The following is a 230686-nucleotide window of genomic DNA, read 5'->3' as shown; positions in this document are numbered from 1 at the left end:
GCGACGATCGGCGTCGGCGAGGGAACCTGGCCGACGATGCGCCGCACGCTGGAGCGGATCGGCCTGACGGAGGCCGACTTTCTCGCCGCCTGCGATGCCTCGTTCAAGCAGGGTTCGCGGTTCGTCGGCTGGCGGGATGGCGGCGAAGGCGACGTCTACCTGCATCCCTTCACCGCGCCGGTCGAGGGCGACCCGCGCGACGTCGTGTCGGCCTGGGCCGGGCGCGGCGGCGCCTTCGCCGACGTGACGGGGGCGCAGTCCGGCATCTGCGGCCGTGACCTGGCACCGCGACAGCGGGCGATGCCCGACTACGCGGGGACGCTGAACTATGCCTATCATCTTGACGCGGGCAAGCTCGCCGCGCTGCTGATGCGGCAGGCGACGGAGCGGCTCGGCGTCCGACATGTGCGCGACCACGTCGTCGGGATCGATGCGGCCGACGACGGAGACATCGCCGCGGTTCGAACCCGGGCATCGGGCAGCATAGCGGGCGATCTGTTCATCGACTGCACCGGGCACGCCGCGCTGCTGATCGGTGATCACTACGGCGTCGGCAGCGTCGATCGCGGCGGCGAGCTGTTCAACGATCGCGCCATCGCCGCCCAGATCCCGGTCGCTGAAGACAGCGCGATCGCCTCGCAGACGGACGCGACCGCGCATGTTGCGGGATGGATCTGGGACATCGGACTGCCGACCCGTCGCGGCGTCGGCTGCGTCTATTCGTCCGCGCATCTGAGCGACGACGCCGCCGCCGACACGCTCGCGGCTTATCTGCGCGTAACCGCGCCCGGCGCAGGCGACGTCGCCTTCCGGCAACTCCGCTTCCGATCGCACCACCGCGAGCGCTTCTGGGAACGCAATTGCCTGGCCGTCGGGCTGTCTGCGGGGTTCCTGGAGCCGCTCGAGGCATCGGCGATCGTCCTCATCGAACTGTCGGTAACTGCGCTGCTCGACGGGTTCCCGGCGACGCGCGGTGCGATGCCGATCCACGCCGCGCGCTTCAACGCGCTGTTCCGCTATCGCTGGGATCGGATCGTCGAGTTCCTGAAGCTGCATTACGTCCTCAGCGACCGCGACGAGCCCTATTGGCGCGATCATCGCAGCGCGTCGTCGATACCGCCGCGGCTCGGCGCGCTGCTGCGACTGTGGCGCGATCAACCTCCCTCCGCCACCGACTTCCCGATGATCGACGAGATCTTCCCTGCCGCCAGCTATCAATATGTCCTGTACGGCATGGGCTTCCCGCCGCCGCCGCGCGGCGCGATCGCGACGGGGACGCGCGCGCAGGTCGACAAGCTGCTAGGGCAGGTCGATCAGCGCCGACGCACCCTCGTCGCCGGCCTGCCGACCAACCGCGCCTATCTTGATGCTTTGCAGGCAACCCGGCGATCTGTTCTGGAACCGACACCCTGATGACCGACCAAGCTATCCTGACCGCCGACGCTCACCGCGACTTGCGCATCCGTACCGATCGGGCCGCCGCGCTCGGCGACGCGGTGATGGCGTGCATCACCGTGCCGAGCGAGTTCCGGCGCGTGCAGGCGCACTACCCGATCCTGTTTCAGCTGGATCAGGCGACCGGCGGCTTCGCGGCCATGGCGATCTTCGGGTTCGAGGCCGGCGAGAACCTGTTCCTCCACGACGGGCGCTGGGATGCGCGCTACCGGCCGCTGGCGATCGACAGCCAGCCCTTCCTGATCGGGCGCGCGGCCGATGGCTCGGACACGCGCCAGGTCCATATCGACATGACAAGCCCGCGGATCGATGCGGACGAGGGTATGCGGGTATTCGACGACATCGGCCGGCCGACGCCGTTCCTGGAACGGATCGCCGACCAGCTGCGCGCGCTCGACACCGATTACGTCGCGTCGGCGGATTTCTACGCAGCGCTCGCCCGATACGAGCTGCTCGAGCCGTTGACGCTCGACGTCACGCTCGACGACGGATCGAAGAACCGCCTCGTCGGCTATCATGTGATCGACGAGGATCGCCTCGTCGGGTTGGAGCCCGGTGCGGTCGCCGATCTCCACGCCGCGGGGCACCTGATGCCGATCTTCATGGCGCTCGCCTCGCTCGGCAACATCGGCGATCTGATCGCGCGAAAGAACCAGCGGCTCGCGCATGGCTGAGGCCGACCGCCCGGCAGCGTTGGCGCGGATCCGCGAGATCAAGGTCGCGGGTCCCGATGAGCTGGACGCGCAGCTGCGTTCCTCGACGGCCCCGTTTGTGGTCCGCGGCCTCGTCGCCGATTGGCCGCTGGTGCACGAAGGCCGACGATCGCCTCGCGCCGCGCGCGATTACCTCCAGCGTCACGCCCGCGACCTTCCTTTCGCGGTGTCGGTCGGCAGGCCCGACAGTGGTGGCCGGTTGTTCTACGACGACGGCCTGGCGATGAACTTCCAGATGCTGCGCGCCAAGCTGCCCGAGATCTTCGCACGCATCGACGCGAGCGAAGGCACGGCCGACGCGCATGCCATCTATCTCGCGTCGATCGATCTCCACCAGTTCTTCGTCGGCCTCCACGAGGCCAACCATGTCGATCTCGGCGGCCGCGCGCCGATCGCCAGCATCTGGATGGGCACCCAGACGCGGATCGCCGCGCACAACGACGTCCCCGATAATCTCGCCTGCGTCGCGGTCGGCCGGCGTCGTTTCACGCTGTTCCCGCGGGAGCAGTTCCGCAATCTCTATCTGGGGCCGTTGGACAACACGCCGGCAGGACGGCCGGTGAGCATGGTCGACTTCCACAACCCGGATTTCGCCGCCCACCCCCGCTTCCGCGAGGCGCTGGCCCGTGCGCAGGTCGCCGAGCTCGACGCAGGTGACGCGCTCTACATCCCGTCCTTATGGTGGCATCACGTCGAGGGGATCGCGGCGTTCAACGTGCTGGTCAATTACTGGTGGCGCGAGACGCCGCGGTGGCTGGGGCAGCCGCAGGATGCGCTCAACCACGCGATCCTCGCGCTGCGCGATCTTCCCGCCGACGAGAAGGCGCATTGGCGCGAGATGTTCGACCACTATGTCTTCGACAATGACACCGCGGCGACCGCACATATCCCCGAACAGGCGCGTGGCATCCTCGCGCCCCTGACCCTCGAAAGCGCGGGTCGTCTCCGCGCCTTCCTCTTGAGAGCGCTCAGCCGATGACCGAACCCGCCATCCGTCGCGTGATCATCGCCGGCGGCGGCACCGCCGGCTGGATGGCGGCCGCGGCGATCGCGCGCACGATGGGCAAGACGGTGCAGCTGACCCTGGTCGAATCGGACGCGATCGGCACCGTCGGCGTCGGTGAATCGACGATCCCGCCGCTCGTCACCTACAACCGCCTGCTCGGCATCAACGAAGCCGAATTCATGCGGGAAACACAGGCGACCTTCAAGCTCGGCATCCTGTTCGACGACTGGAAGGACCGCGGCGAGCGCTATTTCCATTCCTTCGGCGTCACCGGCAAGGATCACTGGTCCGCGGGCTTCCAGCATTTCTGGCTGCACGGCCTGACCCAGGGCCACCACCAACCCTATGACGATTACTGCCTCGAACTGCGTGCCGCGCTGCAGGGCAAGTTCGCCCACCTGCCCGACGAGCGGATGAACTACGCCTACCAGCTCGACTCGACGCTGTACGCCAGGTTCCTGCGGCGCATGGCCGAGGCGGACGGCACCAAACGCGTCGAGGGCAAGATCGCGCGGGTCGAGCTCGACGGCGAAAGCGGCGACATCGCCGCGCTGGTGCTGGAATCGGGCACGCGGCTCGAAGGCGACCTGTTCCTCGACTGCACCGGCTTCCGCGCGCTGCTGATCGAAGGGGCGCTGCACGCCGGGTTCGACGACTGGAGCCACTACCTGCCGTGCGACTCCGCGATCGCGGTCCAAACCGCGAGCGTGCGACCGGCGCTGCCCTATACCCGCGCAATGGCACACGACGCCGGCTGGCAGTGGCGGATCCCGCTCCAGCACCGCACCGGCAACGGCATCGTCTATTGCAGCCGCTATCTCGACCGCGACGCCGCACTCGACCGCCTGCTCGGCAACATCGAGGGCGGGACGCTGACCGAGCCCAACTTCATCCGCTTCGTCACCGGCGCGCGACGGCGGCAATGGCACCGCAACTGCGTGGCGATCGGGCTGGCGGGCGGCTTCATGGAGCCGCTGGAATCGACGAGCATCCATCTGATCCAGCGCGCCATCCTGCGGCTCATCCGGCTGTTCCCGTCGGCCGGCGTTTCCCAGCGCGACGTCGCCGAGTTCAACGACCAGCAGCACACCGACATGCTGCAGATCCGCGACTTCCTGATCCTGCACTACAAGGCGACCGATCGCCGCGACAGCGCCTTCTGGCGGCAATGCGCCGCGATGCCGATCCCGGAATCGCTGGAACAGAAGATCGAGCTGTTCCGCGAAACCGGCCGCGTGTTCCGCAAGAACGAAGAGCTGTTCGCGGAAAACAGCTGGGTGCAGGTGATGCTCGGCCAGGGGATCGTGCCCGAGAGCTATCATCCGATCGCGACCAAGCTGCGCGACGACGAACTCGGCAAGCTGCTCGCAACGCTGCGCGACGGTACCAACGCGACCGTCGACGGGCTGCCCGAACACGCCGCCTATGTCGCACGCTATTGCGGTGCGGTCCGCGCGCCGACCAGCGTCGCGGCCGCCTGAGACAGCGACGATGGCGAGGCGGCGGCAGGCGGTAACGATCAAGCACGTCGCGGCGGATGCGGGCGTGTCGCTGCAGACCGTCAGCCGCGTCGTCAACAAGGAAGCCGGGGTGCGGCCCGAGATGGCGCAGCGCGTCCAGGCATCGATCGACAAGCTCGGCTACGTGCCCTCGATCGCGGCGCAGCGGCTCGGCGGGTCGCGCTCCTATCTGATCCTCGCGCTCAACGACCGCGAACGCACCATCGCCGACTGGCGCGCGCGACAGGGCACCGACTGGGTCGACCAGATGCTGCTCGGCGGCATGCTGACCTGCGCCGAACATGGCTATCGGCTGATCGTCGAGCTGGTCGACACGCACAGCGACCATATCGAGCGCGAGCTGCTCGCCGCGATCGCCGCGCTCCAGCCCGACGGCGTGATCCTGACCCCGCCGCATTCGGGCAATCCGCTGATCATCAACCTGCTCGCCGCCCAAGGCATCAGCTTCGCACGGATCGGATCGATGACGCCGGGACCGGGCATCCGCCTGATCATGGACGACACCCGCGCCGCGCAGCTCGCCACCGACCATCTGATCGGCCTTGGTCATCGCCGCATCGGTTTCATCGCCGGTCCGGCGGAGTATGAACTGAGCGCGTGGCGCGTCGAGGGCTGGCACGCCGCGATGGCGGCGGCAGGGCTGCCGACGGACGACCTGCTCGTCGCCGGCGATTTCAGCCACGCCTCGGGTCGCGCCGCCGCGCATCAATTGATGGCGCTGCCGAACGCGCCCACCGCGATCATCGCCAGCAACGATCAGATGACGCTCGCGACCCTGGAACATCTGCGCGAACGCCGCGTCGCCGTGCCCGGCGAGCTGTCGCTGATCAGCTTCGACGACACCCCGATCATCCGCCTGGCGCACCCCTCCATCACCGCCATCGCCCAGCCCATCGCCGAGGTGACGGCCCGCGCCGTCAGCCTGATCATCGCCGATCTCGGGGAAAGATCGGCTGGGCAGGAACCGATTGTTGTTCCTGCGAAATTGATGGTCCGCAATTCGACGTTCCCGCTAGGCGACGTGGCTGGTCAAGGTGTACCCGTCTCGGGGTTTGATTTAGCTTGATCGTATCGACGAATGGTTGGTTGGCTCATCTTAAGGGTAGCGAATGGATGATGACCAAACTGCCGCGTCCGGCGCGCAATTAACTAAGTCTGTGTATTTGCGCGCAAGAAGGAACGTCAGCATAGATCAGCGTACTGCCTCCTGAAGCACTCATAACCGGAAGGTCACAGCTTCAAATCCTGTCCCCGCAACCATCTTGATTTGCAACGCCCCCACGGAAACATCCGCGGGGGCTTTTTGCTGTTCGTCCCCAGCGCATAGCTTCAGCATGGCTTCAAGCTCGCCGCGCAGGTGGATGACGAGCTCGCCATCCTCCGGCGTCAGCTTCACCGCGTCGATGAGCCCGCGGATGCGCTCGAAGGCTTGAGATCGCAGGGCATCGTCTTCGAAGGCGTCGGCGCGCTTCGCCACCTTCTCGCGGTAGATCCGGCTGAGGTCAGGCGTAAGGATGTGCTCGAGCGGCGCGGCGGTCGGCGCCGCCATCACCGCCTCGCTTTCCAGCTGATCGCGCCGCTTGCCAAGCTGGTTCATCTCGCCGACGAACAGTAACGGGTCGAGGCCCTTGATGATGGCCGCCTTCATGGTGTCGAGCTGACGCAGCACTTCTTCGAGTTCGGCATCGCGAGCGGGCTGGACAGCCTCGTTGACGCTCGTCAGCCGCGCGGTCTCGGCTGCATACTCCTCGAGGAACACCGCCAGCACGTCGTCGCGCAGCATCTCGGTCGTGAGCCCGGCGAGCACGCGGGCGTCAAGTTCGTCTTGGCGGATGGTCAGCCGGTTGCCGCAGTAGCTGGTGCCTTTCTGGGCCGAGCCCTGGCAGCCGAACCGGGTCTTGCCCGACTTTGCATAGCTGGCGCCGCACTCGCCGCAGGTCATCTTGCCGGTCAGCAGGTATTTGGGGCGCTGCTGAGCGAAGAAGGGCAGGGCGGCCCCGTCCAACTTGTCGGCACGTGGTCCGCGCGCGAGGCTTGCCTGCCTGGCCTTTACTGCGTCCCAGAGCTCATCGGAGACGATCCGCAGCTCAGGCGACTCGACGAGGCCGGCACGTTGATCTGCGGCAACGAGGAAACCGTGCCGCTTTCCGGTGTCGGGGTTCTTGCGATACGTCTGGGTCAGGTAGGGACGTCGCCCGGTGTAGAGGATGTTGTTGAGAATGCCGGTGCCGCGCTCGGCGTTGCCGGTGATGGTGTTGGGCGACCATGCCGATGGCTTCTTCGATAGCTTCTTGTCGCGCTTGCCGCTGCGGGGAGGCGGCACGCCCTCCTCGTTCAAGCGCCGCACGATCTTGCCGGGTGCGACGCCTGCGACGAAGTCCTCGCAGATGCGAACGATGGTAGCGGCCTGTGTCGGCACGATCTGCTGGAGCCCCTTGATGCGCTCGCCGTTGCCGTCGTGCTCGATACGCTTCTCATAGCCATATGCGACCCCGCCGGGGTTCCTGCCCAGTGCGTGGCGCTTGACCAAAGCGTCCCGAGTCTTGTCGCTGGTGGCGCTCAGCTGTTCCGCGTTGACGGTGCCCATCACGCCGATGTGCATCCGCGTGAACAGAAGCGTGCGCTTGGGGCAATCCGCTGACGATGAGTTGCACGCGTCATCCGTCAAGATAGTCTGCCATGCTCACTAACTCACACCCCTTGGAAAAAGCGGTGATTTCCGCTGGGTCTTCGGAAACCAGCATATTCATTGGCATCCAGTCGACAGCCAGCAGCAGTTGCCGATCCTCACCTGTGAAGAGAACTCCTGCCGCGACGTCGCAAGAGGCGCTTGCGTCGTGAGGCACCGCTTGCGGAGGAGCAGCAGATTGCGAGTTGGGATTACTGCCGAACGTAGGGCCGACGTTTGCGCCTTCAACGATAAATTCGGCTCGTCGCGCCACCTCTGTTCGCCAAGAACGCAGCGGCCACGGCTCGAACTCAGTCGGCTCAACCGGTGCGGCAGGCCGAGTGGTCAACAGTGTACGAAGTCCGTCTGGAAAGCCTTTAAAAGAGGTGGGTGGCTTCCAGTGTTTCCATCGTTCGTTCAGCTCGCTGATGCTGAGCAAGCTAAGCGTGAAAATCTCGAAAAGTGGTCGTACATCGCGCTGATCAACGCCAACCAGCAAGGTTGTTCCGTCTGAAGCCTTCAGCCAGACGTTCAATATCCTGCTTCCCAGCCGCTCCACTCGCCAGCCGCTTATCCCGCTGGTGAGATGCAGTAGGGTGGACTTGCTCGCCTGTAGGTCGAACGGGGGGAACTCGGCCGGCATGCTCTTGATCCTCTGTCCTCGTGCCGGTCGGCCTCCGCGTGCTCTCCCGGAAGCGGCACCAGCTGATGCAGCGACGAGAAGGCTCACGAGATCACGTCGACTAAGGCGCATGCTCCATCGTTCGCTCAGATCGTGAGTGTCTGCAATTGGGTGTGAGGCGGACGTTCGTCCAAACACAGGAAAGCCGCCAACCTTCGTCGAGATCAGCGGCTCCCTCAGCATTACCGTTAGGAGAGAACGTTCAGGCAAAGCTGACGCTTGTCTGGACGGCCGAACGACGGCGCATGGCGTTGCCGACTGCGCCGAAGCCCATGATCATTAGTGCCCAACTGGCAGGTTCTGGCACGGCGGCGGCGATCGTAAAGCCACCGGTATAATCACCTAGGAGCAAGCCGCTCTGACGAACGGTCGCGTCGCGCGTGCCGTACTCCACCATCCGGTACGATGGGTCACCACGGCCGATCAGGCTGTCTAGTGTCACAGGCGCGTTTCCCGCAACGTCGCGAAAGATGCCGTAGATAGCGAGCTGCTGGCTACTTCCCGCAGCCCCGGCGAACGGTGTAGCGCCCCCCGCGACGGTAGGCGTGCCAAGCAGGAAGAAGGCGAATCCGATCGACGGCTCGGAGGCATTGCCGCCGAAGAAGCTGAAGCCCTTATAGATCTCGACCACGGGCGTCAGCGCTGGATTACTCGACAGCGGAAAGTTGTAGCTGCCAAGGTTGCCGCTGAACGCCGACACCGGCACTTCGTAGTCGGCAAAATCCTCACCTGAGTCGAACAGAACGGCATCGTCTGGATCGAAGGAGAAGCTGAAAGCCAGCGGACTGCCGTTCGGGACTAGTCCAGTGGAAGGGAGCCTGCCTGCATTCGAGTTGACGGTGCCACTGCCGCTGAGGGTCACTGGTCCAGCGACGGCTGACGCCGTCCAAGCCGCAGCGCCGAGTAGGGCCAAGAACGACGAGTTGAACCGCATGCACTGCTCCCTGTTTTCCATAGCTTAGCGGTTCCCACCGAGCTCGCAACGTCAACGCGATGTGTCAGCCGAAGGTGGTCGCCTGATCGCCTCGACCGCGTGTCGGGCGCTGCGCGCTGCTATTGGGGCCGATCCCAACGTCCGCTCCGCATCAGCCTGTCTGCCTCGGCATGCCGCATTGTTCCTGATGTCCCCTATTGAGCGGGAGCGGACATAGCGTTTTCGAGCGCTCACATCCGCGTGTCGCAAATATGCTGAGTTGCGGACGTTGCGTATGCCGCCGCTTTTGCGACAGCGGCATGTTCAGACTTGGTGGGGAGCCTACGATCGGCTCCGCTACGGCATCAAGGAAGGGCCCCGCGGGTCAGGCCTAGGTGTCGTAATCACGTAGATGCGCGTGAAGTCAGCTTGCCGGAGTGATTCCTGCGCCTTCGCCACGCACTGTCCAGAGACCGGTGGAAGGCGAAAGAGCAGCACGAGGTCACGCGAGCCTGTCCAACTTCGAACACGGGCTGGAGCATCATCCGATCGGACTGCGGCGCCATTCCAGTCGAGACCACAGGTCCCGCTATATGTACCGGCGGTCATGTAGGGCACAGCTGGAGGCCGCTGCCCGCAGCTAGTGGCAGCGAGCATGATTACGCTCGCCCAAGCTGCGCGTCTCACGAACGCCATGACCGAAGATCCGTGCCGCAGAGATACCACGCACATTGGCGTAAGCGGTTTTGGGCCGGTCACAAACTGCTGAGCTTCGTCGACCACGTATGCGGTCAGCGTCGTACAAGGCGCGCGAGAACCGACAGAGCAAGCGCGGGATCAGGAACACCACGGATGTCAAGATCTTCTATCTTGCCGCGTTTCAATCGTACAATCCCAATCCAGCCACGCTGGTCATTGCCTTCAACAACGAACGCGTCGACGATCTCGGCGCTACTCACCTCGCGATACACCTCGCGGCTGAACGGGGTGAGCCACGCTAGGCGTCGATCGGTGACGATCATGGTGCCGAACAGATCACGATAGCAACGCTGGAGAACGGCTGGGCCGTACAGCAAAACCAGTAAAATGCTGCCGCCGAAGCTGATCAGCGCACCAGCAGTCCAGAACAGCTTCAAGGTCAGAGCTTCAACGCTGCTCCAGAGGCTCCACATCCATAGGAGGAAGAAGACTGGTCCGAGCGCGGCCAAACTCATCAGCACCAAACGGCCGGATGTGAAGCCACGCCATCGCTGCTGCCCCTGCCACACGACCGGCTCTCCAAGGGCCAATCCTTTTGCCTCGGCCGGCTGCTGCTCACTGCTACCGGCAGCTCTCAACAAGCTTATGATTGCCAAGGCGAGGCGCCACAGGATCACGCAAGTCAGTGGAAGCAGGATCGCGAGAGCGCCCGACTGAACCTTCCATGTTGCAACACTCGTCCACGGTCCGCCCCGTCGTCCCACAAGCGTTGTCTCGCCAGGCAAAGTCGCAACGGCCACGATCATCGCGCTCAGAAGGAACGCTGCTGGCAGACTGCCCATCGCAACCGCTATGGTCCGGGTGATGCGGAGCGCTGTCGGACGCGGGCTGGTCATGCCCCGTGATTGCACCCAATCGGCACAGCATCAATCAAGAGCCGGGTCTGGCGGAGGTACTCGCGATCGGCGTGACTGCGGAAGCACTGATTTCGCATGACAACAAAATGGCATGGGAAATGTACTGAGTCTCGGACGTCTCAAAACGTCCCTCGTTTTGCGACAGCTGAACGTCCGAACGTGGTGGTTAGCGAACGTTAAACGCGCTCTAGCGGCAGATGTGGCGAATGCGGCAATTCTACGTTGATCGTGTCGCCCGGACGGACCACGCCGCCTGCACGAACGACGGTCATGATACCGGCCTTTCGGATCACTTCATTGTTTGGCCCGCGGTCCAGCACGGCGGTCAGTAGACCCGGCTGATGATTTTCGATCTGAGCACAGGGGTTTCTCAAGCCGGTGACTTCTAATTTCACGTCGCCACCGAGTCGAAGCACCGAATGCCGTGGTAGGGCGAGCAAATTGACCCCGATGGTGGTCACATTTTCTCCAAGATCAGCAGGCCCTACTTCAAACCCCTTCGCTTCCAGTTCTTCGAATAGCTCGGCATGGATGAGATGAACCTGCCTTAGATTTGGCTGGGTTGGGTCAACGGCGGTCCGCGAACGATGTCGGACCGTAACACCTTCGTGGGCGTCGCCTTTGACGCCAAGACCGGCAACCACCTCAATTTCCTGCACAAGCCGCTTCGAGAACCGATGAAAACCATCGCTAGCAACTGCGAACACATGCCCATCTGCCATAAAGCCTCCCACCGATCCTCTAGGCGGGTGAGCGAACGGCAGCAATTGGGCGAGAGCGGACATACCGCTGTCGCAAAAACGCTGAGTTTCGGACGTCACGTATGTTGCCAAAGTTGTGCGAGCGGCACGGCGCAAGCCTTGGCTAGCTGCCAGCATCACCAAGGCCAGGTTGGTCTACACCACGGACCTTGACCAGCTCCTGCCTGAGGTTCTCCTTCATGCTCGCCTCCATTGAGGTGAACATCGTCTCCTAAGACTGCTTCACCGTGCTTGCAGGCAAACCAAGAGCGTTCATCCGCGCCCGAGTAGCGGATAGTGCGCGGGATCGCTGACTTTTGCACTTGGTCACCGCGCTCAAGATTGTGTCCTCGACACTGGCTGACTTCGGTTCGATCGCCCGTGCGCGCTCACTGACACACTGACTATAATCTGCGACCGGTTGCATTGAATCATGGTAATCCTGCGCTGCGGCCAACGACGGCAGTGCAACAAGGGCAGGCAACAACCACGGTCTTGTCAGCATATCGCGCTCCTCACCAACTCCTCGCAACCTGCTGAAGCAGAGCGATACGCGCAAGCTACTGACGCTCTGTCGCGGAAATACTGAGTTTCGGACGTCGCGTATGTCGTCACTTTCCCGACTACGGCATGTCCGAACCTGGTGGTTAGCAGACGTTCAGCGAGATCGTCCTTGTCCGTCAAGAATTACGGTCGATTGACCGTGCACCATAATTTTTTGAAGCGAAAAGTGCCAGAAGCGGTGTTGCCGACTTCCCCCAATGTCACTCGTTCATAGAAGTCCACTACCGGGTGATCGTCGGGCTCGGTGTCGCTGGTCGGCCCCGACACAAGCCAGAGATCAAACACGCGTTCCTTACGCTTTCGGCCGGTCGGCGAGAACTCTAACGCGACATAATTACAGTCCATCAACCCGCCTTCGAGGTCACGATTGAGCGAGGCGGCAAGCATGGCGCAAGGCCCTCCTTCCTCAACCTCGCCAATTACCCGGAGTTCTCCGGATCGCAGAAATTGCCTGGGTCGAGGATCGTTCAAACGACCAAAGGTCACGCCAGCTTCGCGACGACCAGCGCATGCCGTTACGAGCAAGATCAACCCAGCCGCTGCAACTGTCATCGTTCTCATCCCCCCATGTATCACCATGGAGGCATTGGCCGCCATTGGGCGAGAGCGAACCGGCCGCTTTCGAATGCGCGTGAGCGTGTCGCAGAAGTTCTGACTTTCTGACGTCGCGTATGTCGTCACTTTTGCGACATCGGCATGTCCGAACTTGGGCGCGAGCGGACATGTTCCTGTCGCAGAAATGCTGAATGCCGACGTCACGAATGTCGGTGCTTTTGCGACAGTGGCGCCGTCGATCCGCGATCTGTCCCGATCTCGTCGGCGCGATTTGACGTCACTGCGGCTAGAAGGTCGCTGACGTCGACTTCACGCACCAGTGCCATCGCGCTCTTCGAGGGTGAGTGCCACAGCACTCCTCAACCAGAGAAGATCCGCCTCTTCCGGCACGCCCGGTCCGCCGCAGGCCTGTTTCTCATTGACGCCGACAGTTGTTCGCGCGGTACGGCTTCGAACGCGGGCTTATAGACCCAGACGTCGCCGCCTCCCTCTAGCGTTACTCCATAGCTTATCTGTGTCGCACAGGCCGGGATCGGCCCAATGACATAGCTGATCGGCAGCCATGTTTGATTGCCGTGGATCGGTCGTTCGTGAGAGTCGCCTCCCGCTATCACGCTCTTACCCAGCTTCTCTCTTTTGCCTTCGGAGTATTGTGACTCGCCGGAGGCCAGCCAGAACGTCACGGAGGCCGCTTTCCAGGTCGCTACGAACGCCGTGAAGCGGACCACCTTGCCTCGATACGGTCTCGCATCGATCGCCTGACGGAGTTGCGCATAGCCGGAGGCGTTTCCGTCGTTGGACCCGATGCAGAGCAGGTCTCCGCCGGCCGGCGATCGGAAGCGGTAGGAGCCGATTGGCGAGCCTACCCTCTGCCAGAACGACTTGCCCGTGATTGGGTAATCTTCGAGAAACAGGCCGAGCTCACCGGTCTTCCAGTCAGGCCGGATGACCTGAGGACCGCTTCGTCCACCAGTCGGTATTGTATCGGCGACATCTCCAGGAAGCAGGCGACAGCGAGGAAGACGGCTCAGGACGACGATATCCTGCGCCTGGTCTTCTGGTTGCGCCGCGGGCTCTGCTTGCGGTGCAATATCGGCTTCGGGCGCAGCCATCGCAGGCTGGGGGGCGGCCAACGGTGTCAGAGCAACGAGCGCTACTGAAGGAATGCCGAGCGCGGCTACGATGTTAGACACGAGCCCGACCTCCATTATTGACTCTGCCCTGGCGTGTCACATTGGGGATATCGCTGATACGAGTTTCGAACGTCGCGTAAATCGCCGCCATTGCGACACCGGATAGCCAAACCTGGTAAGCAGTAGGCATTCGGCGTCCGCTAAAGTGAGCTGGTCTTTGTGATGGGATCATAGCACTCCAGCCATTCACCTCGCCAGATCGCCAATACGTATGAACCCTTTTTGGCTTTGCGAAATTGCGGCAGATCTCGGTCGCAGTCCTGGAAGCCGTCCGCCGAAATATTGAGGCTCATAGGTTGATCGGCCAACCTCATGCGCTCATTCAGCTCCGCGGTTGTTGGTAGCCGACCATGCTCGCGGCGGAAGTCCTCGATCGACGGTACAGCTTTTTCGAAGCGAGATAGAATCTCCTCACTCTTTCGGAGCGAGTACGCGTCAGGCTTATAGGCGAGCGCAAGAGGTAGAGACAGAAAAGCTGCCCAACGTTTTGCAATGGCGGCGCTTGCCATCCCTCATCCCTCGTCAGTGCATCGAACGCTATCGCTAACGAGGCGGCGAACAGTTCGCGCCATTTCTTTATCGAGCCGACCATCCAGACGAGAGTATCAGCCAATCATTAAGGTCCGCAACTGGGCGAATGCGGACGTTCCTGCGCGGTCGGTTCTGAAGGTCCGATTGTGGTTGAAAGCGGACCCTCCGGTCTCGGGTCGGAGCGGTGGAACACGGACCTCAATCTGTCCTGAAAAGATCGAGGCCCCAACCGACGCCGCAGGCAGCAAGTAGCTGCATCTGGTCTGGCTCAAGCCAGACGCCGCATTGTTCGCCAGACGGCACATACAGGCCGCCATAGATCGTCACCTGTTTTGGCCGGATCGACTTCCGAAGCTCGGCGAAGCGATCCTCCCGCCCTTTCAGGTTGCCCAAGATGCGGGCGAGCGCATCGTTATGCTGCCCACCGCCTGCGAGGCGATGACCTTCTGCGTCGTGCCACCAGCCGTTGAACGTTCGCGGTCTGCCGCTTGGCGACGGCTCACCTATCCTACCGATTGAGGTAGGCTCAAAGCCGATAGTTTTCGTGACCAAGGTTGGGTCTACATCGAAGCCGGTAATGCAGAGTGCGAGCATCGCCGACGTATGTCTGCTTTCGAGCGTTCCGCAAAGCTCGCTGAATGTCAGATAATGGGCGTTAGCGGTTTCCGTATCGGAGCGGGCGGGAAGGTCCGGGACTGGTGGTTAGCGGTCCTTCCGCGCTCGGAAGGCGATCACCGCGAACAGCGGCCACGCTAGCGCACGAATCCCCCAAGTCACGATGAATGGGAAGACGATGGCTGGCGCGTTCATGTGAGGGCCAAAGCGAAGCATGACCAATGAGCACATGATGAACACGGCCGCGGTGCTCGCAAATCAGACCGATATTCCCTTGAACGTCATGGGTTGATTTTGAGGCTGCAACGCGACAGCGTCAATGGCCGCTTTTTGGGCATCAGCTGTCGCCCGCTGACGAGCGCCGAGCTTGCTGGTTACGCCTGCGAAGCCATCTATAACCAAGCGCGTAAGCTGCTGCCGCGCCCACGATGATCCCGATAATGATGCGAGTGCGCTGAGAATTTGTTGCGCAACCATATTCAGGATCACCTTGTATACAGGCGAGTTGCGCGAGCACGATGAATGCAACAAGCATCCAATGCGCCAATGTCACAATGATTGCGGAGGCCAGTCGAACACGACCCATACCCCAAGCTATGCTCGTGGCGACCACGGCACAATGTCCGATATTTGCCGGAGCGGACGTTTGTCACCGGCGCACAGCGAAGATTCGAAGGCGCTGGTGACTGGTTCGACAGCTTGAGCGATTGGCGAAAGGCTGGCGTTGTTAAATCGGGCTTACCTTGGCAGCTTTTGATATGAACTACATCCTCCGGTCTTCACTCAGCGCAATCGTTCTCTTGATCGGTTCATCGGCTTGTGATCACACTGACGTGGCGCAACGGCGCCATGCAGATGGTGGTTCCCGGCCGCCTTCTTTTGAGGCCGCAGCGCAGCAGGTTCGGCGTAATAGTCCCGGCATAAAAGACGATTGCTTGAGAAGAGTCGTCGACGGCAAACCCATACCCGGCGGTGTCGACAAGTGCTTCAAGATGCTCCCGGCGCAACGACGGCGCGGACTATGGCGGGATGATTTTGAGGGTTCCCGCTTTTGCCCTGCACCTGCGGCCGTGTGCGCCAATGACACACCCGGAGATAAAATCTGGCTCTCCTTCCAGTCCGATGTGCGGTCAGACGGAGGAAGGAAGCCAACGATGCAATTGTATTCAATCGAGTTTATCGGTCGACGAACGCGCGAGCGTGGTTCTTACGGCCATATGGGCACGTCTCAGCAAGATGTGCTTGTAGATACGCTGGTAGCGCTGAAGCCTCCAAGCGAGCGTAGCAAGCCGTAGTTGTCGCTCCGTTTTGGAGGCCAAATCGGAAACGATCGCTATTGATAAAGGCGGGCATCCCGCGCCGTGTCGCAAATGTGCTAACTTGCGCGACAGTCCCATGGTCGCCAATCCGATGGCGAGAGAGAGCGTCGCGAAACTCTGTCGCTTTACCCCGCGGTTAAAATGCGCATTCGCGACGTGCCAAGCCGAGCCGCCATCGGCTTTGCGATGGTATGAGGGGCGTTCAAGTCCTGAATCAACACCGGCAACTCAGTAACAAATTAAGGTGGCTGCACGTCCCCGCAACCAACCATAAAATGTCGCCTGTTACCCAAGACACGGCGGCTTCTTGGCGTCTGGTGATGCGGCGTAGTCCGCTGTGAACGGATCGAAAGCCGCAGCCTTCCGACGCTGTCCAACTGGCACGTTGCTCGATACGGCAGCCCCGTCCGACCGCGGGGAGGGCACGACGTTTGTCGAACCCGCCATACATCGAGAGGCGACCCGAACCGATGGCGACACAGCCCGCCTTACCTGACGGCCTATCGAACTGGCTAGAAGCGCCGCGCGTGCGGGCGTTGAACGATCGAGAGCCGGCTGCCGATAGCCGGTATGTGCTCTGCTGGTTGCAGCAGGCGTTGCGCGCCTATGACAATCCGGTGATCGACGCCGCGATCCGGCTCGCGAACACGATGCAACTGCCGGTGCTCGTCTACCACGGCGTGCGCAAGGATTATCCTTACGCGTCGGATCGGCTGCACCACTTCATCCTGGGCGCGAGCGTCGATCTTGCCGACGGCTGCCGCCGTCGCGGGCTGGCCGTGGTTCAGCATGTCGACCGCGCGGAGCGGCGCGAGAAGGGGCTGGCCTACCGGCTGTGCATCGATGCGGCGGCGCTCGTGCTCGAGGACCAGCCGACCTTCGTCGCGCGGTGGCAGGCGGAGCGGGTCGCGGTCCGGATCGATATACCCGTCTTCGCAGTCAACGCGGCTTGTCTGGTGCCACCTGCCGTCATCGGCGCCGACGTAACCGGGCGGACTGCGTTCTTGCGTCGGCATGAGCCGGCGCGCGCTACCTGGTTGGCCTGGGACGATGAGGTTGCCGAGGTCGCGCCCTACGAAGGCGACCTGCCGTTCACGCCCGACCGGCTCGGGGCCGATGACCTCGGCCGATTGATCGCGGAGCTGGACATCGATCACTCGGTCCCGGCAAGCGCAGCCCACCCGGCGGGTCGTGCGGCGGCGGAAGGGCGGCTGGCGCGGCTCCTTGCGGCGGTGTTGCCGGGCTATGCATCGGCCCGCAACGACGCGACACGGAGCGACGGCGCGAGCGGGCTTTCGCCGTATCTGCACTTCGGCGTGCTCGGTCCTCGCGAGATCATGGCAGCAGTGGACGCGGCGCCCGCGGGTGCTCAGCACAAGCGGAAGTTCGCGGACGAGCTGCTCGGCTGGCGGGAATGGTTCCATTATCAGGCCAGGCAGTTGGCGGTGCCGGAGGGCTATCATCGCGTCGCCGGTTGGGCGCGCCAGACGCTGGCCGATCACGCCGGCGATCCGCGGCCAGAGCACGAGACGCTCGAAGCGATGCTGAGGGGAGAGACGCGGGACGAGACGTGGAACGCCTGCCAGCGGCAGTTCCTCGCCGACGGCTGGATGCACAACAATCTGCGGATGTACTGGGCCAAGCGGATCATTGCGATGACGTCGAGCCCCGAGGCAGCATGGGCGACCGCCTGCTATCTGAACGACCGGCTCAGTCTGGATGGTCGGGATCCCAGCACCTACGGCAATCTCGCCGCGATGTTCGCCGGCGCGCCGGCGGATCGCGAGCGTCCCGTCTACGGCAAGGTCGCGACTCGCGGAGACGGGTCCACCCGCCACCGCGAGGGTGGCGCCGCCTGGCTCGAGCAAGCAGCGGCGCGGCTCGTCCCAGCGGTGACGATCCCGGCGACGGCGCCGGTCGATCCGTATCTGACCGGTGGCCCGCCGATCTGACACGCAGAATCTAGGGGGCGGCAGCGATCGCGCGACCGTCGAAAGGCTTGCTACGAAAGCGGAAGCATCGCTACCTGTCGCGATGGTGGATGCGTCGCGATCTGCATCTCCGGACGGTCGGGGCCGCTCTGCGCTGGTGCTGTTCGCGTCCGGGGACTTCGCGTGCAACCTGTACTGGCAGAGCATCACGCTGTTCCTGCTCTACTTCTATACCGAGGTCCTGCTGCTGCCACCGGCCTTGGCGGGTGTTCTCATTATGGCAGGGACGGTCTGGGGCGCGTTGGCGGATCTGGTGGCCGGCGCGGTTGCGCAGCGGGCGAGCGCGTATCGACGCTTCGTGTCGATCGGGGCGGCGCCGCTCGGTTTCGCCTTCGTCGCATTGTTCGTGGTGCCGGGGGTCGGCGTCGGAGCGACCGCGGCGGTGGCGCTCGCCGCGCAGATCGCGTTCAGGACGCTCTATGCGCTGGTCAACGTGCCCTATGCCGCGTGGAGTGTGCGGATCAGCGAGGACAGCCGCGATCGAGCGACGATCGCGGGCCTGCGGATGTTGTTCGGCGCCGCCGCGGCCAGCCTGGTCGCGCTGACGATGCCGCGAACCGGCCAGGTGTTCGCGGCAATCGGCTATGCGACGGTGGCGGTGCCGCTGCTGTGGATCGTTGCGGTTCGTAGTCGCGAGGTGACCCCACCGCCGCCCACGGCGCCGGTGCCGATCCGCGCCTGTCTGGCGGTGCTCGGTCGCAATCGCGCCTTCGTGACGCTCAACCTCGGTATCGCGATCGCGGGCATCGCCGCGGCGATCGTCAACCAATCGGTGCTTTATTATTTCGACCATGTCGTCGCCGCTCCGACGGCGGGACGCGGGGCGCTGGCGATGATGGGCATTGCGGGCGCGGCGTGCATCCCGGTCTGGATGCTGGTGTCCCGATGGACGGGGGCACGTGGGAGCTGGTTCGTCGCGAGTGCGGGCGGCCTGCTAACGCTTGCGGCCTATCTGATGGCCGGCGGCACGGCGGGGACGACGCAGATGCTGCTGGTCGGGCTGCAGGTCATGTTCTCGGGCCTGAACTTCGCCTTCTGGGCGATGTTGCCCGACACCGTCGAATATGGCGAGGCGCAGTCGGGGGTGCGGGTCGAGGGGCTGGCATTCGGAGTGTCGGCGTTCGTGCAGAAGATCGCGCTGGCGGGCGCGGCTGCGACGATCGGGCTGGTCTATGCGCGGATCGGCTATGTGCCCGGCCGGGTGCAGGCGGAAACGACGGATGCCGGGATCCGCGCGCTGATGCTCGGCGCGCCGGCGGTCGGGCTGGCGAGCGCCGCTATGGTGATGCTCGCCAATCCGCTGAGGCGCGGCGTCCATGCGCGCCTGGTCGAGGCGCTCAGGCAGCGGCGAGCGTGAAGCTGCCGGTGACGCCGTCGTCCTGCGCGGAGGATGCGATCCACAGCTCGAACCGGCCCGGCTCGATGGTGCGCGACAGATCGAGGCCGACGAATTCGAGATCGCTACGCTTCAGCGTGAAGGCGATTTCCGCGCTGGCGCCGGGTGCGAGGGGGACCCGCTTGAAGCCCTTCAACTGGCGCACCGGGCGGGTGATGCTCGCGGTGACGTCTCGGATGTACAGCTGGGCGACTTCGACGGCGGCGGTGCGCCCGGTATTGGTGATCGTCGCCTTCGCGGTCAGTGCACCATCCCAGGCCATCGACGGCGCGAGGGAAAGGCCCGAATAGCCGATCTTGCCATAGGTCAGCCCATGTCCGAACGCGAAGCGCGCGGCGTTCGGTACCTCGCGATAACGGGCCTTGTACTCGACGGGCTTGCCGGCAGGGCTCGGCCGGCCCGTCGATTTATGGTCGTAATGATAGGGCTCCTGACCCGAGGCATAAGGGAAGCTGACCGACAGCCGCGCCGACGGTCCCTCTATCCCGAACAGGATGTCGGCGATCGCGGGCCCCGCCTGCGATCCGAGGAACCACGTCGCGAGGATCGCTGGCGCGTCGAGCACCGCGCCTTCGAGCGCCAGCGCGCGACCATGACGCAGCACGACGACCATCGGCTTGCCGGTGGCGGCGACCGCCTCCGCAAGCGCCTGTTGCGGGGCGGGCACCACGATCGCGGTGCGCGACTGCGCCTCGCCCGACATGCGCTGACTTTCGCCGATCGCGAGAACGACGATATCGGCGGCGTTGGCGGCGGCAACCGCGGCGTCGATTCCGCCCGCGATCGGCGCCTCGACCGCCGATCCCGCGACGGTCGTCACCAGCGACGGATCGGCGATGGCGGCACGGACGCCGGTCGCGAGGTCGACCGCCTCGGCATCGGTGCCGTAGACGTTCCACGGGCCGATCAGGTCCTGCTGCCCCGATGCGAACGGGCCGATCAACGCGATGCGCTTACTCGACCGCGGGAGCGGCAGCAGATCGCCGTCGTTCTTCAGCAGCACGATCGAGCGGCGCCCCGCCTCGCGTGCCAGCTTCAGGTTGGCGGGGGTGCGGACGCGGGTCTTCTCGCGGCGTGGATCGATCCGGCGGAAGGGATCGTCGAACAGGCCGAGCGCCTGCTTGACTGCCAGCACCCGGCGGACCGCCTGATCGAGGCGGGCCATCGGCACCTCGCCCTTGGCGACGAGATCGGGCAGATGCTTGATGTAGAAGCTCGACTGCATGCTCATATCGACGCCGGCCATGAACGCGAGCCGGGTCGCGTCGCGGGCGTCGGCGGCGAAGCCGTGCGCGATCAGCTCTTCGTCGCCGGTGTAGTCGGACACGACGAGGCCGCCGAACTTCCATTCCTTGCGGAGCACGGTATCGAGCAGCCAGGGATTGGCGGTCGCGGGGACGCCCGAGATTTCGTTGAACGATGCCATCGCCGACAGCGCGCCAGCGTCGAACGCGGCCTCAAACGGGGGGAAATAGACCTCGCGCAACGTGCGTTCGGAGACGTCGACGGTGTTGTAGTCGAGACCAGCCTCTGCCGCGCCATACGCGGCGAAATGCTTGGCGCAGGCCATCACCGCATCGTCGGCGGCGAGGCCGCGGCTGCCCTGGAAGCCGCGGACCCGTGCCGCGGCCATCAGGCAGCCGAGAAAGACGTCCTCCCCCGATCCCTCGACGACGCGACCCCAGCGCTGATCGCGGCCGATGTCGACCATTGGCGCGAAGGTCCAGTCGATCCCCGCCGCCGCCGCCTCGACCGCCGCCGCGCGAGCGGTGCGCATCGCGAGATCGGCATCGAAGCTGCCAGCTTCGGCGATCGGCATCGGGAACACGGTGCGGAATCCGTGGATCACATCCGCGGCGAAGATCAGCGGGATCTTCAACCGTGCCTCGCGCATCGCGACGGTCTGCATTTGCCGCGCCATCGCCGCGCCGTTGCCGTTGAAGACGCCGGTGAGCCGCCCTGCGCGCACCTCCGCGAGTTGGCTGTCGAAGGTGGCGGCGCTGCCCGCCGGGTTAAGCGTGACCGCGGCGCCGCCTGCCCAGGCGGCGGCGTTCAGGGTCAGCTGACCGGCCTTCTCCTCGACGGTCATCTGGGCGAACAGGGCCTCGACCTTGGCGGACAGGCCTGGTGTGGCGGCGGCAGCGAGCAGGGCGCGGGCGGGGCTGGAAAGCCAGGCCATGGTCGCTGCTGCGCCGAGCATCGCGGCACGCCGCGAGATCTGCCGGTCGTCCATCTTCTTCTCCCCAAACCCGCGCACGTTGCGCCCGCCATAGCGGAGGCGGTGCGGTCTTGAACCGCGTATGTGAATGATGTAACCGGTTACATCAAGCAGATGATCGAACCGGCACCGGAACCGGGCGACACCGAGAGGGGGAGAATACGCGGCGATGCCGAATGCCACAATTCGTGACGTGGCGCGTGAAGCGGCGGTTTCCGTCGCGTCGGTGTCCCGTGTCATGAACCGGCACGACAATGTCCGCCCGGCGCTGCGCGACCGGGTGGAAGCCGCGGCCGCGGCGCTCGGCTACGTACCGCATGCCGGCGCCCGCAATCTCAGCTTGGCGCGCGCGAACGCGATCGGGATCGTCCTGCCCGACATCCATGGCGAGTTCTTTTCCGAATTCCTGCGCGGAATGGACCGGGAGGCCTCCGACCGCGGGCTGCAGCTGCTGCTGTCGAACATGCACGCCGACGCCGAGCGCGCGGTGGGTGCGCTGCAATCGATGCGCGGGCGGGTCGACGGCCTGGTGGTAATGGCGCCGCACGTCGATCCCGATCTGCTGTTCGCGCAACTCCCGCCTGGCCTGCCGGTGGTGCTGGTCAATTGCGCGCCGCATCACGAGCGCCGGCCGGAAATCCGGATCGACAATGCCGCGGGCGCCGCGGCGATGGTCGACCACCTCGTCGAGCGCGGGCGGCGGACGATCGTCCACCTGTCGGGTCCCGACGGCAACATCGACGCGACGGAACGGGCGGACGGATATCGGTCGGCGATGATCCGGCACGGGCTGGAACCGCGGATCGTGGGCGGCGACTTCCTGGAGGAGTCGGGCGGGGTGGCGGTCGCTACGCTGCTCGGCGAGCGGGTGCTGCCCGATGCGCTGTTCGCGGCCAACGACATGATGGCGATCGGCGCGATGATGGCGCTGCGCCGTGCCGGCATCGAGGTGCCGCGGCAAATGGCGGTCGCGGGGTTCGACGACATCCCGCTGGCACGGCTGATTTCGCCCGCGCTGACGACGATGCGGACTGGCATCGCAGGAGTCGGCGCGCGCGCGATCGCCCGTCTGGTTCGCGCGATCGCGGGGGACCACGACGATGCGATCGAGCGATCTGTGCCCGACCTGATCGTCCGCGACACCACAGCATTTAACGAACCAACAACAAGCCCGGCAAGCGGGTCAACAAGGGGAACATCATCATGAGGACTTATCAGACGCTTCGCGTACTGCTGGCGAGTACCGCGCTGGCGGCGGGCGCGACCATCGCGATCGTGCCGGCGGCGGCGCAGACCACCACCGCGCAGGTCCGCGGGCAGGTCAGCGATGCGGCAGGCGCGGCGGTCGGCGGCGCCAGCGTCGTTGCGGTCGCGAGCGGCACCAACCAGACGTTCCGGACGACGACCGACGCGTCGGGCGCCTATGTCCTCGCGGGTCTGCGGCCCGGCGGCTACACGGTGACGATCACCGGCACGAGCGGCGACGTGTTCACGCAGGCGGTAAGCGTTTCCGTGGGCCAGTCCGCCACGCTGGACGCGGCATTGGGCGCCGCGGGTGCCGATGTCGGCGGCGCCGATGTGGCGAGTTCGGGCGACGACATCGTCGTCACCGGCAACCGGCTGGCCGAGACGCGCACCAGCGAAATCGCGACCAACGTCAACACCGAGCAGCTCCGCACGCTGCCGCAGACCGATCGCAACTTCCTGAGTTTCGCGGCGCTGGCGCCAGGCGTGCGCTACAACGACAGCGAAACCGACAAGGGCATCCAGTCGGGCGCGTCGACCGCGAGCCAAGTCAACGTGTTCATCGACGGCGTCAGCCTGAAAAACAAGCTGCGCGAGGGCGGCATCGCCGGCCAGCAGAACAGCCGCGGCAATCCGTTCGGCCAGCTTGCGGTGCAGGAGTTCCGCGTGCTGACGCAGAACTACAAGGCGGAGTACGAGCAGGCCGGATCGGCTATCATCACCGCGGTCACCAAATCGGGCACCAACGATTTCCACGGCGAGGCGTTCGGCCAATATACCGACCGCAGCCTTACCGAGAAGAGCTACCTCGACAAGGTCAACAACCGCACCAAACCCGCATTCGAACGCAAGCAATATGGCGTCTCGCTGGGTGGCCCGATCATCAAGGACAAGCTGTTCTTCTTCGCGACCTATGAAGGCAACGACCAGAACCGCGCGCTGATCGTCGATTCGAGCGGGTCGCCCGCGAATATCGCGGCGTTCGAGGCGGCGTCAGGTCGGCGCCTGAGCGAATTCGAAGGCAATTTCATCAGCCCGTTCCGCGGTGACTTCTACTTCGGCAAGCTGACCTTCACCCCGGATGATCGGCAGACCTTTGACGTGTCTTACAGCCGTCGCGAGGAGAGCGACATCCAGGGCTTCGGCGGCAACACGTCCTATGAATTCGCCGAGAATAAGCTCAACACCGTCGATACCTATCTGTTCAAATGGGCATATCGCGGTGACAGCTTCATCAACGAGGTCAACCTCAACTATCTCAATTACGACTTCAACCCGACGTCGTTGAACCCTGATCTTCCGGCGTTCAACTACGACACCGTGATCCTGATCGGTGGCCGCGATTCCACCCGTCGCGAGGTCCAGCAGGGCTATACGCTGCGCGACGACTTCACCTATTCGGGGTTGGACAAGCATACGTTCAAGTTCGGCGCCCGCGTCGAGGTAACGGACATCGAGTTCTCCAACCTGTCCTATGTCCAGCCGAGCTACGTGTTTCGGATCGACACCGTTGAAAACCCGAACACCAATCTTGCTAACGACACCGATTTCACCTTCCCCGCGGAAGCGCGGCTGGGGCTCGGAAACGGCACGATCCGCGGATCGAACACGCAATACGGCTTCTACATCCAGGACGACTGGGACATCACCGACAAGCTGCAGCTCAACCTCGGCCTGCGCTGGGATTACGAGACGAATGGCAACAACAACAACTTCGTGACCAGTGCCAATGCCGCCGCTGCGCTACGGGCCTTGCCGAAGACCAGCTATTTCGATCCCGAAAACTACATCAGCAACGGCAGCAACCGTAATCCGTTCGCGCATGCCTTCGCACCGCGCTTCGGCTTTTCGTACGACGTCAACGACGACGGCCGGACGGTCGTGTTCGGCGGGTTCGGACGCTATTACGACCGTAACAACTTTAACAACACGATCGACGAGCAGTCGCGGACGATCAACCCGATCGGCGTGTTCCGCTTCTCGCGCGACGGGCAGCCGCGCAACGGGCTGCAGACGACCGTCTGGGATCCGCGCTACCTGACCCGGCAGGGCCTGTTGGATCTGCGCGCCACCTCGACCAGTGGCCAGCCGGAACTCTTCGCGGTGAAGAACAACACCCGGCCGCCGGTCAACGACCAGATCAGCCTCGGTGCCCGGCAGCAGGTCGGCCCGGTGCAGGTCTCGGTGACCGGATCGTATCAGCGCGGTCGCAACGGCTATACCAACCTCTTCGCGACACGGCAGAATGGTGGCTTTGGCTCTTGTTGCGACACCAGTCCGCTGGCACCTTTCGGCTATGCCAACGCGCTGATCGGCTATGATGGCCTCGACACGCGGTACAAGGCGCTCTTCGTCACGATCGACAAGCCGTATACCGAACGCGCCGGCTGGGGCGTCAACGTCGCCTACACCCTGTCCAAGGGCGAGCAGAATGGTGGCGACCTGTTCAGCCTCGATGCGCCGACGCCGGATCTATACGGGTGGCGTCCTCGCAACGGCGACGAGCGCCACCGGGTCGTGATCTCGGGCATCGCCGATCTGCCGCTCGGGTTCCGCTTCTCGACGCTCAGCACGTTCGGTAGCGGCCAGGCGTTCCGCGTCACCGACGGCACCAACGGCGCCACTTCGGGCCAGAACGAGTTCAGCGCGCGCTATCCGAACAAGAACTGCATCGGCGGGGTCTTCGCATTCTGCGAAGTCAACGTGACCCTGGGCAACAAGGTGAAGGTGGCGGGCACCGAGATCGAGCTGGCGGTGGACGTGCTCAACGCGTTCAACAACAGCAACTTCTCGGGCTTCGACGACTTCTTCAACAACCAGATCAATCCGCAGACTGGGCAGATCGTAGATCCGCTCGATCCCGCGCGGATCGGCCGCGACCTGTTGACGTTGCCGCGTCGGGTGCAGTTCCGCGCCAATTTCCGCTTCTGAGTCCCCCTCGGGCGAGCAGGTCTTCGGGCCTGCTCGCCCATTTTCTGTTTCGAGGACATGACCATGCTCGACCGTCGCGGATTCCTGGCAACGGGGGGCTTGGCAACGGCGGGCCTGGGGCTGGCGGGTACGGCCGTGAATGCCTTGGCGCGCCGGTCGCCCGATCTGATCCGCGACGTGCAGCAGCGCACCTTTGCCTTCTTCCGCGACACCACCGACCGGCGCACCGGGCTGGCGCCCGATCGATGGCCGACGCCGTCGTTCGCCTCGATCGCGGCGATGGGCTTCGCGCTGACCAGCTGGCCGATCGGGATGGCGAACGGCTGGATGACGCGAAACGAGGCGGTGACGCGTACGCTCGCCTGCCTCGACTATCTCGCCGCCGCACCGCAGGGCCCCGCCGAAAGCGGCATGAGCGGGCACAACGGCTTCTTCTACCATTTTCTCGACATGCAGACCGGCACGCGGTTCGCGCGAACCGAATTGTCGACGATCGATACCGCGCTGCTGCTGGCGGGCGTGCTGTTCGCGCAGAGCTGGTACGATCGCGACGAGCCGCGCGAACGCCGCATCCGGGCGGTCGCCGAGCAGCTCTATCGCGCGGTCGACTGGACTTGGATCATGCCGCGCGGGACTTTCGTCAGCATGGGCTGGCATCCCGAGACCGGGTTCATCCGCAGCGATTGGGACATCTATAACGAGGCGCTGCTGCTCTACGTCCTGGCGCTGGCATCGCCGACCCACCCGGTGCCGCCGTCGACATGGCCCGCGCTGACCCGCCGCTTCGACGCGAGCTGGACCGATCGCTACGGCCCTGCTCACCTGCATTTCCCGCCGATGTTCGGGCATCAGTACAGCCATCTCTGGATCGATTTCCGCGGCATTCGCGAGCCGTACATCGCCGGCAAGGGCATCGATTATTTCGAGAACAGTGTTCGTGCGACGCATGCCCAGCGTCGCTACGCGATCGCCAACGCGGGCGGCTTTGCGGGCTATGGCGCGGATTGCTGGGGGCTGACCGCGTGCGACGGGCCGGGCGACTTCGAGCGCCGCATCGACGGGCGTGAGCGCGCGTTCTTCAGCTATTCCGCGCGTGGTCCCGGCGATCGCGACGACGGCACGATCGCGCCCACCGCGGCGCTGGGCTCGATCGCCTTCGCGCCCGAGATCGTGGTGCCGACGATCCGCGCGATGCATGCCCGCTACGGCCGGGGCATCTATGGGCGCTACGGGTTTATCGATTCGTTCAATCCGACGCTGACCGATGCCGCGGCGCCGCTGAAGCACGGCAGGATCGTGCCGGGGATCGGCTGGGTCGACGGCGATTACCTGGGGATCGATCAGGGCCCGATCGTCGGCGGCATCGAAAATTGGCGCACCGGGCTGGTGTGGAAGACGATGCGGCGCAATCCGCACATCCGCCGCGGGCTGGAGCGTGCGGGCTTCACCGGCGGATGGCTCGCATGATCGCGCTGCTGATTGCCGCGCAGGCGGGGGCGACGCTCGACAGCTTCGACGCGGCCGGCGCGTGGAAGGCGCAAGGATCGGACGGGGTAACCGCGATCGCTAGCGCACGGGGCGGCGCGCTGCGGCTCGCCTATGATTTCGGCAAGGTATCCGGCTACGCGTTCGTCGCCCGTGCATTGGCAATCGACTGGGCGGCGGATTACGAAGTGACGCTGCGGGTTCGCGGGACCGGGGGCGTCAACGATCTGCAGCTGAAGTTCACCGATGCCGGCGGCGCCAATGTCTGGTGGTATCAACGCCGCAACTTCCGTCCGTCGAGCGACTGGCAGACGCTGCGTATCCGCACGCGCGACATCGAGTTCGCCTGGGGTCCGACCGCCGACAAGAACCTCCGGCACAGCGACCGCGTCGAACTGGTCGTCGTCCACGGGCGCGACGGCGCCGCCGGGTATATCGAGATCGACGATTTGCGCTACGCCGCGCTCCCGCCGCAAGCACCGCTGCCGCCGCCCCGCGCCAGCGACCCGCGCGCGATCGACCGCGATCCGCGTACCGCGTGGGTGGGCAAGGGCGGCGAGGATTGGCGGCTCGACTTCGGCGGACGCAAGGCGATCGGCGGCGTCACGCTGCGTTGGGAAGGCCCGGCGCCCCGCTATGTCGTCGAGACATCGGACGACGGCAGATTATGGACCGAGGTACGCGCGGTCGATGTCGGCGATGGCGGCAATGATCCGATCGCACTCTCAGATCTGGAGACCCGCTGGCTGCGGATCTCGCTGCCGCCGGGTGCGAAGCCGGCCCGGCTGGCGGAGGTGGTGGTCGAGTTGCCCGAATGGGGCGCGACTTCCAATGCGTTCGTCACCGCGCTGGCGAAGTCCGCACCGCGCGGCAGCTTTCCGCGCGGCTTCACCGAGCAATCCTATTGGACGCTGGTCGGTCCCGATGGCGGGCCGACGTCGGGGCTGATCGGCGAGGACGGCGCGATCGAGGTGGCGAAAGGCGGCTTCTCGATCGAGCCGTTCGTCGAGGTGGCGGGCAAGCGCTACGGCTGGGCGGACGTGACCCCGGTCCAGTCGCTCGAGGATCGCAGCCTGCCGATGCCACATGTGTCGTGGCGCGCCGATGGGTGGTCGCTCGACACCAGCCTGTTCGCGGACAGTGACGCGCCGCGGCTGATGGCGCGTTGGCGCGTAACCAACACCGCTGCCACCCGCCGCACGCTGCGGCTGGTGCTCGGGGTGCGGCCGTTCCAAGTCAACCCGCCCGCCCAGTTCCTCAGCCAGGTCGGCGGCATCAGCCCGATCTCGCGCATCGCCTGGACCGGAAGCGCGCTGGCGGTCACCACCCCGCCGGCGATCGAGGGCGATGCCGCGGTCATCCGCCTGCTCCAGCCGCTGGCGAAGCCGGACGCGATCGGCATGCGGCCATTCGACCGCGGCGCGCTCGCCGAGCCGGCGCTGCTAGAGCCCGCGACCTCGATGGACGACCCGACCGGGCTCGGCTCCGCGGCGCTGGCCTGGGCCTTCGACCTCGCGCCGGGCGAGCACCGCGATGTTGAGATCGCGATTCCGTTCGAAGCCGGTGTGAAGCCACCCGATGCTGCGGGCTTCGCACGCGCACACGATGCGACCGCGGCGTTCTGGCGCGCCCGGCTCGGCGGGGTGACGATGACGGTGCCTCCCGCCAAGCAGGCGGTCGCCGACACGCTTCGGACCGCGCTCGCACACGTGCTGATGAGCCGTGACGGACCGGCGCTGAAGCCCGGCACGCGTTCCTATGATCGCAGCTGGATCCGCGACGGGGCGATGATGTCGGACACCTTGCTGCGGCTCGGCGTGACGGCGCCGGCACGGGACTTCGCCGACTGGTATGGCGGCTTCCTCTTCGACAATGGCAAGGTGCCGTGCTGCGTCGATGCGCGGGGCGCCGATCCGGTGCCGGAGAATGATTCGCACGGCGAGTACATCCATCTGGTGACCCAACTGTACCGTTACACCGGCGATCGCGCCGCGCTCGCGCGCGATTGGCCGCGGCTCGAGGCGGCGAGGCGCTACATGGAGGGTCTGCGACAATCGGAGCGGACTCCGCAGAACATCGCGCCCGCCATGCGGATGCGCTATGGCCTGATGCCGCCGTCGATCAGCCACGAAGGCTATTCGGCGCAGGCCCAGTACAGCCTGTGGGACGATTTCTGGGCGCTGACCGGCTACAAGGATGCTGCCTTAGCGGCTCGCATCCTGGGGTCGCCGGAGGCCGCGGCGATCGCGCGCCAACGCGACGAATTCGCGACCGACGTTCACGCCGCGATCACCGCGTCGGTGAAGCATTTCGGGATCGATTTCATCCCCGGCGCAACCAGCCTCGGTGACTTTGATGCGACCTCGACGACTATGGCACTCGACCCCGCAGGCGAGCAGGCAAGGCTCGATTCGAGGCTGCTGGCGAACACGTTCGAGCGGCAGTGGCAGCGGGTGACGGCGCGCGCACAGCCGGGCACGGACTGGGCGGACTATACGCCGTACGAGCTGCGCAACGTGTCGGCCTTTGTCAGGCTGGGCTGGCGAACCCGCGCCAACGCGCTGCTCGACGCCTATATGGCCGACCGTCGCCCGGCGGCGTGGAACGGCTGGGCCGAGGTGGTCGGTCGCAAGCCGCGCGAGATTCGCTTTATCGGCGACATGCCGCACGCCTGGGTCGCCTCCGACTTCATCCGCGCCGCGCTCGACCTGTTCGCCTATGAGCGGGACGGCGCGATCGTGCTCGGCGGCGGCATCGACGAAGGTTGGCTGACCGGCGCCGGCGTATCGATCGTGGGGCTGCGAACCAGCGCCGGCACGGTCGACTTCACGCTGCGTCGCGACGCCGGCGGTATCGTCGCGACGATCGGCGGCACGGCGCGCCCGCCCGACGGGTTCGTCCTGCCCTGGCCGCTCGAGGGGAAACCGGGGGTTGCCACCGTCGACGGCAAGGCGGCCAAGGTCGAGCCTGACGGTCTACATCTCAGCGCCGCGGGTCGGCCGATGACGGTCCGGTGGAGTTCGGCAGGCAACAGCGAACAGTCACGAGCAAATTGATGGACGTCGCGCGTCAGAGGAGCGTCGACTGCGAACAGTAATGCGGGTACGCGCGATGCGTAACGCTGCTGCCGACGTAACTCGTCGCGAGAGGTATCAGATGCGAACCACCCTTCACGTCGCGCTTCCGCTCATCGTCGTGATGCTCGCGACGCCGGTATTCGTCTCTGCGCAGGATATGCTGCCGGCTCACGAGGCCGAAGAGGACCTGGCTGAATATGCCGACTGTGTCGCCAAGCGCAAAGCGTTCCGCAAGCCGGTGGCCGAGTTCCTGCGCGTCGTTCCCGACAGTGCGCCCTTCTACCGGGCGAGCATGAAGGCAGCGGATCTCACGTGCCTGAACGATGCGGCGGTTCGGCGCCGCGCGTCGAAGCTGGAGATGCGGCTGCAACCGGCGACGTTCAGAGGTGCGCTGTACCCCGCGCTTTACCGTCGCGACTATGGCAAGGCCGGTCCGCCTGCCGGGATGGCGACGGTCGCTGCTTATGAGCTGGCCAAGGAGTTCGACGGCGAGGTGTCGACGCTGCCGGCGGACTATGCCCCCGGTCGCGCCATCGGCGACTGCATCGCTCGCAACGCGCCGCACGACGTCCATTCGATGCTCGTCTCACATCCCTGGTCTACAGGCGAAGATGCCGCGATCGGGCGATTGAAGCCCGTTCTCGCCAATTGTCTGCCAAGCCAGCAAACCGTCCGCTTCAGCCGAGAGGCACTCCGGGCGTATGTGGGTGAGGCCACTTACAAGCTCGCCATCGCTTCGAGCGCACCCGCTTCGTAACCGCCGCCGTTCGGCAAAGATGGCGTCGCGATCCGACCCGACCTAGGATAGGGCACAGGCGACACGATCGCCTGTGTCGAGAGGACCCGATGACCGTCGTCGCCGCCTATCTGTATCGCCGCGGCAAGCGGGTCCGCGAGGTCGGCATCGACGAGAAGATCGACTGCCCCGCCGACAAGTCCGAATTTGTCTGGATCGGGATCTGCGATCCAACCGAAGAGGAGATGCGGACACTCCAGGAAAAATATGACCTCCACCCGCTGGCGGTGGAGGATGCGGTGAAGGCCGATCAGCTGCCGAAGCTGGACGTATATGGCGACCAGCTGTTCGTCGTCGCGCGGACCGCGCATCTGGACGACAACAACATCGCCTACGGCGAGACCTCGATCTTCGTCGGTCACAGCCACATCATCAGCGTTCGGCACGGATCGGCGCGGTCGCACAAGGCGCTGCGTGAGCATCTCGAGGCGGCGCCGACGCTGCTGATGCACGGAGTCGATTACGTGCTGCACGCGATCCTCGACTTTATCGTCGACGGCTATCTGCCGGTGATCGAAACGATCGAGGACGAGGTGCTCGAGATGGAGCAGGCCACGCTCGACAAGTTCCTGGGGCGCGACGAGGTGACGCGGATCTTCCGCCTGCGTCGCGAACTGATCCGGTTCGGGCGGGTGCTGGTGCCGATGGGCGAGGTGGCGGGGAAGCTCGTGCGGCTGGATCTGCCGTGCATCGATCCCGAGACACGGCCCTATTTCAGCGACGTGCTCGATCATGTCCGGCGGGTGCAGACGATGACCGATGGCCTGCGCGACGTGCTCGCGTCGGTGTTCGAATTCAGCAATCTGCTGGAGCAGCAGCGGACCGGCGCGATCACCCGCCAACTCGCCGCCTGGGCCGCGATCCTGGCGGTGCCGACCGCGATCGCGGGCATCTACGGCATGAATTTCGAACATATGCCCGAGCTGAAGACCGAATATGGCTATTTCGTCGTGCTCGCGGTGATCGCTGTGGTGTGCACGGCATTGTACGTCCGCTTCAAGAAGGCGGGCTGGTTGTAGAGCCTCAGGTTGGGAGTGGCGTGTGAAGGACGAGATCTACCCGGTGCCCGCGGACTGGGCGGCGAACGCCAAGATCGACGCGGCGCGCTACGCCGCCGACTATGCGCGGTCGCTGGCGGATCCAGAGGGCTATTGGCTCGAACAGGCGACGCGTCTCGACTGGATCAACGCGCCGACGCGGGCGGACGAGAGCGACTTCGGCGAAGCCGGGTTCGCGGTGCGCTGGTTCGGCGACGGCGTGCTCAACGTGTCGGCCAATTGCCTCGACCGGCATCTAGCGACGCGTGGCGACCAGGTCGCGATCGTCTGGGAACCCGATGATCCCGCCGCGGCACCGCGCCACATCACCTATGCCGAGCTCCATGCCGAGGTGTGCCGCTTCGCCAACGTCCTGAAGGACCGCGGGGTGCGCAAGGGCGACCGGGTGACCTTGTACCTGCCGATGATCCCCGAGGCCGCGGTGGCGATGCTCGCCTGCACGCGGATCGGCGCGATCCATTCGATCGTGTTCGGCGGCTTCTCCCCCGATGCGCTGGCGGGGCGGATCACCGACTGCGACAGCCGCATCGTCATCACCGCGGACGAGGGCTGCCGCGCGGGCCGGAAGGTGGTGCTGAAGGCCAATGTCGATGCCGCCGCGGCGCTGGCGCCGAGCCTCGACACCGTGATCGTGGTGAAGGTGACCGGCGGACCGGTGACGATGCAGGCGGGGCGCGACCATTGGTATGGCGAGCTGATCGCGGCGGCCGATGCCGATTGCGCGCCGGAGCCGATGGCGGCGGAGGACCCGCTTTTCATCCTCTACACCTCCGGATCGACGGGCAAGCCGAAGGGCGTGCTCCATACCACCGGCGGGTATCTGCTGTGGGTGAGCATGACCCACGACCTGGTGTTCGACTATCGCGACGGCGACGTGTTCTGGTGTGCGGCGGATGTCGGCTGGGTTACCGGGCACGGCTATATCGTCTACGGACCGCTCGCGAACGGGGCGACCACGCTGATGTACGAGGGTGTGCCGAACTGGCCGACGCCGTCGCGGATCTGGGAGGTGGTCGACCGGCACCGCGTGAACCAGCTCTACACCGCGCCGACCGCTTTGCGCGCGCTGATGCGCGAGGGCGACGAGTATGTCGTGCGCACCAGCCGCGCGTCGCTGAAGCTGCTCGGAACGGTCGGCGAACCGATCAATCCGGAGGCGTGGCGCTGGTATCACGACGTGGTCGGCGAGGGGCGCTGCCCGATCGTCGATACCTGGTGGCAGACCGAGACCGGCGGGCACATGATCACCCCGCTACCGGGCGCCACCGCGCTGAAACCCGGCAGCGCTACGAGGCCGTTCTTCGGGGTCGAGCCTAAGCTGGTCGATGCGGAGGGCAAGGTGCTCGACGGCGCGGCGGAGGGCAATCTGGTGATCACGCGGAGCTGGCCGGGGCAGATGCGCACCGTTTGGGGCGATCATGCGCGTTTCTTCCAGACCTATTTCAGCACCTATCCGGGCGCCTATTTCACCGGCGACGGCTGCCGCCGGGACGAGGACGGCTATTACTGGATTACCGGCCGGGTAGACGACGTGATCAACGTCAGCGGCCACCGGATGGGGACCGCAGAAGTGGAATCGGCGCTGGTCCTGCACCGCGACGTCGCCGAAGCCGCTGTGGTCGGTTTCCCGCACGAGGTGAAGGGGCAGGGCATCTACGCCTATGTGACGCTGAACGTCGGCGAGACCCCGAGCGACGCGTTGCGCGAGGAACTGGTGCGGTGGGTGCGTACCGAGATCGGGCCGATCGCGACGCCCGATGCGATCCAGTTCACGCCAGGGCTGCCGAAGACGCGCTCGGGCAAGATCATGCGGCGGATCCTGCGCAAGATCGCGGAAGGCGACGTGGGGAGTCTAGGGGATACGAGCACGCTGGCGGATCCGGCGGTCGTGGACGATCTGGTGACCAATCGGGTGGGATGAGGGTGGAGCGGCTGGCGTTCCGCTTACCTCCGGCCATGCCTGAGCTTCCCTCGAAAACAACAAAACCCCGGCGGCTGGTGGCCGCCGGGGTTCGCTGTGGTCCGCCACCGTCACCCTTGGGGGGCGGTGCCGGGGCGGGAACGCCTGATTACTTCAGCAGCTGAAGCACGCTCTGCTGGGTCTGGTTCGCCTGGGCGAGCATCGCGGTGGACGCCTGGCTCAGGATCGATGCCTTGGCGAGCGCGGTCGATTCCGCCGAGAAGTCGGCGTCTTCGATGCGGCTCTTGGCGTCCGACAGGTTGGTCGCGTTCGAGGTCAGGTTGGTGACCGCCGACTGCAGCCGGTTCTGCGAGGCGCCGAGCTTTGCGCGTGCCGTGGTGACGTTGGTCAGCGCGGTGTCGAACGCGGTCTCGCTGAAGGTATAGGTCGCGGTGCTGACGTCGATCGCCGAGCCGCTCGACGTCGCGACGCCCGAGACGTCGACGCCGCCGAAGCTGATGTCGACCGCGTCGGCGGCGACCGCACCGGCCTGGACCTTCACGGTCGCGGCGGTGGTCGGGAACAGCGCGACGTTGTTGAACTTGGTGTTGGTCAGCGTGCTGTCGACCTGCTTGCCGAGCGCGTCCATCTCTTCCTTGATGTTCTTGCGATCGTCGACCGAATAGGTGCCGTTGCCCGCCTGCACCGCCAGTTCGCGCATCCGCTGCACCATGTTGGTGACCTCGTCGAGCGCGCCGTCGGCAGTCTGGATCATCGAGATGCCGTCGTTGGCGTTGCGCACGCCCTGGTTCATGCCGCGGACCTGCGCGGTCATCGACGAGGCGATCGCGAGGCCGGCCGCATCGTCCTTGGCCGAATTGATGCGCTTGCCCGTCGAGAGCCGCTCCATCGCGGTCGACAACATGGTATTGGCCTTCATCGACGCATTCGCCGAGCGAAGCGCCGAGATGTTGGAAGCGATAACAGTCATGGTCCAAATCTCCGTCTGATCGGTGCTCCCCGCCGCCCCCAGAGCGGAAGGACCAAGCATCCAAATGCTAGAACGGCAGGACAGGACCGGGCTTTAGCGGGAAATCGTACCGTCCCCGCAGCGAATGACGCGCGGTGACGGTGCGGGACGGGATCGCCGGATCAGCGCGGCTTGACGAACTTCAGCGTCATCCGATCGCTTTCGCCGATCGCTGCGTATTTGGCGCGATCGACGTCCTTCAGCGCGTAGCTCGGCGGCAGCGTCCAGACGCCATCGGGATAGTCCGCGGTGTCCTTCGGGTTGGCATTGATCTCCGACCGGCCGGCGAGCTTGAAACCGGCGCCGGTCGCGAACGCGATCACCGAGCTGGTCTTCATATATCCGCTCTTCTCCTCCGCGGCGGCGTCGCGCTTCTCGGGCAGGCGGTGCTCGACGACGCCGAGCGTGCCGCCGGGCTTGAGCATGCGGAACAGCGAAGCGAAAGTTTCGCGCGCGCGGTCCTGCCCGCCGAACCGCCAATTGTGGACGTTGCGGAAGGTGAGGACGACGTCGGCGCTGTTGTCGGGAACGCCCGGCGCGCCCGCGGCGGCGGGGAAGGCGACGAGGCGGACCTTGCCGTAGGTCGCGGCATCCTTGGCCTGCATCGCGCGGACGCCGTTCAGCCCCTTCTCCCAGGGCCCCGCGGCATAGAGCGTGCCGCCACGCGCGGTCAGCGGCGCGAGGATCTCCGTATACCAGCCACCCGACGGCCAGATCTCGACAACGGTATCGGTCGGCTTGACCCCGAAGAAGGCGAGCGTCTGGGCGGGGTGGCGATAGCGATCGCGCGCGGTGTTGGCGGCGGTGCGGGTCGGCGCGGCAACCGCGGCGGCGATCGCGGCGGGGACCTGCGGGCTGCTCGCAGCGATCAGCGAGGGGGAGGCGAGCAGGAGAAGCATGGCGAAGCGGTTCATCGGTCGGCCCTTTCGAGAAGCAGCGAGGGTGACCGCAGGCGGCGCCGGACGCAAGCGGTCAATCTGCCAGCGCGGGCACCCGGGTCGGCCAGTGATCGACCTCGATCTCGGGCAACGCCCGAAGCGAGCGATCGTCGAGCGCGGTGTGGATACCGTCGGGGCCGAGCGTCATTGCGTCGGGTGGGAGCGCGTGGAGCCGTTCGCCCACCCCGCCGAGCCCGCCGACGCTGATCACCGCATAGGCGAGCGAGACGCCGTCGCAGGTGACCATCGCATCGACCACGGTCGCGACCTTGTCGCCGCGCGCGTCGAGCACGTCGGTGCCGGTCAGGCCGCTGACCGGTACGATCTGCGATCCCGGTTCGACGCGGCTGCGCAACGTGGCCTTGCGGCTGCCGTCGGCATAGCGTGCCTGCCTGCCGAGCCAGCGCCAGATCCCGACCATATTGACCAGCGTCAGGAAGGCATTGCTGAGCAGCAGGTTCTGCTGGCCCGAGGCGAGGCCGATCACGCACCAGCCGAGCGAGCCGATCGTGAACACGACGAAGCCCCAGCCAGTCACCCGGGGGCTGATGTTCGCCGCGGTCATCATCGCCGCGATCATCGTCGCGGCGGGGGCGGCGATCTCCGCCACGGAGTTGAGGGTCGAGGCCATGCGCCTTCCAACGCCGCAGGTCGGCACCGGTGCCGCCCGTTCGCCCGCCTTGATCTGGATCACGACGATCGCTGGAACGGCCGCCGATCAGGTCCGTTCGAAAAGGCCAAGTCATAAAGGTCGCTTACGCTCGATGTCCTCGAAACCTGCCGCCGCCGTCGAGGCGCTCACCGCCGCTCAGACGACCACCACGATGTCGACCGGCGAGGTCGCGGCGGCGCTGGCCGAGCGGCTAATCGACACCGACCTGATCTATGCTGCCAGCGACGAGGTCGCGGCGATCGCGATTGCGCAAGCATTGTCGGCGTTCGTACCCGAAGCGGCGGTGATCTGCTGCCCGGCGAGCGACGCGTTGCCGGGCGACGACGCGCCAGCATCACCCGCCAATGTCGGGCAGCGGGTGTCGGCGCTGCGCCGCCTGCGCCGCGCCATCATCGCGGGGGAGCAGCGGATCGCGTTGATCGCAACGGGCGAGGCGCTCGGCCGCGCCTATCCGGAGCCGGGATCGTTCGACGCCGCGCCGCCGCGGATCGACGTCGATGCCCCGCTCGATCTCGCTGCGCTGTTCGCGACGCTGGAAGGCATCGGCTATTTCGCCGACGAGCGGGTCGACGAACCGGGCGAGGCGGCGCTGCGCGGCAACGTGCTCGACGTGTTCCCCGCGGACGCGCCGCAGCCGCTGCGGGTGGAGGCCGCGGACGGCAAGATCATGTCGATCCGCTTCTACGATCCCGCGGATCAGCGCACCACCAGCGACTGCCTGGGGTACGAGCTCGGCCAGGTCGCGGAACCCGCGGTCGGCGAGGCGCCGACGTCCTTGCTCGATCATCTGCCCGACGCCGTCGTCATCGTGCCCGAGGCGGCGGACGACCGGCGCCGGCGCCTGTTGGCGCTCGGCAGCGACATCGCCAAGCGCGGCACCGGCGCGACGGTGCGCGACCTGATCGACGACAAGCAGTGGCGGCGTGCGCTGAAGGCACGTGATGCGGGTAGCCTCGACCGGGTCGGCGATCCGCCACCCCGCTTCGTCGAGGAACGAGCGCCGCTGAAGGTGTTCGCGGCGACCGTCGCCGCGGCGCGCAAGGAGGGCAACCGGGTCGCGATCCTCGGCAGCGCGCGCGACCTGCGGTTCCTGAAGCCGCGGCTCACCAAGCGGCTGAAGCTCGACATCGCGGATGTGGCGAGCTGGGCGGCGTTGCAGAACGCAGGCGCCGGTGCGGTGGTAGCGATGGCGGTCGCGGTGGAGAGCGGCTTCGTGCGCGAGGGCATCGTCGCGGTGGCGGCGGCGGACCTGCTCGGCAGCCGGGCCGAGCGGCTTGACGCGGCGACCGCCACCGGCGATGCGGGGCTGTTCGACGTCGGCGAGATCCGCGTTGGCGATGTGATCGTCCATGAGGATCACGGCATCGGCGTTGTGGCCGGGCTCGAACCGATCCCGTCGATCGACGGTGCGGAAAGCGGCGATGCGATCGCGCTCGACTATGCGGATGGCGGCAAACGGCTGGTGCCGGTCGCGGAGGCCGACCGGATCTGGCGCTACGGCGCCGATGCCGACGCGGTGACGCTCGACAAGCTCGACGGCACCAGCTGGATCAAGCGGCGCGGCGCGATCGACGCGGCGATCGCGGAAAGCGCGCGGGGGCTGACCCAGTTGGCGGAGGAGCGCGCCAAGCGGGAAGCGCCGGTGCTGCAGCCCGCGACCGCAGCGTACGAGCGCTTCGCGGCGGGCTTTGCCTATACCGAGACCGCAGACCAGGCGCGCGCGATCGAGGCGGTGCGCAGCGACCTGGCGTCGGGGAAGCCGATGGACCGGCTGGTGATCGGCGACGTCGGCTACGGCAAGACCGAAGTGGCGCTCCGCGCTGCGGCGATCGTCGCGCTTGCGGGGCGCCAGGTGGCGATCGCTGCGCCGACGACGGTGCTCGCGCGGCAGCATCTGGAGGTTTTCACCGCGCGCTTCGCCGACAGCGGCATCGTCGTCGCCGGGCTGTCTCGGTTATCGAGCGCGGCGGACAAGAAGAAGGTGAAGGCGGGCCTCGCCGACGGATCGGTGCAGGTCGTGATCGGCACCGGCGCCGTCGCGGCCAAGGGCATCGCCTATCGGGATCTCGGACTGGTCGTGGTCGACGAGGAGCAAAGATTCGGTGCGGCGGACAAGGAGCGGCTGCGCTCGCTGGGTGCGGGGCACACACTGACCCTGTCGGCAACGCCGATCCCGCGCACCTTGCAGACCGCGCTGGTCGGCCTGCAGCAATTGTCGGTGATCGCGACCCCGCCGGCACGACGTCAGCCGATCCGCACCGCGGTGGCGGTGTTCGACCCCGCGCTGGTGCGCGCGGCGCTGCTGCGCGAGAAGAGCCGCGGCGGGCAGAGCTTCGTCGTGGTGCCGCGGATCGAGGACATGGCGGCGCTGGCGGAACAGCTCGGCAAGATCGTCCCCGAACTCGAACTGCGCCAGGCGCACGGCAAGATGCCGGCCGCCGAGATCGACGAGGCGATGGTGCGGTTCGGCCGCGGCGACGGCGACGTGTTGCTGGCGACCAACATCATCGAGGCGGGGCTCGACGTGCCGCGCGCGAACACGATGATCCTGTGGCGGGCGGACCGGTTCGGGCTGTCGCAACTCCACCAGCTGCGCGGACGGGTCGGTCGCGGCAGCCGGCGCGGGCAGGTGCTGCTGCTGACCGCGGGAGATGCGGAGATCGCGCCACGGACCTTGAAGCGACTGCGGACGCTGGAGGCGTTCGACCGGCTCGGCGCTGGCTTCGCGATCGCGGCGCGCGATCTCGACATGCGCGGCGCGGGGGACCTGCTGGGCGAGGCGCAGGCTGGGCACATGAAGCTGATCGGGATCGATCTGTACCAGCATCTGCTCGAAGCGGCGTTGCGTGCGGCGCGGGGCGAGAAGGTCGAGCGCTGGACCCCGGAGCTGAGCCTGGGAATCGAGGGGCGGCTGCCCGCGAGCTGGATCCCCGACGATGAAATCCGCGTCACGCTCTATGCGCGGCTCGGCCGGTTGCAGGACCTGACCGCGATCGACGCGTTCGAGGCGGAGCTGGAGGACCGGTTCGGCGCGGTGCCCGACGAGGCGCGCACGCTGCTGACGGTCGCGCGGATCCGTGCGGGAGCGTGCGCTGCGAAGATCGCGCGGATCGACGCCGGACCCGCCGCGATCGCGCTGTCGCCGCGCGCCGACGCGACGATCGACGCCGAAGCTGCGGGCCTGGTCGCAAGCGGAGAGCGGTTCCTGCTGGCGCAACGGATCGCCGACCCGGTGGAGCGGCTGGCGCGGGTCGCAGACCTGGTCGACGAACTGGCGTGACCGCGGTGCGGCCTGCACCGCTGCGGACCCCTGACGGTCGCTATATCGTCGTGCGCGGGCGACTGTGGCGGACCGCGAACCCGGCGCTAGCCGAGGATGATCGTGCGGCGCTGGTCCAGGAGTTGATGCAGGCGCGCCGCGCGGTCGGCGTGGCCAGGCGCGGCGGCGATCCGGACGCGGAAGCGGCGGCGCACCGGCGGGTCGATGCTGCGAAGATCGCACTCGGCGAACGCGGGCCGGTCTGGTGGTCCGACGGGGCACCGGACCTCAACCGGCACATGGCCCACACGACGTGTTATGCCGAATGGTTCCGTTCCGTTTCAGAAGCTTGACGTCGCTCCGGCGGCAAGGGAGGACGTCTTCCCGACGATCCCACGCAGCCAAATGGCGAACGGTTCGTTGACGTAACGGAACATGCTGGTGGTCGCGAAGCCGCAGCGCAGTCGAGGAACGGCATGGCGGACAGTGTAGATGAGATCGTGAACGACCGGCTGTCGACCGGCATTGCGGATCTCGACAACATCGTGGGCGGAGGCGGGCTGACGCGCAACCGCGCCTATCTGCTCGAAGGGACGCCGGGGAGCGGCAAGACCACGATCGCTCTCCAGTTCCTGCTGGAAGGCGCGCAGCGCGGCGAACGGGGCCTGTACATCACGTTGTCGGAAACCGCGACCGAGCTGCGCGAGGTCGCGCGCAGCCACGAATGGAATCTGGACGATATCGAGCTGTTCGAACTGGTCAGCGGCGAGCATCTGGATCCCGATGCGGAGCAATCGATCCTCGAGCCTTCCGAGGTCGAGCTAGGCGAGACGATCCGCGGGGTGATGGAGTGCGTCGATCGGCTGACGCCGACCCGCGTGGTATTCGACAGCCTGTCCGAACTGCGACTGCTCGCGCAGAATTCGCTGCGGTATCGGCGGCAGATCCTGGCGCTGAAGCAGTATTTTTCGATCCGGCGTTGCACCGTGCTGATGCTCGACGATCGCAGCTCCGATCCGGGCGACCTGCAACTGCACAGCATCGCGCACGGGGTGATCACGCTGGAGCAGTCCGCACAAGATTACGGCACCGAGCGGCGGCGGCTGCGCGTCGTCAAGATGCGCGGTGTGAAGTATCGCGGCGGCTTCCACGATTTCACGATCGAAACCGGCGGCGTGCAGGTCTTTCCGCGGCTGATCGCGGCCGAACACCATACGCCGTTCACCGCGGCGCTGCGATCGACCGGGGTCGCGCGGTTCGACGAGATGCTCGGCGGCGGTCTGGCGGCCGGGACCAACGCGCTGTTCACCGGCCCTTCGGGCGTCGGCAAGACCAGCAGTGCAGTGCGGTGCGTGTTGAGCGCCTTGGAACGCGGCGAGAAGGTCTCGTACTTCCTGTTCGACGAGGGGCGCGCGACGATGCTCGCACGTGCCAAGGCGATGATGATGGACCTTCATCCCTATCTGGCCGACAATTCGCTGACGGTGTCGCAGATCGATCCCGCCGAGCTTTCCCCGGGTGAGTTTTCCAGCTGGGTGCGCAACGCGGTCGAGACGCAGGGCGTCAAGTTCATCGTCATCGACAGCCTCAACGCGTTCCTTCAGGCGATGCCGGGAGAGAAATACCTGCTGCTGCAGATGCACGAGATGTTGAGCTATCTCAATCAGCAGGGTGTGATCACCGTCCTGATCCTCGGCCAGCACGGGATCATCGGCGACGTGCGTGCCGACGTGGATCTGAGCTACCTGTCGGACACGATCCTGATGTTCCGCTATTTCGAAGCGCATGGCGAAATGCTGAAGGCGGTATCGATCGCGAAGAGCCGTACGACCGCGCATCAGAGCACGATCCGCGAATTCCGGCTGTCGGCGTCGGGCATCGTGATCGGCGAACCGTTGAAGGATTTCGAGGGCGTGATGACCGGGCTGCCGACCTATCGCGGCATCACCCCGCTGCTGGCGCAGGAACCGGCGGCCGGCGCGGCGTGAGCGTCGAAGACCGCATCCTGATCCTCGCGCTGCGCGGGCGCGATGCGGTCGTGCTCGACCAGTTGATCGCGCGACAGGGGCACGACGCCGCGGTGTGCACCGACGCGCGGATGCTCGCGCACGAGCTCGGCGACGGTGCCGGTGCGGCGCTGATCACCGAGGAATCACTGATCGGGGCGGACCGGGCACCGCTCGAATCGTGGCTCGCTGCGCAGGAGCCCTGGTCGGACTTCCCGTTCATCCTGCTCGCGACCAAGCGTGCGGGCCAGCGCCCGGCCGAGGCGATGCGCGTCCTGCAGGTGCTCGGCAACGTCGTGGTGCTGGAGCGCCCGGTGCATGGCGAGACGCTGGCGAGCGCGATCAACGCGTCGCTGCGGGTGCGGCGCCGGCAATACGAGGCGCGCAGCCGGTTGCTGGCGCTGCAATCCGCCGAAGAGCGGCTCACCAACCTCAACGCGACGCTGGAGGCGCGGATCGTCGAGCGTACGCACGAATTGTCGCGGGCGAACAACCAGCTGCTTCAGGAGGTCAGCGAGCGCGAGCGCGTGCAGGCGGCGCTGGTGCAGTCGCAGAAGATGGAGGCGGTCGGCCAGCTGACCGGCGGCATCGCGCACGATTTCAACAATCTGCTGACCGTGATCACGGGCAATCTCGACCTGATCCGGCGCGTCGCCGCGAACGAGCGGGTCGATCGCTATGCCGGCTTCGCGAGCCATGCCGCGGAACGCGCGTCGAAGCTGACGCATCAACTGCTCGCCTTTTCGCGCACCCAGCAGCTGACGCTGACCTCGGTCGCGATCAACGATCTGGTCGACAACATGACCGACCTGCTCGATCGGACGATCGGGCCGCAGATCGAACGGCGCCGGGTGCTCGACCCGCAGGCGCCGTTCGTGGTCGCCGACGCGCACCAGCTGGAGCTCGCGGTGCTCAACCTGGCGATCAATGCGCGCGACGCGATGCCCGACGGCGGCATCCTGACGATCGCGACATCAATGTCGTCGAGCGCGCCGGAGGGTTTGGCGCCGGGCCGCTACGGGGTGATCAGCGTCACCGACACCGGCACCGGGATCCCGACCGAGATCATGTCGAAGGTGTTCGATCCGTTCTTCACAACCAAGCCGGTCGGCAAGGGCACCGGGCTCGGGCTGAGCCAGGTGTTCGGGATCAGCCGGCAATCGGGCGGAACGGTGCAGATCGACAGCAACGAGGGACAGGGCACGACCGTCCGCATCTGGCTGCCGATCGCATCGACCGAAATCCACGAGACCGAGGTCGTGGCGGCGCGGCCGCTGCTGGCGGATGGCGCGTCGGCGCGGGCGCTGGTGATCGACGACGACGACGCGGTGCGACGCTTCATCGTCGAGGCGCTGGAGCTGTTCGGCTACGACGTCGGCGAGGCGGCATCGGGGCATGACGGGCTGGCGATGCTGCGTGCCGCGCCGCCCGACCTGCTGATCGTGGACTTCGCGATGGCGGGGATGAACGGGCTGGAGGTCGCCGCGGCAGCGCGTGCGCTATCGCCGACGCTGCCGATCGTGTTGGCGACCGGCTATGCCGATACCGACGAGACCGCGGATCCGGCGGTGGTCAACACGACGCTGCGCAAGCCATTCAAGATCGACGACCTGTCGCGCGCGGTGCGGGTCGCGCTGAACGCGCCAGAGGTGGTGGGTCCCGACGCCTAGAGTTAGCTCTTCTTCCCTCGTTTCGGCGCCTCGTCGGCCAGCTCGATCCAGGTCGGTGCGTGGTCGCTGGTCTTGTCCCAGCCGCGGACGTGGCGGTCGACCTCGGCGGTGCGGAGGCGTGGAGCGAGCGCGGGACTGAGCAGCAGATGGTCGAGGCGCAGGCCGGCGTCGCGGGCATAGGCGTTCCGGAAATAGTCCCAGAAGGTGTAGATCGTCTCGTCGGGGTGGAGGGTGCGGATCGAGTCGGTCCAGCCCTGTGCGAGCAGGCGCGCATAGGCGGCGCGGACTTCGGGGGCGAACAGCGCATCTTCGGTCCAGCGTTCGGGCTTGTAGACGTCCCGTTCGGTCGGCATGACGTTGAAATCGCCCGCGATCACGACGGGCGCGCCGGTGGCGTGGAGCGTCGCGGCGTGATCGATCAAGCGATCGAACCAGCGCATCTTGTAGTCGAACTTGGGGCCGGGGCGGGGATTGCCGTTGGGCAAATAGAGGCAGGCGACGAGCACGCCGTTGATCGCGGCTTCGAGGTAGCGGCTCTGCACGTCCTCGGGTTCACCGGGCAGGCCGCGGCGGGTCTCGTGGATCGCGCCCACGCGGCTGAGGATCGCGACGCCGTTCCAGCTCTTCTGCCCGAGCCAGAGCGCGTCGTAGCCGAGGTCGCGGATCGGCGCTTCGGGGAACTTCTCGTCCGGCGCCTTCAGCTCCTGCAGGCAGACGATGTCGGGGCGTTCCTCCTCGAGCCAGCGGAGCAGCACCGCGAGGCGGCCGTTGACGCCGTTCACATTGTAGGTGGCGATCTTCATCGAGTTTTCGGCATCAGAGATCCGGCAGCACCTGGTCGGCGCGGCCCCAGCCGGCGAGGTCCTTGGACGCGGCGCGCTTCAGCAGATCAGCGGCATCGCCGACATGCCAGCGTGCGGCGCCATCCAGCGTGCGGAGCTCCTCCCAGGTGATCGGAACCGCGACCGGCGCGTGTTCGCGGGCGCGGACGCTGTAGGGCATCACCGCAGTCGCGCCGCGCTGGTTGCGCAGGTAATCGATGAAGATGCGGCCAGTGCGTTTTGCCTTGGCGAGCGCGGCGGTGAAGCGGTCGGGCTCGGCCTGCGCCAGCGCCATCGCGAACCGGTGCGCGAAATCCTTCACCGCGGGCCATTCCGCCTGCGGGGTGAGCGGCGCGATGACGTGGACGCCCTTGCCGCCGGTGACCATCGGGAAAGTGACCAGCCCCATCTGCGACAGCATGTCCTGGACGTGGAAGGCGGCGGACACGACATCGGTGAAAGCGAGCCCCTCGTCGGGATCGAGATCGAACACCAGCCGATCGGCCTTTTCGACATCCTCGATCCGCGCGCCCCAGCCGTGGAATTCGATCGATCCCATCTGCACGCAGGTGACGAGCCCCTCGGCATCGTCGACGAAGAGATAGGGTTCGTCATGGCCGTCCTTCTCGGCGATGCCGACATGGTGGACATGATCGCCGAAGCTGCCGGCATCGTGTTTCTGGAAGAAGCATTTCTTGCCGCGGCCCTGGGGGCAGCGGACCAGGCTGATCGGGCGACTGCCGGCCCAGGGGAGCATGATTCCTGATACCGTCTGATAGTAATCCGCCAGCTCGCCCTTGGTGATCTTGCCTTCGGGGAAGATCACGCGTTCGCGGTTGGTGATCCGGACCGTCGTGGGTTCGGGCGTATCGACGGTCTCGACGGGGGCTTCCTTCTCCATCACGACGGCCGCGGCCTTCTTGTCCAGGCGCAGACCTAGATAGCTGGAATGGCGCAGCACGCCGTCGCCGGTGACCTCCATATAGGCGACCTCCGCGACCAGCTTGGGCTTCAGCCAGTGCGCGCCGCGCACCGCCGCTCTGGGGGCCTCGACGGTCCGCTTATCGACTTCCAGCGGTGCCATCAGCGCCATCAGCCGGTCGATCTCGTCGGCGGAGAACCCGGTCCCGGTCTTCCCCGCATAGCGCAGCTTGCCGCCTTCGTTGACGCCGAGCAGCAGCGCGCGGAAGCCGCGTTGCTTGTCGGACGGAGTCCAGCCGACGACGACGAATTCCTGGCGCTTGATGCACTTGGTCTTCAGCCATCCACTCGACCGCGCACCGACATATCGGGCATCGGCACGCTTCGAGATCACGCCTTCGAGGCCGGCGTCGCAGAAGCTGCCGAACAGATCCTCGCCACGGCCGACGATATGATCCGAATAGCGGACCTTGTCGGTGCCGTCGCCGATCAGCGCCTTCAGCTTCTCCTTGCGCTCGATCAGCGGCAGCGCGGTGAGATCGGCGCCGTCGAGTTCGAGCAGGTCGAACGCGTAATAGAGGATCGCGCCGGGATTTTCCTTCAACGCGCCCTGCAGGCCCTGGAAACTGGTCCTGCCCTTGGCGTCGAGCACCACCGCCTCGCCGTCGAGCAGCGCCGAGCCGGCGTCGAGGGTCGCTGCATCGGCGACAACGGGCGCGAATTTGTCGGTCCAGTCGAGCCCGGACCGGGTATAGGCTCGGCCCTCGCCGCCGCCGATCGCGATCAGCGTCCGATAGCCGTCATATTTCATCTCGTGCAGCCAGGCGTTGCCGGCGGGGACGTGATCGACAAGCGTCGCGAGCTGGACCGGGCGAAACGGCGGCGGTGTTTCGGCGGGCTTCGGCTTGGCCAGGGCCTTCGATTTGGCTTTGGCCGGTGTCTTCTTCGTCGCGCCGGCCTTCGTCTTGGGCGGTGGCTTGCCCGCGGCGATCTCCGCCATCGTCAGGCCGCTGAGGACGCCGGTCAGGTGCGTGCCGATCAGGTCGTCGGAGCCGGCGGCATGCTCGTCGGCGACCTTGCGGAGCAGCCAGTTCTCGCCCTTTTCCTTGCCGCGCGGCTTCAGGCGGATCATGATCCATTCGCCCTTCATCCGCCGCCCGTGGAGGAAGAAGTGGAGATGCCCCTCGGCGAGGGTCTTGCGCGGATCCTTGCCTGGCAGCGATTCCCAGGTGCCGGTATCCCACAGCATTACCGTGCCGCCGCCATATTGACCCTTGGGGATGGTGCCCTCGAAGGTGGCATAGTCGAGCGGATGATCCTCGGTGCGGACCGCGAGGCGTTTGTCGTCGGGGTCGAGGCTGGGTCCGCGCGTCACCGCCCAGCTGAGCAGGACGCCGTCGAGTTCGAGCCGGAAGTCGTAATGCAGCCGAGTGGCGTCGTGCTTCTGGACGATGAATCCGTTGCCCGCGGTCTTGCCGGTCGCGCCCGCGGGCTCGCGCGTCTTGGCGAAGTCGCGCTTCGATCGATAGGTGGCGAGGCTGTCCTCAGCGCCGGACTTGCGGGCCATCAGGTCGGCTCCTCGTTGCGATCTGCCCCGTGATCGAAGGTTTGGCCGGTCATTGCGGCAGCAGGTGCGGGAATTCCTCGGGCAGTTCGCGCGCGAGGAAGCCGATCGGACCTCGCGCTGTCGCGGCGCGGCGACCGCCCTGGCCGTGGAGCCAGACGCCCCACCCGGCAGCGACGCATGGCTCGGCACCGCGCGAGGCGATCCCCGCAATCGCGCCCGCGAGCACGTCGCCCGAGCCGGCGGTGGCCATGCCGATGCCGCCGCCGCCATAGATCAGCGGATCCTGCGCGGGCGCGACGATCACGGTCCTACTGTGCTTCAGCACCACCACCGCGCCGAACCGGTCGGCGATGTCGCGCGCGACCGTCTCGGGATCCTCGGCGATCTCCTCCGGGGACATGCCGGTCAGCGACGCCATCTCGCCGTGATGGGGCGTGATGACGATGCGGCCCCGCAACGGGTTCAGGATCATGTCGCGCTCCGCCATCGCGGTGATCGCGGCGGCATCGAGCAGGAACAGGGTCTCGGCGCCCGCCTCGGGCAGGATCGCGTCGAGCAATCGGCCCGCGACGTCGTCGTCGCCCATGCCTGGGCCGAGCACGACGACGTCCGCGCCGGCGCAGGATTTGGCGAGCGACGCGGCGGCCTCCGGCGCGATCTCTCCGCCGTCGCCCGCGGGTAGCGCGATCACGCCCGCTTCGGGCACGACGACGCCGAGCGAAATCGCGGCGGCGGCGACGGTCGCCATCTGCAGCTTGCCCGCGCCGGCGCGCAACGCGGCCTCGCCGGTGAGCCGGATCGCGCCCGGCACCATGGCCGATCCGCCGATCACCAGCACCCGACCGCGGCTGTTCTTGGTGGTGCCGTCGCCATGGACCGGCGCAGGGTGCGCCGCGATCCAGGCGCTGTCGAGCCGGACCGAAGCGCGGCTCATCCGCGCACCGCCGCCGCCGGGCGTTCGGGCTCCGCGGTGATCTCGGCCCCGTCGTCCTGTTCGAGCGCAGTGACGCGGTTATAGGCGACGAGCGCGAGGCCGCCGCCTTCGCCGATCGCTGGATCGAAGCGATAGTCGGTGACCGATGCGTTGGCGACGTCGCCCTCGCGGTCGATCGCGAGGATCTCGTCCTCGGTCATCGTCTCGACGATGTAGCGCAGGCACAGCACGACGACCTGATGCGCGACGATCATCACCCGGCGTCCGGCATAATGAAGCGCGATCGTGTCCATCACCGACCGCAATCGGAAGATCACGTCGCACCAGCTCTCCCCGCCCGGCGGGCGGTGGTAGAACTTGCCGAGCAGCCGGCGGAACTCGGCCTGGTCGGGCTGGAGCGCCTTGATGCCGTCGACGGTCAGGCCGTCGAGGATGCCGAATTCCTTCTCGCGCAGCCGTTCGTCGATGCAGATCGCGACCTCGCCATCGGTGCCGCCCGCGGCGCGGAACAGCTCGGCGGTGGCGCGGGCACGCGCATAGGGGGAGGCGATGATGACGTCGGGCCGCTCGCCGGCCGACTGTGCGGCGAACCACTCACCGAGCGCGCGGACCTGATCCTCGCCGCGTGGCGACAGCGGGATGTCGACGTCGCGTGCGGTGAGCTCGATCCGTTGCGCCCCGGCGGCATTGGCGGCATCGCGCGCGATGTTGCCCGCGCTCTCACCGTGGCGAACGATCCACAGATGCTGGGGCCAGCGGCTGCCCGGGGCATTCGAGCGAGGCTCATTCATGGTCGTCGGTCGTCGCGGCCGGGGTGCTGGCTAGCGCGGACCTCGCCGCCGCCGCCTGCGCCGTCGTCGAAGTCTTCGTTCGGACTGCCGCCGCCGGCTCCCGAGCCGCTGCCGTGAACCTCGCCGGTCTTCTCGTCGACATAGGCGCGGCGACCCGCCTCGGGCGGAATCTGTTCGCCGGGGGCGTGGTTGGGAGCGGCGGGATCGACCGCTTCGTTGCCATGATCGCCGGCGACCGCGACGTAGCGCGGGGACTGTTTGTCATGGCTGTCATATTCCTGGCCGGAATAATGCCCGCGGCTCGCGTCTTCGTTGCCGCGCAACCCGACGCGGTCGTCGATGTCGGGGGTGCGATCGGTGGCTGGCGAACGATCCATGATGATCTCCTCACCCTTGCCAATGCGAGACCGGCGCGATCGTTCCCGTCCTCAACGCGTGCGGGAGATCGCCACCGCATAGTCGGTGACGACGGGCGGCAAGCTGGCGACCAGGACGCCGTCGGCCGTGACCGCAGTGCAGGCGCGAGTGCTGCCGTCGCGGGTGTCGACCACCGTCGCGGTGTAGCGGCCTGGGGCGAGATCCGGGATGCGCAGTTCGATGCCCGCGGGGGCGGCGGCGGGAGCCACGCTGCCGTCGCGACGCAGGGTGTCGCGGCGGACCAGCCACGCCAATGCCTGGGCATCGTCGCCGCAGGCGCAGACCGCCACGCCGGGATCGTTCACCGTCGCCTCCTCGCTGAGGTTGCGACGGCGGAACCGGGTCCAATCGATCAGCGGCAGGAAGTCGGCGAGCGTCCGCTGCGCGGCGCGCATGCCGGGTGTCAGCACATGCGGATGGCGGTTGGGCCAGCGCATGCCGCCGCCGGCGCCGCCGCTCGCGATGTGCGCCCATTGGATGTGGCGGAAATATTCGTCATCGAACGGTTCGGGCAAGGTGCGTTTGCGATCCTTGAAGCTGTGGATCGGGCCGTGTTCGGAATCGAATACGGGCCGCGCATCGTCGGTCTCGGCAAGCGCGGCGCGCATCAGCCGTGCGACCGCGAGCGCGGGGGCGACGGTGTCGCGCGGGGCATCGATCGTGCGTGCCTCGTAGAGGTGGGTGGTCGCGAAATCGAGGGCGGGGTGGCGGAAGATCGGCTCGGCCATCGCGGTGTGTTCGATCAGGACGGGGCCGAAGACCGACACGGTCTGGAGGTTCGCGCGGCCGTGGCGCTGCCGTTCATAGTCGCGCAGCCAGCTGCCGATATCGTCGATGAACGGGATCGCGGTGGCGGGATCGTCACCGCCGTGCGCGGGGTGCATCTCGTTCCAGAGATCCCAGGCGAACAGCGCCGGGCTGCCGCCCCAGCGGTCGCTCGCAAAGGCGAGGCGCGCGCGAATCGCCTCGCGCATCGCCGGGCAGGTCAGCCATTCGCTGCGGCGCGCGCACGGACCGCCGTTCTTGCGGTTGTAGGGGTGGTCGCGCCAGCGGATCCACATGAAGAAGGTGTCGTAGGGCGTCAGCAGCACCCGCATCCCGACGCGTTCGAGCATCGCAAACAGATCGTCCCACAGCCGCACCATGTTGGGCACGAAGCGGCCGACCGGCTTTTCGAGGTAGCGATGTTCGTGGTGGCAATATTCGAGCATCAGCCGGATGCAGGTGACGCCGTGCGCCCTCAGCCATTCGAGATGACGTTCGACTGCGGGTAGATCGCGGCGGCGGAACAATGCTGCGAGCTCGGGCCAGGTGATCGCGTCGTTATGGCCGATCGGGGTCCATGGCTCACCAGCCACGGTGGTGAAATAAGGGAGGCCGGGTCGGACGGTGATGCGGTCGAGGATGGGTGGTCCGGCGGCAGTCATGCGGCTCCGCTATCGCGGCGGGTCCGGGGTGCCAATGATGCGGATCAGTTTTCGGGGAGCTTCTTCCCCGCCCCCCCGTTGCCGGGGTATGCAGACGAGCGCTTTTACCCTTCGATATAATGCGGGACGAAACGAGCCATGTTGCGGGTGACGACGGCATCGTCTTCGCGGATGCCGATGCCGGCGGGTTCGTCACCAACGATCCAGGCGCCGACGATCGCGTGGCGGCCGTCGAACACCGGCGGCGGCAGCAGCGCCTGGCGGATGAAGCCCTCGGCGCCATAGCCTTCGTCGATCACCGCCTCTTCGACGCCGTCGCGGACGATCGCGACATTGGCGCCTTCGCGCGAGAAGATCGGCTTGCGCACGTAGCTGGTGCCGAGCGAGGCGGCGGCGGGATCGTCGTCGAAGAAGGCGGGGAGCAGGTTCGGGTGGCCCTCGTGCCGCGCCCAGAGCAGCGGGAGCAGACCCTTGTTCGACAGGATAGACTTCCACGCGGGCTCGATCCAGCGCACGCCCGCGGTGACGAGGTTGGCGGCATAGGGCTCGCGCAGCATCGTTTCCCACGGGTAGAGCTTGAACGCGGCCTGCAGCTCGTAGCCGTCGGTGTCGACGAAGCGGCCGGCGGCATCGAGGCCGATCTCGCGCATTTCGACGAACTTGGGCTCGATCCCAGCCTGGGTGGCGAGATCCTCGAAGAAGCGGACGGTCTGGCGGTCCTCGATCGCCTGCGCGTCGGCGGCGAAATGGACGAAGCCGCCGTGCGGGAAGATCGCGGCGAAGCGCGCGCGGAGTTTGTCGAACAGGCTGTTGAACTGGTCGGCGGCGGCCGGCACCGTGCCCGCGGCGATCGCCTCCTCGAGCCAGAGCCACTGGAAGGTGGCACATTCGAACACCGACGTCGGGGTGTCGGCATTATATTCGTAAAGCTTGGCGGGACCAATACCGTCATAGGCCAAGTCGAAGCGGCCGTAGAGCGACGGCTGCCGGGTCCGCCAGCTCTCCGCGATCAGCGCGTGGTGCGCCGGCGGGATCGCGAGTCGCGTCATCGTCGCCGGGTCGCGGACCACTTCGTCGACCAGCGCCAGGCACATCTGGTGGAGATCGGCGGCAGCGGGTTCGAGATCGTCGTCGATCTCTCCGAGCGTGAAGGCATAGGCCGCGCTCTCGTCCCAATAGGGGTCGCCGCCAGCGCCGTGATAGACGAAGCCGATCGCGTCGGCCTTGTCGCGCCAGTCGGCACGCGGGGTCATCGCGATGCGGCGCAACCGATCAGCCGTCGCGCGTCGTGGTGTCGTCGCGCTGTTCGATCTGCAGCGTCGGCTTGGGCGGGCTGAGGCGCGCGAGCACGTCGTCCGCGGAGGACTGACCGGGCAGGATCCCGGCGAGACGGAGCTTTTCGTCGAGATCGGCGCCGGTGCGGCGATCCTCGAGCTCGCCCGCGGCGCGGATCTTCTCGCCGCGGATCATCTGGCGCTCGCGGATGCGGGCAAGGCTGTCCGCGGCCGAGCCGAGTGAGGAGCCGGCTCCGCTCGCGGCCACGGTGGCCTGCGCCTTCTGAACCGACTCGTTGACCTTCACGACCTCAACCTCGCGACGGAGCTGTTCAATCTTGCGATCGGTCGCGGCGACAGCCTGGTGGATGTTGTCCTCGGCAGCGCGCATGTCGGCGACCTGCGGCGCCTTCAGCGCAACGTCCTGTTCGAGATCGGCGATCCGCTGCGCGACCTGGCGGGCGAGGTCCATGTCGCCCTTGTCCATCGCGATCCGTGCGGAGCTTTCGTATTTGGCGGCTTGGGCGCGGTAGCTCTCGACCTCCTGCTCGAGGATGCGGCGGCGGGCGACCAGGCCGGCGAGATCGTCGCGGGCCTTGCCCTGCGCGCGGTCGGCGTCGCGGATTTCCTGATCGAGGATGCGCAGCGCGTTGGCGTCGACCACCGCACCGGCGGCCTCGTGCGCACCGGCGCGACCGAGCGTGAACAACTTGCTCCAGATAGCCACTTCGTATCTCCAGGCGGAAGGATCAGGCGGGTGCGAAGGCGGCGCGCAGGTTGGTTGCGGCCTCGATCGCGTTTTCGGCGAGCGCGCGCAGCTCGATCACCACGGTGTCGAGCGGCGAGGTCGTGGCGAGTTCGCCGAACAGCTCGTAATAGTCGCGGCCGTCGACCGTCGCGATGCCGAAGTTCGAGAGCGGCACCAGCTTCTGCGCCTTCAGCAGGAATTCGTTGAACAGAGGCCGATCGGCCTGTTCGTCGCAGGGCCAGAGCAGCACCGACGCCGCGATCTGCGCCTCGCTGACGTTGACGAACGCTTCGAGATCGCCGTGCTGGTGCATCGTCACGAGCAGCACCGGATCGGCGCCCTCGACGATGCGCAGGCCGATATCGCCGGTGCGCGCGGCCTCGCTGGTATCGAGAGCGGCCTTCAGGCTGCGGACGGTCCAGGCGGTGTCGGTCATGCGGGTGCGGTTCCTGCGGTGCGGGTCGGCTCTACATAGGCGTTTCCGGGCGACGCGCCACCCTTCCTGCCGCCGCGCGAGGCGCCTATGAGGGTGCGCGAGACAAGCCCCGATGAAGCGAGAAGTGTAGATGTTCGATCGTCTGTTCGGCCGCGACCGGTCGTCCGTGGAGCCGGGGCTGGCGGCCGCGCGCAACGTGACGATCGGGCGGACGGTGGTCCTCGATCCGCTGGCGTGGCGGCGGTTCGGCGGGGCGCTCAACTTTCCGTTCGACGGCGACACGCTGCAGATCGTCGCGCAGGGGCTGGTCGAACTCGACGGCGGCGGGTTCATCCACCGCTTCTACACCGACGACGACATCATGCTCCAGGCGGTGTCCGACGATCGCGAGGCCAAGGCGCTGACCGACGTCACGCTGTTCGCGCCGTGGCGGAGCATCTATCCGAGCACGCCCTGGGAGCGCCCAGCCTGGCGCCAGCGGCTGACCGCGCCGGGCTTCACCGACGACGGCTTGCCCGAATACCGCCGGCTGTGGTTCGGCGACGAGGCGGAGCGGCAGGAGCCGGTGACGTTCTGGGAAGACCTGCACGACGACCGCGACGGCATCGTCGACCGGCGAATCTACCAGACCTGCATGTTGTTCGGCCGCGACGTCGAGGGCGAGGGGCGCGAATTGCTGCTCGCCATCGACATGGAGACCGAAGCGCGCGAGGTATCGTTCGAGATCATGATCGGGATGGCGCTCGAACTCGGCGAGTTCCGGGCCTAAGGGGATGACGATGAACGAAGACTATAGCTTCCTGACCAGCGCGACCGCGTTCGTCGTCGCCTTCGTCGCGGCAGGATTGCTCACGATCGCATTCAAGCTGATCTACCAATGGGCGACGCCGTACAACGAACGCACGCTGATCCGCGAGGGCAACGTCGCCGCGGCGGTGACGCTGGGCGCGGCGCTGCTCGGCTATATCTTCCCGCTGGCGTCGGCGCTGGAACACACCGTCAGTCTGGTCGAATTCGCGGTGTGGGCATTGCTCGCCGGGGTGATCCAGATCGTCGCGTTCACGATCGTGCGCCAGGTCGTGATGCGCGATTTCAGCGATCGGATCGTCCGCGGCGAGCTGGCGGCGGCGATCTACATGGCGAGCATCTCGCTCGGCGTCGGGCTGCTCAACGCCGCCTGCATGAGCGCGTGAGGGAGTCGGTCCGATGAAGCGTTCGCAATCGATCGTGCTGACCAGCCTGATGGCGGGCACCGGCCTGACGCTGACCGCGTGCGACGTCGGCGACGGCGGCAAGCCGGTCGATGCGCTCAGCTATACCAGCGTCGCGGAATGCCGCACCGCGGGCAAGATCCCCGCCGACCAGTGCCAGACCGCGTTCGACCAAGCGCAGAAGGCCAACGACCAGAACGCGCCGCGCTATGGCGACCGCCAGACCTGCGAGGAGCAATATGGCGTCTCGCAATGCGTGCCGCGCAACAATGGCAGCTTCTTCACCCCGCTGCTGACCGGCTTCATCGTCGGGCAGATGCTGAACGGCGGCGGCGGCTATCGCGGCGCGCCGATGTACCGCGACCGCGACGGCAACTTCTTCGGCGGTGCGGGCAACCGGATCAGCCGCGACTATGTGAGCGGGCGGACGCGGGTCGGGTCGGACGCGTTCAACCCGTCGATGCGCGCGCCGACGCGGGTACAATCGCGCAGCTCGGTGATCTCGCGCGGCGGGTTCGGTGGCGGCTTCGGCGGGGGGCGGAGCTTCGGGGGTTAGGCGCTGGCGGCGGCGATCCTCCCCTGCAAGGGGAGGTGGCAGTCCGCAGGACTGACGGAGGGGTGAAGCCCTCTCCGTATAGCGCGTCACCCCGCCGTCTGGCTGGCGCCAGCCACCTCCCCTTGCAGGGGAGGATCGGATCGCGGTTCGGCCGCCGCGGCATGGGCGGCGACCATCGCGCGGACATCGACCCGTGCCTTCAGGCGGGCTGCGAGAAGGGCGGTCCCGCTGATCTTGCGCTGAACGAACAGCGTGTCGACCGGCGGAATGTGCCAGCTCTCGCGGTCGCGCGCCATCTCGGTGCCCTGTTCACGCAGCACCCCGACGAACGCGCGATCGCCGAAGTCGAACGGGCCAGGCTTGTCGAGTTCGCCCAAGATGACATCGATCATCCGGTCGACCAGCGCGCGGTGACGCAGGACAGCGGGTGCGCCGAGGAACCCGGCAGCGACCGCGGCGTCGCGAACCGCGTCGCGATCGCCCGCGAGCCCCGCGAACAGCAGGTCGCGATAGCCGTCCGACGTGGCGGCAGGCACGCTGCGGGTCGCACCGAAATCGAGCAGCACGATGCGGCCGGTGTCGGGCTGCCAGCGGTAGTTGGCGAAGTTCGGATCGGTCTGCATCAGCCGCCAGTCGAGCAGTTCGCGCAGCGCCAGCGCGATCAGATCGGCCATCGCGCGGTCCCGGGTCTCCTGCGGCGCGGTTTCCAGCGATTCCACCGGCACGCCTTCGACGAAGGTCATCGCGAGGACGTTGGCGGTGGTCAGCGGTTCGTAGAGGCTCGGCACCGCGAAGCCGGGCGCATCGGCCAGCCGTTCGGCGTAGCGGGTCATCATCGCGCCCTCGCGCAGATAATCCGCCTCCTCGTGGAGCTGGCGCTTGGCCTCGACCAGCAGGGGCGCGATGTCGAGCCCGGCGGGGAGCACGCCCGAGACGCGGAGCAGGGTGGCGACATTGTCGATGTCGGCGTCGATGCTCTGCTTGACGCCGGGATACTGGACCTTGATCGCGAGTTCGCGGCCGTCGGGCAGCCGCGCGCGGTGGACCTGCCCGATCGACGCCGCAGCGACGGGATGCGCCTGGAACTGCGCGAACTTGCGGCGCCAGTCGCGGCCCCACTCCGCGGTGAGCACGGCGTTGAGCTGTTGCGGCGGCATATGGTGCGCGCGTTCGCGCAACCGCGCCAGGATCGTCGCGAGCTCGGGCGGCAGCATGTCGCCCGCGTCCATCGAGATCATCTGCCCGAGCTTCATCGCCGCGCCGCGAAGATGTGCCAGCTGGTCCGCGACGCGGACCGCATTGGCGGGGGTGAGCAGCATGTCGCCGATCCGCGGTCGTTCGCCGTTCGCCAGCCGCCGTGCGCCTTCCGCGACCATGCCGCCGGCGACGCCGCCCGCCATCCGGCCGAACACCCCGAGCCGCGCCAGCCGCCCGCTCGGCACCGATCGCCCCTTGTCGTCGCGCTGATCCGCCAATGCTTCGTCCTTGCCTGCGCGCGGCACCGGGAATTGCCGCGTCGTCATCGCCGATGTGGGGCGCTGACTCGACGGATCAACTCGCCGGCATTTTTGGTACCGTGGCTGCGGGGCAACACTCGTGGCGCAGAATGGTCCTAGCGCCCCCGCGAGCAACGTAGCGTCACGATCGAGCATTGCCCTGCAATTCATGCGCAGGTATATGACCGTATCGGGAACGACCTGCGCCCACTCGCGACTGCGAGACGAGCGCGCCGGCGGGACCGACGCAGGAGGGACCTGAGCTTTCTTTCGAAAGGGGTCCCATGAAATATCTCGTCACCGCAACAGCGGCATCTCTATTCGCCTTGGCTGCACCCGCCGCCGCGCAGGAAACCGCGCCTCCGCCGCCGTTGAAGGTCAGCGGCAGCGTCGGCTTGGTCAACGACTATCGCTTCCGCGGCGTTTCCCAGTCCGACGAGGAGATGGCGATCCAGGGCGGCTTCACCATCTCGCACGAGAGCGGCGTCTATATCGGCACCTGGGGATCGAACCTGGCCGGCTGGGGAACGTTCGGCGGATCGAACATGGAGCTTGATCTGATCGCCGGGTACAAGCTGCCGATCAGCGGCGGGGCAGTCGACATCGGGCTGACCTGGTACATGTATCCGGGCGGATCCGACAAGACCGACTTCGCCGAACCTTATGTGAAGCTCAGCGGCACCGCGGGTCCGCTCAACCTGCTCGCCGGCGTCGCCTATGCGCCCAAGCAGCAGGCGCTCGGCAACTGGTCGTTCACCGGCGCCAATGCGCAGGCGGTGCTGGCCGGCGCGCCCTATGACGATGCCGGCGACAAGGAGGACAATCTGTACCTCTGGGGCGACGCCAATGCGGGCATTCCCAACACGCCGCTGACCGCCAAGGTGCATATCGGCTATTCGGACGGCAACCCCGGCCTCGGCCCCAACGGCACCAGCGTCGCGCCGACCGGCAAATACTGGGACTGGATGGCGGGCGTCGATTATGTCGTCGGTCCGGTGACGCTGGGCGTCGCCTATGTCGACACCGACATCAGCCGCCGCGAGGCCGCGCCGCTGCAGCCGAATTTCTCGTCGACCAAGGACGGGTCGTCGATCGCATCGGGCAAGCTGCTGTTCGCGATCACCGCCGGGTTCTGATCCACCGTCGAGTAGGCGTAGGCGTTCGCCCGTCATCCGGCCCAGGGCCGCGATGGCGGGCGAATGTTTTTGTGGGTGGCTGGGTCATGGTGCCCGGGGACGGGGTCGAACCGCCGACACTGCGATTTTCAGTCGCATGCTCTACCAACTGAGCTACCCGGGCATGCCCGAACGCCGTTCGGGAGCGGCGGCTTTAGTCGGCGCTTTTGTCGCTGTCCACCCCGTCTTGGTCGGCCGGCGGCCCGGGGATGCGATAGCCGTCGCCGAGCCATTGCAGCAGGTCGCGATCGCGGCAGCCGCGCGAGCAGAACGGGTCTTGGGCGGCGGTCGCTGGCTTGTCGCAGATCGGGCAGGGCTTGGCCATCAGAGGGTCTCCAGTCGGTGGACGACGCCCGTACGGCGAGCGAGTTCCGCGAGCAGGGCTGGGCGCGCGGTCAGCCAGCCGACCACCGCGGCGGGCAGACGGTGCGCGAGCGGCGCGCCGGGCGGTTCGCGCTCGATCCGTCGCAGCACCGCGCGGGCGGCGGTGCCGGCGGCGTCGGCGCGGAGCAGCTCGGGCAGCGAGGCGCGGGGGCGGGGGCGGACGATCTGGAGGAAGCCGAAGCCGTTGACTGCGGTGCGTTCGAACGGCGGCGGCAGATGCGCGTCGATCGCCTCGGCCACCGCCTGGCGCGGGGCCTTGCCCGGCAGGGTCGGAAAGTCGATGCCGATCGATCCGCCGATGCCGTGGCGGCGAATCGCCAGCGCGACGCTGCGCGCGGCGGCTAGCGCGAGGGGTTCGATCGGGGCGGGGCCGTCGACGTCGAACAGCGTCATCGCCGGGGTGGGAGAGAGGCGCAGGCTGCCGAGCGGGAAGACGATCTCGCCGGTGATCGCCTCGTCGAGGACTTCGGACCAGCCTGCCGCCTCCAGCGCGTCGGGCTGATGAGCGAGGCAGTGGCGGACCGGGATGCCGGTGGCGACGATCCGGGCGAGCAGATCGTGGCCGGGCACGGGCGCGGCATCGGTGGCGCGGGCACGGGCGAGCTTGGGGCGGCCGGGTTCGGGAATGACCTCCCGGACGATCTCGACGGTGAGGGTCGCGCCCTGGGTGACGCCGGGCGGGATGCGGGTCAGCAGCGCTTCGCCGTCGGGCAGCGCGACGCGGCCCATGTTGCCGGGGATCAGATCGATGAGCCGGGCGCGGGCGACGGTGCCGAGGCGGAGGCCATCGCGCTCGACGATCGCCTCGACGATCGCGTCGCCATCGACCAGCGCGGCACGGGCTTCGCCAATGCCGGCTTCGTAGAGCCACTCAGGCAAGCGGCACGCCGGCGGCCTTCAACAGCGCGCGGGTCTCGGCGAGCGGCAGCCCGACGACGCCCGAATGGCTGCCCGCCATGAACCGGACGAACGCCTCCGCGCGGCCCTGGATCGCATAGCCGCCCGCCTTGCCCATGCCCTCGCCCGAGGCGACATAGGCGTCGATCTCCGCCGGCCCGAGCGGGCGGAAAGCGAGGATCGTGTCCGATACACGGTGGCGGACGGTGCCGTCGGCGGCGATCGCGACGACCGCGGAGAGGCAGTGATGGCGCCGCCCCGACAGCAAGGCGAGCATGCGGCGCAGATCGGCCTCGTCGGCTGGCTTGCCGAGGATGCGGCGACCGACCGCGACCGTGGTATCGCCGGCGAGGACGATCTCGTCCGCGGCACGATCGATCGCGGCGGCCTTGGCGAGCGCGATACGGAGGACATAGGCGCGGGGCGGCTCGGCCTTCAGCGGCGCCTCGTCGATCTCGGGCGCGGCGATGCGATCGGGCACGATGCCGAGCCGCGCGAGCAGTTCGAGCCGGCGCGGGGACGAGGAAGCGAGAACGAAGGTCACGGGACTATACGCCCGGAGACGCGGATCAGGACGGGCCGGGGCCACCGCGTCCCGGCATGAACCGGTAGGTGATCCGCCCCTTGGTCAGATCGTAGGGCGTCATTTCGACGAGCACTTCGTCGCCGACGAGCACGCGGATGCGGTTCTTGCGCATCTTGCCCGCGGTGTGGCCCAGGACTTCGTGATCGTTTTCGAGCCGGACGCGGAACATGGCGTTGGGCAGAAGCTCCACCACCTGTCCGCGCATTTCGAGCAGTTCTTCCTTGGCCAAACAAACCTCTAGCAATGTCGGGAATTCGTGAGCCGGCGCCTTAGCCGAAGGGGCCGGAAAAGGAAAGGCGGGCGCGAATGTTGAATAAGTTGAGGGTGGGTCGAGGTGAAGAGGCACGAAAGTCGGACCTTGGCGCGGGCGCGGGTGTGAGGGCCGACGGTGAGAAAGAGCGGCGGGGATTGTGGCATAGGTTCGGGGTGTAGGACAGGGGAGGCGTTGGAGAGGGGGACGGCGGAAGAAGGGGGTTCGCGCGGAGACGCGGAGGTGTCGCAAATGGGGCGGGATCGGGCGCTCTAAGGTGGGAGGGTTGCTGCTGCGCAGCGTAGCGCTCGGCACGACCCTCTCGTCACCCCGGACTCGATCCGGGGTCCCGCTGTGCCACGTAGCCGCGCTTTAGCGGGACCCCGGATCAAGTCCGGGGTGACGGAGAGGGCGAGCTTTTCTCTCCCTCGGCTACAATAATTCCCGCTGCGACCCGGGCTGGTGCGAGGGGCGGACTTCGACGCGGCTGGCTCGGCGATTGGGGCTGACCAGCGGCGGGAGGCGGGGGTGGCGGTCCTGGAAGAGTTCGGCGAGGGTGAAGATCTGGAGCGCGGGAAAGCGGCCGAATTCAGTCTGGATCAGGCCGTGGCTGGCGGCTTCGTCGGCCATGCCGCGGGTCGGGGTGGCAGCGCAGACGAACAGGCCGAGGGCGTGGCCGTCGCGGGCCATTACCCGGCCGAGATCGCGGACCATCGACGGGTTGACGTGGGCGCCCGCCTTCACCGAGATCACCCCGGTCTCGGTCTGGCCGTTTGCACCGACATAGTAGAAATAACCGTCGACGCCGCGGTCGCCACCCTTCTTGCCGCCCTTCCACGGCCAGCCGCCGAGTTTCAGTGCGATCCATTGCTGGAACTGGTGGGGATCGTCGGCGGCGAGGCGTTCGGCGCTTTCGCGGTCGGCGGGGACGCCGATCGTCTGCCACGTCGCAGCGCCGCGATACCCCTCGGTCAGGCGCTTCTCGATCAGGCCGATCGACAGATGGGTGATGTCGATCCCGATCCAGCGCCGGCCGAGCTTCTGCGCGGCGTCGACCGCGGTGCCGCAGCCGCAGAACGGATCGAGCACCACGTCGCCGGGGTTCGACGCCGCGGCGACGATGCGTTCGAGCAACTTGATCGGCTTCTGCGTCGGATAGCCGAGATATTCCTTGCCGCGTGGCGCGATCGCGAACTCCCACCAGTCCTCGGGCACCTTGCCGCCGTCGTGGATGACGTGATCGGCGCCGACGAAGCCCGACCCGACCAGCCCGCCCTTGTAGTTGGCCTTGGTCTTGGCGCTGTGCGGCTGGCGGACCGCGTCGACGTTGAAGGTCCAGGTCTCGCCCTTGGCATACCAGAAGATGGTGTCGTGCTTGCGCAGGAACTGGCGGACGCCGGGCGACCCGGGGCCAGTGTAGAGCCAGACGATCTCGTTGCGGAACTGCCTCACCCCGAACACCGCGTCGAGCACCAGCTTCAGGTAATGGCTGGCGGTGGGATCGCAGTGGAGGAACAGGCTGCCGGTGGGCTTGAGCACGCGGTGGAGCTCGACCAGGCGGACCGCCATCATCGCGAGATAGGCCATCATCGCATTCTCGCCGATCGCGGTGCGGATCGCCTGCATCAGGACGTGGAGGCTGTGGTTGCCGCTTTCGGTGATGTCCATCAGCGCCGCCGACGCCGCAGGGCCCCAGGCCCAGGTGTCGTCGAACGCCTCGATACTGGCATCCGCGCCTGCACCGTCGGGGGATTTGAAGAGGATGTTGTAGCTGGCGTTCGAATTGAACGGCGGGTCGAGATAGATCAGGTCGACGCTCTCGGTCGCGACATGATCGCGCAGGACGTCGAGATTGTCGCCATAGTAGAGCTGGTTCGCGGGCGCGGTTCGCATGCCGAGAGTGTGGCGCGCGATCGCGCCGGGGTAACCCCGGGTCGGGTCCGTTTGGGCGGTTGTGGAGGGAGTTGTCTCCATTCTGGTGCGATCTGTGCGTAAACGCGACGGCGTGCCGGGCGGCGTTGCTCCCGCGAACGCGAGACCTCTGCGAACGTCACCGAATTCGCCAAATCCTATCGTCACCCCGGGCTCGTTCCGGGGTCCACTGTTCCGCGAAATCAACGACCTATGCTCGTGCGGAACAGTGGATCCCGGAGCAAGTCCGGGATGACGGAGTGAGTTTCGCAGTGGTCTCGCGAAGGCGGGAGTCCAGAACTGGATCCCCGCCTTCGCGGGGATACGGAGGGGCGCGAGGCGAAACGCGTTCGGGTGCGTTTAGCTCGGCGAAGGGAAGCGATGATGACCGTTATGGCTGACGAACCCGACCCGAAGAGCGAGCCGGTCGAAGGGCTCGACGAGAACGAGGTGACGCCCGAAGAGGCGAAGGCGGAGGAAGAGGCCGCCAAGCTCGGCGATTTCGCCTGATCCAGTGATGCAAGAAGAAGCCCCGCCGACCTTTGTCGACGGGGCTTTCGTCATGATCCGGTGACTGGCGCCTACCCCGCGCCGTGCCCGGCGGCGAGCGCTGCGAGCAGCAGCAGCGCGACGATGTTGGTGATCTTGATCATCGGGTTGACCGCGGGCCCGGCGGTGTCCTTGTAGGGATCGCCGACGGTGTCGCCGGTCACCGCGGCCTTATGGGCCTCGCTGCCCTTGCCGCCGTAATGGCCGTCCTCGATGTACTTCTTGGCGTTGTCCCAGGCGCCGCCGCCCGAGGTCATCGAGATCGCGACGAACAAGCCCGAAACGATCACGCCGAGCAGCAGCGCGCCAACCGCCGCGAAGGCGCTCGCCTGGTCCGACACCGCGAGGATGACGTAGTAGACGACGATCGGGGTCAGCACCGGGAGCAGCGACGGGATGATCATCTCCTTGATCGCGGCGCGGGTGACGAGATCGACGGTGCGCGCGTAATCGGGGCGGCTGGTGCCTTCCATGATCCCGGGATTGTCGCGGAACTGCGCGCGGACGTCCTCGACCACCGCGCCGGCGGCCCGGCCGACCGCGGTCATCCCGAAGGCGCCGAAGCTGAACGGCAGCAGCGCGCCGAGCAGCAGGCCGACGATGACGTAGGGGTTGCTCAGCGAGAAGTTCACCGTGATTTCGGGGAAATAGATGCCGAGATCGGTGGTGTAGGCGCCGAACAGCACCAACGCCGCGAGCGCCGCGGAGCCGATCGCATAGCCCTTGGTCACCGCCTTGGTGGTGTTGCCGACCGCGTCCAGGGCGTCGGTGCGCTGGCGGACGTCGTCGGGCAGGCCGGCCATTTCGGCAATGCCGCCGGCATTGTCGGTGACCGGGCCATAGGCATCGAGCGCGACGACCATGCCCGCGAGCGCGAGCATCGAGGTGGCGCCGAACGCGATGCCGATGATCCCGGCGAGCTGGTAGGTGGCGATCACCGCGACCGAGATGACGATGGTCGGAAGCGCCGGGCTCTCCAGACTGACCGCGAGGCCCTGGATGACGTTGGTGCCGTGGCCGGTCTCGGACGCCTTGGCGATCGAGCGCACCGGGCGATAATTGGTCCCGGTATAATATTCGGTGATCCAGACGAGCACCCCGGTCAGCGCGAGGCCGACCATCATGCACCAGAACAGCGCCATGCCGGTGAAGGCGGGGGTGGCGACGTTGGCGGCGCTGTCGGGCGACAGCTCCGCGATCGATCCGCCTAGCGCCGCGGCACCGCCGAGCGGGGCGTTCATGTCGCCGAGCACGTACTGGGTGGCGAGGTAGATCGCGGGGATCGACAGGACGACCGTGGTCCAGAAGCCCTTGTACAGCGCGCCCATGATCGTGCCGCCGCCGAGCCGCACCATATAGGTGCCGATGATCGAGGTGATGATGCATACCCCGCCGACCAGCAGCGGGAGCGTCATCAGCTGGAACAGATCGTCCGAATTGGGCAGCAGCAGCGCGATCGACGCCATCGTCACGCCGATGGTGACGACATAGGTTTCGAACAGGTCGGCGGCCATGCCCGCGCAGTCGCCGACATTGTCGCCGACATTGTCCGCGATGGTGGCGGGGTTGCGGGGATCGTCCTCCGGAATGCCCGCCTCGACCTTGCCGACCAGATCGGCGCCGACGTCGGCGGCCTTAGTGAAGATGCCGCCGCCGAGGCGCGCGAAGATCGAGATCAGCGAGGCGCCGAATGCCAGCGCGACCAGCGTGTCGACGATGACGCGGCGATCCGCGCCGACCGCGAGATCGTAATGGCCCTGGGTGATCAGGCCCCAGAACATGAGGGTGATCGCGAGCAGGCCGAGCCCGGCGACGAGCATGCCGGTGATCGCGCCCGATCGGAACGCCATGGTCAGCCCGCCCTGCAGCGAGGTGCGCGCGGCCTCCGCGGTGCGGACGTTGGCCTTCACCGACACGTTCATGCCGATGAAGCCGGTGACGCCCGACAGGATCGCACCGACGACGAAACCGACCGCGGAGATGGTGCCGAGGAAATAGGCGACGAGGACGGCGATGACGACGCCGACGATCGCGATGGTGCGGTATTGCCGGCCTAGATAGGCCTTGGCGCCTTCCGCAATCGCGGCGGCGATGTCCTGCATCTTCTCATTGCCCGGCGATGCCGCGAGCACTTGCCGGCTGGTCACGAAACCATAAGCCACGGCGATCAGGCCGCAGATCATGGCGATGTAGACTGTCGTCATTCACATCCTCCCTCGGTGCTGCCGGCATGCCCGGTCTCGCATATCGGCAAAGGTATAGGCGGGGATGTCGTCGTGGCAAGCTAGCCGTGCTCGAACCCCAGGCGGGCGGGGAGCGCGACCGGGGCGCCGCCGGCGGTAAGGGTAAGGCCGGAGCCTGGCGCGACGCTGCCGATGCGCGTCACCGGACCGACGAGACCGGGGGCGGCGGCGAGGAGCAGCTCGTAATCGTCGCCCGCGGTAGCAGCGGCGAGGCGGTCGCCCGACCAGGCTTCATACGCCGCGGACAGCGGGATCGCGGCGAGATCGATCGTGATCGCGACGCCGCTGGCGTCGGCCATGCGGGCGGCGTCGATCAGCAGGCCGTCGGACACGTCCATCATCGCGTGCGCCAGGGGGGCGAGGAGACGGCCCTCGGCGAGACGCGGCGTCGGTCGGCGATAGGCGGCGAGGAGCGGCGCCGGGCCGGCGGCACCCCCGGCGATGGCGAGACCGGCGCCGGCCTCGCCGATCGTGCCGGTGACGTAGAGCGCGTCGCCGGCACGCGCGCCGCTGCGGGGCGGGGCGGCGGCGTCGCGGCCGAACGCGGTGACGGTGAGGATGCGGGGCACGCCGGCCGGGAGCGTGACCGTGTCGCCGCCGATCAGCGGGGTCGCGTAGGTGGCGAGGACGTCGGCGAGGCCGGCGAGGAACGCCTCGTCCCAGGCGGTGCCGGACAGCGGATAGTTGAGCAGGATCCCCTCGGGCGTCGCGCCCTTCGCGGCGAGATCGGAGAGATTGGTGGCGACGAGCTTCCACGCGACATCGGCGGCGGGATCGGTGGCGAGGAAGTGGATACCCTCGACCAGCGTATCGGTGGTGACGACGATGGGGGCGGTGGCGAGCAGCGCGGTGTCGTCGAGCAACCCGCGTGCGCCCGGGTGCAGCGGGAGGGCGCGGAGGCGGTCGAGGAAGTCGGCTTCGGTCATTTAATTCCTCCCTCGCTTCAGCGGGGGAGGGGGACCGTTCGCGAAGCGAATGGTGGAGGGGGCGGTGCCGCCAGCGCGGTCCCGAGTTACCTCCCCCTCCGTCACGGCTTCGCCGCGCCACCTCCCCCTGGCGGGGGAGGAGTTATGATCAAACACGGACCTGCTTCGCGATGGCGTCGAGCAGCCCGTTGACGAAGCCCTTTTCGCGGCGGTCGTAGAAGGCGTGGGCGACGTCGACATATTCGCTGATCACGGCGCCGACCGGCACGTCGGCGCGGGCGATCAGTTCGTAGGTGCCGGCGCGCAGGATCGCCTTCATCGGCTTGTCGAGGCGGGCGAGGGTCCAGCCGCTGGCGAGGCGCTGTTCGATCGCGGCATCGATCTCGCCGGCACGGGCGGTGGCGCCCTTCACGACGTCGTCGAAGAAATCGACCTCGGCCTCGGCATAGTCGACGTCCTCGATGGTCGCGCCGATCCGGTGATTGTGGAATTCGTGCAGCAGGGCCGGGATCGCGGTGCCCTCCATCTCGTGCTGGTAGAGCGCCTGGACGGCGGCGAGACGCGCGGCGGCGCGCGCCTTGGTGCGATTTGCGGGAGGGGACATGAGGGCGCTTTAGCGGAGGGTGCGCGAAGCGGCTAGCTGTTCAGCCTCAGCCGAAGCGCCACCGATTTGGCGTGGGCGGGCAGACCCTCCGCGGTGGCGAGGGCGACGGTCGCGGGGCCGAGTTCGCGCAGGGCGGTTTCGTCGAGGCCGAGGAAGCTGGTGCGCTTCATGAAATCGAGCACCGACAGCCCCGAGGCGAAGCGGGCGCGGCGGCCGGTCGGCAGGACGTGGTTGGGTCCGGCGACGTAATCGCCGATCGCCTCCGGCGTGTAGCGGCCGAGGAAAACAGAGCCGGCGTGGCGGACCCGGTCGAACATCGCCTGCGGATCGTCGATCGCGAGCTGGAGATGTTCGGGCGCCAGGCGATCGATCAGCGGCACCGCGTCGGCGAGCGTGGCGACGACGACGATCGCGCCGTTGGCGTCCCAGGCCTGGCGCGCGACCGCGCCGGTGGCGAGTTCGTCGAGCTGGCGGTCAACCGCGGCGGCGACACGATCGGCGAATTCGTCGTCATCGGTGAACAGGATCGATTGCGTGGTGGTGTCGTGTTCGGCCTGGCTGAGCAGATCGGCGGCGGTCCATTCGGGATCGTTGGCGGCATCGGCGACGACGACGATCTCGGACGGGCCGGCGACCATGTCGATGCCGACGACGCCGTAGACCTGGCGCTTGGCCTCCGCGACCCAGGCGTTGCCGGGCCCGGTGACGACATCGACCGGCGCGATCCGGCCGGCGCCATAGGCGAGCGCGGCGATCGCCTGCGCGCCGCCGATACGCCAGACCTCGTCGACGCCGGCGAGATGCGCGGCGGCGAGGACGAGCTGGCTGATCGTGCCGTCCGGGGTCGGGGTGACCATGACCAGGCGCTCGACGCCAGCGACCTTGGCGGGGATGGCGTTCATGAGCAGCGACGAGGGATAGGCCGCGCGACCGCCGGGGACATAGATCCCCGCCGCGTCGACCGCGCGCCAGCGGGCGCCGAGGAGCACCCCGGCGGCGTCGGTGAAGGCGCTGTCCTCGGGCCGCTGCTTCTCGTGATAGGCGCGGATGCGGGTGGCGGCGAGTTCGAGCGCGGCGCGGAGATCGGGATCGAGCGCGGCGAAGGCGGCGGCGCAGGTTTCGGACGGGATCGACCAGCCGGTCGAGTCGAGGTCGTGGCGGTCGAGCTGAAGGGTCAGCGCGCGGACGCCCGCTTCGCCGTCGTCGCGGACGCGGCGGATGATCGCGGCGACGTCGCGCGCAACGTCGGTATCGGTCTCGCGGCGATCGTCGACCAGCGCGGTGAAGGCGGCGGCGAATTCGGGGCGGGTGGCGGTGAGTTTGATCACATCACCGTCCCGCTTGCGGGAGGGGTTAGGGGAGGGGGCGTCCGCATGTCGTGACGATATCGATCGGGGATAGGCCCTCCCCCGACCCCTCCCGCAGGCGGGAGGCGGGAAGAAGGAGCGGAAGTCGCGCGGCGGAATGCCTCGACCAGCGGGACGACTTCGGCGCGGGTCTTCATCGCGGCGCGGTTGACCGCAAGGCGACTGGTGACCTGGGTGATCACCTCGACTTCGACCAGGCCGTTCTCCTTCAGCGTGCGGCCCGACGATACCAGGTCGACGATCCGCGGCGCGAGGCCAAGCGTGGGGGCGAGTTCCATCGCACCGTTCAACTTGACGCATTCGGCCTGGACCCCGCGCGCGGCGAAGTGCGCGGCGGTGACATGGGGGTATTTGGTCGCGACGCGGACATGGCTCCAGCCGCGCGGATCGTCGGTCTCGGCCATGTCGGCGGGCTCGGCGACCGACAGACGGCAATGGCCGATATCGAGATCGACCGGCGCGTAGAGCTCCGAATAGGCAAATTCGGCAAGCACATCGGATCCGACGATGCCGAGCTGCGCGGCGCCGTGGGCGACGAAGGTGGCGACGTCGAAGGCGCGGACGCGGATCAGCTCGATCCCGGGATCGTCGGTGGCGAAGCGCAACGCGCGGCTGTCCTCGTCCGCGAACGCCGCTTCGGGGTGGATCCCGGCCGCGGCGAGCAGGGGCAACGCCTCGGCAAGGATGCGCCCCTTGGGGACGGCGATGATGATCGGTCGGGTCATGGGAGCCGGGGCTTTACTTGGGCGTCGGGGTGGGCGCAACACGGGCCGACGGAGGTATGGAGCGATGGCGAGCGAGGGCGACAACCGGGCGGCGTTCACGATCCAGGCGGGCTATTGCCGGGCGATGGATGCTCCTGTGACGACGCGGATCGCCGAGGTGCTGGCGACGGCGCTGGACCGAGACGGCGCCACCGGGCGCGCGGTACTCGACTGGCCGAAGGAGCCGATCGCCGATGCGCTGGCGTTGCGGCTGATCGGGGGGCTGCATGCGCTGCATCGGACGGGGGCGGACGCGGCGTTGTCACGGGTATTCTCGGGGGAGACCACCGACGCAGGTGCAGTGGCGGCGGCACTGAAGGCGGTAATGGTGCGATACGACGCGGCGCTGCTGCCGTGGCTCGACGGGCCGCCGCAGACCAACGAGGCGGGGCGGTCGGCTGGGCTGATGACGGGGCTGCTGCAGCTGTGCGCGCGATATGGGCCGCGGGTCGAGCTGCTGGAGATCGGATCGAGCGCGGGGCTGAACCTGCTGATCGATTGCTACCGCTTCGATCTCGGCGGGGTGGCGGCGGGGCCGGCCGACGCGGCGGTGACGATCCGGCCGGAATGGCGCGGGGTGGTGCCGCCTGCCGTGCCGGTCGAGATCGTGGGCGTACGCGGGGTCGATATCGCGCCGGTCGACGTCACCGATCCGGCGCAGGCGGCGCGGCTCGAAGCCTATGTGTGGATCGACAATGTCGAGCGGCAGGAACGACTGGCGCGGACGATCGCGCTGGTCCGCGCGCACGGCGTGACACTGGAAGCCGGCGATGCGGCGGACTGGATCGAGGCGCGGCTCGCCGAGCCGCAGGAGGCCGGGGTGACGCGGGTGCTGATGCACTCGGTGGTGTGGCAATATATTCCCGCCGACCGCCGCGATCGGATCCGGGTGGCGATGGACGCCGCGGGCGCGCGGGCGACCGCGGACCGGCCGCTCGGCTGGGTGATGATGGAGCCGAACCGCGACCTTCACCGCCACGAGGTGCGGGTGCGCGGCTGGCCGGGGGAACGGCCGATGGAGCTGGTGGCGCTGACCCATGCGCATGGCGCCTGGGTGGAGGGGCTGCCGGCGCCGTTCGAGACGCGCGACTATGTGATGCGGCGGGGGGCTTATGAGGGGGCGTGAGGGGCGGGCTTCCCTCGTTCGTCATCGTCGCCTGTGCGAAACCTTTGCGTATCGCTCCAAGCTCGCCGACGCTGCTCCGTTTCGCGTCACCCCGGACTTGATCCGGGGTCCCGCTAGACTCGTATTCGATCAGGACCGATCACCCTCACCCTTCCGCGGATTTTGCCGCTCCCTCCCTCTCCCGCCGGGAGAGGGAAAGACGCCGAAGGCGGCGAAGGGTGAGGGTGAGCATGGGTGATCGAAGACGAGTCTAACGCCACACAGCAGGACCCCGGATCAAGTCCGGGGTGACGAAAGGGTGTGGCGGAAGCCTAAACCCCCCAGTCGCGCATCGCTTTGAGGACCGCGGTCGGGTTTTCCCAGGGGACGAAATGGCCGGCGTCGACCTTCGCGACGGTCAGGTCGGGGACGTAATCCTCCAGCCCCTCCAACTGGCTCGGCAGCAATGCCTTGTCGCCCAGGCCCCAGATCACCAGCGTCGGCTGGGTGATCGGCGGGAAGGGGCCGTCCAGCCAGACAGGCCGATCGGGCGTCTCGTCCATCGCGGGGACGACGATCGCGCTTGCGCGATACCAGTTGAGCATCGCGGTCATCGCGCCGGGCTGTTGCCATTGGTCGAGATAGACCGGCTTCTCGTCGGCGATCGTCTCAAAATCGGTGTGCTTCATGAAGCTGCCGTCAAAGAAGGCGGACATGCCGATGCTGTCGATGTGGCGTTCGAACTGCGGGTTGCGGAAGGCCGTGATGTACTGGCTCGCCTCGCGCTGGGCCAGGTCGTCGAACAGCGTCTTCTGGAAGACGAAGGGGTGGGGTGCGTTGACGATGACGAGGCGGGCGACGCGGTGCGGGTTCTGCAGCGCCGCCATCCACGCGATCGCGCCGCCCCAGTCGTGCCCGACCAGCGTGAAGCGATCGATGCCGAACTCGTCGGCGAGCGCGAGCAGGTCGGCGACCATCTTGTCGGGCGTGTAATTGTCGACGCCCTCCGGCTTGGACGACCGCGCGAATCCGCGCTGGTCCGGCGCGAGGACGAGATGATCGCGCGCGAGATCGCCGGCGACGTGGCGCCAGGTGCGGTGCGATTCCGGGAAGCCGTGGAGGAGGATCACCGCGTTACCCGCGTCCTCGCCGGCGACCGCGACGTCAAGCTCGACGCCGGTAGGGAGGGCGATGCGGTTGATTTCGAAAGCTTCCATTGTTCCCCTCCCGCTTGCGGGAGGGGCTAGGGGAGGGCCTGCCCCGTCACGCAGCGTATCGTCAGGAACATGCCCTCCCCCGACCCCTCCCGCAAGCGGGAGGGGGGTTAAGGATAGCTGACGGTATTCGGCACCTCGGGAATCGGGATCCATTCCTGCTCGTCGCCGGGCACCCGCGGGAAGTTGCCGGCCATCCAGGCGCGCTTGGCTTCGTTGATGCGGTCGCGGCTCGAGCTGACGAAGTTCCACCAGACGTGGCGCGGGGTGGCGAAGGCGTCGCCGCCGCACAGCATCGCGCGGCCGCCGGTCGCCGAACGCAGCGTCGCGGCGATGCCGGGGCGCAGCACGTAGAGGACCATCGGCTCCAACGGCACACCCTCCAGCGTCGCTTCGCCCATCGCCAGATAGACCGCGCGTTCGTCGGCGGCGGCGTCGATCGGCATGCTGGCGCCGGGTTCGAGCACGATGTCTGCATAGATGGTGCCGGCATAGGTGGTGGTCGGCGCGGTGCGGCCCCAGAGCGAGCCCATGATGATCCGTGCGGTGACGCCTTCCGCTTCGAGCATCGGCAGATCGGCCTTCGCGACATGTTCGAAGGCGGGATCGATCTCCTCCTTCGCCTCGGGCAGTGCGAGCCAGGTCTGGATGCCCGACAGGTCGGGGCCCGCCGCGCGTTCGTCGCCGGGCGAGCGTTCGGAATGGACGATGCCGTGGCCCGCGGTCATCAGATTGACCGCGCCGGGCTCGATCCGCTGCCGGGTGCCGAGCGAATCGCGGTGATCGATCGCGCCGTCGAATAGATAGGTGACGGTCGCGAGGTTGATGTGCGGGTGCGGGCGGACGTCGATGCCGCCGCCCTGCGGCAGGTGCGCGGGCCCCATCTGGTCGAAGAACAGGAACGGGCCGACCATCGTTCGCGCCTTGCTGGGCAGGGTGCGGTGGACCTTGAACCCGCCGAGATCGTGGGTGACCGGGGTGATCGTCTGGAGAACGAAGTCATCGAGCATGAAGCGGTTCCGTGGCTATAGGGATAAGGTCGCTCATTCGCCGGGTGCGGCGGCGCGGATCGCGAGGGCGTGGATCCGGGTCGCGAGCAGGTCGGCCAACGCGTGGTTGACCAGCCGCTGGCGGGCAACGCGGTTCAGCCCCGCAAAGGCCGGGCTTTCGATGTCGACGCGAAAATGGGTCTCGCCGGTGCCGTCGTCGCCCATATGGCCGGCGTGCAGCGCACTTTCGTTGGCGACGACGAGGTGGGACGGGGCGAGCGCATCGGTGAGACGGGCGGTGATCTGTTCGGCGACGGGGCCGGTGGCGAGGTCGGTCATCGCGCCTATATAGCCGGTTTTGGCAGATGCGGGGAGCCGGTGGCCGGGACGAACGACAAACGCGAAAAACCCTCGCCGCGCTTTCACGGGCGCGTGGCGGGGACGGGCCGCGCCTGCATGGAACCGGGCTGCGAGGAGGCCGGGGAGTTCCGCGCCCCGCCGCTGGAAGGCGCGAGCGATTCGCCGGGGCCGCCGACATTCCGCTGGTTCTGCCTCGATCATGTGCGGGCGTTCAATTCGCGATACAATTTCTTCGACGGGATGACGGCGGACGAGATCCACCACGCCCAGCGCCCGCTCGCCGGGTGGGAGCGCGAGACCCGCGCCTTCGCGCATGCGGGGGGCGACAAGCCGCCCAAGTGGAGCGACTTCTCCGACCCGCTCGATGCGATCGCGGCACGGTTCCGCCGCGAGGTCGCGCCCGAACGCGGCGACGGCAAGCCGCTGTCGGGGCAGGACCGCGCGAGCCTGAAGGTGCTCGGGCTGGCGGCGGATGCGGATCGCGGGGCGCTGCGGAAGCGCTATTCGGAGCTGGTGCGGAAATACCACCCGGACCGCAACGGCGGCGACCGCAGCCACGAGGCGATGCTGCAGAAGGTGCTCGCGGCGTACCAGCAACTGCGGCAGGCGCCGGCGTTCGTTTGAGTGAGGCAGGGCGTTCGCGGAGAGGCCCTCTCCCCCGGTTCCGGGGGAGGAATTTGGGTAGCTGGTGGGGCGGCGCTCTTGGCCGGTCACCCCGCCCGGGCGGCTTCGATCGCGGCGATATCGATCTTGGTCATCGTCATCATCGCATCGAAGACGCGTTTGGCGGCGGCGGGGTTGGGATCGGACATGCCGGCGTTGAGCTGGCGGGGGACGATCTGCCACGACAGGCCGAAGCGATCCTTGCACCAGCAGCATTGGCCCGGGCTGCCACCGTCGCTGGTGAGCGCGGCCCAGTAGCGGTCGGTTTCCTCCTGCGTGTCGGTGAAGACCTGGAACGACACCGCTTCGTCGAAGGTGAAATGCGGGCCGCCGTTGAGGCCGAGGAAAGCCTGGCCGAGCACGGTAAACTCCACCGTCAGGACATCGCCCTGCTTGCCGGCGGGATAGTCGCCTGGCGCGTGGAAGACCGCGTCGACCGCGCTGTCGGGGAAGGTCGCGGCGTAGAAGCGGGCGGCTTCCTCGGCACGGCCGTCGAACCAGAGGCAGGTGGCGAGGCGGGTGGACGGGTTCATCTGCTTGTCTCCAGGGTTCAGGCGTCGAGCAGCGTGGCGAAGCCGCCGTAGATCATGCGCTTGCCGTCGAAGGGCATGTTCTCGGGTGGGTTCTTCATGCGCTCGTCCGCCATCATGCCGGCCCAGCCACGGTCGCGCGCTTCCTTCGACGGCCATTCGATCCAGGAAAAAACCGTGTTCTCCTCGGGCGTGGCCCGAACCGCGCGCTTATAGTCGGTGACGGTGCCGTCGGGGATGTCGCTGCCCCAGGCTTCGACGAGGCGGATCGCGCCATGGTCGTGGAACAGCGCTGCGGCGTCCTCGGCCACGGCACGATAGGCATCGCGGTTGGCGTGGGGGACGGGAATGAGCAGGCCGTCGACATAACCCGCCGTTTCGGGAGAAGCGCTGCCGCTGGCGGGGGCGGTGTCGACGATCACGTCGAAGCCCGCATAGATCATCCGCTTGCCGTCGAACGGCATCGATCCCGCGATCGCGAGCAGCCGCGGGTCGCTCATCAGCTTGTCGTTGGCGAGGTCCCGCGCCGCGCGATCGGAATATTCGATCCACGAGAAGACCACGACCTCGCCGGGCTCGGCCTTCACCGCGCGGCGGAGATCGGTGACCTTGCCGTCGGGCACGTCGTCGCCCCACGTCTCCACCATCCGGACCGCGCCATATTCCTTGAAGATCGGCAGCGCCTCGCGGGCATGGGCGCAATAGGCGTCCTTGTTGGCCGCGGGCACGGCGGTGACGAAGCCGTCGATATAGGTCATGGCATTCTCTCCAACGGGCGGTTCAGGCGACCGCTTGATCGGCATAGACCGCCAGGTGATCGGCCATCGCCTTGCGATGGGCAGGGCGAGCCTCGCCGCGCCCCACATAGTCGGCGAGAGTCGGCCAGGAGTCGAGGATGCCGGTGCCGCGCAGACCGCCGAGGACGGACACCATCATCAGGTCGCCGACGGTGAAATCGTCGCCGTCGAGCCAGTGGCGATCGCCGAGCGCGGCGGCGAGATCGGTCAGCCGCGCGCCGAGATCCTCGATCACCTTCGGTCGCCGCATCGCCGACCATGCGCGATCCGCCTCGAACACGTCGTTGACGGCGAGGCTCATCACGAACGGCTCGACCGAGTTGAGCGCGGCGATCAGCCATTGCACCGCGCGGATCCTGGCGCCGGGATCGGCGGGAATCAGTGCGCCGCCGGTCTCGCAGATGTGCAGCGCGATCGCCCCCGATTCGAAGATCTCGACCGCGGCATCGGAATAGGTCGGCACCTGCCCGAACGGCTGGAAGCGGCGGTGCGCCGGCGATTTGGCGTAGGGGGCGTCGATGAGGTCGACCGCGTAGGGCTGTCCGACCTCCTCGAACGCCCAGCGTGCGCGGATATCGCGGACGAAGCCGCGGGCGAAGGGCGGCACCCAGGCGAAGGTGGTGATGCGGGGGAGAGGGGGCATGGGCGTCTCCGATCGATCGGATGATCAGGTGAGCGGGTAGGCGGCCTGCGCCGCGATGAGCGCGGCGGTCAGCGCGAAAGCGGCGAACGCCGTGACGAATTCGCGCCGGATCCGCGACACATCAGGCCTCCACCGCCTGCGGTGCCGACGCGAAGGCGGCCAGGGCAGCGTCCATGTCCATGAACATCGGCTCGAACACATGGCCGTCGAGATCCTCGAAGGCCCGGCCGTACATGAAGCCGTGGTCCTGCGCCGGTCGCGTCTCGCGGCCGCCTGCTGCGATCGCGGCGTCGGTGATGCGGTCGACCCCGGCACGGTCGTCGAAGGACAGGCACAGCAGCACGGCGTTGGTGGCGTGGGTGTCGGCGATCTGCTTGGTGGTGAAGGTGCGATAATAATCGTGCCCGAGCAGCATGATCGAGATCGTGTCCGACCAGGTCATCGCCGATGCCTGTTCGTTGCTGAAGCGGGGATCGCGGTCGAAACCGAGCGCGGTGTAGAAGGCGGTGGAGGCCGCGACATCGGCCACCGGCAAGTTCACGAAGATCATCTGCGGCATCTGGAAACGCTCCTGTTCCGACTCGTCATTTGCAATTGATGCCCTGCATAGTTACCTATTGCAACTATGAAGTTAGAAAATGTGACCAAGCGTTGGTACGACGATGCGTGCGGTACGGCCTGGGCGCTCGAACTCGTCGGCGAACGCTGGGCGCTGCTGGTGGTGCGCGAGCTGATGTACGGCCCGCGGCGGTTCGGCGAGATCAAGGCGAACCTGACCGGGATCAGCGCCAACGTGCTGACCCAGCGGCTGGAGGGACTGGAGCGCGCGGGCATCCTGATGCGGCGCCGCCTGCCGCCGCCGGCGTCGGTACAGGTGTACGAGCTGACCCCGTGGGGGCTGGAGAGCGAGCCGATCTTCCAGGAATTGGGACGCTGGGCGACGCGGTCGCCGGGGCACGATCCGATGCTGCCGCTGTCGCCCGCCTCGGCGATGATGTCGCTGCGGACGATGATCGCGCGCGACCGCGAGAATCTGGCGCTGACGATCGCGTTCCGGTTCACCGGCGATGCGTTCGTGGCGCGGCTGAGCCGCGAGGAGCTGGTGATCCGGCGCGGGGAGATCGACGAGGCCGATCTGATGTTCGCGTGCGATCCGACGACGCTGGTGCGGTTAATGTACGGCAAATGGCCGATCGAGGAAGCCGAGGTAGCGGGATCGTTGCGCTTCGACGGCGACCGGGCGCTGGCGGCGCGGTTCGTGGCGCTGTTCGCGCTGCCGGCGAAGGTCGCGCCCGCGCTGAATGGTTGAGTAAGGACCGAAGGTTCGCCTAATGCGTTCGACGAACATGAGGCCCAGATGACCGATATCCCGAATACCCAGCCCGACAGCCGCGAGACCACGATCCTGGACGCGCCCGACAAGATGGTGAAGGTCCGCGACGTGTTCGGGCTCGACCTCGACATGGAGGTCCCCGCGTTCAGCGAGGCCGACGAACGGGTGCCCGATCTGGACCCGGCCTATGTGTTCGATGCGGACACCACGCTGGCGGTTCTGGCGGGCTTCGCGCATAATCGCCGGGTGATGGTGCAGGGCTATCACGGCACCGGCAAGTCGACGCATATCGAGCAGGTCGCGGCACGGCTCAACTGGCCGTGCATCCGCATCAACCTCGACGCGCATATCAGCCGCATCGACCTGGTCGGGCGCGACGCGATCGTGCTGAAGGACGGGCAGCAGGTCACCGAATTTCGCGAAGGGCTGCTGCCCTGGGCACTGCAGACCCCGACCGCGCTGGTGTTCGACGAATACGACGCGGGGCGGCCCGACGTGATGTTCGTGATCCAGCGCGTGCTGGAGACCGAGGGCAAGCTGACGTTGCTCGATCAGAACCGGGTGATCCGCCCGAACCCGTGGTTCCGGCTGTTCGCGACCGCCAACACCGTCGGGCTGGGCGATACCAGCGGGCTGTATCACGGCACCCAGCAGATCAACCAGGGGCAGATGGACCGCTGGAACATCGTCGTCACGCTGAACTACCTGCCGGCCGCGGTCGAAGCGCAGATCGTGCTCGCCAAGTCGGGCGAATACGACAAGCCCGACGGCAAGAAGGCGGTCGAGAACATGGTGCGCGTCGCCGACATGACCCGCAAGGGCTTCGTCAACGGCGACATCTCGACGGTGATGAGCCCACGCACGGTGATCACCTGGGCGCAGAACGCGCTGATCTTCGGCGATGTCGGCTTCGCGTTCCGACTGTCCTTCCTCAACAAATGCGACGAGGCCGAACGGCCGCTGGTGGCGGAGTATTACCAGCGGGTGTTCGGGAAGGACCTGCCCGAGAGCGTGGTGGGGAAGGCTTGAAGCGGGGTCGATAAGGTGGAGCGAGCCGAAGCCGTCACCAGACTGCGCGCCTGCGAGGCCGAGTTGCGCCAACTCGGCATCGTACGGCTTTCGATCTTCGGCTCCACCGCGCGCGGCGAGCAGCGGTCGGAGTCGGACGTCGATCTCGCCGCGACGATGGATTACGATCAGACTGACAAGCTGGGGCCGTTCGGGTTTTTCGGCATCGAAGACCGGATCGCGGGAATGCTGGGGACGAAGGTCGACCTCATCACCGAGCCGACCCGGAACCCGCGTCTCCAGGCGCAGATCGATCGCGACCGCATCCATGTATTCTGAGCGCGTCCGCCTCCTCCTCGCCGACATCGTCGAGGATTCCGACCGGGTGGTCGCGTTCACCGGCGAGATGGACGTCGAGATGCTTGCCGCCGACGAACGTACCTTGCTCGCGGTCGAGCGGTTGTTCCAGCGGATCACCGAGGCGGTCATCCAGATCGGGAGCGACGACATGGCGCGGATCGGGACTGACCTGCCGATCAAGAACATCCGCGATTTCGGCAATCGGCTGCGTCACGATTACCGCAACATCGATCCGGCGTTGCTACTGCGCACCGCACGGACAAGCTTGCCTCTGCTTCGGCACGCCGCTGCTCGCGCCCTGGAAATCTGATGGCCAACGAAACCCCGCTCGACCGGTTCAAGGCGGTGCTCGCGGGCACTGCGCGCGCGATCGCGGAGGAGCCCGAGGTCGAGCTCGCCTATACCGCGGATGCGCCGGTACAGTCTGGCAAGCACATCAAGGTGCCGATGCCGGCGCGGCAATTGCCCGCCGAGCAGGTCGCCGAGGCGCGCGGATTCGCGGACGGCTTCGCGCTGAGGCTGCGGCTGCACGACACCGCGCTGCACGCGCGGGGCGCGCCGGGCGAGGCAGTGGCGCGCGCGGTGTTCGATGCGGTGGAGACCGCGCGGGTCGAGGCGTTGGGGTCGCGCGGCTATGCGGGGATCACCGGCAATCTGGCGAGCGCGCTCGACGTGCGGCTGCGGTCGGACCCGATCACCCGCGCGCGGACCCGTGAGGAGGTGCCGCTGTCGACCGCACTGTCGTTGCTGGTGCGCGAGAAGCTGACCGGGTTCGTCCCGCCGAGCACCGCCGCGGGCGGGATCGCGCTGGTGCGCGCGTGGATCGAGGAGCGGACCGATCTCGACGCGCTGAGCCTCGCGCTCGACGATCAGCGCGCATTCCAGAGCCTGGCGATGAAGATGCTCGAGCAGCTCGACCTTGTCGAGGGCGATCGCGTCCCCGAGGACAGCGAGGACGACGGCGGCGAGGAAGAGGGCACCGACCAGGAGAGCCGGGAAGACGAGAGCGACGACGGCGACCAGGAAGGCGGCGAGGGCGAAGGCGAGGTCGAGGCCCGCGGCGAACAGCGCGAGGCCGAGAACGACGAGGGCGAAGGCCAGGACCAGGGCGAGAGCGAGCTCGACGACATGGACGGCGAGCCCGGCGACGATGGCGAGGAGGGGATGCAGCCGGTACGCCCCAACCGCCCGTTCGCCGATCTCAACGCGCAGTTTGATTACAAGTCGTGGACCACGCAGTTCGACGAGGTGGTCGCCGCCACCGAGCTGTGCGACGCCGACGAGCTGGCGCGGCTGCGCGGCTATCTCGACCAGCAGCTGGTGCATCTTCAATCCGCGGTGTCGAAGCTCGCCAACCGCCTGCAGCGGCGGCTGATGGCGCAGCAGTCGCGGTCTTGGGACTTCGACCAGGACGAGGGCATGCTCGACGCCGCGCGGCTGGCACGCGTGGTGGTCAATCCGACCCAGTCGCTGAGCTACAAGATCGAGCGCGAGACCGACTTCCGCGATACCGTGGTGACGCTGCTGATCGACAATTCGGGATCGATGCGCGGGCGGCCGATCTCGATCGCGGCGATCTCCGCGGACATCCTCGCCCGCACGCTCGAGCGGTGCGGGGTCAAGACCGAGATCCTGGGGTTCACGACGCGGGCGTGGAAGGGTGGCCAGGCGCGCGAGACCTGGCTCGGCGCGGGGCGGCCGCCGCAGCCCGGGCGGCTCAACGACCTGCGCCACATCGTCTACAAGAAGGCCGACGAGCCGTGGCGGCGCGCGCGCAACTCGCTCGGGCTGATGATGCGCGAAGGGTTGCTGAAGGAGAATATCGACGGCGAGGCGCTGCTGTGGGCACATTCGCGGCTGATCGCGCGGCCCGAGGAGCGGCGGATCCTGATGGTGATCAGCGACGGCGCGCCGGTCGACGATTCGACGCTGTCGGTAAATTCCGGATCCTATCTGGAGCGGCACCTGCGCCAGGTGATCGGCTGGATCGAGGGCAAGTCCCCGGTCGAGCTGGTCGCGATCGGCATCGGCCACGACGTGACGCGTTATTATGCGCGCGCGGTGACGATCATGGATGCCGAGCAGCTCGGCGGCACGATCATCGAACAGCTCGCGGCGCTGTTCGACAATGATTAGCCCCGTCTCGTTTTGGGGCGCGCCGCCAGTTCAAGGATAGCCGACCGGCGTTCCTAGGTATCAGCCCTTAATTGATGCCACCCCGCTCGCGTGACATTGCGGTCGGGCAGCGTGGAAGTATTTGCGCGCGTGGCGCGAGTGCTACGCCAGCCACATCGTAGTTTGCATCCGACCTTTCGTTTCCGATCGGCGGCTGTGGCGAAGCTTGGACAGGGGGGGGATATGGAGATGATATCCGTTTCGAGGATCGCGGGTGCGGTGTTGCTGATGTCGATCGGAGGGACAGCGCACGCGGCGACGATCGATTTTACCGACGGAACCAATTCCTTCGACGGACCCGAATCCCTGTACAATCGCTACACCGAAGATGGGTATGACTTCACCGGCAAGTTCAGCGTCGATTATCACTGGCTGGATGTCAGGGGCGACGAGATGCAACCCGCGTTGCTGATGGACATGGAGTTCAATCAGTTCGACATCACGGCGTCGGGCAAGCCATTCGCGCTGTCGTCGTTCGATTATGCGGGGTTCAATTCTCCCCGACCCAACTCGATCACCTTCACCGGCTATCTCGCAGGCACCAAGGTGTACACCATCACCGAAAACGGCAATTATGGTCAATCGAGCGGCAAGCGTTTCGGAAACTGGGTCTATGGCGATTACCAGAAGATCGAAGTCGAGTGGGCGATGGTCGATCGGATCTCCTTCGTCGTGAACAGAACGCATGGGACGGACCTGGACAATTTCGTCCTTACCGACGTCGCGACCCCGGTGCCCGAACCGACGACCTGGGCGATGATGCTCATCGGCTTCGGCCTGATGGGCGCGACGCTGCGGACGCGGCGTCGTTCGGCGGCGCTTTCGCACGCGTAACAGCGGCGGTGAGGTAAGGAAGCCGTCGGCCCATGGCCGGCGGCTTTCGGCGTTGCCGCCCCCTTGTGCCGATCGTCGATCGCGGGCAGCGACGGACGATGACGATCGCTGCGCCGCCCGCGGGCTTCGAAGGCCCGGTCAAGCGATCGATCACGATCGCGGGGCATCCGACGTCGATCAGCCTGGAGCCGGTGTTCTGGACCGCGTTGGAAGAGGTCGCGCGGCGCAATGAACTGCCGCTGAGCGCGCTCGTCGCGCAGATCGATGCGCTGCGGATCGTCGCGCCCGCGCCGCCCAATCTAGCGAGCGCACTGCGAAGCTGGCTGCTCCAAAGCAAAATCTGCGGCGAAGATGAGAATAAATCTCAATAGCGTTGACAGTGCGAACGACTCTCAATAGCGGGGCTCCACGACATAAGGGGTTCCACGATGATGACGTCCTCGCCGCGCGCGATGCTCGGCCACGGCTTTCTTGCTCTGTCCTGCGTAGGCGCGTTCGCGACCGCGCCGGCCTATGCCGCCGACGAGCCGACTGCGGTTGATACCGAGAGCGACCAGAGCCGCGAGGACATCCTCGTCAACGGTCAGCGCGTGCCTCAGGAGGCCAATCCCAAGCAGGTCGCCCGCGTGCTCGACACGCCACGATCGGTGATCGTGCTGCCCAAGGAGATCATCGAGCAGACCGGATCGAACAGCCTGCAGGACGCGCTGCGGACCGTGCCCGGGATCACGTTCGGCGCGGCGGAGGGGGGCAATCCGATCGGCGACCGTCCGTTCATCCGGGGCTTCGACAGTCAGGGCAGCATCTATGTCGACGGCGTGCGCGACCTGGCGGCGCAATCGCGCGAGGTGTTCGCGGTGGAGACGGTCCAGATCGTCCGCGGATCCGATTCGACGCTCGGCGGACGCGGCAGCGCCGGCGGCACGATCAACATCCTGTCGAAGCTGCCGCAGCTCGACACCTTCGGGCGCGTCGCCGGCAGCTATGGCGAGGCGGACTACAAGCGGGTCACCGGCGATCTCAACCTGAAGCTGTCCGATACCGCGGCGTTCCGCGTTTCGGGGGTGTGGCACGACCAGGATGTCGCCGAGCGCGACGCCCTCTACCAGCGTCGCTGGGGCGTGGCGCCGTCGATCACGATCGGGCTCGGCACGCCGACCCGGCTGACCGCGACCTATTACTATCTCGAGAGCCACGAGTTGCCCGACAGCGGCAATCCCTATCTCTACACGATCGGTAACGCGCCCGGCACTGGCCGGATCGACAGCCTGCCGGCGCTCGGCACCGTCACCACCCGCGGCGGCCAGACGGGCGTGATCGATCGCGCCGCCTTCTACGGCCTGAAGGATCGCGATTTCCGCGATGCGACGACCAACCAGGCGATGCTGCGCGCCGAGCATGATTTCGGCGGCATCACGCTGCGCAACACCGCCCGCTACACGCACAGCAAGCAGGCCTATATCTATACCCAGCCCGACGACAGCCAGGGCAATGTCTTCGGCACCACCGCCACCAATGTGGGCGCGAACCTGACCAGCGGCGGCTATGTGTGGCGGCGGGCCAATACCCGCTACGGCTATACCGAAAGCATCGTCGACCAGACCGATCTGTTCGGCAAATTCAACACCGGCAGCGTCGAGCACAGCTTCTCGCTCGGCACAGAACTGGCGTGGGAAAAGACGCGGCGAGGGACCTTCGTCGTGGCGAGCGGATCGACCAGCACGCCGCGCTGCACGGCCGCGAGCGTCGCCCGCTTCAATTGCACGAGCCTCTTCGCGCCCAACGCCGCCGATCCCTGGGTGAATTACACCAGCGACATGTCGACGGTGCAAACCCCGATCGTGCGCGGTGCGGCGAATACCGAGACGCAGAACGACGCCAATACCCGCAGTCTCTACGCGTTCGATTCGATCACGCTGGTGCCGCAGTTGATCCTCAACCTCGGCGCGCGGGTCGATCGCTTTTCGTCGACGGTTCGACTGCCGGTCGCGGTCGGCGCCAACGTGGCCAAGCTCACGCGCACCGACACCTTGTTCAACTGGCAGGCGGGACTGGTGTTCAAGCCGACGCCCGAGACCAGCCTCTATACGAGCTATGCGACCTCGGCGACGCCGCCCAACAGCCTGCTCGGCGAGGGGCGCGAGGATAATGCGCTTCCGACGACGATCACGCCTACCAATCTCGACCTGCTCGACCAGCTGAAGCCGCAGAAGACCCGGTCGTTCGAGGCCGGTGCGAAAGCCAGCCTGTTCGGCGATCGGCTCGCGCTCGGCGTCGCCGCGTTCCAGACGGAGATCCGCAACGCGCGCACTCAGGTCGATGCGACCACCGTCGCCTTTCTCGGCGAGACACGGATCCGTGGAATCGAAGTCAACGCCAGCGGCACCATCCTGCCGGGCTGGACGGTGTTCGGCGGTTACACCTTCCTCGATCCCAAGATCATCGAAGGCGGCAACACGGCGCTGACGGCGCCCGCCGTCGGACCGCGCGCCGCGCAAGTGGTGTATGTGCCATCGGTCAACAACGGCAAGCAGACGCCGCAGACCGCGCGCAACAGCTTCACCGCGACGACCAATGTCGAGCTGGTCCCCGGCCTCCAGATCGGTGGCACCGCGATCTACATGGACAAGCAATATGGCGGCTATGCCGACAACCGCACCGCGACGCAAAATGCGGCGGGCGTCGTCACGATCACGCCGGCGACCAAGGTGCTCTACCGGCAGATCCCGAATTACTGGCGGTTCGATGCGCGGGCGAGCTACCAGCTAACGCCGATGGTGCAGCTCAGCGTCAACGCCCAGAACCTGACCAACAAGATCTATTACAGCCAGGCATTCTCCTCGCACTACGCGACGACCGCGCCGGGTCGCACGGTATTCGGCACGGTGGCGGTGTCCTTCTGATCGACGCGCTCGCCACGCCCGGACCGGCACGCGCGGCGCTGCTGCGCGAGGCCGCTGCATCGGGAAATGCCGATGCGCAGGCGATCTATGCGCAGATGCTGCTCGACGGCGACGAGGTGCCGGCGGATCCAGCCGCCGCGCTGCGCTGGTTCGTGAAGGCGGCGGCGCAGCACCATGCGATGGCACTGAACATGGTCGGGCGCTGCTACGATCTCGGCTGGGGGACGCCGCCGGACAAGGTGCGCGCGGCGCAGTGCTACCGCGTCGCCGCCGAGCGCGGTCTGGATTGGGCGATGTACAATTATGCGACGCTGCTCGCGCTGGGCGAGGGCGTGGCGGAGGACAAGGTCGCGGCGTTGATGTGGCTTGAGAAGGCGGCGGCGTTGGGCAATGCCAAGGCGATCAACTTCGTCGGCAGTTTCGCCGAAGACGGCTGGGCGGGACCGCGTGACATGGCGAAGGCGGCGGATTGCTATGCGCGTGCGGCGGCAGGCGGCGACTTTCGGGGCGCGTTCAACCATGCGCGGATGCTCGGCGCGGCGGGCGAGGTCGACGCCGCGCTACCGTGGCTGCGGCAGGCGGGCGCCACCGGCAACGCACGCTTCATCGAGCAGGCGGCGACATGGCTGACGGCGAGCGGGATCGCGGGCTTTGCGACCCTCGGCCTCGACGCCTTGCGCGGGGGTGCGTCGTGCTGATCGCGATCCCCGACCTGATCGACGCCGCCACGGTGGCGCGGATCCGTGCGATCATCGACGGCGCGGCATGGGTCGACGGCAACGTCACGTCGGGGCCGCAATCCGCGCTCGCCAAGCGCAACGAGCAGCTGCCCGAGGAGTCGGCGGCGGCGCGCGAGGCGGGGGCGCTGGTGCTCGATGCGCTAAGTGCCTCGCCGCTGTTCGTGGCGGCGGCGCTGCCGCTGAAGGTCTTTCCGCCGTTGTTCAACCGCTATGCGGGCGGGCAGGCGTTCGGGCTGCATGTCGACAATGCGATCCGGATCCGCCGCGGCACCGACTTCCGGATCCGCAGCGACCTGTCGGCGACGCTCTTCCTCGACGATCCCGCCAGCTACGACGGCGGCGAGCTGATCATCGAGGACCAGTTCGGGCCGCAGAGCGTGAAGCTGCCCGCGGGGCACATGATCCTCTATCCCGCGTCGAGCCTGCACCGGGTGACGCCGGTGACCCGCGGGGTGCGCACCGCGTCGTTCTTCTGGCTGCAGTCGATGGTGCGCGACGATGCTGCGCGGCGGACGCTGTTCGAGCTGGACCAGGCGGTTCAGGAGGTCGCGGCGACGCACGGGCAGGGCGATGCGACGGTGGTCAAGCTGACCGGGGTGTACCACAATCTGTTACGGCGGTGGGCGGACGCATGACCGCGATTTCAGGGGCTTCGAGATGACGAAACAGGCATGGCGGCGGACCTGGTTCCAGGTCCACAAATGGATTGGGCTGATCCTGGCGATCGTCATCGTTCCCTTGTCGCTGTCGGGTGCGGCGCTGGTGTGGGACGAGGCGCTGGACCGCGTCGTCAACCCCGCGCGCTTCGCGGTGTCCGGGGAGACGCTGCTCGCACCCGACGCCTATGTCGCGGCGGCGCGCGCGGTGCTGAAACCCGGCGACCGCGTCGCCCAGCTGACGCTGCCGGTCGAAGGGGGGCCGGTGGTGGTCGCCGCGGCGCCCGCGGGTAAGGCGGCGGCGCGGCCGGGGCCGCCGCAGCGGACGATGGTCTATCTCGATCCACCGACCGCGCGGGTGCTCGACGTGGCGGCGAGCGGGGGCGGCGTGCTGCGGTTCCTCCATGTCCTCCACGGCAGCTTGCAGATCCCCGGCGTCGGCCGCTCGATCGTCGGGTGGATCGGGGTGTTCATGATGGTGTCGAGCTTCACCGGGTTGTGGCTGTGGTGGCCGATGGTCGGCAAATGGCTGCGTGGCCTGCGCTGGCGGCGGCACCGCCATACCGACACCAACCTCCATTACCTGATGGGCTTCTGGATCGCGCTGCCGCTGTTCGTGCTGTCGCTGACCGGCGCGTGGATCTCCTTCCCCGCCTTCTTCGGCGCGCTGTCGGGCGGCGCGCCAGCGCGCGGGGCCGGGCCGGACCGGGCGGCGATGGCGCGGGCCAAGCCGCTCGCAAACCCCGCGCAGCCGCTGGGCGTGGTGATCGACAAGGCCGAGGTGGCATCGCGCGGCACGCTGCGCAGCGTCGCCTGGCCGACCGACCTGACCGCCGACTGGACCGTGACCTTCGCGGGCAAGCAAGGCCCCGGCGAGACGGTGAAGGTGGCGGACGACACCGGCACCGCGCTGGCGGCCCCGGCGCGCCCGCAGGCCGGCGTGGCGCGGCTGATGCGGCGGATCCACGACGGCACCGGAATGGGCGCGTTGTGGCAGACGATCATCTTCCTGGGCGGAGTGCTGCCGGCGGCGCTCGCGGTGACCGGGGTAATCATGTGGTGGCGCGCGCGGGGGTGGAAAGCGAAGCTCGCGGCGCGGCGGGCGGCTTAGCTCGCAATGATCTCCCTATCTTCCGTCATCCCGGCGAACGCCGGGACCCATGGACACGCTGAACAAGCGTCGGGGCGCTACGTGTGGCGGCACCGCTTCCATGGGTCCCGGCGTTCGCCGGGATGACGGAGGGGGGTGGGACTGGTTACCCAATCAACCTCAACTGAACCCGACCGCCAAACCTACCGTCCCAGCAGCACCCTTGCCTGGCCCGCGATCTGCGCGAGCATCGCGGCGTTCGGTGCGGTGGAGTGGCGGGCGCGGTCGATGACGGCCTTGAACTGGGTCACCCGGGCGGCGTTCGTCGTCAGCCAGGCGGCCACCGCGCCTTGCGGATCCGTGCCGGCGGCCTTCAACAGATATTCGAGCCGGACCTGCTGAAAATCGCGCGACAGGTTGGCGAGCAGCAGCCGCTCCCAAGGGTCGCTCGACACGATCCTGGCGGCGGTCGCCTGTGCCCAGTCGAGGCCGAGCGCCTGGCCGAGATGGGTGAAGGCGCGGGTCAGCGCGAGTTCGTCGAGCCCCAGCCGCTGGCCGAGATCGGCGAGGCCGACCGCGCCGTCCATCTCGAACAGCCGCACGACCTTGGCGGCTAGCGCGGGCGGCGCGCCGACCGCCTCGAGCTGCGCGGCGATGCGGGCGCTCTGCGCGCTGGCTTCTTCGAGCAGCAGCGCCTTGGTCTGTTCGTCGAGCTTGGTGATGCCCGCGTCCAGCCGCTCGATCACCGGGCCCGGCGTGGTGCCGGGGCGGTTGATCCGCAACAGGTCCGCGATCTGCGAGCGGGTGGCGAACGCGACCTCGTCGAACATCGCGATCCGCGCCGCCTCCGGCATCGCCGCGCTCTCGATGTCGCGCCATAGCGCGTCGAGCCCGAACAGGCGTTCGCACACCACGAACATCGCGGCGACGTCGGCGATCGCGGCGCCTTCCTCCTCGGCGACCTCGAACGGATAGAGCACGCCCATCCGGTTGACGACACGGTTGGCGAGCTTGGTGGCGACGATCTGCGGGCGCAGCCGGTGTTCGTCGATCGCGGTGGCAAAGCGATCGCGCATCGCCGCGGGGAAGGCGGCGTGGAGATCGCTGGCAAGCTCGGGCGCGGTGCCGAGGTCGCTGTGCTCGATCGCCTCCTGCAGCGCCAGCTTGGCGGTGGCGAGCAGCACCGCGAGTTCGGGCCGGGTGAGCCCGGCGCCGTCCTGGCCGCGGCGAAGCAGTTCCTCGTTGGCACCGAGGCCCTCGACCGCGCGATCGAGCCGGCCGGCGCCTTCGAAGATCTCGATCAGCTGGACATAGCTCGGGATCGCGGCGGCGCCGTCGGCCTCCGCGATCGACAGCGCCAGCGTCTGGAGGCGGTTGTCCTCCAGCACGAGATGCGCGACGTCGTCGGTCATGCTGGCGAGCAGCGCGTTGCGATCCTCGTAGCCGAGCCGGCCCTCGATCACCTCGCGGTTGAGCGCGATCTTGATGTTGACCTCGTTGTCCGAACAATCGACGCCGGCCGAATTGTCGATGAAGTCGGTGTTGATCCGGCCGCCGCGCGCCGAGAAGGCGATGCGGGCCGCCTGCGTCACACCGAGATTGGCGCCTTCGCCGACCGCGGTGACGCGGAGTTGCTCGGCATCGACGCGCAGCCGATCGTTGGCGGGATCGCCGACCTGGACGTTGTTCTCCGCCGCGGCCTTCACATAGGTGCCGATGCCGCCGAACCAGAGCAGGTCGGCGGGGCTTTTCAGGATCGCCGAGATCAAGGTCGTCGGATCCATCTCGGTCGCGGTGATGCCGAGCACCGCGCGCGCCTGGGGCGACAGCGCGATGGTCTTGGCGGTGCGCGCGAAGACGCCGCCGCCCGCCGAGATCAGCGAAGCGTCGTAGTCCGCCCAGCTCGACCGCGGCAGCGCGAACAGGCGGGCGCGCTCGTCCCAGCTGGCGGCCATGTCGGGATCGGGATCGATGAAGATGTGGCGGTGATCGAACGCCGCGACCAGCCGTATCGTCTTCGACAGCAGCATGCCGTTGCCGAACACGTCGCCCGACATGTCGCCGCAGCCGACCACGGTGACCGGATCGGTCTGCACGTCGACGCCACGTTCGGCGAAGTGGCGCTGGACCGAGACCCAGGCGCCCTTGGCGGTGATACCCATCGCCTTGTGATCATAGCCGACGCTGCCGCCGCTGGCGAAGGCGTCGCCCAGCCAGAAATCGCGTTCGAGCGCGAGCGCGTTGGCGACGTCGCTGAAGGTCGCGGTGCCCTTGTCGGCGGCCACGACGAAATAGGGATCCTCGCCGTCGAGGATCCTGACGCCCTGCGGGTGCACGACGCGCCCGTCGACGATGTTGTCGGTGATCGACAGCAGCGTGCGGATGAAGATGCGGTAGCTCTCCGTCCCCTCGGCAAGCCAGGCGTCGCGATCGGCCGCAGCGGAGGGGAGCTGCTTGGGGTAGAAGCCGCCCTTGGCGCCGGTCGGGACGATCACCGCGTTCTTGACGCGCTGCGCCTTCATCAGCCCGAGGATCTCGGTGCGGAAATCGTCGCGGCGATCGGACCAGCGCAGCCCGCCGCGCGCGACCGGGCCGGCGCGCAGGTGAATGCCCTCGACCCGCGGCGAATAGACCCAGATCTCGCGCCATGGCACGGGAGCGGGGAGGCCGGGGATCAGGTGGCTGTCGAGCTTGAACGCCAGCGCCTCCTCCGCGCCGGGGGCGAAGGCGTTGGTGCGTAGCGTCGCGGCGATCAGGTTGCGATAGGCGCGCAGGATGCGGTCGTCGTCGATCGCCGACACCGCGTCGAGGCCCTGTTCGATCGCCGCATCGGCCGCAGCGAGATCGCCGCTGCCGTGCGGGTCGTGCGCGGCGGCGAAGCGCTCGATCAGCGCCGCACCGAGCCGCGGCGCGCGGCGGATCGCGTCGACCACGGTGTTGAGGCCGTAGGGCAGCCCCGCCTGTCGAAGGTAGCGGAACCAGGCGCGGAACAGCACCACCGCGGCGGGGGCCATCCCGGTCTCGACGATCAGCTGGTTGAAGGCGTCGTTCTCGGCGCGGCCCTCGAGCACCGCGGCGATCGCGCCTTCGAGCACCGCGACGTCGCCGCCGTCGGCGGGGGCGGCGACCTCGACCACGAAATCATGGACGAAGGCATTGGTCTCGTCGCGCAGGCGGGTCGGCAGCTCGCCGATCACGCGGAAGCCGAAATTCTCGAGCACCGGCACCGCGTCCGACAGCGCGAGTGGCCCGAGCTTGTAGATCTTGAGCCGGCGGTCCTCGCCCGCGACCGCGGGGAACAGCCGCACCGAGCGGCTTTCCGGGGCGTCGAGCCCGGCGATCCTAACGATGTCCGCCGCGGCCTCTTCGGGCAGGCTGACGTTGCGGTAGTTTTGCGGGAAGGTCGCCGCCCAGCGCAGCGCGAGCCGTGCGGCGCGCTGCGTCGTCACCGTTTCGGCAAGCGCGGCCTCGACATCGGGCACCCAGCCGCGGACCATCTTCTCCAGTCGGTCGGCGAGCGGCGCGACATCGGGCATCCGCCCTGCGCCACGCAGGTCGATCGTGTAGCGCAGCAGCGCGACGGTGCCGTCCTCCAGCGCGATCGTCCAGTTGAGGATCGATCCGTTGGCGGCCTCCGCCAGCATGTCCGCGATCGCGACGCGGCGCGCGGTGGTCAGTTCGTCGCGCGGCAGCCAGGCGAAGGCGAAGAGGTGGCGGCCGAGGGCGGACTGGACCAGCACCAGCGCGGGGCGCGGGCGATCGGCCAGCGACATCGCGGTGAGCGCGAGATCCTCGAGCTGATCGGGGGTGAAGCCGATGACGATGTCGTGCGGCAGCGCGGTCATCGCATGGGTCAGTGCCTTGCCGGCATGGCCCTTGGGATCGAAGCCGACCTTCGCCTCCAGCTCCGCCAGCCGCGCGCGCAGCACCGGGATGTCGCGCGGCCGGGTGGCGAGCGCGGCGCTGGTCCACAGCCCGGAATGGATCGACAGCCCGGCGACCTTGCCCGCCTTCATGAGCGGCACGACGACCAGGTCGAGCGGGACGGCGCGATGGACGGTCGAGATCAGGCTGGATTTCAACAGCAACGGGGCCTCGCCGCCGCGGTCGAACCAGTCGATCGCGAGCCCGCGCGATGCCTCGGCGAGGATCGGCACGCGGTGATCGTTGCGCGCGATGCCGAGCGCCTCGCCCGCGGCGCCGTCGACATGCCAATCCTGGTGGCCGAGCAGCGTGAACTGCCCGTCGAGGAACCATTGCAGCAGCGCAGCCCCTTCGCCCTGGGGCAGCGCCGCCTCGTCGCGCGCCATCGCGCGTTGCAGTCGGGGCCAGTCGGCCACCGCGGCGCGGACATCCGCGAGCACCCCGCCGAGATCGTCGATCAGGTCGCGGCGTTCGCGCGCGTCGACCCGCTCCATCTCGATATAGATCATCGATTCCGGGCTGCCGGCGCCGCCGATCTCCTCCAGCTTGCCGTCTACCGAACGGCTGGCGCGGACCACCGGATGGATCACGCGTTCGATGTCGATGTCGTGCGCGCCGATCGCGGCGGCGATCGAATCGACCAGGAACGGCATGTCGTCGTTGACGATCGCGAGCCGCATGCGGCGGCGGACGTCGTCGCTCGACACCGGTTCGAGTGCGATCGCCGGCGCGCCGGGCAGGCGGGTCTGCGCCGCGATGGTGACGAAGCGCGCCGCCTCGGCGATCTCCTCCCGACCGAAGTTCTTCAACTCGCCCGGCAGGGCTCCGCGGGTCAGCCGGGCGGCAAGCGCTTCCGACGGTTCATGCGACGTGGTGACAGCCATGGGAGGGGCGTATGCTCCTGCCGACGGCCTATCTCAAGGCCGCGCGCGATTTCCGATAGTTTCTCGCAGGCGCAACATAAGTTCTGCCTGTGTCGCGGGTCAGGCAGCGCGGCGGACGATGCCGTCGACCAGCGACTTGCCCTCGACGCGCTTGATCACGTCGACGGTGCCGTCGCTGCCGGCGCGGGCGAGCAGCACCACGAATTCGTCCTGCACCGCCTCCAGCGCCAGCGTGCCGAGCACCGGCAGCGTGCGGAGTTCGGCGGCGGCGCGGGCGTAGAGATCGGCGGCAGGCGCCGACGCGGGGCGACGCGCGGCGCGTTCGGCGGCGACGATCGCCTTGATCCCGCCCTCGGCGCGGTCGAGGAAGTCGGCGAGTTCGCCCGCGAGCACCCCGGCGCGGCGGCCGGCGGCGAGCACCGCGGCATATTCGGCGATCCGGGTCTTGTCGTAATCGGCGCCGAACACGAGCTTGACGACCGGGGTCAGTGGCGCGCGGGGCTGGATCTTGATCGCGGCCGCGTCGAGCAGCGCGGCATAGGCGTCCGGCTCGGCATCCGCCGCCAGCGCGAAATCATGCGCGCGGCCGAGCGCACGGTACAGTGCGGCGCGGCCGCGGCCGTCGGCGGCCCGGACCGCGGCGGCGCTCTCGCGGGCAGTGGCGAGCTGATCCTGCAGCGTGCCGGCGGGGGCGGGCGTGGCGATCTCGGGATGATCGGCGCTGGGGCCGTCCGCCCAGATCGTGACGTCGCCCGCGGCGACCGCGGCGGGCCTGGCGACAGTGCGGACCGCAGCGTCGAGCTCGGCGGTCAGCGTCGCCTGGGTCTCGGCATCGGCGACTTCCTTCCAGTTGATGACGCCGTAGATGAAGTCGATGCCGCCGCCATCGGACGAATAGGGCATCAGGATGCCGCGATACAGCGTGGTGCGGCCGCGGGTGCCGACGAATTCGGCCTCGAACCCGATCGGCGCGCGGTTGGCGATGATCTGCAGATAATGATCGGTGAGGCGCGACAGCAGCGATCGGCTCGGCACGTCGACGATGCGGGTGATCGAGCTTTCCAGCCCGCATTCCTCGCGCAGGGTGCGGCCGAGATACGCGATCGTCGGATCCTCGATCCCGCGGGTGAAATCGAGCAGCACGCTGTGCGGGCCGAAATCGGCGATGCGCGCGGGGTCGAGATCCTCGATGTTGGGATAGGCGCGCGATTTCAGCAGCGACACCCAGTGGTTGTAGGCGCGGACATGCATGCGGCGCTCGTCCCCGCCGAGATCGAACAGCTCGTCGGAGACGGTCATTTCGTCCTCGGCATCATCGAGGGCGATCCGCTCCTCATCGAAATCGCGCGCCGTATCCATGCGTCGAATCCCTCAACCTCTACGGGCGACATGCCCCCTTGCGACGCTTGTGCACGGTTGATGGTAAACGCGGAGTAAAGGCCGGCTTGGTCGCCGACCCGCCTTGTCAGCCCCCAACCAAGCTGGTAAGCGCGCCGCCTCGCACCGCCCGATGAGGCGGCGACGGGCCGCTTTAGCTCAGCTGGTAGAGCATCGCATTCGTAATGCGGGGGTCACAGGTTCGAGTCCTGTAAGCGGCACCACTCTCAATTCCGTCAGTGTCCGCGCGGACCTTCGCAAGCTGGCAATTTCCACCCGTTTCGCTTCTGGCTCGGCCGTTGGCCTCCGTGGTCGTTCGTCTGCTTCCGGGACATTCTGGGGGCTTGCTTGGGGGTGCTTTCCTGCACGCTCTGACGCATACCCCCAAGCTACAGAGACAAGGGAGATCAGCTTACGAATGGCGCTCACAGCGACAGCAATCAAAAACGCAAAGCCGAGGCAACGGCCGTATAAGCTCTCGGACGAACGAGGTTTATACCTCCTAATCACCCCTTCGGGCGGCATGTTGTGGCGCTTCAAATATCGTGCCGACGGACACGACGGCGTTGGTACACCGAAGCGCATCGAAAAGTCGCTTTCACTTGGAGCGTACCCAGATGTGACCTTGAAGGATGCTCGGGAGCGACGGGACGCTGCACGACAGTCGCTCGCTTGCGGGATCGATCCGGCACGTAAGAAGCGAGAGGAAAAGCAAGCTTCTCGCGCTAACGCTCTGAATGCGTTCGACGGCGTTGGCGAAGCCTTCATCGCTAAGTGTCAACGCGACGGGCTTGCTGACGCCACCATTAGGAAGCGTCGATGGTTGCTGAAAATCGTAGGAAAGTCTCTCGGAGGTCGTCCTATCGCAGACATCAAGCCAGTCGAAATCTTGGACGCAGTACGACCGTTCGAAGCCGCGCAGAACCACGAGAAGGCACGACGCACCCTAGAATTCGTGGGGGCTGTTTTCAGGTTTGCTGTTGCTTCCCAATTAGTAAGTCATGATCCGACGCGGGACCTCCGGGGCGTGTTATCTGCCCGCCGCCCCCGGCACCTTTCGGCAATTTTGGAACCAACCAAAGTTGGCGAATTGCTACGAGCAATTTCAGGCTACAAGGGGCATGCAGCAACTCAGATTGCTCTTTCCCTTTCGCCGCATGTTTTTCTTCGCCCAGGCGAGTTGCGCAGGGCCGAATGGAACGAGTTGGATCTGGTTACGGGCATCTGGCGTATAGAAGCAGGAAAGATGAAGGGGCGGAAAGAACATGTTATGCCGCTCTCTCGACAGGTTATTCAACTATTCCGCCGTGCTGAAATCCTAACTGGTCAACAGCGGTTTGTATTTCCATCCGTTCGCAGTTCCAACCGTCCTATGTCGGAGAATACCATCAACGGGGCACTTCGGCGTCTCGGATTTACAAGCGAGGAGATGACCGCGCATGGGTTTCGAGCAACGGCAAGTACCCTGCTAAATGAGAGTGGCAAGTGGCAACCCGATGCGATCGAGCGCGCGCTTGCTCACAAGGATCGCGATCGCGTCAGAGCGGCGTACCACCGAGGAGCGCACTGGCAGGAAAGGGTGGACATGGCGCAATGGTGGAGTGACTACCTTGATGAACTTGAGGCACATCTGTGAAGGAAGCCACATTGCGAGACGTTGTGATTTGCAAAAATCATAGCATCTATCGAACGATGCCTAGATCTCGCGTCGCGGCGGCAAGCCGCGGTGGACAGCCGTTTATCTAGGAGGCCGAGCGGGGTGCTAGAGAAGTCGCTTTGTGGTGGAAACCGGCCTGTCCGCTTTCAGGTGAGCGTTGCTGCAGACATACCCGTCACGGCGCCGGCGGCATGGCTCGGCGCTCTCGAATTCCGGAGCCTGGACGCAGGCAACGCGGACCTTCATGCCATTGGCGCACCAGAGCGGTCCGTTGCCGTCGTGTGCCTTAGTGACGGTGCAGGCGAACGATGCCAGCGCGGAAGCGATGATCAGCAACATAGCTCCTCGAGATCAAACTGTTGCCACCCTCGAGGGCAGGCGCTGATCGGCGCGTAGGCTCGACCGCGCGCTCTGAGCCATGGATCGGCTGCGACTTCAACTTCACGTCGGGTAAGAAGATTGCGCTTAACGCGTCTCGCGATAGCTTGACGGAGATCGATGCTCATGTGAGGTTTCGATATCGATCTGGGGCAGGTCGAGGGGGTTCATCTAAGCAGATCGAGCGGGCACGCGCAGCATTGGGCGTGATCGGCTCTTGCCGACTTGAGCTGCCGAATATCGGCTTGGCGACTCCGCCGAGACCGCACACAATGGGAGGGAAAAGATGATCATCCGTACATTGGCGATCGCTGCTACGTTGCTCTTCACGCCGGCGATTGCTTCAGCCCAAGCCGCCCCATCGGGCGCCACACCTATGATCAACGAGGATGTCGGCGTTCCGGTATTCCCTTACGATATCACCGATCGGCCGTACAAGGTGCTCGGCGAGGTGAAGGCCGGCGTCCGCAAGGCAACGCTGTTCAGCAAATCTCCTTCGCAGGAGAAGATCTACAAGGAACTCTGGGAGCGCGGGCGGAAGCTCGGCGCCGACGCGGTAATCAAGGCGACGTATGGTGACTCTCATGTTACCGCTTTCAGCTGGGGCAAGGCGAACGCCACGGGGACTGCGATCAAGTTTCTGGCGCCTGGCGAGGTCGCACCTGCATCTGCACCGGCAGCATCGCCCACCGGCAACTGATCGCAATGCCTCGCCTACTTCGTGTGATCGGCTGCGCCATAGCGCTCGCTGCGGTCACTGCGGATGTCGGAGGGCGGGCTGCTGCGCAGGCGGTGCCCGCTTCCGGTTTGCGCGTGCCCGCCGGGACTTCCATCAAGCTAATGGTGCTGAAGGAGGTAAACAGTCGCGACGCGACGTCGGGCGAACGCTTCAAGCTACGCGTCAACGAGGCGGTGACGGTCGACGGTGGCGTTGTGATCCCCGTTGGCGCCGCAGCCTGGGGTGAAGTGTTGGCTGTCGATGGCACCAGCGCTGCGGGGGGACGAGGTCGGCTATCGGCGAAGCTCCTTTACGTCGAGACGCCGTCGGGCCCGCTGCCGATCGCCGGTACGCAAGGGACTGAAGGCCGGGCAAACACGGCGGGGGTTGTGATCGGTATGGTGACATTCGGCCTGGCCGGCCTGCTGATGCGGGGCGGCAACGCTCTCCTGAAAGCTGGTGATATCATGGTCGGCTATGTTCAGCCCCAACCGGCTGCGGCACCCGCGGAGATGGTCGTACAGCATTAGAGGGAGGAGCCGTACCGCAGGTCGGCCGAGCTTCGCTCACACTGGCCTCGGCGCGATTACCGGTCGGCTATGCACTCGCTCGGCGCGCCAGGTAGTGCCCCGATCGGCATCCTCCTGGATCACCTCCATCACATCGAGCGGCATTCACGAGCAATTGTAAACCTCATGATCGCGTATGACATCAATCTTCGTCCGCAGAGCGGTAAGATCGGGCGCCGGCGTTTCGACGAGCTGCACCGCAGCGCGTGTAGCGGGCTCGAAAAAGCGGACGGCATCTTGCTCGAGCAGATCGTCCTCTCTCGGGCAGTTCGTCGCGTTCGGACGTGAAACGCGCGAGCAGGGACAACCTCGCGGTTCCACGGGACATAGGGACCAAGACCGCTCAAGAAGCCACTTCCTTGAGCGCCTTAGCAAGTATCTGTCCGCGATCAGTTCGCGCGAAGCATTTCAGTGACGAGCTTGGTAAGCGCGCGTGGCCATATGAACGAGCGTCCGAAGTCGGCAAGTGGAGCAGGGCACGCGGACGCCCGGGTTTGGTCTTTTTGGTCGATAGCTGCCGGCCAAATCGTGCGCAACAGCGAAGAATATCGTCGCGAAGTTGGTGGTTTTCGTGTCTCGACCCAAGTTGGATCGCACCCGATTGGTAGGGTGCAGTCGCAGGTAGACGAAGCTCTGCCGCAGGCAGGCTGAGGCCACCTTCCTGACAAGCGCTGGACACAGAAGCCAGGTATCATCGCGCACTGGGCTCACGACGAACACCTCGGCCCTTGGCGCTTCGGCCATCGCCGCCATCGTCAAAAATTCTACTTGTAAAGCTCATACCTATAATACAGATACGTATTATATGGATGATCAAACAGTAGGAGTTGTTGGCCCCGCCGCCGATTGCGAGCCTCACCTTATCGTGCGGTCTGACAGCCATGTGCGATTCCTATGGTTCGTCGCGGGGGTGTCGGCGCTGGGTGGCTTGCTCTTTGGCTACGACTGGGTGGTCATTGGTGGAGCGAAGGTCTTCTACGAAGCCTACTTCGGGGTTGTAGAACCGCAAGCGCAGGCATGGGCCATGAGCTGCGCCCTGATCGGATGCTTCATAGGAGCTATCGGATCGGGAACGCTGAGCGAGCTGGTTGGTCGCCGGCGCGCTCTGCTGACGGCGGCGTTCCTCTTCGCGGTCTCGTCGGTTGGGACGGGTTCGGCGACCGCCTTCGGCACCTTCGTGGCGTGGAGGATCGTCGGCGGGCTGGCGATCGGCATGGCCTCGGTGCTCTCGCCCGTCTACATCGCGGAGATCGCGCCGGCGGGGATCCGCGGTAAGCTCGTCTGCCTGAACGAGCTGACCATTGTCATAGGCATCGTCGGGGCTCAGACCGTCAACTGGCTGATCGCCGATCCCATCGGCGCCCATGAGGGGCTCGCTGCCATCCGCGAAAGCTGGAATGGGCAGACTGCATGGCGTCACATGTTCGAAGCTGCGACTATTCCCGCGGTGCTCTTCTTCTTCGGGGCCCTCGCCATCCCCGAAAGCCCCCGCTGGCTCGCGAACAAGGGTCGGTGGGACGAGGCGCAGGACGTGCTGGCGCGATTCGATGGTGCCGCCAACGCTCGGCTCGTGGTGGAACAGATGCGCGGCGCGGCAGACGCGGCTGCTAGAACCAGCCTTCGGCAGGCGGTGCGGCAGCCGAGGACGCAGCGCGCCCTCGTCGTCGGCGTCACGCTGGCCGTCCTTCAGCAGTGGTGCGGCATCAACGTGATCTTCAACTACGCGCAGGAGATCTTCACCGCGGCTGGCTACGCGCTCTCGGCGATCCTGTTCAACATCGTGGTGACCGGCGTCGTGATGTGCGTGTTCACCTTCATCGCCATCGGAGCCGTGGATCGGCTGGGCCGGCGGCCGCTAATGCTGATCGGCTGCGCCGGGCTGGCGATCATCTACCTGGTGCTGGGAGGGCTCTATTTCACCGAGGTGAAGGGTTGGCCGCTGCTCCTCCTCGTGGTGGCGGCGATCGGCTGCTACGCGATGACGCTTGCTCCCATCACGTGGGTCATACTTTCCGAGATCTTCCCGAACGAGGTGAGGGGCAGCCTCGTCGCGGCCTGCTCCGCCGCCCTCTGGGCTGCTTGCTTCGTCCTGACCTACTCCTTCCCGCTGCTGAACGCGTCGCTCGGGACTGCTGGGACCTTCTGGATCTATGCAGGCATCTGCGCGGCCGGTTTCCTCTTCGTGTTCCGCAGCCTTCCCGAGACGAAGGGGCGGAGCCTGGAAGAGATCGACCAGAGCTGGAAATGACGGGCGCAACGCGATGACGGGGCTCAGACATGGCACTTAGTTGGTTAGACATCGTCGTCATGGCGGTCTACCTCGTCGGCATCACCGCCTTCGGCGTCGTGGTCGGCTACAGGCGCAACAGCGGCACGCAGCAGTACTTCCTCGCGAACCGCTCCTTCAACTGGTTCACGGTGGGCGCCGCCGTGTTCACCTCGAACATATCGACGCTGCACCTCGTCGGATTGGCGGCCGGAGGCGCCAAGGACGGCCTCGTGATCGGCAACTTCGAATGGATGGCCTCCTTCATCCTGATACTGCTCGCGCTCGTGTTCGCGCCCTTCTACATCCGTTCCGGCGTGCAGACCCTGCCCGAGTTCATGGAGCGCCGCTATGGTCCTTCGGCCCGGACGTTCCTGGCGATCATAGGGCTGCTGGGCGCACTGCTCGTCCACATCGGCATCAGCCTCTTCGCTGCGGCAAAGCTTTTCGAGAGCTTTCTCGGGTTGCCGATGCTTCCAGTGATCCTCACCCTCTCGCTCTTCACCGTCGTCTACACGGCGCTGGGGGGCCTGAGGGCGGTCGTGCTGACGGAGAGCATCCAGGTGTGCCTGCTGCTGGCCGGCGCGATACTCGTCACCTGGCTCGGCCTTCGGGCTCTGCCGGGCGTCGGCATCCACGACGCCGCGGCCTTCCGCGCCGCCGCGGCGCCCGGGCAGCTCAGCATGCTGCAGCCCGTCCACGACGGCGCGGGCAACCTGAACGGCTTCTCCTGGCTGGCGGTTTTGCTTGGCTACCCGATCCTCGGCATCTGGTATTGGTGCGCGGACCAGACCCACGTCCAGCGGGTGCTCGGCGCGCGCGACCTGCAGGCGGGCCAAAACGGCGCGCTGTTCGCAGGCTTCCTGAAGATCACGCCTGTGTTCCTCATGGTTCTGCCCGGCGTCATCGGCTACGTGCTCTGGCGCAAGGGCGCGTTCTCCCTTCCCGAGGTCGCCGGCAGCGGAACGCCGGACTTCAACGCCATGCTCCCGGTGCTGATCGACCATCTGGTGCCGGTGGGCCTGCGCGGCCTGCTTGCCGCCTGCATGGCGGCTGCGCTGATGAGCTGCATGGCGGCTGCGCTGAACAGCTGCGCGACGCTCGTGTCCCTCGACATCGTGCGGCGGATCGCGCCGGACACGAGCGACCGGCGGCTCGTGCTCATCGGGCGGTGCGCCACCGCGGTGATAATGGTTCTCGCCATGGCATGGTCCACGCAGGGCGATCAGTTCGGCACCATCTTCGAGGCGATCAATAAGATCCCGATGACCTTCGCCCCCGCCGTGACGACGGTCTTCCTCCTCGGCATCCTGTGGCGGCGCGGCAACAACCAGGGTGCGATGGCCACTCTCTACGCTGGCACTCTCATGGGCGTCGCCTACTTCATCCTTGATCTGCCGTCCGTCGGCCGGAGCCTGCTGGACCTGCCGGCCGGCAGGGCCTTCGGCGGCCTGGTCACCGACCCGAGCCACGGTCTGGGCGTCCCGTTCATGCTTGCGGGGCCGATCCTCGCAGGCGCGTGCGTCGCGATCTACGTGATCGTCAGCCTGTCGACGCCGCCGATGGATCCGGCGCGCGTGGCCGCCGTGTCGTGGGACCACCCGCTCGCCTTCCTCCGCGGGCCGCTGGTCGGCGCGTCGGACCCGCGGATCATCTCGGCCCTGCTCCTGGCGACGGTCGCGGCGCTCTATGTCTGGCTGAGCTGAAGTTCGGCCGCATCCGGCGTCGGGACGTCGGCCGGCAGCAGGCCCGACGCGCGGAGCGATCGCCACAGCACGGAGGGGATGAAGGTCCCGGTCCAGTCGGCCATCCTGTCGGCCTGGGCCGGGCTGGCCAGGCCCGCCACCACGCTACGGACGGCCGGGTGGCCGGAGGGAAACTGCAGGGCGGCGGCCGGCAGATCGGTGGAATGGGCGGCGCAGGCCCGGCGAAGCGCATGCGCTCGCTCGACGAGTTCGCGGGGCGCAGCGTCGTAGTCGTAGTGCAGGGTCGCCGACGGGCTCTCGACGAGCAGGCCGGAGTTGTAGGGGCCGCCCACCACCACCTGCACGCCCATGCGGGCGCAGCGGTCGAGGAGGCCGAGCGCGCCCTGCTCCAGCAGCGTGTAGCGGCCGGCGAGCAGGATCAGGTCGAGCGGCACCTTGTCCAGCAGGCGTTCGCAGATCGCGACCTCGTTCACGCCGACGCCGATCGCATCCACCCGGCCGGCGTCGCGCAGGCCGCGCATCGCGGGATATCCCGAAGCGAGGAACTCGCTCAGGTGCGCCTCCGCCGCGTCGCCGTGCGTCAGCCCGCCCAGATCGTGGGCGAGGAGCACGTCGACGCGCGCGACGCCGAGACGCGCCAGGCTCGCCTCGTGCGAGGCCATGACCGCGTCTGCTCCGTAGTCGAACACCGGCTCGAACGGGTCCGCGTCGACGAACCCGTGCCTTGTGCCGGACGCCGAGGTCGGGACGAGCGTCCTGCCGACCTTCGTGGAGATCAGCGCATCGCGGCAGGCGTGTTTGGCCAGCGCCATCCCGAGGCGACGCTCGGCGAGTCCGAAGCCGTAGTGCGGTGCGACGTCGAAGTAGCGGATGCCGTTCCTGAGCGCGGCCTCGACGGTTGCGACCGCGTCGGAGTCGGACATGGGGCGGTAGAGGTTCCCGAGCGCGCTGCACCCCATCCCGAACGGGGGAAGACGCATGCTCACACCTCCACCAGCGCCTTGATGACGTGGCTTTCCGGATCCATCCAGCGGACGAATGCGCCCGGAAGGTCGCCGAGTGCCGCGCGGTGCGAGGCGAAGGCGCCGGTGGGCACCCGGCCCGCCCGCACGGCCTGCATGACGGTCTCGAAGTCCTCGACGGTGGCGTTGCGGGACGCCAGCAGGGTGGTCTCGCGCTTGTGGAAGTCCGGGTCCGAGAAGCTGATGCTCGAGCTGACGACGGAGATGAGCACGTAGGTCCCCCCGTGCCCTACGTAGTCGAAGCCCGCCTCCATTGCCTCCGGGCTGCCGGTGGCGTCGAACACCACGTCGAACATCTCTCCGCCGGTAAGCGCGTGCAGCCGGTCCTCGACGGGTTCGGATCGGTTCAGCGCCTGGTCCACCTTCAGCTCGCGCGATGCGAACTCGAGCCGGTCCTCGCGGGTGTCGATCACAGTGACCCTCGCCATCCTCAGCTTCGCGAAAAGCGCCGCCGCCAGTCCGATCGGTCCGGCTCCGACGACCAGCACGCTTTGGCCTTCCCCGATGCCGCCCCGCCGGACCGCGTGCGCGCCGATGGCCAGGAACTCCACCATGGCGGCCTGGTCGAGGCTCAGCCCGTCGGCCTTCAGCACGAATTCGACCGGTATCGCGACGTATTCCGCGAGCGCGCCGTCGCGGTGCACTCCGAGCACTTCTAGACGGCTGCAGCAGTTCGTCTTGCCCCGCCGGCACGCGCTGCATGCTCCGCACGACAGATACGGCATCACTACGACCCTGTCTCCCACGCTGAGCCCGCTGCCCTCGGGCGCGGACGCCACCTCGCCGGCGAACTCGTGTCCCATGACCCTGGGGTAGCTCAGATAGGGCTGGCGGCCGCCGAAGATGTGGATGTCGGTTCCGCAGATCCCCACCCGCCGCACGCGGATTAATGCCTCGCCCTCGCCAGCCTCCACCGCCGGCCGGTCCTCCAGGACCAGCGAGCCCGGCTCCGAGCAAACAACCGATCGCATATCAATCTCCAAACAATCTTGCCCTGACCTGTAATATAGGCTTAGAAGGCGATGTCGATAGGGAGAAGAGGGCCGGTGGCGTTGGAGGGTGGTTCGTTGAGATGCGTCTGGCCTGGACCCTGCCGGCTAGGCGAGGCGCCGGTCTGGGACCATCGGATCGGCGTTCTGCACTTCGTCGATCTGAAGCGGGGCGCGATCCACAGCTTGTCGAGCGGCGGCGAGGTGGGCACGCTGAGGCTCGGCGGCCTCGCGACCGCCCTTTCGCTGACATCGTCGCCGCGGATCCTCCTCTGTGCGACAGATGCCGGGATCGAGCGGGTGTCTCTCGACACCGGCGCACGCCAGGTCGTCTTCGGACCGATCGCGACAGGCGGCGCGATGCGCACCAACGACGGCGCATGCGACGCCCGGGGGAGCTTCTGGATCGGCGTCATGGACGACTCGGAGCGCAGCTTCGAGGGCACGCTATACCGGCTGCGAGCCGGTGAGGGCCCCGAGCCGAAGCTGGAGCATGTCGGAGTTTCCAATGGTCTGGGCTGGAGTCCGGACGGCTCGGTCTTCTACTTCACCGACTCGCTTCGCCGGGAGATATACCGCTTCGCCTTCGACGAGGGGACGGGGGATCTTGGAGGGCGCGAGCTGTTCGCCCGCTTTCCCGAAGGCACCGGCGCACCGGACGGACTGGCGGTCGACGAGGAGGGCTACGTCTGGAGCGCCATCTGGGACGGTTGGCGCATCGTCCGCTTCGCTCCGGACGGGTCGGTCGACCGGGAGGTCGCCGTGCCGGTTCCGCGGCCGACCTCCCTCGCGTTCGGCGGAAGCGGCCTTACCGACCTCTACGTGACCTCGGCGACCATCGGCCTTTCGCCAGCCGACCTCGATGCGGCGCCGCTGTCCGGCGCCTTGTTCGTGCTCGATCCGGGCGTCCGCGGCATGGCCGCCAACATCGTGGGGAGCCTGTCGTGAAGCGCTTCAAACGCCGCGCGAGGCTCTGCATCGCCTGCCTCGCGCTCTCGACCACGACGTCGGCGGAGGCGCAGAAGCTCGTCACGCCGGGCTATCTGTTCAATTCCGATCCGACCTGCCGCGAGATCGGCGGCCGCTTCTACCTCTTCACCACGCAGGACCCGTTCACCGCGCAGTTCCAGCGCGACAACACCTTCTTCCGCGGCATGTATGCCTATCATGCGCTCAGCACGTCCGATTTCGATCAATGGGTCGACCACGGCTCGATCCTGACCGGACGCGACGTGACCTGGAACGCCGGCGGCGCTCTTTGGGACGGCGACGCGGGCATCCCGTATAGGGGCCGCTACTACGCATACGCCCCGTTCCGCGTGAACGCGAAGGGTGAGCAGAACTACGGTAGGTTCCAGCTTGGCGCCTTCGTGGCCGATCGGCTGGACGGCCCCTACCGCGATGTGTTCGGCGCTCCGATGAAGGGGGTGGACGGCAAGCCCGTCGAGGCACTCAGTCCCTACGTCGTGAACGGCGACGACGGTTCGCCCTACCTCCTATGGGGCTCCGGCGACACCGAGAAGCACGAAGTCTGGATGGCCCGCCTGAACCCGGACATGACCTCCCTGGCGCAGAAGCCGCGCCGATTGTCCGTCCCCGGTCGGGATGCCTGCGGAAACCTCGAATACTTCGAGAGTCCGATGCTGCTGAAGACGGGCGGGAGGTGGGTGCTCACCTACGTCGCCTACAAGGACGCGAAGGGGCCGGGCTGCGACGCGAAGGGGTCCTACGTCCGCTACACCAGCGCCGCGGGCATGTTCGGTCCTTTCGACCGGGAGGCTCCGCGCACGCTGATCTACCCGTCGCCGGGCGGGCAGGAGTCGACCCAGCAGGGGATGTGCACATACAGGGGCGAGAGCTACCTCGCCTACCACGTGCCGTATGACGACGTGACCCCCTACGCCGACCACCATCGGCAGGTCGCCGTCACGCGCCTGCGCATTCTGCCCGGCGGCTCGTTCGCACCGGTCCATCCGGAGACGGACGAGGGAGTCGGAACCCCTGGCGTCGCACGGCTGACGCTCGACGCGTTCGGCTCCCGGCGCGAGGCGGCGGAGTTCCACGCCCGCACGGGCGCGACGGGGGAGGCTGGTCTCGCGGGCGAGTTCCAGATGAAGATGAAGCCGGGGGGCTACCTGATCTTCCGGTCGATGGACTTCGGCGACGGCGCGGGAGCCTTCAGGGCGGAGGTGAGCGCCGAGACGCCGACGATCCGCTCCGCCATCCTCGAGGTGCGCCTCGAAAACGCCGCGGGGCCGGTGGTCGCGACCGTCGTCGTTTCCCCGACCGGCGGGCGGACGAGATATGCGGTGAGGGACGTCCCGCTTCGCCGTCCGGTCAGCGGCCTCCACGATCTGGCGCTGGTGGCGCGGGGCACCGGCGGCGACGCGGAGGGCCACCTCTTCAACATCACCTGGTTCTCGTTCGCGCGGGCAGGGACACGAGCGCCGCGATGACCACTCTCAGAAAAGGAATCCACATGGCCCGAACCTCCGGAAGCCGGGCCAGCCGGCTCGCGCGGTGCGCGGCGCTGCTGCTGGCGGGCGCGTCGGCTGCCGCAGGCGCCCAGCTGTACCGGGATCCGGGCGCGACGGTGGAGAAGCGGGCGGAGGATCTGGTTTCCAGGATGACACTGGCCGAGAAGATCCCGCAGATGCAGAACGCGGCGCCTGCGATCGACCGTCTCGGCGTGCCGTCTTACGAGTATTGGAACGAGGCGCTTCACGGCGTCGCACGCGGCGGCGAGGCCACGATCTTCCCCCAGGCGATCGGCATGGCGGCGACGTGGGACAGGGATCTGCTCCATGCGATGGGGACGACCATCGGCGTGGAGGGCCGCGCTCGCTACAACCATGCGCAGAAGCAGGGGAACCACGACCGCTACTTCGGGCTCACGTTCTGGGCGCCCAACATCAACATCTTCCGCGATCCCCGCTGGGGGCGTGGGCAGGAGACGCTGGGGGAGGACCCGTATCTGACGGGCACGCTCGCCACTTCGCTGGTCCGCGGAATACAGGGCGACGATCCGCGCTACCTGCAGGCCATAGCGACGCCCAAGCACTTCGCGGTTCACAGCGGTCCGGAGCCGCTGCGGCACGGCTTCGATGTGAAGCCGAGCCCCCGGGACCTCGGCGAGACCTATCTTCCGGCCTTTCGGCGGGCGATCGTCAACGGCGGGGCCCACTCGCTGATGTGCGCCTACAACGCGGTGGGCGGGGTGCCCGCCTGCGCTAACCAGGAGCTGCTAGGGCAGACCCTGCGCAAGGACTGGGGCTTCGACGGGTTCGTGACCTCCGACTGCGGCGCGATCGACGACCTCACCAGGGGCCACCACTTCACCAAGTCGAACGCCGAGGGGGCCGCGGCGGCGGTCAAGGCGGGCACCGATACGGCCTGCACGTTTCTCGACGAGTATCTGTCGTTGGGGGACGCCGTTCGCCAGGGCCTGATCTCCGAGCGTGAGATCGACGTGTCCCTCAGGCGGCTCTTCGCAGCCCGCATGCGGCTGGGCATGTTCGATCCCGCGGAGCGCGTCCCGTTCTCGAAGGTTCCGATCGGTGAGAACCACAGCGCCGTCCATCAGGCGCTGGCGCTCCGGGCGGCTCGCGAGTCCATCGTGCTGCTGAAGAACGACGGCGTGCTGCCGCTCGCGGGCAGGTCTGGACGCGTCGCCGTGATCGGTCCGAGCGCGATCTCGCTGATCGCGCTCGAAGGGAACTACAAGGGGACGCCGACCTCGCCCGTGCTTCCGGTCGACGGGATGGAGCGCCAGTTCGGAGCCGCCCGGATCCGCTATGCGCAGGGCGCGCCCTTCGTGGAGGGGATCGCGTCGCCGGTGCCGCGCACCGTCTTCGGACAGGGGCTGCAGGCGCAGTTCTTCAACGGCACGGCCTTCTCGGGGCCGGTGGTGGCGAGCCGGCGCGACCGCCAGATCGACTTCGACTGGAACGCCGCGGCGCCTGCGGCCGGCGTGGATCCGAACGCATTCTCGGTCCGCTGGACGGGCACCATCTCCGTGCCCGCCCCGGGCGAATACAGCTTCGAGGTCGCCGATCGCCGCTGCGACCCCAGCGGCGACGTCGAGACCTACCATCTGCGCATCGAGGGAGCGCCCGACTTCCGGGCCGGCTCGACCTGCGAGGACTTCGGCAAGCCGCGGAGCTCGACGACGATACGCTTCGCCGACACCCGTCCCCACAGCTTCACCTTCGAATACAGCCACCGCTCCCCGCGCTTCTCGGCCGGCGTGACATTTGCCTGGAAGGCACCGAGGCAGGCGCTTCTCGACGAGGCGGTCGCGACCGCGAGGCAGGCGGACGTCGCCGTGCTGTTCGTGGGGCTGGTGCCTTGGCTCGAAGGCGAGGAGATGCCGCTGAAGGTCGAGGGGTTCGATGGCGGAGACCGCACGGATCTGCGGCTGCCGGCCGCCCAGCGCGAGCTCGTGGACGCGGTCGCCGCGACGGGCAGGCCAATCATCCTGGTTCTGGAGAGCGGCTCCGCGATCGCGCTCGGAGACGCGGCTGGCAAGGCCCGGGCCGTTCTCCAGGCCTGGTATGGTGGCGAACGGGGAGGGCAGGCGATCGCCGAAGTCCTGAGCGGCGCCGTCAATCCTTCCGGACGGCTGCCCGTCACCTTCTACGCATCGGTCGCCGATCTGCCGGCCTTCGACGACTATGCGATGCGGGGGCGCACCTATCGCTACCTGAAGAAGAAGCCGGAGTATGCGTTCGGATCCGGTCTCAGCTACTCGACCTTCCACTATTCCGGTCTGAGGCTGTCCGATCCGGTCGTGACCGCGGGCGGCGCCCAGCGGGTGACGGTGAAGGTGCGCAACGCGAGCGCCGTCGCCGGTGACGAGGTGGTCCAGCTCTACCTGTCCGTCCCCGGTGATCCCGACGCTCCGTCTCTGTCCCTGAAGGGATACGAGCGCGTTCATCTGGAGCCCGGCGAGACGCGTCCCGTGTCCTTCAGCCTGACCCCTCGCGAGCTGGCGCTTGCCGGAGCCGACGGACGGATGCGCGTTCTGCCCGCCGCGTACAGGCTGTGGGTCGGCGGCGGGCAGCCCGGCACCGACGCCCCTGGCGTCGCCGGCGACTTCCAAACCGCGGGGAGCATCACGCTCCCGCGCTGATCAAGGTCTCATTCGAGAAGGAACGGATTATGGCAAAAGGCATCGTGAGCGACACCCAGGTCGCCGACTACAATCGTGACGGCTACGTGCTCGTCCGGGGCATGCTGTCGACCGAGGAGGCCGGGCAGCTGTCGCGCGCGGCGCGCGAGGACAGGGTGCTGGACCAGAAGTCCTTCGGCAAGGGCGACGGCGAGGGCGGCGTCATCCGTCTGTCGCTCTGGAACCACCCGACGGACACGATCTACGGGATGATCGCCAGGTCGCGCTCCATCGTGGAGTCCGCGGCGCGGCTGCTGGAGGACGAGCCCTATCACTACCACTCCAAGATGATCATGAAGGACGCGCGTGTCGGCGGCGCCTGGGCTTGGCACCAGGACTACGGCTACTGGTATCAGAACGGCGTCCTCGAGCCCCGGCTGACGAGCGCCTACATCGCGGTCGATCGCGCGACCCGGGAGAACGGCTGCCTCCAGGTGGTGCGCGGATCGCACCGCCTAGGCCGCATCGAGCACCAGCTCACCGGCGACCAGGCCGGTGCCGATCCGGAGCGCATGGAGCAGATCCTCCAGCGCTACGAGCTCGTGCACGTGGAGATGGAGCCGGGCGACGTCCTGTTCTTCCATGCCAACATGCTGCACCGGTCGGACCAGAACCTGTCGGACGAGCCCCGCTGGTCGATGATCTGCTGCTACAACGCGAAGTCGAACGACCCCTACAAGGAGTCGCACCACCCGAGGTTCACCCCGCTGGACGTCGTGCCGGACGATGCCATCCTCGCCGCCGCCGAGCGCCGGTTCACCGGGGCCGACGCCACGGCCTGGATGGACGACGCCGAGGACCGCAGTGCGCGCGGACTCGTCTCGAGCTGAGGTGGCCACCCGTCCGCGCCTCGCGACGTTCATGAACTGGCTCTCGCTCGACGGACTCGTCGAGCCGGCCCAGGGGTGGCTCGCGGCGATCGGCGAGGCCGGCTACGACGGAGTGCAGCTCCTCGAGCCCCGCGACCGCGCCTTGACGGAGGCGGCCCGGTCCAGGGGGCTGCGCCTCTGCGGAAGCGGCCGGGTCAACTCGGCCGCCGAGGCGGAGCCGCTCGCGCGCGACGCCCGGGACGCGGGGCTCGAGTGTGTAACGGTGCACCTTGGCTGGGGGATCGAGGAGGACGACGAGGCCTTTCGTCTTATCGATGCGGTGCTGCAGGCAAGCGCCCGACACGCGGTGCCGTTGCTGGTGGAGACGCACCGGGCCACGCTGTTCCAGGACATCTGGCGCAGCGTGGCCTTCGTCCGCCGCTTTCCGGAGCTGCGGTTCAACGGCGACTTCTCGCACTGGTATACGGGCCTGGAGCTGCCCTATGGCAGCTTCGAGGCAAAGCTTGCCTTCGCCGCGCCTGTCCTCGAGCGTGTCGACTTCATGCATGGCCGGATCGGAGACCCGGGGGCCATCCAGGTGGATGTCGGCTCCCTCGAGGAGGCGCTGGTCGCGCCGCACGTGGCGCACCTGAGGCAGATCTGGTCACTCGTCTTCCGCGGCTTCTTCGCCCGGCAGGGGCCATCCGCGGAATTTCCGTTCGCTCCGGAGCTGCTTTCCTCGGCGATCTCCTACGCCCGGACCGTCCGGGGTCGCGAGACCTCTGACAGGTGGGAGCAGTCGCTGGTGCTCGTCGAGCTCGCCCGCCTGACGCTGGCGGAGTCGCAGCCAGGAGCTTCGCCGCAGCGCGTCGGCTAGCTCCCCCGCGCCGGCGGGTGCGGATCTTTGAGGGCACAGCCCTCTGACGGCGCGTCCTGCGGCCGACCGCCGGGTCGTGCCGCACGTTTCCTCGACCTCGCGATCCGCGGCGGGCGATGCGCTGGGTTCGTCCTCAGGCGGCGGTCGCGAGGTTCAGCGCCCCGATGCGGCGCAGCGCCTCCACATGGGTGGGCATGGCGCCCACGGCACGGGAGATCGCCTCGTGCGCGTTTCCGATCTGCTGCGAGACCCTTTCCTCGTCGAGCGCCTCGACCAGCGGGTCGAACCCCGTGGGCCAGCCGTTCTGACCGAGCATCACCGCGACCCAGCTGTTCGTTGTGAAGAGGTCGGTGTCGCCCTTGAGGTAGCGGCCCCGTCCTTGGAACAGCTCGATCCGCGACGCGAGCGAATGGGGCACCGGCATCTCGCGGCAGTAGCGCCAGAATGGACCGTCCCGCTGGTTCAGCTTGTAGTGGAGGACGACGAAGTCGCGCACGCTCTCGAAGCTCGCGTGCATCTGCCGGTTGTATGCGTCGCGCTCCGCGGCGGCGTGGCGTTGGTCCGGAAGCAGAGCGAGCAGCATGGCTATGCCGTGCTGGATGAGATGTATGCTGGTCGACTCCAGCGGTTCGACGAAGCCGGCCGCCAGCCCGAGTGCGACCACGTTGCGGTTCCAGGCGAGCCGCCGGCGCCCTGTCTTGAAGCGCAGCCGCCGCGGCTCTGCCAGCGTCTCGCCCTCGATTCCTTCGAGAAGCAGCGCCTCGGCGCGCTCGTCGGTGGTGAACTCCGAACAGTAGACATGTCCGTTGCCGACGCGGTGCTGGAGGGGGATGCGCCACAGCCAGCCCGCCTCCACAGCGGTCGAGCGTGTGTAGGGCGCTGGGGGGGCCACCTGCGCGGTCGGGACGGCTATCGCTCTGTCGCAGGGCAGCCAGTGCGACCAGTCCTCGAACCCGGTGGAGAGGGTCTGCTCGATCAGGAGCCCGCGGAAGCCGGAGCAGTCTATGAAGAGGTCGCCGCCCAAATGCCCGCCGTCTGCCAGGATCACGGCGTCGACGAGCCGGCTCGGAGCATCGAGGGAGACGTCGATGACCCGTCCTTCCCGGCGGACCACTCCCCGCTTCTCGGCGAACGTTCTCAGGTGCTCCGCGTAGCGGGTCGCGTCGAAGTGGTAGGCGTAGGAGATGTCGTGTGCAGGATGCCCCGGGTCCGCTGCCGGGTGGACGAAGCGGCCCGCCCGCGCCGCCTGTGCGCCGATGGAGAACTCGTCGATCGGTGGAAGTGGACGCCGCCGCCGCTCGCGCAGGTAGAGCTGGTGGAAGTCGACGCCTGCGATGTCTCGGCCGAACCTTCCGAAGGGGTGAAGGTAGCGGTCGCCAAGGCGGCCCCAGTCGACGAACTCTATCCCTAGCTTGAAGGTCCCCGACGTCGCCTGCAGGAACTCCGCCTCGTCGATTCCTAGCAGGCGATTGAACCTTGAGATCGTCGGGATCGTGGCCTCCCCGACCCCGATCGTCCCGATCTCGTCGGACTCGACCAGGACTACCTCGGTGCCGCCAGGCACGACGAAGCGGGCGAGGGCGGCCGCCGCCATCCAGCCGGCCGTGCCACCGCCGACGATGACGATCCGCTTCAGTCGGTGCTCGCTCAACGGGCGGCCCTCCCGCGCCCGCAGGCTCGTCCGGGCAACTCGTGCCGCGACGGGGTCGCCTTGCTCGGCGCCGCGGGAGCGCCGGCGGCACCCACCCGGAAGTTCATGGGAGCGTTCGTCGGCATGGTCCGACCCTCTCTCATTGGACGGGAGAGATGGAAACGACGGTCGCGGCGCCTGCATTCAGGGGCGCGTAGACGACGAGGCGGCGGCCTCGAAGGGTTTCGACGTAGCCGATCTCGGGCTTGGTCGTGCCGATCCCCTCGCCCTCGACGGACACCGCCGCCGCGCCCTGCCAGCCCTCCACGATGAAGGCTGGATCGACGAGAGGGCTCGTCTTGGTTGCGGCGATCTCGATACGGATGGGGCGGGAGGGGTCGGTCGGCTCCACGACATACGCGCGCTCCGCCTGGTCGAAGCGGACGCTGCCGCCTCCGGACAGGCTCGCGCCGGGCGGCGTCAGCCACGACTGCGCGCGGGGCACGAGACCGTCGGCCTTCTGAAGTGTGAGGCCGGTCATCAGCAGCCGGACCAGCCGCTTCTCGTCCTTGTGCGCGATCGGCCAGTAGATGTGGGACAGCGAGCTGTGGCTCGGCCGGTCGGAGGTGAGCGCGGGCCTTCCACTCGACCGGATCTGCGCGACCGGCCAGTGGTTCCACCATTCGAAGCTGGACATCGACGGCTCCCAGTTGATCCCCTCGAACTTCGCGGGCCCCGCACCAGCGATCTCGAAGGGCTTCCACTGCGACTTCAGGTTGATCCACTGGATCATCGGATCGTCGAGGCCGGTGAAGTGGTCCGGTCCTCGGGGCTTCGCAAAGCCGGTCGCGTCCCGAGCCAGCCACCGATAGGTCCTCGTCTCGCCTCTCAGGTTCGCGAGCGTCAGCGCGTCGAGGTTTATGTTGTCCTCGGGCGACTCGCCTGCGGGGATCATCACGATCGACTCCTGGAACTCGCTCGCCTCGCGTTCCGGGTGATCCGTCCAGAGGACCTGCTTCCTGACGGCGACCGCGTCCGGGTAGACGGTCCAGTATTCGTCCGCCCATGCGCCCCAGGAGCGGGGATCGGCGGCATCCGCCAGCCTGTCGTTCTCGACCTCCGAAAGCGCGTAGCGCCAATGGACCACCGCTCGCGCGGGCGTGCTCTCGAGGATCTCGACGTGGGAGTAGCGGACCTGCTTGTCGGACATTGGTTCGCAGTCCTCCCCGTCGGGACAGCGGGGCTTGCCGTAGATCTCCATGAACTGGTCGCTGTACCACCGGCCGTTCTCGGTCACCCAGGCCGGGATGTAGTTGGCGCCCTGCCAGAACACGAGCTGCACCGGGGAGTTCGCGAAGCGGACCACGACGTCGCCGTCGGCGACACGGCGCGGCGCGTCCCATGCAGGATCGTAGGGCAGCGACGTGTGGAACGCGCCGAACGGCCCCGGACCTCCGCGCCAGCGCGGCAGCCGGGGGCCCGGAGCCTGCCTGCGCTCGGCTGGGTCGACCTCCGTCATCAGCCGCCGGGCGAGCTTGGCGGTCATCGGCTCGTCCAGCACGGTCAGCCGTGCGATCGAGCCCTCAAGGCTCGAATCGACGGGTAGCTGCGGATGGATCGCATGGCTCGGGAAGGGAAGGGTCGGTGCGCGGGTCCTTCCGATCAGCAGGGGCGTGGCGGAGGCCTTCTCCGCTTGGGGCGGAGCCTCGCTCCGCGCAGCGGGCACCGGCCTGCCGTTCATCCACAGGCGCAGCGCTCCCTCGTCGTAGCTGAGCGTCACCAGCGTCCAGGCCCGCGGCGCAACCGCGTCGTTCGAGACGATCCTGACGGACTGCCCTGCGCCGGCTCGCCGCTGCGCGACCAGATGGCCGTAGGCGTCGACGGCGAACACGACGCTGCCCGAAGCCAGCGCCTGGTCGAGGATCGGCGCTTCGTTCCACGGCAGCGCGTCCAGCCTGATCCAGGCGCTTGCGCTCCAGCTCGACCCGTCGGTCAGCTGGGAGATCGGCGCCGCCGAGATCTTCGTCGTGTCTCCGTCCAGGCGCATCGCGGTGCCGATGGGCGACTTGATGAGGGTGAAGCCGCCCTCGACCTTGACCGGCATGCCCGCGACCGCCTCCACCAGCGAAGACCTGCCGTCGTCGTAGCCGAGGCGGAAGAGGGCGTCGCCCGCGTCGCTGGCCGAGGAGAAGCATGCGGCGGAAGTCGCGATGGCGGCGGCGAGGTGTCGTGATTTGCGCATGGTGATCCTTGAAGCTTCTCAGCCGAACAGGAAGGCCGGCGTTCCGGCGATGTCCAGGTCTAGTGCGTGCACCGCGCCCTCGTCGGGATGGCCACGCCTTTCAGCGCTCATTCCGAACCGCGCGGAGGTGACGAACAGCGTCTTCAGGTCGGGGCCGCCGAAGGTGCAGCTGGTGGGCTGTTGGCATGGCAGCTCCACGATCCGGTCGATTGCGCCTTCGGGGCTGATCCGAACCAGGCATCCGCCGCCGAACCGACAGTTCCAAAGGTATCCCTCGCTATCTAGAGCGGAGCCGTCGGGAAGGCCCGGAGCGCCGCCGGCGAGCAGGACTTGGCGGCGGCCGAGCCCGCTCGGACTCCGGTCGTAGACATACAGCTGGTCCTCGAGCGTGTCGGCGCAGCAGAAGGTGCCGTCGTTGCGCCACGCCATGGTGTTGCAGATGCCGAAGATGTCCTCGCTGAGTGCCTCGACGCTTCCGTCCGGCCACACCCTGTGCAGCTTGCCCGCCCTTGCGGTCATTCCGACGGGTTCGCCTCCTGGACCTATGTTGTCCTGCATCGTGCCGACCCACAGCGCGCCGTCGGGGCCGACGCTCCCCTCGTTCAGCCGGTTCCCGGGCATGTCCGGCTCGGGAAAGGCCAGCGTCTCCGTAGATCGGCCCCAGTCCCATAGCACGGCTTCGCGCCTGAGCCCGAGCACGGCACGTCCGTCGACGCAGAGCCCGATCGACGTCACGAAGTCCGGAAGCTTCCAGGTCTCGAACTCTCCGGAGGCGGGAACGAGCGCGTTGACGCGGCACCCGACGATGTCGACCCAGAGGAGCCGTCCCGTCCGAACGCACCACACGGGGCTTTCTCCGACGGCGTCGCCTCCAACGTGAACTCGACGGGTTTCGGTCACCAGTGTTCCTCTTTACGGAAGCATCTAAGACAACCTATCATATAGAATTGTCAATATCTGTATCATTGCTGGGATATTTCGAATGCATGGCAAGCGTGTTCTTTTGACGGGAGGCCTGGGATCGCTCGGGCGCGCTCAGGCGCGGATGCTGGTCGGATGCGGCGCGCGCCTGCTGCTGCTAGATGTGGCGGATCCCGCGCAGGCCCGGCCGGAGGTCGAGCGCATCGGAACCGACGGCCCCGGCGACGTGGTCTACCTGCAGCAGGATCTCGGCGACCTGGAAGGTGCGCGCGCTGCGGTGGCTGCTGCGGTCGAGGTCCACGGAGGCGTCGACGTCCTGATCAACAACGCGGCGACGATCGTCAACCGCCCGTTCGAGCAGTTCACGCTGGCGGAGTACGAGGAGCAGATGCGCGTCAACGCGGGCGCGGCCTTCGCCTTGGCGCAGGCGGTCGCCCCCTCGATGAAGGCTCAGGGGGAGGGGGTGGTGGTCAACTTCTCTTCGGTGACGCTGAGCGGCGCGTGGGACGGATATGTGCCCTATGTCGCATCGAAGGGCGCGGTCGTCGGGCTCACCAAGGCGCTCGCGCGCGAGCTGGGGCCCTTCGGCATCAGGGTGAACGCCGTCTCCCCGGGTGCGGTGGTGTCCGAGGCCGAGGAAAGGGTCTTTGGCGAGCGGGCGGAGGCCTACGCCTGCTGGGTCCTGGATCGGCAGTGTCTGAAGCGGCGGATCGAACCCGACGACGTGGCTGCCGCGGTGCTGTTCCTCGCCAGTGACGCCGCGCGCATGATCAGTGGCCACGTGCTCCACGTCGACGCGGGGTGGTGATGGTCGGCTCTCGGACGTTCGGGGCTGATTGTGGCGATGCGGTCCAAGCGGACCACCATGACCTGATCGTCGTTGTCAGCGCCCGGTCGGCCCCTTACGGCTAGGCCGCTGACGAGGCGTAGTGGAGAAGGTTATGGCGGATCTCGAAACGATCGAGAAGGAAGCCGCCTGGAGGGGCGATGGGTTGGTCGCGAGGACGATCAACGCGGTGATTGACCTGATCCAGTCGGGCGGGCTCCGCCAGGGCGATCCGCTCCCTTCGGAGAGCGCGCTGGCCAAGCGCTTCGGAGTGTCCCGGATCGTCATGCGCGAGGCCAATCGGTCGCTTTCGGCCCTCGGCATCGTCGAGATGGGGAACGGCCGGGGTGCGCGGGTCTCGATGCCGGACGAGAACGTGGTGGGACTGCTGTTGGACCATGTCGTGCACACCCGTCACGTGACGGTCCAGCAGGTGCTCGACGTGCGGCGCAGCCTTGAGGTGCGCGCCGCGGCACTGGCGGCTCTGCGTCGGTCGGACGAGGAGGCGAAGGCCATCCTCGCGCATGCCGAGGCGATGCGGACCGCGTTCGACGATCCGGATGACATCTGGCAGCACGACGTCGCCCTGCATGCGGCGGTGGCGGACGCCAGTCAGAACCCGCTGTTCGCCATCATGATCAAGGCGTTCGCGCCTGTCACCAAGCAGACGTGGCCGCTCGGCTGGAAGAACAGGACGCTTGCCGAGCGCGAGGTCATGATCGCCGAGCACGAGGCCATCGCGCGGTCGATCGCCGATCAGGACATCGTGGCGGCCCGCGAGGCTATGTCGTCCCACTTCGACGACACCGTGAGGGTGCTCGCCGGCGCCGGCGTGACCTAAGCTATATTGCAATACGTTTGAAGCTTTAATACAGGTCCTCCCTTGGAGGGTCTATGATCGGCAGGAGGACGCTACTTCTGGGCGGCGCGGCGGCGGGCGTCGCGACGGTCGCCGCGTCTGCGCGCGCTGGAGGCGTCCCGGTCGTCAACGTCCGCCGCGACTGCGCCGACACGCCGCGGAGCCGTTTGGCGGTATGCGAGCTTCGTGCAGGGCTCGTCGCGCTCGGACTGGCGCATGACGTCGTGGAGGGGCCGCGGGACGGTGGCGGCCTTTCCTTCGTTCTGATGATCGACGGGGGACTGGCGGGCGAAGCCCACCGGATCGAGCGCAGCGGCAGCGTCGTCACGTTGCGTGCCGCCGGCGAACAGGCTCTGCTGCATGCTGTCTTCGAGCTTCTGGAGCGGCAGGGCGCCGTGTTTGGTCTTGACGGCACGATCGTGCCGCCGGTCGGTCCGGAGCACTGGTCGCTGCCTTCGGCCGACCGGCCGTGGAACGGTGCGCCCGCATTCGCCGACCGCGGCCTGCTACCTTGGCCAGACTTCCTGAACTGCATAAGCGTGTTCAACCAGGAGGACTTCCGCGCCTACTTCGCCGCCATGCTGCGGATGCGGCTGAACCTCTTCGGCATGCACGTCTACACGGACACGCTGCAGCCGACGGAGGCCTACCTCTCCGTGCGCTTCGCCGGGGCCGGGCAGCAGGCGGAGCTGGAGACGACCGCCACCCGCGGATGGGGCTATCTGCCGCAGCGCACGTCGACATACGGCATGGGTTCCGCGGCCCTGTTCGACCGGGAAACCTTCGGCTCGGACGCCGCCCGCCTCTCGTCGGACAACTGGGAGATCGCGGATCGGACCGCAGCCATGCTTCGCGACGGACTCTCGTTCGCCCGGGACCTCGGCATCCGCACGGGCGTCGGCTTCGAACCCTACAAGCTCCCTGCCGCGATCGGCGAGGCCCTGCCGCCGGAAGCTCGCTCGCATCCCTCGGGATTCGCGGAGAGCGCCACCGCGAGACGGCTTCTGGAGGCCCGCCTGGCCGATCTGCTGGAGCGCTATCCGATGGTCGATCACGTCTGGCTGTGGGAGGACGAGACGTCGAACTGGGACAGCCGCGGCAAGGACGTTCCAATCTCCACCACCGCCTTTCTGCAGGCGCACGACTTCCTGAGGCGCCACGCTCCGCAGGTCAGGCTTGTGGTGGCGGGTTGGGGCGGGATGACGCGGCACTTCGCCCACCTCCATCAGAGGCTTCCCGGCGACGTCGTGTTCTCGGCCCTCGGAGACACCCTCGGCTGGGACCCGGTCGACGAGGCGTTCGGCCGGCTGGAGGGGCGGGAGCGGTGGCCGATCCCGTGGCTTGAGGATGACCCTTCCATGTGGTTCCCTCAGTTTCGCGCGTCCCGGATCGAAGGCGACGTCCGCCGCGCCCAAGCCCTGGGGTGTCAAGGGATGCTGGGCATCCACTGGCGACACCGGATCGCGGACCCGACGGCCACGTACTTCGCCGGGGCGACTTGGGACCCTGCGACCACCGCGCGCAGGCACTACGCGCGCTTCGCCCGCAGCCAGAGCGCGCCGTCGCGGGCGCCGGCGCTGGCCCGGCTGATGGTCGAGTGCGATGCCGGCGGCGCGATAGCTTCGACCTTCACGGGCGAGAGGACGCCCGACGGGCATGCCGCGCACATCGAGCTCTCCGCGGACTATCAGGAGGCGTTCAAGTATCGCGAGAACACGCCGCGGCCGGCTGTTCTGGAGCGTCAGCGACGCACGGCCGCGCGGTTCGCGGCGCTCGCTCGGCTTGCCGACGGCGCCCTTGAGCGCGAGAGGCTGGGCTATCTGGCCGGCTTCGTCGGCTTCATGGTTCCCTACTGCGACGCCTACCGCGACGCGCATGCGCTCGACGCCGTGCTGGTGAGGTCCGACGCGCTGCGCAAGGGTGGGGATGCAGCCGCTGCGCGCGACCTGGTCCTGCGCGAGGCCCTGCCCCTCTGGCTGCAGCTCCTGCCGCAGGTCCGCGCCGCAGTTCTCGACTTCCAGGCCGTGGTCGCGACGCGAAGCGATCTGGGCCAGCTCGCCTCCATGCAGAACAAGCTCGTTCGCATTGCGGTGGAGCGGCTGAAGCTCTCCCTGGAGGAGTTTATCGGCGACCTTCCAGAGGAGGCGCGCCGGGCCCAGCAGGCGGCTCTGGCGCCTGCGGCCTCCGCGCCCCGGGTGTTCCTTCCGACGCGGCCGTCCATCGTTCGTGCCGGCGAGGCCCTGCGGCTCTTCGTAGTGGCGCCCGGGGTGGCGGCTCCGGTCGTGCTGCTCCAACGGCGCCTGGGAGCTGGAGATTGGGAGCGGAAGCCGGCTCACCCAGAAGGGCGGGCGGTGCACAGCGTCGCGCTCGGACCTTTCGAGGGTGGGTCCGGCGTGATCGAATACCGTGTCGAGGCGGGAGGGCGGCCCGGCCTTCTGTCGGACCCTCCGGGCGGCGGCGCCCACCGTGCATCGGTGCTTGCATGACGGGGAGCGACGGGCGCCCCCGCGTGTCGAAGGTCGTCATATTGGGCGGGGGAACCGCAGGCTGGATGACTGCGGCGGCCCTGTCCAAGATCATGGGTCCTGGAGCGGTCGCGGTCGAGCTGGTGGAGTCGGACGAGATCGGCACCATCGGCGTCGGCGAAGCGACGATCCCCCAGCTGCTCCACTTCAACGCCCTGCTGGAGATCGACGAGGACGAATTCGTCCGGGCGACCAGCGCTACATACAAGCTGGGCATCGAGTTCGTCGGCTGGAAGTCTCCAAGCGACCGCTACTTTCACCCCTTCGGCTCCTACGGACTCCCGATGCTGGGTGTCGACTTTCAGCATTTCTGGCTGAAGGGGCGGCAGCACGGCGAGCGTTCGCCGCTGGACTCGTACTCGCTCGCGGCGGCAGCGGCCCGCGCCGGACGCTTCGCCAGACCGGTCGCGGACCAGCCGCGGTCGCCGTTGAGCCGGACCTCCTATGCCTTTCAGTTCGACGCCGGGCTGTATGCGGGGTTCCTGCGTCGTTTCTCGCAGGCCCGGGGAGTTTCGAGGACTGAGGGGAAGGTCGTCGATGTCGTGTGCGATCCCGAGACCGGCTTGATCCGGTCGCTCGTGCTTGCTGATGGACGGGCGGTGAGCGGTGACCTGTTCGTCGACTGCTCCGGCTTCCGCGGCAGGCTCATCGAGCAGGTGATGCGCTCGGGCTACGTGGACTGGACGCCCTGGCTGCCGTGCGACCGGGCGGTCGCGGTGCCCTGCGCCCGCGTCGAGGACCCGGCGCCGTTCACCCGGGCGACCGCGAGGGCTGCGGGTTGGCAGTGGCGCATCCCGCTTCAGCATCGCACCGGCAACGGCTATGTTTACTCCAGCCGCTTCGTGTCGGACGACGAGGCGGTCGCGACCCTGCTCGACGGCATCGATGGAGAGGCGCTCGACGAGCCGCGACGGGTGCCGTTCGCCAGCGGCCATCGGTCCCGACCCTGGATCGGCAACGTCGTCGCCATAGGCCTTGCTGCCGGATTCCTCGAGCCTCTGGAGTCCACGGGCATCCACCTGGTCCAGTCGGCCATAGCACGCCTGATGACCCTTTTCCCGACGTCCGCGTTCGACTGCGCGGAGTCGGAGGCGTTCAACCGGCAGACGGTCCAGGAGTATGAGTGCATCCGGGACTTCCTGGTGCTGCACTATCGGCTCAACGGCCGCCAAGGCGAAGCCTTCTGGCGACATTGCAGTGAGCTTCCAGTCCCCGAGGGCCTGCGGCGAAAGCTCGAACTGTTCGGCGCCAACGGGCGCATCCTGCGGGAGAGCGACGAGCTCTTCACCGAGACCAGCTGGCTCGCGGTCATGGCGGGCCAGGGCGTCGAGCCCCGCGGCTACCATCCCGTGCTGGACGTGCTCTCACCCCGGCAGACGCTCGCCCGGCTGGCCGACGTGCGCGAGGTCAACCGCCGCGCCGTCTCGATCATGCCCACCCACGCCGACTTCCTCGCAGGTCGCAGACATTTCGGGGATCCACCGTCATGAAGGCCTTTCAAGCGTTTCTCGTGGCCCTCCTGCTGGCGCAGCCGGTGGCGGCGGAGCCTTCTCCAAGCGTGCCGCACATCCTCTACGGCAGCTCGTACTACAGTGAATACCTCCCCGCGGAGGTCGGCCCCGAGCGTGTGGCGACGGATGCCGAGCTGATGAGGAAGGCGGGCGTCCGGGTCGTGCGCATGGGCGAGTCGAGCTGGGGCACCTTCGAACCTGCCGATGGCAGGTTCGACTTCGGATGGATGGACCGGGCGATCGCGACCTTCGCCGCGGCCGGCATCAAGGTGGTGATCGGCACTCCGACCTACTCGATGCCGGCTTGGCTGTCCCACGCGCATCCGGAGCTTCTGGCTAAGCCGCTCGGCGGCGGTGCCGTCGGCTACGGCATGCGGCAGAACATGAACTACGACGATCCGACGTTCCGCAGGTATGCGGAGCGGATCGTCACACGGATAGTGGAGCGCTACCGCGACAATCCGGCGGTGATCGGATGGCAGCTGGACAACGAGACCGGTCCGAACGGCGCCGCGAACGACGGCGTCTTCGATGCCTTCGTCGGCCGGCTGAAGACCAAGTTCGGCACCCCGGAGGCGCTCGATCGCGCCTGGCTCCTCAACTACTGGGGCCAGTCTATTCACGACTGGAGCGACATGCCGCGTCCGGACTTCACGGTCAGCCCCAGCTACAAGCTGGAGTGGAACCGCTTCCAGCGGACCCGTGTCACCAGCTACCTCGCCTGGCAGGCCGCGCTGGTCAGGAGGCTTCGCCGGCCCGATCAGATGGTCGTCCACGACTTCGCGAGCGCGATGCGGGGCGACGTCGACGAGTTCGCGGTGGCCCCGCTGCTCGATGTGGTCGGGATCAACGTCTACCACGCCACCCAGGACCGGATGGACGGCCAGTGGCAGGCAATGACGGGCGACTACGCGCGCTCGCTGAAGGGCGACAACTTCTTCGTGATGGAGACGAGCGCCCAGACCATCGGCTGGAACGCGCAAGGGCAGTTCCCGCCCTACGACGGGCAACTGCGCCTCGACGTCTACGCCAACGTGGCCAGCGGCGCCAACATGCTGCTCTACTGGCACTGGAACAGCCTTCATGCCGGGCTCGAGACCTACTGGAAGGGAGTGCTGGGGCACGATCTGAAGCCTGGGCGCGCCTATGAGGAGGTGCGCCGCACGGGCCAGGAGCTTGCGCGGCTCGGCGGCTCCGTAGCCAACCTCAGGATGAGGAACGAGGTCGCCATCCTCTACAGCGCGGACTCGTCGACCGCGCTCTCCCTCATGCCCTACCGGGCGGAGGGCGGCGGGGAGTGGCGTCCCGAGCAGACGACCGGCTACGGCAGCACGCTGCGCCAGATGCACCGCTCGCTCTACGACGCCGACGTGGGCGCGGACTTCGTCTCGGCCGACGATCCCGATCTGGACCTGACGCGCTATCGCCTGGTCCTCATCCCAAGCCTCTACGTCGCCGACGACAAGCTCCTGCGCAAGATCGAAGCCTACGTGCACGGCGGCGGCCATGCGCTCGCCACGTTGAAGAGCGGCTTCGCGAACGAGGCGAGCGCAGTGCGCGCGCAGCTGGCCCCGGGTCCCCTCGCACGCGTGGCGGGCGTGACCTATCAGGAGTTCTCGACGCTCGAGAAGCCGCTGCCGCTGAGGGGGGATCCCTTCGCCGTCGGTCCGGGGAACACCGTTGCGAGCTGGGCCGAGTTCCTGACGCTTGGCACGGCAAAGGCGCTGGCATGGTACGACGATCCGAACCTTGGCCGCTGGCCTGCGATCACGCGCAACCGGTTCGGCTCGGGCGCGCTGGTCTACGAGGGGACGGCCGTCTCCGACGCGATCCAGTATCAGGTCGTGCGTGGGCTGCTTCGCGAAAGCGGCGTCGCCGCGGACGTGCCGGCTAGGCCTGCTGCGGTTCGCACCCGCGCCGCACTCGGGCGTGACGGCCGGCTGGTGCGCTTCTTCCTGAACTTCTCCGCCGAGACCCAGCGGCTGCCTTATTCCCACCCGGCTGGGAGGAGCCTGCTGAGCGGAAGGCCCGTTTCGGCGGGCGCGGCGCTGGTGCTGCCGCCGTGGGACGTGGAGATCGTTCGGGAGGACGCCTTGGCCGTCAACCACTGAACCAGCAAAGTGACGCAACAAAGCTCTTGAACTGTAATACAGGTCCTGTATTTGTTGCACCAGAATCGGGGTGTGATCGTAAACGTTCGACGCATCTCCGCCCACGAGGCTGGTAGAGGGGATGATTATGACTGCGCTCGACACGGCATTCTTCAAGCGCCACGGGACTTCACGGACCCTGGCCACCACCGTCTCGGCGGCGGCTCTGGCGCTTGCAATGGCCTCTGGTGCGCAGGCCCAGGATCTAGCGGTTCAGCCGGCGCCGGCGGAGGCGCAGGCGGTAGCGTCGGAAGGGGCCCAGGCGCAGGCGGAGCCCGCCGGCGAAGACATCGTCGTCACCGGCATCCGCGCCTCGCTGGAGTCCGCTCAGTCGATCAAGCAGAACAGCGACACCTTCGTCGACGCCATCACCGCGCAGGACATCGGTGCTCTTCCGGATCGGTCCGTGGTCGAGTCGCTGCAGCGGATCCCTGGCGTGACGATCAGCAAGTTTCAGGGCGGCAACGATCCGGACCACTTCTCGGCTGAGGGCACCACGGTGCAGATTCGTGGCCTCAGCCAGATCCAGACGCAGGTCAACGGCCGCGATAGCTTCACCGCGGGCTTTGGCCGGACGATCAACCTCGCCGACTTCCCCGCGGAGCTCCTGAGCTCGATCGAGGTCTTCAAGGAGCCGACCTCGGACATGATCGAGGGCGGCCTGGGCGGCACCGTCAATCTGAACACTCTGAAGCCGCTCGACCGCAAGGGCTTCCATGCCGCGTTCGACGCGGAGGCCAACTACAGCGACTTCCGCGACAAATGGTCGCCCGTCGCCTCGGTGCTGGTCAGCGACACCTGGGAGACCCGTCTGGGCACCTTCGGGCTTCTGCTCGACTATTCCTATTCGGACCTGAAGGTCCGCTCCGACGGCATCCAGGCGACCAACTTCCAGACGCGCGACGGCCTGACCACGCCGGCCGGCGTGCTGCGCAACCGCCTCCCCGGGCGGGACGTCGCCTTCGCGCCGATCGGCGCCAGCTTCCGCACGCAGGACACTGAGCGCAAGCGCTACGGGAGCGCGGTCGCCGCGCAGTGGGAGAGCCCGGACAAGACGATGCAGCTGACGGGCCAGTTTCTGAGGACCCTGGCGACGCGCTCCTGGACCGAGCACACCTTCGAGACCGAGAGCGGGCTCTCGGAATACAACACGTATCCGGCCGGCTGCCTGCCGACCGCAGATTCGTCGGCCAGCTGCCCGGCCGGCTTTGCCGACTACCAGTATGATGCGGAGGGAGTCTTCGAGAAGGGCTACATCACCCAGCCGGGCACGGGGTGGCGCTCGGCCACCTCAGGAACGGCCGGCTCGCCGACGCCGACCGGCGGGATGCAGCAGAACCTGTCGCGCCGAGACCGCTTCGAACGCACCGTTACCAGCGACTTCTCGTTGAACTACAAGTGGACGCCGACGCCGCGGCTTTCGGTCACACTGGACGGCCAATACGTCACGTCGCGCGCGCGGTCGTTCGACTTCACATCCTACACCGACACGTTCGCCGACGAGGAGCTCGACCTCACTGGCGGTTTGCCGGTCGCGGTTCCCCACAAGCCCCTCAACAACGCCTCGCCCAACACGAGGATCGCGGGGCAGAGCGACGCCCAGTATTTCGCGGATCCCGCCAACTACTTCTGGCGGGCTGCAATGGACCACATGGACGAGAGCGACGGCAAGGAGTGGGCGTTCAAGGGCGACGTGAGCTACGACGTCGACGGGGACATTCCCTTCCTGCAGAAGGTGCAGGCCGGCTTCCGCTATTCCGATCGCGACCAGACGGTGCGCTACACGCCATACAACTGGGGCTACGTGAGCGAGGTCTGGGACGGCACCGGCGATGCGGTCTATCTCAACCAGGCCGGACAGGACCAGGCGGAGCTCTACCGCTTCGACGACTTCTTCCAAGGGAAGACCTCGGGTCCGCAGGGCTGGTATTACGGAAGCCATCAGCTCGACAACTACGCGTCTGCCTCGAACTTCTTCCAGGACATCAACAAGGTCTGGCAGCAGTCGAACGGCGGGTTCGCCGGCGGATGGGTTCCGGTGGGCCAGCGTGCCGGCGTGGTCGCCGCGACGCCGTATCTGCCTGGCGAGATCGACAGGTCGGGAGAGAGCACGAACGCCGCATACGCGCGTCTCGACTTCGGCTCGAAGGACCCCGTGTTCGGCGACGTCAGGATCCGCGGCAACGTCGGACTCCGCTACGTGGAGACGCGCGAGCACTCCACAGGTTCGATCCAGTTCCCGTCCAACACGCTCGGGGGGACCTACGCCCAGATCTGCCAGACGGGCGCGTCGCCGCCGCCGATCTGCGCGCGCGGGCAGCAGTTCTACGACGATCTCGTCACCTTCAGCGATGCCGGGTCGACGCAGGGGACCGTCAGGAACAAGTTCCACCACTGGCTGCCGAGCGTGAACCTGATCGTAAGCCCGACCGACACCTTCCAGCTGCGGTTCGCCGCGTCAAAGCAGATCCAGCGTCCCGACTTCGGGTTTCTGCGCAACTACGTGGCCATGTCGGTCAACAGCGGCGAGGTTCCCCTGACCGCCACGGCGGGCAACCCCTACCTCAGGCCGGCCGAATCGAAGCAGTGGGACCTCGGTGCGGAGTGGTTCTTCAGCAAGGTCGGTTCGCTGACCTTCGACTACTTCCACAAGAGCATCGACGGCTTCTTCTACCAGAGCAACGTGCAGCGAAGCTTCACCAATAACGGCGTCGCCCAGACCGCCTTCCAGCTCGCGCCCGCGAACTTCGACGGGACGGGCAAGATCAAGGGCTTCGAGGTGGGCTACCAGCAGTCGTTCGACTTCCTCCCGGGTCTTTTCGGGGGCTTGGGGGCGGGCGCGACCTATTCGCACGTCGTCAGCAAGGGCCTGCCGAACGCATTCCTGTCGAACGTCTCCGTGGCCCCGGCGGCCGAGCCGTCGACCGGCCGGGGAACGCTTCCCTTCGAGGGACTGTCGCGTGACAACGTCAACGTGACCGGCTTCTACGAGAAGGGGCCGCTGTCGCTGCGCGTCGCATACAACTGGCGCTCGCGGTTCCTCGAGACGGCCGTCGACGAGATCTACCCCTACTTTCCGGTCTATCAGAAGGCGACCGGGCAGCTCGACGCGTCGGTCTTCTTCAACCTCACCCGGCAGATCAAGATCGGTGCCCAGGGCGTGAACCTCACCAACACGGTCACCAGGACCGAGCAGCAGTTCACGGCGAGCGGAAGGATCGGACCGAGGTCCTCCTTCATCACCGATCGCCGGTTCGCTTTGATCCTCCGCGGAAGCTTCTGACGCGGCGGTCCGACCCTCCCCCCTCGGCCCTCCTCCCTCTTCCGGAGGGCCGTTTTTTCCTCAAGCGACGAGGGCGAGATGCGCATAACGGGCGTGACTACCAGGATCGTGCATGCGGAGATGCGCAACTGGCTCTTCGTCCGCGTGGACACCGATCAGGCCGGCCTGCACGGCTGGGGCGAGGCCACCCTCGAGTGGAAGACGCGAGCCGTTGACGGAGCGGTCCGCGACCTGGAGCCACTGATCGTCGGCCGCGATCCTCGCGACATCGAGCAGCTCGTCCGGATCATGACGAAGCACAGCTTCTGGCGTCTCGGCGTGATCGGGCGCTCCGCCGTCTCGGGCATCGAGATCGCACTCTGGGACATCTTCGGCAAGTCGCTCGGCCTCCCGGTCTGGAGGCTGCTGGGCGGCAAGGTGCGCGAGAGGGTGAAGGTCTACACGCATCTTGGCATGGGCGACATGCGCGCCGTCTACGAGACCGACAGCGTGGAGGCGATCGCGGAACGCGGGCGCGCGGTCGTCGAGAAGGGATACCGCGCGCTGAAGGCGGTGTTCATTCCCTATTCCCACTACGGGCTCGACGTCCGCGCGGTCGATCACGCCGCGCGCATGATGGAGGGCCTGCGCGCAGCCGTGGGACCGGACATCGACATCATGGTCGACTTCCATGGGCGGCCCGCTTCGATCGGAAGCGCGCTGGCCTACATCGAAGCGCTCGCGCCGGGTCGTCCGATGTTCGTGGAGGAGCCGCTGCCGCCGGGAGAGACGCGCTCCCTGGCCAAGCTAGCGGCCCGCACGGGCGTTCCGATCGCGACAGGGGAGCGCCTGGTCGACCGGGCCGAGTTCGACGACCTGCTGCGCGCCCGCGCCGTTGACATCCTGCAGCCGGACATCTGCCACTGCGGGGGCCTGCTCGAGGCCAAGAAGATCGCGGCGATGGCGGAGGCCGCCTCGGTCGGCGTCGCTCCTCACAATCCGCTCGGACCCATCGCCGGCGTCGCCGCGCTCCACTACGCGATCTCCACGCCCAACCACGTCATCCAAGAGGAGATGGTGGGAGCGGTGCCGTGGTATGACGAGGTGGTGCGCGGACCGATCCGGATGGTGGACGGACACTGGCAGCTGCCCGAGGCTCCGGGCTTGGGGATAGAGGTCGACGAGGCGGTCTGCCTGGCGCACCCGTTCCAGCAGGAGGTGATCCATGCCTCCGAGGCGGTGCTGCCCGACGGCACCATCGTCGACTGGTAGCATGAGGCTCGCCGGCAAGACCGCAGTCGTCACCGGCGGCGCGAACGGCATCGGCGCTGCCATCGTCGCCGCCTTCCTGCAGCAGGGGGCGGCAGTGGTGATCGCGGACGTCGACGCGGAAGCTGCCGCCGCGGCCGCGGAGGCTGCGCGGGGAAGGGGAGCCAGCGCCATCGCCACCAGGACCGACGTCACCGATCCCGAAAGCGTCGCTTCGATGCTCCGCGATGCAGAGGCCGTCTTTGGGCCGGTGAACGTGCTTGTCGCAAATGCCGGCGTCAACGTCTTCTGCGAGCCTCTCGCGATGGACGCCGCGGACTGGCGTCGATGCTTCGCCGTCGATCTCGACGGCGTGTGGAACAGCGCCCGCGCGGTCCTCCCCGGCATGATCGCCAGCGGTGGCGGGTCCATAGTCGCCCTTGCTTCCGTCCATAGCACGACGATCATTCCGGGCTGCTTCCCCTACCCGGTGGCCAAGCACGCGGTGATCGGCCTCGTCCGGGCGCTCGGCGTGGAGTATGCCCGCGCTGGAGTGCGCGTGAACGCCATCGCTCCGGGCTATGTCGAGACCGAGCTCGCGCTTGCGCATTGGGCGTCTTTCGACGATCCGGACGCGGAACGGGACAAGGTTCACGGCCTCCATCCCCCGGGCCGCATCGGACGCCCGGAGGAGGTTGCGATGACGGCGGTGTTCCTCGCCTCCGACGAAGCGCCGTTCATCAACGCTTCGACCATCACGATCGATGGCGGACGCTCTGTGGTCTACCACGACTGAGCGCCAGGAGCTCGACGGCGCTTCCTACCGATCGGAATGGACGTGGCCCAACCTCTAGCTGGCTGAACGGCCAATGCGACCCTGTAAAGACTTCCGGGCACAGCCTTACTCGGGGCATTCAAAGCCGCTTGTTCATGAAGCAGGGCGAGGGTGCCGAGTGGCCGCTTCTGGTGAAAGCGTTCAGTCTGCTTTCGGGCGGCGATCACAGAAACTTGCCGTTCGTTCAGAACGCGGGGCAGGGGGTGAAGCGACCGCTGGCTAGTAGAAAACGGCTTGGCCGCTAGCGCGCGCTTGGCGTGATGAGCGGTCGCTTATTCTGCTGAGTCGGAGCACGCTTAACGTGGTCGAGCATCCTCCGGTCGAACGAAGCCGAGGGGGTACTTGTAGCGAAGCTTACGGCCATGACGTTCCGATCGGCCGGAAATGGTTCACGATGTAATTCAAACGATCTTCTAGTTGATCAATTTCGCTTCTCTAATCGGTTGAAGAGAGAGCCCATCTACGGCGAGCTACGAGGATAAGGACTGCTTATCCGGCCGAATACCCTCTCTCTGCCGCATTTTGTAGAGGCAAAACGCAGCGCTATATTGTTGCATGCCGTTCTCTGCGAAACCGCAAAAGAGCATCCGCTTGTGACGATGCTAGGAGCTTTACGGCGCGCGCCTTACGCGCTTTCTTTAGTGCGACGCTTTTGCGGCGCTACCAAGTCGCTCCGTTCCAGGCGACGGATAGACGCTTCGAGCCTGTGCTCGGCATCCAGGATCTGCTGTTGTGTCTTGAGAGCGGTGGTCATGTGAAGATGCGCGGCCTCGCGCGCCTTGACAGGATCGCGCAGCATAATCCCGTCGAAGATCGCCTGATGCTCCTGCAACTGCGATTCCTTCTGAACACGGTGCTCGTACAGATTACGTCGGTTGAGATAGACATTCGACCTGAGCACCGTCTCGAGGCTGCGCATCAGGTGCAGCATCATGACATTGTGGCTGGCCTCGTAGATCGACAGATGAAACTCGGCGTCAGTTCGAGCGATCTCGTCAACGTCCTTACGATCGTGCGCGACGATCATCTCGTCCATCTTCGTTCGCAGCACCTCGCGATCGAGATCTGATGCCCGCTCGGCGGCAAAGCCGGCTGCCGCAGCCTCAACGATCGAGCGCAGCTCCAAGACGTCGAGTCGCGCCTCGGGCGTGTCCATCAGGCTGACTAGCGGATCCCGTAGGCTGCGGCCGATGGCATCGCTGACGTAGGTTGCTCCCTGCACGTCGGTTGTCAGAAGGTCTTCGGCGACGAGTATGTCGAAGGCGTCGCGAAGCGAGGGGCGGGAGACATCAAGCTTCATTGCCAGATCCCGCTCCGACAGCAGCCGCTCGCCTGGCTGCAGCGCGCCTTCAAGAATCAGCTGGCGAAAATGGCTAGCGATCGCATCGGCGAGCTTGGCAGGTTTGATCGAGGGCAGTGCCATCATTGCTCCGAACGTTTTGACCATCGTCCAACGTCTAGGCCTGAATCCGGTAAAGAACGATGGCCTCGTGCGACATAGGCTACATAGTGGGTCTTGGGAGATCAAGCGAACCCATCTTGTCAAATCTCTTTACCACTTGATCCAGGCTGTCAGGCGAACTACCCGCTGATGGCTGAAACGCCAATAGGCGTAGGGGAGGGATCGATGTTCCACCAACAGGTCACACCGGTAGCCGGCAATTTGGCGGCCTCGTTCGGGCTTGCCGTGGTCCCAATCGCTGTGGTGCTCGTGCTGCTGGGCGTCCTGCGCCGCCCTGCTTGGCAAGCGTCGCTCGCTGGGTTGATCGCGTGCCTCGTGCTTGCGACGACAGTCTGGCGCATGCCAGTCGGCCTCGCCCTCGACAGCGTTGCCGCGGGCGCGACCTTTGCGGCCTGGCCGGTGATGTGGATCGTGGCGAACGCGCTGCTTCTCTACAACGTGTCGGTCGTTTCTGGCCGGTTTGCGGCATTTCGCGACTGGATGATCGAGCATCTGCCGAACGATCGCCGCGTGGCTCTCATAATCATCGGCTTCTCGTTCGGATGCCTGTTGGAAGGCGTCGCGGGCTTCGGCGCGCCGATCGCGATCACTAGTGCGCTTCTGATCGCTCTGGGGTTCTCGCCGCTGGAAGCCGTGGTCTTCACCTTGATGTTCAACACGGCCCCCGTGGCCTTCGGGGCGCTGGGTGCGCCGGTCACGACGCTGGCCGCCGTGACCCAGCTGCATGACGTGACGCTCGGGGCGATGATAGGCCGCCAGCTCCCGATCATGGCGCTGATCCTGCCCTTCTACGTTATGGCGGTGTATGGAGGCGTCCGGGCGCTTCGCGGCATCTGGCCGATCCTGCTCGTGTCGGGCGGCTCGTTCGCCGCCATGCAGTTCCTGTCGTCCAACTACCTCGGCTACGCGCTCACCGACGTGCTGTCCTCCCTTTCCTCGCTGATCCTGACGATCGCGTTCGTGAAGGTCTGGCGACCGGCTCACGACCCGGCATTCGCTCTCGATGCCGTGGCTCTGTCGGTGGCCGCGCGCGACCGGGGGAGGCATCCCGGCTGGCAGGGCTGGATGCCGTGGATCATCCTGTCCGTAGTCGTGATCCTGTGGGTGCACTTCGAAGTCAATCTCCTGGGACAGTTCAAGGTCAAGTGGCCCGGTCTGCACAATGCCGTGTTCATTACCACCTACGGCAGGCCCTATGCCGCGATCTGGACCTTCCAGCCGCTGGCGACTGGCACCGCCATCCTGGCCGCCACAGTCATCAACGTCTTTCTAACGCGGCTCTCGTCCAGGCAGCTGCTGGATGCGTTAGCCGGGACCGTCCGGCAGGTCCGGCTGCCGCTCGCCACGACCATGGTGATCGTCGGTCTGGCTTACCTGATGAACTATTCTGGGATCGCCTATACGCTTGGTGTCGGCATCGCCTCCGTAGGCTTCCTTTTCCCCCTCGTGTCCGCCTTTCTTGGCTGGCTCGCGGTGTTCCTTTCCGGGAGCGACACGTCCGGAAACGCGCTTTTCGGCAATCTCCAAGTCGTGGCTGCGAACCAGATCGGGGTCAGCCCGGTCCTGATGGCAGCGACCAATGCCTCGGGCGGAGTCATGGGGAAGATGGTCTCACCCCAGAACATCACGACGGGCACCTCAACGACGTCGCTCAAGGGCCGCGAGGGGGAGGTCCTCGCCCGCACCTTCTGGCACTCGATCGCGCTGACTCTGATCCTCGGCGTGATTGTGATGCTCCAGCAGTACGTCTTTCCGGGCGTCATCCCGCGCTGATCACCGTCAGAACGCAGCGCCAACGCTCAGCCAACCAAGATCAATCTGGTCAACTCGCTTTACGGTTGATCATGGCGGTAAGAAAAGGTATCCAGAACTAGATTGACGTTCGCCCGGCACTGGGACGAGCGCTGCATAACCGGGAGGGTCTTCATGAAACGGCAACGCACGTGCCTTGTGCTGATGGCGGGGGTCAGCATCTTCGCATTCTCGGGAACCGCCATCGCTGCTGCCGTTGACCAGTCCGGCGCTCAAGTGTCCGGCAGTCCGGCCGCCACGGATCAGGCAAGCGTCGCCACCCCGTCGAGCGGTCCTTCTGCTCAAGCGCCAACCACCCCCGGCGAGATCGTGCCGCTCGAGCAGGACACCGCGGCGCAGAGCCCCGCTGAACCCGAGCAGGACATCCTGGTGACGGGCAGCCGTCTCGCCCGCTCCACGTTTCAGACGCCAACCCCCGTCACTGCGATCGGCGAGGCGCAGCTCGAGGCTAAGGCCGCGACGACGGTCACCGACCTTCTGCGTGACATCCCGGCGCTCAGGCCAAACCGCAACAACACGCAGGCGCTGGACGTCGGCTCATCCAACTTCAATGCCCGGTCTCTGGGCGCGACCCGCACCCTCGTGCTGATCGACGGCCAGCGCGCGATGTTCTCGAGCCCGACCAGCGGCTTCGATCTCAATCTGCTGCCGACCTCGCTCATCAAGCGGCTGGAGGTCGTCACCGGTGGCGCCTCGTCGGTATACGGATCGGACGCCATCGCCGGCGTCGTCAACGTCATTCTCGACGGACAGCTCAATGGCTTCAAGGCGGACATCCAGAACAACGTCACGAGCCACGGCGACGCGTTCGTGTTCACCGCCAACGCGGCCTACGGAACGGGCTTCGCCGGCGGGAAGGGCCACGTCGTCGTGGCCGGATCATACTTCACCCGCCCGGACATCCTGTATCAGGGCAGCCGGGCTTGGGGATCCAACGGCGTGACGCTTATTCCGAATCCGACGTACACGCCGACGAACGGACAATTCCGGCAGTTCATCCGGCCGAACGTCCGCTATTCGACCATGACCTACGGCGGCGTGATCACCACCAACGGCGCGCTGAAGAACATCCAGTTCGGAGAGGGCGGCGCGCAGAGTCGTCTGCAGCAGGGCACCAACATAAGCCTGGTCTGGATGGAGGGCGGAAACGGCGTTCAGCCTCAGCCTGACCTTGGCGTGCTGCTCGCGTCGGGCGAGCGGGTCAACGGCTATGGCCGGGCGACCTACGACCTGACCTCCGACGTCACCGCCTACGTCGATGTGCTCGCGGCGCATTCGAAGGGTCAGCAGACCAACAACTACAATTTCAACACCGGCGACATCGTCGTCCGGCGCGACAATGCCTTCCTGCCCGCCAACATCCGCGCGACGATGGTCGCGAACAACCTGCAGACGATCAACGTCGGCCGCATCAATCCCGAACTCGGCATCAACCTAAACTCGACGACGAACACCTATGTGCGATCGTCAGGCGGCCTTAAGGGTAAGGTAGGCGCCTGGAACTGGGACGTGGGTGGCAGCTACACGACATCCAAATACCGCAACCAGAGCTTGAACAACCGAAACAACGCCAACTGGACGCGTGCGCTGGACTCGGTGATCAGCCCGACGACGGGTCAGGCCGTGTGTCGATCCACCCTCACCAATCCGACGAACGGCTGCCAGCCGGCCAATATTTTCGGCTTGAACTCGGTTTCGCCTGAAGCCGTCGCCTACGCGGCAGGAACCTCGTTCATCGAGGCGCGCCAGAACCAGTACAACGCCACCGTCAATCTCCGTGGCAGGCTGTTCGAAACCTGGGCCGGTCCCGTGCAGGTCGCGGTCGGCGGCGAATATCGCAAGAACGATCTGAAGCAGACGACTGATCCGATCTCTGCCGTCGGCGGGTGGAGGCAGGCGAACTCCGCACCGTTCGCCGGCAAGGTCAACGTAAAGGAGGCGTATGTCGAAGCGAGCATTCCGCTCGCCGCCGATTCGTTCATCGGCAAGAACCTCGACCTCGATCTCGCGGGTCGTCTCGTGGACTACAGCACCAGCGGCAGCACCGCCGTGTGGAAGGTCGGCGTCAACTGGGCGGTCACCGACGAGATCCGTCTCCGCGGCGCCTACTCGCGCGACTTCCGCGCACCGACGCTGAACGAATTGTTCTCCGCTGCGACCACGCGTTCGCAGCAGGCGGTCATCGATCGGCCGAGCAACGCCCAGGTCCTCGTTACCACGGTCTCCGGCGGCAATCGCGCACTACAGCCGGAAGTCGCACATACCTTCACCGCGGGTGTCATCCTGCGGCCGAACTTCATCAACAATCTGCAGTTCTCGGTCGACGTGTTCGACATCAAGCTCGACGACGCTATCAACATCCTCGGTCAGCAGGAGGTGATCGATCGCTGCGCGGCTGGCGACCCGAGTTTCTGTTCGGCGCTGACGCGGGATGCCAACGGCACGCTGACCCGGGTGCAGTCCACCTACTTCAACGCCCAGACGCTGAAGACCCGGGGCATCGACTTCGAGCTGGCCTATCGCGTGGCGGTTGGCGCAGGGAACGTCAGCTTCTCCGAATTGGCCACCTATGTCGACCGTCTGGTCACCACGTCGGGCACCAGCAAGGTCGACACCGCGGGGCAGCTCACCGGCACCAACGCGACGCCGAAATGGCGGTCGTCGACGACCCTAGCCTATGACCAGGGATCGTTCACCGGGCGGCTGCTCGGCACCTTCATCGGGGGCGGGCATTACGACAGCACCTACGGTCCGCTCGATCTGGACAAGCAGCAGTTCAGCGGCCGCTTCTACCTGGATTTCACCGCCGAATACCAGATCAACGAGCATTTTCAGCTGTTCTTCAAGGTAGAGAACCTGCTGGACAAGGACCCGCCGCTGATCGCCGAGAACGTCACCGGTCGCGCCGGCGCGGCAACGGCATCCAGCTTCTACGACCTGATCGGCCGCAACCTGGGCGTGGGCGCGCGGGTCAGGTTCTGAGCACCACTGCGTATTCTCGGGAGATGAACATGGTGAAACTCGCCGCAAATCTGACGATGATGTTCCAGGACAGGCCCTTCTTGGAACGCATCGACGCGGCTGCCGCAGCCGGGTTCAAGGCGGTCGAGTGCGTCGCTCCCTATGTGGTGCCGGCCGAGGAGATCGCGGACCGGCTGACGCGGCTCGATCTGCAGTTCGCGCTCTTCAACATGCCCGCGGGCGATTGGGCGGGAGGGGACCGCGGCGTGGCGGCGGATCCCCGCCGCCAGCAGGAGTTCGCCGACGGGCTCGAGACGACGCTGCACTACGCGCTCACGACCAGGACGCCCGTCGTCCACCTCATGGCCGGCAAGATGCCCGCCGATGCCGATCGGAGCGCATGGGCCGACACGCTGATCGAGAACGTCCGTCGCGCATCCGACCTGCTCGGCCCGCACGGCATCACCATCGTGCTGGAGCCCATCAACACCCGTGTCGACATGCCCGGATACTTCTACGACAGGACGGACGCGGTGCTCGAGGTCATGGATGCGGTGGAACGGGACAACGTCAGACTGCTGTACGACATCTACCACATGCAGATCATGGAGGGCGACCTAAGCCGCACGATAGAGCGTCTGCTGCCGCGGATCGGCCACATCCAGCTCGCCGACAATCCTGGTCGTCACGAACCAGGAACAGGGGAGATCAACTTCCCGTGGCTGCTCTCGCGAATTGACGCGCTCGGTTATCAAGGTTGGATCGGATGCGAATACGCGCCGGCTGGCGACACCTTGGACGGTCTCGATTGGGCAAAATCATATCTGAGCCAGCACCGGATTGGAGGCACTGCATGAAGATCGGTTTCCTGGGGCTCGGCATCATGGGTCGGCCGATGGCGGGGCATCTCCAGGCCGCAGGACATGAACTGCTCGTGGTGCAGCATCGTTCGCCATTGCCAAGCGAATTGCTCGAGGGCGGTGCGGTCATCTGCGCCGACGCCGGCGCGATATCCGCCGGTGCGGATGTCATCGTCCTGATGCTGCCCGACACGCCGGACGTCGAGCGGGCCCTGTTCGGAGCGGACGGCGTCGTGGCCGGGCTGAAGCCTGGCACCCTCGTCATCGACATGAGCTCGATCGATCCAATCGCAACGAAGGGCTTCGCAGCGCGGGTCGTGGAGGCTGGCGGCCGCTACGTCGATGCGCCTGTCTCGGGCGGCGAAGTCGGGGCCAAGGGCGCGACGCTGACCATCATGGTCGGCGGTTCGGAAGCCGACATTGCCGATGCGCTTCCGCTGTTCGAGCTGATGGGCAAGAACATCACCCGCGTCGGCGAGGTCGGCAGCGGGCAGATCGCCAAGGTGGCAAACCAGATCATCGTCGGCTTGAACATCGCAGCGGTGGCCGAGGCGCTGGTGTTCGCGGCCAAGGCCGGCGCAGATCCGGAGAAGGTCCGGCAGGCCCTTCAGGGAGGCTTTGCCTCCTCACGTATTCTCGACGTCCATGGCGAGCGCATGACGAAGCGGACGTTCGACCCGGGCTTCCGGATCGCGCTGCATCGCAAAGACTTGGCGCTAGCGCTGAACGCGGCGCGGTCGTTGTCGCTGTCGCTTCCCAATACCGCCGCGACTGCACAGCTGATGGGGGCGTGCGACGCGAACGGCCACGGGCAGAAGGACCATTCGGCATTGGTCTTGGCGCTCGAGTTGTTGGCGAACCACAGCGTCGCCTGAATTGGCCGCCGCTGCTCGGGCTGAAACGAAGAACAAGGACGGGGAGGGCGAAATGACTGGCTTGGATCACGGCATGGACCGACGCACGCTTCTCCGGACGGCGGGCGTGGCGACCATCTCGGCCACGGTGCCGCTCGCCGCGGCAACGCCGGCGCGGCGGGGCCATGCCAGCCCTGCCAAGTGGGAGGAGGGTCCCATGCGCTGGTTCCAGCTAGCTTTCACCGAAGACGACCCCGGCAAGTTCTCCCCCTCCTTCTGGCTGGACTACTTCAAAGAAATCAAGGCGGACGGCGTGTGTCTCTCCGCGGGAGGGGGTGTCGCCTTCTATCCGACCAAGGTGCCCGATCACGGCAAGGCGCGCGGACTTGGACAGCAGGATCCGTTCGGCACCATGGTCAAGGGATGCAAGGAACTCGGCATGCGTGTGCTGGCGCGGATCGACACGCACGCGATGCCGACCGAGGTGTTCGCGGCGCATCCGGAGTGGGCGGCGTGCACGGCCGACGGCAAGCCGCGTAAGCACTGGACGGCCGCCGACCTGTATCTGACGTGCCCCTACACCGACTACAACTTCAAGCTGATGCCGCAGGTGCTGCAGGAGATTGCACGCGGCTACGCGGTCGACGGCTACTTCGGCAATCGCGTGAACACGCTGGGGGTCTGCTACTGCTCCGGCTGCCGCACTTTATACCGTGATGCAGGAGGCGCCGAGATCCCGACCGACCTCGATCCGGTCAACCCGGCGGCGGCACGCTACTGGGACTGGACCCAGCGCCGCTTCCTCATGCTGAACGACCTCTGGAACAAGACGATCCGCGCCACCAATCCGAACGGCTTCTTCGTCTACGGGACGGAGCGGCGCGGCGCGGTCGACTACGTCGGGAAGGATCTTGGCGAGCGCAATCCGGTCGTGTTCTGCGATCGGCAGGCGCGATCGACCGACCACGGGATGTTCTCGACCGGCGAGCAGGCCTGGAACAACGGCCGCTTCACCAAGGAGCTGCGGGCCTACATGGGCGACAAGCCGGTTAGCAACATCATCTCGGTCGGTGTCGAGGAGGAGTATCGCTGGAAGGACTCGGTCCAGAACGAGGCCGAGATCCGCATCTGGGCGCACTCGGCGATCGCGCAGGGTTCGCGTCCGTGGGTGACCAAGTTCAACGCCAAGCCGTTCGACAAGCGTTGGATGCCGGTCGTGGCCGACATCTACCAGTGGCTTGCGAAGAACGAGCGACACCTGCGAAATACCAGGAGCCTGGCGACGATCGGGATGATCCTCGACCCGCGCACCGCCGCCCTGGAAGGGGGCAACAAGGGCCGCGGGGAACTGGAGCAGCATCGCTATGGCTTCTACGAGGCTTTACTTGAGTCTCGACTACCCTTCGACGAGCTCGACATCAGCTACCTGGATGCCAAGCACATCGAACGGTTTCGCGTGCTGATCCTGCCCAATCTGGTCCGCCTATCGGATGCGCAGTGCGAGACGCTGCGCAGGTTTGTGAAGGCGGGCGGCCGGATCGTCGCGACACACGAGACGTCCCTGCACGACGAATTCGGTAAGCCTCGCGCGAATTTCGGCCTCGCCGACCTGTTCGGCTGCCGTTTCGACGGCAAGGTCGTGGAGCGCGTGCAGAACTCGTATCTGACACTGCGCCACCCCAGCCCAATCCTGGCCGGCCTGGAGGGCGTTCCGCGATGCATTGGAGCGGTCAAGCGGGTGATGGTCACCCCCGAGGGAACGTCCGAGCCATCGCCGCTGACGCTCGTGCCCAGCTACGAGGATTTGCCGATGGAGCGGGTCTACACCGATGTTCCCACCACCGACATACCGATGGCCTACTGCCGCACCTTCGGCACGGGGCGGGTCGTCTATCTGCCGATGGATCTCGACCGGACGTTTGGCGAGCTGCGCGACAGCGATCATCTCGCGGTGCTGCATGCCATGGTCGCCTGGGCGTCGGGGGAAGCGCCGCCGCTGCAGGTCGCGGGGCCAGGATTGATCGACCTCGCCTATTGGCAGCAGGCCAAGTCCGTGACCGCGCACATCGTCAACTACAACAATCCGATGACGATGGCCGGGTCGTATCGGGAGGCGCTGACGACAGGACCATATGATGTCGAGGTTGAGCTGCCCGACGGCGTGAGCCCGGTCGGCGTGAGCCTTCTTGAAAGTGGCCAGCCTGCGCAGTTCACTCAGCAAGGCCGAAGGTTGAAGGTGCGTGTGCCTTCGATCCGATATCACGAGATCGTGGCGATCGATCTCGCCTGACCGACGAACCGCCCAGCCCTGGTGCGGGATCGAGCCCCTTCTTTCGGGAGTGACGACAATGGACGTGTCACGTCGCGAGGCGCTAAGCCTCTCTGGGACGGTCGTAGCGGGAGCCTCGCTGGCGACCGGCGTGCAGGCACTCGGCCGGCCCGCGGCGGTCGGCAAGTGGTGGATGGACGAGCCGATCCGTATGGCGCTCGTCCTGTTCGACCAGACGCGGCCGCCACTGGACACCGACGCCTACGTCAATTGGCTGTCGGACCTCGGCGCGAACGCGGTCTACGTGCCGACCGGTGGCATCGCGGCGTTCTACCCGACCAAGGTCCCGTTCCACTTCAAGGCGACCGGTCTGCCCGCCGGGCGCGATCTCGTGGGCGAGATCGTCCGCAAGGCGCATGTGCGGGGCATCCGCGTCATCTCGCGGTTCGAATGGTCCTTCCATCAGGACCCTCGCGTGATGACCGCGCATCCCGATTGGCTACAGCGCACGGCCAAGGGCGAGATGCGTCCTGTGAACGGCGCCTATCTGACATGCGTCAACGGCGGCTACGTCCGCGAACAGGCGCTGAAGATCATGGGCGAGGTGATCGCGCGCTATCCGATCGACGGCGCGTTCTTCAACGGGGTGTTCCAGCGTCAGAACAACGGTCCGTGCCACTGCGACAACTGCCAGCGGCTATTCCGGGCGAAATACAACCGGGGCGTTCCCGATGAGGCCGACGATGAATATCTCGCCTTCATTAACGCGTCGATGGCGGAGGCGACCGACCATCTGACGCGCTTCCTGCGGGAGAAGCGGCCGGACGACGGCTTCAACCTCCTCTATGGCCGCGACGCGGACTCCAGGAACGACGAGACACACAGCGCGCCGGTCGCGAGCGCAAACGCCTACTGGCTCTACCAGGCCAGCGAGACCGTCAACCGCCTGCGGGCGACCGAGCCCGACAAGATGTCGTTCAACAACGATGCGGTGTTCCTGGACGGCTACTGGCGCTACGTGCACCGGGCCGCGCCCGATGGCGAGATCCGGGCCTACCAGAACATGGCGAACGGCGCGGGCCCGTTCCTTTTCGTGAACGGCCCGATCGAGCAGTTCGATGGCAACGGCATGAAAGGGGCGCGACCGGCGTTCCAGTTCCACAAGGCGCATGAGGAGCTGTATGTCCGCCAGGAGAACGCTGCGCGAGTCCTGCTGCTGGACGATGTCGGCGCCGGGAAGCATGCTTCGATCGGGCGTCGTGGCGAAGCGGCCACGGCCGGGAACGGAGGCTTCGGCTACCGCGACACGCCCGGCGTGGGCCTCCCGGCCGACACCTCCAACTCGGCGATGCGCGGCTTCTTCCGACTACTGACCGAGCAGCACATCCCATTCGCGCTGTCGAGCAGGCTCGACTGGATCGACAGCGATCCCGGGCGCTACGATCTCGTGGTCTGCCCCAAGGGTGTGCCGGCGAAGCTCGACAAGTATCTGCGCGCAGGCGGCCGCGTCCTCGCCGCGAGCGCGGTCAGGCCCGAGCTGGAGTTGCCGCCGGTCGTCAAGCTGTGGAAGCGTCAGGAGACGCTCTCGTCTTACTGGCGTGTGCGCGATCCCAAGCTGCTGCCATCGCTGTCGGACGCCGAACTGCTGCTCAACTACAGCGACTTTCTGGAATTGGAGCCGCGCGGCCCGGCAGCGCTAACCTACGTCCCGTCCACGATCACCATCCCCATGGAGAAGGTCGGGGAAGGGATGACGGACACGGCCAAGCCAGGACTGCACCTGGCCGACTACGGCAAGGGCCGTCTCGCCTACCTCCCCTGGGACATCGGCGACCTCTACTACCGGGTGTCGGCGGTGAACCATGCCGCTCTGATCGGCGACCTGGTGGACCATCTTCTGCCCAGAGGCCGCCAGATCCGAACGAACGCGCATCCGATGGTGCAGATCACCGTGCAGCAGCAGCGGCATGCGGCGCGCACCCTCGTCCACCTGGTCAACCTGTCCGGTTGTTCTCAGGTGGCGTACCACCCTGCGATTCCGATGTCGGGCATCCAGCTAAACGTCGCCGGCACGTTCCGGACCGCGCGGCTGGTGAGCCAAGGGCGTCCGCTGCAGGTCCGGCAGGCGGGCGGCTACGCCAGCGTGACGGTTCCTAGCCTCGACACCTACGACGTGGTGGCGTTCACATGAGCGGCACAGGCCTGCCGGAGTCGCTGGGCTGGGCCGAGGTAATCCGCGAGGTTCACTCCTCGCATGGCGGGCCGGACCTCGCCGTTGGACGCGGCCTATGAGAACGGGACCGCTTTCCCTGCAGGAGCCCGAGCGGGACGGGGCGGCGCGGCTGCTGCTGCGTCGCCTGTTCGACGCGGCCGTGAGCGCTGCGGATCCGGAGCTGGTCCTGAAGGACCACCTGCCGCCGCGGCCCCGCGGGCGGTGCATAGTCGTAGGGGCAGGGAAGGCTGCGGCCGCCATGGCGATCGCCGTCGATCGCGCCTGGGCGGACGTTGACCTCCATGGCGCGGTTGTCGCACCCTACGGCTACGGCTACGGCTACGGCAAACCGGCCGGGCGGATCGCGGTACGCGAGGCGGCGCATCCGGTTCCGGACGCCAACAGCGAGGCGGCCGCGCGAGAGATGCTCGACCTCGTGGCGGGCCTCCGCGCAGAGGATCTCGTGCTCTCGCTGATCTCCGGAGGCGGCTCGTCGGTCATGGCGCTGCCCGTTCCGGGCCTCACCCTCGCCGACAAGCAGGCCGTCAACCGCGCGCTTCTGAACTCAGGTCTCGACATCCGGTCGATGAACGCCGTCCGTCGCCGATTGTCAGCGGTCAAAGGCGGCAAGCTGGCTGCCGCCGCCTTCCCAGCGCAGGTCGTCACCCTCGCGATCAGTGACATTCCCGGCGACGATCCGGCCGCGATAGCGTCCGGACCCACTATCGCGGATGCCGAGGAAGGACGGGACCTGTCCGCGCTCGCCGAGCGCTTGCGCGGCGAGATCGGAGAGGCGGCATACTGCAAGCTGGTGGCACCCTCGGCCACCAAGCACGCTCCGCGCGCGCAGACCTGCGATGTCCGGCTGATAGCCACCCCGCAGGCGTCCTTGGATGCCGCGGCGAAGGTCGCGCGCGAAGCGGGGTACGACGTCGAGATCCTGGGTGATGCGCTGGAAGGGGAAAGCAGGGAGGTCGCGGAGGCGATGGCGCACCTGACGAGCGCTCCGAGGGGGCGTCCCTGCGTTCTGCTTTCCGGTGGCGAGACCACGGTCACGCTGACCGGCAGGAGCGCAGGACGCGGCGGGCGCAACACCGAGTTTGCACTCGCGCTGGCGCGGGCATTGTCCGGTCGATCCGGAGTCTGGGCGCTGGCAGCCGATACGGACGGTGAGGATGGTGCCAGCGGCGGTGGCGCGGGCGCGATCATCGCCCCGGACACGTTGACGCGCGCCGCCGCTGCCGGCCTGAACGTTGATGATGCGCTTAAGCGGCACGACAGCGGCACTTTCTTCTCGAGACTTGAGGATCTGTTGGTCACAGGGCCGACCTTCACCAACGTGAACGACTTTCGAGCCGTCCTTATACTTCCCGACGAATGAACCGCCGGAGCCGAACGGCTGTCCTGCAGCCCACCGCCTCCAGGCGCGGTGCAGCCGGGAAGCGTGAACGACTAGTCGGGGGGGGGCAGAAGCCGCGATTTTTCGGGAATGAAAGAGTTAGGGTCGGGGGGCTCTCAGGCAAGTCAATCGAGCGAACGAATTGCGCATACGCGTTCTAGTTCGCGAGCAGGTGTCAGCAAACTAAGGCAGTTCGGAATGAGTGTAGTCATGGTACTGGGGGAGCAGGCGTCGCCTTGCGTTGGCCTACGTTGCGTAGATCCTCAAGTTGTCGAACGCATGTTGACATCGCTCCCGGGCGAGACAAGTCAGGCGCTGATGAACGGATTCGGGATCAGCTACAACACTTGGCGGAAGATCCGGGCCGGGAGGCCGATTCGTCTTTCGGTCGCAGAAAGATTGGAACGGCGCCTGAACGCAGGGCTTCAAGAATCACAGGTACTATCGGAGATGCAGCAGTATGCGACCACGTCATCGGCGCCGTAAGCGACATACTGGTCGTGAGACCATCGAAAGCTGCCGGCTTCACCCGATACGGATGAGTTGTAGCGGCGCTTGATCATCACCCGACAATCGGGTCGAATCGGACAGGCCCCCCCATTCCACGGCAGCCACGGTCCAGATCCCGGCTCGTCATCGTTGTCTCCCATGCCCTTCGATCAGCGAAACTGGGTCAGCTGTCAAAGGCGAGCCAGAAAGTTCATGCCTTTCGCAAGCCCGTCGGTCGCTTTGTTGCCAGAACCGCTGCCCAGCAGATTTACGCGGCTCGTCTTTGCTAAGCGCAGGCAGTCGGACGTCAGCTGCGGCGGTTTAGAGGAGATGAACGAGCGTCCGCTTTTGGGTCGGCCTAGCCATCTTCGTGTCAGCGCTCGAACAGTACGCTTGCGAGGGGCGGGGGTCGCCAGCTGCCAAGAGACCGTCGCGAAAGCTTTCGGCTTCGCTGAATCGATGAACCGAGCCGTTGCGAGCTTGACCGATGGAGCACGGTAACGGAACATAAGGAGAACGAGCCGAGTCTTAGAACACGATGTCCGCCGCCCTCGATTCTCTCGCGCCAAGCATAGCGCACCTGCGGACGATCGCCACACCGGTGACCGACTACCGCGTGCTGCCGTTCGGCGTCGACGCGATCGACAGCCGACTTGGGGCAGGGGGCCTGCGCGCTGGTGCGCTCCACGAAGCGACCGCGCAGAGTGCGGCGCTGGTCGATGACGCGGCAACGACCCTGTTCCTTGCTGGGATCGCTGCGCGGGAGGCTGCGAACACCGGAGGTCTAGTCCTCTGGACGAGCTGTAGGCACGACCTCTACGCTCCGGCACTGGAGCAGGCGGGCCTCGCGTCTGCCAACGTCATCTATGCTCAGCCTGCGGACGATACCGCGCTTCTCGCGGTGATCGAGGATGCTGTCCGCGACGGCACGCCATGCGCCATTATCGCAGAAGCGAGCAAGGTGTCGATGGTGGCGACCAGAAGGCTGCAACTGGTGGCAGCAGAAGCTGACATGCCGGTTCTGCTGCTCCGACGGCGCCGCGGCCGTGACCAGGATCCCTTCTCCGAGCCTTCTGCTGCCTGGACGCGCTGGCGGATCGGCTCCGCGCCTTCGGCGCGGCTGGAGGTCGCAGGTGTGGGGAGAGCGCAGTGGTCGGTCGAACTCGCGCGGCAGCGTGGCGGTGCATCCTTCTCCCTAATTGTGGAGGGCAGCAATGAGACGGGTCGTCTCGCTGTTCCTGCCGAACTTGGCCATCGAACGGCTGAGACGGTTGGAACGGCCCGCTACGCGGCTGCCTGAGCGGCCCGCCCTGCAGCTGCCGGTCGACGACGACCCGGATGCCTGTTCGGTGCCGCGGGGCGGCGGCTGGCGCCCTGGTGCTAAGTGGGCACGATCCAGCGCGCAGTCGCGCGAGGAGGTCGGGGCACAGATCGCCACGTTGCCGGTTCACGCGCAGCCACCGATGCGTGAGCTTGGCCGGCGATCGGAAGCAGCAAGCCACCCGTACAAGGCGCCGACACCCGCTCTGCGGATCATCGCGCCTGCCCCGGCTCCGGTTCAACACGCGCCGCTCGCGCTTGTCGGAAAGGTAGGCAGGCGCGAGGAGGTGGTCGCCGCCTGCACCGGCGCGCAGGCACTCGGCATCCACCCCGGCATGGCAGCAACCCACGCCCGCGCGCTAGTGTCGGATCTCGACTTCCGTCCGGCCGAACCTGAGGCGGATGCGGCGCTGCTTGACCGCCTTGCGCTGCTGGCGGTCAGGCGCTGGTCCCCAATCGCGGCCGTGACGCCGCACGATGGCCTGTGGATCGACCTGGCAGGCTGCGAGCACCTGCATGGCGGAGAGGAACGGTTCTGCCGACGCTTGCTCGCCTTCTACCGGCGTGTTGGCTTCACCGCGCGCGTTGCCGTCGCAGACACGCCTGGCGCTGCTCATGCGTTGGCTCGCTTTGGCAAGGGTGACCTCATCCGCGTCGAAGCGCGCGGGACAGCGGACGCACTTGCTCCGCTGCCAATCGCGGCGCTTCGCCTCGCAGCCACGGCGCTAGCTGCCTCACGAAAGTTTGGTTTCGATCGCATCGGGGATCTGCTGCCGGTCGCGCGCGGGCCCTTAGCGCGTCGTCTTGGCCTGCCGGCGATCACCCGGCTCGATCAGGCGCTAGGCGGTGTCGCGGAGCCGATCACGCCGCGCGATGATCCAGAGGTGCCAGCGGCCGAGCGTCGGCTGCTGGAGCCGATCGGCACGGCCGAGGTGATCGAACAGGTCATGGGCGACCTGCTGCGCGATCTCGCCGTCGTCCTGCAGGCGAAAGGGCTGGGTGCTCGTTCGCTTCGCCTGACGTGCTTGCGCGTCGACGGCACCGAGCAGCTCGTGGCGGTCGGCACCTCTCGACCGACGCGCGAGGTTGGGCACCTCCTGCGGCTGCTCAAGCTCCGGATCGAGCGCATCGATCCTGGCATGGGCATCGAGCAGTTCGCTCTTGTCGCCCCGCATACGGAGCCACTGGACGCGGTGGATCTCGGTGCCGTCCTGGCAGGCGAAACGCTGGTGCGCGATCCGTCGCGGTTGGTCGACGTCATCGCCGGCAGGATCGGTGTGCGGTCCGTCTTCCGTTTCGCCCCGGTCGACAGCCATGTGCCGGAGCGAGCCGTCGCCTACTCCGACCCGAATGAAGTTCCCGGAAACTGGCCCGCTTGGCAACGTCCGATCCGCCTTTTCGCGCATCCAGAGCCGCTCCACCGAGTGATGGCATTGATGCCCGACCAGCCGCCACGTCGGTTTGATTGGCGGGGCAAGACCTACAAGGTTGTCGCCGGCGACGGACCTGAGCGGGTACATGGCGAGTGGTGGCGGCGTGATGCCGAGGTGTGGGCCGTGCGAGACTATTACCGCGTCGAGGACGAGACCGGCGGGCGTTTCTGGGTGTTCCGCCGCGGTGACGGTTTCGAGGACGATACAGGCGATCTGTCCTGGTGGATGCACGGGGTCTTCGGATGACCCACTATGTCGAGCTTCAGGTGCTCACCCACTTCTCGCTCCTGCGCGGAGCATCCAGTCCCGAGGAGCTGTTCGCGGCTGCGGCGCTGCTTGGCTATCCGGCGATCGGCGTCAGCGACATCGGGACTGTCGCCGGCGTTGTGCGGGCATGGGAGGCGCAGAAGGCGACCGGCGTTCGCTCGATCGCTGGCACTCGCGTTGATCTCTCCTGTGGTCGACGCCTGCTGCTCTACCCCACCAACCGCCCTGCCTGGTCTCGGATCACGAGACTGCTGACGGTCGGTAAGGGGCGGGCAGGGAAGGGCGGCTGCCTTCTACACTGGCATGACCTGGAGCCCTGGTCCGAGGGCGTTATCGCCATCCTGTTGCCGCACGAGGCTGATGAGGAGAACCTTGCGGCGCTGAAGGACCTGAAAGCCGTCTACGGGCGGCGAGGCTACATGGCGCTGTTCCAACGGCGCCGGCCGGGGGACGCAGTCCGGATCGATGCGCTTGCGCGCCAGGCGGGCGGCGCCGGCGTGCGCGCCGTTGTTACCGGGGACGTGCTGTACCATGCTCCCGAAGCGCGGCTGCTGCAGGACGTCGTCACCGCCGTCCGCGAGAAATGCACCGTCGACGAACTCGGCTACCGCCGCGAGGTCAACGCCGATCGGGCGCTCAAATCACCCGACGAGATGGTGCGGCGCTTCCGAGCTTATCCAGACGCGCTGCAGGCGAGCGTCGACATAGCGCGGATCTGCACGTTCGACCTTGGCGAGCTCCAGTATCAGTATCCGCATGAGAAGCTGATCAACGGGCTGACCGCCCAGGAGGCCCTTGAGCGCCTTGCAGATGAGGCCGTCGACCGGATGTTCGATGGTGACGTGCCGCAAGCGTACACCGACCAGATCACCCATGAGATGCGGCTCATCGGCGAGCTTGGCTACGCCCCCTACTTCCTGACGGTCTACGCGATCGTCCGCGAGGCACGCCGGCGCGGGATCCTCTGCCAGGGGCGCGGCTCGGCTGCGAATAGCTGCGTGTGCTTCGTGCTTGGCGTCACCTCGATTGACCCGATCAAGCACGAGCTGCTGTTCGAGCGCTTCGTGTCCGGAGAGCGCCGCGAGCCGCCCGACATCGATGTCGACTTCGAGCATGAGCGACGCGAGGAGATCATCCAGTGGATCTATGCGACCTACGGCCGCAATCACTCCGCGCTGACAGCAGTGGTCCAGCGGTATCGTGCGCGAGGCGCGGTCCGCGACGTCGGCAAGGCGCTTGGGCTGCCGGAGGATCTGACGTCTTCGCTCGCGGGCCTCGTCTGGGGCTGGTCGGCCGAAGGCGTCGGCGAGAAGCAGGTCGACGAGCTCAACCTCGACATTGGCGATCGCCGGCTGCGCCTGACACTAGAGCTTGCCCGCAAGCTGATCGGGGTGCCGCGCCACATGTCGCAGCATCCGGGTGGCTTCGTTCTGACCCATGATCGCCTCGACGACCTGGTGGCGATCGAGCCCGCCGCGATGGAAGATCGGCAGATCATCGAGTGGGACAAGGACGACATCGACGCATTGAAATTCATGAAGGTGGACGTCCTCGGCTTGGGCATGCTCGGCTGCATGAACCGCGCCTTCAACATGCTTGAGGCGGACAAGGGCCTGCACGTCGAGCTCAAGGATCTGCAGGACGACGACCCCGACGTCTACGCGATGATCCAGAAGGCCGACACGCTCGGCACCTTCCAGATCGAGAGTCGTGCGCAGATGTCGATGCTGCCGCGCATGAAGCCGCGGCGCTTCTACGATCTCGTCATCCAGGTCGCGATCGTCCGGCCGGGGCCGATCCAGGGCGACATGGTCCACCCGTATCTACGCCGACGCGAAGGGCTGGAAAAACCGGAATACCCGCGTCCTGAGCTACGCGCCGTGTTGGAGAAGACGCTCGGCGTGCCGCTCTTTCAGGAACAGGCGATGAAGGTCGCGATCGTCGGTGCTGGGTTCACGCCGGCCGAGGCGGATCAGCTGCGCCGCGCCATGGCGACCTTCAAGTTCACAGGTGGCGTGTCGCACTTTAGCGAGAAGCTTGTCGGGGGCATGGTCGAGCGCGGCTATCCGCGGGAGTTCGCCGAGCGAACCTTCCGCCAGCTCGAAGGCTTCGGCTCCTACGGCTTTCCGGAGAGTCACGCCGCCAGCTTTGCCAAGATCAGTTATGCGAGCAGCTGGATCAAGCATCATCATCCTGACGTGTTCTGCGCGGCACTGATGAACGCGCAGCCTATGGGCTTCTACGCGCCGGCCCAGATCGTTCGCGACGCGCGCGACCATGGCGTCGAGGTGCGGCCGCCCTGCGTGAATGCCAGCCGCTGGGATTGCACGTTGGAGAAGACCGGCGGGCGTTACCTTGCCGTGCGGCTCGGCCTACGGCAAATCCGCGGCCTGTCGAACGCTGATGGTGCGAAGATCGTCGGGGCGCGCGCCACCACCGCCTTCGAGAGCGTAGAGGACGTCTGGCGGCGATCGGGCGTCCAGCGCGCCGCGATTGAGAAGCTGGCGGATGGCGATGCTTTTCACGGCTTCAGCGTTGATCGCCGGCAGGGCCTCTGGAAGGTGCGAGGTCTTGGAGAGGCCCCGTTGCCGCTCTTTGCTGCGGCCGATCGCACCGCGGAGACCTTCAGCGCCGAGGGCGTGGAGCCCGACGTGGCGCTCCGGCCGCTCACCGACGGCCGTGAGGTGATCGAGGACTACCGCGCGCTCCAGCTGTCGCTCCGCGCGCATCCGCTGACGTTCGTGCGCGACGAGCTTACCCGGCGCGGGGTCACGAAGTGCGCTGATCTTGCAAGCATCCGCGACGGCCGCCATGCCGAGGTCGCCGGGATTGTTCTGGTCCGTCAGAAGCCGGGGTCGGCGAAGGGTGTCCTGTTCATTACGATTGAGGACGAAACCGGGATCGCCAACGGCATACTCTGGCCCGACCGTTTCGAGGCGCAGCGCCGAACGATTATGTCGGCGTCGATGGTTGGCATGAAGGGTCGGGTGCAGAAGGAAGGCGAGATCATTCATGTGATCTGCGACCGGATCATCGACCACGGAGATCTGCTCCACCGCGTCGGCGACATGTCGTTTCCGCACCGCACCGGCCGCGGCGATGCTGCGCAGCATCCGGGATCTCCAGATCGCGGTGAAAAGGGCTGGCAGCCGGAGCCGCGCAATCAGTATTGGCCGCCACACGCGGACGGGATGGATCCGGAGGAAGTGGTGCGGTTCAAGTCGCACGACTTCCACTGATCGATGTCTACGCTCCCGAGACACCAGCGCGTCGTGATCGCGCTGTCGGTGCACATTCTTCGATGTGGAGTAAGCCGCTGCACAGAATCTCGGGTCGACGTCCCTGAAATCAGATTGGCACTACGGTGCCTATTGCCGCACTGCCCTGAGAAGTGGCCGCTGGCTCTTTACTGGGATTCTGGATCTCAGACGAACGAAATCGGTCGAGCGCAAGGCGTAACTGCAGCATTCAACGGGATCGTGCGCCAGCTTCGTCGCGCCGGCTGCTATGAGGATGTGACGCCCCCGTGACGCACCGTCGTGTCCGTGACCGTAGATAGCTTGAACTCCGGGGCTGGAGCTACGCGGTTCCATAATCCCGCCGGGAACCCACGCATTAACGACTACGGAGTGGCGACGCGCTCGACTTCGCATCGATCCAATGGCAAATCTCACTTTCTCGCCAACGCGACGAGCGGGAGCCGATGAGCACCTGGCGAGGGAAGTCGCCCTCCTTGATCAAGTTGTAGATCGCGGTCTTTTTCAAGCCCGCCATGCTCATCACCTCTGACAAGCAAATCAGACGATCGCGATTATGATTGCAGGCAAAAGGCTTCGGGAGACGGCTTGCCATCACGAATCTCCGAAGACAGTGTCGCAATGTAGAATGGGCGCGATTCGAACAAACGCCGGGTGATCCGACCCCGGCAGGAGCCGTGGACGGGACCTGATTACCGACGGCCGACGCCGCCGATCTGGAAGAACCCAGTGCCAATTGAGATGGCGCCTATTTTCTACAGGCGTTGGCAGCTCGCAGCAGGCGAGCGATGGTGAAGTGACGGAGGCCGGCAGATCGCACCGACTCACCTTGCTCCGGTTCTTGCATGCCGTCGAGGATGGCATTGCGTGTCGATGGGATCGATCCCTAAGCCAACGATTATCGTAGCCAGTCACTGGCTCCAAATAGCGAAGTTCTTGCCATAGCACTTGCACCTTCATCTGCACTAATCCTTCACAGGTAATAAAATCATCCGAGGATACGGTTTGTCGAAACCGTCTCGACCGGCATGTAGATACATGTACCGTCGTTCCGGACAAAGAGATCATTTTACATGGTTCTTATCCGGTAATGTTAGGTACTATTAACCTCCACAGGCCTACAAGTAAGCCAGACTTATCAGGTCGAGAATAAGGGGCAAAATATGTAAACTCTTAGTAACATAGGCGTAAGCTAAACTAGCGATGGAGGCGACTCGCGTATCAATTTGGGAAAAGCGCCAGAAAAAAGTTCATTGCTAGGTGATCGTCGTGCGAGCGCCGGCACACTTTTTAGAAGCGGCAGCCCATCGTATCGGTCGCGAGGTTGCCTTCAGGGATCGGGCCGCGATCGATGCCGTCCCAGCCGGCGAATACGGCGGCGGTGGAAACCGCCACGCCCGGATTGACGAGAAGCAGCGGCGTGCCGGCGAGGCCGTCGAGCGGGATCAGCGTGTCCCCCCTGCCCGTACCGAGCGCGGTTCGGCCCGCGAGGCAGGCGGGTATGTCGGCGCCGAGGCTGGCGGCAATCTGGATGAGGCGCGGATCGGCAGGGTCTATTTCGTGAAGGCGGGCGAGTGCGCGCAGCGTCGCGGCGGCGTCGGCGGATCCGCCACCGATACCCCAGGCGATCGGCAGATGCTTGTCGAGGACGATGGCGTGGCGATCCTTCACTCCGAAGGTGGCGGCGAAGGCATCGGCTGCACGGGTCACGAGGTTGGCCTCGCGGCCCTGCCCCGGCTCCGGTCGTAGCGCGTCGGCGAACAATCCGGTCACGGCGAACGCGTCGGCGTCCGATCGGGCGATCGTCACGGTGTCACCATTGGTCGCGAAGGCGAACAGCGTCTCGATCTCGTGATAGCCGTCCGGGCGCCGCCGGCGGACGTGGAGCGCGAGATTGATCTTTGCGGGCGCGGTCGATGTCAGCGGCCGCGACCTATTGCTTGCTGAAGGGCGAGCAAATCGCGGAGCTGATCGCTTTGCAAAGCTGTATAAGCTACGGCGAGTGCGTCCGCTTGATGTTCTGCTGCAAGCGTCACGTGGCGAGCACGGTAGCTCAGATCCATCCGATTTTGGCGCCCGGACGTTGGCCACTGTACGTTATCATTTTGCGTTACCTCGAGCGCCCAGCGGATAATGTCTTGCTTCTTTGCGGCCGCATTGCCTGTGACCGCCTTCTTGATCTCCTTCGGAAGGACCTCCAAGAGCATAAAGTCAAAGCTTGCAATGACGCCAAGCGTTACGCCGAAGTTGAAGGAGGGGCGTGCATATGGTGACGTGCTGATCATTTCGTTGGCGGCAACAGTGATCCCAAAGCGTTGGACGACCTCTTGCAAGCCATGACGCAAGATCCTCGCTCGCCGTAGATCGTCACTCGTCCGCCGGACCTGTGTATGATTGTCCCGCTCGGTGCAGATCGTTCCCAGTTCTAACGTTCTCACCAGCCTCCTGCTGGCCAGATCCGCTTCTACGACCGCGTAGCCGGTGTTGCTCAAGCCTGGATCAATGCCAAGGAGTGTAATGTACGTAGATGCTGCGCTCTCCGGATGCGGATCCTTCGAATACCGTGACGTTCTTTCCTTCATCTAGCCCCCTTGTCTCACCCTTTGTAATCGATCTACGATGCTACGTTCTGCCGCAAGAGGAATATGCACCTCGCCTGGAGCAAATTATATCTTATACACGCCTGACAGTATTATGTTTCAGATCATCAGGCAGTACTCGCGCAGCAATCAAGCATTGTAACTCGATCCAAGTGAAATGAAGCAGCAAGAATCGCCCTATGTTGCTTCTCGGCGTCGAGGCGGTTCAACCGCTGGCGATCGACTCCTGGCACATGGATGTCATCGCGATCACCAAACGCACGAAGCTTACTTGGATGAACGTCGAAAATCTCGGGAACAGCTAACTTGATGAGAGCTTCGATTAGGTAGTTAGTAGCAGGCGCTGTGTAGGTGCCGCTTCGGGGCGATGGCACGATCGTCGCAGATCGAACCTGCCTCTTATCCAGAAACTGCAACAGGAAGGTAGCGAACATGCGGAGCTCGATTTGGCTTGTTCCAGGTAGTTCAATCTCTCCCGAGCGAGACTTTATTAGCCGAACTCGACCTGCTGCGTCCTGCGCGATCGTGGCAAAGTAGGCCGTGCCGGCGGACAGGATGATGCCTGTCGCACAGCGTTGATTGCTGTTCATGCGACTGCTTCCAGCGCCCGGATCTGCCCGTCACATGGCGTCCAGATGGCTAGTTTCCAATTCTGACCGGTCGCTTGTAGCTGTTCATGTGGTACCCAGGCGTTGACCCCTGGACTGCTTTCATAGCGGTACATGACGACGTCGTGATCGGCGTGACTCAGGAGCTGAGGTTCAAGCAATCGTCGTTCATGCGCTTGCCCTTTGCTGATCACGCCAACCTCGCTGCCAGGTGCGAAGATCTGGTATTCGCCCGCCTTGAGGACGATAGCAGGCGAAGCGGCCGGAGAGGTCGCTTTTGAAAGGTGCTCAAACCATTGTTGGAGCTTTGTGGCGAGTGCTGACGGCAGGAGCGCATCTTCCCCCGCGACGTCAGCTGCCCGGCCTAGTCGATCGATGTAGACCGGCAATCGATCAAAAAGCGGGGCTGACAACCGTAGGCTACCGTAGATGGTGTCGTAGATGCAGATCGCATCGTCTACCCGCACCGGACCTGAGGGGTGTTGTATTGCAACGCACGTTTCAGCGAAATCGATGTCCTTGGATTGCACACATTGATCGCGCGTGAGCATCTCCTTGAAAGCGCGTGCGACCGTTCGACGTGTTTCGATATGCTGAGGACTGGAACCGGCAAACCAAGGCTCGCTGATCTGGATCAGCACTCCCGTACTGGCGAAATCACGCTGCTTGCGCGTCATTCGCGCATCAGTTTTGCGTAGATCCTTGTATAGCAGCGTAGCGCGCGCCGTGCGAAACCCTTCCACGGATTCATAGATCTGCATCTGCAGCTCGCCGAGATAGCCACGATCACCCGCCATCTCACGTTGTTCAATCACGTCCTCTTGCGTACGCGATGCGTTCACCTGCTTGCGTAAGAGCGGCAACGTCGGCTCAGCTGAGCGAACGTGTTCGAGACGTATCGACCGGTCGAAGCTTGTCGATCGCCACTCCCTGATTTTGCAGGCCTGTCTCAGATGGAAATATGTCGCTCCAGGGTAGGCCTCGCGGATTGCCTGATGATGGCCAATTGTGCCGAACCGCTCGGATGAGCCTCTCAAGTCCTTCAACGAGAAATTAGTCTCACAGACATGCCTGAGTGGATAATTGAGGTGCGGGCCGTCGGCGCCAATCGCAGCGATCATATCCAGCGCTCGCGGTCGCGCGGCACCTGGCTTCGCCATCTCGAGCATGCGCGCGAACCCATCCGGCCATTCGATGTCGCTGGGCAGACCACTCTCGCCGTCTAACGCGTCGATTTCGTCAAGAAGACAGCGGGCCTGCGCAAATTGGATCGACGCATTGTCTAGGTACAGGCTTGATTGTTCCGCTTCGCCCGCTTGAAATTCCTCTAGGCTCGAACCGAGTTGAGCAAAGCTGATCGCCGGCGCGATCACTGCAAACAGACCGGGTCGCGTTCGCCCGACCCGGCCCGCACGCTGCTGAAAAGTCTTCCGCGAACTCGGCACGCCGATGGTCAGCCCAATCGCAAACTGCGGTATGTCGATCCCGAGCTCAAGAGCTGACGTCGCAACAACGCCACGCAGGGTGCCGTTACGCAATGCCACTTCGATCTGGCGTCGATCAGATGCCTCATAGCCGCTTCGATATGGCAAGACGTCGTCACGCCCGATTAAGCGAGTGATCCGCTCAACGCCTTGGCGAGAATCGTGAAACACAATGACGGCTGCCGTGCCCATCAGCGGGGTCAAAGACCTCACAACATCGGCGGCAAACCGCTCAGCTCCGGCGCCGTGAGCGGGTCCATCGACGTGGAGCAGAGTCCGCTCAGCGGCGGGAGCGCCGTTGTCGACATCTGCCACAACCGTGCAGTGTCGCCCGGTAAGCCGATGCATGTGGTCTGCCGGATTAGCGATGGTTGCAGTGGCCCCGATGATCTGGACCGGTCGAGAAGAGGTGCCCAAGAACCTCTGCGCGCGGGCTTGCGCTGCCGCGATACGTCGCATCAAGTACGCGCAGTTGCTTCCAAGCTCCCCCTCGAGAGCATGTGCCTCATCGATGACTAGGTAGCGTAAGCGAGCGAGAAACCCGCGCACGGCCGGTGTGGCGACTTGGCGCATAAGCCAGCTGTGAATAACGTCAGGAGTCGCGACGATGATGCGCGCGCGATTTAGGAGATCAGCCCGCTCGTTCATTGGGGTATCTCCGTTGATTTCTGCAAGGAGAGACCGCGGCAAGCCTGCTGCATCCAAGGATCTGATCCAGTGGGTGCATTGATCGGCCGCAAGCGCCTTGAGCGGGTAGAGCGCTAGCGTTAGGCCGCGCCCTTCCAGAAGCTCGCGAATCGTCGCAGCTTGGAAGATGAAGGATTTGCCTGAGGCAGTCGCCGTCGCCACCACCACGTCGTCGCCCGCCGCGATCGCCTGGAGCGCGACACTTTGATGGTGTCGCAAGTCCTTGCTCCCGACCATCGTGTGGATCCACGTTCGGAGGACGTTGGTTTGGAAAGCCGCAGGCGGCGCGCGATAGCGCGCTTCACGCGCTGGAATCTGAATTTGACTGACGATCTCAATCGTAGCCGAGTTGAGTACGAGTTCGAGAGGCGAGGATCCCTCGAATGCGGCCTCTGCTTTGGGCGTTATAGCCACTGCCGGCTTCGTCATATTGCGTTAACCAGGGCGCCAAGGTTCGGCAGAGGATCTATATAGAGAGCCGTAGTTTCCAGACGCGCATGACCCATCAGGCGCTGTAGGTCATTAATCGACCCATTTACGTCCTTGAGCAGAGCATTTATATTTGTGGCGAATGTCCGACGCCCTGAGTGACTAGACGCCCCCTTAAAGCCAACTTCCTTGAAGAGGTGGTGAAACCACTGAGCTAGTGCGTTCGCGGTCATACTCTTGCGGCCTTTTTGCGTTCGCGACGTAATCGCGACGAAACGCGCCCTCGGGTAAGTGGCCTGGAAGCAGAAGAGCGCTACGCGTATTTCGGGATGCATAGGTACTTGTCGCGCTTTATTGCGCTTGGCGATCCTACCAGGAATCGAGATATATTTAGCAGCACGTCCTGACGCATCCGTCATGTCGGAAACTTGAAGCCTTGCGATTTCGCAGGCCCGCAAACCCGCTCTAAAAGACAGAAGTAATTTCAGAGCGTCGCTCTCGGGTTGGCGGCTTCGTTGGGCAACGTAAGCCTCAACCAAAAGAAACTGTTCCTCAGTCAATATCTTGGCACGCCGGCAGGGCATTTGGCTCTCCATGTTGTTGGTGATTCGTCAAATAGAACATGAGATTCAAATTACGCAAGTATATAGATAGTTAATGCAGGCGACCTATTCTTAAGATTAACCTTAATGACAAGATCTAAGCTATGTCACAATTTCAATTAGGTATCCAGTTATCGAGATTTCACCCTCAATACTAGGGTTCACGACCAAGAAGGAATTGTGAAGAGGGTGGCACTCGGTTCGCACCGCTCGCGGCACAGTATCGCCAAGGGCTTGAGCATGAGCATCTGGCGGTCGACCCTGCATCCGAAAATACATCGACGATCGGAAGGGAGCGACGCCGTCCATGTCGCTCCTGAACAGCTAACTCCAGGTCGCATTTACCATCAGCGTGCGTCCCGTGCGCAGAGGAACTTCGTGGCCGTCGTTTACGCATTTTCTTTGGTGGACCGAGCGGCTTGGGCCGAGTCGCAAGGAGTGGCCAAAAGAAAATGGTCATTCTCTTTAAACATGCCAAGAACCCCAGAACTCTGCGGTTTTGGCTCTTTACGGATCCGCGCGGATCCGGCGAATCCCAAAACGAGAAGGCGACGGCGGCGGGGGCCAGTTCGGTGGGCATGGGGTCGCCCAGGCACATCCCCATTGCCGTCGAATTTCGTCGCGGCTTCTGCGGATTGCCGGCCAGATAGCTAAGCTGCACCGCACAATTCAGAACGACTGCACGCGAAGCGGTATATCGCGGGCTAGGCGGAGGATCACCGAACGCCGCTTCCAAGCACAAGCTGGGGCGGTTTAAATCCGGCCTGACCGATTCCTCAGCGCGTTTGGCGCTATCAGCGAACCTCGCGTCTCGGCGAATGAGGTTAGTCTGGTAGGTGGATTGCCGGTGAAGAGCCAAAATGGATGGCGCGCCACGAAGGGGACGGCAGCGACGCGCTTACTTAAGTAGAGCGTTGGCGGCATTCTACATGCGCGCCGCGAACTGATGCGAGTTGATAACCTTCATGCGACCGGGCTACTGAGTAGGCTTCAACTGAGGCCAACCAACCTTGGCGGGTCGGCTGAAAGCGCGACTAGAATGGCCTCTAGTCGCGCGATCAAAAATCTAAAAGGGGCAGGGCAAGTCCTACGAAGATTACCAGGCGGTGCCGCCGAAAATCCCAGCCTGACCACCCGGCACGATTGGGGGGAGTTCGGGCAAGATGCCGACGAAGAAGAGCTTTTCCCATGCACCGGTCATATAGAGCGTAACGTTCACGTTTTCGCCGCGCATATGGACGGTCATGCGCGGCTGGTCATAAGCCCAAAGCCGAAAAAGATCCCATGGCTGGTCCGAGGGACTTGGCGTCTGGCCGGCGCTCGACTTGCTCGTATACTCGGGGACGATCAAGGCATCCCAGGTCGCAGGCTGATCGGTGATGAAGCGGGCATCACGGTGAACGTCGGTATAAATCTTGTCGGCACGACGACCAAAGCGAGGGTCGAGATTGCGAACCTTGTTGATAATGATGCGCGAGCGATCTTCGAGATTCATATGATCTTTCTGTCTGGGAGGGAGGATGGGCCCGCAACCACTTCGTGGTGCCGGTAAATGCAGCCAACTTCGTATGATGGTCGCGCTGCGAGCTGACCAGCTGCCGCTGCACATGCTAAACGCCCTATCGGCGGATCGCACATCAGCGCATGTGGTAACGCTGGAATTTGTTGGCAGCAACGATCAGGCTTATGCCATGTAAGAGCCGATCTGTCAATAGCAATATGGGTAAAAAAACTTAGTAGAGAAAGAAGAGTGGTGCATGTTCGGAAGACTATGTCGCACCTAAACTAGTGACAACTTGTGAACCGATCGCGAACTATCTCGTGGAATTCCACCAGCGCAACCTGCTAATCCAGCGGCGCGAAGCGCGCCTTTCACGGCAACTGTAACCCAGGCCCTGGCGTTGGAGGCAGCATCTGCCCTTCCGGATTGAGCCGTTCGATCCACGACAAAGTGCTCCACGATCGCTGACCGTTGAACGTCGTCAGCAAGGTTGCTCCAGCTCGAGAACCGCGTCACGCTCCTGGCATGAGGGGTGTGTTCGAAATCAGCGGTGCATCGCGCTACGACGACCTGATCGCTGAGCGGTACCATTTCCCACGCATCTACCTGCGCGCAGCTGAGGCATGCATCGGCGATTGGATTATCTACCGCGAAACCGGCTCGGCGGGCGGGCGCAAGGCCTATGTGGCGGCCGGCCTGGTGCACAGCATCGACCCGGATCCCGCTGACCGCACGCTCTTCTACGCCCGCATCAGCGACTTCATCGAATTCGATCGTCCCGTGCCATATCGCGATCCGGACGGCCGCTTTCTTGAGCGTATGCTGCGCGAGCTGGACAATCCCGCCATCGCTGGTCGGACGCTACGCGGTCGATCGGTTCGCGCCATTGATGATGCCGACTTTGCCGCCATCGTAAACGCCGGCTTGATCGACACGCTATCACCCGAACATGCGATCCGGCTCGAACTCGATCCCCGTCACATCGACGCCGCCACGGCCGCATTGCTGGCTTTGCCGCCCGACGAGCGGCGCGTGGCGCAGCTGCTGGTGAACCGTAAGGTGCGCAGCGCCGCCTTCCGTGGCCACGTGCTCGACGCTTACGACAACCGTTGCGCGGTGACGGGACTCCGTATGGTCAATGGTGGCGGCAAAGCCGAAGCTCAGGCCGCACATATCTGGAGCGTCGCCGATGGCGGGCCGGACATCGTGCAGAACGGCATTGCTCTGTCCGCGACCGCGCACTGGTTGTTCGACCGCCACCTCATCAGCCTCGACGATCAGTGCCGGCTGCTGGTGTCGCACAACAAGGTGCCGTCCGAGCTCATTCGGCTGTTCCCACAACCAGGCGAGCGCGTTCACCTACCTGTCGATCCACGGCTCCACCCGCACCCCGACTATGTCGCCAGGCACCGTGCTCGTTTCGCGGGCCTCGAGGCTTGAACAGCTACCTCGACGTCGTTGCTGCCTATGACGGCCAAGCCGACAAGCTAGCCGAGCGGTACGAGGCGATATCGTCCGAGGGTATGCTGGCGGAGGTGTTGCCGGTCATCCCACACGACAGCGACCGCAAGCTGGCGCTCGACGTCGGCGCCGGCACAGGACGTGACGCGGCCTGGCTGAGCTCACTCGGCTACGAGGTTGTGGCGGCCGAGCCTGCTGCAGGTATGCGCCGGATCGCAGCCGAGAAGCATGGAAGCCACGGCATCCGGTGGGTGAGTGATGCCTTGCCCTCGCTCGACCATGTCCATGGGCTGGGACTTGCCTACGATCTCGTGCTGCTGTCAGCCGTCTGGCAGCACGTAGCGCCTGCGGATCGGCCCCGCGCGTTCCGCAAACTCGCCACGCTGATGAAGCCGGGCGGCGTGCTGGTGATCACACTGCGCCACGGTCCCGCCCCATCCGGCATGCAGATGCACACGACGTCAACCGCCGAGATCGAGGGACTGGCCCGGGCGCACGGGCTGGAGGTGCTACGGGTTGCGACCTCCAGCGATCAGGGCGGGCGCCCCGGTGTGACCTGGAACGTCATGGCACTGCGTATGCCTGATGACGGCACCTGCGCCCTCCCGCTGTTGCGCGGCATCGTTCTATCCGATGAGAAGTCGTCCACCTACAAGCTGGCGCTACTTCGCGCCGTGGCGCGCATCGCCGAATACGCGCCCGCTGCGGCCACACCGACGCCTGATGGCCGCGACGCGGTCGAGGTGCCGCTTGGCCTGGTCGCACTGAACTGGCTAAGGATTTATCTGCCGTTGGTGCGAGCTGGACTTCCGCAGATGCCGGGCAACGTCGGCACCGAGAAGCTAGGGTTCGCTAAGGATGGCTTCCAAGCGCTGCTGGCTCTTGGCACGGCACCAACAGAACTGCGGGTCGGAGCGACATTCACCGGCGAGCAGGCTCAGGCAGTCGCTTCCGCGCTCTCCCGCGCTGCTTACACGATCGCCAAGATGCCGGCGACCTTTACCCGCTTTCCGAACAGCGACACGCAGGTCTTCGGCGTCAGCCGTGGGCGGCGGAGTGCTGCAATGCCGACCGTGCTCGACCTTCAGACGCTGCGCAGCTGGGGTCTGGTTGAGGTGCCGGGACACCTCTGGCGGGCTATGTCGCGCTATGGTTCTTGGATCGAACCCATGCTGGTGGCCGAATGGTCCCGCCTTACCCGCGTCTACGGCGATCGCATGGGTTTGGCAGTTGCGTCCGGCGTAGCGGAAGCGGCTCTAGCCTGGGCAGAGCCAGTTCGCACCACCGCCCTCGGCCGCGATGTTGCCCAGCGCCTTCTCGCTCGCGGGCGGCTGGTGGAATGCGTCTGGACGGGAAAGCTGTTGAAGCCGAACAGCTTCGACATCGATCACTGCCTGCCATGGTCCGTCTGGCCGTGCGGTGATCTGTGGAACTTGATGCCGGCGCACACCCGGGTCAATCAGCACGAGAAGCGTGACCGGCTACCGTCGGCTGCGGCGATGGCGAATGCGCGGAATCGCATCATCGGCTGGTGGGAGGCAGCGTATCTGGAGGATGACGCGCTTCGACCTCGTTTTCTGCGTGAGGCCGCTGCGGCACTGCCACTTAACGAAGCTGTAGGCACGACAGCTGTCTACGATGCGCTGGACTGGCGACGCCTGCGATTATCGCAGGACCAGCAGGTGCCGCAGTGGACACCGGCGAGCGCAATGACCTGAACGACCCACAAGGCGACATTCGGTCGCGCGTCTGTGAAGCCCAACTTCAGACCTCCATTCATCTAGTCGCAACGGTCTAAGAGGCGTTTGCTTGGATTGCGGCGAAGGCGGAGGGAGGTCAGATCTCGCCTCTGCAGAAACGCAGCGCATATTCGCTTCCGCCGCGCCCCCACTTCTGGTTGAGCCTAACAAGCCCCCAAGCGCCACTTTCTACGCCGTCGTAAGGCGAGTTGCCGCACCCATATCTGGGGTCGGGCCCCTCAACGCAGATCCTCGCATTGCGAACATTGCTGCCATAGAGTTCGCGCCTGCCGGTTTCTCACGAGCAGCATCGATTTGAGGTCTTATGACGTTGCCTTGGAAAATTGCCTCAAGCGTGCTCATTGGGCTTTGCGCCATCTACCTTGGAGCCTTAGCTCTCCTCTGGTGGAAGCAGCGAAGCTTCATCTATCCGGTACCGGCCGTTAGCGGCGCAGCTCCAGTTGTTGATCAAGGAAGTCACCCGGTTCGGCTTGCGACCGAGGACGGCTACCATTTGCACGCGATCTATCGCCCGGCACGATCAGGCTTGCCGACGATCGTTTTTTTTCATGGCAACGGTGACTCGCTGGCTGGTAGTCAGCAGGCAACCAGAGTTTTGGCGGCGCTAGGCTATGGGCTCTTGCTGCCCGAGTATCGCGGTTACGGCGGCAACGAAGGAGTGCCCAGCGAAACCGGTCTGTACCGCGATGGCAGAGCGACGTTGCTCTGGCTTGTGTCCGAAGGCATTCCGGCCGAGCAAACTATCGTGATCGGCAACTCGCTCGGGTCAGGAGTGGCAACGGAGATCGCTGCAACGAACCACGTCGGCGCACTAATCCTGATTTCTGGGTTCACCAGCATGCCGGACGTGGTTCAAGCGCATTTACCCTACGTTCCGGCTCACTGGCTTGTGCTTGATAGGTATGAGAACCTGCGGAAAATATCTGGCGTTCAAGCGCCGGTACTGATCCTCCATGGGTCAGAGGATACGCTGATTACAACGAAACACGCTGTGTCGCTTGCACATGCGCGTCCGGGCGCAAGCTTACAGCTGATGCCCGGGTATGGCCACGAGTTGGCCTATACTGACAAGTCGCAAGAGCAGATTGCCAGGTGGCTGCGTCGCGCCCTTAGATGATGCCCGAACACTAAGGCCAGAAGCTCCCCGGGCACGTAATCAACATCGGCTAGGCGTCAGCCACGCGTACTTGCCCTTCTCGACGTATGAGATAAGATAACATCAAATCCAAGGAGGGCAGCATGCGGAGCTCGTTACTCGTATCGGTCATCTTGATCCTGGCAGCCGGCTGCTCAGCACCCGCCGCTGAAAGCCGCAACCTTTCTCCCCGCGCGATGAGCGCGTTTGCCAACGACCGGGAGTTGGCTGCTTTCATGCGTCGCGTGGCAGCCCGGAAGCCAGTCCGACACATAGTCACCTATGACGTTGAAGCTCCACCTCCGCCGGCCGCTGTCGCGGCACCGGCAACCGAAGCAGCGGAAGACGTGGTAGTGACCGGGACGAAAGCTGTGAGCATCACCAACACGCAGGAAGCCGATGTCGACGAAGGTGGCATCGTCAAGGTCGCCGGCAACCACCTCGTGATCCTCCGCCGCGGACGGCTCTTCACCATCTCGCTCGCGAACGCAGGGATGCGGCCGGTCGATCACATCGACGCATTTCCGCCAAATACCTCGGGCGACGCATGGTATGACGAGATGCTGGTGAGCGGTGACCATGTCATCGTCGTCGGCTTCAGCTATGAACGCGGCGGCACCGAGATCAATCGCTTCCGTATCTCAGCCAGCGGAAAGCTGCGATTTGAAGACAGCTACCACCTGCGCTCGAACGACTACTATTCCGCCAGCAACTATGCGTCCCGCCTGATCGGATCGACGTTGATTTTCTACACGCCGCTCGACCTCGACGCGGCCGAGCCGCTCGCGGCGCTGCCAGGGCTCCAACGCTGGACGGGCGATCGCACCGCGCCGTTTGCGCGAACGTTGCCCGCAACGCGATTCTATGTACCTGAGCCGATGCGACGGCGGCCGAGCGGCGATCTCTCGACGCTCCATACCGTGACTCAGTGTGACCTTGTAGCCCCGCGGATGAGCTGCCGCGCTACCGCTGTCCTTGGTTCAACTTCACGAACCTTCTACGTTTCTGGCGAGGCAGTTTACGTCTGGACTGACCGCGGCCGCGACAGCCGTGCTCGCTCCGGCGCGTTCGTGTATCGACTGCCACTTGACGGATCGACGCCCGGCGCGACCCAAGCCTGGGGCGGGCCGATTGATCAATTCTCGTTCAAGGAAGATCGCTCGGCACGGCGTCTGAACGTCGTCGTCCGCGCCGACAGCGCTGGCGATGCAATGTGGCGGTCCGAACGAACGGAGGGTGCAACCGCGTTGTTGACCTTGTCGACGGCCTTATTCGGCGACGGATCACGCTTCGCGCCTGCTGCCGCTTATCGATCGCTGCCGGTCGATCAGAACGCCTGGAGCTTTCACAATCGCTTCGTCGGCCCGAACCTGATCTACAGTGCTGGTGAGTTCAACGAGCACAGCGGCAGCATGCCGGTCTACGCGGTGCCCTTGAGCGGTGGCCCGATTGCACGCATCCCCGTACCACATGGGGTGGATCGCATCGACGTGATCGGTAGCGACGCTATTGCCATAGGCAATGACGCCAAGGAACGTCTTGGGTTCAGCGCGATCGAGCTGGTAGGAAGAGCGCAGCGTGGGGACACCTACTTTTTGCCCGCAGCGCACGAGGGCGAGCGGCGCAGCCAGGCGTTTTTTTTCCGTCCGGACAACGGAAGCGCCGATGGTGCTTCGGGGATGCTCGGTCTTCCTGTGTCTCGCGATTTGGGCAACTTGCCGGCAATGCGCTTCCTCGGCTCCGGCTCCGCAATAACGTTCCTGCGGCGAGACGCTAGACGCTTTTCCCCGGCCGGCGAACTGGTAGCGAACGCGGAACGCGCGCGCGACGACGCATGCAAGGCGTCGTGTGTCGACTGGTATGGAAACGCACGGCCCATCTTCCTGAACGATCGCGTTTTCGCGATGATGGGTTACGAACTGGTCGAGGGACGCTCCGCCAGCGGGCTGATCGGCGAGCGCTCGCGCGTTGACTTCGCGCCAAGAAACGAACGCTGATCAGGGCTGATCTAAGCGCTGTCGGCAGCTATTCAGCAGCACACTGTCTGACCAGCTCATCCGGCATCTGAATGGGCGGTTGCGTACCGCGGAAGGCAACCAGACGCGGACTGGCGGCTACTCCATAAGGTGGCCACGTGCGCACCAGCTGCGAAGACCCAGATCCGGACGCTCAGCACCGTTTCGCCCGATCCCCAAACCCGACATCCGTTCAGGGGGGACCAACGGTGTTGCCTGCCCGTTCGGCTTTCTGCTTCAGGTCGTTCAACACCCGGGACAGGTTGATCCGAATAGCCAGCTTAGCCAGCGGCTCCCAGTAGAGCACCGGCTCGATGCGCATGACGTGGCGAGCGTCGACGTCCAGCCGGGTGCTTCCGCTCGCAAGCGGGGTTAACGTGAAGCGAGTTGCACCAGTGTTGAAGTAGCCCTGCACGTGCGGCGAATGGACGCGGCGATAGGGGCTCATTTCCTCCATGGCGGGCGGCTGCGCGAGCACGGTGAAACCGAGCCGGCGGTAGGGTACCCATTCCGTCACGCGCTCGCGCGCGAGGCCGGTCGAGAACTCGCCCAAGCGGATCGTGCCGACGCCCTGACCTAGCAGCCGACCGCGCATGGGGTATGCTAGGCCCGCGAGGCCGACCAGACCGGGGCCGGCTGCGATAGCGCCGCCTCCAGTGAGCGCCGACCATACCGCCTCGGGCGGTGCCGCAACGTCGACCGACGCATGGCTGGCGATCGGAAGAACAGGCGGCACGGCTGCCTCCAACGCGAACAAGGGCGTCTCCGGTAGCGGACGCGTGTTCATGTCACGTCGGGGACGCACAAGGCTTGGAAGTGTTAAGGCAGATGCGGTGCAATCTACGGCTGTTCGTGGCTCTCAAGACACAAAAGTTGCTTGTCGCCTCCGGTAGATTGCGTCCCGAGTAGCCGACAGCGAAGCATTGTCTCTGACGAGGCACAAGGCCGCCGCCAAGCCCCTCCCCCCGCTCCTCCAGTACGCAAGAGGCGCGGCGTTGAAGAAGATATCAACGTCGGCTTTAGCTAGGCCAGACGCGCCGCAATCCTCGCCGGCCTCCGCCGTAGCGCGCTCGCCAAAAGCGCAAACCCTCCGACCATCATCAGCCAGGTCGATGGCTCGGGCAGCGCGGCTGCGATGCGAGTGCCAGTAAGCCGCACATTGTCGATCCGTACGCCTTCGAGACGTTCAGAAGCACGGCTGCCGCTTAGCGCCAGGCTGAATCGGATGTTCAGGTTTGCGCGGTTGTTGGCAAGCGACGACAGTTTGATGCTCTCGGTGCCTCCGCTGGCGCCAAGCCTGTGGACCTCGCTTCCAAAAGGCGTGGTCACGAAAAGGCGGTCTGCCGCGTCAGATGGCAACAATGGTCGCCACGAATAGGTAAGTACGATGTCTTCGAACCCGATCGTGCTGATGGACTGACTAGCCGAGGCGCTTCGATCGCGCAGGAGCAGGCGATTAGCGTCGATAGCTACATCATCCGATTGCGCGTTCCCTTCCCGCCAGACATCTTGCGGAAAGGAAGCGGGCGCTCCTACACGGGTGCTGTCGCTACGATTAAAACTGTCGAAGAAGATGGTTGCCGCCGACGCCGGTGCCGCGGACAGAAGGCTCAGGCCGATCAGCATCATGGAATGTCTGGTCACGCGATTTCTCCCTGCTTGCCGATGTGCCGCGAGCAGGAGCGGCGCATCTGCGACATGGTCGTTCCAGCCATGTCTTCAACAAGGAGACGCGATAGGATCAACAAAGCGGACATCGCGCTGTGAGGCGCAGGCGGCAGACTTGCCCACTTGATGGCAGCCACCAACAGTTGACCTCCACGTGTTTGAACCACAGGCTGCCCTGACGGGAGAGGCGACATGTATAGCGAAAGCGACGTTCAATCCGCGGTCGATGCGGGTGCGATCACAGCGGAAGCTGCAGTGGCACTGCGCGAACATGTCGCCTTGGTTCACGCAACGCCCGCGATCGATGAAGAGCACTTCCGGCTGATTACAGGCTTCAACGACATCTTTGTCTCGATTGCATGCCTCCTCGTCGTGTTCGCCGCAGCCGCCGTCGGAACAACCTTGATTGGTGCGCCTATCGGCGGACTACTCGTCGCCATCGTGGCTTGGATAATGGCGGAAACGTTCACTCGGAGGCGGCGGATGGCACTGCCCTCGATCATTCTCCTGTTGGCTTTTGTAATCGGCTTGGGTTTCGCGGCATTCAGCGGGCTTGATGAAGCGCTTACCAAGCACGCCGTGGACGTCGTCTATAGGTTGGGCAACCAGCAGTATCATTACCGGTCGTGGGGCCACTTTCCGTGGCAAACGGCGTTGATGGCGCTCGGTGGCGCCGCTTCAGCCGCCCTCGGCGCCTTGCTGCATTGGCGCCGCTTTCACGTGGCCATCACCATCGCGGCGGTTGTGGGCGCGTTGGCGCTTTGCGTGCTCGCATCAGTCGCAGCGGTCCGCAACGTGCCCGTCGACGACAATGCTCTTCTTGCACCGGCCGCTCTCACATGCGGGGTAGCTGTGTTCATCTATGCGATGCGCTGGGACATGGCGGATCCCTCGCGGACGACACAGCGCTCAGATATTGCGTTCTGGCTCCACTTGGTGGCGGCTCCGTTGATCGCGCATCCGCTGTTCTACTGGCTCGGAGTGACAAACGGGAAGAGCATCACTCTGCTCGCAGCGTGCAGCGTCCTCGCGATATACGTTGTGTTCGCCATCATAGCGCTCGCCATCGATCGGAGGGCCCTGTTGGTTTCTGCGCTGGCCTATGTCTTGATGGCACTTGCACAGCTGTTTCGTAGCTACGGCGCCATCGAGCTCAACGTGGCTCTGACCGCCTTCATCATTGGCACCGCTCTGCTGGGACTGTCCGCGTGGTGGCACCTCATCCGTAAGCAGTTGGTAGACCGGCTTCCCCAAGGCTTGCGAACGAAGCTGCCGCTAAACGCCTGAGACGAAGGTGGCTACCTTGCAACATCGTCACGACTCGCGAAGACTCGAGCACGAAGACAGCGAAATCTATGGGACTTGAAAACCGGCAGCCCACCTCAACCCGAGTTCGGCCATTTAGCAAGCTTCGAGGGCTTCCTGAAAGCTGATACTCATGCAAGATGAAGCGAAGTCAGAGTGGATAGCTAGGAAAGTAGAAGCTCGCGACCATGTTCCACAGCGACCCCGCTGGTCCTAAGCTGGTGACGAAGCTAGCAGAGCAGTTGTGCACAGCGAAGACACGCGCATCCTCGCGCACAAGGACGTAGATCTCATGACCCGGCTTAGCTGGTCTTTCTCGCCGAGTAGATCGCATCCTTTGCTTTCCCGAAGCCTCTAAGAACCAGCCAGCCCGTCGCGTATGTCAGAACTATCGGCGTGATCGCGCGGACTGCGAAGCCCGCGATCGCGCCGCCAATTGCTCCGTCGACGGTCGAATCATCGCCTTCTGCGCCATCGATCGCACTGCCGATCGCTGCGCCAATCAGTGAACTGAGCATGGAGCGCCTTTCATTGTGGAACCGCAAAAGCGATTGCGCCTGCCAACGGTTCCTCGGCAGCGTTGCCGGGTTAACGGCGATATGTTACGAAAGTGGCTGAGCGTTCAGGCCAGCTTCGACCTAATCGGCAAGCCAACGTTAGTGATGGGGCGCTGCGCTTTGCGGAACTCCGGGGCGAGCTGGCGTAGTAAACGGAACGTGGCAGAGTTGTGGCGGCGGTTGTGGGTATCTACGCAGGACGAGCCGGAGACCTAATCGTGAGCTGCCGTTTTTAGGTCAAACGCGTTCGTGTAAGCGGCGTTGATGATCGATCTCAACCGCGCCGCTGGGGCTTCGATACTCATCCCTCAAACGAGCGGGGCTCGCTATGCCGCTATGCACTCTTCAGCATACGCCGCGTTCAGCGTTGTACGATCCATCGCTGGAACACGGGAATGGTGGCGCGCCATGAACCCGATGAGCGCCTGTCGAGCGGCGAAGCAAGGCGACGACGCATAGCGGTTGCTTAGCATGCGCGTACCCATGGTCGAGCGCTGCTGCGGCAAGATCGACGGCTTCGTCCTCGAACCCGAGGTGATCGGCGACTGTGCAGGAGCGTCTTTAGATCGTAAAAGGCATCACAGTTCGCTGGCATCGCGTGGTTCTGACAGCTTAAGGCCATTGGCAGCAAGCGAGCGCGCCCGATGACAGTTCTACCGCGGCAGCTTGGCATTTGCGCCGATATCGGTCCGCAATCCGGGGAGGGGAACCTGGCATATTCCAAGCCGTTGAAAGGCGATCGCTTTTGGAAGGCCGCCTATGTGCCACGTGCTAATTATCGAAGACGAGCCATCGATCGCGTTGTTGATAGAAATGGTGCTAGAGGAGGCTGGTGCGACATCTTGCGATGTTGCAGTTACCCAAGATGACGCGATCGCAGCGGCCCGAGCGCACCCGCCCCACGTTATTACCTCCGACGTTCGGCTCATCGAGGGAACCGGACCGCTGGCCGTGGCGGCAATCTGCTCCGAGCTAGGCCAGCTTCCAGTGATCTACATCACGGCCAATCCCGATGCGTGCGAGCCACGGGCGGAGGCCAGTGCCATTATCGCCAAGCCGATCCCGATCACGACGCTAATTCGCACGTTTTCAAATCTATGTAACTAACAGGATCATGCGATTGGTCGGCGCTGAGAGCTAGCCGCTGATCGACCGCGTCGCCTAGTTCATCCCAGCGTTTGGCGGCGGCGAGAGCATAGCGGTGTTATTCAGCGAGCAGGCTTCATCTTTAGACGAACCAGAACCCGACATGGCGAAGCGCTGACAGGAACAGCGGCACGCTGACGAGCGCACCATCACGAAGAATAACAGGACTACCGCTGAGATCAGGGTCGTATCGTCTACGCTTCAGGAAGCCGGTTCTTCCAGATCTTGCCATCCTTGATGATGACGGCGAGGTTGCGATCATAATCCTTCAGCACCCCGATGTCCTGCGTCGGATCGCCCTCGACAAGCAACATATCGGCCCAGGCGCCGCGCTGGAGAACGCCGAGCTTGGCGTCCTTGTAAGGGTTGCGCTCGCCGCTGAGCGCGAACAGCTCGCAATTCCCGGACGTGGCGATCTGCAACGTGCCGACGTTGCCGAACACCTTGGCGAAACGGGTAAGCAGGACGGGCTGGTTCTTCGTGCCCTCGGGCTGGAACAGCAGGTCGGTGCCGAACGCCACCCTCGTGCCCGCTGATTTGGCCCAGCCGGCGACACGGTCCCAATGGCTGGTCGGTTCGGCCTTCCTGATCTGCTCGGGCGTGAGCGGATTGTCCCCCGCCTCGAAGGGCTGGAGGCTCAGCCACACGCCCTTGTCCGCCATCATCTTGAGCGTCGGCTGATCGACCATATGGCCGTGTTCGATGGAGCGGACCCCTGCTTCGAGCGCGCGCCGAATACCGGGAACGGTGTAGACGTGCGTGCAGACATACGTTCCCCAGTCGCCGGCGGCCTGCACCGCGGCGCGGATTTCCTCCAGTGTATATTGGAGCGTGTCGATCGGATCGGAGTCCGAGATGACGCCGCCTCCCAGCGCCAGCTTGACCTGGCTTGCGCCGCGCTTGCACTGCATCCGAACGGCCGCCGCCACCTCGGGCACGCCGTTGGCGACGGTGAAGGCACCGATCTGCTCGAACCACGATGGCGCGCCGCCGAGCGCGACCGGCCGATCATAGGCGGGCCCAAAGTCGCCATGGCCTGCCGTCTGCGAGATCAGCGCGCCGCTTGGAAAAACGCGGGGTCCGGGGATAACGCCGCTGTCGATCGCCTGCTTGAGGCCAAAGGTCGGCCCGCCGGTGTCGCGGATCGTGGTGAACCCTCGCATCAATGTTCGCTCGGCTTCCGCGACGGCGTTGGCGTACATCAGGCCGGTGTCTGCCGCCTCCATGTTCGCCAGCGTGTTGGGCGCGAACACCATGTGCCAATGGGCATCGGTCAGGCCCGGCATGAGCACGCGACCACCGCCGTCGATCACCTGCGCGCCGTCCGGTGCCTGTATTGCTCCGGACGAAATTTCGGCGATCTTGTCACCGTTTACTAGAAGGTTTCCGCTCCGATGCCTATCATCGATCCCGTCGAAGATGCGGACGTTGCTTATCAGTAGGCTTTGCGGCCGCTGCGCCTGTTGCGCTCGCGCAATCGCTGGCATTACCAGTGAGGCTGACGCCGAGGCCAAAAAGGAGCGGCGCGATAGGCTCGTGTTCATCGTCAAGCTCCCCAAAATTCATCGACACGTCAGTACCGTCTTAGCTGTTGACGATACACAGGCAGAGACTGCCAAGCCTACGACGCGAACGACGATCGCTTCGTAATGGAGAAACCGGATGATTTTGACCCTGGCAAGTCGGTCCAGCATTTCCACAGGGTTCCGAGTATCAAAACTCCGGATTAAAATACTGGTCCTCAGGCCGGCATTGCCGCACCCATGGCTTCATCGACCCACAAAACGACGTTCAGGGTGAAACTGCCGCTGCTTACAAGCGGACGTTTGTTCACAGCATCCCGGACATGTTGTCGTGGCAGCCTGGGAGCTGACGCGGAGGCAGTGTGCCGGGTGCCGGGTGCCGGGTGCCGGGTGCCGGGTGCCGGGTGCCGGGTGAGCATCGTGGCTGATCCGATCCGCACGATGATAGATTGCAAATAGCGGAGCCTGCCGTAGTGTCGACATAACACACCAAGTGATCGGTAGCGTCATGACGTTCTTACGAATTCGCGAATGAATCCGGCACGAAGAACGATCCTGATCGGGACCGCAGGCGCTGCCTGCGCCGCCGCCTTGCCGACCCTGGCCGGGAGCCAGAAGCGTTCGGCGATGCAACTCCAGTCATGGATGACGCTGGCTTCAGTGCCCGGGGCAAGCTGGGCCGTGCTCGACAGCGGCGCGGAACCGGCCAGCTTTGCAGGAGGATACGCCAAGGCCGGTGAGGTAAAAGCCACCACGGAGACGCTGTTCGAAGCCGCCTCCCTGTCAAAGCCGGTCTTGGCGGCTGCCATCCACGACCTCGTCCGTGAGGGCCGTGTCGACCTCGACGAACCTGTCGCCAAGAACGTCGACTTCACCACGGATGCCGCGACCCGGACCATAACGCCGCGTCATCTGCTGTCGCATTCCGGTGGTCTGCCGAATTGGCGGACCGAGGCGGGCAGCGATCTTGTGAGCAGGTTCCGGCCGGGCTCCGACTTCCGCTATTCGGGAGAGGGCTACACCTTGCTCGCTCGGCTCGCCGAAGCGGTCACCGGGCAGACCGCGGCGGAGGTCGTCCGCTCCCGAGTGCTGACGCCGGCGGGGATGACGCGGAGCCGCTATGGCTGGGCAGCCGACCAAACACCCGTGGTGGCATGGGCGCATGATGCCGGCGGCGACCTGATGCCGGACAAGGGGCCCCCGATGTTCGAGGCGAGCCGCGACGCCGGACCCCAGCGCTCCGTCGAGGCGTGGACGCAGGATGATCGGGTCGCGGCCGCCAAAGCGCGTGGCAGGTCGTCTCTGCCCGTCTTCATGATCCCGAACATGGCGGCGGGACTCTGGACGACAGCCGGCGACTACGCCCGATTTCTCCGCTTCGCGCTTCGCTACCCGGCCATGAACATGCCGACCGTGACGATCGAAGGCGACCTATCCTGGGGGTTGGGATGGGGACTCGAACACTCGGGCTCTGAGCGCTTCGCTTGGCACTGGGGTGCTAACGACGGCGTCGCCAACCTGTTCGTTCTCGATCTCGCCAGCGGTGCTGGCTTAGTCGTGCTGACGAACGGGGCTGGCGGCCAGCGTGTCTACGAACGAGCTGCCCGTGTCCGTTTCGAACGCGAGTTCGACGCATTGACTTGGTTACAACCTTGATGTCCGCTTGGGCGCAGCAATAGGGCAGGCTTGACCCAGGTGCGGACGCTCACAGCCGTTCGACCGCTTCTCGAAAACGGACATTCATTCAGGCGACACGGCCCGGCCGAAACTGGGCCGGTTGCCGACTGGCAGCTTCCAGGAACGCTGCCCACTAAAGCAGACATTGGCCGGTCACGCACTTCAACGGCAAGAACCGGACCGACAGCGGAACGTCGCGTTGGGCGTGACCGCACCATGGAAGCAGCCGCTATTCGCGCGCCTGGAGCGCTGTCTAGGGACCGGCCTTCTGACGTTGCTCGCAGGCCCGCAGCGTGCCGCCTCCGCCGATCGATCTCCACCATGCGCTTTTTGACTCGCCTCTTAAAATGCAAAAAGCGATCGCCGGACGGCGGAGGCTAGGTCGTGCTGGTGACCAAGCCGCCAATTACTGAGGTCGCGAGTGAACTCGCACCGCCTCGAAGCCGCCGTCGCAGAAGTCATCATTGGCAGCTAGGGCCCGGTAGAGCTTGGCAAGCCAGTAGTTCGGCCCCGCCGCTTCCTCGAAATCCTCTGCTCCTTCGATGAGCTTATTCGCAACGCGCTCGGCATCCTCACCCGCTCCATACGCTCGCCGGAGCGCCGGATATTGGCCGCCCAGATGCTCGAGCCCCATCAGTCGATACCGATCGGCTAAACCGAGAAGGCGGAAATGCGATTGGAGGTGCTGGAAGGTTCTGACCGTCATCCCGGCCGGCCGCGTCAGGCGATACGACAACACCAATGCGTCCTCTTCCATGCGCGTGCGCACGGTCAGGAACGCCAGATCAGGGATTGCGTCGAAGCACGGGTGTAAGAACAGACGCACGTCCGTGCCTTCGTCCAGAACGCGATCCCGCTTGCGCGTGTTGCACATGGCGCAACTCGGGACGAGGTTCTTCGGGAAAACCGAAAACTCGGGATATTGCTCCTTCGGCAGATAATGATCGAGGGTGGAAGATTCGCTGATCCCGCAAAACGGGCAGCGAGCGACGCTGACCCGCTTGAGCAAGTTGCCGCGGAGGTCCGTCATCGGCGCCGTCTCGACCGTGAAGGCGTGCCGCATCGCTTCCTTCTGATGGTCGGTCAGCGCGGCTTCGTTAAGGTCGCCCACCTCAGGAGCAGCCTGTTCATACGCCTCATAGGCTTCGAGCACGCGCTCTCGCGCCGCCCGCATGCGCGCCCGTCTTGGCGCGTGCTTGGCCGTGGCGATCGCATCGAACACCCGCATCGCATCGACGGCGAGCAACGGAATGGAACGCATCCGCTACTCCTCGATCTCATCGCGTATGCTCAGGACGTAAGACCGCGCCGCGAAGCCCAGCTTCCGGCCGAATGCTTCTTCGATCTCCTCCAGCGTATTCCGACGGGCGAGCGCGCTCAACGTCTCGTGCCAGTCGGTGGAGCCGTCGCCGAGGTTGAATACCTCTTGGGTAATGACGCCGATGTTCTCCCCAAAGGTTTCCACACCGGGCGCGGCGACGCGGTTCTGGTCGGCCGCCCGACGGAGCACCTGAACGAATTTCGCCGGCGTCTCCTGCAGGACCACGGGCGAGTGGGTTGCGATCACGGCGTAGCCGTCGAAGGCATCGAGACATGCCCGCACGCTCTTTAGAAACGCAGCAAGTAGCGGCGGATGAAGGTGGGTCTCAGGCTCGTCGATCAGGACCAGCGTCGGTTCGGACCCCGAGATATGCGCGGTGAGTTCGGTCACGATCTTCAGCACCACCTTGTGCCCACTGCTTAGTCCTCGGAACAATTCGCCCAACTCTTCATCGTCCCGATTGGCGTAGAGCTGGGTCAACCCAATGCGCTGGAACGACGGATCGCGCAGCAGCGGCTTGAGCACATCGAGAAGGGCTTCGAGCCGATCGGCCTCGCGCACGCGCTCAAGTGCTGACAGAAACTCGGCCTCGATCTCTGCCGGGGTGCGCAGCCGGTAGGCTTGCTCACCATTGGGCCCGTCGTCGTCCGAGCGCTCGCGAAGTCCGCAATAGACGTACCCGAAGATTTCGCCGCTCTCCTCGAGCTTTTCCTTTTCTTCCTCGGTGCGCCCTGGAATGACGAAAGTGTCAAAGGCGCTGTAGGAGATTACGACAACGGTCTTGAATGGCGGAGCGGTGCCGACGAACCGGCCGGCCGCGTTGTCCAGCAGGTCTTCCTTGCTGCCATAGCCATATCCGCTTGCCACGATCGCAAGATTTGAGAGTAGTCGCGTTTTGCCTGTTCCGTTGTAGCCGATCAGGGCGTTGATGCGGTTCGGCAATCGGCCGCGCCGCCGAAAGTCGAACTCGACCGTGAAAGCGTTGGAGCGACGTGCCACCCTTGTCTTGAACTTCACCTTGAACCCGGCACTGCGCCGTTTTGTCGGTAAGGCCGTCGCGCGCAGCAGGCGCGAGGCGTCGTTGATCGTTCGCTCAGCACCACTGAAGCGGAGAAGCGATACCCTGTAGGCTTCGCTGTCCTCAACACTTGCCTTGACCTCGTCGTCGAAGGCAACGTCGCGGAGTCCCCGCAGATAGGGCTCGAAGACGCCGCGACCCAGCTTGTACAGTGTCTCGTAGTATTCGAGATCGCCGCCTAATGAGGCATGGCCAGCGGGAAGCTCTTCGAATGACCGCTTCGGCATCTCAGTATATCCGCTGGTGCGGCCCGCCTCGATCACCTTGATATTGCCAAGCTCATACTTTTCGTTCGCAGAGACATGCAGCGTGACGTTGAACGTCGTCTTGTAACCATAGTCGTCCCAGTTGTCTTGAACGAGAACGGCATGAGGATAGCGGTTGGTCTTGGGCGATTCACCGGATCGGAACTCGACGACAAATTTCAACGGCCCATCTCCCTTCCGGCGGCTCGACGATAAGCGCGATGGCAACGACGAAAAGGCTCGTATGGCCGATTTGCGACTTTCAGGGAATGCGCAACCAGCTCCGCGCGATTTGGCGCCCGGAAGCTGCCAAGCTGCAGCCGGCCCAATTGCAGCCGTCCGGCTCATCTCGGGGGGTCAGATACGACACTAGGTGACCAGCGGCGAGTGGAGGACGAATATCTCATGCGGTCCTGCGGGCGGCTTCCCGCCGGTCACCCATCAGCGATGACGTTGCTTTCGTTGCCGATACGTATGTCGTAATTGATGGAACGTGCCGTTCCATCCATGATATGATCCGGCATGGCTATCTCAAAATCGGAAGGGGTATCGCCTACTGAGCGGCTATTGGCAGAATTGTGCGACCGCACCTTTTTGCGACTTTGGAGTTATCCCAATCCGTGCCGCGACGACGGGAAAGAACTCTGTGACCTGCTCGTCGTCTTTGAAAATGAAGTTCTGATTTTCTTCGACCGAGAAAATCGAAGATTTGACCAAAATCCAGAAGATGTTGATCTGGCTTGGAGGCGCTGGCGCAAGGAAGTCATCGACAAGCAGGTTGCCACCGCCCACGGCGCGGAAAGGTACATTCGCTCCGGGCGATCGATCTATCTGGATCCTCAGAAGAACCAGCCATTTCCCATCCCTATCGATCTAAGTCAGGTGCGGTGTCATAAGATCGTTGTTGCGCATGGCGTGAAAGAGGCTTGCAAGCGAGCCTCTTCGGCAAACGTTTCGGGTAGCTTGGCGATCTCCTACGACGAGAAAGACGAACGTTTCGATCACCCGTTTTTTGTGCAGATTGACCGGAAACAACCCGTTCACATTCTCGATACAGAGAATCTCGAGATCGCCCTGAACGAACTCGATACGATCTTTGATTTCACGGCTTATCTGGATGCCAAATTGGATGCCATACAGCGTCACGCCCTATCGTATTGCGGGGAAGAAGATGCCATTGCACACTACTTCCTTAATTTTGACGAGACGAAAAACCGCCACATGATCGGTACGCTCGACGCGTTCGAAACGGTCCATATCGGTGAGGGCGAGTGGTTCGATTTTGAACGCAGCGAGCCTTATGCGCGGCGGAAGGCAGCCAACCAAACTTCGTATTTCTGGGATCGCTTGCTACAGATCACGTCCAACAATGCGCTCAAGGGCGTGCTTGGCGGAAACAGCAAGCCTTTCCACGGCAAGAGCGCCTTGCATTTCATGGCCATGGAGCCGCGTTTTTCTCGGCGCGGCCTTTCGGACTTCATGCTGAAGTCGATAAGAAACTTCCCTGAGTCCGATGAGCCGCTGGTTCGTAACGTCTCGCTAATGCCCTCATTCTACGAAGGCACGGTGTACGTGTTTCTCCAGCTCAAAGCGTCAGATGATCTCCGAAATTCAGAGACCTATCGGGAGGTACGTTCCGGCATGCTTGAGATAGCATGTGGCGCTGCAAAGCTCAGAATGCCGGCCATTAAGAGAGTGATCGGCATTGCGACTGACGCGCCGAAATTCGCGGGCAAAACAAATTCCGAAGATTTGCTTTTAATGGAATTTGAGGACTGGAACGCAGAGCGACGGGCCTACTACGAGGAGGCAGATTAGGAGCTGAGGTTTTTCCGGACGCCGCAAATGCTGGCGACCAAACAGACGATATCGGAGTTTCCGAGGGCGACTGCAAATCTCAAAGCTCGCGCCAGAGTAGGAAGAAATGAGCCCTGCGTGTGCGGCTCCGGCCGGAAGTACAAAAAGTGCTGCGGTCGATAGAGCTTACTGAGCGGGGGGATGCAACGGGGGCTAGCATGACCCCTTGCCAAGTTTGTGCGGTACTACCGCACACATCTCGCGATAAGTTCAGCGCCGAATTCTGATGGTTCCAACGCACCGACTTGAACCGAAAAAGGCTCCGCCATGTCGAAACGACCTACCTTTTTCCTCTCTTCCACGATCTATGACTTCGAGGACTTAAGAGGCGCAATCAGGTATCATCTGGAAAGCCGGGGATGCCGAGTCTTGGCCTCGGAGTATCGGGACTTCAATGGAGACTTGAACCAGCATTCCTACGATGCGTGCCTGTCGAATATAGATCAAGCCGACTACTTTATACTTCTGATAGGTAGCCGTGTAGGCGGCTGGTACGATAAGACCAATCAGATCAGCATCACACAGCAGGAGTACAGGTACGCATACGCCCGGCATAGGGCGCACGGACTGCGCATCGTCACGCTTGTAAGGGATCAAGTGTGGCAACTACGTGAAGATCGCAGGGCGCTTTCCAAACACCTAGCGTCCCTAGAAATGCACGAGAAAGAACGTGAGGATATTATAAATTCCCCGAGCCCGTTCTCGACTAATGCGAAGTTTGTCGCCTCCTTCATTGCGGAGGTCGGCAGAAATTTAGAAACCGCCTTGGCCGTTGAACGCGGAACCACAAAACCTACGGGCAACTGGATTCACACGTTCAAGAATTTTCGTGACGTAGCCGATGTCCTCCACCCACTGACCTTCGGAGGTCTCACAGCGGACGAAGCCGCTTACCGTCAAGCGCTTCAGTACGAACTCATCGGCATACTGAAGCGGCTGCTCCTTAAACATAAGGGTGACGCCCTGGATCCGCGCCATGCGATTATCACCCATTGGAGAGCGCATGGTCTTAGAAGCTCGCCCAAGCAGGGCGATTTTGTCGATCTCTCCGGACAAGAGTGGGATCGATTTAGCACGCTCATGCTCGCTTTGCTCGGCGTGTCGCCCTTCGAACTCGTGGTTGTAGCAGACGCCCTAACATCTAGCCTCTTTCTAGAATTCGACAACGTGAGCGGCGGCTATGTTCAAACGGATGCCTATCAGGGTTTGGCGAAGCTCATTGATGAAATTAGACTGATCAACGTGAGGCTGAATGCGGAGTCACTTACGAGCATTTTCGAATATTCGCCTCGCAACCGTGGTGGGCGGGACGTGCCCGTTGAAATCGAGGCCCAAAAGCTCGCTTTGCTGCACGGCATCGGCCTGCGTTGGGTCAATATCATCTCGCTCACACGTGCGTTGATAGTGCACCTCCATGGGCAGCCGTTCACGATGCCCGACCTGATGCCCTTTTCTCCGGTTCATGGTTTCGAAGATCAACTAGACACCGAATTGCCAAGCGAGTCGGACACCCGCCGATGGCTGGGGATTAGCTAAAGGGGCTCTCCCCCTTTGCAGTCCTCGAGACGCGTGGTGTTGCAACGCGACAGTTGAGCGCGCCGCATTCGCCATTTCTTCTCACGTCCGGTAGCCGCAGGCTAATTGAACGCCAAGCGCGCCCAATAGCTAACGTTTGCAGCTCCTCCGCTCAGCGGCTTAGCGATGTCCGCTTCTGGGATATTCTCCCGGTCGGCGAAATGACCGTTGTTGGGGGCGCTTTGCCGACCGGCAGCTCGCGCCCAACGTTGCCGAGCTGCTCTTGGGCCGTTTGCGGACTGGCAGATGCCGGGAAGATACCCAGCGAAGCGGACTTTCAGCGATGAAGATGCCGTCACTAGGGGCTATCGATCGACAGCAGAAACCGTTCGTCCTGCGTTTGAAAAACGCCACGCATCGTCCCCACTATTATCAGTTTCGCCCGCCATATCATCCGCCAGAGTCTCGTGCCATTTTTCAACCAGCTTCTCCAAGCGCTCCTGAAAAACTTCGACATAGGACAAGATCGCGCGGCGCTCGCCTTCCACATCAATCGAGACTTCTTCACTCTGCCCTGACGGTGCTGGTTGATCTTTCAGTGACTCGAAGTCACCGTTGATCAATTTTTCGTAGAGACTCTTCAAATCTGCCTTGTTGGGCACCGGTGTTGCAAAGAATGCCCGCCAGCGCTCAAAAAAGGCGACAAGCTCTCGCTCTTCATCGGTAAGCGCTTGCCATTCCGCATTGTCGATCGCGCGGATCTCAGGGCCGCGGGTTAGGAGCAGGCCGCTCATCACCAGATGTACCAGCGCAGCGTACATCTCGCGCAGCAGATCGTCACTCGTCTCCCTGCGGCCATATATCCGCCAGGGATCGCCACCGGGCACCATAGAAGCGAGAACCTTGATGGCCGGGCCATATCCCGCCAAGGGGTCAGCCGGGATTGGGAGAGCTCGGCGATTCGTCCAGAGCTTTAGAATGAGGTCGACAGCGCGATCCTCCGCCGACTTACGTTCGTTCCCATCGCTTCGCTCGGCGATCTCGATCAACTGGGCGAGATGATGTGCCATCCATCGTGTCGGAAGTTCGCCGCGGGCATCAAGCTGAAGTTGCCGAACGATCTCCCGTCCAACGCCCAATGTATCCTTCGGCGACGTGGAATCTCCCAGCCCCGTCGAAGCGGTAGACTCTGTCGTACGCCGCCTCGGGGGTTTGATCTTCCGCGTCATAGCTTCGTCGACTGTTACGTCCTTCACGTCTGATCTCCACTTCGATCACCAGCTCGAGACCCTCGGCTGCCAGAAATTCCCGCAATTGCTCGCGCTCAACCAAAAGCCGACGGCCGGCCACGAATTGTTGCGCCTGATAGCGTTCTTCGTCGCGCTCATTCTCTCCCCAAACCTCGTAGAGGAACATGGGCGGCTTGCCGGGCGCGGACCAAGAGATCCTGCCTTCATCGTTTCGGGCCAGGCCGTGCGCTCCGGACACGCGACGGCCCGGCGTCCAGTCGATCAGGCTGGCATTCCCGCGCAGCGGATCGAGCTCATCGATATCGCCAACCGCCGAGATCGTGCGAAGCCATGGGATCATTTGGTATGGGCCGTGTTCGGCCTCGTCATGATCCGACTCGTCTCCGTCTCGCGGGAACCCATAGTCCCAGGCACTCTCCATCGTCTGGAGCGTGCGCAGCAGCGATGGTGCGAGCTCCGGGTCCACAAGCGCGCTCGAAAACGCAACTGTCTCGGAACGTTCGTAGGTGGCGATCCGCCAACCTCCGGCAACCAGCAGATATTCCGGGCGATCCGCCGGCATTAGCTCACTACGCATCTTGGCTTCCGTTACTTGATCGACCCACGTGCCCAGAGGCTCGCTGGGCTGGCGCCAGAAGTCCTCGCGAAGCGGCACGGGTTGCCGAATGTCCGTGGCCCAGTGCGGCGGCTGGGTAAGCATTTCGCCCGACACCCTCCGAGCCATGGCATCCCAATCGCTATCGGGGATTGCCGCGAGTGGCTCGGTTTTCATCAATTGACCGACCGCGCACCATAAGGCGTGCCACTCGAGATGCGTGTTGAGCCTTTCCAGTGTCGGGTTCGCCCCATGCCCATTGCTGGCGAGCGACCATTCCCGCTCCGAGAACCGGTGACCGCGGCGTTCGGCTTCATAGGAGCGGATTTTTCCGTCATAGCCCCAGCGGTCGATGATCCAGTTTTCCGCTTCGGCGAGCAGCTGCGCCTGGGAAACATCGGCAAAGGCATCGAGCACGCGATCGTACCAATAGGGTATGGTGTCCATGGGATCGAAATCGAAGCGTCGTTCCTTGTCGACCGAAAGGGGTTTTCGCGTGCCGCGTGCAGACCAATCCGGACGTTCGACCGGTTCGAGGGTCGATTTGCCCACGCATTCGAGAGCGTGCCGGGTGTCCTTATCAAGCGGAAGCACGCTCGCCGCGGCCAGCTTGAGACAAGCGTCGCGCGCGAAGCTTGTCAGGAGAATGTGCGGGAAATCCTGATCCAATGCTGTGCGCAGAAGTTCCGTGCCGGCGAGCGTGGCGACCTGCGGCACCTCGCCCGCAATGCGATCGAACGCGATGACGAACCACATCCGCGCGGCGATCCAGTAAAAATCGAGAGCGGGCGAACGAAATACGGTCTCGGTCTTGCGGCCATGCTCGCGAGTCAGCGCTTGCAGCTCCGCGGTTGCGCCGAGCCTCGCCAGACGCCGCATCGCGTGTGCGGCACGCCATCGGACTCGGACATCGTAATCGCCCATGCATGCATACAAGAAGCGGGCAACGGCCTCGGGGATGCCAACAGGCACGTCTTCCGACGCCCAGATTTGGTCGCGGTCTTCGAGGTCGATACGGTCTGCCAGTCTTCGCGCATACCAGGTCGCCGTGCCAGCCGCCGATTGCGATCCGAGATGGCCCGCAATCAACACTGCCAGGGCAAAGACTTGGTCACCGCTGAATGCTTGCCCGTGCAGTTCCACCCCGCGGAGGATAAGATCGACGACCGAAGCGGAGGCCATCCCGGTCCATTCGATCGCCGTGGGGAGCGACGTCTCGCCGTGCGCGATGTAGCGAATGAAATCCGGGAGCCGGCGGGTAATCACGCCCGGAAGTTTCGACGATGCCCAATGCCGAACTGCCAGGGAATCCCATTGCGGCAACAGGGTCAAAAGCCGCTCGACGACTTCACCGCCTACGCCAATCTTCACGCCGGACAGGGCGTCCAGAAAAGCGGTGCGATCCCGCAGGTCAACATTGCAAGCGGCCCATCCGACAACCTCGGAGGCAGCGATATAATTCTTGCTCGCACGCGCGACGTTGAGCGCCGCTTTGATCTCTTGTTCGAGCTTTTCGGTGTCGAGCAGGACATCCCGCGCCCAGCCAGGCCGGGGCGTCGTCGCCTTGGAGGTCCTGTCGATACCTCCCAATCCGCCGGAGGCGCGACCCCGCTTTACCTCGGGCAATTTAGCCAGGAACGCGCCGCGTTGGAGCAGCGCATTCCCCATGAATCCCGGCGATTGCACCTTTTCAACACGCGCGATCAGCTTAACGTTGTCACGGTGATTGTGCCGGATGAGCGCATCCCAGGCGGCTTCTTCCAAAAACGACGCAAGGGGGGCATCGGAGGGAAGATGCTGCAACGATGCTTCGACGACGCCGTGATCGCCCTGCATCATCAGCGCGAGTGCCATAGCGACAGACGGCGAAACCAGGCCGGTCGCCAAACCTGATTTCAGGACAGGCTCGAGCGTCTCTCGAAAACTTGCGAGGTTTGCGTCTTCCCATTTGGCGGCATTGGCCAGGGCGACTGGAACGTCGAGCTGGGCAAGGGCGTCCATCACGGAATCCCATGGAAGCTCTCCCTCGCCGTCCAGGCGGATCGCGGCGTCGGCCAGCACTTCGGAGAGCTCGCGTGCGGCTGTGCGTCGATCCGCCACATCGGCGCACCCCTGCTTGAACAGCACCGCCAGCAGTTTCAGCTGTCCAATGATCTCCCGATCCAATTGGCTCGCCGCCTCAACTGCGCTCTGGAAGATCGCGCTGGCATCGTCGGGACTGATCGGCACCAACAGACGCGCATAAGCGAGCAGCGCCTTTGATTTTTCGTCTGCACCGATACGACGTCCGCGAATGGCCACGACCGATTTGGTGATATCGGCGAGCATGTCGGCGTGCAGTTCCGAGCGAAGCGCGATGCGCTCTCCGAATGCGAGATCGGGGGCAAGGTCTCCGGTTCCCCATCGTCCATGCACGCGCCGCGCCGTGGACAGCAGCAGGTTGGAATCGGCGCCGCGCGCGGCCAGAAGCATCATGGTGCGCGCCGCCGCCTGGGCGAGCGCGCTTCCGCTCAAATCGCGCGCCAGACGCCAACTATTGTCTTCGCGCTTCCTGGCTGCCGCTTCCAGCATTTCCGCGAGGGCGGCCGGGACAGAAGCGACGACCAGCGCCGTTGCAGTGGCCGCGTAGATCGGGAAGATCGCGTTTGTGAGTTCGTTGAGCTTGCGGTCCGCATCGTTCTCGCGCCAAGCACGGCGCTCTTTCTCTTCCTTCGTTTCCGGCTCGGGACGCGGGACATATAGGTCGGTCGATACCGGCGTCGCCTTAGCACGGGCAGCACGGAGTGCATGCGCACGAAAGAGCAAGTCCAGACTTGCGGTCGCGCTGATGAACTGATTCTCGATCCGTCTGTTGGCAGGCCGCAAAATGGCGTCGAGAAAGTCATCCACCATGGTCTTCGCCGCGGCCTCGGTGGCCAGCAGCTCGCACCCCGACATGATGATATCGATAATCCAGCCACGCAAATCCGTCGTCGATGTCTGAGCCGACAGGAAGCGTCCTATGTCGAGCCGACGCCGCAGCAGCGCGGCAATTCCTGCCGCGAGGCGGCTCGGATCGACAGTCTCGCCAGCTATCGTCATCGGCACGAGTAGGAACGGCTCTTCCCAAGGTTTCAGGACACCGGTTGCAAGAATCCGATGAAGGAGATCGCCCTCGCCGTGCGCAAGAAGGCGGGGCACGAGCTGCCTTGCGACCTTCAGCCGCAGCCGCCTCGGTCGCCAGGTGCCAAGTGCTTCCAGTGCCTCTGCCGGCCCCTTTGCGCGCAGCACGGTCTCGATGTTCGCCGTGACATCGGAAACGTCGACTCGCCAGTCGCGCCGGTCGCGCTCGGCTGTGCTGTCCTGGCGCTCGGCCATCCATGCGCGGATCAGACGCCTGCCTTCGCGGAGCGAGACGTGATCGCCCGCAATGGCATCGACGACCTGCTTCTGGATCAGAAAGGCGCCATGATAGGCGATCTGCTCAGAGTCGGTCAGGATCAGCCGCCCGGATGTCTCCGGCGCAAAGCGCACGGCAAGATCAGGATTGTTTGCGAGCAGCGCACGGAGTGCGCGCTCGGTCTTCAACCCCTCGCCGCCGATCAACACGAATCGCATCGCGCGCGCAGCATCGCCCGCCTGGCGACAAGCGAGAATCGCAAGACGCAGGCGGGTAAGCTCGGCTTCGCGGCGCTCCACGGGATCGAGGATCACGGGCGGGGACGGTTCTTCCTCGACCAAGTTCAGCAGATCGGCGCCGCGGTCCGCAGACAGGAGCGCGCCCGCGACGTGCTGCGCGGCATAGGCATCGCTCTTGCACCGCGCGAATAGCCATTCGGCGGTTCGGCGCGTAATCTCGTTAAGTGCCGACGCGCCCTCTTTGCGCACGAAATCCTCAAAGTCCTCGTCGGCAAACCCGACCTGGCCGTCGCGCAAACGGATCGCCGGTGCCATGTCGGTACAGATGTCGATCAGCGCTGGGACGGGGATATCGAGGACGCCGCTCAGGTCCGTCAGCGGTACAGGGCGGGCAAGCGCAATCAGTCCTGCACAATATTTCGCGACGTCAGCCGGATTGCCGCTCTTGCCGAGCGCCAGCCGGAATTGTTCGCGGAATACCTGATCCAGCGACCGGCCGCCGGGCAGGAGGCGGTCGATGGCGAGTTCTGGCGCAGCCACGCCCAGGTCCAAGGCATAGGCCTGGACGCGCGGCACGCCGTGCGTCAGCTCATGGAAAAGATCGAGCCACTCGGCCGGCGCGTTCCAGACCGAACGCACATGGGCTTCGGTCTCGGCACGACTGAACGGCCGGAGCTCCATCGGCACATAATTGCCAGGCAGAGCGATCTCCGGCAACCGGCCGGTGCGCGCGGTGACGACGAACCGCACATTTGCTGGCAGCTCGCCCAGTTCGAGAAAATCCCGAATGAAACTCTGTTCCGCCGGCTTGCGGGCGGCGGCGGCGGTGACGGAATTGTCCGCCGCGTCGACTGCGATCACGATCAGGCCATCGGGATATTCGGCCGCATGCGCCTTGGCGGCATGGCAAAGACGATTCCAGAACAGCCGTGCCGGGTCGCTGAACTGATGCCGGCCGAGCAGGATGGGCAATCGAAGCCGGGTCGCAAGCTCGTTGCTTAGCTGCAGAAAAGCGTCGATCGGGCGATGCCGCAGCGCAGCCGCGTCGAGATAGGTGCCGCCACCATAGCAATCGAAGGTGACCATGACCGAATGATCCGGGAGGGTCGCCTCGATCTGCTGGAGCGCAGTCGTCTTGCCGATTCCGCCGACACCGTGAAGGCAGATGCGCTGCTCGCCGGCGAGAAGTTTCGAGGCCGCGTCGGCTACGCTTGCCCGCGGCACCCGGTTCGCGACCGGCTTTAGTTCCGCAGGACATGGAAACAGCGCGCCCATGTCCGCGACGCCCAACCCGATGAGTATTTTCTCCTTGGTGATCACCTCCCCCGCGAACTCCGGCCGCATGCGATGGCGGATGAACTGCCGCAGTTTGGCGACCGCCGTTTGCATCTCGAGATCGGTCCAGCCGGCCATGTCGCCGAGCAGTTTGTCCTCGATGGCGAAGCGAGACCCCGTGCTACCGTCGAAGCGGAGCGCGCCGGCGAAGAGCGGCAAATCTTTTTTGGCCAAGCCAGAAGCGTAGGCCAGCTTGATTTCGTCCGTGGCCTGCCCCTTCGGACGGTCGCGCGGCACCGCGACATCGCCGGTCGCGACCTTCACCGTCGCGGCAGCCAAGGCCTCGGCAATGGGCTGGTTGGTGACCAGCGATACCTCGATCGGGCCCTTGGGCTTCAATCTCCGGATTCCCGACCAGGCTTTCGCCAAGCGATGGAGCACGCTGTCCTCGCGCTTTTCGCCTTGCCAAATCCGCGCGACAGTCCAGCTGGCCGTAGGATTGGCCGCCGAATATTTGAGCTGTTCGATTACGATGCGATCGGCGACCGACGCGCTGCGCCCACCTTCGTAGAGCGCGCAATCGACACCATCCCAAGTCGAATCTACCACACCGGTCGCGTCGGTCGGGACGATGCCCTCGACCGTCATTGCCTGTAGCGGATCGCGGTCATCGAGGAGCCGCATCGCATGCCGTGCGGCCCAGAGTTCATGGAAATCGTCGCCGGTATTGGACCCCCGGGCGCCTGTAAAATCGCTCACCTGTTCTATCCTGCCCGTTTGATCCGGATCGGTTCTATTCGTCCTGCCGTTCTCGCTTTCGAAAGTAGCGCTGATCCCAAAATATCTTCGGGACGGCTCGCTTACTCAAACGATGGAGAGCGTTCTCTATAGGTTCCTTTCGGCAACTACAACGGTACGCTCGCGGCGTATGATTGACGCTCCTCTTCAATGTACACGGCCAACGCTATAGCAGTTGCGCCGGCACGAAACGGATGTCCGCTTTCGGGTGCTCAGCGAACAGACTTAGATGACCGGAATTAGGGCGCAAAGCGGTCGCTGCCTGTCCGGTGAACGAACGTCTGATTTCGCGGTGTGCACGTCCGGAAGCGGAAAGGCCGCTTCCCACCATGAAGATCGCGGGAGAGGAGCAAATGTGGCTGCCGATATTCCTTGATCCGAACGTGCGTAACCAAGGTTGAAACTGGGGGCGTATTTGGGGGCGCTTCAAAGGTATTCACAGATAAAACGCCGTGAATACCGTGGACTAGCCTGTGACCGAGGGTCCTGTAAGCGGCACCACCATCCTCGGCTAACGTGCTTGAGGCGTGCGCTATTTCGCATAAACGCCGATGCCGTGCCCCCAATCGTTCCCACAGTGATTGAAGGCCTGAAGCTGGGGTTTGTGAGCCTCGACGAGGGCTGGCGCGAGAAACTTCAACATCCGATCTTCAGGCGCTGCGGACAGAGCAGCAATGCGGTATCTTGATTGTTAGGATCAAAGCCGGAGAGATGCCGTCTTCTGCCGCGCTTGCGGGATTGACTCGTCCAATCAGGACTAGCCTCCAAGCGATTTTCAAAGCGATGGACTTTTTTTGAAGTGGCAGGATGGGCGGCGCGTACGTTTACTTTGGTGGAGAGCTGCCTGTCCGCTTTTGGGCATCGATCGCGAAAAGTCGCCATTTGTTCAGTTCGCGGGGCAGGTGGTCAAGCGGCCGGTTTTTGTGGAAAACCGCCTGTCCGATTTCGGGCGACGACCGGCGGTAAACAGCCGCTCGGTCACGAGGAGCGGCGGGGGTGCCCAGTGTCCGCTTTCTGATGGTTAGCTGCCTGGCCCTGTTCGCGACGTTATCGCCGTAGGCAGCCGTTCATTGAGGGGGCGCGCCAACAGCTTATCGGCTGGGTAAGATGGAAACCGCCACTATTTCGCTCGTGGCGGCCAGGCGGGTGGTGCCCGCGCTTGCGGGAACGGGCGGATCGGTCAGCAGGTGGAAGCGCTGTCGCACATCGGCGGGCAGCTGTTGGCTTTGCTGCTTCTCGCAGCCGGCGAAGGCGGTCGCGGCCCGGCTGGTGCCAGCGGAAATGTTGAGCCCGCGTGCGTCGCAGAAGTAGGCGCGGAGTGCATCAACCGTGCCACTTGCCTGCGGCAGCAATTCAGGGAGCGTGAACGCGGCGATGATCGCGCCTGCGCCAGCGGTAAGCTTCAGGTCCTCGCCCCCGAAGCCGATCAGGAGCTTGGCGAATGGCCTGGCACCGGAGCCTAGGCTTCCGATGCTGGGTACGGCCACCGTCACCGCTAGGGACCCGACGATAGCGGCTTCCGATCCCGGGGGCAGCACGGCACGCACGATGCTGGGTTGCGGCCGGGGGGGGGCGGCGCGGGCCGGGCGGGAGCGGGCACCTTTATTTGCCGACTCGTGCCATACCGGCCAAACAGATCGGGCATGGCGATGCGATAGGTGGCCGGCTCGTCGGCCGCCGCGATCGGTGCATCCGATGCGATCGGAGCAGCCTTCTTGTCGCGGCCGATCAAGATCAGGCTGTGGCGAATCGTCGCAGGCGGGTTGGCGCAAGCTATCCGGCTGCCGCTCTCGACATGTGCTTCTTCGTAGCCGCTAGCCACTTCATTCGAACATCATCGTTCGGCAAGATCGCAAAACGCTTGCATGGATAAGCGTCGGGAGTTCGGATGCGCGACAGACCAGTCGATCGGCAGCTTTTAAGTCGTACTCAGTCGCACCGCCGACGTGCCCCGGTCACGTTTAACTATGAGCGGAGTTCTTAATCGAAACATTCTGCCACGTTCTAGAGCCGGTCCATGCGCAGCCAGGCAGGATCACCCAGCCAGCTGCGCTGGAAGGCTCGAAAGGCAGCGGCCGCTTCGAGCCTATGGCCTTGGGCAGCCTCACTTTGCGCAAGTCCATATAGGGCCCAGCCGTTTCGCGGGGTCTGCACCAGCGCCGCGCGAAATGCCTCGCTGGCATCGTCGTACCGTCCGGCTTGGAACAAGGCGGCACCAAGCGATTGGCTAACCGGATAATACCAGTAGGACGGCTCCTGATAAGGAAGTTTGCTTTCAAACACGATGGCCTTGCGAAAGCTTAGCACCGCTTCGTCGAAACGACGCTCTGCCTGCGCCTGTCGTCCGCGAGCGACCGCGATGGCAAGTGACAGCAGGTCTGGCGCCGGGACGCCTTGTTCGATCATAGATGCGAACGCCTTCGAACCCCGCAGCGCTGTAAGCTCTGCAATTTCATAATCGAAAGCGACCCGATCGTGCCGATCCGCGTGAGCGACGGCGCGCGCATAAAGGCGCATGGCGACAGCATATGGCAGACGGGGGTGAGCTGGTGGCATCGCAAGTATCGCTTCAGGCTGCGCGAACTGCGCCATCGCCAGGTAAGGCGCCGCATCAATTGCCTGTATCCACGCTATGCGCGCCGACGTCTCGGGATCGAGAGTGGAACGCAAACTTCGCGCCTCGCTTATCGCAGTACGCATGTCGCCAGCGAGCTGCGCCGAGGTTACCATGAAGTGGATGTTGTGGGGGTAATAGCCGTAGCGAACTAGGCTGCGGTCGTCGGTGCTTCTGATGAAAGCCTCGTCCGAGCGCGCGGCGGCGACGTTGACACGAATTGAATCCGCATAGCGTCCGGTCAGCGCGTAGATATGCGCCGGCATGTGGACCAGATGTCCGGCGCTTGGCGCCGCAGGCTGGGCCAGCTGATCAGCCGCGGCATCGGCGCGATGCGGATCCGCGCTGTTTTCCATGAGGTGGACGTAGAGGTGCGCTGCCTGAAGATTGGCTGGGTCGCGGGCAAGGACCGACTCGATCAGCCGTACCGCCTCGCCGCTGCGGCCCACCGGGGTACGCCTGTCCGTCTGCCAATAGTTCCAAGGGCTGGTATCCATAACGGCTTCGGCTGCAAGCACTGCAACGTCGTCGTTTTCCGGAAAGCGGCGGGCGACATCAATCATCGCATCGGCATACGCCGCATCTAGCATCGTCCGCTCCGCCGTCGGATCTCGCGAGTAGCGGCGCGATATCGCGCCGATGAGTGCGCGTTCGAGCGGCGAAGCATGGGCCTGCAGTGCCATGGCCCGATCCAAGGCTGAAAGAGCGGTATCCCTATCGCGATCGTCCATTGCAGCATTGATATTGGGGCCCAGGGCGAGCGCTTCTCCCCACCAACAGGCTGGGCAGCCTGGATCGAGGCGCTGTGCCTCGCGGAACGATCGGACTGCGCCGGAATGGTTGAACCCATAGCTAAGCAGCAGCCCCTGATTGAAGTAGCGTCGAGCCCGGCTGTTGGCCGTCGAAATCGACAAACGCGAAGCCGTAAGATCAGGAAACAGCGAAATCGGCCTGTTGCTAGCACCAATCGGCCCGGCAAAGGCTGCTACCAACGCCAGCTCGTTCGTCAGCGCCCTTCTGCTATTCGCACCGCTGCAAAGCGATGTTGCCCACCGGGTGGGGTCGAGCATTTCCAAAGCTGCGGGTGGGAGGTATATTCCAGGTGTGAAGCTGGAGAGAAGGACGGCTGCGGTCGATAGAGCCACGCATTTCAATAGGTTGCGCATCCAATCACACCTTACATTGATAAAGGTTGCGTTACAGCTCTCTATTACAATATCACCGCTAGTTAGTGATCTCAATACGATGACTTCTACCGTCGGTAAAGCGCTCATCCCAGCTATTCTCACCTTTGCGCGCAGCACCGGTCCGAGCAGGAGGCAATTGAATGGCTGCATTTTTATTTTGGCTAATTCCGACGACAAGCCGCACCTGACGAAGATCTGCTATGCGACAGCGCAACTTGGCGCGCAAATGGCCGACATTGGGTCATGCCGCCAGATTAGCCCGCGTAGGGCGAGACTTCGCTCGGTGAGCAGCCTTATTGCTAGAGTTGGTCCTTGCGCTACCTAGCCTCCAGGCCTGACGCCTCGATGGGCGCGCCGCTTTCTGCCATCAGATATCGAGGAGCCAAGTGGGCTGGCAGCCGTTGACGCCATTACGGAAAAGGATCTCGACATGAACCTCAGCGAATTATTGCCACCGGGTGGCATCGCTGCACTCGCGGCTCAATTAGGTATTCCTGCAGAACAGGCCCAACGTGGAGCCGAGGCGCTGCTGCCGTCGGTGCTCGGCGGCATGGGTGACAACGCAGTCAACTTGGATACGCATGTTAACGAGCTAGGCGGCGCTGAGCTGGCCGAAAACGTAGTGGGCGTCGAGCCGACGCAGATCGAGCGAGGCAACCAGCTGCTGGGAGGGATCTTCGGTTCGAAGGACGTCAGTCGTCAGGTCGCTGGGCATGCTGCGCAGGGGAGTGGGCTCGACGCAGCCTTGCTGCAGAAGATGTTGCCGATCCTTGTGATGCTCGTAGCCGGTCATCTATCCGGCCGCTCAAATGAGCAACAAGGGGGGCTTGGTGGCATTCTCGCAAGCGTACTTGGCAGCGTTGGTGGAGCGGGAACAGCCGGTAGCCTAGGCGGCGGCCTCGGCGGTGTCCTCGGATCCATATTGGGCGGTCGTCAGTAACGCTCCCAGTATGAGCCTGCGGTTCTGCGCAAGATAGCCCAGGCTGATTGCGGCGATTACGCGAACCATAAGCTAAGCGGATCAAAGGAACGGTTGCTTAGACAGCACTCGCGGTACCACCTGCGCGTTCCGGGACGCCGGCCCAGCAACTGCGCTTACCTTAGACGGCTATCGATCCAGCGACGATGAAGGCGGTCGACCCGCCTGCCAAAGGTGAGCGTAGCGCATGTGGCCGCGCAGAGCGCCAGACCAAGAGTGATAATCATATAAGCATACTCGATCACGAACAGGTGATGGCGCCCCGAACTGCCCGCGGCCTCCTTTGTTCCGTCGGGGAGGACGATCGTCGAGCCCGGTGCCAGCTTTTCGATGCGCCGTGTAGTCGAAGCGGGTCGCAACGAACCCGTAAGTACCCAGTCGCTTGGTAGTTCGCCGTCAATGGACGCAACGACGGTACGTGCCTTGAATTCCTATCTGCGATACGTCGCTTGCAGCACGAATGTTGGATTGAGGCTGGGCAAGCCCTCGAAAGACGGATGGAAACGGCAATGGCTAATAAATATGAGAACGATCGTACCACCGTACGCCGCGGCGGCGCGGGCCGCACGATCCTGATCCTGCTGGCGATCGCGGCCATCATCGTCGCGATCCTGTTCGCGACCGGCTTCTGGAGCGCGGACGTGAAGGAAGGCGCATTGCCGAAGGTCGATGTCAGCGCCAAGGGCGGCGCGCTGCCCGACGTGGACGTGAATTCCAAGGAAGTCGTGGTCGGCACCAAGTCGACCACGGTCGACGTGCCGAAGGTGAAGACCGAGAAGGAACAGATCGACGTTCCGGTCGTGGGCGTCACCGACGACAAGAAGTAAGCGCCGCCGCGCAAGCGGAGATGGCGACCAAGACGGCGGCCCCGCGAGGCGTTGCCGTTTTGTCGTCCGGATGGTTTGGATCGCTCCGCGGTCGAATAGCTCGCGATGGCGGAGCTTATGCCGGATCGATGTCGTGTTGTGTTCCGTGCGTCATCAAACAACTCGGGCGCGCCGCTGAACGCGACACGAGGCCGCTGGTATTCCAAGCCTAATCAGCACTGTCGCCTGTACGTATCCTGGCAGCCGTCGACAAGCGACCACCACTTGGCGACTGCAGCCCATTCAACCTTGGCACGTTTGCACGTAGCCGGCTCTTGCAATGGATAGCGACGATCATCGCGCAAGGTGTCGGACCATTTGAGAGGAGAACGCAAATGAGCGACGGCAATAGAGGCGGCTACGGCAATGATGGCGGCAATGAAGGCGTGTCCATTCGGCCTTCCCGAGGAGCTGACATGCATGACGATCCGAACCGCGGTCCGCTCGACCGCGCGGCGAACGCTATCACGGGCGAGAGCGGTGGCGTTGACGCGGCCATGAACCATGACGATCCTGGCCGCGGACCGCTTGATCGGGCCGAAAACGCTGTGCGAGGATCGGATGATCCGAACCGCGGACCGCTTGACCGCGCTGCAAATGCGATCACCGGTGGCAGTGGCGGCGTTGATGCTGTTTTGGGCCGCGACGAGCCCGACCAAGGACCTTTTGACCGGGCCGAGCACGCATTGCACGGCTCGGATAATCCAAACCGTGGCCCGCTCGATCGCGCAGCGAATGCCGTCACCGGTCACGGCGGCGGCACAGGCGCGATGGCTGGCATTGGCAGCTCCTCGGCGACTGGCGGTGCGACCATGTCGGCAATGTTCGACACGCAAGCCGAGGCTCAGCGCGCAGTCGCGGATCTCCGCAGCGCTGGCGTAGATGATGCCGCGTTATCGGTGATCGCCAAAAACGACGGCACGACGACGGCCCGTGATGTCGACGGCGCGGTAACCGACGAGCACCAAGGGAGCGTGGCGCGCGGAATCCTCGGCGGCGGCGCGTTGGGCGCTGGCTTGGGCGTTCTTGCTCTTGCCATTCCTGGCGTCGGGCCGCTTGTCGCCGCTGGTGCGATTGCGGCCTCGGCGGTGCCGGGTGCGATCGCCATCGGAGCTGCAGCTGGAGCCGCGGCCGGGACGCTGAACGAGACGCTCAGAAGCCACGGCGTCAGCGAGGAAGATGCGTCGTATTACGGCGATCATCTTACGCGCGGAGGGGTGCTGGTCACCGTCAATGGCAACGTCAATGGCGTTGACGTTCATGGCATCCTCCACCGCAACGGTGGCCATAGCGTCGCTAATCCGCGCCAAGCTGCGATGTAAAACAAGGACGGGATCGGGCGAAAGCCCGGTCCCTTATTTCAATCGGCAATGCTTTCTATGTGAACCAGATTCCGAGTAGATTACTAACAGGGCAATCTTTCATATTAAAGTCGGCACCGTCTGCGCGAGCCATGAAGCGTCGAACTTTAGGCAGTCGCAGCCCACCGCGCGGGGGTTAGCGCGATGATGCCGCGATGGTTGGCGTCAGGCACAGTGAGCGAGAGCATTACTTCGCCCCCCGCTAGCGCGATTGACGCGGTTGTTGAGGCTATCGAGGCTCACAACTATCTTAATCGAGCGCCGCACGAGGGCGGAAAATGCTCATCGTCGTCGAGAGAGTAACCTAGCTTTGAGACGGCAAGTTTCCGCGCGCTGCTTCATTCGCGAGAGGAAGCCGTGCCTGAATTTGGCCATCTTGCGGAGATGAACGAATGTTCGAAGTTGGGGAGCGGACACAGGGGCGGCAGTTTCCGCAATTAAATCATTCCGGCCAATCAGGTGATTACACGCGCAAGTAGCAACTACGTTTTCAGTTTGCAGCGCTGTTAGATCTCGGAAGAGCCATCTCGATCCAATCGATCGCCTCCTGACGTGTCGAAACACAACCATGTTGGCGCGATTTTCACAGATGCGCTTTGCCTGCTGCCGCGCAAGTACACCTTGTATACATCGCTACCCGCCTGTGCGTCATAGACGGATGCTCGGCCAGTGGCTTCATTGCAAGCACGACCTCTTGTGTCTGAATTGTCGCTCCGGTGAAATCATAAAGCGTGGCAGGTGGTCGGGCGCCAACAGGGAAACGTGCTATTTCGCCTCTCAGCTCGACAGTGAACGCCCGAAATTCGGCCATCGAACAGAGGCCTTCGAGCTTCACCTCGATAAACCGGAGGTCAACGTGCGTGTTGATCGTATGCATGGCGATACTCCGGCTTATCTCGCTCGCCGACCGGCCACTTCATGTTGCCGGCTAGACTGCTGCTGAACGTCAAGCCACGTAAGTGCCGCATTCCTGGATATGAAGAAGTCGAGAATTTCGCCATGTGATAGGGCTCGACGCATCTGCATCTTGACGAGGCTAGAGCACACGAGGATCGCTACCTTGTCGCCCGGTCGATAAGTTCTGCCGGTTGCCTCCTGTACGCAGGCCTGTCCCTCCGGGGTGTGCGGCTTCAGGTTGACGGCGTCGATGAGAACCCGGATCGGCCGGCCTGCTGCCCGCCACCGCTCCACCACAGCGGCATTGTCGACGAAATGAGCCCGTAAGGTCGGCAAGTCGAAGAAGCCCTCGACATTGATGATGATCACGCCCTGGAGCAGATCATCCTCGATCTCGTATTTGGGCTTGGCTGCAACAAAGGAGTTGGACATCACCGCGACCTACGCAGGCGCGGTTTCCAATCGATGTATAATCCAGAACGGTTTTGTTGGCTGTAGCCAAGCCTGCAACCGTATCTGCGGACGGGAACGAGGGGGAATATGACGAGCATGGTTGCAGGCGTGCGCCTCTGACGTATCGCCCCGTTGGGGAGAAGGGCCGCCCTAAGCGGCAAGGCGAAGCACGCCGCCCTCGGCACGGTATCTGTATCGGCGATGGGGTCGGCTGGTAACTAGCAGGCAGAACATTCGATACACGGCGGACCGGAGAAAACTGTCTACGGCTACCCCGCCAACCACTATGCCGCGTGACAAGCCGAGTTGCCGGAGCATACCACTATTCGTGGCTATCGGCATCGGAGAGAACCTGACGATCGACGAATAGGACGAGAGTGAGATATGCGTCGGCAACGTGTGCCATATAGGCTCCGTCACGTTGCAATTGTGTCAGCGCAGCAGCTGGTTGTATCCACTTAGTCTCCTCGGCCTCTTACCTTTGCCCGAAGCCGGCAGTGCTGTTCTCACCGTTATCGAAGCGGTTACGCCCCGCCAGGACGTTCTCCAGTTCGTCAAGGGTATGGGGCACGTCAACATGCTGGGCGCCAAGGAAGAGCCGCGAGCCCTCGCCCTCCGGCACGGCGTGTGTCAGCTTATCAATATCGATCAACGCATTGCCGGACGGAAGAATCTCAATCTGGAGGAACCGCATGATCTTTTCCTATTCGTGTGAGCGGCGAGCGCAATAAGGAGGTGGCGACCGGGTAGGCGAGTCGCTGCGCAACTGTTAGCATGATCTTGATGACGCCAATCGGGTCACCTCCCACGCACTCGTTAGGCTGGCGCATCGTCGTGACGATGAGCGCGGCCATCTTGCTCCCGCTGTTGATCTACATCTTGATTACGGTGAGTGTGAACTATCGCGACGCTCGACGAGCTACCGATCGCGCCACGCTGGCGCTAGCTGCAGACCTAAGCAAGGACGTGGCGGCCAGATTGCAGTTGGTCGGGCATTCGATGCGCATTCTGGCGACGATCCGTTCCATCGATCAACAGAACTGGGCCGAGGCGCAGTCCCGCTCTCGAGAGATCGCAAACCTCGACCCGTACTGGCGCAACGTCGCTTTGATCGACCTCGAACGTGGGGTCAGCCTTTTCGATCTTCGAACAGCCAGGCCGGTCGTGCGCGCCATCGACGCTCAAGCGGCGATACCGGCCGCGCATCGGAGCGCACGCCGACCGATGTTCAGCGGTGTCACGCGCGGCCCGGACGGTAGGCCGGAGATCGAGGCTTACCTAGCGATCGATCACGCAACGACGCAGCGCTATCTCCTGCGTGTCAGCCTTGATCCGAGCATCGTTCAGCAAGTCTTGATGGCTGCTAACTTGCCTGACGGGGTGAGCGCCGTCGTGGATCGCCGCGGGCTGTTCATCGCCCGGAGCAAAGCGTGGCCTGAGCGGCTCGGCACCCCGGCAACGAGCTATGTTCGCGATGCGATCGTCCGCGCCCGCTCGGGTCTCTATCGTAGTATCACCTGGGAGAAGCTTAGAACGCAGACGGCATTTGCGACGATCGCGCAGAGCGGATGGTCCGTTCATGTCGCAGTGCCATCTTCCTCAGTCGACCGGGCGCAGAGCGCGTGGGAACTTTGGTCGTTCCTTGCCGCGCTCGCCAGCTTGAGCTTCGCAGCTCTATTGGTCTTCTTGGCGCAGCGCGTCATCGAAGAGCGGCGCGTGTCCCAGGTGCGCGCCCAACAAGCTGAGCGGCTCGAAGCCGTCGGCAAGCTCACGGGCGGGATCGCGCACGACTTCAACAACATGCTCGCGATTGTGATCGGCAGCCTCGACCTGGCAAATCGACGACTGGCAAAGGGGAATACCGACGTAGTCCGCTACATCGACAATGCGATGGAGGGGGCTCGACGTGCAGCTGACCTCACGCGCCGTTTGCTTGCCTTCTCTCGTCGCCAACCGCTCGCCCCGGCGCCAGTGAACGTGAATGCCTTGATCCGATCGATGCAAGAGCTGCTGAGTCACACGCTGTCTGGCGCCCTCACGATCAAGACCGATCTTGCGGATGATCTCTGGCTGACCTTCGTCGATCCGGGTCAGCTCGAGAACGCCATCGTCAACCTCGCGATCAACGCGCGCGATGCCATGCCTGATGGCGGCATGTTGCGGATAGAGACAAGCAATCGGCCTGCCGAAAACGGCGGATCAGGTAATCAGATTGGCATTGTGGTCGGCGACACTGGATCGGGAATGACGGCAGACGTTGCCGCTCGCGCTTTCGAGCCCTTCTTCACCACTAAGGAGGTAGGGCGCGGGACCGGGCTTGGGCTGTCTCAAATTCATGGTTTTGCCGTCCAGTCCGGTGGAGACGCAATCATCGCTTCGATACCCGGAGAAGGCACAGCGGTCACTATCCTGTTGCCCCGATACGTAGAGAGCGGAACCGACGCCGCGAGGCCACACATACCTCGTCAGGATGAGACGGCACCTGCAGGACGAGCAGACGAGATAATCCTCATCGTTGAAGACGAGGATCAGATCCGGCTCACCAACGTCGAAGCCCTACGAAGCCTCGGCTACACGGTCCGTCACGCCGCAAACGCCGAAGAAGCGCTGGCGGTCTTCCAGACGCAACCTGGAATAAGGCTACTGCTATCGGACATTGTCATGCCAGGCATGAACGGCCGCGAGCTCGCCGACCGGGTCTCCCAAGCTTACCCAAATACGCGCATTCTGCTGGTCACTGGGTTCGAGCGCGATCAGGACGAACTCGATGAAAGCCGGATCCTTCGAAAGCCGTTCGGCATCGGAGAGCTTGCACGCCGCGTACGCGACACATTCGATTCGCCGCCGACGGAAACTTGACGCGAAACTATGCTGATAAGAGTAAGTGAACGGGTCTGTGTTGGCTGGCGGATCTGGTTCAGACTTTGCTTGGTTCTGTTTGTAGATTCATCGTGCCGGAGGTGACGCGGAGATACCGTGATCTGCCGCATTCAGGTATTTTGCTGCTATCTCTCAAGCAGGCATTGGTCGGCCATAGTGGTGGGCGACGTGGCGATGCCGATGCTCATACCGATGTACACGGACTGTCCCGCAATCAGAGCCGCTGGCGTGATCGTGCCAGCTACGTTCAGGGTATGCTTATGCCTTCTGCGCGTTCGAGCTGCTGCTGGCGGATCGCCGCTGACGCAGAAAGCCGCCGGCATCGCTGCCGACGGCTTTTCGACGTGTGTTGGATCAGTTTGCGACGGTGTGGGTGCCGAAGTTGACCGACTGACGTACCCTGCGGCGCATGGTCACGCCGATCGCACCGAAACCGAGCAGCATCATCGCCCAAGTCGCGGGCTCGGGCACGATGCCACCTCCGATGTCGCCGCTAGTCAACGTGATCCGGACTGCCCCGCTCGTCAGCGTTTCCCATTGTTGCGTGGTGCCGCACGTCAGCCCGCAGGTGAAGCTGTAATCCCCCGCGGTCAGGCCGGAGAACGAGATGCCCTGCCAATGTGATATGCCCAAGCCGAAGATGACCGGATCGATGCTGCTCGGAAACGTATAGCCGCCGCTCCCATCTTCGGCCCAGAAGAAGTTGTTCGTGCCATCGATCAGCCCACCCGGCCTGACCGTGGTCGGCGCAACATTGGCGTTGACGACCGCCATGTAGGTCGGGTCGGTGATCCCCTGCAGGGTGAAGGTGCCTTCGTTGCTAACGCCTCCGCCATGTTCGTACGATCCGGTCCAGAAGATGACGGAGCCGTTGGTCATTCCCGGAACATAGCCGAGCGACGACGTATGGGCACTTGCCATCGATGGTACGGCGAACGCCGTCGCTACCAACATAGATAGATAACGGTTCATGCGATTTTCCCCTAGTCCATGGCGATACCGGCGCGGAATTGCGCCAAGCACGTGGATCGAACAGGAGGATCGTTGTCCCCTAAACGCGGCGACTCGTACGATAGTTAACTACAATTAGTACGGATGCGCAAGGTGATGATACGATCACTACGCCGCGGGTCCTCCAGGCCTCTGAACGACGCGGTCGACGGGTGCTGAAAACTGCGGTTTGTGCCACCGCCGCTTGTCGCAAGCTTCTCGACTTTCGGACCACACACATTTTCTTGAATGCGTAAGCCAGCGCTGACACCGCAAATCTTGGTCGCAGAATATGACATTATCGAAGCTGTTTGCGTTGCACCAACGCACGCTTCGTCGCTCCCGCTGCCCTCGATTCCTTTCGGCGATAAATGGATGGCAGGTTCTAGAAGATGAATGTCAGCAGTAGGGTCATTAGCTACGCAGACGCGATCCTGATAAGTGCTGATACGATCGATGAGTGATACCCCTAATCTCCCGCGCACAAAATACGATGCCCGACTGCACCACCGTATCCTTCAGTGGAATGCCTTGATCTTAGTTTGAATGGGATTGCAACGCGCGCCATGCGCTCCTCGCAGCGAAGGCAGCTACCTCCACACACCGGTCCTTCCGCGGAAAACACAGGCTTAGCAGATGTCGTTCTGGAAGGGACGAGTTGGCTCGTAGTGACAAGACCATAATTCCGGGATGTTCGAAGCTACGATGCAGCAGCGTGAGCCGGACCCGAGCGTTCATTCATAGCGGAGCGCGATGATCGGGCTGGTCCGCGCAACGCGATAGGCGTGGCCGGCAACGGTGACGATCGCGACTCCAAGCGCCAGCAGCCCAGCGAGGAGGAACGGCGTAGGCGTCAACGCAATCCTGGTGTCGAAGCCGTTCAACCAGTTCCGCATCAGCCACCAAGCGATCGGCCATGCGATCAGGTTGGCGACCAGCACCGGCCGGCTGAACTGCCATACCAGCAGGCGGAGGATGTCGGGGGTGCGCGCGCCCAGCACCTTGCGGATCCCGATCTCCTTGGTGCGGCGTTCCGCGGTGAAGGCGGCAAGGCCGAACAGGCCCAGGCAGCCGATCACCACCGCGAGCACCGCGAACGCCGCGAACAACAGGCCGCGCGCAGCCTCCTTGTCATATTGTTCGCGGACGATGTCGTCGGCGAAGCGGCCCTCAAACGGCACCTGCGGGATGGTGGCTTTCCAGGTGCGCTCGACGCCCGCCCGGACCGCGGCCGGATTGCCTGAATAGCGTGCGACAATATCCGAGAATCCGTCCTTCTGCATAGTGTAGATGATCGGCTGGAGCGGATCGCGGATCGAGCGGAAGCGCGCGTCCTCGACGACCCCGACGATCGTCACCGGCACCCGCCCGAATTCGGTCGGGAGCATATCGGCTTGCAGCTGCGCGCCGATCGCCGCCTTGGGCGTACGAAAGCCGAGCCGGTTCGCGGCTTCCTCCGAGACGACCACGTTCGCACCGCGTTGCGCGAGCGCCCGCGCGGCTGCATCGAAGCTCGGGTCGCTGGGGCGCGGGGTGGTCACGTCGTCGCGCCCCTGCGCCTCCGACAAGCCACGGCCGGCGACGATCTTGATTCCCATGGCGCTGAAGAAGTCGGGCTCGACCGAATAGGAGCCGAGATCGACCGGGTCGCTCGCCCCGTCGCGGTAGATGCGGCTCACCGAATTGCCGCCCGGATCGACCGCGATCTGCGTGCGCGCGGCGGCCTGGATGCCGGGAAGCCGGCGGATCTGTTCAACGACCTGCGCATCCCGACCCTCGACGCCCCTGAAGCCGAGATTGCCGATCTGCAGCAGCCCGGTACGGCGATAGCCGGCGTCAGCGGTGCGAGCGTAGACGGTCTGCGCGTAGATGATCGCGGTGCAGATGATGAGGCTGATCGAGACTGCGAACTGCGCGACGACGAGCGCACTGCGCAGCCGCCCGGATCCTTGCGCATCCGACGAGGACTTGTTGGCCTTCAGGATCTTGGCCGGTTCGAATCGCGAGAGGTAAAACGCTGGATAGCAGCCCGCGAGGAGGCCGACGGCGAGCACCAGCGCGACCAGCGGAAGCAGGATGCCGCCCGCGCCGAAGTAATGAAGCTCGATATGTGCACTGAGAAAGGCGTTGAAGGCCGGCAGGGTCAGTTCGACCGCGGCGAGTGCCACCAGCATGGCGATCGCGGCGACGAGCACCGACTCGGTGAGGAACTGTGCGATGAGCTGGCGGCGCGAGGCGCCGAGTACCTTGCGCAGCGCGACCTCGCGCGCGCGCTGGGACGCGCGCGCGGTCGCCAGGTTGGTGAAGTTGACGCATGCCATGCCCAGCACGAGCAATGCGATCACTGCGAAGGTCGTGACGGTGAAGCGGTCATTGCCGGGTGTGATCGAGGCGTCTTGCGCCGCGCCGAGATGCACGTCGCTGATGTTGGTGAGGCGGAAATCCTCGTAGTCGCCCGGATTGTCGTGCCGACCCTCGGCAGTCGAATCGGGGATGTTGCGTTTTTTCCAGGCAGGCATCTGGCTGTTGATGAGCCTGGCGTCGTCGGCCGAGCGGAGTTTCGCGAAGTACCAGCCCTGCTGGTTGGTCCAGCCGGTCAACTGGTCGGGACGATCGGCGAACTGCGCATCGAGATCCATCCGGGCGACCGCGTTGGCGCTGAAGTTGGAGTTCTTCGCCCAATCCTTGAAAACGCCGGTCACGCGGTAATCGACCGGCCCGGTATTCTCGACGAGCGTGAGCGTCTTGCCCATCGGGTTCGCGCTGCCGAAGCGGCGCTGCGCCTCGCTTTCAGACAGCGCGATTGAGTGGGAGTCTGGCAGCGCCGTTGCCGCCGAACCGCGGACGAACGGCACTTGGAAGATGTCGAACAGATTACCGTCGACGCTGCGCAGATGTTCGATCTTGCTCGCCTGGCCGTCCTGGATGACGATCGGGCCGAAGCCGCGTACCCAGACGAGGCTCTCGACCTGCTGCGGATAATCCTTCTTGAGCGCGCGGCCGACGACGATGCCGCTCATCTGCAAGTGCATCTCCTCACCGCCGGACGGGGTCGCCTTGTAGTGCGTCTGCACCTGGAACACGCGATCGGCGTCGGGTAGCGCGGCGTCGTAGCTGGTCTCGTAGCGGACGTAGAGCAGAATCAGCACGCAGGCCGCGAGACCCAGTGCAAGACCGACGATGTTGATCGCGGTGTAGGCGCGGTTCTTGGCGAGTGCGCGAAGACCGACGGTGAGGTAGTTGCGCCACATTGGGGAGAGCTCCGGGAACTAAGGGTCAGGCGGCGCGAAGGCGCTCATGGAGAATGCGACCGTCCAGCATGTTGACCACGCGGTTCGCATAATCGGCATGAGCCGGCGAATGGGTGACCATCACGATGGTCGAGCCCTGTGCGTTCAGCGTCTGGAGCATGCGCATCACCTCCTCGCCGTGATTGGTGTCCAGATTGCCGGTCGGTTCGTCGGCGAGGATCAGCTTGGGCGCGGCGACCAGCGCGCGGGCAACCGCGACGCGCTGCTGCTGCCCGCCCGACAATTGACTGGGACGATGGCGCGCACGGTGCGCGATGCCAACGCGATCCATCACCTCCTCGGTTCGCCGCCGACGCTCCGCGGCGGGCACGTCGTGGTAGAGCAGGGCGAGTTCGACATTCTCGCGCACGGTGAGTTCGTCGACCAGGTTGAAGCTCTGGAAGATGAAGCCGATGCTTGCCTTGCGAACGTTGGCGAGCTTCGCCTCGGGCAGATTGGCGACCTCCTGGCCCGCGAAGACGTAGGAGCCGCTGCTCGGCAGATCGAGCATGCCCATCAGGTTGAGCAGGGTCGATTTGCCGCACCCCGACGGGCCCATAATCGCGACGAACTCGCCCTCCGCGATATGCAGGTCGATCGCGTCCAGGGCGGTCGTTTCGACCATATCGGCCCGGTAGACGCGGGACAGCGCACGCATTTCTAGCATTGTCATTCCTTTGCCGTGGATAGGTAGAGCCGGTCCTTGTCGGCGAACCCGGTATAGGGGGAGGTGATGACCCGCTCGCCCGGATCGAGCCCGTCGAGCACCTCAATGGCGGTCGCGTTGCGCCGGCCGAGGCGGACGGTGCGCTTCACCGCGGACTTGCCGTCGGGCGCAACGACGAAGACGAAGGCGCCGCCGCTTTCGTTGTAGAAGGCGCCGTTGGGGATGATCCGTGCAGGCGCCGGATCTCCGAGCGTCAGCCGCGCCTGGAGGGTCTGGCCGCGCTGGATGTCGGCGGGTTCGGCGCCGATGAACTGAAAATCGACCTGGAATTGGCCGTTCTGGACCTGCGGGTAGATCTTGGTGACCTTCGCCGCATAGGTCTTGCCGTTCCAGTCGACCGACGATTTCTGTCCGAGCTGGACGCGGCCGAGATAGAATTCGTCGATACCGGCCATCAGCTTGTTACGGCCGGGGCTGTCGATCTGGCCGATGCGCTGGCCGCGCGACAGCGATTCCCCGACCTGGAGGTTGAAGCCCGACAACTGCCCGGCTACGGGAGCGCGCAGCTTCAGCGCATCGAGATTGGCGCGGGCGATCGCGAGCCCGGACTGCATCGATCCCATCGAAGCGCGCTGCTGCGTCAATTGGCTCGATTGCAGCCGTTCGTCGTTGGTCTGGCTGCGACGCAGGGCGGCGAGGCGGGCCTGTTCGTAACCGAGTTGCGCGGTGGTGTCGGCGAACTGCTTGCCGGTCACGAAGCCGCGGTTCGCCAGCGGTGCCTCGCGGTTATATTGCAGCCGCATCTTCTGGAGCGCGAGCCCGGCTTCGAGGATCGCGCGCTCGTTGGACAGCCGGGTTTGCGACAGCGCCAGCTCCTGCGATCGCATGTTGTTGATCTGCTGCTCAACCTCGGTCTGCCGTGCGAGCGTGGAAAGCTGGAGCTCGGCGTTCGACAGCTCGACAATCGGCTGATCCTTGGCGAGCATCGCGCCGTCCTCGACCAGCACTTTCTCAACACGCCCGCCCTCGATCGCGTCGAGATATACGGTCAGAAGCGGGGTCACGCGGGCACGTAGCGGGATAAAATCCTCGAACGTGCCGTCGCGTACCAGGGAGATGGTCAGCCGATCGGTGGCGATGGTCTGCGAGCCCTCGCGCGGTGCATAGCTCCAGAAGAGCAGGAGGAGGGCGATCAGCAACCCGGCAGCGGCGGCCAGGACCCACGTTCTGGGCCAGCGCCGCGTCTCCACCACGCGGTCCATCCCGCTGCCGCTCGGCGGACGCTGGGACGCGCCGTGGGGATGTTGCAGCAGCTGCACCGTCACCGCGCCAGACCGAATGCGATGACCGACTGTCCGACTTCGAACAGGAACGTCCGGTTTCGGACAGGAGCGGCAGCGGTGCCGAACGACACATGGACCTGCGCCACCTGTACGCTGAGGTGCCAGTCGCGGGCCGGTGCCAGGGGTATATAGAGGGAGACGAGCCAGCAGCCGAGCAGCAGCATGAGCGGCAACGGGGTACGGCTGATCGGGGGGCGCTCCATTTCGGTCCTCGTGGCATGGCGGGTCATGCGAACTGCACTGCATCGAGCGTGCCAGTTGCCGGATTGCGGGAGCGTCCGCCATTCGCGGCCGTTGGCACGATAATTGTTTGTCCGGTTCCGCACGCTGGCTGTACGGATTCGATCAGATGACCAAGGACGCGGAATTCAAACTGGCGGTCGTTGTTGATGACGACGAGGATATCCTGGTGGCTGCGCGGTTGCTGCTGCGTGGTCTGTTCCGGGAGGTCGTCACGCTGTCGCGCCCCGACGACGCGGTGGCGCTGCTTGCGCAGCGGCAGCCGGACGTGTTGTTGCTCGACGCCAACTTCGCACGGGGGGCGACCGATGCGGCGGAGGGACTAGGGCTGCTCGCGCGGCTGCTGGCGGCCGATCCGCAGCTGATCGTCGTGATGATCACCGCACATGCCGGGGTGAACGTCGCGGTCGAGGCGATGAAGCGCGGCGCGACGGATTTCGTGTCGAAGCCGTGGAGCAACGAACGCCTGATCAGCACGATGCGGACGGCGGCGGCGCTGAGCGGGTCGCGGCGAACCGTGGCGCCGCCGCGCGGCAGCGCTGCCGTCAATGCACAAGCCAGCGGCGAAACGCCGCTGATCGGCAGCGCCCCATCGATGGCGCGCGTCCATTCGCTGATCGCGCGGGCGGGGCCGACCGATGCGAACGTGCTGGTGCTGGGCGACAACGGAACGGGCAAGGAGCTGGTCGCGCGCGACCTGCACCGCCATTCGCTGCGCGCCGGCAAGCCGATGATCACAGTCGACCTGGGCGCGATCTCGACCGAGCTGATCGATTCCGAGCTGTTCGGCCATATGAAGGGCGCGTTCACCGATGCGCGCGCCGACCGGATCGGCCGCATACAGGCGGCGGACGGCGGCACGCTGTTCCTCGACGAGATCGGCAACCTGCCGCTCGCGCTGCAACCCAAGCTGCTCACCGTATTGGAGCAGCGGGTGGTGACTCCGGTCGGCGCCAACCGCGCGGTGGCGGTCAACATCCGGGTCATTGCCGCGACCAACATGACGCCCGAGATGCTGCGCGATCCGCGCCACTTCCGGCAGGATCTGCTGTTCCGGCTCAACACCGTCGAAATCGACTTGCCGACGCTGCGCGAGCGGCGCGGCGACATCCCCTCGCTGATCGATCATTACCTCGCCCTTTACGCCTCCCGCTACAAACGCGAGGTGCCGGCGCTGACCGCTGGGGCGCTCGATGCGCTGGTGGCGCACGATTGGCCGGGCAACGTACGCGCGTTGCGGCATGCCATCGAGCGGGCGGTGATCCTGAGCAGCGATCAGCCGCTCACCCCAGCGGATTTCGCGCTGGCGCCCGCGACGCGGCACATCGCATCTGAAGCGGTGGTCTCGGGACGGACCGAGGATCTGAACCTCGATCGGGTCGAACGGCGGCTGGTGGAGGAGGCCCTGCGCAAGCACGCGTACAACATCTCGGCGGCCGCGGGCGAGCTCGGCCTGTCGCGCGCCGCGCTGTACCGCCGGATGGAGAAGCATGGGCTCTGATCGAGGCTTCGCCCGGGCACTGGCGGGCTGGGTCGGCGGACTGGCAGCGGCGCTGGTCGCGTTGACGCTCGCGGCGAGCACGGGTCGGATGGCGGCGGCAACCTTGCTAGCGTTGCTGGCAAGCGTCGGCATGGTGGTCGGGCTGGTCCGCCATGTCGGACGTACCAACCTGATGCTCGCGCGTTTCGTGGAAGGGCTGCGCCATGAGGATTTCGTCATGCGCTTCGATGCGCGGGGCGGCTCCGGCTTCGCGGCCTTGGCCGAGGCGCTGAGTGCCGCGATGCGCGATCTCCAGCTCGAACGCGGGAAGATGACCGAGGAACTTCGCTTTTGCGAGGCGCTGATCGACGACCTGCCAGTCGCGCTGCTGACGGTTGACGCGCGGGATTGCGTCACACCTGCGAACAAGGCGGCACGGCTGCTGTTCAACCGCCACGACGGGGTGAGGGTCGGTGACTACGCGGTCTATGGCGATGGGCTGCTCGCCTGCCTGTCGCGCGCGGGCGCGTCTACGCAGGCCGTCGTGCCGCTGCACCTTGCGGGTGGGACGCAGCGCGCGATCGTGCGCGCGGGTGTGGTGGCGCGGCTCGGGGTGCCGGTGCGGGTGCTCGCGATCGAGCCGGTGCAGGGAGCGCTCGATGCGGCGGAGCTGACCACGCAGACCGATCTGGTACGGGTGCTGACCCACGAGATCCTCAATTCGCTGACCCCCGTTACATCACTGGCGGGCACGACCGCGGTGTTGCTGGGCGAGGAGGATCCCGACCTCGACGATGCAAGGCTCGCGGTGGTGACGCTGGCGCGCCGGGCCGAGGGGATGCGGAGGTTCATCGACAGCTATCGTATGGTCGCGCGTCTCCCCGAGCCGCGCCCGAGAAGCTTCGCCGGAGCACCGTTCGCCGCCGAGCTCGAGCGGCTATTCCGTGTCGAGTGGATCGAACATGCGTTAGAAGTGGCGGTGGACGCCGGCCTGATGGTGATCGCCGACCCGGACCTGTTAGCGCAGATGCTGATCAACCTGCTGCGCAACGCCGCGCAGGCGACGCTGGACGTCCAGAACCCGCGGGTGCGCCTGTCGATGCGCGATCATCCGATCGACGGACTGGTGATCGCTGTCGAGGACAATGGCCCGGGGGTTCCTGCCGCCGTGCGGCACGACGTGTTCCTGCCGTTCTTCACGACCCGATCCGGCGGCACCGGCATCGGCCTCAACATTGCGCGCCAGATCGCGGTGGCGCATGGCTGGCGAATCGAGGTCGGGGACAGCGACCTGCGCGGTGCGGCGATACGGCTGTTCCTCGGGCCGTTTTCTGCTGGCAGCGTCACACTTCCCGAAGCTCTTTGAACCGAACTTGTAGAGCTAATTGAGTGGCTCGGGCGCCGACGCTCTCGAGCTACTACTCGAACCAATGCACCAATGGCGGCTTCAAAAGTGGGCGGAAGGCGCCGCGAATGACTACTTCCACGTCTGCCTCGACGCCGAGAGCAGGTCGGGCTAGCCTCAGCCTCATGCTCGCAACCGTCTGCCGCTCCGCTGACCTTACCTTCGACAATCATGGAGCCGAGCTGTTCGCGCAAGCTCTCGACGAAGCTGCGTGCGGTCGCCTCGAGGCTGCCTTGGCCGCGCTGCCGAAGAGCAGACCGGGTGTGCGAATCCGGGAAGGGAGGCAGTTGCAGCCCTTCCTCAATCACGCGGGACCGATCGGCGCAATCGCAGTGTCCGTACTCGGAGACCGGGCTCGCCCCGTACGTGCGATCCTGTTCGATAAAAACGCGGAGCGGAACTGGGCTCTCGGGTGGCACCAAGACCGTACGATCGTGGTCAAGGAGCGAATAGACGCGGGCGGGTACGGGCCGTGGACGGTCAAGTCCGGGCTGATCCAGGTGGAACCGCCTTTCGAGATCCTCGAGGGCATGGTGACGCTGCGCGTCCATTTGGATGCTGTTGACGAGCGCAACGCGCCCCTGCGCATCGTGCCCGGCTCGCACAGGCTCGGCCGCCTGCCCGAGGCCGAGATCGAGCGCGTGGTGGCGACGTTCGGCCAGCGGCTATGTCTCGCCGAGCGCGGCGACGTTTGGCTGTACGCGACGTCGATCATCCACGCCTCGCTTGCCGCCGATCCACCGCGGCGGCGCCGCGTCCTCCAGGTCGATTTCTCGGCCGATGCGACGCCAGGTCCACTCACCTGGCGCGGTGTGTAGGGCCAGAATTGAGGCGCCCCCGCATTCAGACGGTGCTGTTCGTTTGCAGCCAGAACAGGCTACGCAGCCCCACCGCTGAGCAGGTGTTCTCGCGCCGGAAGCACTTGGAGGTGGACTCTGCCGGGACCAACCACGACGCCGACAACCCGCTCACAGCCGAGCTGGTTGCGTGGGCCGACGTGATCTTCGTCATGCAAAAGGCGCACCGCAATAAGCTGCAGCGGCGCTTCCGGGCGGCTCTCGGGGGCAGGCGCGTGATCTGCCTAGACATACCGGACGACTACGACTTCATGGAGCCCGAACTGATCCGGCTACTGGAGATCAAGGTAAGCCGCCACCTGCCTGCGATCGAAACGTCACAATGATCTGAGTGCCCGTTTTTGTCTCCATCGTGGCGCCAATATTGCATCCGGGCTCCTTAGAACGTCACCCATCGATCAGCGCGGTGCGATCGGCCGTTTCGGCAGGCCGATCGGCTGGAGCGCCTGGGTGTCGGCGCCGAGCACCTTGGGGCGCAGCGCGAGGCTGGCGGTGAGGAAGGGCTTTTCCAGCTCGGCGAACCGGACCGGGGTCATGCCGAGGACGCGGCGGGCTTCGCGGATGAAGTGCGACTGGTCGAAATAGTTTTCGGCGATGGCATGCGAGGCGGGGGCGGCGGCGTCGCGGCTGACGGGAATGATCGATCGCAGGAACCGCGTCCGGCGCAGCAGCATGCGCGGCGAGAAGCCGAAATGGCGATAGGCGAGGCGACGGAGGCGGCTCTCGTCGATCGTCATCGCCCCGGCGATGTCGCGGACATGGACGACGTCCGCGTCGACGATCAGCCGCGCCAGCGTCGCGATCAGCGCCTCGTCGCGGTGCGGCATCGTCAGCCGCGGGAGCAGGAAGGCGTCGAGCAGCGGCGCGACGGGCTGGTCGACGTCGTGCCCTTGCAGCAGCCGGCAGAGCGCGTCGGCATCCTCGGCGGGCCACATCTCCTGCAGTGGGACGATCGTGTCGGCAACGTCGTCCGCCGATTGCCGGAACAGCCGCGACCAGCCGAGCGCGCTGACGCCGATGCCGACCATGAAGCCGCCGCGGGTACGGGCGTGGATCGCCTGGCTGGTCGGCCCGAACAGTGCCGCCTGGGGCAGCGGATCAAAGCGCCGCTCCCCGATCGTGACCGCGATCGGCTTGTTGTACCAGGAGATCCTGATGTTCGCGGTGCCCGGCAGGAACCAGTCGGACCGCGCCTGTCCGCGGGGTGCGCGGTAGAAATGATAGCCGGTGATCATGTCGCGGATCGTCTCCGCCGGCCGCTCATAGCGCGCGACGCCGCCGCCCGGCAGGCTCTGCTCGGCCAAGCGCATGGAGGCATGTTCGTTCGTCGACAATCCGGAACCTCGATGCGAGCCGGTGGTCACTTAGACGCGAATGCCGGTTGCGCATAGGCTGGCGGTGGGGGGGCTGACATCGTCGCTGTGCTCGCGGTCGCGCAACGATCGGTGCCCGATGAAGAAAAGATCGGGCCGGCGCGACGGCCGGCCCGACAGGGGGGTGGACTTAATAGGTGAGGCGGACGCTCAGCTGGAACTGACGGTCGCTCTTGAAGTAGGTGCGCGGCGCGGTGAGGCCGTCGCTGTTAAGCAGGAACCGGGTCTTCGTCGTCGTATCGAGCAGGTTGTTGGCTTGGATACCGATCTTGAAGTTCTGGTTGACCGTATAGAACAGCGACGCGTCGGTCTGCCCGGTGGGGTCGCTGTAGACCGGCAGGTACGGGAAGATCGAATCGCGGTTGTTGAGCAGGTATTTGGAGCGCCAGCTGTACGCGATCCGGGCGTAGATGCCGTATTTGTCGTAGAAGGCCGACAAGTTGAAATTGTGCTTGGACAGCTGCGCCAGCGGCAGGTTGTCGTAGAGCCCGGTAATGTCGATCGGCGGCTGGTTGCCGTCGCCTTCGTTCGCGGTCGGATCGGCCGAGGCGCGGAAGGCGGGCGGGGTCGCGCGGACGTTGCCCGCGTCGATGAAGGTGTAGGTCGCCTGCATGCCGAGACCCGACAGGGGACCGGGCAGGAACTCGTAGGTCTGCTGGTAGGAGAATTCCGCGCCCTTCACGTTGGTCGAGCCGCTGGCATTGGCCGGCCCGGTTAGCGCGAGTGCATAGGACGAACCGTTGTTGGCGAAGTCGCGTACGAAGCCGCTATTGTCGACGATGACATTGGTGAGGTGCTTGTAGAACAACGTGCCGGTGAGTTGGCCGACCTTGGCGAAATACCATTCAGCGGTGGCGTCGAGCTGGTCCGCCTTGATCGGACGCAGATAGGGGTTGGTCGCACGCGCCTCGAAGACGCCGTTGGCGCCGTTGAAGCCCAGCGATACGAAGTTGCGCAGGTCGCCGAAATTCGGGCGGGTGATCGCCTTCGACGCCGCGAAGCGGGCGAGGACGGTCGGGGTGATGTTCAGCCTGACGTTGAAGCTCGGCAGCCAGTTGCCGAACTTGCTATCGGCATCGTTGGGGATCGATGCGCCGTTGGCGAAGGCCAGCGCGGACGCCTGCTGCGCGGCCGAGACGCCAGGGCGGCAAAGCGCGGGGATCTGCGATCCGGTCGGCACCGTGCCGTCGTTGCGCGGCCGGGTCTGCTGATCGCAATAGGCCGCGAAGTTGGCGAACCCGCTCGGCAGCACCTGGGTCGGCTGCGGGAAGTTGGTGGCGCCGGTCGAGACGTCGCGGGTACGGATGTAGCGGATGCCGATATTGCCGGCGAGGCTCATGCCGTTGCCGAAATTGTGGCCGAAATCGGCGCGAGCATACCCGGCCAGCGTCTCTTCCGAATTCTTGTAGATCTCGTTGGCGAAGAAATAGCCGTCGATCAGATTCGGGTTCTGGGTGGTTTGCCCGTTGACGACGGCGCCGCCGCGATCCTCGAGCGGCGTGTAGTTGAAGCCGTTGAGCGGATCGCGGACGCCGCGCAGCAGCGCCGACAACGCCTCGTGATCCTTGATCACCGCGTCGGTCAGATACAGCCCGGTGGGCGGCGACGCGCCGCCGCGGAAGAAGTCGCCGAAATTATAGGGCTGGGCGGCTCCCGGCGTCGCGCCGACGAACGACGGACCCTCGTCGGTCCAGGTCGCCGACAGCGATCCCCAATTGTTGTAGTCGTTGGTGCGCACGGTCTGCGACCGCTTCGCCCAACGCCCGCCGGCACGGACCGAGCGTAGGAAGCTGTCGTCCGCGAAATCATACTGGATGTCGCCGCGGAAGGCATATTCATCGCCGTCGTTGATCGCGCGGTTGTTGTACGAATCGTTGTAGAAGACGTTGTTCGGCTGGGCGAAGTAGTTCTGCGGATCGAAGCCCGGGGTCTCGAACGAGATCCTGGGCATGTCGCCGCTGATATCGAGCGAGACGTCGGAGAAGGTGTTGGTGTCGACGATGTCGTCGGTGCTGCGCGAGCTCGACTTCACATACTGCCCGTCGAAGTTCAGGTGTAGATTGTCGGTCGGCGCGAACTTCAGGTTGAGCGCGAAGTCCTGAGTCTTGGTTTTGCCGTCGTTGAAGCGGTTGGTCAGTACGGTGTTGAGGCCACCCGGATTCACGAACTGCGGGTAATCGCAATAGGTCGACGTGTAGGGGAAGCCGTCGTTCGGGATGACGCAGGCCTGCGACGCGGGCACGTTGTGCGCCTGGCGATTGTTGCGGCGGATGATCGTGCCGCTGCTGAACACGCCGTTCTTGTCGAAATTGTAGTTCGCGTTCGGATTGTAGGGGTATCCGGCCTGGTTGATGAAGCCCGCCGGGAAGGTGTTGCCGATGTCGTTGTAGTAGACCGACGACTCGAGCGAGCGATCGGTCCACGCGGTTTCCGACTGGGCCCGCAGATATTGCGCGGTCACCAGCAGCCGCTGATCGGACGATTCGAACTGCGCCGACGCGGTGACGCTGCTGCGCTTGGTATCGAAATACTGCTGCCGGACGCCGGCGCCGCTCGGCGTGTAGACGGTGTTGAAGCCGCTCGGAGTCGGGAAGCTGTCGCAGACGCGCAGCTGGTAAGGCTGACCGGCGTTGATCAGGCGGCCTTCGTTCGGGTTGTTGCCGTCGCAGGTGACGCCGTCATATTGCGACCCCTGATAGTCGCCGTTGACCGCATAGCCGTCGACCCCGTCGTCCGGCGCGTTGAAGCGCGGCAGAAAACCCGAGGAAAAAATCGAATCGGCACGGCTATATTGCTGGAAATAGCTGCCGCCGACGAGGAGCCCGAAACGGCTGCCGCCGCTCGTGTCCCACTGCTTGCTGAACAGGCCGGCGATCTGCGGGGCCGATTGGCGCGCGAAGTCCCCATAGCTGACGCCGCCCGACAGATAGAGCAGGGTCTTCTTGGAATCGAACGGCTTGCGCGTGTTGATGCTGACGGTGCCCGAAATGCCGCCTTCGATCATGTCGGCGGTGAGGTTCTTGAAAACCTCGACCGAGCCGGCGAGCTCGGCGGGAACGTCGTTATAGCCGATCTCGCGACCCGAGCTGACCGCGAAGGCGTCGCGGCCGTTGAATTCGCCGCGCGAATAGGTGAGGCCGCGGATCTGGACGCTGGAGCCCTCGACCGAGAAATGCTGCGCGTCGGAGGCGGAGGCGAAGCGGGTGATCGCGACGCCGGGCACGCGCTGGAGCGCTTCGTTGATCGAGCGATCGGGCAGCGCGCCGATGTCCTCGGCGCTGATCGCGTCCACCACGGTGTCGGCGTTGCGCTTGATCGACTGCGCGTTGGCGAGCGACTGGCGGATCCCGGTGATGACGATGTCCGTGCCACCGTCGGCGGCGGGGGTGTCGATGTCGCTGGCGGTGACGGGCGACTGATCGGTCTGGGTCTGCGCCGGGATCTCGGTGGCGCCGGATACTGACGGTTTGATAGCGCCAGCGCCCGCGGACTGGCCATCGGCAACCTGCGCCACCGCGGGTTGCGCAGCGAGGGTGAGGGCGATCACGGATGCGGTCAGCGTGAGATTGTGCATCGTCGGGCGACGCGCGGCTATCGGTGCAACTCGTTGCATTTTTGTACTCCCCGTCCTGAAGAGCTCTCCCGTTTCCGGAGAGTCTCGATGTTGATGCACATGCATATCGACGCCCCGTGCGACGCTCAAGCGAAATATGACAAGTTGCTTTATTTAAATCAGTGAAGAAGAAGCGTGGCATTGCAGTGGTATTGCCGAATGCCGTGATCGGCGGATCAGGCTTGCCGCGGCCCGCTGTCCCGGCCCATTCCGGTCGCCGTGACGATCGACGGAGGCGCTTCGTGAACCAATTGCCCGTGCGCCATGTCGTGATCGTCGGTGGCGGCACCGCCGGGTGGATGATGGGCGCGGCGGCGGCGCGGTTCCTGCTCGACGGGGAACGCTCGATCACCTTGGTGGAATCGGACGAGATCGGCACGATCGGCGTCGGGGAGGCGACGATACCGCCGGTGCTCGGCTTTAATCGGATGCTGGGGATCGACGAGGACGAATTCATCCGCGCGACCAACGGCACCTACAAACTCGGCATCGAATTCGTCGGCTGGCGGACCGGCGCTGACCGCTATTTCCACCCGTTCGGTACGCATGGCCGATCGATCGAGGGGCTGAACTTCCACCAGATCTGGCTGAAGCTGCAGGCGCGTGGCGGCGTCGGCGATCTCGGCGGCTATTCGCCGTCGACGGTAGCGGCGGCGCTCGGCCGGTTCGCGCGGCCGAGCGGCGATCCGGCGTCGTCGCTCTCCGGTCTTTCCTATGCCTATCATTTCGATGCCGGACTCTACGCAGCCTTCTTGCGGCGACGGGCGGAAGCGAGCGGGGTGGAGCGCGTCGAGGGACGCGTCGTCGGGGTCGATCGCGATGCCGGCACCGGGCATGTCGCGCGGCTGCGACTGGAGGATGGTCGGCAGGTCGAGGGCGACCTGTTCGTCGATTGCTCGGGGTTTCGCAGCCTGCTGCTCGGCGAGACGATGCAGGTGCCGTTCGAAAGCTATGCTAAATGGCTGCGGTGCGACCGCGCAATCGCGGTGCCGAGCGCGCGCGCCGCGTCGCTGCCGCCGTTCACCCGCTCGACCGCGCATCGCGCAGGCTGGCAATGGCGTATTCCGCTGCAGCACCGCACCGGCAACGGCATCGTCTATGCCAGCGACTATTTCGACGACGACGAGGCGGAACGGCTGCTGCTCGGGCGGCTGGAGGAGTCGCCGATCGCCGCGCCGCGGCGGCTGTCGTTCGCGGCGGGGCGGCGCGCGCGGTTGTGGGAGGGCAACGTCGTCGCGCTCGGGCTGGCCGGCGGCTTCCTGGAGCCGCTCGAATCGACCAGCATCCACCTGATCCAGGAGGGGATCTCTAAGCTGTTCGCGCTGTTCCCCGATCGCCGCTTCAGCGCGGTCGAGCGGGACCAGTACAACAGCCTGATGGGCGATGCCTACGAATCGATCCGCGACTTCATCATCCTCCATTACCACGCGACCGAGCGGAGCGATTCGCCATTCTGGAGCGACATGGCGTCGATGGCGGTGCCGGACACGCTGGCCGCGAAGATCGCGCTGTTCCGCGAGAAGGGCCGGATCTTCCGCTACGACGACGAACTCTTCTCGATCCCGAGCTGGGTCGCAGTGATGCTGGGGCAGGGCATCGTGCCTCAGGGCTATGATCCGGTGGTCGATGCGCTCGACGAGGATCGGCTCGCCACCGCGCTCCCGCACCTGCGCGAGGCGGTGAGGCGCGCGGTCGTGGGGCTGCCCGCGCATGCCGACATCTTCCCGCCACCCACCGCAGCATAACGTCGCCGGCCGTTACGATGCAGGAACGGAGCCGTGGCGCGCGGCGTTGGCGGCGGGCAGGAGGATGAGCATGACGGCGAGTGCGCGATTGACGCTGTTGACCCGGATCGGGTTCGCGACGCGGGGGCTGTTGTACATCGTCATCGCGCTGCTGGTCATCCGGACGGGTCGAGCGGAGGATACTAGCGGCGCTCTGCGGCGGGCAAATACTGCTCGGCATCATGGCCGCGGGATTGGTCGCCTATGGCCTGTGGCGGCTGGCGGATGCTGGGTTCGACGTCGAGCATCACGGCACCGACCGCAAGGGCGCGCTGGAGCGCGCCGGGGCGGGGATCAGCGGGCTGGTCCACCTGGTGCTCGCCTGGCAGGCGATCCAGCTGATGCGCGGCACCGCGTCGGCAAGCGACGGGACACGCGACGGCGCGGCGGCCGCGCTGAAGCTGCCGGGCGGGCAGGCGATCCTGATCGCCGCGGGTGCGGTGCTGCTCGCGGTCGGCGCGGTGCAGCTGGTGAAGGCGGCGAAGGGCAGCTTCCTGCGTTATCTCGAGCCGCGGATCGCGGACCGGCCCTGGGCGCAATGGAGCGGGCGTGCGGGCTATGCGGCGCGGGGCGTGGTGTTCCTGATCAGCAGCGTGTTCGTGCTGCGCGCGGGGCTGGAGGAGCGCGCGAGCGAAGCCGGCGGCACCGCGGCGGCGCTGTCGTGGCTGACCAGCCCGGTCGACATCATCATCGCGGTGGGGCTGTTCGCGTTCGGGCTGTTCAGCCTGATCGAGGCGCGGTTCCGCCAGCTCCACGACGTGCCGATCGACCGCATCGCCGGTGCGGTCGGCGGCCGCTAGGCCCAGCGGCGGGATCTTGTCGATCGCGACGCTTCCCCAGTGGCAGCACGTAGCGCTCTATGCGGTAGGTGCGGCGATCGTGCTGACGCTGGTGTTTCGCATTCCCTATGTCGGGCGGCTGCTGCGCGCGCTGTTCTCGCTCGCGATATTGGCGGCGTGCCTGTTCATGCTGTTCCAGCAGGCGCCGTTCGATCCGCGGATCGCGCGGTTCACCGAGCGGCTCGGGCTCGACAGCCAGAGCGTCGCCGGCAGCGAGGTGCGGATCCGGCTATCCCCCGACGGGCATTTCTGGGCGCGCGCGACGATCGACGGGGTCGAGCGGCGGATGCTGATCGACAGCGGTGCGACGATCACCGCGCTGTCGGCACGAACCGCGCGGCGGGCAGGCATCGATGCCGGGCAGAGCCTGGTGCCGGTGCTGATGCGCACCGCGAACGGGACCGTGCGCGCGGATACCGGGCGGATCCGGGTGCTGCGGCTCGGCGATATCGAGGCGCGCGACCTGCCGGTGGTGATCGCCCCGGCGCTGGGCGACGTCGACATATTGGGGATGAACTTCCTGACCCAGCTGGAATCCTGGCGGGTCGAGGGGCGTACGCTGATCCTGGTGCCGGGCGGCGAGAAGGCTGGGACACGCAAGCGGCAAAAATGATGCCCGGCCGCCGTCGCCGGGCATCAGTCGCCCGTCGCCGGGCTTGGGTCGCACCGAACAACAAGCATCACGGCAAGCGATTCGCATCCATCATCTTATGTATGCGAGCTATCGGTGCCGTGACTCGCGCGGCGGTGTGCGGCCCTGGCACACCGGTCGCGAAGCTATAGCTATGGCTATCGCCCGCGAGACATGGGAGCATCGCCGCCGACAGGGAGGGTCTGCGGGTGGCAAGCAAGACCGGGACGTCCGGCGGGATCGCGTTCGACGATCATATCGATTCGATCTACGAGGCGGCGATCGACGTCCGTCGATGGCCCGATGTGCTGGACGGCATCGCGCGCGAAGCCGGCGGGATGGGCGCGATGATCATGACCGCGTCGGCGGATCGGATGCGCTGGACCGCGTCCCCCGCGATCGAGCCGGTGGTCGAGGCGTTCTTCGCGGAAGGCTGGCACCTCACCGGCGGGCGGGTCGATCGGCTGATCGCGGATCATCATCCGGGCTTCTGCGTCGAGACCGACTATATCGCGGTCGAGGAACTCGCGCGGATGCCGGTGCAGCGCGATTTCCTGGCGCCGCGCGGGATGATCGGGGGTGCGGGATCGCTGTTCCAGGGACTGCCCGACGACGCCTGCATCCTCACGATCGAGGGATGCGGGACGCACGAGCGCGCGCGGGCGGCGGTGCCGTTCCTCGACGCGCTGCGGCCGCATCTCGGCCGCGCGCTGACGATCGCGGCGGCGGTGCAGGCGCGGATGGACGATGCGGTCCTCGACGCGCTGTCGCTCGCGGGCGTCGCGGCGGCGGTGATGACGCGCGACGGGCGGCACCATAGCTGCAACGTCGAGTTCGAGCAGGCGTTCGCCAACAACGCGACGATCGCGCCGATCACCCGCGCGATGCGGTTCCGGGACCTGCGGCTCCAGGCGGCGGTGGACGAGGTGCGATCGACCGGCCTGCTGCCGGGCGGGCGATCGGTGCCGCTCGACCTGCAATGGCGCGGCTATCCGGCGGCGGCGCACATGATCCCGCTGAACCGCGGCGCGCGCGACTTCTTCGGCAGCGACGGCGTGCTGATCGTGCTCGCCAGCGCGGGGAACGTCAGCATTCCCGGTGCCGACCTGTTGCGGCTCATGTTCGACCTGACCCCGGCGGAGGCGCGGCTGACCCGGTCGCTGCTCGAGGGGCTGACGATCTCCGACGCGGCGCGACGACACGGCGTCACCGCCGCCACCGCGCGGCGCCAGCTGGCAGCGGTGTTCGCCAAGACCGGGATCAACCGGCAAGGCGATCTGGTGCGCACGCTTACCGGGCTCGGCGCGGGGCCGAGTTCGTCGTAAGGGGAGCGCCCGAGCCGTCGACAAGCAGGAGCAGGACGATGCCGTTTTCACTCTATGATGCCGTGATCCCGTCCAATCTCCAGATCCTGGGCGCGGTGGACGCGTTGATCACCAAGGCGGAGGCGTTCTGCGCCGATCAGGGCAGGACCGCGGCCGACCTGATCGACGCACGGCTGGCGCCCGACATGCTGCCGTTCGGCTATCAGGTGAAATCGTGCGCGGCGCATTCGCTGGGCGGCGTCGAAGGCGTGCGCGCCGGATCCTTTTCACCCGACATGTCGGCCTGGCCGAGCGACTTCGACGGGCTGCATGCGCTGCTTCAGTCGGCGATCGCCAGCCTGGAGGCGCTCGACCGCGACGCGGTGGACGCGATGGCCGACAGCGACACGCAGTTCGCGTTCGGCGAGACCCGGATCCCGTTCACCGGCGCCAATTTCCTGCTGTCGTTCTCGCAGCCCAACTTCTATTTCCACGCGACGACCGCCTATGCGATCCTGCGCGCGCAGGGGGTGAAGCTCGGCAAGCGCGACTTCCTGGGCATGTTGCGCCTGAAGCGCTGACAGCTTCACGCGTCGGGAAAGAGCCGCCAGCCGTGAGGCCGGCGGCTCCCTCGCCGCCTGTCAGGGAGTCAGGCGTAGGTGATGAGGCTGTGGCGACGACGGTAGCGCGCCGTCGCGCCGATCATCCCGAAGCCGATCATCATCATCATCCAGGTACCCGGTTCGGGCACCGCCGCGATCGCGAGATTATCGACCTCGAATGAATTCCGGCTCGATGACCAGGTGACGCTGGTGAAGGTCTCACCCATTCCCGCCATGGCCGTGAACAGGCCATTGGTCGAATCGGCCGACTGGTTGCCGTCCGACGGGCTGATGAAATCGCTACCGGGGATCACCGTCTCGCCGCTGATGCTGGTCACAAATGTCAGCGTATTGTAGCTGTCGACCGAGCCCCAATCGAACTGGAAGGCGGTTACGCCCGGTCCGAAGGTGTAGGTGGCGAACCCGTCGCCGAGCACCGACAGGTACGAACTGCCGGGGAACGTCGAGCTCGCCGGCGGTGCGCCGTCGCCGTCCGCGGGCGGCGTCTTGATCTGGAAGCCGACACCGACAAGGCCGGCATCGCTCGTGAAGGTGTTGACGACATTGTATCCCGCGGTCGGTGCGCTGCCGCCCGGCGTGAAGGTGAAAGTAGCAGCCGCTGCCGGCGCTGCGAGCGCGCAAAGTGCGCCTACTATAGCCGCAGATGCTAAGGTGTTCGATCGTAACGACATAAAGCCTCCCTGTTCAGCGTTGGCGTGGGAGACCTCAGCCATGTGCGTGACCGATGTTCTGACGACTCGGATCTGCCCCACGACAACTTCGTACCATCGCGTAATCGCGTGCATGAACCCCCGAATGAGGGTGGCTATACTGGGGTGGCGGGCATCTGCGGCAAAGGCGATCGCGCGGGGTGTCATGGCGGCGTCCGGATGCCTATGTCAGGCCATCCCGTCCACGATAGGCCGTTCGCATTGACCCTGCTGCTCGATCCCCGCGCCCTGCCGCGCTTCGCCGATCTCACCGCCGACGCCATCCTGCCCGCGCTCGATGCCGCGCTCGACAAGCACCGCGCGGTCGTCGCCGATCTGGTGGCGCGGCGCCCGACCGACTTCGGCGACGCCTGGCTGCCGTTCGAGCGCGCGGACACCGCGCTCGACGCGCTGTGGTCGGCGGTGTCGCACCTCCACGCGGTGGCGGACACGCCCGAGCTGCGCGCCGCCCATGCCGAGGGGCAGAACCGGCTGGTCGAGCACGCCATGGCGGTGGCGCAGAACCGCGATCTGTACGAGGTGTTCGTGGCGCTGACCGCGGCACCCGCCTTCGCGACGCTGCCGCTGGCGGACCGGGTTGCGGTCGAGCGGGCGGTGCGCGATTTCGTGCAGGCGGGTGTGGCGCTCGAGGCCGAGGCGCGCGCGAGGTTCAGCGATATCTCGGTCGAGCTGTCGGCCTTGTCGACCGCGTTCGGCAGCGCGGTGCTCGATGCGACCGAGGCGTGGACCGAGCATGTCACCGACGCGGCGCTGCTGGCGGGCATCGCCGACGCCGATCGCGCGATGTTCGCGGCGGCGGCGCAGGCGCGCGGGCTGGGCGGCTGGGTGGTGACGCTGCAGCAGCCGAGTGTCGGCGCGGTGCTGACCTTCGCCGAAGATCGGGGATTGCGCGCGCGGGTCTACGAGGCGTTCGGGACGCGTGCGTCGGACCGCGGGCCGCAGGCGGGGCAGTTCGACAACGGCGATCGGATCGCGGCGATCCTGGCGCTGCGGCGCGAGGCGGCTCAGCTGCTCGGCTATCCCGATCCGGTGAGCTGGTCGCTGGCGACCAAGATGGCACCCGATGCCGGCGAGGTGCTGTCGTTCCTGCGCGATCTGGCGGCGCGCGCGCGGCCCGCGGCGGAGCGCGACCTGGCGGACCTGCGCCGCTTCGCGGCGACGATCGGGATCGACGATCTCCAGCCCTGGGACGTCGGCTTCGTCGCCAACCGGCTGCGGCTCGATCGCTATGCGGTCGACGAGCAGGCGGTGCGCCGGTATTTCCCGGTCGAGCGGGTGATGGCGGGGTGGCAGTCGCTGCTGACGCGGCTGTTCGGCATCCGGCTGGTGGCGCGCGACGATGCGCCGCGCTGGCATGACGATGCGCGGTTCTTCGACGTGATCGATGAAGGCGGCGCGGTGATCGCCGGGCTCTATCTCGATCTGCATGCGCGCGCCGGCAAGCGCGGCGGCGCTTGGATGGCGCCGGCGCGGCCCCGGCTGGCGGACGGCGATGCGGTGGCGGTGCCGGTCGCGTATCTGGTCTGCAATTTCGCGCCGGTCGGCGACACGATCCCGTCGCTGCTGAGCCACAACGACGTGACGACGTTGCTGCATGAGACCGGGCATTGTCTCCACCATCTGTTCACCCGGGTCGACCGGCCGAGCATCGCGGGTACCAGCGGCTTCGAATGGGACGCGGTCGAACTGCCGAGCCAGCTGATGGAGGATTTCGCCTGGGATCGGGAGGTGCTGACCGGCATGTCGGGGCATCACGAAACCGGCGAGGCGCTGCCGGTGGCGCTGTTCGAACGGATGCTGGCGGCGCGGCGGTTCCAGTCGGGGATGTTCATCGTCCGCCAGGTCGAGTTCGCGCTGTTCGATCTGCTGCTCCATCTCGGCACGATGGGGCATGACCCGATCGAGGTGATCGAGGCGGTACGCGACGAGGTGGCGGTGATCCGCCCACCCGAATGGCACCGCTTCCCGCATGCGTTCAGCCACATCTTCGCAGGCGGCTATGCATCGGGCTATTACAGCTATCTGTGGGCCGAGGTGCTCGCCGCAGACGGGTTCCAGCGCTTCGTCGAGGCCGGGCTGGTCGATCGCGCGACCGGCGACCTGTTCCGCGACACCGTGCTGGCGCAGGGGGCGGTTCGTCCCGCGGCGGAGAGCTTCCGCGCGTTCCGCGGGCGCGATCCCGATCCGGCAGCGATGCTGGTCCGCCACGGGCTCGCCGGGTAGACGCGGTCGGACCGCGCCCACTCTCGGCGTCTGAGCTTCGCGCGCGCACCGGCGGTGTAGCGTCGCCCGAAGACGCTGATCGTCCGCAGCACGCCAATGCCGGCCGCTATCTGACGCGCCCGATTTTTTTCACATGCTCGGGTGCATGGGTAACCGTCGCTTGGCCGGCTTCGCGCCGCCGTTGTTACTACCGTGCAGCCCCGGCGCGTGGTGACGCTACCGCCGCGGTAAGCACGTGCGCTTTGGTAGCTGCCGCGCCAAACAGGTCTACGCCGAGTTCGAAACAAACCGTTTCGGTTCGGTTCATCGCAAGCCCCGGGTTAGCACTTGCATATAGGGCAGGTTAGTTTCATCTACGCAACGCTTGCCAATCACGAAGCGGGCCGGGGGAGGGCTGATGAAGGCAATAGTTTGCGACAGCCCGTTGATGCTGGCCGTGCACGAGCGGCCGATGCCGCGCCGTGCGCCGGGCGAGGTGCTGTTGCGGATCCGGCGGATCGGAATGTGCGGCACCGATTACCATATCTACGCCGGTCGCCAGCCTTTCCTCAGCTACCCCCGCGTCATCGGGCACGAGCTGGCGGGTGAGGTGATCGAGGTCGATGAGGGATCGCGCCTCGTCCCCGGGCAGATGGTGACGATCAACCCGTATCTGTCGTGCGGCACCTGCATCGCATGCCGCAAGGGGCGCGAGAATTGCTGCATGACGATCGAGGTGCTCGGCGTGCATCGGGACGGCGGCATGTGCGAGTATCTGAGCGTGCCCGAAACCGCCGCGATCGCGGTCCGAGGCCTGTCGCTCGACCAGGCGGCGATGGTCGAGTTCCTGGCGGTGGGTGCGCATGCGGTGAGCCGCGGCGCGGTCCGTGCGGGGGACGCGGTGCTGGTGATCGGCGCGGGCCCGATCGGAGTCGGCGTGGCATTGTTCGCGCAGTTCGCGGGCGGATCGGTGACGCTGATCGACACCAGCGAGACGCGGCTCGCGCATGCCCGCGACAAGGTCGGGATCGCGCGTACCGTGGTCGTCGACGAAGCGGTCGCGGCAACGCTGGCGGACGCGACCGACGGCGAGTTCTACGATTGCGTGTTCGACGCCACCGGCAGCATCGCGGCGATGCGGCAGGGGCTGGGCTATGTCGCGCATGGCGGGCGCTACGTGCTGGTCAGCGTGGTGCGCGAGGATCTGGTGTTTCCCGACCCCGAATTCCACAAGCGCGAGACCAGCCTGCTCGGCAGCCGCAACGCCACGCATGCCGATTTCGAGCTGGTGATCGCGCGCATCGCCGACGGATCGATCCCGACCGACGCGCTCCACACCCACAGCTTCGCGGCGGTCGACGCGCCCGAGCGGGTGCCCGCGCTGATCGACGAGCAGGACCAGGTCCTGAAGGCGATCGCGCGCTTCTGAGCGGCGATTGCCGGCAGGCCGCGATCATTACGATAGCGATGCATTGTCAAGCGAACCAACGCGACCTACGGACCGGGCATGACTAGCGGCAGCGACATCGCCAATGCGGGGGACAGCGCAAGCGCGGGATCGACCGCTGCCGGGGCCAAGCCGAAGAACGTCTATGCCGCCCCCGCGCTCGACAAGGCGTTCGACGTCATCGAGCTGCTCGCCCAGGCGCCCGATGGCCTGACGCTGACCGAGATCGCGGCGCGGTTGCAGCGATCGCTGAGCGAGTTGTTCCGGATCGTGGTGGTGATGGAGCGCCGCGGCTATCTGATCAAGGATCCCGACACCGATCGTCTGGTGGTCGCCTACAAGCTGCTCGACCTCGCCTATCGCGCGACGCCGGCGCGGCACCTGACCAAGGCGGCGGTGCCGGTGATGCAGGCCCTGGCGCGCGACGTCGGCCAGTCGTGCCACCTGGTGGTGCGCAACCGCGCGCACGGGCTGGTGATCGCGCGCGAAAAGGGATCGGGCGCGAGCGGGTTCAGCGTGCAGACCGGTGTCGCGATCGATCTCGCGCAGAGCTGTTCGGGGCATGTCATCCTCGCCTTTTCCGCCCCCGAGCGGACCGAGGAGATGCTCGACGAGATCAGCCTGGCGAAGGGCAGCTCGATCCGCGCGCTGAAGGAGCGGATCGCGCTGGTCGCGGATCGCGGCTACGATCTGCAGCCGAGCCCGATCACCCATGGCGTCACCGACATGAGCTATCCGGTGCTGGGGCTGGACGGCTATCTGCGCGCGGCGCTGACGATCCCGTTCCTGGAGCGGATCGACGGATCGCAGCCAGTGGGGGTCGATGCCGCGCGCGAGCAGCTGGCGGCGGCGGCGCACACGATATCGACACGGCTCGGATGGCGCGGGGACGTCGCGCCCGAGGCGCCTCCGGCGGTCGTGGAGCAGCCACGGCGCGCGCGGCGGAGCGCCACCAAAGGCTAATTCGCCGCCGCCGCGAAATCGCGTTGCCACAGGTGAAAGTTCGTCCTAGCGTCTGCACGTAGCCGTCATCGACAAGCCGGCGCGGGGCCGACATGGGCCAGGGGAGGAACCAGGATGCCGAGCGCGACGCCGTTGCCGCCGATCGATGCCGACGATGCCGGAAACGGGGCCGATCCGGGTGGGGCGTTCATCACGCCGGGCTATCGCATCGGCTTCATGCTGGTCGTCAGCCTGTTCTTCCTGTGGGCGATCGCGAACAACTTCAACGACATCCTGATCCGGCAATTTCAGAAGGCACTCGATCTCAACCGTGCGCAGGCGGGGTTCATCCAGTTCGTCTTCTATGTCGGCTATTTCCTGATGGCGCTGCCGGCGGGGCTGCTGATGCGCCGGTTCGGCTACAAGGCGGGAATCCTTGCGGGTCTGTCGCTCTACGCCGTGGGAGCGCTGCTATTCTATCCGGCCGCGGAACTGCGCGATTACGCTGCGTTCCTGGCGGCGTTGTTCGTGATCGCATCGGGCGCGGCATTTCTCGAAACCGCGGCCAATCCTTACATCGTCGCGTTCGGCGATCGCGCACGCGCGTCGCAGCGCCTGAACCTGGCGCAGGCGTTCAACGGCTTCGGCGGGTTCCTGGCGCCGATCATCGGCGGGACCTTCATCTTTTCCGGCATCGAGCATTCGAGCGCGGCGTTGACCGCGATGCCCCCCGCCGCGCTCGACGCGTACCGGCTGGGCGAGGCGCGGATGGTGCAGGTGCCGTATCTGGTGCTCGCCGCGGTGGTGATCGCGATCGGCGCGGCGATCGCGGTGACTCGGCTGCCGAAGGTTGTCGGCGGGCGGACGCAGGCGGGATCGGCCGGCGGCATCGGCGCGCTGCTCCGGGTGCCCGCGCTGCGCGGGGCGGTGGCCGCGCAGTTCTTCTATGTCGGCGCGCAGGTCGGGATCTGGAGCTTCTTCGTCGATTTCGTGAAGGACATCCGCCCCGAGACGCCCGAGCGCACCGCCGCCTATCTACTCTCCGCCAGCCTGATACTGTTCATGGCGGGGCGCTTCGTCGGCGCCGCGCTGATGCACCGGGTGCGGTCGACCACGCTGCTTGCCGCCTATGCGGCCGCGAATGTCGCGCTGTGCGCGGTGGCGATGGTCGCGCCGGGCGATCTCGCGATCGGCGCGCTGATCCTGACCGGCTTCTTCATGTCGATCATGTTCCCGACGATCTTCGCGCTGGGGGTGAAGGACCTGGGCACCGCGGCCACCTTGGGATCGTCGTTGATCGTGATGGCGATCATCGGTGGCGCGATCTTCCCGCCGCTGATGGGCTGGGTGTCGCATGCAGTCGGCGGGCTGAGGATCGCGATGCTGGCGCCGCTGGCGTGTTTCGCGATCGTCGGGCTGTACGCGCGGCGGGTCGGCGAGCGGGGGTGAGGTGATCATTCAGCCCTCCCGTTGCGGGGGAGGATTGCTCACCCCTTCGCCGGCGCTGCCGCCAGTTCGTGCCAGCTGTGGCCGTGGCTCGCCAGCAGCGCGTCGGCGCCGGCCGGGCCCATGCTGCCCGCGGCATAGGGTTCGGGCGCGCCGTCCTTGGTCCATAGGTCGAGGAACGGCTGCATCGCCGCCCAGCCCGCCTCGATCGCGTCGGCGCGCTGGAAGAGGGTCTGGTCGCCGATGAACATGTCGTAGAGCAGCGACTCGTAGCCGGTGAGGTGGCCGACGTCGAAGCGATCGGCATAGTTGAAGTCTAGCGTTACCGGCACGGTGTCGACGCCCAGCCCGGGGCGCTTGATCAGGATCTCCATGCTCAATCCCTCGCCGGGCTGGAGCTGGATGACGAGGCGGTTGGGCGGCAGCCGTTCGGCGGCGGTCTTGTTGAACTGCGCGAACGGCACCGGCTTGAAGGTAACGACGATCTCGGTATCTCGCACCGCCATCGCCTTGCCGGTGCGCAGGTAGAAGGGCACGCCCGCCCAGCGCCAGGTGTCGACCATCAGCCGCAGCGCGACGAAGGTCTCGGTACGGCTGTCGGCGGCGACGTCGGGGGTGTCGCGGTAGCCGGCGACGTCGCGGTCGCCGACCCGGCCGGCGGTGTAGGCGCCGCGCACGCCGTTCTTGCGCGCGGCGCCTGGGGTGTAGGCACGGACCGCCTTCAGCACCTTCGCCTTTTCGTTGCGGATCGCCTCGGCATCGAAGCTGGCGGGCGGCTCCATCGCGACCATCGCGAGCAGCTGGAACAGGTGGTTGGGCACCATGTCGCGCAGCGCGCCGGTGGCGTCGTAGAAGCTGCCGCGGGTACCGACGTCGACCGCCTCCGCCGCGGTGATCTGGACGTGATCGATGCTGTTGCTGGTCCACAGCGTCTCGATCATCATGTTCGCGAACCGCGCGGTCATGATGTTCTGGACGGTTTCCTTGCCGAGGAAATGATCGAGCCGGTAGATCTGCGGCTCGCCGACATGGCCGAGGATGCGGGCGTTCAGCGCGCGCGCGGAGGCGAGATCGTGGCCGAACGGCTTCTCGATCGCCACCCGACGAAACGCGTTGCGCTTTTCGGCGAGCAGCCCGTGTTCGGCGAGCTTGTCGACGATGTCGCCGAAGAAGCGCGCGGGCACCGCGAGATAATAGGCGACGTTGCCGGTGAGGTGCGCGGCCAGAGCCTGGTAGACCGGGACCTGGGTGAAATCGCCCTGGATATAGCGGATCCGCGGCTTCAGCTTCGCCCAGGCCTGGTCGGCGTCGGCGTCCTTTAGTAGCGACGAGACGCTGGCGCGGAGCGTCGCGTCGTCACCGGGATCGATGCCGACCCCGACAATGTGCAGGTCGTCGCCGCTGAGGCCAAGCCGGGTCATGTTGACCAGCGCGGGGACAAGAAGGCGGCGGGTGAGATCGCCGGTCGCGCCGAAGATCACGAGTGTGACGGGCGGGGCGGGGGCGACGCTCGGCACGGCGTTGGCGGGATCGTTGCTCATCGGACGCAGCCTTCCTGGACGCGGGAGGCCCGGGCAGGGGCCGACGCACGCCAAACGGCCGCGACGCGCGATGGTTCATGATCCGGGCGAATAGGTCAGGTTCGCTTCACCGCTGTTGCCAGCGGCCGATGCGCGCGCCACCATGGGACGCATCAGACCTTTGGGAACCATGCTCCATGATCAAGCCGATCCTGTTCACCGCCGTCGCCGCACTGGTCCTGTCCCCGGTCGCGGCGCAACAGGCTCCGCCCGCCGCCGCGACCGGTGGCGACATTCCCGCCAAGTTCGTGCCGCCGGTCGGCGCTGCGGACTATGACAAGCGCGTGGTGATGGTGCCGATGCGCGACGGGACCAAGCTCTACACCGTGATCGTGGTGCCCAAGGGCGCGGTGAACGCGCCGATCGTGCTGACCCGCACCCCGTACAACGCCAAGGGTCGCGCCAATCGCAGCGACAGCCCGAGCATGCTGGCGACGCTGCCGCTGGCGGACGAGGTGTTCGTGAAAGCCGGGTACATCCGCGTCTATCAGGACATTCGCGGCAAATACGGCTCGGATGGCGACTATGTCGTGACCCGTCCGGTGATCGGCCCGCTCAACAAGACCAAGGTCGATCACGTCACCGATGCGTACGACACGATCGACTGGCTGGTGAACAAGACGAACCTGCCCGAATCGAACGGGCGGGTGGGGATGATCGGATCGTCCTACGAAGGCTTCACGGTGGTGATGGCGCTGCTCAATCCGCACCCGGCCTTGAAGGTTGCGGTGCCGGAGAGCCCGATGATCGACGGCTGGATGGGCGACGACTGGTTCCATTACGGCGCGTTCCGGCTCGCCAACATCGCCTGGCTCGGCAGCCAGACCGGGTACAAGGGCGCAGGCGAGGCGCCGCCGACCGGCGGCTACGACGATTACGACAATTTCCGCGAGATCGGGTCGGCGGGCGCGTGGGCGCAAAAGTCGGGCTACGACCAGCTGCCCTATTGGCAGCGGATGGTGTCGCACCCCGCCTATGACGGGTTCTGGGAGGGCCAGGCGCTCGACAAGCTGCTCGCCGCCAATCCCTCGAACGTCCCGACTTTGTGGGAGCAGGGGCTGTGGGACCAGGAGGACATGTACGGGGCGATCACGTCGTGGGAGACGCTGAAGGCCAAGGGGAAAATGGGCAACAACTTCCTGGTGATGGGGCCGTGGCGCCACAGCCAGGTCAATCGCGAGGGGCGCAGCCTGGGCGCGTTCCAGTGGAACGGCGATACCGCGGCGCAATTCCGCGAACAGATGGTGATGCCGCTGTTCAACCAGTATCTGAAGGACGGCCCGCCCGCGAACCTGCCCGCCGCGGCGATCTACAACACCGGCGAGAACCATTGGGACAAGCTAAGCGACTGGCCGCTGGCGTGCGAGAAGGGCTGCACTGCGCCGCTGACCCCGCTCTACCTGGGCAATGACGGCGCGCTGGGCTTCGATAGAGTCGCGGCAGGTAGCGTCAGCTACGTGTCCGATCCCGCCAAGCCGGTGCCGCATCTGTCACGTCCTGTGAACTTCAGCGACGGCCGCTGGGGCGACTGGCTGGTGAGCGACCAGCGCCATGTCGACGGACGCGGCGACGTGCTGACGTATCAGACTCCGGTGCTGACCGCGCCGGTGCGGGTGTCGGGCGCCCCGATCGCGGACTTGTTCGCCAAGACGACGGGGACCGATGGCGATTTCGTGGTCAAGATCATCGACGTGCTGCCGCCGGAGAACGCGACCGACCCGAAGATGGGCGGATACGAACTGCCGATCAGCCTCGACATCTTTCGCGGGCGGTATCGGACGAGCTTCAGCAAGCCCTCCGCGATCCCCGCCGGTAAGGTGCAGGAATACAAGTTCCGGTTGCCGACGGTGAACCACGTGTTCCAGCCGGGCCACCGGATCATGATCCAGGTCCAGTCGAGCCTGTTCCCGCTCTACGACCGCAATCCGCAGGTCTATGTCCCGAACATCTTCCTGGCGAAGAAGTCCGACTACCGGAAGGCAACGGTGACCGTGGAGCATGGCGGCGGTTCGGCGAGCCGGGTGATGCTGCCGGTGGTGGCGGTGGATCAGAGTGCGGTGGCGGTGAAGTAGGAGAGCGTCGGAGCCGTGTCCCTGCGGACGCAGGAACCCAGGGTTATTGGCGTCGACGCTTGTGACCCTGGGCTCCTGCCTCCGCAGGAGCACCGAGCATTACCTCACCCCAAGGCTTCGACCTGTTCCGCCAGGTCCAGCCAGCGCAGTTCCGCTTCGTCCTTCTGCGCGCGGGCGGTGTCGATCGCGGCGCCGTGTTTCGCGAACGCCGTGGGGTCGCTAGTGTAGAGGTCGGCGTCGGCCATCGCGGCTTCGTGGCGGGCGATGGTGGCGTCGAGTTCCTCGATCCGCGCGGGCAGCTGGTCGTAGTCGCGCTGGTCCTTGTAGGTGAGCTTCGCCTTGGCAGCAGGCGGCGGAGGCGGTGCGGCGGCCGTCTTCGCGGTGCCGCGTTTCGCCTCGGTCCGCGGCTTGCGCTGGCGTTCCCAATCCTCGTAGCCGCCGGCGACCACGTCGACCGTGCCGCTGCCGTCCAATCCGAGCGTGATCGTCACGGTGCGATCGAGGAAGTCGCGATCGTGGCTGACGATCAGCACGGTGCCGTCATAGTCGCCGATCACGTCCTGCAGTAGATCGAGCGTCTCGAGGTCGAGATCGTTAGTCGGTTCGTCGAGGACCAGCAGGTTCGACGCGCGGGCAAATTCGCGCGCGAGCAACAGCCGCGAACGTTCGCCGCCGGACAGCGACGCGACCTTCGCCTCGACCATGTTGGGATCGAACAGGAATTCCTTCAGATAGCCGTGGATGTGCTTCTTGACGCCGAGTACCTCGATCCAGTCGCCGCCGTCCGCGACGACCTCGCGGACGGTCTTCTCGGGCGCCATCAGGCTGCGCTGCTGGTCGATCACCACCGCGTCGAGCGTCTTGGCGAGGCGGATGCTGCCGGTGTCGGGCTGCAGCTCTCCGGTCAGAAGCTTCAGCAGCGTCGACTTGCCCGCGCCGTTGCGGCCGATGATCCCGATCCGGTCGCCGCGTGCGACGCGCAGGGTGAGATCGCCGATGATGGTGCGGTCGCCATAGGACTTGGACACGTGCTTGGCGTCGATCACGATCTTGGATCGCGCGTCGTCGGTGCCCGTCGTCAGGTTCGCGGCGCCCTGCGGCCCCATCATCGCGGCGCGTTCGGCACGCATCTCCTTCAGCTTCGACAGCCGGCCCTGGTTGCGGCGGCGGCGCCCGGTGACGCCGCGGAGCAGCCAATGCTCCTCGATCTTGAGCCGCGCGTCGAGGCGCTCGGCGGCGCGCGCCTCCTCGGCATAGACCTGCTCGGTCCAGGCTTCGAACCCGCCGAAGCCGATCTCGGCACGGCGGATCGCACCGCGATCGAGCCACAATGTCTGCTTGGTCAGGCGGGTGAGGAAGGTACGATCATGGCTGATCACGACGAAGGCGCCGCGGAAGCGCTTCAGCCAATCCTCCAGCCATTCGATCGCGGCGATGTCGAGGTGGTTGGTCGGTTCGTCGAGGAGCAGGACGTCGGGATCCTGCGCCAGCGCGCGGACGATCGCGGCGCGGCGGCGCTCGCCTCCCGACGCCGACGCGGCATCGCGCGACAGATCGATGCCGAGCTGGTCGGCGATCGCCTCCGCCTCGTGGCGCAGCGGCGCGTCGTCGCCGCCCATGACATAGTCGTCGAGCGTCGCGACCCCGCGCAGATCGGGTTCCTGTTCGAGCAGGACGACACGGGTGCCGGGGACGATCGTGCGGCGGCCCTCGTCGGCGTCGATCCGCGCGCCGAGCAGCTTCAGCAGCGTGGTCTTGCCCGCACCGTTGCGGCCGATCAGCGCCAGCCGGTCGCGCGGGCCGACATGGATATCGAGCTCGCGGAACAACCAGCCGGAACCTTGGACCAAGCCAAGGCCTTCGAAAGACAATATAGGGGCAGCCATGTGCGCGGCAGGTAGGGGTCCGCGGCGCTCCCGGCAAGTTGCGGGCGATCGATCGGCGCCATTCACAGGCTGTTCAATGCGAGCCGCCTATGCGACGCAAGATGACGATGATCTCCGCCCTCCTGCTGATCGCTGCCCCCACCGCCGCCGCGCCGGTGCTCGACCAGCGCCGCAGCGACCAGGCCACCGCCTATGCCGCGCGCCGCGACGGGCGGCTGCTCGGGCTGCGCGAGATCGAAGGCCGCGTCGTGCCGACGATGAAGGGCGCGCAATATATCGGGGTCGATTTCGATTCGGGCACCGGAGTCTACACGCTGAAGTTCCTGCGCGACGGGGTGGTGATCTGGGTGGATGTCGATGGACGGTCGGGACAGGTGATCGGCCGGACCGGACGGTGATTACTAAATCCTCCCCCGCTGAAGCGAGGGAGCGATCGGGAGCAGGGTTCAGCCGGCCGACAGGTTGTTTCCTTCAGGCGGCTTCGTGGTATCGCGGTTGCGAAAACAGGTGAGGGAAGGAAAGCCATGCGTGTTCTGATCGTCGAGGACGAACCAAATCTCGGCCAGCAATTGAAGAACACGCTGGAAGGCGCCGGCTATGCCATCGACCTGGCGACCGACGGCGAGGAGGGGCATTTCCTCGGCTCCACCGAAAATTACGACGCGATCGTGCTCGATCTGGGGCTGCCCGAGGTCGATGGACTGACCGTGCTCGATCGCTGGCGCAAGGAGGGGCGGACCGCGCCGGTGCTGGTGCTCACCGCGCGCGACAGCTGGTCGGACAAGGTCGCGGGCCTCGATGCGGGCGCGGACGATTACGTCGCCAAGCCGTTCCAGACCGAAGAGTTGATCGCGCGGCTGCGGGCGCTGATCCGGCGGGCGTCGGGCAATGCATCGTCCGAGCTCAACGCCGGCGACATCCGCCTCGACACCCGGTCGGGCAAGGTGACGCGGGCCGGTGAGCCGGTGAAGCTCACCGCGCAGGAATACAAGCTGCTGAGCTATCTGCTGCACCACAAGGGCAAGGTGGTCAGCCGGACCGAGTTGATCGAACATATCTATGACCAGGATTTCGATCGCGATTCGAACACCATCGAGGTGTTCGTGACGCGCATCCGCAAGAAGCTGGGGCAAGACGTGATCACCACGATCCGCGGGCTCGGCTACAGCCTCGAAGATCCGGACGCCTGACGGGTGCGATGACCCAGGAGGCCGCCGTCATCGAAGCACCGGCGGCGCCGGTGCGCCAGACGCCCAAGACGACGGGATCGCTGTCGCGGCGAATGATCCTGATCGCGGCGGCGTGGATCGCGCTGCTGCTCGCCGGGGGCGGTTTCGCGCTCGATCGCGTGCTGGTGACCGCGGTGACGCGCAACTTCGACGACCAGCTCGAATATGTCCTGACCGCGCTGATCGTGACCGCGGATATCGGGCCGGACAACGAGGTGCTGTTCAACCGCGAACCCGCCAACCAGCTGTTCCTCGAACCCTATTCGGGGCTCTACTGGCAGGTGTCGGCGCCGGGGCAGGAGAGCTTCGCGTCGCGCTCGCTATGGGACCGGCGGCTGCGGTTCGGGCCGAAGCATACCGATCGGGCGGTCCACGCCTATGACAGCCTGCAATTCCAGGGCGAGAAATTGCGCATCCTGGAGCGCGACGTGACGCTGCCGCGATCGCCGGTGCACTGGCGATTCCAGGTGGCGCAGACCCGCGACGGGCTCGATGCGCAGATCGCGGCGCTTCGGCGGACGCTGGTACGCAGTTTCGCGCTACTCGGCGTCGGGCTGATCCTGCTGGCGGCGTTGCAGACCTTTTACGGGCTGTGGCCGCTGCGCAAGGTGCGTGAGGAGATCGCACGGATGCGCGCGGGACAGTCGAACCGGATCGACCGCGGCATGCCCGACGAACTCGCGCCGATGGTCGAGGAGCTGAACGCGCTGGTCGAGCACAACGAAACCCAGGCGGAGGAGGCGCGCCGGCACGCGGGCAACCTCGCGCACGCGTTGAAGACGCCGCTGACGGTAATCATGAACGCCGCGACTGCCGACGCCGACGATCTGGGCGAGACCGTGATCCGCGAGGCGCGGACGATGCGGCGGCAGGTGGACCATCATCTCGCGCGGGCGCGCGCGGTCGGACGGCGTGGATCGGCGCACAGCCGCGCCGCGGTGTGGCCGAGCCTGGAGTCGGTCGAACGCGCGGTGGCCCGGCTCTATCGCCACGTGCGGATCGACGTGACCGGTCCGAAGACGCTGCAGGTCCATGTCGAGCGCCAGGATCTCGACGAGATGCTCGGCAATCTGATCGAGAACGCCGCGAAATATGGCGGCGGCAGCGTGTTCGTGACGGTCGCGGCTCAGGCGGGCTTCGTCGAGTTCCTGGTCGAGGACGACGGCTTGGGCATTCCCGAGGAACAGCGGGTGCGGATCTTCGATCGCGGCGTGCGGCTGGATACGGGCAAGCCGGGCACCGGGCTGGGCCTGGCGATCGTGCGCGACGTCGCCGAGATCTATGGCGGAACGGTCGCGCTCGAGGAGAGCGAGGATCTTGGCGGACTGCTGGTGCGGTTGCGGCTGCCCGCCGCCAGCGGGGGCTAGGCGGCGAGCTTCAGGTCGCCGACCGCGTTGGCGGCGATGGTCAGGCTGCGCTTGCGGGCCTGGTGATCGAAGATCGAACTGGTGAGCATCAGTTCGTCGACCCCGGTACGCTCGACGAACGCCGCGATGCCGCGTGCGATGGTCGCGGGGCCGCCGACCGCGGAGCATTGTAGGACGTGATCGAGGATCGCCTTGCCCTGCGACGGCAGCGAGGCGCGATAGCCGGGGACGGGCGGCGGCAGCTGGCGCGGGTTGCCGGTGCGCAGCGCGACGAACGCCTGCTGCTGCGACGAGGCGAGCAGCTCCGCCTCCTCGTCGGTGTCGGCGCCAAAGACGTTGAACCCCGCCATCACGTGCGAACGCGCCAGGCGCGCGGAGGGGCGGAAGTCGCGACGATAGATCGCGATCGCCTGATCAAGTGCGTCGGGCGCGAAATGCGAGGCGAAGGCGTAGGGCAGGCCGAGTGCGGCGGCGAGTTGCGCGCCGAAGGTGCTGGATCCGAGGATCCACATGTCGACGTTCGCGCCGGCACCGGGCGTAGCGCTGATCCCGGTCTGGCCATCGTCGGCGAAATAGCTCTGCAATTCGAGCACATCCTGCGGGAAGGCGTTGGCGTCTGTCTCCAGCGTCCGGCGCATCGCGCGCGCAACGCGTTGGTCGGAGCCGGGTGCGCGGCCGAGGCCGAGATCGATGCGGCCCGGGAACAGCGCGTCGAGCGTTCCGAACTGCTCCGCGATCACCAGCGGGGCATGATTGGGGAGCATGATCCCGCCCGCGCCGACCCGGATCGTCCGCGTCGCCGCGGCGACATGCGCGATCACGACCGCGGTCGCGGCGCTGGCGATGCCGGTCATGCCGTGATGCTCGGCGACCCAGTAGCGGGTGAAGCCGAGCCGTTCGGCATGCGCGGCGAGGTCCGCGGCATTGGCGAGCGCACCCGCGACGGTGCCGCCTTCGACGACGGGGACGAGATCGAGGAGGGAATATGCGGTCATGGATGGGAGATGGGGGTAGTGCGCGCACGATGCAAATCTGCTTGCGGGGCGGTCGGCGCAGCCAGGAAGAGTGTTCGCGCAGAGACGCGGAGGACGCAGAGAGGGTGGATGTGGCGCAGATGTGGCGCTTCGTTATGGGGGTATCAAAGCTGCCGCGCTCGTGCCGCCTCCGCGTTCTCCGCGTCTCTGCGCGAACCAATCTTCTCGCCTAGGCGACGGGTGCGGGCCAGCAGCGTACCCGGTGCTAGAATCCACGCGCCCAGCGGAGCGCCAGGCCGAGGTCGGCCGGTGCCGCGGCGATGTTGCCGGGTTGGCGGCGCCAGTAGAGGTTGGTCTGGAGCGCGCCGCCGATCAGATAGGCGCTGTAGCGCGCCTCGATGTCGAGCTCGCGGCCGGCGGGGGCGAGATCGAGCCGCTGGACGGTCCAGGCGTTCACCAGCTCGGTGGCATAGTCGTAGCCGGTCGGCAGGCGGTAATCGATGCCGCCCGACGCGACCCGCAGCGGCTGGGCGACGCGCAGGCCGATGCTGTCGCCGCCGAACACCCCGTCCTTGCCGATGTCAGCGTCAAACGCACCGGTGCGGAGCAGGCCGGTGCCGCCGATCGCGCCGGTGAGTCGCGCCTGGCTCCAGCCGCGGCGCAGCGAGCCGCCGACCGACCAGCCGTCACCAAGCCGCAACCGTGCGACCGCATCGACGAACCAGCTGACCGCGCGCGGCGCGCCGAGGCCGCCGTCGAAGCGCGCGCCGAGCAGCGTGTCGTGCTCGTCTAGCCGGGCCGCGGTGACCAAGGCGGAGAGGCCGCCCAAGGTCTTGTCGAGCGCGACGGTGAAGCGGTCGTAGCCGAAGCGGCGATAGCTGCCGAGCGCGGCGAACTGCTGGTCGCGGCGGGCGAGCACGTCGCCGGTCTCCGCAGCGGCGGAGACGCCGATACCCCAGAGCTGCTGGCGGATCGCGCTCGCCGACCCTGCGATGTTCTCGAACCCGACGCCGCCGATTCCGGCGAGCAGGAAGGCGGGCTGCGAGACGCCGCTCATCTGCGCGGTGAGGCTGGTGC

General features: G+C 65.5%; 178 protein-coding genes, 2 tRNA genes and 3 pseudogenes (2 of these 183 cut by a window edge). 97 read left to right on the top strand and 86 right to left on the bottom strand.

Annotated features, from left to right (window positions below; translation table 11 throughout):
• The 5 genes in view from ACT009_RS09195 to ACT009_RS09175 are tightly spaced (at most 10 nt apart) and all read left to right on the top strand, a layout consistent with a single transcriptional unit that may run on beyond the window.
• Nucleotides 1–1413, top strand: partial view of a tryptophan halogenase family protein gene (locus ACT009_RS09195; RefSeq protein WP_445190802.1) — the 3' portion only. Its footprint begins 138 nt before the window's first position; the window shows 1413 of its 1551 coding nt (coding positions 139–1551); the start codon falls outside the window, past its left edge; the stop codon is at nt 1411–1413.
• On the top strand, nt 1413–2129 hold the full coding sequence (locus ACT009_RS09190; protein WP_445190801.1) for a SapC family protein: 717 nt from the start codon (nt 1413–1415) through the stop codon (nt 2127–2129). The genes ACT009_RS09195 and ACT009_RS09190 overlap by 1 nt, the downstream gene beginning before the upstream one ends.
• The gene (locus tag ACT009_RS09185; RefSeq protein ID WP_445190800.1) at nt 2122–3147 is read left to right on the top strand and encodes a cupin-like domain-containing protein; all 1026 of its coding nucleotides are present in this window, start codon (nt 2122–2124) and stop codon (nt 3145–3147) included. Before ACT009_RS09190 ends, ACT009_RS09185 begins: the two co-directional genes overlap by 8 nt.
• Nucleotides 3144–4655, top strand: a complete 1512-nt coding sequence (locus tag ACT009_RS09180) for a tryptophan halogenase family protein (protein ID WP_445190799.1) — start codon at nt 3144–3146, stop codon at nt 4653–4655. Before ACT009_RS09185 ends, ACT009_RS09180 begins: the two co-directional genes overlap by 4 nt.
• A gap of 10 nt (nt 4656–4665) precedes the next feature.
• Nucleotides 4666–5760, top strand: a complete 1095-nt coding sequence (locus tag ACT009_RS09175) for a LacI family DNA-binding transcriptional regulator (protein WP_445190798.1) — start codon at nt 4666–4668, stop codon at nt 5758–5760.
• Between the two features lie 150 nt (nt 5761–5910).
• On the opposite strand, the gene ACT009_RS09170 is transcribed toward ACT009_RS09175, so the two are convergent.
• The 10 genes from ACT009_RS09170 to ACT009_RS09125 form a co-directional block, all read right to left on the bottom strand.
• Nucleotides 5911–7362, bottom strand: coding sequence for a recombinase family protein (locus ACT009_RS09170; RefSeq protein WP_445190797.1), 1452 nt, complete (start codon nt 7360–7362; stop codon nt 5911–5913).
• Entirely contained in the window at nt 7352–8005 is a 654-nt protein-coding gene (locus ACT009_RS09165) for a hypothetical protein (protein ID WP_445190796.1), read from the bottom strand. The genes ACT009_RS09170 and ACT009_RS09165 overlap by 11 nt, the downstream gene beginning before the upstream one ends.
• Before the next feature lie 241 nt (nt 8006–8246).
• Nucleotides 8247–8978 carry a PEPxxWA-CTERM sorting domain-containing protein gene (locus ACT009_RS09160; RefSeq protein WP_445190795.1) on the bottom strand — a complete coding sequence of 244 codons (732 nt, stop codon included), beginning with the start codon at nt 8976–8978 and terminating at the stop codon, nt 8247–8249.
• A gap of 770 nt (nt 8979–9748) precedes the next feature.
• Nucleotides 9749–10462: a hypothetical protein gene (locus ACT009_RS09155; RefSeq protein ID WP_445190794.1), complete on the bottom strand. Its 714-nt coding sequence runs from the start codon at nt 10460–10462 to the stop codon at nt 9749–9751.
• 287 nt (nt 10463–10749) lie between these two features.
• The gene (locus ACT009_RS09150) at nt 10750–11295 is read right to left on the bottom strand and encodes an MOSC domain-containing protein (protein ID WP_445190793.1); all 546 of its coding nucleotides are present in this window, start codon (nt 11293–11295) and stop codon (nt 10750–10752) included.
• Between the two features lie 705 nt (nt 11296–12000).
• A complete protein-coding gene (locus ACT009_RS09145; protein WP_445190792.1) occupies nt 12001–12264 on the bottom strand; it encodes a hypothetical protein in 264 nt (87 codons plus the stop codon).
• Nucleotides 12265–12791: 527 nt separating this feature from the next.
• Nucleotides 12792–13544, bottom strand: coding sequence for a hypothetical protein (locus ACT009_RS09140; protein ID WP_445190791.1), 753 nt, complete (start codon nt 13542–13544; stop codon nt 12792–12794).
• Nucleotides 13545–13765: 221 nt separating this feature from the next.
• On the bottom strand, nt 13766–14134 hold the full coding sequence (locus ACT009_RS09135; protein ID WP_445190790.1) for a hypothetical protein: 369 nt from the start codon (nt 14132–14134) through the stop codon (nt 13766–13768).
• Between the two features lie 220 nt (nt 14135–14354).
• Entirely contained in the window at nt 14355–14750 is a 396-nt protein-coding gene (locus tag ACT009_RS09130) for a DUF4279 domain-containing protein (RefSeq protein WP_445190789.1), read from the bottom strand.
• A gap of 279 nt (nt 14751–15029) precedes the next feature.
• On the bottom strand, nt 15030–15260 hold the full coding sequence (locus ACT009_RS09125; RefSeq protein ID WP_445190788.1) for a hypothetical protein: 231 nt from the start codon (nt 15258–15260) through the stop codon (nt 15030–15032).
• Between the two features lie 1402 nt (nt 15261–16662).
• On the opposite strand from ACT009_RS09125, the gene ACT009_RS09120 reads away from it, so the two are divergent.
• Complete coding sequence (locus ACT009_RS09120) at nt 16663–18042, top strand: deoxyribodipyrimidine photo-lyase (RefSeq protein ID WP_445190787.1); 1380 nt, start codon at nt 16663–16665, stop codon at nt 18040–18042.
• 136 nt (nt 18043–18178) lie between these two features.
• Nucleotides 18179–19438 (top strand): MFS transporter, encoded by a 1260-nt coding sequence (locus ACT009_RS09115; protein ID WP_445190786.1) that lies wholly within the window; start codon nt 18179–18181, stop codon nt 19436–19438.
• Here ACT009_RS09115 and bglX read toward each other — a convergent pair.
• Nucleotides 19419–21710 (bottom strand): beta-glucosidase BglX, encoded by a 2292-nt coding sequence (bglX, locus tag ACT009_RS09110; RefSeq protein WP_445190785.1) that lies wholly within the window; start codon nt 21708–21710, stop codon nt 19419–19421. The two genes, ACT009_RS09115 and bglX, sit on opposite strands and share 20 nt — an antisense overlap.
• 154 nt (nt 21711–21864) lie before the next feature.
• Between bglX and ACT009_RS09105 the strand changes: the two genes are divergently transcribed.
• The 7 genes from ACT009_RS09105 (at nt 21865) to acs (ending at nt 34208) form a co-directional block, all read left to right on the top strand.
• Nucleotides 21865–22902 carry a LacI family DNA-binding transcriptional regulator gene (locus tag ACT009_RS09105; RefSeq protein WP_445190784.1) on the top strand — a complete coding sequence of 346 codons (1038 nt, stop codon included), beginning with the start codon at nt 21865–21867 and terminating at the stop codon, nt 22900–22902.
• The gene (locus ACT009_RS09100; protein ID WP_445190783.1) at nt 22899–25871 is read left to right on the top strand and encodes a TonB-dependent receptor; all 2973 of its coding nucleotides are present in this window, start codon (nt 22899–22901) and stop codon (nt 25869–25871) included. The genes ACT009_RS09105 and ACT009_RS09100 overlap by 4 nt, the downstream gene beginning before the upstream one ends.
• Before the next feature lie 63 nt (nt 25872–25934).
• Complete coding sequence (locus tag ACT009_RS09095) at nt 25935–27338, top strand: glucoamylase family protein (RefSeq protein ID WP_445190782.1); 1404 nt, start codon at nt 25935–25937, stop codon at nt 27336–27338.
• Nucleotides 27335–30412, top strand: coding sequence for a discoidin domain-containing protein (locus tag ACT009_RS09090; protein WP_445190781.1), 3078 nt, complete (start codon nt 27335–27337; stop codon nt 30410–30412). Before ACT009_RS09095 ends, ACT009_RS09090 begins: the two co-directional genes overlap by 4 nt.
• A 100-nt stretch (nt 30413–30512) precedes the next feature.
• Entirely contained in the window at nt 30513–31190 is a 678-nt protein-coding gene (locus ACT009_RS09085) for a hypothetical protein (RefSeq protein WP_445190780.1), read from the top strand.
• An 89-nt stretch (nt 31191–31279) separates the two neighbouring features.
• Nucleotides 31280–32248 carry a magnesium/cobalt transporter CorA gene (gene corA, locus ACT009_RS09080; RefSeq protein ID WP_445190779.1) on the top strand — a complete coding sequence of 323 codons (969 nt, stop codon included), beginning with the start codon at nt 31280–31282 and terminating at the stop codon, nt 32246–32248.
• A 22-nt stretch (nt 32249–32270) separates the two neighbouring features.
• On the top strand, nt 32271–34208 hold the full coding sequence (gene acs / locus ACT009_RS09075; RefSeq protein WP_445190778.1) for an acetate--CoA ligase: 1938 nt from the start codon (nt 32271–32273) through the stop codon (nt 34206–34208).
• 148 nt (nt 34209–34356) lie between these two features.
• On the opposite strand, the gene ACT009_RS09070 is transcribed toward acs, so the two are convergent.
• From ACT009_RS09070 to ACT009_RS09060, 3 genes are all read right to left on the bottom strand, one after another.
• Nucleotides 34357–35178: a flagellin N-terminal helical domain-containing protein gene (locus tag ACT009_RS09070; RefSeq protein ID WP_445190777.1), complete on the bottom strand. Its 822-nt coding sequence runs from the start codon at nt 35176–35178 to the stop codon at nt 34357–34359.
• 161 nt (nt 35179–35339) lie between these two features.
• Nucleotides 35340–36131 (bottom strand): class I SAM-dependent methyltransferase, encoded by a 792-nt coding sequence (locus ACT009_RS09065; RefSeq protein WP_445190776.1) that lies wholly within the window; start codon nt 36129–36131, stop codon nt 35340–35342.
• A 58-nt stretch (nt 36132–36189) separates the two neighbouring features.
• On the bottom strand, nt 36190–36849 hold the full coding sequence (locus ACT009_RS09060) for a PRC-barrel domain-containing protein (RefSeq protein ID WP_445190775.1): 660 nt from the start codon (nt 36847–36849) through the stop codon (nt 36190–36192).
• Between the two features lie 70 nt (nt 36850–36919).
• Between ACT009_RS09060 and ACT009_RS09055 the strand changes: the two genes are divergently transcribed.
• From ACT009_RS09055 to ACT009_RS09040, 4 genes are all read left to right on the top strand, one after another.
• A complete protein-coding gene (locus ACT009_RS09055) occupies nt 36920–40108 on the top strand; it encodes a helicase-related protein (RefSeq protein WP_445190774.1) in 3189 nt (1062 codons plus the stop codon).
• The gene (locus ACT009_RS09050) at nt 40105–40440 is read left to right on the top strand and encodes a hypothetical protein (protein WP_445190773.1); all 336 of its coding nucleotides are present in this window, start codon (nt 40105–40107) and stop codon (nt 40438–40440) included. Before ACT009_RS09055 ends, ACT009_RS09050 begins: the two co-directional genes overlap by 4 nt.
• Nucleotides 40441–40563: 123 nt before the next feature.
• On the top strand, nt 40564–42075 hold the full coding sequence (locus tag ACT009_RS09045) for an ATPase domain-containing protein (protein WP_445190772.1): 1512 nt from the start codon (nt 40564–40566) through the stop codon (nt 42073–42075).
• A complete protein-coding gene (locus ACT009_RS09040; RefSeq protein WP_445190771.1) occupies nt 42072–43763 on the top strand; it encodes an ATP-binding protein in 1692 nt (563 codons plus the stop codon). The genes ACT009_RS09045 and ACT009_RS09040 overlap by 4 nt, the downstream gene beginning before the upstream one ends.
• A gap of 2 nt (nt 43764–43765) precedes the next feature.
• Here ACT009_RS09040 and xth read toward each other — a convergent pair whose 3' ends face one another.
• The 9 genes from xth to ACT009_RS08995 all read right to left on the bottom strand — a co-directional run bounded on the left by xth (nt 43766) and on the right by ACT009_RS08995 (nt 53099).
• Nucleotides 43766–44566, bottom strand: coding sequence for an exodeoxyribonuclease III (gene xth / locus ACT009_RS09035; protein WP_445190770.1), 801 nt, complete (start codon nt 44564–44566; stop codon nt 43766–43768).
• Nucleotides 44567–44579: 13 nt separating this feature from the next.
• Complete coding sequence (gene ligD / locus ACT009_RS09030) at nt 44580–47072, bottom strand: DNA ligase D (RefSeq protein ID WP_445190769.1); 2493 nt, start codon at nt 47070–47072, stop codon at nt 44580–44582.
• 49 nt (nt 47073–47121) lie between these two features.
• Nucleotides 47122–48006: an NAD(P)H-hydrate dehydratase gene (locus ACT009_RS09025; protein WP_445190768.1), complete on the bottom strand. Its 885-nt coding sequence runs from the start codon at nt 48004–48006 to the stop codon at nt 47122–47124.
• Nucleotides 48003–48797 carry a histidine phosphatase family protein gene (locus ACT009_RS09020; RefSeq protein WP_445190767.1) on the bottom strand — a complete coding sequence of 265 codons (795 nt, stop codon included), beginning with the start codon at nt 48795–48797 and terminating at the stop codon, nt 48003–48005. The genes ACT009_RS09025 and ACT009_RS09020 overlap by 4 nt, the downstream gene beginning before the upstream one ends.
• Complete coding sequence (locus tag ACT009_RS09015; RefSeq protein ID WP_445190766.1) at nt 48794–49174, bottom strand: hypothetical protein; 381 nt, start codon at nt 49172–49174, stop codon at nt 48794–48796. The genes ACT009_RS09020 and ACT009_RS09015 overlap by 4 nt, the downstream gene beginning before the upstream one ends.
• A 51-nt stretch (nt 49175–49225) precedes the next feature.
• Entirely contained in the window at nt 49226–50641 is a 1416-nt protein-coding gene (locus tag ACT009_RS09010; RefSeq protein ID WP_445190765.1) for a hypothetical protein, read from the bottom strand.
• A 104-nt stretch (nt 50642–50745) separates the two neighbouring features.
• On the bottom strand, nt 50746–51909 hold the full coding sequence (locus tag ACT009_RS09005; RefSeq protein WP_445190764.1) for a glutathionylspermidine synthase family protein: 1164 nt from the start codon (nt 51907–51909) through the stop codon (nt 50746–50748).
• 4 nt (nt 51910–51913) lie between these two features.
• Nucleotides 51914–52642 (bottom strand): PspA/IM30 family protein, encoded by a 729-nt coding sequence (locus ACT009_RS09000; RefSeq protein WP_445190763.1) that lies wholly within the window; start codon nt 52640–52642, stop codon nt 51914–51916.
• Nucleotides 52643–52664: 22 nt separating this feature from the next.
• The gene (locus ACT009_RS08995) at nt 52665–53099 is read right to left on the bottom strand and encodes a YjfI family protein (protein WP_445190762.1); all 435 of its coding nucleotides are present in this window, start codon (nt 53097–53099) and stop codon (nt 52665–52667) included.
• Between the two features lie 130 nt (nt 53100–53229).
• Between ACT009_RS08995 and ACT009_RS08990 the strand changes: the two genes are divergently transcribed.
• Genes ACT009_RS08990 through ACT009_RS08980 form a run of 3 tightly spaced genes read left to right on the top strand, consistent with a single transcriptional unit; the run spans nt 53230 to nt 54866 of the window.
• The gene (locus tag ACT009_RS08990; protein ID WP_445190761.1) at nt 53230–53868 is read left to right on the top strand and encodes a DUF2491 family protein; all 639 of its coding nucleotides are present in this window, start codon (nt 53230–53232) and stop codon (nt 53866–53868) included.
• Nucleotides 53869–53878: 10 nt separating this feature from the next.
• On the top strand, nt 53879–54292 hold the full coding sequence (locus tag ACT009_RS08985; RefSeq protein ID WP_445190760.1) for a DUF350 domain-containing protein: 414 nt from the start codon (nt 53879–53881) through the stop codon (nt 54290–54292).
• Nucleotides 54293–54305: 13 nt separating this feature from the next.
• Nucleotides 54306–54866 carry a DUF1190 domain-containing protein gene (locus ACT009_RS08980; RefSeq protein ID WP_445190759.1) on the top strand — a complete coding sequence of 187 codons (561 nt, stop codon included), beginning with the start codon at nt 54306–54308 and terminating at the stop codon, nt 54864–54866.
• An 86-nt stretch (nt 54867–54952) separates the two neighbouring features.
• Here the strand turns inward: ACT009_RS08980 and ACT009_RS08975 are convergent, their stop codons facing one another.
• The gene (locus ACT009_RS08975; protein ID WP_445190758.1) at nt 54953–56389 is read right to left on the bottom strand and encodes an ABC1 kinase family protein; all 1437 of its coding nucleotides are present in this window, start codon (nt 56387–56389) and stop codon (nt 54953–54955) included.
• A gap of 257 nt (nt 56390–56646) precedes the next feature.
• On the opposite strand from ACT009_RS08975, the gene ACT009_RS08970 reads away from it, so the two are divergent.
• On the top strand, nt 56647–57498 hold the full coding sequence (locus ACT009_RS08970) for a TorF family putative porin (RefSeq protein WP_445190757.1): 852 nt from the start codon (nt 56647–56649) through the stop codon (nt 57496–57498).
• A gap of 87 nt (nt 57499–57585) precedes the next feature.
• Here the strand turns inward: ACT009_RS08970 and ACT009_RS08965 are convergent.
• The 11 genes from ACT009_RS08965 to hisG form a co-directional block, all read right to left on the bottom strand.
• Nucleotides 57586–57661, bottom strand: a tRNA-Phe gene (locus tag ACT009_RS08965).
• Nucleotides 57662–57691: 30 nt separating this feature from the next.
• Entirely contained in the window at nt 57692–57862 is a 171-nt protein-coding gene (locus tag ACT009_RS08960) for a DNA gyrase inhibitor YacG (protein WP_445190756.1), read from the bottom strand.
• The gene (locus ACT009_RS08955) at nt 57862–58800 is read right to left on the bottom strand and encodes a ribonuclease (RefSeq protein ID WP_445190755.1); all 939 of its coding nucleotides are present in this window, start codon (nt 58798–58800) and stop codon (nt 57862–57864) included. Before ACT009_RS08955 ends, ACT009_RS08960 begins: the two co-directional genes overlap by 1 nt.
• Nucleotides 58793–59362 (bottom strand): Maf family protein, encoded by a 570-nt coding sequence (locus ACT009_RS08950; protein WP_445190754.1) that lies wholly within the window; start codon nt 59360–59362, stop codon nt 58793–58795. The genes ACT009_RS08955 and ACT009_RS08950 overlap by 8 nt, the downstream gene beginning before the upstream one ends.
• 25 nt (nt 59363–59387) lie before the next feature.
• A complete protein-coding gene (gene infA, locus ACT009_RS08945) occupies nt 59388–59633 on the bottom strand; it encodes a translation initiation factor IF-1 (RefSeq protein ID WP_183987054.1) in 246 nt (81 codons plus the stop codon).
• A 453-nt stretch (nt 59634–60086) separates the two neighbouring features.
• On the bottom strand, nt 60087–61547 hold the full coding sequence (locus tag ACT009_RS08940; protein ID WP_445190753.1) for a DNA-methyltransferase: 1461 nt from the start codon (nt 61545–61547) through the stop codon (nt 60087–60089).
• A 599-nt stretch (nt 61548–62146) separates the two neighbouring features.
• Nucleotides 62147–64318, bottom strand: coding sequence for a sodium-translocating pyrophosphatase (locus ACT009_RS08935; RefSeq protein ID WP_445190752.1), 2172 nt, complete (start codon nt 64316–64318; stop codon nt 62147–62149).
• Between the two features lie 80 nt (nt 64319–64398).
• Complete coding sequence (thiL, locus tag ACT009_RS08930; protein WP_445190751.1) at nt 64399–65283, bottom strand: thiamine-phosphate kinase; 885 nt, start codon at nt 65281–65283, stop codon at nt 64399–64401.
• Between the two features lie 148 nt (nt 65284–65431).
• Nucleotides 65432–65887: a transcription antitermination factor NusB gene (gene nusB / locus ACT009_RS08925; RefSeq protein WP_445190750.1), complete on the bottom strand. Its 456-nt coding sequence runs from the start codon at nt 65885–65887 to the stop codon at nt 65432–65434.
• 32 nt (nt 65888–65919) lie between these two features.
• The gene (gene hisD / locus ACT009_RS08920; RefSeq protein ID WP_445190749.1) at nt 65920–67215 is read right to left on the bottom strand and encodes a histidinol dehydrogenase; all 1296 of its coding nucleotides are present in this window, start codon (nt 67213–67215) and stop codon (nt 65920–65922) included.
• Nucleotides 67212–67979, bottom strand: a complete 768-nt coding sequence (gene hisG, locus ACT009_RS08915) for an ATP phosphoribosyltransferase (protein ID WP_445190748.1) — start codon at nt 67977–67979, stop codon at nt 67212–67214. The genes hisD and hisG overlap by 4 nt, the downstream gene beginning before the upstream one ends.
• 64 nt (nt 67980–68043) lie before the next feature.
• Here hisG and ACT009_RS08910 point away from each other — a divergent pair, with 64 nt between their 5' ends.
• A complete protein-coding gene (locus ACT009_RS08910; RefSeq protein ID WP_445190747.1) occupies nt 68044–69144 on the top strand; it encodes a DUF2332 domain-containing protein in 1101 nt (366 codons plus the stop codon).
• Nucleotides 69145–69455: 311 nt separating this feature from the next.
• On the opposite strand, the gene ACT009_RS08905 is transcribed toward ACT009_RS08910, so the two are convergent.
• The 3 genes from ACT009_RS08905 to ACT009_RS08895 all read right to left on the bottom strand — a co-directional run bounded on the left by ACT009_RS08905 (nt 69456) and on the right by ACT009_RS08895 (nt 71665).
• Nucleotides 69456–70340, bottom strand: coding sequence for an alpha/beta fold hydrolase (locus tag ACT009_RS08905; RefSeq protein WP_445190746.1), 885 nt, complete (start codon nt 70338–70340; stop codon nt 69456–69458).
• Between the two features lie 107 nt (nt 70341–70447).
• Nucleotides 70448–71347, bottom strand: coding sequence for a pirin family protein (locus tag ACT009_RS08900; protein ID WP_445190745.1), 900 nt, complete (start codon nt 71345–71347; stop codon nt 70448–70450).
• A gap of 33 nt (nt 71348–71380) precedes the next feature.
• Nucleotides 71381–71665 (bottom strand): BolA family protein, encoded by a 285-nt coding sequence (locus ACT009_RS08895; protein ID WP_445190744.1) that lies wholly within the window; start codon nt 71663–71665, stop codon nt 71381–71383.
• 117 nt (nt 71666–71782) lie between these two features.
• Between ACT009_RS08895 and ACT009_RS08890 the strand changes: the two genes are divergently transcribed.
• A complete protein-coding gene (locus ACT009_RS08890; protein WP_445194051.1) occupies nt 71783–72310 on the top strand; it encodes a J domain-containing protein in 528 nt (175 codons plus the stop codon).
• Nucleotides 72311–72396: 86 nt separating this feature from the next.
• Here the strand turns inward: ACT009_RS08890 and ACT009_RS08885 are convergent, their stop codons facing one another.
• From ACT009_RS08885 to ACT009_RS08870, 4 genes are all read right to left on the bottom strand, one after another.
• On the bottom strand, nt 72397–72882 hold the full coding sequence (locus ACT009_RS08885; protein ID WP_445190743.1) for a VOC family protein: 486 nt from the start codon (nt 72880–72882) through the stop codon (nt 72397–72399).
• A gap of 17 nt (nt 72883–72899) precedes the next feature.
• Complete coding sequence (locus ACT009_RS08880) at nt 72900–73637, bottom strand: DUF1428 domain-containing protein (RefSeq protein WP_445190742.1); 738 nt, start codon at nt 73635–73637, stop codon at nt 72900–72902.
• Between the two features lie 22 nt (nt 73638–73659).
• Nucleotides 73660–74319, bottom strand: a complete 660-nt coding sequence (locus ACT009_RS08875) for a glutathione S-transferase family protein (RefSeq protein ID WP_445190741.1) — start codon at nt 74317–74319, stop codon at nt 73660–73662.
• 121 nt (nt 74320–74440) lie between these two features.
• The gene (locus tag ACT009_RS08870; protein WP_445190740.1) at nt 74441–74878 is read right to left on the bottom strand and encodes a VOC family protein; all 438 of its coding nucleotides are present in this window, start codon (nt 74876–74878) and stop codon (nt 74441–74443) included.
• 81 nt (nt 74879–74959) lie between these two features.
• On the opposite strand from ACT009_RS08870, the gene ACT009_RS08865 reads away from it, so the two are divergent.
• The 11 genes from ACT009_RS08865 to ACT009_RS08815 all read left to right on the top strand — a co-directional run bounded on the left by ACT009_RS08865 (nt 74960) and on the right by ACT009_RS08815 (nt 85439).
• Nucleotides 74960–75628 carry a winged helix-turn-helix transcriptional regulator gene (locus ACT009_RS08865; RefSeq protein ID WP_445190739.1) on the top strand — a complete coding sequence of 223 codons (669 nt, stop codon included), beginning with the start codon at nt 74960–74962 and terminating at the stop codon, nt 75626–75628.
• Between the two features lie 48 nt (nt 75629–75676).
• Entirely contained in the window at nt 75677–76681 is a 1005-nt protein-coding gene (cobS, locus tag ACT009_RS08860) for a cobaltochelatase subunit CobS (protein WP_445190738.1), read from the top strand.
• Between the two features lie 15 nt (nt 76682–76696).
• Complete coding sequence (locus ACT009_RS08855; RefSeq protein ID WP_445190737.1) at nt 76697–76999, top strand: nucleotidyltransferase family protein; 303 nt, start codon at nt 76697–76699, stop codon at nt 76997–76999.
• On the top strand, nt 76989–77330 hold the full coding sequence (locus ACT009_RS08850; RefSeq protein ID WP_445190736.1) for a HepT-like ribonuclease domain-containing protein: 342 nt from the start codon (nt 76989–76991) through the stop codon (nt 77328–77330). Before ACT009_RS08855 ends, ACT009_RS08850 begins: the two co-directional genes overlap by 11 nt.
• The gene (gene cobT / locus ACT009_RS08845) at nt 77330–79156 is read left to right on the top strand and encodes a cobaltochelatase subunit CobT (RefSeq protein WP_445190735.1); all 1827 of its coding nucleotides are present in this window, start codon (nt 77330–77332) and stop codon (nt 79154–79156) included. Before ACT009_RS08850 ends, cobT begins: the two co-directional genes overlap by 1 nt.
• A gap of 228 nt (nt 79157–79384) precedes the next feature.
• The gene (locus ACT009_RS08840) at nt 79385–80029 is read left to right on the top strand and encodes a PEPxxWA-CTERM sorting domain-containing protein (RefSeq protein ID WP_445190734.1); all 645 of its coding nucleotides are present in this window, start codon (nt 79385–79387) and stop codon (nt 80027–80029) included.
• A 98-nt stretch (nt 80030–80127) separates the two neighbouring features.
• The gene (locus ACT009_RS08835) at nt 80128–80400 is read left to right on the top strand and encodes a ribbon-helix-helix domain-containing protein (RefSeq protein WP_445194050.1); all 273 of its coding nucleotides are present in this window, start codon (nt 80128–80130) and stop codon (nt 80398–80400) included.
• A 57-nt stretch (nt 80401–80457) separates the two neighbouring features.
• A complete protein-coding gene (locus ACT009_RS08830) occupies nt 80458–82932 on the top strand; it encodes a TonB-dependent receptor (protein ID WP_445190733.1) in 2475 nt (824 codons plus the stop codon).
• A 95-nt stretch (nt 82933–83027) separates the two neighbouring features.
• Nucleotides 83028–83630 carry a tetratricopeptide repeat protein gene (locus tag ACT009_RS08825; RefSeq protein WP_445190732.1) on the top strand — a complete coding sequence of 201 codons (603 nt, stop codon included), beginning with the start codon at nt 83028–83030 and terminating at the stop codon, nt 83628–83630.
• The gene (locus ACT009_RS08820) at nt 83624–84307 is read left to right on the top strand and encodes a Fe2+-dependent dioxygenase (protein WP_445190731.1); all 684 of its coding nucleotides are present in this window, start codon (nt 83624–83626) and stop codon (nt 84305–84307) included. The genes ACT009_RS08825 and ACT009_RS08820 overlap by 7 nt, the downstream gene beginning before the upstream one ends.
• Nucleotides 84308–84329: 22 nt before the next feature.
• Nucleotides 84330–85439, top strand: coding sequence for a PepSY-associated TM helix domain-containing protein (locus ACT009_RS08815; RefSeq protein ID WP_445190730.1), 1110 nt, complete (start codon nt 84330–84332; stop codon nt 85437–85439).
• 182 nt (nt 85440–85621) lie between these two features.
• On the opposite strand, the gene ACT009_RS08810 is transcribed toward ACT009_RS08815, so the two are convergent.
• Nucleotides 85622–90226: an NAD-glutamate dehydrogenase gene (locus tag ACT009_RS08810; protein ID WP_445193956.1), complete on the bottom strand. Its 4605-nt coding sequence runs from the start codon at nt 90224–90226 to the stop codon at nt 85622–85624.
• 99 nt (nt 90227–90325) lie between these two features.
• Nucleotides 90326–91585, bottom strand: a complete 1260-nt coding sequence (locus ACT009_RS08805; RefSeq protein ID WP_445193955.1) for a PAS domain-containing protein — start codon at nt 91583–91585, stop codon at nt 90326–90328.
• Between the two features lie 166 nt (nt 91586–91751).
• Here ACT009_RS08805 and ACT009_RS08800 point away from each other — a divergent pair.
• Nucleotides 91752–91827 (top strand) — tRNA-Thr (locus tag ACT009_RS08800).
• Nucleotides 91828–92021: 194 nt separating this feature from the next.
• Nucleotides 92022–93239: a tyrosine-type recombinase/integrase gene (locus tag ACT009_RS08795; RefSeq protein ID WP_445193954.1), complete on the top strand. Its 1218-nt coding sequence runs from the start codon at nt 92022–92024 to the stop codon at nt 93237–93239.
• A 126-nt stretch (nt 93240–93365) separates the two neighbouring features.
• On the opposite strand, the gene ACT009_RS08790 is transcribed toward ACT009_RS08795, so the two are convergent.
• The gene (locus tag ACT009_RS08790) at nt 93366–93599 is read right to left on the bottom strand and encodes a hypothetical protein (RefSeq protein WP_445193953.1); all 234 of its coding nucleotides are present in this window, start codon (nt 93597–93599) and stop codon (nt 93366–93368) included.
• 325 nt (nt 93600–93924) lie between these two features.
• Between ACT009_RS08790 and ACT009_RS08785 the strand changes: the two genes are divergently transcribed.
• The 5 genes from ACT009_RS08785 to ACT009_RS08765 all read left to right on the top strand — a co-directional run bounded on the left by ACT009_RS08785 (nt 93925) and on the right by ACT009_RS08765 (nt 98897).
• On the top strand, nt 93925–94338 hold the full coding sequence (locus tag ACT009_RS08785; protein ID WP_445193952.1) for a hypothetical protein: 414 nt from the start codon (nt 93925–93927) through the stop codon (nt 94336–94338).
• A gap of 140 nt (nt 94339–94478) precedes the next feature.
• Nucleotides 94479–94886 carry a hypothetical protein gene (locus ACT009_RS08780; protein WP_445193951.1) on the top strand — a complete coding sequence of 136 codons (408 nt, stop codon included), beginning with the start codon at nt 94479–94481 and terminating at the stop codon, nt 94884–94886.
• A 69-nt stretch (nt 94887–94955) separates the two neighbouring features.
• Complete coding sequence (locus ACT009_RS08775) at nt 94956–95213, top strand: hypothetical protein (RefSeq protein ID WP_445193950.1); 258 nt, start codon at nt 94956–94958, stop codon at nt 95211–95213.
• Nucleotides 95214–95730: 517 nt separating this feature from the next.
• Nucleotides 95731–97173, top strand: coding sequence for a sugar porter family MFS transporter (locus ACT009_RS08770; RefSeq protein ID WP_445193949.1), 1443 nt, complete (start codon nt 95731–95733; stop codon nt 97171–97173).
• Nucleotides 97174–97232: 59 nt separating this feature from the next.
• Entirely contained in the window at nt 97233–98897 is a 1665-nt protein-coding gene (locus tag ACT009_RS08765) for a sodium:solute symporter family transporter (RefSeq protein ID WP_445193948.1), read from the top strand.
• On the opposite strand, the gene ACT009_RS08760 is transcribed toward ACT009_RS08765, so the two are convergent.
• Nucleotides 98879–99856: an aldo/keto reductase gene (locus ACT009_RS08760; RefSeq protein ID WP_445194049.1), complete on the bottom strand. Its 978-nt coding sequence runs from the start codon at nt 99854–99856 to the stop codon at nt 98879–98881. The two genes, ACT009_RS08765 and ACT009_RS08760, sit on opposite strands and share 19 nt — an antisense overlap.
• A gap of 23 nt (nt 99857–99879) precedes the next feature.
• Nucleotides 99880–100890 (bottom strand): zinc-binding alcohol dehydrogenase family protein, encoded by a 1011-nt coding sequence (locus ACT009_RS08755; protein ID WP_445193947.1) that lies wholly within the window; start codon nt 100888–100890, stop codon nt 99880–99882.
• Between the two features lie 51 nt (nt 100891–100941).
• Here ACT009_RS08755 and ACT009_RS08750 point away from each other — a divergent pair, with 51 nt between their 5' ends.
• From ACT009_RS08750 to ACT009_RS08730, 5 genes are read left to right on the top strand one after another with little or no spacing between them, the layout of a single operon-like run.
• Complete coding sequence (locus tag ACT009_RS08750) at nt 100942–101856, top strand: SMP-30/gluconolactonase/LRE family protein (protein ID WP_445193946.1); 915 nt, start codon at nt 100942–100944, stop codon at nt 101854–101856.
• Nucleotides 101853–103364, top strand: a complete 1512-nt coding sequence (locus ACT009_RS08745; RefSeq protein WP_445193945.1) for a family 43 glycosylhydrolase — start codon at nt 101853–101855, stop codon at nt 103362–103364. Before ACT009_RS08750 ends, ACT009_RS08745 begins: the two co-directional genes overlap by 4 nt.
• 23 nt (nt 103365–103387) lie before the next feature.
• On the top strand, nt 103388–106039 hold the full coding sequence (locus tag ACT009_RS08740) for a glycoside hydrolase family 3 C-terminal domain-containing protein (RefSeq protein WP_445193944.1): 2652 nt from the start codon (nt 103388–103390) through the stop codon (nt 106037–106039).
• A 29-nt stretch (nt 106040–106068) separates the two neighbouring features.
• Nucleotides 106069–106908, top strand: coding sequence for a phytanoyl-CoA dioxygenase family protein (locus ACT009_RS08735; RefSeq protein WP_445193943.1), 840 nt, complete (start codon nt 106069–106071; stop codon nt 106906–106908).
• A 1-nt stretch (nt 106909) separates the two neighbouring features.
• Complete coding sequence (locus tag ACT009_RS08730; RefSeq protein WP_445193942.1) at nt 106910–107764, top strand: hypothetical protein; 855 nt, start codon at nt 106910–106912, stop codon at nt 107762–107764.
• Between the two features lie 133 nt (nt 107765–107897).
• On the opposite strand, the gene ACT009_RS08725 is transcribed toward ACT009_RS08730, so the two are convergent.
• The 3 genes from ACT009_RS08725 to ACT009_RS08715 all read right to left on the bottom strand — a co-directional run bounded on the left by ACT009_RS08725 (nt 107898) and on the right by ACT009_RS08715 (nt 112536).
• The gene (locus ACT009_RS08725; protein ID WP_445193941.1) at nt 107898–109415 is read right to left on the bottom strand and encodes a tryptophan halogenase family protein; all 1518 of its coding nucleotides are present in this window, start codon (nt 109413–109415) and stop codon (nt 107898–107900) included.
• A 139-nt stretch (nt 109416–109554) separates the two neighbouring features.
• The gene (locus tag ACT009_RS08720) at nt 109555–111636 is read right to left on the bottom strand and encodes a LamG domain-containing protein (RefSeq protein WP_445193940.1); all 2082 of its coding nucleotides are present in this window, start codon (nt 111634–111636) and stop codon (nt 109555–109557) included.
• Between the two features lie 18 nt (nt 111637–111654).
• Nucleotides 111655–112536, bottom strand: a complete 882-nt coding sequence (locus ACT009_RS08715) for an SMP-30/gluconolactonase/LRE family protein (RefSeq protein WP_445193939.1) — start codon at nt 112534–112536, stop codon at nt 111655–111657.
• Between the two features lie 82 nt (nt 112537–112618).
• On the opposite strand from ACT009_RS08715, the gene ACT009_RS08710 reads away from it, so the two are divergent.
• The 8 genes from ACT009_RS08710 (at nt 112619) to ACT009_RS08675 (ending at nt 125734) form a co-directional block, all read left to right on the top strand.
• On the top strand, nt 112619–113365 hold the full coding sequence (locus tag ACT009_RS08710; RefSeq protein WP_445193938.1) for an SDR family oxidoreductase: 747 nt from the start codon (nt 112619–112621) through the stop codon (nt 113363–113365).
• Between the two features lie 133 nt (nt 113366–113498).
• Nucleotides 113499–114224 (top strand): FadR/GntR family transcriptional regulator, encoded by a 726-nt coding sequence (locus ACT009_RS08705; RefSeq protein ID WP_445193937.1) that lies wholly within the window; start codon nt 113499–113501, stop codon nt 114222–114224.
• A 53-nt stretch (nt 114225–114277) separates the two neighbouring features.
• Nucleotides 114278–116728 (top strand): hypothetical protein, encoded by a 2451-nt coding sequence (locus ACT009_RS08700; protein WP_445193936.1) that lies wholly within the window; start codon nt 114278–114280, stop codon nt 116726–116728.
• 23 nt (nt 116729–116751) lie between these two features.
• Complete coding sequence (locus ACT009_RS08695) at nt 116752–118257, top strand: tryptophan halogenase family protein (protein WP_445193935.1); 1506 nt, start codon at nt 116752–116754, stop codon at nt 118255–118257.
• The gene (locus ACT009_RS08690) at nt 118254–120389 is read left to right on the top strand and encodes a beta-galactosidase (protein WP_445193934.1); all 2136 of its coding nucleotides are present in this window, start codon (nt 118254–118256) and stop codon (nt 120387–120389) included. The genes ACT009_RS08695 and ACT009_RS08690 overlap by 4 nt, the downstream gene beginning before the upstream one ends.
• 127 nt (nt 120390–120516) lie before the next feature.
• Nucleotides 120517–123711: a TonB-dependent receptor gene (locus tag ACT009_RS08685; RefSeq protein WP_445193933.1), complete on the top strand. Its 3195-nt coding sequence runs from the start codon at nt 120517–120519 to the stop codon at nt 123709–123711.
• A gap of 78 nt (nt 123712–123789) precedes the next feature.
• Entirely contained in the window at nt 123790–124962 is a 1173-nt protein-coding gene (dgoD, locus tag ACT009_RS08680; RefSeq protein WP_445193932.1) for a galactonate dehydratase, read from the top strand.
• 1 nt (nt 124963) lies between these two features.
• Nucleotides 124964–125734 carry an SDR family oxidoreductase gene (locus ACT009_RS08675; RefSeq protein WP_445193931.1) on the top strand — a complete coding sequence of 257 codons (771 nt, stop codon included), beginning with the start codon at nt 124964–124966 and terminating at the stop codon, nt 125732–125734.
• A gap of 664 nt (nt 125735–126398) precedes the next feature.
• On the opposite strand, the gene ACT009_RS08670 is transcribed toward ACT009_RS08675, so the two are convergent.
• Nucleotides 126399–127220 (bottom strand): FCD domain-containing protein, encoded by an 822-nt coding sequence (locus tag ACT009_RS08670; RefSeq protein WP_445193930.1) that lies wholly within the window; start codon nt 127218–127220, stop codon nt 126399–126401.
• A 180-nt stretch (nt 127221–127400) separates the two neighbouring features.
• Here ACT009_RS08670 and ACT009_RS08665 point away from each other — a divergent pair, with 180 nt between their 5' ends.
• The 10 genes from ACT009_RS08665 (at nt 127401) to ACT009_RS08620 (ending at nt 146350) form a co-directional block, all read left to right on the top strand.
• The gene (locus ACT009_RS08665; RefSeq protein ID WP_445193929.1) at nt 127401–129008 is read left to right on the top strand and encodes an L-lactate permease; all 1608 of its coding nucleotides are present in this window, start codon (nt 127401–127403) and stop codon (nt 129006–129008) included.
• Between the two features lie 153 nt (nt 129009–129161).
• Nucleotides 129162–132029, top strand: coding sequence for a TonB-dependent receptor plug domain-containing protein (locus tag ACT009_RS08660; protein WP_445193928.1), 2868 nt, complete (start codon nt 129162–129164; stop codon nt 132027–132029).
• Between the two features lie 23 nt (nt 132030–132052).
• Nucleotides 132053–132865 carry a 2-oxo-tetronate isomerase gene (gene otnI / locus ACT009_RS08655; protein WP_445193927.1) on the top strand — a complete coding sequence of 271 codons (813 nt, stop codon included), beginning with the start codon at nt 132053–132055 and terminating at the stop codon, nt 132863–132865.
• Nucleotides 132862–133743 (top strand): 2-hydroxy-3-oxopropionate reductase, encoded by an 882-nt coding sequence (locus ACT009_RS08650; RefSeq protein ID WP_445193926.1) that lies wholly within the window; start codon nt 132862–132864, stop codon nt 133741–133743. Before otnI ends, ACT009_RS08650 begins: the two co-directional genes overlap by 4 nt.
• 52 nt (nt 133744–133795) lie before the next feature.
• Complete coding sequence (locus ACT009_RS08645; RefSeq protein ID WP_445193925.1) at nt 133796–136012, top strand: alpha-amylase family protein; 2217 nt, start codon at nt 133796–133798, stop codon at nt 136010–136012.
• Between the two features lie 58 nt (nt 136013–136070).
• Nucleotides 136071–138182: a family 10 glycosylhydrolase gene (locus ACT009_RS08640; RefSeq protein WP_445193924.1), complete on the top strand. Its 2112-nt coding sequence runs from the start codon at nt 136071–136073 to the stop codon at nt 138180–138182.
• 97 nt (nt 138183–138279) lie between these two features.
• Complete coding sequence (locus ACT009_RS08635) at nt 138280–139584, top strand: glycerate kinase type-2 family protein (RefSeq protein ID WP_445193923.1); 1305 nt, start codon at nt 138280–138282, stop codon at nt 139582–139584.
• A 1045-nt stretch (nt 139585–140629) separates the two neighbouring features.
• Nucleotides 140630–141391 carry an ImuA family protein gene (locus ACT009_RS08630; RefSeq protein WP_445193922.1) on the top strand — a complete coding sequence of 254 codons (762 nt, stop codon included), beginning with the start codon at nt 140630–140632 and terminating at the stop codon, nt 141389–141391.
• Nucleotides 141306–143090 (top strand): DUF6504 family protein, encoded by a 1785-nt coding sequence (locus ACT009_RS08625; RefSeq protein ID WP_445193921.1) that lies wholly within the window; start codon nt 141306–141308, stop codon nt 143088–143090. Before ACT009_RS08630 ends, ACT009_RS08625 begins: the two co-directional genes overlap by 86 nt.
• Entirely contained in the window at nt 143087–146350 is a 3264-nt protein-coding gene (locus ACT009_RS08620; protein WP_445193920.1) for an error-prone DNA polymerase, read from the top strand. Before ACT009_RS08625 ends, ACT009_RS08620 begins: the two co-directional genes overlap by 4 nt.
• A 376-nt stretch (nt 146351–146726) precedes the next feature.
• On the opposite strand, the gene ACT009_RS08615 is transcribed toward ACT009_RS08620, so the two are convergent.
• From ACT009_RS08615 to ACT009_RS08585, 7 genes and pseudogenes are all read right to left on the bottom strand, one after another.
• Nucleotides 146727–146963 (bottom strand): helix-turn-helix transcriptional regulator, encoded by a 237-nt coding sequence (locus ACT009_RS08615; protein ID WP_445193919.1) that lies wholly within the window; start codon nt 146961–146963, stop codon nt 146727–146729.
• 725 nt (nt 146964–147688) lie between these two features.
• A pseudogene (locus ACT009_RS08610) lies at nt 147689–148291 on the bottom strand (4-(cytidine 5'-diphospho)-2-C-methyl-D-erythritol kinase); the annotation flags it as partial.
• Nucleotides 148288–148950 (bottom strand): crossover junction endodeoxyribonuclease RuvC, encoded by a 663-nt coding sequence (locus ACT009_RS08605; RefSeq protein ID WP_445193918.1) that lies wholly within the window; start codon nt 148948–148950, stop codon nt 148288–148290. The gene ACT009_RS08605 and the pseudogene ACT009_RS08610, both read right to left, overlap by 4 nt.
• 125 nt (nt 148951–149075) lie before the next feature.
• The gene (locus ACT009_RS08600; protein WP_445193917.1) at nt 149076–149558 is read right to left on the bottom strand and encodes a DUF3010 family protein; all 483 of its coding nucleotides are present in this window, start codon (nt 149556–149558) and stop codon (nt 149076–149078) included.
• The gene (locus ACT009_RS08595; RefSeq protein WP_445193916.1) at nt 149555–152176 is read right to left on the bottom strand and encodes a DEAD/DEAH box helicase; all 2622 of its coding nucleotides are present in this window, start codon (nt 152174–152176) and stop codon (nt 149555–149557) included. Before ACT009_RS08595 ends, ACT009_RS08600 begins: the two co-directional genes overlap by 4 nt.
• Nucleotides 152173–152760, bottom strand: coding sequence for a tyrosine-type recombinase/integrase (locus ACT009_RS08590; RefSeq protein WP_445194048.1), 588 nt, complete (start codon nt 152758–152760; stop codon nt 152173–152175). The genes ACT009_RS08595 and ACT009_RS08590 overlap by 4 nt, the downstream gene beginning before the upstream one ends.
• Before the next feature lie 1114 nt (nt 152761–153874).
• Complete coding sequence (locus tag ACT009_RS08585; RefSeq protein ID WP_445193915.1) at nt 153875–154273, bottom strand: hypothetical protein; 399 nt, start codon at nt 154271–154273, stop codon at nt 153875–153877.
• A 477-nt stretch (nt 154274–154750) separates the two neighbouring features.
• Here ACT009_RS08585 and ACT009_RS08580 point away from each other — a divergent pair, with 477 nt between their 5' ends.
• The 4 genes from ACT009_RS08580 (at nt 154751) to ACT009_RS08565 (ending at nt 160632) form a co-directional block, all read left to right on the top strand.
• Nucleotides 154751–155719 carry an HNH endonuclease gene (locus tag ACT009_RS08580; RefSeq protein ID WP_445193914.1) on the top strand — a complete coding sequence of 323 codons (969 nt, stop codon included), beginning with the start codon at nt 154751–154753 and terminating at the stop codon, nt 155717–155719.
• Entirely contained in the window at nt 155716–157458 is a 1743-nt protein-coding gene (locus ACT009_RS08575; protein ID WP_445193913.1) for a methyltransferase domain-containing protein, read from the top strand. Before ACT009_RS08580 ends, ACT009_RS08575 begins: the two co-directional genes overlap by 4 nt.
• A 346-nt stretch (nt 157459–157804) precedes the next feature.
• A complete protein-coding gene (locus tag ACT009_RS08570; protein WP_445193912.1) occupies nt 157805–158617 on the top strand; it encodes an alpha/beta hydrolase in 813 nt (270 codons plus the stop codon).
• A 152-nt stretch (nt 158618–158769) separates the two neighbouring features.
• Complete coding sequence (locus ACT009_RS08565) at nt 158770–160632, top strand: beta-propeller domain-containing protein (RefSeq protein WP_445193911.1); 1863 nt, start codon at nt 158770–158772, stop codon at nt 160630–160632.
• Between the two features lie 211 nt (nt 160633–160843).
• Here ACT009_RS08565 and ACT009_RS08560 read toward each other — a convergent pair whose 3' ends face one another.
• Together ACT009_RS08560 and ACT009_RS08555 are read right to left on the bottom strand one after the other, a co-directional pair.
• Nucleotides 160844–161437, bottom strand: coding sequence for an SRPBCC family protein (locus ACT009_RS08560; protein ID WP_445193910.1), 594 nt, complete (start codon nt 161435–161437; stop codon nt 160844–160846).
• A 236-nt stretch (nt 161438–161673) separates the two neighbouring features.
• The gene (locus ACT009_RS08555) at nt 161674–162279 is read right to left on the bottom strand and encodes a PEPxxWA-CTERM sorting domain-containing protein (RefSeq protein WP_445193909.1); all 606 of its coding nucleotides are present in this window, start codon (nt 162277–162279) and stop codon (nt 161674–161676) included.
• Between the two features lie 231 nt (nt 162280–162510).
• Between ACT009_RS08555 and ACT009_RS08550 the strand changes: the two genes are divergently transcribed.
• On the top strand, nt 162511–163605 hold the full coding sequence (locus ACT009_RS08550) for a hypothetical protein (protein ID WP_445193908.1): 1095 nt from the start codon (nt 162511–162513) through the stop codon (nt 163603–163605).
• A 320-nt stretch (nt 163606–163925) separates the two neighbouring features.
• Here ACT009_RS08550 and ACT009_RS08545 read toward each other — a convergent pair whose 3' ends face one another.
• Nucleotides 163926–164141, bottom strand: coding sequence for a hypothetical protein (locus ACT009_RS08545; protein WP_445193907.1), 216 nt, complete (start codon nt 164139–164141; stop codon nt 163926–163928).
• A gap of 798 nt (nt 164142–164939) precedes the next feature.
• On the opposite strand from ACT009_RS08545, the gene ACT009_RS08540 reads away from it, so the two are divergent.
• A complete protein-coding gene (locus ACT009_RS08540; RefSeq protein ID WP_445193906.1) occupies nt 164940–165287 on the top strand; it encodes a response regulator in 348 nt (115 codons plus the stop codon).
• 233 nt (nt 165288–165520) lie between these two features.
• On the opposite strand, the gene ACT009_RS08535 is transcribed toward ACT009_RS08540, so the two are convergent.
• Complete coding sequence (locus ACT009_RS08535; protein ID WP_445193905.1) at nt 165521–166870, bottom strand: amidohydrolase family protein; 1350 nt, start codon at nt 166868–166870, stop codon at nt 165521–165523.
• Nucleotides 166871–167380: 510 nt separating this feature from the next.
• Between ACT009_RS08535 and ACT009_RS08530 the strand changes: the two genes are divergently transcribed.
• On the top strand, nt 167381–168505 hold the full coding sequence (locus tag ACT009_RS08530) for a serine hydrolase domain-containing protein (protein ID WP_445193904.1): 1125 nt from the start codon (nt 167381–167383) through the stop codon (nt 168503–168505).
• Between the two features lie 427 nt (nt 168506–168932).
• Here ACT009_RS08530 and ACT009_RS08525 read toward each other — a convergent pair whose 3' ends face one another.
• A complete protein-coding gene (locus ACT009_RS08525) occupies nt 168933–169787 on the bottom strand; it encodes an HNH endonuclease (protein WP_445193903.1) in 855 nt (284 codons plus the stop codon).
• A gap of 3 nt (nt 169788–169790) precedes the next feature.
• Nucleotides 169791–171353 (bottom strand): AAA family ATPase, encoded by a 1563-nt coding sequence (locus ACT009_RS08520; protein ID WP_445193902.1) that lies wholly within the window; start codon nt 171351–171353, stop codon nt 169791–169793.
• Nucleotides 171354–171692: 339 nt separating this feature from the next.
• Here ACT009_RS08520 and ACT009_RS08515 point away from each other — a divergent pair, with 339 nt between their 5' ends.
• The 4 genes and pseudogenes from ACT009_RS08515 to ACT009_RS08500 all read left to right on the top strand — a co-directional run bounded on the left by ACT009_RS08515 (nt 171693) and on the right by ACT009_RS08500 (nt 174563).
• The gene (locus ACT009_RS08515; RefSeq protein ID WP_445193901.1) at nt 171693–172988 is read left to right on the top strand and encodes a hypothetical protein; all 1296 of its coding nucleotides are present in this window, start codon (nt 171693–171695) and stop codon (nt 172986–172988) included.
• Between the two features lie 27 nt (nt 172989–173015).
• Nucleotides 173016–173150, top strand: coding sequence for an SEC-C metal-binding domain-containing protein (locus ACT009_RS08510; RefSeq protein WP_445193900.1), 135 nt, complete (start codon nt 173016–173018; stop codon nt 173148–173150).
• Between the two features lie 144 nt (nt 173151–173294).
• Nucleotides 173295–173558, top strand: a pseudogene (locus tag ACT009_RS08505) (DUF4062 domain-containing protein); the annotation flags it as partial.
• Nucleotides 173559–173681: 123 nt separating this feature from the next.
• Complete coding sequence (locus tag ACT009_RS08500) at nt 173682–174563, top strand: hypothetical protein (RefSeq protein ID WP_445194134.1); 882 nt, start codon at nt 173682–173684, stop codon at nt 174561–174563.
• On the opposite strand, the pseudogene ACT009_RS08495 reads toward ACT009_RS08500, so the two are convergent.
• From ACT009_RS08495 to ACT009_RS08475, 5 genes and pseudogenes are all read right to left on the bottom strand, one after another.
• A pseudogene (locus tag ACT009_RS08495) lies at nt 174560–174649 on the bottom strand (DUF4113 domain-containing protein); the annotation flags it as partial. The gene ACT009_RS08500 and the pseudogene ACT009_RS08495 overlap by 4 nt on opposite strands.
• A gap of 258 nt (nt 174650–174907) precedes the next feature.
• On the bottom strand, nt 174908–175612 hold the full coding sequence (locus ACT009_RS08490; protein WP_445193899.1) for a hypothetical protein: 705 nt from the start codon (nt 175610–175612) through the stop codon (nt 174908–174910).
• 28 nt (nt 175613–175640) lie between these two features.
• Nucleotides 175641–182039, bottom strand: a complete 6399-nt coding sequence (locus tag ACT009_RS08485; RefSeq protein ID WP_445193898.1) for a hypothetical protein — start codon at nt 182037–182039, stop codon at nt 175641–175643.
• A 1130-nt stretch (nt 182040–183169) separates the two neighbouring features.
• Nucleotides 183170–183571 (bottom strand): hypothetical protein, encoded by a 402-nt coding sequence (locus ACT009_RS08480; RefSeq protein ID WP_445193897.1) that lies wholly within the window; start codon nt 183569–183571, stop codon nt 183170–183172.
• Nucleotides 183572–184082: 511 nt separating this feature from the next.
• Nucleotides 184083–185858, bottom strand: coding sequence for a tetratricopeptide repeat protein (locus ACT009_RS08475; RefSeq protein WP_445193896.1), 1776 nt, complete (start codon nt 185856–185858; stop codon nt 184083–184085).
• Nucleotides 185859–186309: 451 nt separating this feature from the next.
• On the opposite strand from ACT009_RS08475, the gene ACT009_RS08470 reads away from it, so the two are divergent.
• From ACT009_RS08470 to ACT009_RS08460, 3 genes are all read left to right on the top strand, one after another.
• A complete protein-coding gene (locus ACT009_RS08470) occupies nt 186310–186819 on the top strand; it encodes a DUF937 domain-containing protein (protein ID WP_445193895.1) in 510 nt (169 codons plus the stop codon).
• A gap of 548 nt (nt 186820–187367) precedes the next feature.
• Nucleotides 187368–187685: a hypothetical protein gene (locus ACT009_RS08465; protein WP_445193894.1), complete on the top strand. Its 318-nt coding sequence runs from the start codon at nt 187368–187370 to the stop codon at nt 187683–187685.
• A 374-nt stretch (nt 187686–188059) separates the two neighbouring features.
• Nucleotides 188060–189046, top strand: a complete 987-nt coding sequence (locus ACT009_RS08460; protein ID WP_445193893.1) for a hypothetical protein — start codon at nt 188060–188062, stop codon at nt 189044–189046.
• A 622-nt stretch (nt 189047–189668) separates the two neighbouring features.
• On the opposite strand, the gene ACT009_RS08455 is transcribed toward ACT009_RS08460, so the two are convergent.
• The 4 genes from ACT009_RS08455 to ACT009_RS08440 all read right to left on the bottom strand — a co-directional run bounded on the left by ACT009_RS08455 (nt 189669) and on the right by ACT009_RS08440 (nt 191289).
• Nucleotides 189669–189962, bottom strand: a complete 294-nt coding sequence (locus ACT009_RS08455; RefSeq protein WP_445193892.1) for a hypothetical protein — start codon at nt 189960–189962, stop codon at nt 189669–189671.
• A gap of 14 nt (nt 189963–189976) precedes the next feature.
• A complete protein-coding gene (locus ACT009_RS08450; RefSeq protein WP_445193891.1) occupies nt 189977–190414 on the bottom strand; it encodes a hypothetical protein in 438 nt (145 codons plus the stop codon).
• Nucleotides 190415–190910: 496 nt separating this feature from the next.
• Nucleotides 190911–191129 (bottom strand): hypothetical protein, encoded by a 219-nt coding sequence (locus ACT009_RS08445; protein WP_445193890.1) that lies wholly within the window; start codon nt 191127–191129, stop codon nt 190911–190913.
• Nucleotides 191110–191289, bottom strand: coding sequence for a hypothetical protein (locus tag ACT009_RS08440; RefSeq protein ID WP_445193889.1), 180 nt, complete (start codon nt 191287–191289; stop codon nt 191110–191112). Before ACT009_RS08440 ends, ACT009_RS08445 begins: the two co-directional genes overlap by 20 nt.
• On the opposite strand from ACT009_RS08440, the gene ACT009_RS08435 reads away from it, so the two are divergent.
• Complete coding sequence (locus ACT009_RS08435; protein WP_445193888.1) at nt 191276–193294, top strand: response regulator; 2019 nt, start codon at nt 191276–191278, stop codon at nt 193292–193294. The genes ACT009_RS08440 and ACT009_RS08435 overlap by 14 nt on opposite strands.
• 375 nt (nt 193295–193669) lie before the next feature.
• Here ACT009_RS08435 and ACT009_RS08430 read toward each other — a convergent pair whose 3' ends face one another.
• The 5 genes from ACT009_RS08430 to ACT009_RS08410 form a co-directional block, all read right to left on the bottom strand.
• Nucleotides 193670–194287, bottom strand: a complete 618-nt coding sequence (locus ACT009_RS08430) for a PEPxxWA-CTERM sorting domain-containing protein (protein ID WP_445193887.1) — start codon at nt 194285–194287, stop codon at nt 193670–193672.
• Between the two features lie 752 nt (nt 194288–195039).
• Nucleotides 195040–197556 carry an ABC transporter permease gene (locus ACT009_RS08425; RefSeq protein ID WP_445193886.1) on the bottom strand — a complete coding sequence of 839 codons (2517 nt, stop codon included), beginning with the start codon at nt 197554–197556 and terminating at the stop codon, nt 195040–195042.
• A 25-nt stretch (nt 197557–197581) separates the two neighbouring features.
• Nucleotides 197582–198262 carry an ABC transporter ATP-binding protein gene (locus ACT009_RS08420; RefSeq protein ID WP_445194047.1) on the bottom strand — a complete coding sequence of 227 codons (681 nt, stop codon included), beginning with the start codon at nt 198260–198262 and terminating at the stop codon, nt 197582–197584.
• Between the two features lie 2 nt (nt 198263–198264).
• Nucleotides 198265–199524 (bottom strand): efflux RND transporter periplasmic adaptor subunit, encoded by a 1260-nt coding sequence (locus tag ACT009_RS08415; RefSeq protein WP_445193885.1) that lies wholly within the window; start codon nt 199522–199524, stop codon nt 198265–198267.
• 59 nt (nt 199525–199583) lie between these two features.
• Nucleotides 199584–199835 (bottom strand): hypothetical protein, encoded by a 252-nt coding sequence (locus ACT009_RS08410; RefSeq protein ID WP_445193884.1) that lies wholly within the window; start codon nt 199833–199835, stop codon nt 199584–199586.
• Nucleotides 199836–199954: 119 nt separating this feature from the next.
• On the opposite strand from ACT009_RS08410, the gene ACT009_RS08405 reads away from it, so the two are divergent.
• The 4 genes from ACT009_RS08405 to ACT009_RS08390 all read left to right on the top strand — a co-directional run bounded on the left by ACT009_RS08405 (nt 199955) and on the right by ACT009_RS08390 (nt 203913).
• On the top strand, nt 199955–201346 hold the full coding sequence (locus tag ACT009_RS08405; RefSeq protein ID WP_445193883.1) for a sigma-54-dependent transcriptional regulator: 1392 nt from the start codon (nt 199955–199957) through the stop codon (nt 201344–201346).
• The gene (locus ACT009_RS08400) at nt 201336–202691 is read left to right on the top strand and encodes a sensor histidine kinase (protein ID WP_445193882.1); all 1356 of its coding nucleotides are present in this window, start codon (nt 201336–201338) and stop codon (nt 202689–202691) included. The genes ACT009_RS08405 and ACT009_RS08400 overlap by 11 nt, the downstream gene beginning before the upstream one ends.
• Before the next feature lie 164 nt (nt 202692–202855).
• Nucleotides 202856–203548 carry a phytanoyl-CoA dioxygenase family protein gene (locus ACT009_RS08395; RefSeq protein WP_445193881.1) on the top strand — a complete coding sequence of 231 codons (693 nt, stop codon included), beginning with the start codon at nt 202856–202858 and terminating at the stop codon, nt 203546–203548.
• 8 nt (nt 203549–203556) lie between these two features.
• Nucleotides 203557–203913, top strand: coding sequence for a low molecular weight protein tyrosine phosphatase family protein (locus ACT009_RS08390; RefSeq protein ID WP_445193880.1), 357 nt, complete (start codon nt 203557–203559; stop codon nt 203911–203913).
• 72 nt (nt 203914–203985) lie between these two features.
• Here the strand turns inward: ACT009_RS08390 and ACT009_RS08385 are convergent, their stop codons facing one another.
• Complete coding sequence (locus tag ACT009_RS08385; RefSeq protein ID WP_445193879.1) at nt 203986–204897, bottom strand: helix-turn-helix domain-containing protein; 912 nt, start codon at nt 204895–204897, stop codon at nt 203986–203988.
• Nucleotides 204898–205090: 193 nt separating this feature from the next.
• Nucleotides 205091–208573 carry a TonB-dependent receptor gene (locus tag ACT009_RS08380; protein ID WP_445193878.1) on the bottom strand — a complete coding sequence of 1161 codons (3483 nt, stop codon included), beginning with the start codon at nt 208571–208573 and terminating at the stop codon, nt 205091–205093.
• A 242-nt stretch (nt 208574–208815) separates the two neighbouring features.
• Between ACT009_RS08380 and ACT009_RS08375 the strand changes: the two genes are divergently transcribed.
• A complete protein-coding gene (locus tag ACT009_RS08375) occupies nt 208816–210318 on the top strand; it encodes a tryptophan halogenase family protein (RefSeq protein ID WP_445193877.1) in 1503 nt (500 codons plus the stop codon).
• 12 nt (nt 210319–210330) lie between these two features.
• Here ACT009_RS08375 and ACT009_RS08370 read toward each other — a convergent pair whose 3' ends face one another.
• Nucleotides 210331–210477: a hypothetical protein gene (locus ACT009_RS08370; RefSeq protein ID WP_445193876.1), complete on the bottom strand. Its 147-nt coding sequence runs from the start codon at nt 210475–210477 to the stop codon at nt 210331–210333.
• Nucleotides 210478–210539: 62 nt separating this feature from the next.
• On the opposite strand from ACT009_RS08370, the gene ACT009_RS08365 reads away from it, so the two are divergent.
• The 4 genes from ACT009_RS08365 (at nt 210540) to ACT009_RS08350 (ending at nt 213712) form a co-directional block, all read left to right on the top strand.
• Nucleotides 210540–211157 (top strand): DUF1206 domain-containing protein, encoded by a 618-nt coding sequence (locus ACT009_RS08365; RefSeq protein ID WP_445193875.1) that lies wholly within the window; start codon nt 210540–210542, stop codon nt 211155–211157.
• Between the two features lie 16 nt (nt 211158–211173).
• Nucleotides 211174–211809: a retropepsin-like aspartic protease family protein gene (locus ACT009_RS08360; protein WP_445193874.1), complete on the top strand. Its 636-nt coding sequence runs from the start codon at nt 211174–211176 to the stop codon at nt 211807–211809.
• Between the two features lie 227 nt (nt 211810–212036).
• Nucleotides 212037–213152, top strand: a complete 1116-nt coding sequence (locus tag ACT009_RS08355; RefSeq protein WP_445193873.1) for a helix-turn-helix transcriptional regulator — start codon at nt 212037–212039, stop codon at nt 213150–213152.
• Nucleotides 213153–213190: 38 nt separating this feature from the next.
• A complete protein-coding gene (locus ACT009_RS08350) occupies nt 213191–213712 on the top strand; it encodes a DUF1993 domain-containing protein (RefSeq protein ID WP_445193872.1) in 522 nt (173 codons plus the stop codon).
• Nucleotides 213713–213780: 68 nt separating this feature from the next.
• Here the strand turns inward: ACT009_RS08350 and ACT009_RS08345 are convergent, their stop codons facing one another.
• A complete protein-coding gene (locus tag ACT009_RS08345; protein ID WP_445193871.1) occupies nt 213781–214467 on the bottom strand; it encodes an Npun_F0296 family exosortase-dependent surface protein in 687 nt (228 codons plus the stop codon).
• Nucleotides 214468–214665: 198 nt separating this feature from the next.
• On the opposite strand from ACT009_RS08345, the gene ACT009_RS08340 reads away from it, so the two are divergent.
• The 4 genes from ACT009_RS08340 to fucP all read left to right on the top strand — a co-directional run bounded on the left by ACT009_RS08340 (nt 214666) and on the right by fucP (nt 220504).
• Nucleotides 214666–216687, top strand: coding sequence for a M3 family metallopeptidase (locus tag ACT009_RS08340; protein WP_445193870.1), 2022 nt, complete (start codon nt 214666–214668; stop codon nt 216685–216687).
• A 397-nt stretch (nt 216688–217084) separates the two neighbouring features.
• Complete coding sequence (locus tag ACT009_RS08335; protein ID WP_445193869.1) at nt 217085–218095, top strand: zinc-binding alcohol dehydrogenase family protein; 1011 nt, start codon at nt 217085–217087, stop codon at nt 218093–218095.
• A 78-nt stretch (nt 218096–218173) separates the two neighbouring features.
• Nucleotides 218174–219076, top strand: a complete 903-nt coding sequence (locus tag ACT009_RS08330) for an IclR family transcriptional regulator (RefSeq protein WP_445193868.1) — start codon at nt 218174–218176, stop codon at nt 219074–219076.
• 114 nt (nt 219077–219190) lie between these two features.
• On the top strand, nt 219191–220504 hold the full coding sequence (gene fucP, locus ACT009_RS08325) for an L-fucose:H+ symporter permease (protein WP_445193867.1): 1314 nt from the start codon (nt 219191–219193) through the stop codon (nt 220502–220504).
• A 38-nt stretch (nt 220505–220542) separates the two neighbouring features.
• Here the strand turns inward: fucP and zwf are convergent, their stop codons facing one another.
• Nucleotides 220543–222042, bottom strand: a complete 1500-nt coding sequence (zwf, locus tag ACT009_RS08320; RefSeq protein ID WP_445193866.1) for a glucose-6-phosphate dehydrogenase — start codon at nt 222040–222042, stop codon at nt 220543–220545.
• A gap of 176 nt (nt 222043–222218) precedes the next feature.
• Between zwf and ACT009_RS08315 the strand changes: the two genes are divergently transcribed.
• A complete protein-coding gene (locus ACT009_RS08315; RefSeq protein WP_445193865.1) occupies nt 222219–224153 on the top strand; it encodes a CocE/NonD family hydrolase in 1935 nt (644 codons plus the stop codon).
• A gap of 104 nt (nt 224154–224257) precedes the next feature.
• Here the strand turns inward: ACT009_RS08315 and ACT009_RS08310 are convergent, their stop codons facing one another.
• Nucleotides 224258–226039 (bottom strand): ABC-F family ATP-binding cassette domain-containing protein, encoded by a 1782-nt coding sequence (locus tag ACT009_RS08310; protein ID WP_445193864.1) that lies wholly within the window; start codon nt 226037–226039, stop codon nt 224258–224260.
• A gap of 101 nt (nt 226040–226140) precedes the next feature.
• Between ACT009_RS08310 and ACT009_RS08305 the strand changes: the two genes are divergently transcribed.
• The 3 genes from ACT009_RS08305 to ACT009_RS08295 all read left to right on the top strand — a co-directional run bounded on the left by ACT009_RS08305 (nt 226141) and on the right by ACT009_RS08295 (nt 228635).
• The gene (locus ACT009_RS08305) at nt 226141–226437 is read left to right on the top strand and encodes a PepSY domain-containing protein (RefSeq protein WP_445193863.1); all 297 of its coding nucleotides are present in this window, start codon (nt 226141–226143) and stop codon (nt 226435–226437) included.
• A 126-nt stretch (nt 226438–226563) separates the two neighbouring features.
• Nucleotides 226564–227229 carry a response regulator transcription factor gene (locus ACT009_RS08300; protein WP_375420132.1) on the top strand — a complete coding sequence of 222 codons (666 nt, stop codon included), beginning with the start codon at nt 226564–226566 and terminating at the stop codon, nt 227227–227229.
• An 8-nt stretch (nt 227230–227237) separates the two neighbouring features.
• A complete protein-coding gene (locus tag ACT009_RS08295; RefSeq protein WP_445193862.1) occupies nt 227238–228635 on the top strand; it encodes a sensor histidine kinase in 1398 nt (465 codons plus the stop codon).
• On the opposite strand, the gene ACT009_RS08290 is transcribed toward ACT009_RS08295, so the two are convergent.
• Together ACT009_RS08290 and ACT009_RS08285 are read right to left on the bottom strand one after the other, a co-directional pair.
• On the bottom strand, nt 228632–229630 hold the full coding sequence (locus ACT009_RS08290; protein WP_445193861.1) for an LLM class flavin-dependent oxidoreductase: 999 nt from the start codon (nt 229628–229630) through the stop codon (nt 228632–228634). The two genes, ACT009_RS08295 and ACT009_RS08290, sit on opposite strands and share 4 nt — an antisense overlap.
• 244 nt (nt 229631–229874) lie before the next feature.
• Nucleotides 229875–230686, bottom strand: partial view of a S8 family serine peptidase gene (locus tag ACT009_RS08285; protein ID WP_445193860.1) — the 3' portion only. The gene runs 1567 nt beyond the window's last position; the window shows 812 of its 2379 coding nt (coding positions 1568–2379); the start codon falls outside the window, past its right edge — the gene reads right to left on this strand; its stop codon occupies nt 229875–229877.

The organism is Sphingomonas sp. Tas61C01, assembly GCF_052567495.1.
This window is presented reverse-complemented; position numbering and strand designations above follow the sequence as displayed.

Bases quoted from the DNA above. Each gene is read 5' to 3' on its own strand.
- ACT009_RS08850 (WP_445190736.1), top strand. From the start codon at position 76,989: ATGTATTCTGAGCGCGTCCGCCTCCTCCTCGCCGACATCGTCGAGGAT.
- ACT009_RS09145 (WP_445190792.1), bottom strand. From the start codon at position 12,264: ATGCTTGCCGCCTCGCTCAATCGTGACCTCGAAGGCGGGTTGATGGAC.
- ACT009_RS08705 (WP_445193937.1), top strand. From the start codon at position 113,499: ATGGCGGATCTCGAAACGATCGAGAAGGAAGCCGCCTGGAGGGGCGAT.
- ACT009_RS09130 (WP_445190789.1), bottom strand. From the start codon at position 14,750: ATGCTCGCACTCTGCATTACCGGCTTCGATGTAGACCCAACCTTGGTC.
- ACT009_RS08630 (WP_445193922.1), top strand. From the start codon at position 140,630: ATGTCCGCCGCCCTCGATTCTCTCGCGCCAAGCATAGCGCACCTGCGG.
- ACT009_RS08395 (WP_445193881.1), top strand. From the start codon at position 202,856: ATGCTCGCAACCGTCTGCCGCTCCGCTGACCTTACCTTCGACAATCAT.
- ACT009_RS08810 (WP_445193956.1), bottom strand. From the start codon at position 90,226: ATGGCTGTCACCACGTCGCATGAACCGTCGGAAGCGCTTGCCGCCCGG.
- ACT009_RS08675 (WP_445193931.1), top strand. From the start codon at position 124,964: ATGAGGCTCGCCGGCAAGACCGCAGTCGTCACCGGCGGCGCGAACGGC.
- ACT009_RS09010 (WP_445190765.1), bottom strand. From the start codon at position 50,641: ATGACTGCCGCCGGACCACCCATCCTCGACCGCATCACCGTCCGACCC.
- ACT009_RS08970 (WP_445190757.1), top strand. From the start codon at position 56,647: ATGAAATATCTCGTCACCGCAACAGCGGCATCTCTATTCGCCTTGGCT.
- ACT009_RS08530 (WP_445193904.1), top strand. From the start codon at position 167,381: ATGAATCCGGCACGAAGAACGATCCTGATCGGGACCGCAGGCGCTGCC.
- ACT009_RS08465 (WP_445193894.1), top strand. From the start codon at position 187,368: ATGGCTAATAAATATGAGAACGATCGTACCACCGTACGCCGCGGCGGC.
- ACT009_RS08740 (WP_445193944.1), top strand. From the start codon at position 103,388: ATGGCCCGAACCTCCGGAAGCCGGGCCAGCCGGCTCGCGCGGTGCGCG.
- ACT009_RS08405 (WP_445193883.1), top strand. From the start codon at position 199,955: ATGACCAAGGACGCGGAATTCAAACTGGCGGTCGTTGTTGATGACGAC.
- bglX (WP_445190785.1), bottom strand. From the start codon at position 21,710: ATGGACGACCGGCAGATCTCGCGGCGTGCCGCGATGCTCGGCGCAGCA.
- ACT009_RS08430 (WP_445193887.1), bottom strand. From the start codon at position 194,287: ATGAACCGTTATCTATCTATGTTGGTAGCGACGGCGTTCGCCGTACCA.
- ACT009_RS09140 (WP_445190791.1), bottom strand. From the start codon at position 13,544: ATGGCTGCGCCCGAAGCCGATATTGCACCGCAAGCAGAGCCCGCGGCG.
- ACT009_RS08645 (WP_445193925.1), top strand. From the start codon at position 133,796: ATGACTGGCTTGGATCACGGCATGGACCGACGCACGCTTCTCCGGACG.
- ACT009_RS09105 (WP_445190784.1), top strand. From the start codon at position 21,865: ATGCCGAATGCCACAATTCGTGACGTGGCGCGTGAAGCGGCGGTTTCC.
- ACT009_RS08910 (WP_445190747.1), top strand. From the start codon at position 68,044: ATGGCGAGCGAGGGCGACAACCGGGCGGCGTTCACGATCCAGGCGGGC.
- cobS (WP_445190738.1), top strand. From the start codon at position 75,677: ATGACCGATATCCCGAATACCCAGCCCGACAGCCGCGAGACCACGATC.
- ACT009_RS08330 (WP_445193868.1), top strand. From the start codon at position 218,174: ATGACTAGCGGCAGCGACATCGCCAATGCGGGGGACAGCGCAAGCGCG.
- ACT009_RS08660 (WP_445193928.1), top strand. From the start codon at position 129,162: ATGAAACGGCAACGCACGTGCCTTGTGCTGATGGCGGGGGTCAGCATC.
- ACT009_RS08535 (WP_445193905.1), bottom strand. From the start codon at position 166,870: ATGAACACGAGCCTATCGCGCCGCTCCTTTTTGGCCTCGGCGTCAGCC.
- ACT009_RS08825 (WP_445190732.1), top strand. From the start codon at position 83,028: ATGCTGCTCGACGGCGACGAGGTGCCGGCGGATCCAGCCGCCGCGCTG.
- ACT009_RS09095 (WP_445190782.1), top strand. From the start codon at position 25,935: ATGCTCGACCGTCGCGGATTCCTGGCAACGGGGGGCTTGGCAACGGCG.
- ACT009_RS08555 (WP_445193909.1), bottom strand. From the start codon at position 162,279: ATGATGCTGATCGGCCTGAGCCTTCTGTCCGCGGCACCGGCGTCGGCG.
- ACT009_RS08755 (WP_445193947.1), bottom strand. From the start codon at position 100,890: ATGCGATCGGTTGTTTGCTCGGAGCCGGGCTCGCTGGTCCTGGAGGAC.
- ACT009_RS08290 (WP_445193861.1), bottom strand. From the start codon at position 229,630: ATGACCGCATATTCCCTCCTCGATCTCGTCCCCGTCGTCGAAGGCGGC.
- ACT009_RS08790 (WP_445193953.1), bottom strand. From the start codon at position 93,599: ATGTTGCTGATCATCGCTTCCGCGCTGGCATCGTTCGCCTGCACCGTC.
- ACT009_RS08890 (WP_445194051.1), top strand. From the start codon at position 71,783: ATGGAACCGGGCTGCGAGGAGGCCGGGGAGTTCCGCGCCCCGCCGCTG.
- ACT009_RS08385 (WP_445193879.1), bottom strand. From the start codon at position 204,897: ATGCGCTTGGCCGAGCAGAGCCTGCCGGGCGGCGGCGTCGCGCGCTAT.
- ACT009_RS09190 (WP_445190801.1), top strand. From the start codon at position 1,413: ATGACCGACCAAGCTATCCTGACCGCCGACGCTCACCGCGACTTGCGC.
- ACT009_RS09065 (WP_445190776.1), bottom strand. From the start codon at position 36,131: ATGAACCGCTTCGCCATGCTTCTCCTGCTCGCCTCCCCCTCGCTGATC.
- xth (WP_445190770.1), bottom strand. From the start codon at position 44,566: ATGAAGATCGCCACCTACAATGTGAACGGCGTCAACGGCCGCCTCGCG.
- ACT009_RS08830 (WP_445190733.1), top strand. From the start codon at position 80,458: ATGATGACGTCCTCGCCGCGCGCGATGCTCGGCCACGGCTTTCTTGCT.
- corA (WP_445190779.1), top strand. From the start codon at position 31,280: ATGACCGTCGTCGCCGCCTATCTGTATCGCCGCGGCAAGCGGGTCCGC.
- ACT009_RS08545 (WP_445193907.1), bottom strand. From the start codon at position 164,141: ATGCTCAGTTCACTGATTGGCGCAGCGATCGGCAGTGCGATCGATGGC.
- ACT009_RS08885 (WP_445190743.1), bottom strand. From the start codon at position 72,882: ATGAACCCGTCCACCCGCCTCGCCACCTGCCTCTGGTTCGACGGCCGT.
- ACT009_RS09150 (WP_445190793.1), bottom strand. From the start codon at position 11,295: ATGGCAGATGGGCATGTGTTCGCAGTTGCTAGCGATGGTTTTCATCGG.
- ACT009_RS08935 (WP_445190752.1), bottom strand. From the start codon at position 64,318: ATGACGACAGTCTACATCGCCATGATCTGCGGCCTGATCGCCGTGGCT.
- ACT009_RS08985 (WP_445190760.1), top strand. From the start codon at position 53,879: ATGAACGAAGACTATAGCTTCCTGACCAGCGCGACCGCGTTCGTCGTC.
- ACT009_RS08650 (WP_445193926.1), top strand. From the start codon at position 132,862: ATGAAGATCGGTTTCCTGGGGCTCGGCATCATGGGTCGGCCGATGGCG.
- ACT009_RS08940 (WP_445190753.1), bottom strand. From the start codon at position 61,547: ATGCGAACCGCGCCCGCGAACCAGCTCTACTATGGCGACAATCTCGAC.
- ACT009_RS08785 (WP_445193952.1), top strand. From the start codon at position 93,925: ATGATCATCCGTACATTGGCGATCGCTGCTACGTTGCTCTTCACGCCG.
- ACT009_RS08350 (WP_445193872.1), top strand. From the start codon at position 213,191: ATGCCGTTTTCACTCTATGATGCCGTGATCCCGTCCAATCTCCAGATC.
- ACT009_RS08315 (WP_445193865.1), top strand. From the start codon at position 222,219: ATGATCAAGCCGATCCTGTTCACCGCCGTCGCCGCACTGGTCCTGTCC.
- ACT009_RS08990 (WP_445190761.1), top strand. From the start codon at position 53,230: ATGTTCGATCGTCTGTTCGGCCGCGACCGGTCGTCCGTGGAGCCGGGG.
- ACT009_RS08635 (WP_445193923.1), top strand. From the start codon at position 138,280: ATGAGAACGGGACCGCTTTCCCTGCAGGAGCCCGAGCGGGACGGGGCG.
- ACT009_RS08335 (WP_445193869.1), top strand. From the start codon at position 217,085: ATGAAGGCAATAGTTTGCGACAGCCCGTTGATGCTGGCCGTGCACGAG.
- ACT009_RS08805 (WP_445193955.1), bottom strand. From the start codon at position 91,585: ATGGATACGGCGCGCGATTTCGATGAGGAGCGGATCGCCCTCGATGAT.
- ACT009_RS08310 (WP_445193864.1), bottom strand. From the start codon at position 226,039: ATGGCTGCCCCTATATTGTCTTTCGAAGGCCTTGGCTTGGTCCAAGGT.
- ACT009_RS08470 (WP_445193895.1), top strand. From the start codon at position 186,310: ATGAACCTCAGCGAATTATTGCCACCGGGTGGCATCGCTGCACTCGCG.
- ACT009_RS08425 (WP_445193886.1), bottom strand. From the start codon at position 197,556: ATGTGGCGCAACTACCTCACCGTCGGTCTTCGCGCACTCGCCAAGAAC.
- ACT009_RS09015 (WP_445190766.1), bottom strand. From the start codon at position 49,174: ATGGATCGTTCGCCAGCCACCGATCGCACCCCCGACATCGACGACCGC.
- ACT009_RS08525 (WP_445193903.1), bottom strand. From the start codon at position 169,787: ATGCGTTCCATTCCGTTGCTCGCCGTCGATGCGATGCGGGTGTTCGAT.
- ACT009_RS08640 (WP_445193924.1), top strand. From the start codon at position 136,071: ATGGACGTGTCACGTCGCGAGGCGCTAAGCCTCTCTGGGACGGTCGTA.
- ACT009_RS09135 (WP_445190790.1), bottom strand. From the start codon at position 14,134: ATGGCAAGCGCCGCCATTGCAAAACGTTGGGCAGCTTTTCTGTCTCTA.
- ACT009_RS08585 (WP_445193915.1), bottom strand. From the start codon at position 154,273: ATGAATCTCGAAGATCGCTCGCGCATCATTATCAACAAGGTTCGCAAT.
- ACT009_RS09090 (WP_445190781.1), top strand. From the start codon at position 27,335: ATGATCGCGCTGCTGATTGCCGCGCAGGCGGGGGCGACGCTCGACAGC.
- ACT009_RS08455 (WP_445193892.1), bottom strand. From the start codon at position 189,962: ATGCATACGATCAACACGCACGTTGACCTCCGGTTTATCGAGGTGAAG.
- ACT009_RS08435 (WP_445193888.1), top strand. From the start codon at position 191,276: ATGAGCGCGGCCATCTTGCTCCCGCTGTTGATCTACATCTTGATTACG.
- ACT009_RS08540 (WP_445193906.1), top strand. From the start codon at position 164,940: ATGTGCCACGTGCTAATTATCGAAGACGAGCCATCGATCGCGTTGTTG.
- ACT009_RS08380 (WP_445193878.1), bottom strand. From the start codon at position 208,573: ATGCAACGAGTTGCACCGATAGCCGCGCGTCGCCCGACGATGCACAAT.
- ACT009_RS08905 (WP_445190746.1), bottom strand. From the start codon at position 70,340: ATGGAAGCTTTCGAAATCAACCGCATCGCCCTCCCTACCGGCGTCGAG.
- ACT009_RS08980 (WP_445190759.1), top strand. From the start codon at position 54,306: ATGAAGCGTTCGCAATCGATCGTGCTGACCAGCCTGATGGCGGGCACC.
- ACT009_RS08780 (WP_445193951.1), top strand. From the start codon at position 94,479: ATGGTGCTGAAGGAGGTAAACAGTCGCGACGCGACGTCGGGCGAACGC.
- ACT009_RS09025 (WP_445190768.1), bottom strand. From the start codon at position 48,006: ATGAGCCGCGCTTCGGTCCGGCTCGACAGCGCCTGGATCGCGGCGCAC.
- ACT009_RS08720 (WP_445193940.1), bottom strand. From the start codon at position 111,636: ATGCGCAAATCACGACACCTCGCCGCCGCCATCGCGACTTCCGCCGCA.
- ACT009_RS09165 (WP_445190796.1), bottom strand. From the start codon at position 8,005: ATGCCGGCCGAGTTCCCCCCGTTCGACCTACAGGCGAGCAAGTCCACC.
- ACT009_RS08840 (WP_445190734.1), top strand. From the start codon at position 79,385: ATGATATCCGTTTCGAGGATCGCGGGTGCGGTGTTGCTGATGTCGATC.
- ACT009_RS08440 (WP_445193889.1), bottom strand. From the start codon at position 191,289: ATGGCCGCGCTCATCGTCACGACGATGCGCCAGCCTAACGAGTGCGTG.
- ACT009_RS08445 (WP_445193890.1), bottom strand. From the start codon at position 191,129: ATGCGGTTCCTCCAGATTGAGATTCTTCCGTCCGGCAATGCGTTGATC.
- fucP (WP_445193867.1), top strand. From the start codon at position 219,191: ATGCCGAGCGCGACGCCGTTGCCGCCGATCGATGCCGACGATGCCGGA.
- ACT009_RS09185 (WP_445190800.1), top strand. From the start codon at position 2,122: ATGGCTGAGGCCGACCGCCCGGCAGCGTTGGCGCGGATCCGCGAGATC.
- ACT009_RS08900 (WP_445190745.1), bottom strand. From the start codon at position 71,347: ATGCTCGATGACTTCGTTCTCCAGACGATCACCCCGGTCACCCACGAT.
- ACT009_RS08300 (WP_375420132.1), top strand. From the start codon at position 226,564: ATGCGTGTTCTGATCGTCGAGGACGAACCAAATCTCGGCCAGCAATTG.
- ACT009_RS08995 (WP_445190762.1), bottom strand. From the start codon at position 53,099: ATGACCGACACCGCCTGGACCGTCCGCAGCCTGAAGGCCGCTCTCGAT.
- ACT009_RS08815 (WP_445190730.1), top strand. From the start codon at position 84,330: ATGACGAAACAGGCATGGCGGCGGACCTGGTTCCAGGTCCACAAATGG.
- ACT009_RS08870 (WP_445190740.1), bottom strand. From the start codon at position 74,878: ATGCCGCAGATGATCTTCGTGAACTTGCCGGTGGCCGATGTCGCGGCC.
- ACT009_RS08625 (WP_445193921.1), top strand. From the start codon at position 141,306: ATGAGACGGGTCGTCTCGCTGTTCCTGCCGAACTTGGCCATCGAACGG.
- ACT009_RS08600 (WP_445193917.1), bottom strand. From the start codon at position 149,558: ATGAACAGCAATCAACGCTGTGCGACAGGCATCATCCTGTCCGCCGGC.
- ACT009_RS09100 (WP_445190783.1), top strand. From the start codon at position 22,899: ATGAGGACTTATCAGACGCTTCGCGTACTGCTGGCGAGTACCGCGCTG.
- cobT (WP_445190735.1), top strand. From the start codon at position 77,330: ATGGCCAACGAAACCCCGCTCGACCGGTTCAAGGCGGTGCTCGCGGGC.
- ACT009_RS08550 (WP_445193908.1), top strand. From the start codon at position 162,511: ATGTATAGCGAAAGCGACGTTCAATCCGCGGTCGATGCGGGTGCGATC.
- ACT009_RS09085 (WP_445190780.1), top strand. From the start codon at position 30,513: ATGCGAACCACCCTTCACGTCGCGCTTCCGCTCATCGTCGTGATGCTC.
- ACT009_RS08735 (WP_445193943.1), top strand. From the start codon at position 106,069: ATGGCAAAAGGCATCGTGAGCGACACCCAGGTCGCCGACTACAATCGT.
- ACT009_RS08895 (WP_445190744.1), bottom strand. From the start codon at position 71,665: ATGACCGACCTCGCCACCGGCCCCGTCGCCGAACAGATCACCGCCCGT.
- ACT009_RS09155 (WP_445190794.1), bottom strand. From the start codon at position 10,462: ATGATCGTGGCCGTTGCGACTTTGCCTGGCGAGACAACGCTTGTGGGA.
- ACT009_RS08490 (WP_445193899.1), bottom strand. From the start codon at position 175,612: ATGGCACATCATCTCGCCCAGTTGATCGAGATCGCCGAGCGAAGCGAT.
- ACT009_RS08515 (WP_445193901.1), top strand. From the start codon at position 171,693: ATGGCTATCTCAAAATCGGAAGGGGTATCGCCTACTGAGCGGCTATTG.
- ACT009_RS08365 (WP_445193875.1), top strand. From the start codon at position 210,540: ATGGCCGCGGGATTGGTCGCCTATGGCCTGTGGCGGCTGGCGGATGCT.
- ACT009_RS08795 (WP_445193954.1), top strand. From the start codon at position 92,022: ATGGCGCTCACAGCGACAGCAATCAAAAACGCAAAGCCGAGGCAACGG.
- ACT009_RS08690 (WP_445193934.1), top strand. From the start codon at position 118,254: ATGAAGGCCTTTCAAGCGTTTCTCGTGGCCCTCCTGCTGGCGCAGCCG.
- ACT009_RS08835 (WP_445194050.1), top strand. From the start codon at position 80,128: ATGACGATCGCTGCGCCGCCCGCGGGCTTCGAAGGCCCGGTCAAGCGA.
- ACT009_RS08475 (WP_445193896.1), bottom strand. From the start codon at position 185,858: ATGCGCAACCTATTGAAATGCGTGGCTCTATCGACCGCAGCCGTCCTT.
- ACT009_RS08560 (WP_445193910.1), bottom strand. From the start codon at position 161,437: ATGAACACGCGTCCGCTACCGGAGACGCCCTTGTTCGCGTTGGAGGCA.
- ACT009_RS08700 (WP_445193936.1), top strand. From the start codon at position 114,278: ATGATCGGCAGGAGGACGCTACTTCTGGGCGGCGCGGCGGCGGGCGTC.
- ACT009_RS08410 (WP_445193884.1), bottom strand. From the start codon at position 199,835: ATGACCCGCCATGCCACGAGGACCGAAATGGAGCGCCCCCCGATCAGC.
- ACT009_RS08975 (WP_445190758.1), bottom strand. From the start codon at position 56,389: ATGACGACGCGGCAATTCCCGGTGCCGCGCGCAGGCAAGGACGAAGCA.
- ACT009_RS08620 (WP_445193920.1), top strand. From the start codon at position 143,087: ATGACCCACTATGTCGAGCTTCAGGTGCTCACCCACTTCTCGCTCCTG.
- ACT009_RS08510 (WP_445193900.1), top strand. From the start codon at position 173,016: ATGCTGGCGACCAAACAGACGATATCGGAGTTTCCGAGGGCGACTGCA.
- ACT009_RS08590 (WP_445194048.1), bottom strand. From the start codon at position 152,760: ATGCCCTGCCGGCGTGCCAAGATATTGACTGAGGAACAGTTTCTTTTG.
- ACT009_RS08760 (WP_445194049.1), bottom strand. From the start codon at position 99,856: ATGGGGTGCAGCGCGCTCGGGAACCTCTACCGCCCCATGTCCGACTCC.
- ACT009_RS08960 (WP_445190756.1), bottom strand. From the start codon at position 57,862: ATGGCCAAGCCCTGCCCGATCTGCGACAAGCCAGCGACCGCCGCCCAA.
- otnI (WP_445193927.1), top strand. From the start codon at position 132,053: ATGAACATGGTGAAACTCGCCGCAAATCTGACGATGATGTTCCAGGAC.
- ACT009_RS08595 (WP_445193916.1), bottom strand. From the start codon at position 152,176: ATGACGAAGCCGGCAGTGGCTATAACGCCCAAAGCAGAGGCCGCATTC.
- ACT009_RS09055 (WP_445190774.1), top strand. From the start codon at position 36,920: ATGTCCTCGAAACCTGCCGCCGCCGTCGAGGCGCTCACCGCCGCTCAG.
- ACT009_RS08450 (WP_445193891.1), bottom strand. From the start codon at position 190,414: ATGTCCAACTCCTTTGTTGCAGCCAAGCCCAAATACGAGATCGAGGAT.
- ACT009_RS08370 (WP_445193876.1), bottom strand. From the start codon at position 210,477: ATGACCAGCAGCGCGATGACGATGTACAACAGCCCCCGCGTCGCGAAC.
- ACT009_RS09175 (WP_445190798.1), top strand. From the start codon at position 4,666: ATGGCGAGGCGGCGGCAGGCGGTAACGATCAAGCACGTCGCGGCGGAT.
- ACT009_RS09020 (WP_445190767.1), bottom strand. From the start codon at position 48,797: ATGAATGAGCCTCGCTCGAATGCCCCGGGCAGCCGCTGGCCCCAGCAT.
- ACT009_RS09160 (WP_445190795.1), bottom strand. From the start codon at position 8,978: ATGCGGTTCAACTCGTCGTTCTTGGCCCTACTCGGCGCTGCGGCTTGG.
- ACT009_RS08400 (WP_445193882.1), top strand. From the start codon at position 201,336: ATGGGCTCTGATCGAGGCTTCGCCCGGGCACTGGCGGGCTGGGTCGGC.
- ACT009_RS09045 (WP_445190772.1), top strand. From the start codon at position 40,564: ATGGCGGACAGTGTAGATGAGATCGTGAACGACCGGCTGTCGACCGGC.
- ACT009_RS08710 (WP_445193938.1), top strand. From the start codon at position 112,619: ATGCATGGCAAGCGTGTTCTTTTGACGGGAGGCCTGGGATCGCTCGGG.
- ACT009_RS08665 (WP_445193929.1), top strand. From the start codon at position 127,401: ATGTTCCACCAACAGGTCACACCGGTAGCCGGCAATTTGGCGGCCTCG.
- ACT009_RS08305 (WP_445193863.1), top strand. From the start codon at position 226,141: ATGACGATGATCTCCGCCCTCCTGCTGATCGCTGCCCCCACCGCCGCC.
- nusB (WP_445190750.1), bottom strand. From the start codon at position 65,887: ATGTCCCCTCCCGCAAATCGCACCAAGGCGCGCGCCGCCGCGCGTCTC.
- ACT009_RS08875 (WP_445190741.1), bottom strand. From the start codon at position 74,319: ATGCCCCCTCTCCCCCGCATCACCACCTTCGCCTGGGTGCCGCCCTTC.
- ACT009_RS08880 (WP_445190742.1), bottom strand. From the start codon at position 73,637: ATGACCTATATCGACGGCTTCGTCACCGCCGTGCCCGCGGCCAACAAG.
- ACT009_RS08615 (WP_445193919.1), bottom strand. From the start codon at position 146,963: ATGGCAAGCCGTCTCCCGAAGCCTTTTGCCTGCAATCATAATCGCGAT.
- thiL (WP_445190751.1), bottom strand. From the start codon at position 65,283: ATGACCGAAGCCGACTTCCTCGACCGCCTCCGCGCCCTCCCGCTGCAC.
- hisG (WP_445190748.1), bottom strand. From the start codon at position 67,979: ATGACCCGACCGATCATCATCGCCGTCCCCAAGGGGCGCATCCTTGCC.
- ACT009_RS08750 (WP_445193946.1), top strand. From the start codon at position 100,942: ATGTCGATAGGGAGAAGAGGGCCGGTGGCGTTGGAGGGTGGTTCGTTG.
- zwf (WP_445193866.1), bottom strand. From the start codon at position 222,042: ATGAGCAACGATCCCGCCAACGCCGTGCCGAGCGTCGCCCCCGCCCCG.
- ACT009_RS08500 (WP_445194134.1), top strand. From the start codon at position 173,682: ATGCACGAGAAAGAACGTGAGGATATTATAAATTCCCCGAGCCCGTTC.
- ACT009_RS08295 (WP_445193862.1), top strand. From the start codon at position 227,238: ATGACCCAGGAGGCCGCCGTCATCGAAGCACCGGCGGCGCCGGTGCGC.
- ACT009_RS08765 (WP_445193948.1), top strand. From the start codon at position 97,233: ATGGCGGTCTACCTCGTCGGCATCACCGCCTTCGGCGTCGTGGTCGGC.
- ACT009_RS08420 (WP_445194047.1), bottom strand. From the start codon at position 198,262: ATGCTAGAAATGCGTGCGCTGTCCCGCGTCTACCGGGCCGATATGGTC.
- dgoD (WP_445193932.1), top strand. From the start codon at position 123,790: ATGCGCATAACGGGCGTGACTACCAGGATCGTGCATGCGGAGATGCGC.
- ACT009_RS08770 (WP_445193949.1), top strand. From the start codon at position 95,731: ATGGATGATCAAACAGTAGGAGTTGTTGGCCCCGCCGCCGATTGCGAG.
- ACT009_RS08345 (WP_445193871.1), bottom strand. From the start codon at position 214,467: ATGGCTGAGGTCTCCCACGCCAACGCTGAACAGGGAGGCTTTATGTCG.
- ACT009_RS08775 (WP_445193950.1), top strand. From the start codon at position 94,956: ATGCACTCGCTCGGCGCGCCAGGTAGTGCCCCGATCGGCATCCTCCTG.
- ACT009_RS08605 (WP_445193918.1), bottom strand. From the start codon at position 148,950: ATGAAGGAAAGAACGTCACGGTATTCGAAGGATCCGCATCCGGAGAGC.
- ACT009_RS08685 (WP_445193933.1), top strand. From the start codon at position 120,517: ATGACTGCGCTCGACACGGCATTCTTCAAGCGCCACGGGACTTCACGG.
- ACT009_RS08570 (WP_445193912.1), top strand. From the start codon at position 157,805: ATGACGTTGCCTTGGAAAATTGCCTCAAGCGTGCTCATTGGGCTTTGC.
- ligD (WP_445190769.1), bottom strand. From the start codon at position 47,072: ATGGCCCGCAAGTCCGGCGCTGAGGACAGCCTCGCCACCTATCGATCG.
- ACT009_RS08415 (WP_445193885.1), bottom strand. From the start codon at position 199,524: ATGGACCGCGTGGTGGAGACGCGGCGCTGGCCCAGAACGTGGGTCCTG.
- ACT009_RS09070 (WP_445190777.1), bottom strand. From the start codon at position 35,178: ATGACTGTTATCGCTTCCAACATCTCGGCGCTTCGCTCGGCGAATGCG.
- ACT009_RS09180 (WP_445190799.1), top strand. From the start codon at position 3,144: ATGACCGAACCCGCCATCCGTCGCGTGATCATCGCCGGCGGCGGCACC.
- ACT009_RS08460 (WP_445193893.1), top strand. From the start codon at position 188,060: ATGAGCGACGGCAATAGAGGCGGCTACGGCAATGATGGCGGCAATGAA.
- ACT009_RS08670 (WP_445193930.1), bottom strand. From the start codon at position 127,220: ATGGTCAAAACGTTCGGAGCAATGATGGCACTGCCCTCGATCAAACCT.